Annotated in this window: 226 protein-coding genes, 4 tRNA genes and 2 pseudogenes (1 of these 232 cut by a window edge); 141 read left to right on the top strand and 91 right to left on the bottom strand. The window is 59.5% G+C overall.

The window, feature by feature from the left end:
- The 3 genes in view from ABH15_RS07510 to ABH15_RS07500 are tightly spaced (at most 13 nt apart) and all read left to right on the top strand, a layout consistent with a single transcriptional unit that may run on beyond the window.
- Positions 1-411, top strand: partial view of a hypothetical protein gene (locus ABH15_RS07510; protein ID WP_128693743.1) — the 3' portion only. Its footprint begins 63 nt before the window's first position; the window shows 411 of its 474 coding nt (coding positions 64-474); its start codon lies off the left edge, out of view; it ends in the stop codon at positions 409-411.
- Positions 401-820, top strand: coding sequence for a hypothetical protein (locus ABH15_RS07505; RefSeq protein ID WP_128693742.1), 420 nt, complete (start codon positions 401-403; stop codon positions 818-820). The genes ABH15_RS07510 and ABH15_RS07505 overlap by 11 nt, the downstream gene beginning before the upstream one ends.
- A 13-nt stretch (positions 821-833) precedes the next feature.
- Positions 834-2738, top strand: a complete 1905-nt coding sequence (locus ABH15_RS07500) for a hypothetical protein (RefSeq protein ID WP_128693741.1) — start codon at positions 834-836, stop codon at positions 2736-2738.
- Positions 2739-2847: 109 nt separating this feature from the next.
- Here the strand turns inward: ABH15_RS07500 and ABH15_RS07495 are convergent.
- Positions 2848-2932 (bottom strand) — tRNA-Leu (locus tag ABH15_RS07495).
- 408 nt (positions 2933-3340) lie between these two features.
- Here ABH15_RS07495 and ABH15_RS13605 point away from each other — a divergent pair.
- The gene (locus ABH15_RS13605) at positions 3341-3607 is read left to right on the top strand and encodes a hypothetical protein (protein ID WP_164913663.1); all 267 of its coding nucleotides are present in this window, start codon (positions 3341-3343) and stop codon (positions 3605-3607) included.
- Complete coding sequence (locus ABH15_RS07490) at positions 3553-4200, top strand: alpha/beta hydrolase (RefSeq protein WP_128693740.1); 648 nt, start codon at positions 3553-3555, stop codon at positions 4198-4200. Before ABH15_RS13605 ends, ABH15_RS07490 begins: the two co-directional genes overlap by 55 nt.
- A gap of 66 nt (positions 4201-4266) precedes the next feature.
- Here ABH15_RS07490 and ABH15_RS07485 read toward each other — a convergent pair whose 3' ends face one another.
- From ABH15_RS07485 to argH, 10 genes are all read right to left on the bottom strand, one after another.
- Positions 4267-5445, bottom strand: a complete 1179-nt coding sequence (locus tag ABH15_RS07485; RefSeq protein ID WP_128693739.1) for an aminotransferase-like domain-containing protein — start codon at positions 5443-5445, stop codon at positions 4267-4269.
- 93 nt (positions 5446-5538) lie between these two features.
- Positions 5539-7278 carry a DUF2070 family protein gene (locus tag ABH15_RS07480; protein ID WP_128693738.1) on the bottom strand — a complete coding sequence of 580 codons (1740 nt, stop codon included), beginning with the start codon at positions 7276-7278 and terminating at the stop codon, positions 5539-5541.
- Positions 7279-7425: 147 nt separating this feature from the next.
- Positions 7426-8316: a carbohydrate kinase family protein gene (locus ABH15_RS07475; RefSeq protein WP_128693737.1), complete on the bottom strand. Its 891-nt coding sequence runs from the start codon at positions 8314-8316 to the stop codon at positions 7426-7428.
- Complete coding sequence (locus ABH15_RS07470; RefSeq protein WP_128693736.1) at positions 8313-8651, bottom strand: DUF555 domain-containing protein; 339 nt, start codon at positions 8649-8651, stop codon at positions 8313-8315. Before ABH15_RS07470 ends, ABH15_RS07475 begins: the two co-directional genes overlap by 4 nt.
- A 22-nt stretch (positions 8652-8673) precedes the next feature.
- The gene (locus ABH15_RS07465) at positions 8674-9201 is read right to left on the bottom strand and encodes a nitroreductase family protein (protein WP_128693735.1); all 528 of its coding nucleotides are present in this window, start codon (positions 9199-9201) and stop codon (positions 8674-8676) included.
- A complete protein-coding gene (locus tag ABH15_RS07460; RefSeq protein ID WP_128693734.1) occupies positions 9188-9544 on the bottom strand; it encodes a hypothetical protein in 357 nt (118 codons plus the stop codon). The genes ABH15_RS07465 and ABH15_RS07460 overlap by 14 nt, the downstream gene beginning before the upstream one ends.
- A 50-nt stretch (positions 9545-9594) precedes the next feature.
- Positions 9595-9861: a DUF5350 domain-containing protein gene (locus tag ABH15_RS07455; RefSeq protein WP_128693733.1), complete on the bottom strand. Its 267-nt coding sequence runs from the start codon at positions 9859-9861 to the stop codon at positions 9595-9597.
- Positions 9862-9925: 64 nt separating this feature from the next.
- A complete protein-coding gene (gene gatE, locus ABH15_RS07450; RefSeq protein WP_128693732.1) occupies positions 9926-11794 on the bottom strand; it encodes a Glu-tRNA(Gln) amidotransferase subunit GatE in 1869 nt (622 codons plus the stop codon).
- Entirely contained in the window at positions 11794-13023 is a 1230-nt protein-coding gene (gatD, locus tag ABH15_RS07445; protein WP_128693731.1) for a Glu-tRNA(Gln) amidotransferase subunit GatD, read from the bottom strand. Before gatD ends, gatE begins: the two co-directional genes overlap by 1 nt.
- Positions 13020-14498 (bottom strand): argininosuccinate lyase, encoded by a 1479-nt coding sequence (argH, locus tag ABH15_RS07440; protein WP_128693730.1) that lies wholly within the window; start codon positions 14496-14498, stop codon positions 13020-13022. Before argH ends, gatD begins: the two co-directional genes overlap by 4 nt.
- A gap of 261 nt (positions 14499-14759) precedes the next feature.
- On the opposite strand from argH, the gene ABH15_RS07435 reads away from it, so the two are divergent.
- The 17 genes from ABH15_RS07435 to hisB all read left to right on the top strand — a co-directional run bounded on the left by ABH15_RS07435 (position 14760) and on the right by hisB (position 28470).
- Positions 14760-15758 carry an ABC transporter substrate-binding protein gene (locus ABH15_RS07435; RefSeq protein ID WP_128693729.1) on the top strand — a complete coding sequence of 333 codons (999 nt, stop codon included), beginning with the start codon at positions 14760-14762 and terminating at the stop codon, positions 15756-15758.
- A 121-nt stretch (positions 15759-15879) separates the two neighbouring features.
- The gene (locus ABH15_RS07430; RefSeq protein WP_128693728.1) at positions 15880-16668 is read left to right on the top strand and encodes an ABC transporter permease; all 789 of its coding nucleotides are present in this window, start codon (positions 15880-15882) and stop codon (positions 16666-16668) included.
- Between the two features lie 2 nt (positions 16669-16670).
- Positions 16671-17429 carry an ABC transporter ATP-binding protein gene (locus ABH15_RS07425; RefSeq protein ID WP_128693727.1) on the top strand — a complete coding sequence of 253 codons (759 nt, stop codon included), beginning with the start codon at positions 16671-16673 and terminating at the stop codon, positions 17427-17429.
- Positions 17430-17490: 61 nt separating this feature from the next.
- Positions 17491-18006 carry a 50S ribosomal protein L16 gene (locus ABH15_RS07420; protein WP_128693726.1) on the top strand — a complete coding sequence of 172 codons (516 nt, stop codon included), beginning with the start codon at positions 17491-17493 and terminating at the stop codon, positions 18004-18006.
- Between the two features lie 162 nt (positions 18007-18168).
- Positions 18169-19011 (top strand): fumarate hydratase, encoded by an 843-nt coding sequence (locus tag ABH15_RS07415; protein ID WP_128693725.1) that lies wholly within the window; start codon positions 18169-18171, stop codon positions 19009-19011.
- A complete protein-coding gene (locus ABH15_RS07410; protein WP_128693724.1) occupies positions 19008-19565 on the top strand; it encodes a FumA C-terminus/TtdB family hydratase beta subunit in 558 nt (185 codons plus the stop codon). Before ABH15_RS07415 ends, ABH15_RS07410 begins: the two co-directional genes overlap by 4 nt.
- Positions 19562-19834: a 4Fe-4S dicluster domain-containing protein gene (locus ABH15_RS07405; protein ID WP_128693723.1), complete on the top strand. Its 273-nt coding sequence runs from the start codon at positions 19562-19564 to the stop codon at positions 19832-19834. The genes ABH15_RS07410 and ABH15_RS07405 overlap by 4 nt, the downstream gene beginning before the upstream one ends.
- A complete protein-coding gene (locus tag ABH15_RS07400; protein WP_128693722.1) occupies positions 19831-20931 on the top strand; it encodes a 2-oxoacid:acceptor oxidoreductase subunit alpha in 1101 nt (366 codons plus the stop codon). Before ABH15_RS07405 ends, ABH15_RS07400 begins: the two co-directional genes overlap by 4 nt.
- Positions 20928-21716 carry a thiamine pyrophosphate-dependent enzyme gene (locus ABH15_RS07395; RefSeq protein WP_128693721.1) on the top strand — a complete coding sequence of 263 codons (789 nt, stop codon included), beginning with the start codon at positions 20928-20930 and terminating at the stop codon, positions 21714-21716. The genes ABH15_RS07400 and ABH15_RS07395 overlap by 4 nt, the downstream gene beginning before the upstream one ends.
- A complete protein-coding gene (locus ABH15_RS07390; RefSeq protein ID WP_128693720.1) occupies positions 21713-22252 on the top strand; it encodes a 2-oxoacid:ferredoxin oxidoreductase subunit gamma in 540 nt (179 codons plus the stop codon). Before ABH15_RS07395 ends, ABH15_RS07390 begins: the two co-directional genes overlap by 4 nt.
- Positions 22249-23334 carry a succinate--CoA ligase subunit beta gene (locus ABH15_RS07385; protein WP_128693719.1) on the top strand — a complete coding sequence of 362 codons (1086 nt, stop codon included), beginning with the start codon at positions 22249-22251 and terminating at the stop codon, positions 23332-23334. Before ABH15_RS07390 ends, ABH15_RS07385 begins: the two co-directional genes overlap by 4 nt.
- Positions 23331-24197: a succinate--CoA ligase subunit alpha gene (gene sucD / locus ABH15_RS07380; protein ID WP_128693718.1), complete on the top strand. Its 867-nt coding sequence runs from the start codon at positions 23331-23333 to the stop codon at positions 24195-24197. The genes ABH15_RS07385 and sucD overlap by 4 nt, the downstream gene beginning before the upstream one ends.
- The gene (locus ABH15_RS07375; protein WP_128693717.1) at positions 24194-24991 is read left to right on the top strand and encodes a DNA integrity scanning protein DisA nucleotide-binding domain protein; all 798 of its coding nucleotides are present in this window, start codon (positions 24194-24196) and stop codon (positions 24989-24991) included. Before sucD ends, ABH15_RS07375 begins: the two co-directional genes overlap by 4 nt.
- A gap of 60 nt (positions 24992-25051) precedes the next feature.
- Entirely contained in the window at positions 25052-26251 is a 1200-nt protein-coding gene (locus ABH15_RS07370; RefSeq protein WP_128693716.1) for a methionine adenosyltransferase, read from the top strand.
- 26 nt (positions 26252-26277) lie between these two features.
- Positions 26278-27177 carry an ATP phosphoribosyltransferase gene (gene hisG / locus ABH15_RS07365; RefSeq protein ID WP_128693715.1) on the top strand — a complete coding sequence of 300 codons (900 nt, stop codon included), beginning with the start codon at positions 26278-26280 and terminating at the stop codon, positions 27175-27177.
- Positions 27178-27182: 5 nt separating this feature from the next.
- Positions 27183-27899 (top strand): 1-(5-phosphoribosyl)-5-[(5-phosphoribosylamino)methylideneamino]imidazole-4-carboxamide isomerase, encoded by a 717-nt coding sequence (gene hisA, locus ABH15_RS07360; RefSeq protein WP_128693714.1) that lies wholly within the window; start codon positions 27183-27185, stop codon positions 27897-27899.
- Entirely contained in the window at positions 27889-28470 is a 582-nt protein-coding gene (hisB, locus tag ABH15_RS07355; RefSeq protein ID WP_128693713.1) for an imidazoleglycerol-phosphate dehydratase HisB, read from the top strand. Before hisA ends, hisB begins: the two co-directional genes overlap by 11 nt.
- A 244-nt stretch (positions 28471-28714) precedes the next feature.
- On the opposite strand, the gene ABH15_RS07350 is transcribed toward hisB, so the two are convergent.
- The 3 genes from ABH15_RS07350 to ABH15_RS07340 form a co-directional block, all read right to left on the bottom strand.
- Positions 28715-28921, bottom strand: a complete 207-nt coding sequence (locus tag ABH15_RS07350) for a histone family protein (RefSeq protein ID WP_011843678.1) — start codon at positions 28919-28921, stop codon at positions 28715-28717.
- A gap of 197 nt (positions 28922-29118) precedes the next feature.
- On the bottom strand, positions 29119-29868 hold the full coding sequence (gene mtxX / locus ABH15_RS07345) for a methanogenesis marker protein Mmp4/MtxX (RefSeq protein WP_128693712.1): 750 nt from the start codon (positions 29866-29868) through the stop codon (positions 29119-29121).
- Positions 29859-30869 carry a methanogenesis marker 2 protein gene (locus ABH15_RS07340; RefSeq protein ID WP_128693711.1) on the bottom strand — a complete coding sequence of 337 codons (1011 nt, stop codon included), beginning with the start codon at positions 30867-30869 and terminating at the stop codon, positions 29859-29861. The genes mtxX and ABH15_RS07340 overlap by 10 nt, the downstream gene beginning before the upstream one ends.
- Positions 30870-31100: 231 nt before the next feature.
- On the opposite strand from ABH15_RS07340, the gene ABH15_RS07335 reads away from it, so the two are divergent.
- Positions 31101-32465, top strand: a complete 1365-nt coding sequence (locus tag ABH15_RS07335; RefSeq protein ID WP_128693710.1) for a replication factor C large subunit — start codon at positions 31101-31103, stop codon at positions 32463-32465.
- Here the strand turns inward: ABH15_RS07335 and ABH15_RS07330 are convergent.
- Positions 32447-32866 (bottom strand): UPF0146 family protein, encoded by a 420-nt coding sequence (locus tag ABH15_RS07330; protein ID WP_128693709.1) that lies wholly within the window; start codon positions 32864-32866, stop codon positions 32447-32449. The genes ABH15_RS07335 and ABH15_RS07330 overlap by 19 nt on opposite strands.
- 17 nt (positions 32867-32883) lie before the next feature.
- On the opposite strand from ABH15_RS07330, the gene ABH15_RS07325 reads away from it, so the two are divergent.
- The 4 genes from ABH15_RS07325 (at position 32884) to ABH15_RS07310 (ending at position 35866) form a co-directional block, all read left to right on the top strand.
- Positions 32884-33420, top strand: a complete 537-nt coding sequence (locus ABH15_RS07325) for an archaemetzincin family Zn-dependent metalloprotease (protein ID WP_128693708.1) — start codon at positions 32884-32886, stop codon at positions 33418-33420.
- Positions 33421-33539: 119 nt separating this feature from the next.
- On the top strand, positions 33540-34082 hold the full coding sequence (locus tag ABH15_RS07320; protein ID WP_128693707.1) for a universal stress protein: 543 nt from the start codon (positions 33540-33542) through the stop codon (positions 34080-34082).
- Positions 34083-34090: 8 nt separating this feature from the next.
- Positions 34091-35413 carry an ArsB/NhaD family transporter gene (locus tag ABH15_RS07315; protein ID WP_128693706.1) on the top strand — a complete coding sequence of 441 codons (1323 nt, stop codon included), beginning with the start codon at positions 34091-34093 and terminating at the stop codon, positions 35411-35413.
- A gap of 3 nt (positions 35414-35416) precedes the next feature.
- Positions 35417-35866, top strand: coding sequence for a universal stress protein (locus tag ABH15_RS07310; protein ID WP_128693705.1), 450 nt, complete (start codon positions 35417-35419; stop codon positions 35864-35866).
- Positions 35867-35868: 2 nt separating this feature from the next.
- Here the strand turns inward: ABH15_RS07310 and budA are convergent, their stop codons facing one another.
- The 4 genes from budA to ABH15_RS07290 form a co-directional block, all read right to left on the bottom strand.
- Positions 35869-36699 (bottom strand): acetolactate decarboxylase, encoded by an 831-nt coding sequence (gene budA, locus ABH15_RS07305; RefSeq protein WP_128693704.1) that lies wholly within the window; start codon positions 36697-36699, stop codon positions 35869-35871.
- A 49-nt stretch (positions 36700-36748) separates the two neighbouring features.
- Positions 36749-37591 (bottom strand): hypothetical protein, encoded by an 843-nt coding sequence (locus ABH15_RS07300; protein ID WP_128693703.1) that lies wholly within the window; start codon positions 37589-37591, stop codon positions 36749-36751.
- Positions 37592-38026, bottom strand: coding sequence for a nucleoside deaminase (locus ABH15_RS07295; protein ID WP_128693702.1), 435 nt, complete (start codon positions 38024-38026; stop codon positions 37592-37594).
- Positions 38027-38158: 132 nt separating this feature from the next.
- Positions 38159-38701, bottom strand: a complete 543-nt coding sequence (locus ABH15_RS07290; protein ID WP_128693701.1) for a HEAT repeat domain-containing protein — start codon at positions 38699-38701, stop codon at positions 38159-38161.
- Between the two features lie 265 nt (positions 38702-38966).
- On the opposite strand from ABH15_RS07290, the gene ABH15_RS07285 reads away from it, so the two are divergent.
- Entirely contained in the window at positions 38967-39395 is a 429-nt protein-coding gene (locus ABH15_RS07285) for a hypothetical protein (protein WP_128693700.1), read from the top strand.
- Between the two features lie 482 nt (positions 39396-39877).
- Positions 39878-41242, top strand: coding sequence for an MEDS domain-containing protein (locus tag ABH15_RS07280; protein ID WP_164913662.1), 1365 nt, complete (start codon positions 39878-39880; stop codon positions 41240-41242).
- Between the two features lie 4 nt (positions 41243-41246).
- Here the strand turns inward: ABH15_RS07280 and nadC are convergent, their stop codons facing one another.
- Genes nadC through nadX form a run of 3 tightly spaced genes read right to left on the bottom strand, consistent with a single transcriptional unit; the run spans position 41247 to position 43758 of the window.
- Positions 41247-42101 carry a carboxylating nicotinate-nucleotide diphosphorylase gene (nadC, locus tag ABH15_RS07275; RefSeq protein WP_128693698.1) on the bottom strand — a complete coding sequence of 285 codons (855 nt, stop codon included), beginning with the start codon at positions 42099-42101 and terminating at the stop codon, positions 41247-41249.
- A 5-nt stretch (positions 42102-42106) separates the two neighbouring features.
- Complete coding sequence (gene nadA / locus ABH15_RS07270) at positions 42107-42997, bottom strand: quinolinate synthase NadA (RefSeq protein ID WP_128693697.1); 891 nt, start codon at positions 42995-42997, stop codon at positions 42107-42109.
- Positions 42998-42999: 2 nt separating this feature from the next.
- A complete protein-coding gene (gene nadX / locus ABH15_RS07265) occupies positions 43000-43758 on the bottom strand; it encodes an aspartate dehydrogenase (protein ID WP_128693696.1) in 759 nt (252 codons plus the stop codon).
- A 186-nt stretch (positions 43759-43944) separates the two neighbouring features.
- Between nadX and ABH15_RS07260 the strand changes: the two genes are divergently transcribed.
- The 6 genes from ABH15_RS07260 (at position 43945) to ABH15_RS07235 (ending at position 48754) form a co-directional block, all read left to right on the top strand.
- Complete coding sequence (locus ABH15_RS07260; RefSeq protein WP_128693695.1) at positions 43945-45174, top strand: MiaB/RimO family radical SAM methylthiotransferase; 1230 nt, start codon at positions 43945-43947, stop codon at positions 45172-45174.
- Positions 45175-45217: 43 nt separating this feature from the next.
- The gene (locus tag ABH15_RS07255; RefSeq protein WP_128693694.1) at positions 45218-45673 is read left to right on the top strand and encodes a metal-dependent transcriptional regulator; all 456 of its coding nucleotides are present in this window, start codon (positions 45218-45220) and stop codon (positions 45671-45673) included.
- A 27-nt stretch (positions 45674-45700) separates the two neighbouring features.
- On the top strand, positions 45701-46591 hold the full coding sequence (locus ABH15_RS07250) for a metal ABC transporter solute-binding protein, Zn/Mn family (protein WP_128693693.1): 891 nt from the start codon (positions 45701-45703) through the stop codon (positions 46589-46591).
- A complete protein-coding gene (locus tag ABH15_RS07245) occupies positions 46591-47355 on the top strand; it encodes a metal ABC transporter ATP-binding protein (protein ID WP_338323524.1) in 765 nt (254 codons plus the stop codon). The genes ABH15_RS07250 and ABH15_RS07245 overlap by 1 nt, the downstream gene beginning before the upstream one ends.
- Positions 47356-47358: 3 nt before the next feature.
- Positions 47359-48165: a metal ABC transporter permease gene (locus ABH15_RS07240; RefSeq protein ID WP_128693691.1), complete on the top strand. Its 807-nt coding sequence runs from the start codon at positions 47359-47361 to the stop codon at positions 48163-48165.
- A 64-nt stretch (positions 48166-48229) separates the two neighbouring features.
- Positions 48230-48754: a hypothetical protein gene (locus ABH15_RS07235; RefSeq protein WP_128693690.1), complete on the top strand. Its 525-nt coding sequence runs from the start codon at positions 48230-48232 to the stop codon at positions 48752-48754.
- 3 nt (positions 48755-48757) lie between these two features.
- On the opposite strand, the gene ABH15_RS07230 is transcribed toward ABH15_RS07235, so the two are convergent.
- Together ABH15_RS07230 and ABH15_RS07225 are read right to left on the bottom strand one after the other, a co-directional pair.
- On the bottom strand, positions 48758-49210 hold the full coding sequence (locus ABH15_RS07230) for a hypothetical protein (protein ID WP_128693689.1): 453 nt from the start codon (positions 49208-49210) through the stop codon (positions 48758-48760).
- 307 nt (positions 49211-49517) lie between these two features.
- Positions 49518-49590: transfer RNA gene (locus ABH15_RS07225), tRNA-Ile, on the bottom strand.
- A gap of 109 nt (positions 49591-49699) precedes the next feature.
- Here ABH15_RS07225 and iorA point away from each other — a divergent pair.
- The 3 genes from iorA to ABH15_RS07210 are packed head-to-tail and all read left to right on the top strand — an operon-like array spanning position 49700 to position 53613.
- On the top strand, positions 49700-51469 hold the full coding sequence (gene iorA / locus ABH15_RS07220; RefSeq protein ID WP_128693688.1) for an indolepyruvate ferredoxin oxidoreductase subunit alpha: 1770 nt from the start codon (positions 49700-49702) through the stop codon (positions 51467-51469).
- Entirely contained in the window at positions 51466-52050 is a 585-nt protein-coding gene (iorB, locus tag ABH15_RS07215) for an indolepyruvate ferredoxin oxidoreductase subunit beta (protein ID WP_128693687.1), read from the top strand. The genes iorA and iorB overlap by 4 nt, the downstream gene beginning before the upstream one ends.
- 57 nt (positions 52051-52107) lie before the next feature.
- Positions 52108-53613 carry a class I SAM-dependent methyltransferase gene (locus ABH15_RS07210; RefSeq protein WP_241648035.1) on the top strand — a complete coding sequence of 502 codons (1506 nt, stop codon included), beginning with the start codon at positions 52108-52110 and terminating at the stop codon, positions 53611-53613.
- On the opposite strand, the gene ABH15_RS07205 is transcribed toward ABH15_RS07210, so the two are convergent.
- The 5 genes from ABH15_RS07205 to ABH15_RS07185 form a co-directional block, all read right to left on the bottom strand.
- Complete coding sequence (locus ABH15_RS07205) at positions 53610-53891, bottom strand: hypothetical protein (protein WP_128693686.1); 282 nt, start codon at positions 53889-53891, stop codon at positions 53610-53612. The two genes, ABH15_RS07210 and ABH15_RS07205, sit on opposite strands and share 4 nt — an antisense overlap.
- Positions 53892-53932: 41 nt before the next feature.
- On the bottom strand, positions 53933-54916 hold the full coding sequence (locus ABH15_RS07200; protein ID WP_128693685.1) for a hypothetical protein: 984 nt from the start codon (positions 54914-54916) through the stop codon (positions 53933-53935).
- 52 nt (positions 54917-54968) lie between these two features.
- Entirely contained in the window at positions 54969-55604 is a 636-nt protein-coding gene (locus ABH15_RS07195; RefSeq protein ID WP_128693684.1) for a TMEM175 family protein, read from the bottom strand.
- Between the two features lie 77 nt (positions 55605-55681).
- On the bottom strand, positions 55682-56317 hold the full coding sequence (locus ABH15_RS07190) for a hypothetical protein (protein WP_128693683.1): 636 nt from the start codon (positions 56315-56317) through the stop codon (positions 55682-55684).
- Positions 56318-56444: 127 nt separating this feature from the next.
- On the bottom strand, positions 56445-57632 hold the full coding sequence (locus ABH15_RS07185) for an RNA-guided endonuclease InsQ/TnpB family protein (protein ID WP_128693682.1): 1188 nt from the start codon (positions 57630-57632) through the stop codon (positions 56445-56447).
- A 178-nt stretch (positions 57633-57810) separates the two neighbouring features.
- On the opposite strand from ABH15_RS07185, the gene ABH15_RS07180 reads away from it, so the two are divergent.
- On the top strand, positions 57811-58242 hold the full coding sequence (locus ABH15_RS07180) for a hypothetical protein (protein WP_128693681.1): 432 nt from the start codon (positions 57811-57813) through the stop codon (positions 58240-58242).
- A gap of 245 nt (positions 58243-58487) precedes the next feature.
- Here the strand turns inward: ABH15_RS07180 and ABH15_RS07175 are convergent, their stop codons facing one another.
- Together ABH15_RS07175 and ABH15_RS07170 are read right to left on the bottom strand one after the other, a co-directional pair.
- A complete protein-coding gene (locus ABH15_RS07175; protein WP_128693680.1) occupies positions 58488-60938 on the bottom strand; it encodes a DNA-directed DNA polymerase in 2451 nt (816 codons plus the stop codon).
- Entirely contained in the window at positions 60931-61797 is an 867-nt protein-coding gene (locus tag ABH15_RS07170) for a malate dehydrogenase (RefSeq protein WP_128693679.1), read from the bottom strand. The genes ABH15_RS07175 and ABH15_RS07170 overlap by 8 nt, the downstream gene beginning before the upstream one ends.
- Before the next feature lie 219 nt (positions 61798-62016).
- Between ABH15_RS07170 and ABH15_RS07165 the strand changes: the two genes are divergently transcribed.
- Together ABH15_RS07165 and ABH15_RS07160 are read left to right on the top strand one after the other, a co-directional pair.
- Positions 62017-62904 (top strand): dihydroorotate dehydrogenase, encoded by an 888-nt coding sequence (locus ABH15_RS07165; protein ID WP_128693678.1) that lies wholly within the window; start codon positions 62017-62019, stop codon positions 62902-62904.
- A complete protein-coding gene (locus tag ABH15_RS07160; RefSeq protein ID WP_128693677.1) occupies positions 62897-63661 on the top strand; it encodes a dihydroorotate dehydrogenase electron transfer subunit in 765 nt (254 codons plus the stop codon). Before ABH15_RS07165 ends, ABH15_RS07160 begins: the two co-directional genes overlap by 8 nt.
- 29 nt (positions 63662-63690) lie before the next feature.
- On the opposite strand, the gene ABH15_RS07155 is transcribed toward ABH15_RS07160, so the two are convergent.
- The 5 genes from ABH15_RS07155 to ABH15_RS07135 form a co-directional block, all read right to left on the bottom strand.
- Positions 63691-64917, bottom strand: coding sequence for a WD40 repeat domain-containing protein (locus tag ABH15_RS07155; protein WP_128693676.1), 1227 nt, complete (start codon positions 64915-64917; stop codon positions 63691-63693).
- Positions 64918-65223: 306 nt separating this feature from the next.
- Positions 65224-65829 carry a molybdenum cofactor guanylyltransferase gene (gene mobA / locus ABH15_RS07150; protein ID WP_128693675.1) on the bottom strand — a complete coding sequence of 202 codons (606 nt, stop codon included), beginning with the start codon at positions 65827-65829 and terminating at the stop codon, positions 65224-65226.
- 5 nt (positions 65830-65834) lie between these two features.
- Positions 65835-66758 (bottom strand): ketopantoate reductase family protein, encoded by a 924-nt coding sequence (locus tag ABH15_RS07145; protein WP_128693674.1) that lies wholly within the window; start codon positions 66756-66758, stop codon positions 65835-65837.
- Between the two features lie 20 nt (positions 66759-66778).
- Positions 66779-67243 carry a methylated-DNA--[protein]-cysteine S-methyltransferase gene (locus ABH15_RS07140; protein ID WP_128693673.1) on the bottom strand — a complete coding sequence of 155 codons (465 nt, stop codon included), beginning with the start codon at positions 67241-67243 and terminating at the stop codon, positions 66779-66781.
- Positions 67234-69243, bottom strand: a complete 2010-nt coding sequence (locus ABH15_RS07135) for an ATP-dependent DNA helicase (protein ID WP_128694317.1) — start codon at positions 69241-69243, stop codon at positions 67234-67236. The genes ABH15_RS07140 and ABH15_RS07135 overlap by 10 nt, the downstream gene beginning before the upstream one ends.
- Positions 69244-69356: 113 nt before the next feature.
- Between ABH15_RS07135 and ABH15_RS07130 the strand changes: the two genes are divergently transcribed.
- The 23 genes from ABH15_RS07130 to ABH15_RS07020 all read left to right on the top strand — a co-directional run bounded on the left by ABH15_RS07130 (position 69357) and on the right by ABH15_RS07020 (position 95504).
- Positions 69357-69611 carry a DUF5654 family protein gene (locus tag ABH15_RS07130; protein WP_128693672.1) on the top strand — a complete coding sequence of 85 codons (255 nt, stop codon included), beginning with the start codon at positions 69357-69359 and terminating at the stop codon, positions 69609-69611.
- 324 nt (positions 69612-69935) lie between these two features.
- The gene (locus ABH15_RS07125; protein ID WP_128693671.1) at positions 69936-70169 is read left to right on the top strand and encodes a DUF5654 family protein; all 234 of its coding nucleotides are present in this window, start codon (positions 69936-69938) and stop codon (positions 70167-70169) included.
- Positions 70170-70185: 16 nt separating this feature from the next.
- Complete coding sequence (locus tag ABH15_RS07120; protein WP_128693670.1) at positions 70186-71169, top strand: mechanosensitive ion channel family protein; 984 nt, start codon at positions 70186-70188, stop codon at positions 71167-71169.
- Positions 71166-72224 carry a magnesium/cobalt transporter CorA gene (gene corA / locus ABH15_RS07115; RefSeq protein WP_128693669.1) on the top strand — a complete coding sequence of 353 codons (1059 nt, stop codon included), beginning with the start codon at positions 71166-71168 and terminating at the stop codon, positions 72222-72224. The genes ABH15_RS07120 and corA overlap by 4 nt, the downstream gene beginning before the upstream one ends.
- 57 nt (positions 72225-72281) lie before the next feature.
- Positions 72282-72878 carry a DUF2115 domain-containing protein gene (locus tag ABH15_RS07110; protein ID WP_128693668.1) on the top strand — a complete coding sequence of 199 codons (597 nt, stop codon included), beginning with the start codon at positions 72282-72284 and terminating at the stop codon, positions 72876-72878.
- Positions 72879-73015: 137 nt separating this feature from the next.
- Positions 73016-75046 carry an acetyl-CoA decarbonylase/synthase complex subunit alpha/beta gene (acsB, locus tag ABH15_RS07105; protein ID WP_128693667.1) on the top strand — a complete coding sequence of 677 codons (2031 nt, stop codon included), beginning with the start codon at positions 73016-73018 and terminating at the stop codon, positions 75044-75046.
- Positions 75047-75054: 8 nt separating this feature from the next.
- The gene (locus ABH15_RS07100; protein ID WP_128693666.1) at positions 75055-75993 is read left to right on the top strand and encodes an acetyl-CoA decarbonylase/synthase complex subunit delta; all 939 of its coding nucleotides are present in this window, start codon (positions 75055-75057) and stop codon (positions 75991-75993) included.
- An 8-nt stretch (positions 75994-76001) separates the two neighbouring features.
- The gene (acsC, locus tag ABH15_RS07095; RefSeq protein WP_241648034.1) at positions 76002-77330 is read left to right on the top strand and encodes an acetyl-CoA decarbonylase/synthase complex subunit gamma; all 1329 of its coding nucleotides are present in this window, start codon (positions 76002-76004) and stop codon (positions 77328-77330) included.
- Positions 77331-79232 (top strand): ASKHA domain-containing protein, encoded by a 1902-nt coding sequence (locus ABH15_RS07090; protein WP_128693664.1) that lies wholly within the window; start codon positions 77331-77333, stop codon positions 79230-79232.
- A 4-nt stretch (positions 79233-79236) separates the two neighbouring features.
- Complete coding sequence (locus ABH15_RS07085) at positions 79237-80271, top strand: hypothetical protein (protein ID WP_164913661.1); 1035 nt, start codon at positions 79237-79239, stop codon at positions 80269-80271.
- Positions 80268-81038, top strand: coding sequence for an ATP-binding protein (locus ABH15_RS07080; protein ID WP_128693663.1), 771 nt, complete (start codon positions 80268-80270; stop codon positions 81036-81038). The genes ABH15_RS07085 and ABH15_RS07080 overlap by 4 nt, the downstream gene beginning before the upstream one ends.
- Before the next feature lie 91 nt (positions 81039-81129).
- Positions 81130-81474, top strand: coding sequence for a class I SAM-dependent methyltransferase (locus tag ABH15_RS07075; protein ID WP_128693662.1), 345 nt, complete (start codon positions 81130-81132; stop codon positions 81472-81474).
- A gap of 232 nt (positions 81475-81706) precedes the next feature.
- Positions 81707-83062 carry an adenylosuccinate lyase gene (gene purB / locus ABH15_RS07070; RefSeq protein ID WP_128693661.1) on the top strand — a complete coding sequence of 452 codons (1356 nt, stop codon included), beginning with the start codon at positions 81707-81709 and terminating at the stop codon, positions 83060-83062.
- A 217-nt stretch (positions 83063-83279) separates the two neighbouring features.
- Positions 83280-84284 carry an asparagine synthase C-terminal domain-containing protein gene (locus ABH15_RS07065; RefSeq protein WP_241648082.1) on the top strand — a complete coding sequence of 335 codons (1005 nt, stop codon included), beginning with the start codon at positions 83280-83282 and terminating at the stop codon, positions 84282-84284.
- Positions 84268-84537: an Asp-tRNA(Asn)/Glu-tRNA(Gln) amidotransferase subunit GatC gene (gatC, locus tag ABH15_RS07060; RefSeq protein WP_128693660.1), complete on the top strand. Its 270-nt coding sequence runs from the start codon at positions 84268-84270 to the stop codon at positions 84535-84537. The genes ABH15_RS07065 and gatC overlap by 17 nt, the downstream gene beginning before the upstream one ends.
- Positions 84538-85839 (top strand): Asp-tRNA(Asn)/Glu-tRNA(Gln) amidotransferase subunit GatA, encoded by a 1302-nt coding sequence (gatA, locus tag ABH15_RS07055; RefSeq protein WP_128693659.1) that lies wholly within the window; start codon positions 84538-84540, stop codon positions 85837-85839.
- The gene (gene gatB, locus ABH15_RS07050; RefSeq protein ID WP_128693658.1) at positions 85836-87260 is read left to right on the top strand and encodes an Asp-tRNA(Asn)/Glu-tRNA(Gln) amidotransferase subunit GatB; all 1425 of its coding nucleotides are present in this window, start codon (positions 85836-85838) and stop codon (positions 87258-87260) included. Before gatA ends, gatB begins: the two co-directional genes overlap by 4 nt.
- A 4-nt stretch (positions 87261-87264) precedes the next feature.
- Positions 87265-90060 carry a DNA topoisomerase I gene (locus ABH15_RS07045; protein WP_128693657.1) on the top strand — a complete coding sequence of 932 codons (2796 nt, stop codon included), beginning with the start codon at positions 87265-87267 and terminating at the stop codon, positions 90058-90060.
- A 5-nt stretch (positions 90061-90065) separates the two neighbouring features.
- Positions 90066-90758, top strand: coding sequence for a phosphoglycerol geranylgeranyltransferase (locus tag ABH15_RS07040; protein ID WP_128693656.1), 693 nt, complete (start codon positions 90066-90068; stop codon positions 90756-90758).
- Positions 90759-90765: 7 nt separating this feature from the next.
- Positions 90766-91512 (top strand): RNA methyltransferase, encoded by a 747-nt coding sequence (locus ABH15_RS07035; protein WP_128693655.1) that lies wholly within the window; start codon positions 90766-90768, stop codon positions 91510-91512.
- The gene (gene dcd / locus ABH15_RS07030) at positions 91499-92056 is read left to right on the top strand and encodes a dCTP deaminase (RefSeq protein ID WP_128693654.1); all 558 of its coding nucleotides are present in this window, start codon (positions 91499-91501) and stop codon (positions 92054-92056) included. Before ABH15_RS07035 ends, dcd begins: the two co-directional genes overlap by 14 nt.
- Before the next feature lie 114 nt (positions 92057-92170).
- Positions 92171-94003: a threonine--tRNA ligase gene (locus ABH15_RS07025; protein WP_128693653.1), complete on the top strand. Its 1833-nt coding sequence runs from the start codon at positions 92171-92173 to the stop codon at positions 94001-94003.
- A gap of 304 nt (positions 94004-94307) precedes the next feature.
- Positions 94308-95504: a cation:proton antiporter gene (locus ABH15_RS07020; RefSeq protein WP_128693652.1), complete on the top strand. Its 1197-nt coding sequence runs from the start codon at positions 94308-94310 to the stop codon at positions 95502-95504.
- Here ABH15_RS07020 and ABH15_RS07015 read toward each other — a convergent pair.
- Positions 95470-95928 carry a CBS domain-containing protein gene (locus tag ABH15_RS07015; RefSeq protein ID WP_164913660.1) on the bottom strand — a complete coding sequence of 153 codons (459 nt, stop codon included), beginning with the start codon at positions 95926-95928 and terminating at the stop codon, positions 95470-95472. The two genes, ABH15_RS07020 and ABH15_RS07015, sit on opposite strands and share 35 nt — an antisense overlap.
- A 299-nt stretch (positions 95929-96227) precedes the next feature.
- On the opposite strand from ABH15_RS07015, the gene ABH15_RS07010 reads away from it, so the two are divergent.
- Positions 96228-96545 (top strand): nucleotidyltransferase domain-containing protein, encoded by a 318-nt coding sequence (locus ABH15_RS07010; protein ID WP_128693650.1) that lies wholly within the window; start codon positions 96228-96230, stop codon positions 96543-96545.
- Positions 96481-96948 carry a HEPN domain-containing protein gene (locus ABH15_RS07005; protein WP_128693649.1) on the top strand — a complete coding sequence of 156 codons (468 nt, stop codon included), beginning with the start codon at positions 96481-96483 and terminating at the stop codon, positions 96946-96948. The genes ABH15_RS07010 and ABH15_RS07005 overlap by 65 nt, the downstream gene beginning before the upstream one ends.
- Positions 96949-97124: 176 nt before the next feature.
- On the opposite strand, the gene ABH15_RS07000 is transcribed toward ABH15_RS07005, so the two are convergent.
- Complete coding sequence (locus ABH15_RS07000) at positions 97125-97418, bottom strand: hypothetical protein (protein ID WP_128693648.1); 294 nt, start codon at positions 97416-97418, stop codon at positions 97125-97127.
- A 108-nt stretch (positions 97419-97526) separates the two neighbouring features.
- Here ABH15_RS07000 and ABH15_RS06995 point away from each other — a divergent pair, with 108 nt between their 5' ends.
- Positions 97527-97901, top strand: coding sequence for a hypothetical protein (locus ABH15_RS06995; RefSeq protein WP_128693647.1), 375 nt, complete (start codon positions 97527-97529; stop codon positions 97899-97901).
- A 19-nt stretch (positions 97902-97920) separates the two neighbouring features.
- On the opposite strand, the gene ABH15_RS06990 is transcribed toward ABH15_RS06995, so the two are convergent.
- From ABH15_RS06990 to ABH15_RS06975, 4 genes are all read right to left on the bottom strand, one after another.
- The gene (locus ABH15_RS06990) at positions 97921-98166 is read right to left on the bottom strand and encodes a hypothetical protein (RefSeq protein WP_128693646.1); all 246 of its coding nucleotides are present in this window, start codon (positions 98164-98166) and stop codon (positions 97921-97923) included.
- 693 nt (positions 98167-98859) lie between these two features.
- A tRNA-Gln gene (locus tag ABH15_RS06985) sits at positions 98860-98932 on the bottom strand.
- Positions 98933-99297: 365 nt separating this feature from the next.
- Entirely contained in the window at positions 99298-99570 is a 273-nt protein-coding gene (locus ABH15_RS06980; protein ID WP_128693645.1) for a type II toxin-antitoxin system RelE family toxin, read from the bottom strand.
- Entirely contained in the window at positions 99567-99803 is a 237-nt protein-coding gene (locus ABH15_RS06975; RefSeq protein WP_128693644.1) for a DUF7557 family protein, read from the bottom strand. The genes ABH15_RS06980 and ABH15_RS06975 overlap by 4 nt, the downstream gene beginning before the upstream one ends.
- 213 nt (positions 99804-100016) lie before the next feature.
- Here ABH15_RS06975 and ABH15_RS06970 point away from each other — a divergent pair, with 213 nt between their 5' ends.
- From ABH15_RS06970 to ABH15_RS06930, 9 genes are all read left to right on the top strand, one after another.
- Positions 100017-100229, top strand: a complete 213-nt coding sequence (locus ABH15_RS06970) for an antitoxin VapB family protein (protein ID WP_128693643.1) — start codon at positions 100017-100019, stop codon at positions 100227-100229.
- On the top strand, positions 100226-100627 hold the full coding sequence (locus ABH15_RS06965; protein ID WP_128693642.1) for a PIN domain-containing protein: 402 nt from the start codon (positions 100226-100228) through the stop codon (positions 100625-100627). Before ABH15_RS06970 ends, ABH15_RS06965 begins: the two co-directional genes overlap by 4 nt.
- Before the next feature lie 1870 nt (positions 100628-102497).
- A complete protein-coding gene (locus tag ABH15_RS06960) occupies positions 102498-103766 on the top strand; it encodes a UDP-glucose dehydrogenase family protein (protein ID WP_128693641.1) in 1269 nt (422 codons plus the stop codon).
- Complete coding sequence (galU, locus tag ABH15_RS06955) at positions 103763-104692, top strand: UTP--glucose-1-phosphate uridylyltransferase GalU (RefSeq protein ID WP_128693640.1); 930 nt, start codon at positions 103763-103765, stop codon at positions 104690-104692. The genes ABH15_RS06960 and galU overlap by 4 nt, the downstream gene beginning before the upstream one ends.
- Before the next feature lie 144 nt (positions 104693-104836).
- The gene (locus tag ABH15_RS06950) at positions 104837-105802 is read left to right on the top strand and encodes a glycosyltransferase family 2 protein (RefSeq protein ID WP_128693639.1); all 966 of its coding nucleotides are present in this window, start codon (positions 104837-104839) and stop codon (positions 105800-105802) included.
- A 4-nt stretch (positions 105803-105806) separates the two neighbouring features.
- Positions 105807-106832: a Gfo/Idh/MocA family protein gene (locus tag ABH15_RS06945; RefSeq protein ID WP_128693638.1), complete on the top strand. Its 1026-nt coding sequence runs from the start codon at positions 105807-105809 to the stop codon at positions 106830-106832.
- Positions 106829-107701, top strand: coding sequence for a hypothetical protein (locus ABH15_RS06940; protein WP_128693637.1), 873 nt, complete (start codon positions 106829-106831; stop codon positions 107699-107701). Before ABH15_RS06945 ends, ABH15_RS06940 begins: the two co-directional genes overlap by 4 nt.
- Positions 107702-107730: 29 nt before the next feature.
- Entirely contained in the window at positions 107731-108960 is a 1230-nt protein-coding gene (locus ABH15_RS06935; protein WP_128693636.1) for a glycosyltransferase family 4 protein, read from the top strand.
- Between the two features lie 34 nt (positions 108961-108994).
- Positions 108995-110113, top strand: a complete 1119-nt coding sequence (locus ABH15_RS06930) for a glycosyltransferase family 4 protein (RefSeq protein WP_128693635.1) — start codon at positions 108995-108997, stop codon at positions 110111-110113.
- Between the two features lie 30 nt (positions 110114-110143).
- On the opposite strand, the gene ABH15_RS13975 is transcribed toward ABH15_RS06930, so the two are convergent.
- A complete protein-coding gene (locus ABH15_RS13975; RefSeq protein ID WP_241648081.1) occupies positions 110144-111400 on the bottom strand; it encodes a DUF2206 domain-containing protein in 1257 nt (418 codons plus the stop codon).
- Here ABH15_RS13975 and ABH15_RS13970 point away from each other — a divergent pair.
- Positions 111375-111668, top strand: coding sequence for a hypothetical protein (locus ABH15_RS13970; protein ID WP_241648088.1), 294 nt, complete (start codon positions 111375-111377; stop codon positions 111666-111668). The genes ABH15_RS13975 and ABH15_RS13970 overlap by 26 nt on opposite strands.
- A gap of 919 nt (positions 111669-112587) precedes the next feature.
- Here ABH15_RS13970 and ABH15_RS06920 read toward each other — a convergent pair.
- The 4 genes and pseudogenes from ABH15_RS06920 to ABH15_RS06905 form a co-directional block, all read right to left on the bottom strand.
- Positions 112588-113335: pseudogene (locus ABH15_RS06920) on the bottom strand (transposase); the annotation flags it as partial.
- 114 nt (positions 113336-113449) lie between these two features.
- Complete coding sequence (locus ABH15_RS06915) at positions 113450-113848, bottom strand: transposase (RefSeq protein WP_277749830.1); 399 nt, start codon at positions 113846-113848, stop codon at positions 113450-113452.
- A 71-nt stretch (positions 113849-113919) separates the two neighbouring features.
- Positions 113920-114135 carry an IS110 family transposase gene (locus ABH15_RS06910; protein ID WP_128693632.1) on the bottom strand — a complete coding sequence of 72 codons (216 nt, stop codon included), beginning with the start codon at positions 114133-114135 and terminating at the stop codon, positions 113920-113922.
- Between the two features lie 131 nt (positions 114136-114266).
- Positions 114267-114467 carry a hypothetical protein gene (locus ABH15_RS06905; protein ID WP_128693631.1) on the bottom strand — a complete coding sequence of 67 codons (201 nt, stop codon included), beginning with the start codon at positions 114465-114467 and terminating at the stop codon, positions 114267-114269.
- A gap of 62 nt (positions 114468-114529) precedes the next feature.
- Between ABH15_RS06905 and ABH15_RS06900 the strand changes: the two genes are divergently transcribed.
- Positions 114530-115732 (top strand): glycosyltransferase family 4 protein, encoded by a 1203-nt coding sequence (locus ABH15_RS06900; protein WP_128693630.1) that lies wholly within the window; start codon positions 114530-114532, stop codon positions 115730-115732.
- A 232-nt stretch (positions 115733-115964) separates the two neighbouring features.
- On the opposite strand, the gene ABH15_RS06895 is transcribed toward ABH15_RS06900, so the two are convergent.
- From ABH15_RS06895 to ABH15_RS06870, 6 genes are all read right to left on the bottom strand, one after another.
- Positions 115965-117281 carry a flippase gene (locus ABH15_RS06895; protein WP_128693629.1) on the bottom strand — a complete coding sequence of 439 codons (1317 nt, stop codon included), beginning with the start codon at positions 117279-117281 and terminating at the stop codon, positions 115965-115967.
- A gap of 19 nt (positions 117282-117300) precedes the next feature.
- Positions 117301-118275 (bottom strand): GDP-mannose 4,6-dehydratase, encoded by a 975-nt coding sequence (gmd, locus tag ABH15_RS06890; protein WP_128693628.1) that lies wholly within the window; start codon positions 118273-118275, stop codon positions 117301-117303.
- A 33-nt stretch (positions 118276-118308) separates the two neighbouring features.
- Positions 118309-119334, bottom strand: coding sequence for a GDP-mannose 4,6-dehydratase (gene gmd, locus ABH15_RS06885; RefSeq protein ID WP_128693627.1), 1026 nt, complete (start codon positions 119332-119334; stop codon positions 118309-118311).
- Positions 119335-119355: 21 nt separating this feature from the next.
- Positions 119356-120708 carry a mannose-1-phosphate guanylyltransferase/mannose-6-phosphate isomerase gene (locus ABH15_RS06880; protein WP_128693626.1) on the bottom strand — a complete coding sequence of 451 codons (1353 nt, stop codon included), beginning with the start codon at positions 120706-120708 and terminating at the stop codon, positions 119356-119358.
- A 456-nt stretch (positions 120709-121164) separates the two neighbouring features.
- A complete protein-coding gene (locus ABH15_RS06875; RefSeq protein WP_128693625.1) occupies positions 121165-121863 on the bottom strand; it encodes a glucose-6-phosphate isomerase family protein in 699 nt (232 codons plus the stop codon).
- Positions 121864-122045: 182 nt separating this feature from the next.
- Entirely contained in the window at positions 122046-123431 is a 1386-nt protein-coding gene (locus ABH15_RS06870; protein ID WP_128694314.1) for an ATP-binding protein, read from the bottom strand.
- 302 nt (positions 123432-123733) lie between these two features.
- Here ABH15_RS06870 and ABH15_RS06865 point away from each other — a divergent pair, with 302 nt between their 5' ends.
- The 4 genes from ABH15_RS06865 (at position 123734) to ruvB (ending at position 126292) form a co-directional block, all read left to right on the top strand.
- Positions 123734-124084, top strand: coding sequence for a hypothetical protein (locus ABH15_RS06865; protein WP_128693624.1), 351 nt, complete (start codon positions 123734-123736; stop codon positions 124082-124084).
- A 150-nt stretch (positions 124085-124234) separates the two neighbouring features.
- Positions 124235-124705: a crossover junction endodeoxyribonuclease RuvC gene (gene ruvC, locus ABH15_RS06860; protein ID WP_128693623.1), complete on the top strand. Its 471-nt coding sequence runs from the start codon at positions 124235-124237 to the stop codon at positions 124703-124705.
- Positions 124706-124707: 2 nt separating this feature from the next.
- Positions 124708-125295 (top strand): Holliday junction branch migration protein RuvA, encoded by a 588-nt coding sequence (gene ruvA, locus ABH15_RS06855; RefSeq protein WP_128693622.1) that lies wholly within the window; start codon positions 124708-124710, stop codon positions 125293-125295.
- Between the two features lie 4 nt (positions 125296-125299).
- Entirely contained in the window at positions 125300-126292 is a 993-nt protein-coding gene (gene ruvB / locus ABH15_RS06850; RefSeq protein WP_128693621.1) for a Holliday junction branch migration DNA helicase RuvB, read from the top strand.
- Positions 126293-126416: 124 nt separating this feature from the next.
- Here the strand turns inward: ruvB and ABH15_RS06845 are convergent, their stop codons facing one another.
- The 5 genes from ABH15_RS06845 to ABH15_RS06825 form a co-directional block, all read right to left on the bottom strand.
- Positions 126417-127769 (bottom strand): mannose-1-phosphate guanylyltransferase/mannose-6-phosphate isomerase, encoded by a 1353-nt coding sequence (locus ABH15_RS06845; RefSeq protein WP_128693620.1) that lies wholly within the window; start codon positions 127767-127769, stop codon positions 126417-126419.
- A gap of 71 nt (positions 127770-127840) precedes the next feature.
- Positions 127841-128302, bottom strand: coding sequence for a tetratricopeptide repeat protein (locus ABH15_RS06840; protein ID WP_128693619.1), 462 nt, complete (start codon positions 128300-128302; stop codon positions 127841-127843).
- A gap of 495 nt (positions 128303-128797) precedes the next feature.
- Positions 128798-129862 carry a non-hydrolyzing UDP-N-acetylglucosamine 2-epimerase gene (gene wecB / locus ABH15_RS06835; protein ID WP_128693618.1) on the bottom strand — a complete coding sequence of 355 codons (1065 nt, stop codon included), beginning with the start codon at positions 129860-129862 and terminating at the stop codon, positions 128798-128800.
- Complete coding sequence (locus ABH15_RS06830; protein WP_128693617.1) at positions 129859-131292, bottom strand: nucleotide sugar dehydrogenase; 1434 nt, start codon at positions 131290-131292, stop codon at positions 129859-129861. The genes wecB and ABH15_RS06830 overlap by 4 nt, the downstream gene beginning before the upstream one ends.
- A 12-nt stretch (positions 131293-131304) precedes the next feature.
- Positions 131305-132210, bottom strand: a complete 906-nt coding sequence (locus ABH15_RS06825; RefSeq protein WP_128693616.1) for a Gfo/Idh/MocA family protein — start codon at positions 132208-132210, stop codon at positions 131305-131307.
- Positions 132211-132729: 519 nt separating this feature from the next.
- On the opposite strand from ABH15_RS06825, the gene ABH15_RS06820 reads away from it, so the two are divergent.
- Both ABH15_RS06820 and ABH15_RS06815 read left to right on the top strand, forming a co-directional pair.
- Positions 132730-133380, top strand: a complete 651-nt coding sequence (locus tag ABH15_RS06820; RefSeq protein WP_128693615.1) for a PHP domain-containing protein — start codon at positions 132730-132732, stop codon at positions 133378-133380.
- Positions 133377-134609, top strand: a complete 1233-nt coding sequence (locus ABH15_RS06815; protein ID WP_128693614.1) for a carboxylate--amine ligase — start codon at positions 133377-133379, stop codon at positions 134607-134609. Before ABH15_RS06820 ends, ABH15_RS06815 begins: the two co-directional genes overlap by 4 nt.
- Positions 134610-134653: 44 nt before the next feature.
- On the opposite strand, the gene ABH15_RS06810 is transcribed toward ABH15_RS06815, so the two are convergent.
- Positions 134654-135580, bottom strand: coding sequence for an SDR family oxidoreductase (locus ABH15_RS06810; RefSeq protein WP_128693613.1), 927 nt, complete (start codon positions 135578-135580; stop codon positions 134654-134656).
- 190 nt (positions 135581-135770) lie between these two features.
- Positions 135771-136691: a site-specific tyrosine recombinase/integron integrase gene (xerA, locus tag ABH15_RS06805; RefSeq protein ID WP_128693612.1), complete on the bottom strand. Its 921-nt coding sequence runs from the start codon at positions 136689-136691 to the stop codon at positions 135771-135773.
- A 2070-nt stretch (positions 136692-138761) separates the two neighbouring features.
- Between xerA and ABH15_RS06800 the strand changes: the two genes are divergently transcribed.
- The 5 genes from ABH15_RS06800 (at position 138762) to ABH15_RS06780 (ending at position 145492) form a co-directional block, all read left to right on the top strand.
- Entirely contained in the window at positions 138762-139325 is a 564-nt protein-coding gene (locus tag ABH15_RS06800; protein WP_128693611.1) for a DUF5806 family protein, read from the top strand.
- A complete protein-coding gene (gene mobB, locus ABH15_RS06795) occupies positions 139322-140089 on the top strand; it encodes a molybdopterin-guanine dinucleotide biosynthesis protein B (RefSeq protein ID WP_128693610.1) in 768 nt (255 codons plus the stop codon). Before ABH15_RS06800 ends, mobB begins: the two co-directional genes overlap by 4 nt.
- Positions 140086-141438, top strand: coding sequence for a phosphoglucosamine mutase (gene glmM / locus ABH15_RS06790; protein ID WP_128693609.1), 1353 nt, complete (start codon positions 140086-140088; stop codon positions 141436-141438). Before mobB ends, glmM begins: the two co-directional genes overlap by 4 nt.
- A 164-nt stretch (positions 141439-141602) precedes the next feature.
- Positions 141603-145208, top strand: coding sequence for a hypothetical protein (locus ABH15_RS06785; RefSeq protein WP_241648033.1), 3606 nt, complete (start codon positions 141603-141605; stop codon positions 145206-145208).
- The gene (locus ABH15_RS06780; protein ID WP_128693608.1) at positions 145205-145492 is read left to right on the top strand and encodes an acylphosphatase; all 288 of its coding nucleotides are present in this window, start codon (positions 145205-145207) and stop codon (positions 145490-145492) included. The genes ABH15_RS06785 and ABH15_RS06780 overlap by 4 nt, the downstream gene beginning before the upstream one ends.
- Here the strand turns inward: ABH15_RS06780 and cas1 are convergent.
- Positions 145477-146409, bottom strand: coding sequence for a CRISPR-associated endonuclease Cas1 (gene cas1 / locus ABH15_RS06775; RefSeq protein WP_128693607.1), 933 nt, complete (start codon positions 146407-146409; stop codon positions 145477-145479). The genes ABH15_RS06780 and cas1 overlap by 16 nt on opposite strands.
- 306 nt (positions 146410-146715) lie before the next feature.
- Between cas1 and ABH15_RS06770 the strand changes: the two genes are divergently transcribed.
- The 3 genes from ABH15_RS06770 to ABH15_RS06760 are packed head-to-tail and all read left to right on the top strand — an operon-like array spanning position 146716 to position 149740.
- Positions 146716-148005, top strand: a complete 1290-nt coding sequence (locus ABH15_RS06770; protein ID WP_128693606.1) for a phenylacetate--CoA ligase family protein — start codon at positions 146716-146718, stop codon at positions 148003-148005.
- Positions 148005-149306 carry a phenylacetate--CoA ligase family protein gene (locus tag ABH15_RS06765; RefSeq protein ID WP_128693605.1) on the top strand — a complete coding sequence of 434 codons (1302 nt, stop codon included), beginning with the start codon at positions 148005-148007 and terminating at the stop codon, positions 149304-149306. The genes ABH15_RS06770 and ABH15_RS06765 overlap by 1 nt, the downstream gene beginning before the upstream one ends.
- A 2-nt stretch (positions 149307-149308) precedes the next feature.
- Positions 149309-149740: an ACT domain-containing protein gene (locus tag ABH15_RS06760; RefSeq protein ID WP_128693604.1), complete on the top strand. Its 432-nt coding sequence runs from the start codon at positions 149309-149311 to the stop codon at positions 149738-149740.
- A gap of 8 nt (positions 149741-149748) precedes the next feature.
- Here the strand turns inward: ABH15_RS06760 and ABH15_RS06755 are convergent, their stop codons facing one another.
- Positions 149749-151035 carry an orotidine 5'-phosphate decarboxylase / HUMPS family protein gene (locus ABH15_RS06755; RefSeq protein ID WP_128693603.1) on the bottom strand — a complete coding sequence of 429 codons (1287 nt, stop codon included), beginning with the start codon at positions 151033-151035 and terminating at the stop codon, positions 149749-149751.
- Between the two features lie 215 nt (positions 151036-151250).
- Here ABH15_RS06755 and ABH15_RS06750 point away from each other — a divergent pair, with 215 nt between their 5' ends.
- The 3 genes and pseudogenes from ABH15_RS06750 to ABH15_RS06740 all read left to right on the top strand — a co-directional run bounded on the left by ABH15_RS06750 (position 151251) and on the right by ABH15_RS06740 (position 155770).
- A complete protein-coding gene (locus tag ABH15_RS06750) occupies positions 151251-153089 on the top strand; it encodes an ABC transporter substrate binding protein (RefSeq protein ID WP_128693602.1) in 1839 nt (612 codons plus the stop codon).
- A 20-nt stretch (positions 153090-153109) separates the two neighbouring features.
- Entirely contained in the window at positions 153110-154303 is a 1194-nt protein-coding gene (locus tag ABH15_RS06745; protein ID WP_128693601.1) for a deoxyguanosinetriphosphate triphosphohydrolase family protein, read from the top strand.
- A 507-nt stretch (positions 154304-154810) separates the two neighbouring features.
- A pseudogene (locus ABH15_RS06740) lies at positions 154811-155770 on the top strand (TIGR03557 family F420-dependent LLM class oxidoreductase).
- Between the two features lie 26 nt (positions 155771-155796).
- On the opposite strand, the gene ABH15_RS06735 reads toward ABH15_RS06740, so the two are convergent.
- The 9 genes from ABH15_RS06735 to cobT all read right to left on the bottom strand — a co-directional run bounded on the left by ABH15_RS06735 (position 155797) and on the right by cobT (position 163453).
- Positions 155797-156135 (bottom strand): P-II family nitrogen regulator, encoded by a 339-nt coding sequence (locus ABH15_RS06735; protein ID WP_128693600.1) that lies wholly within the window; start codon positions 156133-156135, stop codon positions 155797-155799.
- Positions 156136-156145: 10 nt separating this feature from the next.
- Entirely contained in the window at positions 156146-157342 is a 1197-nt protein-coding gene (locus ABH15_RS06730; protein ID WP_128693599.1) for an ammonium transporter, read from the bottom strand.
- A 328-nt stretch (positions 157343-157670) separates the two neighbouring features.
- Entirely contained in the window at positions 157671-158009 is a 339-nt protein-coding gene (locus ABH15_RS06725) for a P-II family nitrogen regulator (protein ID WP_128693598.1), read from the bottom strand.
- Positions 158010-158019: 10 nt separating this feature from the next.
- Positions 158020-159216: an ammonium transporter gene (locus ABH15_RS06720; protein ID WP_128693597.1), complete on the bottom strand. Its 1197-nt coding sequence runs from the start codon at positions 159214-159216 to the stop codon at positions 158020-158022.
- 306 nt (positions 159217-159522) lie between these two features.
- Positions 159523-160053, bottom strand: coding sequence for a nitroreductase family protein (locus ABH15_RS06715; RefSeq protein WP_128693596.1), 531 nt, complete (start codon positions 160051-160053; stop codon positions 159523-159525).
- 73 nt (positions 160054-160126) lie between these two features.
- Complete coding sequence (locus ABH15_RS06710; RefSeq protein ID WP_128693595.1) at positions 160127-161323, bottom strand: TraB/GumN family protein; 1197 nt, start codon at positions 161321-161323, stop codon at positions 160127-160129.
- Positions 161316-161858, bottom strand: coding sequence for a YkgJ family cysteine cluster protein (locus ABH15_RS06705; RefSeq protein ID WP_128693594.1), 543 nt, complete (start codon positions 161856-161858; stop codon positions 161316-161318). The genes ABH15_RS06710 and ABH15_RS06705 overlap by 8 nt, the downstream gene beginning before the upstream one ends.
- Positions 161846-162400, bottom strand: a complete 555-nt coding sequence (locus ABH15_RS06700) for a GMP synthase subunit A (RefSeq protein ID WP_128693593.1) — start codon at positions 162398-162400, stop codon at positions 161846-161848. The genes ABH15_RS06705 and ABH15_RS06700 overlap by 13 nt, the downstream gene beginning before the upstream one ends.
- 42 nt (positions 162401-162442) lie before the next feature.
- Complete coding sequence (gene cobT / locus ABH15_RS06695) at positions 162443-163453, bottom strand: nicotinate mononucleotide-dependent phosphoribosyltransferase CobT (RefSeq protein WP_174719425.1); 1011 nt, start codon at positions 163451-163453, stop codon at positions 162443-162445.
- Between the two features lie 125 nt (positions 163454-163578).
- On the opposite strand from cobT, the gene ABH15_RS06690 reads away from it, so the two are divergent.
- From ABH15_RS06690 to ABH15_RS06680, 3 genes are read left to right on the top strand one after another with little or no spacing between them, the layout of a single operon-like run.
- Positions 163579-164013 carry a phosphatidylglycerophosphatase A gene (locus ABH15_RS06690; RefSeq protein ID WP_128694311.1) on the top strand — a complete coding sequence of 145 codons (435 nt, stop codon included), beginning with the start codon at positions 163579-163581 and terminating at the stop codon, positions 164011-164013.
- Positions 164010-164720, top strand: coding sequence for an adenosylcobinamide-GDP ribazoletransferase (gene cobS, locus ABH15_RS06685; protein ID WP_128693592.1), 711 nt, complete (start codon positions 164010-164012; stop codon positions 164718-164720). Before ABH15_RS06690 ends, cobS begins: the two co-directional genes overlap by 4 nt.
- 37 nt (positions 164721-164757) lie before the next feature.
- Positions 164758-165630 carry a 4Fe-4S binding protein gene (locus ABH15_RS06680; RefSeq protein WP_164913658.1) on the top strand — a complete coding sequence of 291 codons (873 nt, stop codon included), beginning with the start codon at positions 164758-164760 and terminating at the stop codon, positions 165628-165630.
- On the opposite strand, the gene ABH15_RS06675 is transcribed toward ABH15_RS06680, so the two are convergent.
- The gene (locus ABH15_RS06675; protein ID WP_128693591.1) at positions 165608-165910 is read right to left on the bottom strand and encodes a hypothetical protein; all 303 of its coding nucleotides are present in this window, start codon (positions 165908-165910) and stop codon (positions 165608-165610) included. The two genes, ABH15_RS06680 and ABH15_RS06675, sit on opposite strands and share 23 nt — an antisense overlap.
- Positions 165911-166087: 177 nt before the next feature.
- Between ABH15_RS06675 and tuf the strand changes: the two genes are divergently transcribed.
- The 3 genes from tuf to ABH15_RS06660 are packed head-to-tail and all read left to right on the top strand — an operon-like array spanning position 166088 to position 169318.
- On the top strand, positions 166088-167365 hold the full coding sequence (gene tuf / locus ABH15_RS06670; RefSeq protein ID WP_128693590.1) for a translation elongation factor EF-1 subunit alpha: 1278 nt from the start codon (positions 166088-166090) through the stop codon (positions 167363-167365).
- Between the two features lie 30 nt (positions 167366-167395).
- Positions 167396-167704: a 30S ribosomal protein S10 gene (rpsJ, locus tag ABH15_RS06665; protein ID WP_128693589.1), complete on the top strand. Its 309-nt coding sequence runs from the start codon at positions 167396-167398 to the stop codon at positions 167702-167704.
- Positions 167705-167716: 12 nt separating this feature from the next.
- Positions 167717-169318, top strand: a complete 1602-nt coding sequence (locus ABH15_RS06660; RefSeq protein WP_128693588.1) for a flippase activity-associated protein Agl23 — start codon at positions 167717-167719, stop codon at positions 169316-169318.
- Between the two features lie 506 nt (positions 169319-169824).
- On the opposite strand, the gene ABH15_RS06655 is transcribed toward ABH15_RS06660, so the two are convergent.
- Positions 169825-170913 (bottom strand): hypothetical protein, encoded by a 1089-nt coding sequence (locus tag ABH15_RS06655; RefSeq protein ID WP_241648032.1) that lies wholly within the window; start codon positions 170911-170913, stop codon positions 169825-169827.
- Between the two features lie 10 nt (positions 170914-170923).
- Positions 170924-172093 (bottom strand): tubulin/FtsZ family protein, encoded by a 1170-nt coding sequence (locus ABH15_RS06650; RefSeq protein WP_128693586.1) that lies wholly within the window; start codon positions 172091-172093, stop codon positions 170924-170926.
- 113 nt (positions 172094-172206) lie between these two features.
- Here ABH15_RS06650 and ABH15_RS06645 point away from each other — a divergent pair, with 113 nt between their 5' ends.
- From ABH15_RS06645 to ABH15_RS06580, 14 genes are all read left to right on the top strand, one after another.
- Positions 172207-173442 carry an NAD(P)/FAD-dependent oxidoreductase gene (locus ABH15_RS06645; RefSeq protein ID WP_128693585.1) on the top strand — a complete coding sequence of 412 codons (1236 nt, stop codon included), beginning with the start codon at positions 172207-172209 and terminating at the stop codon, positions 173440-173442.
- The gene (locus tag ABH15_RS06640; RefSeq protein ID WP_128693584.1) at positions 173435-174154 is read left to right on the top strand and encodes a dolichyl-phosphate beta-glucosyltransferase; all 720 of its coding nucleotides are present in this window, start codon (positions 173435-173437) and stop codon (positions 174152-174154) included. Before ABH15_RS06645 ends, ABH15_RS06640 begins: the two co-directional genes overlap by 8 nt.
- Positions 174138-175112, top strand: a complete 975-nt coding sequence (locus ABH15_RS06635; RefSeq protein ID WP_128693583.1) for a lysylphosphatidylglycerol synthase transmembrane domain-containing protein — start codon at positions 174138-174140, stop codon at positions 175110-175112. The genes ABH15_RS06640 and ABH15_RS06635 overlap by 17 nt, the downstream gene beginning before the upstream one ends.
- Positions 175099-177108 carry a DUF2298 domain-containing protein gene (locus ABH15_RS06630; RefSeq protein ID WP_241648031.1) on the top strand — a complete coding sequence of 670 codons (2010 nt, stop codon included), beginning with the start codon at positions 175099-175101 and terminating at the stop codon, positions 177106-177108. Before ABH15_RS06635 ends, ABH15_RS06630 begins: the two co-directional genes overlap by 14 nt.
- Before the next feature lie 197 nt (positions 177109-177305).
- Positions 177306-177674, top strand: coding sequence for a 50S ribosomal protein L7Ae (gene rpl7ae, locus ABH15_RS06625; RefSeq protein ID WP_128693582.1), 369 nt, complete (start codon positions 177306-177308; stop codon positions 177672-177674).
- Between the two features lie 10 nt (positions 177675-177684).
- Positions 177685-177894 (top strand): 30S ribosomal protein S28e, encoded by a 210-nt coding sequence (locus ABH15_RS06620; RefSeq protein ID WP_128693581.1) that lies wholly within the window; start codon positions 177685-177687, stop codon positions 177892-177894.
- Between the two features lie 5 nt (positions 177895-177899).
- Positions 177900-178091, top strand: a complete 192-nt coding sequence (locus ABH15_RS06615; protein WP_128693580.1) for a 50S ribosomal protein L24e — start codon at positions 177900-177902, stop codon at positions 178089-178091.
- Positions 178092-178097: 6 nt separating this feature from the next.
- Entirely contained in the window at positions 178098-178547 is a 450-nt protein-coding gene (gene ndk, locus ABH15_RS06610) for a nucleoside-diphosphate kinase (RefSeq protein ID WP_128693579.1), read from the top strand.
- Between the two features lie 197 nt (positions 178548-178744).
- Entirely contained in the window at positions 178745-179395 is a 651-nt protein-coding gene (locus tag ABH15_RS06605; RefSeq protein ID WP_128693578.1) for a MarC family protein, read from the top strand.
- A 4-nt stretch (positions 179396-179399) separates the two neighbouring features.
- Positions 179400-179609, top strand: coding sequence for a hypothetical protein (locus ABH15_RS06600; protein WP_128693577.1), 210 nt, complete (start codon positions 179400-179402; stop codon positions 179607-179609).
- The gene (locus ABH15_RS06595) at positions 179606-180406 is read left to right on the top strand and encodes a nitrilase-related carbon-nitrogen hydrolase (protein WP_128693576.1); all 801 of its coding nucleotides are present in this window, start codon (positions 179606-179608) and stop codon (positions 180404-180406) included. Before ABH15_RS06600 ends, ABH15_RS06595 begins: the two co-directional genes overlap by 4 nt.
- Before the next feature lie 8 nt (positions 180407-180414).
- Positions 180415-181170, top strand: coding sequence for a metal-dependent hydrolase (locus ABH15_RS06590; protein ID WP_128693575.1), 756 nt, complete (start codon positions 180415-180417; stop codon positions 181168-181170).
- A gap of 76 nt (positions 181171-181246) precedes the next feature.
- On the top strand, positions 181247-182461 hold the full coding sequence (gene thrC, locus ABH15_RS06585; protein ID WP_128693574.1) for a threonine synthase: 1215 nt from the start codon (positions 181247-181249) through the stop codon (positions 182459-182461).
- Positions 182392-183003 carry a DUF5803 family protein gene (locus ABH15_RS06580; RefSeq protein WP_164913657.1) on the top strand — a complete coding sequence of 204 codons (612 nt, stop codon included), beginning with the start codon at positions 182392-182394 and terminating at the stop codon, positions 183001-183003. The genes thrC and ABH15_RS06580 overlap by 70 nt, the downstream gene beginning before the upstream one ends.
- A gap of 44 nt (positions 183004-183047) precedes the next feature.
- Here ABH15_RS06580 and ABH15_RS06575 read toward each other — a convergent pair whose 3' ends face one another.
- The 6 genes from ABH15_RS06575 to ABH15_RS06550 all read right to left on the bottom strand — a co-directional run bounded on the left by ABH15_RS06575 (position 183048) and on the right by ABH15_RS06550 (position 187683).
- Positions 183048-183947 (bottom strand): thiamine pyrophosphate-dependent enzyme, encoded by a 900-nt coding sequence (locus ABH15_RS06575; protein ID WP_128693573.1) that lies wholly within the window; start codon positions 183945-183947, stop codon positions 183048-183050.
- Between the two features lies 1 nt (position 183948).
- Positions 183949-185103 (bottom strand): pyruvate ferredoxin oxidoreductase, encoded by a 1155-nt coding sequence (gene porA / locus ABH15_RS06570; RefSeq protein WP_128693572.1) that lies wholly within the window; start codon positions 185101-185103, stop codon positions 183949-183951.
- A complete protein-coding gene (locus ABH15_RS06565) occupies positions 185104-185364 on the bottom strand; it encodes a 4Fe-4S binding protein (protein WP_128693571.1) in 261 nt (86 codons plus the stop codon).
- Entirely contained in the window at positions 185364-185906 is a 543-nt protein-coding gene (locus ABH15_RS06560; protein WP_128693570.1) for a pyruvate ferredoxin oxidoreductase subunit gamma, read from the bottom strand. Before ABH15_RS06560 ends, ABH15_RS06565 begins: the two co-directional genes overlap by 1 nt.
- Before the next feature lie 224 nt (positions 185907-186130).
- Complete coding sequence (gene hxlB / locus ABH15_RS06555; RefSeq protein WP_128693569.1) at positions 186131-186748, bottom strand: 6-phospho-3-hexuloisomerase; 618 nt, start codon at positions 186746-186748, stop codon at positions 186131-186133.
- Between the two features lie 62 nt (positions 186749-186810).
- Entirely contained in the window at positions 186811-187683 is an 873-nt protein-coding gene (locus tag ABH15_RS06550; protein WP_128693568.1) for a methanogenesis marker 12 protein, read from the bottom strand.
- 40 nt (positions 187684-187723) lie between these two features.
- Here ABH15_RS06550 and ABH15_RS06545 point away from each other — a divergent pair, with 40 nt between their 5' ends.
- From ABH15_RS06545 to ABH15_RS06505, 8 genes are all read left to right on the top strand, one after another.
- A complete protein-coding gene (locus tag ABH15_RS06545; RefSeq protein ID WP_164913728.1) occupies positions 187724-188653 on the top strand; it encodes an NAD-dependent epimerase/dehydratase family protein in 930 nt (309 codons plus the stop codon).
- An 11-nt stretch (positions 188654-188664) separates the two neighbouring features.
- The gene (locus ABH15_RS06535) at positions 188665-189129 is read left to right on the top strand and encodes a COG2426 family protein (protein ID WP_128693566.1); all 465 of its coding nucleotides are present in this window, start codon (positions 188665-188667) and stop codon (positions 189127-189129) included.
- Positions 189126-190280 (top strand): cofactor-independent phosphoglycerate mutase, encoded by a 1155-nt coding sequence (locus ABH15_RS06530; protein WP_128693565.1) that lies wholly within the window; start codon positions 189126-189128, stop codon positions 190278-190280. Before ABH15_RS06535 ends, ABH15_RS06530 begins: the two co-directional genes overlap by 4 nt.
- Positions 190281-190290: 10 nt before the next feature.
- A complete protein-coding gene (locus ABH15_RS06525) occupies positions 190291-191838 on the top strand; it encodes a beta-ribofuranosylaminobenzene 5'-phosphate synthase (protein ID WP_128693564.1) in 1548 nt (515 codons plus the stop codon).
- A gap of 754 nt (positions 191839-192592) precedes the next feature.
- Positions 192593-195244 carry a carbohydrate-binding protein gene (locus ABH15_RS06520; protein ID WP_128693563.1) on the top strand — a complete coding sequence of 884 codons (2652 nt, stop codon included), beginning with the start codon at positions 192593-192595 and terminating at the stop codon, positions 195242-195244.
- A 457-nt stretch (positions 195245-195701) separates the two neighbouring features.
- Positions 195702-197309: a right-handed parallel beta-helix repeat-containing protein gene (locus ABH15_RS06515; RefSeq protein ID WP_164913656.1), complete on the top strand. Its 1608-nt coding sequence runs from the start codon at positions 195702-195704 to the stop codon at positions 197307-197309.
- A gap of 263 nt (positions 197310-197572) precedes the next feature.
- Positions 197573-198688, top strand: coding sequence for a glycosyltransferase family 4 protein (locus tag ABH15_RS06510; protein ID WP_164913655.1), 1116 nt, complete (start codon positions 197573-197575; stop codon positions 198686-198688).
- Between the two features lie 41 nt (positions 198689-198729).
- The gene (locus ABH15_RS06505; RefSeq protein ID WP_128693560.1) at positions 198730-199953 is read left to right on the top strand and encodes a glycosyltransferase; all 1224 of its coding nucleotides are present in this window, start codon (positions 198730-198732) and stop codon (positions 199951-199953) included.
- A gap of 166 nt (positions 199954-200119) precedes the next feature.
- On the opposite strand, the gene ABH15_RS06500 is transcribed toward ABH15_RS06505, so the two are convergent.
- Complete coding sequence (locus ABH15_RS06500; RefSeq protein WP_128693559.1) at positions 200120-201253, bottom strand: glycosyltransferase family 4 protein; 1134 nt, start codon at positions 201251-201253, stop codon at positions 200120-200122.
- A gap of 553 nt (positions 201254-201806) precedes the next feature.
- On the opposite strand from ABH15_RS06500, the gene ABH15_RS06495 reads away from it, so the two are divergent.
- The 5 genes from ABH15_RS06495 (at position 201807) to ABH15_RS06475 (ending at position 209072) form a co-directional block, all read left to right on the top strand.
- On the top strand, positions 201807-203735 hold the full coding sequence (locus ABH15_RS06495; protein WP_128693558.1) for a hypothetical protein: 1929 nt from the start codon (positions 201807-201809) through the stop codon (positions 203733-203735).
- A 429-nt stretch (positions 203736-204164) separates the two neighbouring features.
- The gene (locus ABH15_RS06490) at positions 204165-205166 is read left to right on the top strand and encodes a GNAT family N-acetyltransferase (protein WP_128693557.1); all 1002 of its coding nucleotides are present in this window, start codon (positions 204165-204167) and stop codon (positions 205164-205166) included.
- A 38-nt stretch (positions 205167-205204) separates the two neighbouring features.
- On the top strand, positions 205205-206194 hold the full coding sequence (locus tag ABH15_RS06485) for a GNAT family N-acetyltransferase (RefSeq protein WP_164913654.1): 990 nt from the start codon (positions 205205-205207) through the stop codon (positions 206192-206194).
- A 322-nt stretch (positions 206195-206516) separates the two neighbouring features.
- The gene (locus tag ABH15_RS06480; protein ID WP_128693555.1) at positions 206517-207560 is read left to right on the top strand and encodes a polysaccharide deacetylase family protein; all 1044 of its coding nucleotides are present in this window, start codon (positions 206517-206519) and stop codon (positions 207558-207560) included.
- 513 nt (positions 207561-208073) lie between these two features.
- Positions 208074-209072, top strand: a complete 999-nt coding sequence (locus ABH15_RS06475; protein WP_128693554.1) for a GNAT family N-acetyltransferase — start codon at positions 208074-208076, stop codon at positions 209070-209072.
- A 451-nt stretch (positions 209073-209523) separates the two neighbouring features.
- Here the strand turns inward: ABH15_RS06475 and ABH15_RS06470 are convergent, their stop codons facing one another.
- Positions 209524-210090 carry a hypothetical protein gene (locus tag ABH15_RS06470; RefSeq protein ID WP_128693553.1) on the bottom strand — a complete coding sequence of 189 codons (567 nt, stop codon included), beginning with the start codon at positions 210088-210090 and terminating at the stop codon, positions 209524-209526.
- Positions 210091-210618: 528 nt separating this feature from the next.
- On the opposite strand from ABH15_RS06470, the gene ABH15_RS06465 reads away from it, so the two are divergent.
- Positions 210619-211650, top strand: coding sequence for a GNAT family N-acetyltransferase (locus ABH15_RS06465; protein ID WP_128693552.1), 1032 nt, complete (start codon positions 210619-210621; stop codon positions 211648-211650).
- A 92-nt stretch (positions 211651-211742) separates the two neighbouring features.
- Here ABH15_RS06465 and ABH15_RS06460 read toward each other — a convergent pair whose 3' ends face one another.
- Together ABH15_RS06460 and ABH15_RS06455 are read right to left on the bottom strand one after the other, a co-directional pair.
- Positions 211743-213221 carry a lipopolysaccharide biosynthesis protein gene (locus ABH15_RS06460; protein ID WP_128693551.1) on the bottom strand — a complete coding sequence of 493 codons (1479 nt, stop codon included), beginning with the start codon at positions 213219-213221 and terminating at the stop codon, positions 211743-211745.
- A gap of 278 nt (positions 213222-213499) precedes the next feature.
- Positions 213500-214708: a glycosyltransferase family 2 protein gene (locus ABH15_RS06455; protein WP_206633426.1), complete on the bottom strand. Its 1209-nt coding sequence runs from the start codon at positions 214706-214708 to the stop codon at positions 213500-213502.
- A gap of 884 nt (positions 214709-215592) precedes the next feature.
- Between ABH15_RS06455 and ABH15_RS06450 the strand changes: the two genes are divergently transcribed.
- The 6 genes from ABH15_RS06450 (at position 215593) to ABH15_RS06425 (ending at position 220516) form a co-directional block, all read left to right on the top strand.
- Positions 215593-215853, top strand: a complete 261-nt coding sequence (locus tag ABH15_RS06450; protein WP_128693550.1) for a hypothetical protein — start codon at positions 215593-215595, stop codon at positions 215851-215853.
- Positions 215854-215902: 49 nt separating this feature from the next.
- Complete coding sequence (locus ABH15_RS06445) at positions 215903-216709, top strand: hypothetical protein (protein ID WP_164913653.1); 807 nt, start codon at positions 215903-215905, stop codon at positions 216707-216709.
- A 425-nt stretch (positions 216710-217134) separates the two neighbouring features.
- A complete protein-coding gene (locus tag ABH15_RS06440; RefSeq protein ID WP_128693548.1) occupies positions 217135-217749 on the top strand; it encodes a hypothetical protein in 615 nt (204 codons plus the stop codon).
- Between the two features lie 74 nt (positions 217750-217823).
- A complete protein-coding gene (locus ABH15_RS06435) occupies positions 217824-218948 on the top strand; it encodes an ORC1-type DNA replication protein (RefSeq protein ID WP_128693547.1) in 1125 nt (374 codons plus the stop codon).
- Positions 218949-219011: 63 nt separating this feature from the next.
- Positions 219012-219959, top strand: coding sequence for a methenyltetrahydromethanopterin cyclohydrolase (mch, locus tag ABH15_RS06430; RefSeq protein ID WP_128693546.1), 948 nt, complete (start codon positions 219012-219014; stop codon positions 219957-219959).
- Between the two features lie 483 nt (positions 219960-220442).
- Positions 220443-220516 (top strand) — tRNA-Val (locus tag ABH15_RS06425).
- 417 nt (positions 220517-220933) lie between these two features.
- On the opposite strand, the gene preA is transcribed toward ABH15_RS06425, so the two are convergent.
- The 3 genes from preA to ABH15_RS06410 form a co-directional block, all read right to left on the bottom strand.
- Positions 220934-222139: an NAD-dependent dihydropyrimidine dehydrogenase subunit PreA gene (gene preA / locus ABH15_RS06420; protein WP_128693545.1), complete on the bottom strand. Its 1206-nt coding sequence runs from the start codon at positions 222137-222139 to the stop codon at positions 220934-220936.
- 78 nt (positions 222140-222217) lie between these two features.
- Positions 222218-223105, bottom strand: coding sequence for an NAD(+) diphosphatase (gene nudC / locus ABH15_RS06415; RefSeq protein WP_128693544.1), 888 nt, complete (start codon positions 223103-223105; stop codon positions 222218-222220).
- Positions 223106-223195: 90 nt separating this feature from the next.
- Positions 223196-224389, bottom strand: coding sequence for a M24 family metallopeptidase (locus ABH15_RS06410; RefSeq protein WP_128693543.1), 1194 nt, complete (start codon positions 224387-224389; stop codon positions 223196-223198).
- 152 nt (positions 224390-224541) lie between these two features.
- Between ABH15_RS06410 and ABH15_RS06405 the strand changes: the two genes are divergently transcribed.
- The 3 genes from ABH15_RS06405 (at position 224542) to ABH15_RS06395 (ending at position 226223) form a co-directional block, all read left to right on the top strand.
- On the top strand, positions 224542-225177 hold the full coding sequence (locus ABH15_RS06405; protein ID WP_164913652.1) for a hypothetical protein: 636 nt from the start codon (positions 224542-224544) through the stop codon (positions 225175-225177).
- A gap of 83 nt (positions 225178-225260) precedes the next feature.
- Entirely contained in the window at positions 225261-225692 is a 432-nt protein-coding gene (locus ABH15_RS06400; RefSeq protein WP_128693541.1) for a DUF61 family protein, read from the top strand.
- Between the two features lie 21 nt (positions 225693-225713).
- A complete protein-coding gene (locus ABH15_RS06395) occupies positions 225714-226223 on the top strand; it encodes a hypothetical protein (protein WP_128693540.1) in 510 nt (169 codons plus the stop codon).
- A gap of 219 nt (positions 226224-226442) precedes the next feature.
- Here ABH15_RS06395 and ABH15_RS06390 read toward each other — a convergent pair whose 3' ends face one another.
- Positions 226443-226859, bottom strand: coding sequence for an SET domain-containing protein (locus ABH15_RS06390; protein WP_128693539.1), 417 nt, complete (start codon positions 226857-226859; stop codon positions 226443-226445).
- A gap of 116 nt (positions 226860-226975) precedes the next feature.
- Complete coding sequence (locus tag ABH15_RS06385; protein ID WP_128693538.1) at positions 226976-227491, bottom strand: PAS domain-containing protein; 516 nt, start codon at positions 227489-227491, stop codon at positions 226976-226978.
- 555 nt (positions 227492-228046) lie between these two features.
- On the opposite strand from ABH15_RS06385, the gene ABH15_RS06380 reads away from it, so the two are divergent.
- The 3 genes from ABH15_RS06380 to ABH15_RS06370 are packed head-to-tail and all read left to right on the top strand — an operon-like array spanning position 228047 to position 230060.
- A complete protein-coding gene (locus tag ABH15_RS06380; protein ID WP_128693537.1) occupies positions 228047-228307 on the top strand; it encodes a hypothetical protein in 261 nt (86 codons plus the stop codon).
- 55 nt (positions 228308-228362) lie between these two features.
- On the top strand, positions 228363-229271 hold the full coding sequence (locus tag ABH15_RS06375; RefSeq protein ID WP_128693536.1) for an ABC transporter ATP-binding protein: 909 nt from the start codon (positions 228363-228365) through the stop codon (positions 229269-229271).
- Between the two features lie 6 nt (positions 229272-229277).
- The gene (locus tag ABH15_RS06370) at positions 229278-230060 is read left to right on the top strand and encodes an ABC transporter permease (RefSeq protein ID WP_128693535.1); all 783 of its coding nucleotides are present in this window, start codon (positions 229278-229280) and stop codon (positions 230058-230060) included.
- A gap of 67 nt (positions 230061-230127) precedes the next feature.
- On the opposite strand, the gene ABH15_RS06365 is transcribed toward ABH15_RS06370, so the two are convergent.
- Positions 230128-230340 carry a hypothetical protein gene (locus ABH15_RS06365; protein WP_128693534.1) on the bottom strand — a complete coding sequence of 71 codons (213 nt, stop codon included), beginning with the start codon at positions 230338-230340 and terminating at the stop codon, positions 230128-230130.
- A 231-nt stretch (positions 230341-230571) separates the two neighbouring features.
- Positions 230572-230686, bottom strand: a 115-nt coding sequence (locus ABH15_RS06360) for a CxxC-x17-CxxC domain-containing protein (protein WP_338323531.1), incomplete at its 5' end; no start/stop codon positions are given.

Genomic DNA, 230686 nt, shown 5'->3' with positions numbered 1-230686 from the left:
TACGGGATCTATCGATCCAGGGGAATTGTCGGCCGGAGCATCCTGCTGCGGAACCTGAAAACCGTAAAGGGAAGGGCGCTTGCCGATCACATCTGGATCAACTACACGGCCGGATTCGACGCAATCGGGGAATTTGCCCGGGGCGACGTTGTTCAGTTCACGGCCGGGGTGCGGTCATACTTCAAGGGCTATTTCGGCCAGCGGATCGAAGATCGGCTCGCACGAAAATCCAGCCTCGATTACCGGCTCACGTTTCCGAGGAATGTCGTGAAAATTTCCGGGCAGTCTGGATACAAAACCATGCATTTGGTGGGAGGAAAAATGAATCACAAATCGATTATGCTAAGCGTCCCGCAATCGTATTCCTGGTTCGGTGAGGTCTTCGATACGGAGGAATCGCATGGCCAGTAAGATCTGTGAACAGGCTATTCAGCCAAATTGTTACACCACACAGCCATTGAGTGGGAGAGGCCAGACAATAACGATCCATCTGGATCCGCCGTTCCGGCTGGTCCTGTGGGGTGATCTCAAGTTTGAACTGTCGAATGAGATGATCCGGACAATCCTTGATACATTCTTCATCGAGCGAGGCTGCTGGTACCTGCTCGGTGCCAGTATGACCGACCCGGACCCTGCCGGCCTTGGTTCATTTATCCGGGAAACATTTCCATCGTTCAGCCCCCGCCACGCATCGGCGATCGCTGCGGTCCTGGTCTATGAGGGCTTTGTAATGTTCAGGGGTAGGAAACCAATCGAGCTGAAGAAGATTGCAGGGCGTGAAGAGATGGAAAAGTTGATCGCGGAGGAAGAGGATGCATAACGAGCGGTGTTCCGTGTGCAAGGATACAGTAGAGAGATTGCTCCGAGAGATATACGGGGAAGTTCGCCGCAACTACCGGATCAAGATCGGCACGTTGCCAGAGGATTATCATGGGCAACGAATTTATGGTCAGTTGTCAACGATTTACTCCGCTCTTCAGAATTGCCGGGGCTCCACGGAGTTTGTCAGGGCCCGGAATATTGAAGCGGATTATTTCGTGCCGGAGCCCGGTTTTATCGTCGAATTTGACGAGTCCCAGCATTTCACCGAACCACGGAAGATTGCCCTTTCCTACTATCCTTCCGATCTTAAAACCGGGTTTTCGCGGGAAGCCTGGGTGAAGCATTGCGATGAAATCCATGCGCATGACGATGAACCGCCATTCCGCGATGAGCAACGGGCCTGGTATGACACACTTCGGGATTTCCTTCCGGAGATCAAGGGGTTCTTGCCGACGGTGAGGTTATACGCGAAAGAAAGGGAGTGGTGCCGAATGGATCCGAGCAAAGATGAGGACAGGGAGAAAATGAAAAATATTATCTCAGAGCGTCAAAGGAACACAGATATTGAGGCTATTGCTGATCCAAATCCGAAGTTCGGAAGAGTCATCATTGCTGGCCCTTGGGAAGGAAATATTACCCGCGCAAAGGCTCTCATGGAAGACATCATACAGCAGTGGCCTACTCAAGATCGCGTTGCGTTTTTCGTAACACCAGGAGCATTTCTTCGGTTTCCTTGGCCGGAACACTTTCCCGCACCCAGCGATAACCTGCATCCTCCTGAAGAAACCCTTACCCTGCTCCGTAATACTGCCCAAGAGTACTGTGACCGGCTCCTCGATGAAAAGCTGCGGTCAGACCTTGCACGTCATGCGGATTATCTCACTATCGGAATTGACTCTGCGGATGAAACGAAAAGTAACGGATACCAAGTTGAATTTGTAGCTGTGGTTGATCTGAAAACCAATCAGTATTTCTGGACGGGAAAATCCTATCCGGATTCCCCACAACAGAACCGGCTGATTCGAGTATCAGATCTTTCTTCTCACTTCATTCAAATCCCAATTGGGAAGGTAATGGTTCTTGGGTGCCATGATCTAAAAATGTTCAGCAACCGCGGGAGAGCGGCTGCTAATACTGTGCCGGGAAGTACCTGGCGAAAAACTGTACACCAAGAGATCGATCAACTCATCACACAAGAAAAACCGGTAATTATTCTCCAGCATCCCCATACCACGGACAGGTACCGCTCATGGTATACTGAATGGAATGAACTTGCTTCCCGATGTCCACCAGAAGTCACGTACATCAGTTCTGGCTTGTACTACTATTATGGGGAGAAATGTCGTTCGTCATTAGCAGATGTGCGGAAATATACCCGACGCGGCCCCAGCATCGATTTTGTTGTACACGTAGAGGGTACACACCAAAGTACTGCCACAATAGCGGAAAACCTGCCGGGAAAAACCAAACCTGAGGAACCTGAAAAAAGGATCCCTGCTAAAGCCCAAAAGCAGTATCACCCCGAATTCGAGAACCTCATTGAAACATACAGGGAAATGGCAGGACCTTTGTTCCGAAAAGGTGGTACGAGCAGCAAAGAAAATTATGTCGTGAAAATCAAGGAGATGCCCCCCGGTGTAATGTATTATTTCTGCCATTTCCCTCAAGAGAAGAAGTTCAGCGTTGAGCTTGCTGTCAATAAAGCACGGGCTCCACAATTTGAAACAATGATCAGGGATTTGAAACAAAAACCATTTGAACGATTGCCAGATTCAACCTTTTGGGAACAAAAGACTAAAGACGGTACATGGTTAAGGCTGCAGTTCTTCTATCCGGATGATGCACCGGCCTTTACTGTTGTCCAAGGCATGTTTGATTTGATAGATCAAAGTTATCCTGAGATCGCGCAGTATTAACAGCAGACATTCGGTTTTTCTTTTTGAAGCGCGCCGCAAGGTTACAAGACAGAAATCGCAGAATTGCAGAGTGTCAAATTTTTTAGCTCGCTATAACCCAAATACGCGATGCGAGGGGTGGGATTCGAACCCACGGACTCCTGCGAGAACGGATCTTAAGTCCGCCGGTTTTGGCCGGGCTTACCTACCCTCGCTCAAAAGATCCTATATCTATTATCAATTGGATGTATTAAGTCCGACGCTCGGTAACGGCTTCGGTAGAAAGGCGAGATCCAGTAACCTTTTTTAGTATTAATTCTTAAGTCCACCGCCTTTGGCCGGGCTTGGCTACCCTCGCTCGAAAAGATCCTATATCTATTGTCGATTGGATGTATTAAGTCCGACGCCCGGGTAGGTCGGCGGCGAAGACTGAATCAGGAAGCCTGAACCATACGATATTCAGTGAGGCTTTGGATACGTGCATGGGATTTCGCGTTGCAGTACCGATGAGCAACGCATAACAGAGATGCCGATTCTACTCATTACTTATACCTGCGGGAGCCCAGGGAGATTTGCGCGGTGCGAGAGCACGGCGACAACACCGCAACAGATAGGTGAACGGCATGAAATCCGACGGAACATTCCCGGAAAGATCGTCCGACCGGATGCGAACGCCATTTGATTATGATCCCAGGACTTCTCTCGATCTCGAAGAGACCCTCATAGAGCGGAAAGACAGAATCACCATCCACGACGTGCGCTACACCGTCACCCCGGAAAGAAAAGTCACTGCATATCTGGTGGCGCCGCCGGAGCAGGCCCTTTCGCAGGCATCATGTACGTCCACCCCGGGCCAGGAAGCAGGGATACCTTTCTCGACGAGACGGTGATGCTCGCCCGGCAGGGAGCGGTCTCCCTTCTCATCGATGCCCCCTGGACGGAGAAAGCGGTGGAAGCATGGGGAAGGTCGCTTGCAGATCCGGAGCATGCCGTGCGGGAGCATATCCTGACCGTTGTCGGGCTCCGCCGCGGGATTGATCTCCTTACGGCGCGACCGGACATAGACCCGGAGAGGATCGGATACGTTGGTCACAGCTTCGGGGCTCTTATCGGCGGGGTACTCTCCGGGGTGGAGAGTCGGGTGAAAGCCTACGTCCTGATGGCGGGCACGGGGAGCTTTACGGACGTCGCCGTTCTGAATATGCCGCCTCTCACAGGAGAGGCGCTCGAGAGATATCGTCGGACGCTGGCGCCCATCGACCCGGAGGGCGCCGTCGGACACGCAGCGCCGTCAGCGCTCTTCTTTCAGTTCGGTCTTCGAGACGACTTTTTTACGCGGGAAATGTCACTGGAGTTCTTTGAAAACGCGAGTGAACCGAGAACGATCCAGTGGTACGATGCAGGCCACTACTTAAGCGACGAAGCCCGGGACGATCGTCTGGCGTGGTTGAGTACGCGGCTGTCCCTGTCCACGGAAGAGTGATCGTCCCGCCCCTCCCCACGAGGGCAGGCACGCCCTGAAAGAGCGGATCCTTGAAGGTCCTGCCACCTACAAAAGCCCGCGGATCACCCGGGCAAGCCGGTGCATCCCTTCGGTAATCTGCTCCTCATCCGCGGTCGAGAAGTTCAGCCGTATGGCATCCTCACCGCCGCCGCCCACGCAGAACGGGACGGCGGGGAGCACCGCAACGCCCTGCCGGACGCCTTCGCGGAAGACCTCCATCGACGAGACGCCATCCGGCAGGAAGGCCATCAGAAACATCCCGCCCTCGGGGGTCGTATGGCTCATCGAGGCCGGGAAGAGGTCGTCGAGGAGGTCGCACATCAGCCGTGCGTTCCTGCCGTACCGCTCAGCGACCACGCGGATATGGGCGTCGAGGTCGTGGGTCGCAAGGTAGCGGTAGAGAATCTTCTGGCAGAGGAAGTTTGAGTGGAGATCCGCCGCCTGCTTGGCAATGTTGAACGCTTTGAGGATCGGCTCCGGAGCGTGCAGCCACCCTATCCGCATCCCGGGCGCGACGATCTTCGAGAACGAGCCCGAGATGATCGTCTGCTCGGGGAGGTACCGTTTCACCGGCAGGTGGGGTTTTCCGTCGAAGAAGAGATCACCGAACGCGTCGTCCTCGTAAAAGACCGTATCCGTGCCGTCGAGAATCCCGGCGACGGCACGCCGCTTCTCCTGCGAGTACGTCCTTCCCGAGGGATTCTGGGAGTTCGGGATGCCGTAGAAGAACTTCGGGCGGTGCTGCCGCACGAGCGCGGCGAAGGCCTCGAGATCGGGCCCGTCGTCCTCGAGGGGGACGGCATGGACGACCGGCTCATAGAATGAGAAGGCCTCTATCGCGCCGAGGTACCCGGGACGCTCCATTCCGACAGAGTCGCCGGGGGAGAGGAAGATCTTGGCCACGAGATCGAGGCACTGCTGGGAACCGTTGACGATCTGGATCTCCTCGGCCTTCGCCGGAAGACCGAGCCTCCGGCGATAGCGCTCCGCGATATACTCCCGGAGCGGGAGGTAGCCGTCGGTCGTCGTATACTGCAGGGCAATCCGCCCTTCCTCCTCCAGCACGGCGCGGGCGGCATCCGCAATCCCCGCGACGTCGATCGTGGCGGACGACGGCAGGCCGCCCGCGAACGAGATGACCCCGGGAACTGCCGAGACCGAGAAGAGCTCTTCAAGAAACGATTCCGGCACGCGAGCCATCCGATCTGCAAACCGATACTGCACCACAGTTCTTCCCATACCACTGTTGCGGTGAGCACCCATAAAGGACGCGTTGAGGTTATCCGGTGCGGGGAGATAGGGGCGGGAAAAACCCGCCTACTGGAGCATGACGTATGCGACGATCGAGAGGACGAACGCCAGAATGAGGATGATCAGACTGACCGGCCCGACGACCGCAAGCATGGTGTTGACGGTGCTCGCCAGCTGCGAGACGCTCTGCGATCCGAAGACCACGATCCGCTCGCAGCAGGCCGTGCTCGCACCGGCTCTGGCAGGGGAGAGATCGTCTATCGCTTCGGTAACCGCCCGGGTCACGAACGGCAGGAACTCCGGAACCGGCACGGCGTACCCCACCGGATTCTTTCCGGTGATCGTGTTCACCGTATGGGTGTCGGTGGTCATCACCTCGGCATCGTCCACCAGTGCAAGGATGGGGCGGAGGAGTTCTTCCCGCACGCCCGTAGCGATATTGTTCCCGTCGATCAGGACGTATGCCGTCCTCTGCCCGGCGACCTCGGTGACGAGCGCCTGAACACCGAGCGAACCGAACCCCTGTTCGCGGGTGAACGGAACACGGACGTGGGCAACACCGATCCGGAGCGTCTCGAGGGGTTCGAGCCGGCACGCTTCGATGCCTTTCCGGGCCGCAATGTGGTACTCGGTCGCCGTCCGGGTCGCCGGGAGGACGGGGGCACCCATCTGCGCCATGCAGTTATGGGCGTCCACAAAGGCGGTATGGGAGAAGTAGCGCCGCCCCTCGGCCATGATGATCATCCCGATGGAGAAGTCGACGTCCTCGGTCTTCTCGGGAGAACGTGTACTGACCATCAGGAGCGAATCCCCGAACCGCTGGCAGAGGAGATGAACCGAGCCTGCGGAGACCCGGATTGAGCGGCCTGCCATTCCGGTATACCGAACACCCTCCCGGGAGCCCTGTACTGCCCGGACGATCTTCTCGATCTCGGTGTCCGAGACCAGGTTGAAGTCGTGGGTGGCGCAGCCGTGCGCGACGAGCACCTCCTCATCGAAGGCGTCGTGCAGCATCCGGGGCAGGTTCCCGCCGCCGATCTCACCCATAGGACCCGGGTGGACGTTCGGGACGGTGAGGATAACGTCCCTCGCAGCAGATCGCTTGAAGAAGAACGAGACCTCCGGCACGTAGACTTCGTCCCCGATCTCACGGAAGAAGTCCTCCATGCTCTTCGAACCGTCCGTCAGGTGGGCGATGAACGTATTGAGGAAATTAAGTCCGCTGATCTGGAATGCACGCTTGAGCGGCCGCTCGATGATCCAGATCAGGAGGATGAATCCGAGGCCGAAGAGCGCCTGGAGCACGAGCGCATAGGGAACGAAGGTAAGGCCGAAGAAGTGCGCTCCCATGACGACGCCGGCAAAACTCTGGGGGGCGGCGGGGAGGAGCATCCGGCTGATCCGGTAATCCGCGACCGCTACCAGCACGAGCAGCCGGAGGCCGAAGATGAGTCCGAGCGCGAGAGCATAGAGAATGGGAAGGAGATCCCTATCGATGAAGAGGATCGGCGAGAGGCTGATGATAACCCCGAAGACCGTGCACGAGAGCGCAAGAAGTGCCGAGCGGTTCCGGTACATGAACCGGCCCGAGAGCTCGACGAGCGGCCCGGTGACGAGAAGCGCAACGAGCGCGGGGACGGTAAAACCCAGGGTGCCGAAGAAGAGGAGTTCCGAACCCGTCCGGAGCCCCGCCCCGTCGATGAGGAGGCCTAGAGCGAGGATGATGCCGACCGACTTCGACCACGACGGAGCGCTGAAGAGATACCGGCTCAGCCGCTCCATCCTGACATCGGGACTCGACTCCATCAGACGCCACCCGGACCTGCAGAACCGCACCCGGAATGAGCAGCCGGATGGAGATGTTCCGGAGACGGGATATAACCCGCCACCGCTGCCAGGTCTGCGCCGCACGTATCCGTGGCGCAGGAGAAGGGAACCACCCGAATCATAACCTTACTTATCCGTTCGCTCGATATCGCCAAATGCGTTCCGGTATCGTGCCAGCATCCGCTCCCAGTCGGGAAGATTCGTCTGTGTGCCCATCCGTTCGACGACAAATGACGATACCACCGCCCCGACACGGCAGCAGTCGACGGGGTCATAGCCCCGGCGGTAGGCGGTCAGGAACCCGGCCCGGTAGCCGTCCCCGGCACCCGTCGGGTCCACGGCATCAACAGCAACGACCGGAATTGAGTGCTCTTCGCCGTCCGTATACAGAATGCTGCCTTCCGACCCTTTCGTCATGATGACGAAGGGGATACCTTCAATCAGCTCGTCCTGCTCCGTCTCGAGCATCCGGCACATGCCTGCCATCTCATGGTTGTTGGCAAAGAGGATGTCGACGTTTCCCATGATCGACCGGAGCTGCTCACTGCTGTACCGCAGGAGATCCTGTCCGGGGTCGAACGAGGCGAATTTCGCCTTCGCCGCAACCCGCACGTTGAAGTCGGGATCGGCGGTCGCCATATGGACGAAATCAAGGGCAGGCGCCTCGGTCGTGTTCCGGACGCCGGAGGCTCCCCACTCAAAGTAGGTCGTCTGATCCCGCGCCTCGTCGGTGAAGACGTACGCGGTCGGCGTAAAGGCGTCCTCGACGACCAGGAAATCCTCGACGACGCCGAGGCTTCGCAGCCATCGATCGTAGTCGCTTCCCGGAAAATCGCCGCCGACGGCGCTGATAAGCCGGCACGATTCACCGAGCGTGGCGATACCCGCCGCGATATTGGCCGCACCGCCGCCGTAGTAGATCTTGTGATCGGTGATGTAGGTTGAGTTGTGCCTTCCCGGGAGGGAAGGGACGCGGAAGAGGTGATCGATCGCAGTATGTCCTACGACCGATATCACAGCTCCGCCACCTCCTGCACCTTCAGCGGAACCTCGCGAAGTGCCTTTCCGACGACCGACTTTGCGATCCTGACGGCGTGCTCCTTCGACTCGGCGCGGAAGACCTTGATCTGCAGCACGAGCCCGACGAGCGCCGTGTTGGCGACGACAAGGGCACTGTTCAGTTCTCCTTCACAGAAGGGGCAGGCAATCATGCCGGCCTCGATCTCGACAAACTTTGCTGCCGGATTGAGTCTCTTACCGGCCTCGCTGATGGCAATGCTCACTGCATCGTCCAGGGATTTGACATCCTTAATAATCCACGCTGATTCAAGTGTTACCGTATAGTCGGGCATTGTTGTCCCCCTGGCTTGATTCCTACCAGATCTCTCTATGTACGTGTTCTTCGAGTGCTATCCTTCCCGTCCGCTCCTGCGGGGGCTGCCCCTTCCCGACGGTGAGAAGCGCGATCGGACGGACGTGCTGCGGGAGCTCCAGAAGCTCGCGCACCTCCTCTTCCCGGAACGCCCCGGTCCAGCAGGAGCGAAGGCCCGTTGCATGTGCCGCGAGCATCATGTAGGTGGCGGCGATGGTTGCATCCTGCACTGCATACAGGATACCCCGCTCGCCGTACTGGGACATCGACCGGATGTAGTTCGCACAGACGACAAATACGGCGGGCGCATCGCGGACGTGAGGCTGCTCAAGCGCGGCAAGCGAGAGTTCGAGGCGCATGTCCTCGTCCGTGACGACGACGACGTCCCAGGCTTCGCGATTTCCGGCGCTCGGTGCAGTCCGGGCGCATGAAAGGATGTACTCGATCTCCTCCCCGTCGAGAGGCTCTGCCCGGTACTCGCGGACGGACGAGCGGCCTTTCAGAAAGCGGAGGAATTCAGATGAGTTCATGCTCTTTGAGCACCTGCCAGGCCTCCTGTGCAGATGTCGTCACCGCACTGACCGCCTGACTGATCGTGTTCGAAGCAGCACCGAGATCCATACTCTCGACCATACCGATCGCCTGGCTGATATGGTCTATCGCCCGCTTGAAGTCCATCTGACCGGTCGACCCGTAGGCAAACTCAAGCTCGGAGCGGATCGACTCGAGCACCATGACGAGCATCCTTTTGCCGCCGGGCTTCTCGCTCCCCTTGAAGTCCATGAGGGCGAGCGTCAGCTGTGAACCAACAATCAGTTCCGATTTAGCCCGTTCGGCAAACTGGTAGCTCTTAACGGCTGTTTTTGGATCCATATCAGATACTTGAAGTTATACTATAAAAGATGTTGAGAGGGGAGAGCCCCTTATCTCGACTTCTGCTTGGTGCCCAGCACCGAGACCTTCGACCGCTGCATGTTCCGGCGAACGCGCACGTCCACCGTCGGGGCACCGCCGCGACCGCCGCGAGCGTCCTGGCTCTGCTGGCGGCTGAGCTTCGTGATGCACGACTGCGCTTTGTAGCGCTGGTTCGGGCCCGGCTTTTTCACTTCGCCTTCACTTGCGGGGACGAGCCGGATCTGTCCCTTGACGCCTTTTACCTGCGCCCATATTGTGGTTCCTGTCTTTCCCATGAATACAAACTCCTTACCATATATGAGCAAACGGTGAGATAAAGGTAGCGGGAACGGGGTACGGTCAGGAAAGCCGCCGCTCAATCTCCCGTTTCAGCGCCCGACTCACGAGCTGTCCGTCGACGCTGCCGCGAACCTCCTTCATCACCACGCCCATGAGGGGGCCGAGAGCCCCCATACCCCGCTGCCTGACAAACTCCTCGCGCTCTTCGACGACCCGTCCGACGATCGCGTCCAGATCGCCTGCCGTGACTGTGGGGGCGACCGACTCGATGGCTGCGGCGATCCGCTCCTCCGGACTCTTTCGCGGCTGTTCTCCCGCCGTGCGGGCAAGCTCGGAGAGCAGGTCGGGGATCGCCTCTTTTGCCGTGCGGCCGGATTCTACCGCCTGCAGAAGGAGGACGACCTCGTCGTCCGGGAGATGCCCGACCGGAACGCCGTCGCGGGCGAGCTCGCGGAGCGTCCCGAGCAGGGTACGGGCGGCCAGCGTCGGGCGAACCCCTTCGGCAACAGTGCGCTCGAAGAGCGGCAGCCTCTCCGAGAAAGCCATCTGCCGTGCCAGCGCATCGTCGAGGCCAAGGTCACGGGAGAAGCGCTCCGCCCGGGAGGTAAGGAGCTCCGGAAGCTCGATTCCTTCCCAGAGGTCACTGCCGATAGTGACCGGGAAGACATCGGTCTCGGGGTACATCCTGGCTGCGCCGGGAAGCGGCCGCATGTAAGCGGTGCTCCCGCCTTCGAGCATCTTCCTCGTCTCCTCGGGGATTCCGTCGAGCGCAATCCGGGCGCGGATCATGACCTGCTCCGCGGCACAGCCTGCCTGCTTCCGGCTCGCCGCTACGAGGACGACGGCATCCTGTTCGGCCGCACGGAGGTGCTCGCGGAGACGGGCGACCTCTTCGGCCGTCACCCCGTAGGCAGGAAGCTCGTCGGTGTGGAAGATCCCGCCGACGCCGCACTTCTTTGCGTAGTCGGCCATCTCGCTCCCGAGTCTCCGGCCGGGCTGGATCTCACGCCCCACGAGGCCGGCAAAGCCCGGGAGGCGGACGGCGAGGATCGCCTTTGCCTTCTTCAGGATGGCGGACTTCGTCTCCGCGAAGAGACCGGTCACGTCGGTGACCGTCGTATCGACCGAGGCTCCGCGAGCCCGGAGTTCGTCCCTGATCGCGAGGAGTTCCACCTGCCGCCCGACCTCGCGCCTGACAACCTCGGCGATGAGGTCGAGTTCCTGCACGCCTTTGATCTCCACCCGGGCACCGTCGCGGATGGAGACGTTGACATCCTGCCGGATGGTGCCAAGACCCCGTTTCACCTTCCCGGTCGAACGGAGCACCATACCAATATGCCGGGCGACCGTCCGGACGTCCTCGGGGGTATGCATGCAGGGCGCCGTGGTTATCTCGACGAGCGGGATCCCGAGCCGGTCGAGCGAGAAGGCGTCCCCTTCAACCCGCTGGCAGGCCTCCTCCTCAAGGCAGATCGTCTCGATCCGGCAGCCGCCGGGGAGGGTGCCGTTTAAGGCCACGAGCGCCGTCCGCTGGAATCCGCTCGTGTTGGAACCGTCGATGACGAGTTTTCGCATCGTGTGCACCTGGTCGATCGGCGTCATCCCGAGCATCTTTGCTATGGTAAGCGCTACCCCGAGCGCCTCCCTGTTCAGCGGCGCCGGCGGCTCCTCGTCGTGCTCGACGAGGCAGACCGTATCGTAGGTATAGTAGCAGAACTTCCGGACAAGCTTCATCTCCTCCTTTGCGGCCCGGTCGATCTCACCGAGCTCGCTCTCCGTCGCCCGCAGGTAGCGGAAGAACTCCCCCGTATGTTCAGCGGTCTCGCGGAGGAGGGTCGGGCACCGGCAGAAGAGTTTCTCGGCCGTATTGAGCTGCTGGTGAATCTCGATCCCGGCTTTCAGGCCGAGAGCGGCGTAGTCGTACTCCATTATCGCGACCCCCTGCAGATCTCGCCGCGAAGGCTCGTCTGCATCAGGTCTCGTATCCGTGCGGGGTCGTCCTCGCGGGCGAGCACCCACATCAACTTCACAAGCGCCGCTTCGGGGAGCATATCCTCGCCCTCGATGACGCCGATCGCGAGGAGATCGCGGCCGGTGTCGTAGACCCGGTCGCAGACCCTGCCGTGGAGGCACTGGGAGGTCATCACGACGGTCGTTCCGCCGGCGATGAGGTCAGAGAGACGGGGTATCCACTCGGTCCTGACGTGGCCGAGACCCGTCCCCGAGAGGACGAGGCCGGCATACCCCTCATAGGCGTCGAGGATCGCGGGCGGCATGCCGGGAACGAAGTGGAGAAGCCCGCAGCGCTCCTCGAGCTCATCGGCAAGCTCGAGCTCATGCGTCCCCCGCCGGACGGCCTCCGGCGAGAGCGTCACCTCGAGCGACGGGTAGTCGACGTAACCGACGGGAGCCGTCCCGAGGCTTGCAAAGGCGTCGCGTCGGGAGGTGTGCATCTTCCGGACTTTCGTCGCCCGGTGCACGGCGCAGCGGTCGTCGCTCGTGGACGCATGCATCACCACGGCCACCTCGCCGAGGTCGCCAGTCGCCACCGCGGCGCTGCAGAGAGCGTTCATCGCGTTATCGCTGCTCGGCCGGTCGGCGGACCGCTGCGACCCGACAAAGACGATCGGCACCGGGCTTCGGACCATAAAGCTCACCGCCGCCGCCGAGTAGGCCATCGTATCGGTGCCGTGGGTGACGATGACGCCGTCGACCCCGCTCTCGATCTCGGCGTGGATGCTCCTCGCGAGCTCCTGCCAGATCGAGGGGCGCATATTCTCGGAGAGGATACTTGCAAGCTGCCGTGAGCGATAGATGGCGAGGTCGCCGAGTTCCGGGATCGCCCGGAGGATATCGGATGCCGAGAACTGGCTCGTCACCGCACCTGTCCGGTAGTCGACCCTGCTTGCGATCGTCCCGCCGGTCGAGATGATGGAGAGCTCCGGAAGATCCGGGTTCTGGATAACGACCGGCGTCGCTGCCGCCCGGGGCGCCGGCCGCTCGACGAACTGCACCTCCGCGGGGGAGATGCCGATGTTGTAACCGGTATCGAGTTTGACGACGGCCATCCCGTCGCGATCCGTGATGTATGTCCCGGTCATCGATACACCCCCGTGGGTGCACCTGACCCGATCTCCGCTCGTGATATCTTCGGTTATGCTATCAGCCTCCGTGCTTCGTGTACCAGATTTTCTTTTGCGCTCGCTATGGCGGTCTCAGCAGCCAGAGCCCAGGCGGCATCCGCGCCGTAGGTCAGCTTCCGCTCAAGAACGGCCGCAGCCGTCGCTTCGGGAGAGGGGCCGCCCGGCGCGTTTCGGACGCCGACGCCGTGCCGTGCGTCGAGGATCGCGCCGACCCGCTCTTCTGTCAGGCCCCGCTCGACGAGCGAGAGCCCGGCGGCCTCCACCGCCGCCGCCTCAAGGGTTGCAAGGTCGAGCGAACCGTGCCTGACCGCCCGCCCAACGATGCGGTGCGCCGTCCGGAAGGGGAGATCGAACTCCCGAACCAGGGTATCTGCAAGCTCGGTCGCGGTCGAAAAGCCCCCTCCGGCCTCATCATACATCCGTTCGACGTTGAAGGCCGCAGATTCGATCATCCCTGCAAGGAGCGGCAGGCTCTGCCGGGTCGCCTCCACGGCCCGCCAGAGGTGCGGGGTCAGCTCCTGCAGGTCGCGGTTGTAGCTCATCGGGAGCCCCTTGACGATCGTCAGGGCGGCGACGAGCTCCCCCGCCACCGAACCGGCTTTCGCCCGCATGATCTCGGCCGTGTCCGGGTTCTTCTTCTGCGGCATGATGGAGCTTGACGAGCAGTAAGGGTCGTCGAGCTGAATGAACCGTGCAAATGCCGTGCTCCAGACAATCAGCTCCTCGCAGAGCCTGCTCGCCGTCGTCATGCAGATGGACGCGTCGCTCATCGCCTCGAGCGCAAAGTCCCGGGCAGAGACCGCGTCCATGGTGTTCGTCGCGAGCTTCGGGAACCCGAGCAGGCACGCCGTGTACTCCCGGTCGATCGGAAACCCGGTCGAGGCGAATGCGGCCGAACCGAGCGGGGAAGCGTCAACCCGCTCAAAGGCGCCCCGGAGCCGGTCGAAATCCCGGGAGAACGCCTGCTCGTAGGCGAGGAGGTGGTGCGCCAGCGTCGTCGGCTGGGCGTACTGGAGGTGCGTGAACCCGGGCATGATCGTCTCCGTATGCCGGGCCGCAACCTCGAGGAGCACCAGCCGGAGGTGCAGAATATCCTGCATCGTGCCGAGCAGTTCGTCCCGCAGCCGAATCCGGATGCAGGTCGCCACCTCGTCGTTCCGCGAGCGTCCCATATGGAGACGCCCGCCGTACTCCTCTCCCACGCGCTCAATGAGATAGGCCTCCTTCCCGGCGTGGACGTCCTCGAACCGCTCGTCGAAGGCGGCCTCGGGGAGACCCTGCTCGTAGAGGTCGAGGAGCGCCGCCATCAGCGCCCGTGCAGGCGCATCACCGATGATCTCCCGGCGGCGGAGCATCAGGAGATGCGCCATGTCCACGAGGAGATCCGCTTCAGCGATCCAGCGGTCAGCCTCCATGGAAGCAAGAAAGTGCAGTATCGCACCCGAGCGGTCACCGGCGAGTCTGCCCTGCCGAATCTGATCTTTCTGCATGCTATCAACAACCCTTCGTTCATTACGGTTCGTTCCGAAGACAGATTAAGGCCACGCCCCTCCCGCCGGGGGAGCGCCGGGCGCCTTCCGGACGGGCGGACGGGGCATTCGTTACCCGGAGGGAGAATACTGACCGTAAAGAATACATAGAGTACAATTAATTATACTATAGTATAACATTGTTCCAGATTTTCGGCATTATTTTATAGTGACGGTGCACACATTTATCAGATACAAAGGTATCGGAGAGAGGCACTTCATATGAGAAAGATAGTTTCCATTCTTATGGCCGCCGCAGTCCTCGTAGCCCTGATCCTCGTCAGCGGATGCACCGGCACCGGCGGAGAGCAGCAGCAGCTTACCACCCTTCGCATCGGCTATCAGCCGAGCACCCACCAGATCGCCGAGATGACGGCGATGGAGAAGGGATGGTGGCAGGAAGATCTGGCTCCCTACGGCGTCACCACCGCAACCGACACCGAGTTCCCCACCGGTGCACCCGAGATGCAGGCGATGATCGCCGACCAGATTGATATTGCCTACGTCGGCGCCGCACCGGCTATCGTCGCCATGGCCAACAGCGGCCTTGATGCAAAGATCGTCGCGGCCGTGCAGACCCAGGGCTCGGACCTCGTCCTGCGTCCCGAGGTCGCATACACGAGCCCCGCAGACCTCAAAGGCATGAAGATAGCGACCTTCCCGCCCGGCACCATCCAGGACACCCTCTTCCGCGACTGGCTGCTTGCAAACAACCTCACTCCGGATGAGGACGTCACCATCGTGGCCATGGGACCCGGTGACGCGATGACCGCGATCGCCGCCGATCAGGTCGACGGCGTCTTCCTCCCGCACCCGGCGCCCGCGATCATCGCAAGCAACGGGAACGGCCGTTCGGTCGTCGCCTCCGGCGAGATACAGCCGAACCACGCCTGCTGCGTCCTCGTCGTCAGCGGCAAGCTGATCCGCGAGCAGCCCGAGCTCGTCGAGCAGATCGTAAAGACCCATATCAGAGCGACCGAGTACAACCTCGCGAACGAAGATGAGGCTGCCGTAATCTATGCGAACAAGACCGGACAGGACATCAACGTCGTGAAGCAGTCCTTCGAGGAGTGGGACGGCACCTGGGTCTCGGATCCGAACCTGATCACCGATTCGGTCGTCAGCTACACAGAGATTCAGCACGACCTCGGCTACGTCAACAAGCCGCTCACCAGGGACGAGATCTTCGACCTCTCATTCTACGAGAAAGCCACGGCCTAAAGCCGGATCTCACCCCCTTTTTCAAAACATTCTTTTACGTATGTATCGACGGAATAGAGTAAATCCACTGCAGTCGAACAAGCGTAAAGCGGACCCATTCATCCATCAACCGGAACATGTCATGAAGATCAGATTGCATTCAAGAGCCCGACGGGGAGTCCTGACAGCCGCATCCATCGCAGGCGCCATCATACTCTGGCAGGTCGTGGCGGAGTTCGTCGTCGACAACCGGATCATCCTCCCGAGTTTTACCGATGTCCTCTTTGCATTCCTCTCGCCGTCGGTGCTGGGGTCGCTCCCAAACGACCTTGCAACGAGCCTGCTCCACTTCGGCGTCGGTCTCGGAGCGGCGCTCCTGATCGGCATCCCGCTCGGGGTCGGCATGGGATGGTTCCGCACAATGGATGCCCTCGCGGATCCGATCATCGAGGTCCTGCGCCCCATACCGCCGCTCGCCTGGATACCGTTCGCCATCATCTGGTTCGGCCTCACAACCCAGGCGGCGGGCTTCGTCATCTTCGTCGGCGCATTCTTCCCGATCCTGATCGGCGCCTACACGGGTCTGCGGGGCGTCCCGAAGACCTTCGTGGAGGCGGGAAAGGTGCTCGGGTGCGACACAGACCTCGAGCTGATCCGCCACATCGCCCTCCCGGCAGCCCTGCCTTCGATCGTATCCGGGATCCGGGTTGCCATGGGCGTCGGGTGGATGTGCCTCGTCGCCGCCGAGATCTTCGGGGTCAGCAGGTTCGGCATCGGCCACAAACTCTGGGTCTCCTATTCGCTCCAGAATATGCCGAACGTCGTCGTCTACATGCTCATCCTCGGTTTCCTCGGCATCGTCATCGACCGACTCTTCCGGGCATACACGGATCGCCGGCTGCTCCGGTGGCGGACCGGAGAGGTGGTGTAACCATGGGACGGCTCGTCATCAGCAATCTCTCCAAGGCATTTGCCAAAGAGCACGAATCCATCACCGCGCTCCGCGAGGTCAACCTCGAGATCCGCGACGACGAACTCGTCTGCTTCGTCGGCCCCTCGGGCTGCGGCAAGACGACGCTGCTTCGTATCATCGCGGGCCTCGAAACCGCGACGACAGGGAGTGTCACCCTGGACGGGCAGGAGATCACCGGCCCCGACCCGAAGCGCGGGATGGTCTTTCAGGAGTACTCGCTCTTCCCCTGGCGAACGGTGATCGACAACATCGCGTTCGGCCTCGAGATGCAGGGCGTCCCGAAGGCGGAACGGCGCCGGATCGCCGGGGAGTATCTCACCCTCGTCGGCCTCGACCGGTTCCGCGACCACTATCCCTTCGAGCTCTCGGGGGGGATGCGGCAGCGGGTGGCGATAGCCCGGGCGCTCGCGAACGACCCGGACGTCCTCCTCATGGACGAACCGTTCGGTGCGCTCGATGCCCAGACCCGGAACAGGATGCAGAAAGAACTTCTCTCCATCTGGCAGCAGACGAAAAAGACGATCATCTTCGTCACCCACAGCGTCGATGAGGCGGTCTACCTCTCCGACCGGATTGTCGTCCTCTCCGGCCGCCCCGGGACGGTCAGAGAGATTATCGATCTCCCCTGGCCGCGGCCGAGGGATCGGACGAGCACCGAGTTCGCGGAGATCCGGCGCCACGTGCTCGAGCTAATAAACGAGAGTGAAGAATTCCAGTAAGATTTATTAGAAAACATCTCCATTTTATAAAGCACTCAACCATAGGCAGGAGTTCTTATCGATGGTACGTAAACCGGCAAAAATGTACAGGAATCTCGCAAAGAAGGCATATACGCGAAGAGAATATATGGGCGGGGTACCGGGCAGCAAGATCGTGCAGTTTGACATGGGCAATCTTCGGGAAGAGTTTCCGATAGAACTCTCCATCGAGGTCATGGAAACCTGCCAGATCCGCCACACTGCCCTTGAGGCAGCCCGTATCAGCATTAACCGTAAGCTCACCAAGGATGTCGGCAGGATGAACTTCCACATGAAGCTTCGGACCTACCCCCACCACGTGCTCCGCGAGAACAAACAGGCGACCGGCGCCGGTGCTGACCGTGTCTCTGAAGGCATGCGGCTCGCGTTCGGCAAGGCCGTCGGTACCGCAGCACGCGTGGAGAGGAACCAGAAGATCTTCTCGGTCTGGACGACCCAGCAGTACGTGGAGAAGGCAAAGGCCGCCATCAGAAACGGCACGTACAAGCTCCCCTCACCTGCACGCATCGTCATCGAAGAGCGCCCCGTCGCCCAATAAATCTTCACCCCCCATTTTTTACTCTGCGCCAGGCAAAAAGGCAGGCAGGAGCTCCCCGCGGGAGCAATGCAGATATCCGCACGGCATATCCGGGAATCTCATGCTCACGGGCAAACGGGCGGGAATATAGATTTTTATAGTGTCTTCTCTCCATTATAAATAATGAACAATCCGGCGGACTCCTCACTTCTGGACGCACTCACCCGTGCAACATGCCGGGCTCTCAGACAGGCGGAGATCGAGCTTCCTCCCGATGTTCTCGAGACGCTGGAGCGAGCAGCGGCAGCCGAAGAGAATGCCGTCGCCGCCCGGGAACTTTCGACCATCCTCGAGAATATCGCCATCGCCCGCGAGAGGAATGTCCCGATCTGTCAGGATACCGGGGTACCGGTGATCTATCTTACCCTCCCGCCCGACGTGCCGCTGACACCGGCCCTCTACGAAGCGGTGCGGGAAGGCGTTCGCCGTGCCACGAGCGTGGTCCCGCTCCGCCCGAACGTCGTCGACCCGCTGACGCGGTCGAACACGGGAGACAATACGGGAGCGGGGATGCCCGCGATCCATATCAGCCCGGGAGACCGTTTCGAGGTCACCGTCCTTCCGAAGGGTGCGGGCTCCGAGAACGCCTCCCGGATCGGGATGCTCCTTCCCTCGCAGGCGGCCGATATCCCGCGGTTCGTGGTTGAGAGCGTGCTCATCGCCGGCGGAAAACCCTGCCCGCCGATCGTCGTCGGTGTCGGGATAGGCGGGACGTTCGATATGGCGGCGGCACTCGCGAAAGAGGCGCTGCTCGAGCCTATCAACGTCATGGACGATTACGAGACCGGGATCTGCGAAACCATCAACCGGCTCGGGATAGGCCCGATGGGGCTCGGCGGTGCGACCACGGCGCTTGCGGTCAAGGTGAAGCGTGCCGACTGCCACACCGCCTCGCTGCCGGTCGCCGTAAATATCCAGTGCTGGGCGTGCCGGAGAGCGACCGTCCCGGTGGAGGTAGACCGATGAACCTCTCAACGCCGCTCGGCGACGAGGTTCTCTCGCTCCGGGCAGGCGACCGGGTGACGCTCTCGGGGACGATCTACACCGCCCGCGACGAGGCGCACCTCCGAATGCTGGAGGAGGGGATCCCCTTCGATCCGAAAGGGGCCGTGATCTACCACTGCGGCCCCGTCGTCCAGGATAACCGGATTGTCGTCGCCGGCCCGACCACCTCCGCCCGGATGAACGCGCTCACCGGGTTTGTCCTCGACGCCGGTGTCCGCGCCCTCATCGGGAAGGGAGGGATGAGCGGGGAGGTCGCCCAGGAGCTCCGCGGCCGCGCCGTCTACCTCGCGTTCACCGGAGGATGCGCAGCGCTCGCCGCCGCCCGTATGCGCCTTGCCGGCGTCTACTTTGAAGATCTCGGCATGGCGGAGGCGGTCTGGGTCATCGAAGTCGACGAGCTGCCCCTGACCGTCGGGATAGACGCTCACGGCGGAGATCTCTTTGAAGCAGTGAGAACCAAAGCGAAAACACAATTTAACCGCGAATTCAATAACGAATCAGGATATGTCCCATGAAGCTCGTCATCGATGAAAGCCGCTGCAAAGGCTGCAATCTCTGCGTTCTGGTCTGTCCGTACTCCATATTCCAGGAGGGGAAAACGCCGAACCGCCGGGGGATCGTCGTCCCCACCCTCGATCGCCCGGAGCGGTGTACGAACTGCCGGCTCCAGCATCTCTACGGCCGGATGCTCTGCGGAGTCTGCAGCATGATCTGCCCGGATCAGGCGATACACTGGGAAGAAGAGAAACCGTTCGAGCCGCACCGAGTGGAGGTCGAGTTTTGAGCAAAGTTGAGTTCATGCAGGGCAATACGGCCTGCGCCGAAGGGGCGCTCGCCGCAGGATGCCGGTACTTCGGGGGCTACCCCATCACGCCGTCGACGGAGGTCGCGGAGCATATGGCAAGGAAGCTCCCGAAAGTCGGCGGGACGTTCATCTCCATGGAGGACGAGATCGGGAGCATCGCCTCGGTCATCGGAGCCGCCTGGACGGGAGCGAGAGCGATGACCGCCACGAGCGGTCCGGGCTTTTCGCTGATGATGGAGAATATCGGCTACGCCGTCATGACCGAGACGCCGCTTGTCGTCGTCAATATCCAGCGCGGCGGCCCGAGCACCGGCCAGCCGACCAGGGCGGCGCAGGGCGATATGATGCAGTGCCGGTTCGGGTCGCACGGCGACTACAGCACGATCGCAATCACCCCGAATAGCGTCCAGGAGATGTTCGACCTGACGGCGAAGGCCTTCAACCTCGCCGACCGGTACCGGGTGCCGGTCTTTCTGATGTCGGACGAGATCATCGGCCACATGCGCGAGAAGATCGTCATCCCGGACTCGGTCGAGACCGTCTCCCGCCGCCCGCTCGGCGATGGGAGACTGCCGTTTGCGGCCGACCCCGATGGCATCCCCGGATTCGCCCCGTTCGGGACGGGGCGGCACGTCCACGTGACGGGCCTCACGCACAACGAACGCGGCTACCCGGATACGACGGACGCCGAGGCGCACGACGTCCTGGTGCGGCGCCTGATGCGCAAAGTCGAGTCGGCACGCCGCGAGATGGCGGACTACGAGGTGACGAACCCGGACGCGGAGTTCGTCTTCGTCACCTACGGTCCGCCGTCACGGACGGTGCAGCAGCTCATGCACGATCTGCCGGACGAGAATATCGGGCACCTCCGCCTGAAAGTGGTCTGGCCGTTCCCCGAGTTCGCCCTCAAAGAGTTTGCAGACGCGAAGGTCTTCCTGATGCCGGAACTGAATATGGGACAGATTGCCCGGGAAGTCGAGCGGCACGTCGACCAGAAGGTCGTCATGCTCCCGAAGATCGGCGGCGAGCTCCACACCCCTGCCGAACTCGCGGCAGCCCTGGAGGCGGTGCGATGAACGTCGAAGACTGGTTCAGAACCGATCGGCTCCCCCACATCTACTGCACGGGGTGCGGGAACGGCACGGTTATCAACTGCACCCTCGCCGCCGTCACCGGGATGGGATGGAAGCAGGACGACACCGTCTTCGTCTCCGGGATCGGCTGCTCCTCCCGGGCACCGGGCTACATCGAGACCGATTCGCTCCACACCACGCACGGCCGGGCGCTCGCGTTCGCCACCGGCGTGAAGATGGCAAAACCCGACCTGAACGTGGTCGTCTTCACCGGCGACGGCGACCTTGCCGCCATCGGCGGCAACCACTTCATCCACGCCTGCCGGAGGAACGTCGATATGACGGTCGTCTGCATGAACAACCAGATCTACGGGATGACCGGCGGGCAGGGAAGCCCCACCACCCCGATGGGAGCGCAGTCGACGACGACCCCCTACGGCTCCGCCGAACCGACCTTCGACCTTGCCGAACTCGCCGTCGCCGCCGGCGCAAACTACGTCGCCCGGTGGACGGCATATCACGTCAAGGAACTCACGCGGGCGATCACCGCCGGTCTGCAGACGCCGGGCCTCTCGTTCATCGAGGTGGTGACGCAGTGCCCGACGAACTACGGGCGGCGGAACAAGCAGAGGAAGGTCTCGGAGATGGTCGAGCATATGCGGTCGCACGCGCTCCTCGTCGAGAAGAAGAGAAGGCTCGAAGCAGAGGGGCGAGCTATCCCCGAGGGTATGTTCACGGTCGGCGAACTCGTCCGGCGCAGCAGGCCCGCGATGGGGGTGCGGCGATGAGACGCGAGATCCGGTTCTCCGGTTTCGGCGGGCAGGGGATCATCCTCTCGGTCGTCATCCTCGGGCGGGCGGCGGCGCTCTACGACGAGAAATACGCCGTCCAGACGCAGGTCTACGGCCCTGAAGCCCGTGGCGGCGCGTCGATGGGGCAGGTCGTCATCGACGACGACCCGATCCTCTTCCCCGAGGTGACGGAGCCCGACATATTCGTCATCATGTCGCAGCAGGGGTTCGAGAAGTACGGTGTCCATGCCCGTAAGGATGCCGTCATGCTCGTCGATTCCGGCCTCGTCCACTCGCGCCCGGGATGCCGGAGCTGTGAGATACCGGCGACCGCAGAGGCAAAATCGACATTCAAACGCGAGATCGTCGCGAACATCATCATGATCGGCGCTCTCGTGGCGGGCACCGGCGTCGTGAGCAGGGAAGCTATCGAGAAAGCGGTGCTCGACAGCGTGCCGAAGGGCACGGAAGAACTCAATCTAAAAGCTCTCAAACGAGGATTCGAACTCGGCGAGGAGGCGTGTAAACTATGAAACTGCTGGAGTACGAGGCAAAAGCGGTATTCTCGGAGTACGGGATACCGGTTCCGAAGAGTGTGCTGATCAGGACGCCGGACGAGGTGCTCCCCCACCTTGCGGCGCTCGGAGATATCGTGGTGCTGAAAGCCCAGGTAGACGTCGGAGGACGCGGAAAAGCCGGCGGGATCCTGAAGGTGAACGATGCAGAAGCAGCCGATACGGCTCGCGACCTCTTCGCCCGGACGATTAAGGGACTCCCGGTTCGCGAGATCCTCGTTGAAGAACGCCTCCCCATCACCCACGAGTACTACCTCTCGATCGCCATCGACCGGTCCACAAAGGGGCCGGTGATCCTCTTCGCCGATGCCGGCGGGGTTGAGATCGAGAACGCCGCACGGGAAGACGAGAGCGCTGTCCGGAAGGTCACCCTGCCGCCGCTCCTCCGCGAGGTCCCGCCCTTCCTGATGCGGGAGCTCCTGGGCGGTGCGCCGAAGGAACTCGCACCGGTGATCAACCGGCTTTACCGCGTGTTTATGGAGAAGGATGCGATGCTCGCCGAGATCAATCCGCTCGTCACCACCGAAAAGGGCGTCTATGCGGCGGACGCGAAGCTGATCATCGACGACAATGCCCTCGCACGCCAGGGTATCACCGTCAACCGCGACCTCTCCGCACGGGAGCAGGAGGCGGAGCGGCACGGGTTCTCGTACGTGGAGCTCGAGGGGAGTATCGGAGTCATCGGCAACGGGGCGGGCCTCACGATGTCCACGCTCGACCTCATCGAGTACTACCAGGGCAGTGCCGCCAACTTCCTCGACGTCGGCGGCGGGGCGGACCAGGAACGGGTGCGCCACGCAGTGCAGCTCGTCGCCGGTATGCCGTCCGTCAAGGTGATCGTCGTCAATCTCCTCGGCGGGATCACCCGCTGCGACGAGGTGGCGAAGGGGATCATCGCCGCCGGGGTCGCCCCGACGGTGATCGTCCGGATGGCCGGGACGAACGAGGAGGAAGGAAAGCACCTCCTCGCGGAGCACGGCTACCGCATGCTCGAGAGCATGGACGCCGCCGTCAAGGCGGCCGTGGAGGTGTCGTCATGATCTACGGCGATAAAGATCTCGGCGTCATCGTCCAGAACGCCACCGGCAAACAGGGTGCGTTCCATACCGACCTGATGAACGCCTACGCACGCTCGGTCGGCGGGCGCGGGGTCGTCGCCGGGGTCGCTCCGGGCAAGGGCGGGCGCGAGGTTCACGGCGTCCCGGTCTACAATACGGTCAGGGAGGCTCTCCGCGAGCACGACGCGACCGCGAGTGTCGTCTTCGTCCCGGGCGGTGCCGCCGGCGACTCCATCATGGAGGCCGCCCATGCAGGTCTCGAACTCGTCGTCGCAATCACCGAGCATATCCCGGTGCACGATGCGATGAAGGCCATCTCCTACGCAAAACTCCATGACTGCGCGGTGATCGGGCCAAACTGCCCCGGCCTCCTCTCGCCCGGCGAGTGCAAGCTCGGGATTATGCCCGCCCACCTCGCCACACGCGGCTCTGTCGGCGTCGTCTCCCGGAGCGGGACGCTCACCTACGAGGTCGTCGACGAGCTGACCCGTGCAGGGATCGGGCAGAGCACGATCGTCGGGATCGGCGGCGATCCGGTCATCGGGCAGACGTTCGTGGACGTACTCGAACGCTTCGCCGACGACCCGGAGACAGAGGCCGTCGTCGTCATCGGCGAGGTCGGCGGCAACCTCGAGGAAGAGGGCGTCCGGTCGGCCGAACTTCCCGTCGTCACCTACATCGCCGGGGTGAGCGCTCCCCCCGAGAAGCGGATGGGGCATGCCGGCGCCATCATCGAAGGAGGCGAGGGCGACGCCCGGTCGAAGGTGCAGCGGCTCTGCGCGCTCGGCGTCCCGGTAGCATCCCGCCCATCGGAGATCCCGGGACTGATCCGTGACCTCCTATGAACGATGAGACGATGCTCGAGGCTGCCCGGCAGGTGGCGGCATCGGTGAACGCCAAGGCGATCGTCTCGTTCACCGAACCGAGGGAGTTCGCATCGGAGGTTCCCGTCATCTGGGTGCAGGAGCTCCAGCTCGACGTCCTCAAAGACCTCACCATGCACGATATCCTCGAGGTGAGCGAGCGGCACATGCTCGACGCCACCGTCCAGATCTACCTCTCGCGACGGTTCGAGAGCGGACTCGTCGTGGGGGTCTTCCCCTACGCCATCATCCTCTACGACATCGAGGAGGGGAAGAACTTCATCAACCTCAGGGACTTCTCCGATATCGTCCCAAGAGACGTCCTGCATGCCGTCCTGACCCTCGCCATGGAGATCGCCATCGAGGGGCGTGAAGGGCGTGCCATCGGCACGGCGTTCATCATCGGGGACCCCGAGGAGATCTTCAAGCACTCGCACCAGGCCATCCTGAATCCGTACCAGGGTCAGCCCCCCTCTCTCCGGGACGTCAAAGACCGGGATAACTGGGAGAGCGTCAAGGAGTTCGCCCAGCTCGACGGGGTCTTCGTCATCGATACGACCGGAGATATCCGGGCGGCGGGCCGGTACCTCGACGTCACGGGGAGGACGGTGACGCTCCCGGGAGGGCTCGGCGGGAGGCACCGGGCGACTGCATTCGTCACCAGCGAGATACCCGTCGTCGGCATAACGATCTCGGAGAGCGGCGGTATGGTGCGGGTATTTCGGAACGGCATCTGCAAGATAGCTATCCGCTCGGATCTCCGGATTAAAAGTTAGAAACGGTTATATGAATTGTAGTCATCTGGTATAGTATAGTTTAGAACTACGGTGGATTCGATGAAGAGGAATATCAGTGTAGAGGGACTCGAGCAGACCCCGATCGAACAGCAGCGGATTGAGCTTGTGGAGCGCAAATGTCTCGGCCACCCGGACAGCCTTGCCGACGGTATCGCCGAGTCGATCAGCCGCGCTCTCAGCGCAGCCTACTTCGAGGAATGTGGCACCGTCCTGCACCACAACACCGACCAGGGTGAGATCGTCGCGGGAGAATCGCTCCCGAGGTTCGGCGGCGGTGTAATCACAAAACCGATCTACGTTCTGCTGAACGGGAGGGCGACGAAGACCTTCGACGGTGCGAACATCCCCGCAGACACCATCGCCATCAATGCCGCCCGAAACTACATCCGGACGATCCTGCCGACCCTCGATATGGAGCGCGATATCACCGTCGACTCCCGCATGGGCATGGGCTCGACCGACCTCCGGGACGTCTTCCGGACCTGCGTCACCATCCCGCGGGCGAACGACACCTCGTTCGGCGTCGGGCATGCACCCTTCTCCGAGGCGGAGAGCGTCGTTCGGGGCGTCGCCGCCTTCATCGACGAGCAGCTCCGTCCCCGGTATCCGGTCATCGGCCAGGACTGCAAGATCATGTGCCTCCGCGACGGTGATGCGATCACCATCACCCTCGCCATCGCGTTCGTCGACCGCTACTGTGCAAGCCTGAACGACTACCTCGATATGAAACAGCTCATCAAGGAGCAGGTCGAGTCCGTCGCGCAGGGATTCACGAAACGGACCGTCCGCGTCGACGTGAACACCGCAGACGACATCGCAAACGAGAGCATCTTCCTCACCGTCTCCGGTTCCTCCGCCGAGATGGGCGACGACGGATCGGTCGGCCGGGGCAACCGGTGCAACGGCCTGATCACCCCGAACCGCCCGATGAGCATGGAGGCGACGAGCGGGAAGAACCCCATCAACCACATCGGCAAGATCTATAACCTCCTCGCGACCCAGATAGCGCAGGACTGCGTGACCAAGGTCGACGGTATCGAAGAGATGTACGTCCGCCTGCTCTCGCAGATCGGCCACCCCATCGATCAACCGCATGTTGCAAGCGCCCAGGTGATCACAAAACCGGGAACGAGCATGCAGGCCGTCGCCCCCGAGGTCGAGGCTATCATCGACGGGTGGCTCGCGAACGTCACCACCATCACCGAGAAGGTCATCAGGGGAGAACTCAAGACCTTCTAACGGCTACTATTCTTTCGGAATAGCCTATGACCCCGACGACATACACGAAAGAAGGGCGGGATGAGTATACCATCCGCCTCGCCATGCCGAATAAAGGCAGGATTGCCCAGCCAATCAACGAGCTGATCGAGAAGAGCGGCCTGCATATGCTGGATGGGGGCGAACGAAGGCTCATCACCAGAACACACGATCCCCACGTGGAGATCCTCTTCGCCCGCCCGATCGATATCCCCGAGTATGTCGCAAACGGCGTCGCCGACATCGGGATCACCGGGAAGGATATGGTGATGGAGCGGAATGCCGACGTCGCCGAACTGCTCGACCTCCAAATGGGGCGGGCGACGCTCGTCGTCGCGGTGCCGGAGGAGTCGGCGGTGGGAAGCGTCGGCGATCTCGCCGGTGCCAGAGTCGCGACGGAGTTTCCCGGGATTACGAAGAGCTTTTTTGAGCAGCACGGCATCAAAGTCTCCATCGTCACCGTCGGCGGGGCATGCGAGGCGACGCCGCACCTCGGTATCGCCGACGCCATCGTCGACCTCTCGAGCTCGGGCACGACGCTTAAGACAAACCATCTTCGCGTCATCGACGAGATCCTCGCGAGCAGCACGATTCTCATCGCGAACAAGAACTCAATGCAGGAGAAGCGCGAGAAGATCGACGAGCTGGTTCTCGCCCTCGAGAGCGTGATCCGGGCGAAGGGGCAGTGCTACCTGATGATGAACGTTCACCGGAGCGCCGTCGAGGATGTCAAGAACGTCCTCCCGGGCCTCGGCGGCCCGACCGTGATGGACGTCGCATCGAGCGACAATGTCGTCGCCGTTCACGCCGTCGTCCGTGAAGAGCGGGTCTATCAGCTCATCAACCAGTTAAAACGGGCGGGCGCAAAAGACATATTAGTTATGCCGATAGACCGGATGATACGCTGATACCTATGGAGATCTATCCGGCAGTCGATATCCTGGACGGGCGGTGCGTCCAGCTCGTGCAGGGGAAGCGGGAGCAGGCGACGGTCTACGGCGATCCTGCCGCCTGGGCGCAGAAGTGGCTCGATGAGGGCGCCGATGCTCTTCACGTCATCAACCTCGACGGGGCATTCGGAACGGCGACCAGAAACGCCGACCTGATCCGGGAGCTCATCCGGGAGACGGAGGTCACCGTCGAGCTCGGCGGGGGTATCCGGAGCGTCGAGGATGCCGCCGGGTGGCTCGCGATCGGCGTTGCACGGGTGATCCTCGGAACGCTTGCCGTCAGGAGTCCGGGAGCTGTCCGCACTATCGCCGACGAGTTCGGCAGCGACCGTGTGATGGCCGGGGTCGACGCCCGGGGAGGGCAGGTGGTCATCGAAGGCTGGGAAGAAGCCGCCGGCGACTACCTCACCTGGGCAAAGACCTTCGAGACGCTCGGTGCCGGGTCGCTCCTCTTCACCAACGTCGATGTCGAGGGGCTGCAGCAGGGGATCGCTCTCGAACCGGTGAAGAGACTTATTGAGGCAACAGACCTCCCCGTTGTGGCCTCGGGAGGCGTCTCGTCCGCTGCCGACGTCCGGGCGCTCCGGGACGCCGGAGTCTCCGGTGCCGTCCTCGGATCCGCTCTCTATGCAGGTAAGATCACGCTCCCGGATGCACTGGAGGCAGCACATGCGCCGTAGTGAGATCCACCGCAGAACACGCGAGACGGATATCGCCGTCTCGATCGATCTCGACGGCAGCGGAGCCTGCACCGTCGATACCGGGATCGCATTCCTCGATCATATGCTCGGAGCCCTCGGGAAACACGGCAGGCTTGACCTCGAGATCAAAGCCGTCGGCGACCTCGCCGTCGATGCTCACCACACCATGGAGGATATCGGCATCGTTCTTGGGAGTGCGCTCGCAGAAGCCGTCGGCGACGGGCGGGGGATCACGAGATTCGCGGATGCCGCCGTTCCGATGGACGAGGCGCTCGCCCGGGTGGCGATCGATATCGGGGGACGGGGCTACCTCGTCTTTACAGGCACATTCTCTCCCGCAGGCCCGGGGAACATTCCGGGAGACCTCGTCGAGCACTTCTTCTACAGCCTCTGCACCAACGCCGGTATCACCGCTCACGTGTCGTTTTACGGGCGAAACGACCATCACATGTGCGAAGCTGTCTTCAAGGCGTTCGGAAGGGCTCTACGAGCCGCTGTGGCCATCGACCCGGCAAGCACCGAGATTCCAAGTACGAAAGGGACGCTTTGAGCGTGTCGTGAATCGGCGTCTCCCCATGTTGCAGCTCCGATGAGGCAGCAGACAGCGCAGCACCATATCACCTCTTTTTACGGTTGTTGCACCGCCAGCGTCACCGGGGAGCGGAACAGAAGAGCCGGAAGACTGCGAGATCTGCAATGAACAGAGCCGGGCCGAAAAGCCATCGGGCAGGATACCCGCTCGAGGCCGTGCGAACAATACAAAAATCAGGGTAATAAGAGAGATGATGCCGGACTTACGCAGACTTAACTGCGAGGTCGACATCTTCTGCCTTGATCGTCTTGCGTCCCGCGTGCTGAGCGAGCCTGTTGGCTTCCTTGGTCAGCTCGGCGATGTATGCCTCTGCCTTCGTAACGAGTGCAGCAGCGGCATCGCTGCCGACTCTCTCAGCGCCATTCTTCTTTGCGATACGTACAACCGCAGCAATGGGTAGATCTGCCATAATCAATTCCACCTCTAAAAGAAGTATATCAGTTAATATTTAAATATTTCGGGATTATTTCGATTTTTTGCGCTCCTCTTCGGCATCGGCGAGACATTTGACGACCGCATTCAAACCCGGGTCACAGAATTATTGCGATTCCAAATCCCAAGAATTATGAGCAGTTTCCAAATGCTTGGCCAAATTAAGCCCGATTTTTATTTTGCCAGCGATTCTGCGAGTAGAATTGCTTTCGTATAATTTGGTGAGGCGCGCGAGGTATCGACGAATATTTTATCGGTATTTACCACCGGTGCTCCATGGCCGATGCCTGCTCCGAGAAACGTCAGGGTACGGAAGATCAGGTTCCCGGAGATGCCGTCGGGTGCTACTATAACGCCGAAGCGGCGAACGGCATCCTCGATCAGGATCTCGGTATGCTCGGCACCGGCGAGGCGGGCGACGAGCTCGGCGTCGGCAAGGCTCCGGTCGACGGCGGGGTGACGGCCGATATCGCCGTACCTGCCGCCGGAGAGCACCGCCACAGAGTCCGGAAGGCCGAACCTCCGGGCAAGATTTCGCCCACGCTCGACGAGGTCGATCTTCTGGGCGACCGTCCACCCCTCGTCGACCCCGACCGGTGCGAGAAAGAAGAGACGGCCGTCGGCGGTCTCGAGGAGTGCTATCCGAACGAGGCTGTCCACCCCGCAGGCTTTCTTCAGGGCTCCGAGGGTTGACGATGCAGGAAGCGTGCCGCGGACTGCCGCATCGATCTCTCCTGCTGCCAGCGCCGACACGAGAGCACTGCCCGGATCGGCGCTCTCTATCACCGTGCAGACATCCCCGAGCACTGCCTGCAGACCCGGCGGGCCGAAGCAGACCATCCGAACCCCGGCAGGGGCTCCCCGTATACTCTCACGAACCTTCGCCGGATCTGTCAGAGCCCCGATACCGACCGTTACCGGCATACATCCTCATCGGCGAAGATGCGCATGATACCGTCGCGGTCGAGATCGAAGACCTCCGTCTTCTCGCCGTGGTAGGTGACGGTGAGGTTCCGGCTGGCGTCGACCCGGCCGATCGATGCGGCCGCCATACCAACGGAGGAAAAACGCCGGCAGACCTCGGCGACATGCTCGTCCCGGACGGTGAGGATGAACCCCATGCCCGGATACATCCGCACCCACTGCTCGAAGGGGATCCCGAGAGCCGCAAGATCGGGCCTTGGGATCGCCTCGAGATCGACGACCGCACCCTTGCCGCTCACCTCGAGCAGCATGCCGAGCGTGCCGATGATGCCGGGATTGCTGATGTCCTTGCCGGCGGTCACCAGCCGTTCGGCACCGAGGTGCTGCATCAGCTCGATCTGCGCCCGAACCTCCGCGGATGACTTCATCGTCACCGAGTCCCAGTTCAGGCAGCAGGACGGGTGAATCCGTCCGTCGAGATCGATGGCAGCGATGACCGCATCCCCCTCCTCCGCCGTGTGGGAGAAGATGAGCTGATCCATCCGGGCGGTGCCGAGGATGGCCACGTCGACGACGCTGTACGGGGTGTCGGGGTGCAGGTGCCCGCCGACGATCGGCACGCCGAACTGAGCGGATGCGGTCACCATGCCCCGCGTCACCTCGGTGCGGATCCGTTCGCTCGTAACGGAGAGGATATCCACCATGGCAACGGGTTTCGCACCCATTGCCGCGATATCGTGAACGTTCACCAGCACCGCACAATACCCGGCCCAGAACGGGTCGGCTTCCATGAGCCGGCTCCAGATTCCATCAGCTGCAAGCAGCAGCGCATCATCGGTGTTGTGCCTGATAACGGCTGCATCTTCGCCGAAGGAAGCGATAACGTCGGGAGCTTCAATCCGGAGTGCCTTGATCATTCCCCCGATATCGTGCTTTCTTGTTACGCCTTCATATTCCCTGACGGCTTTGGCTACCGTATCAGTGGAGCAATCCCTTACCACGAGAACACCAACACTCCAATCTTCTTTATGGTATTCTGCCTCATCAGAGATAATGTATTTGATTATCATATGAACGGCGCCGACAGATAGGCAAATCCGTTCCGAAACGAGGGATTACCACCATGGCTCCGCCGCAGGAACTCCGCGGATCCGGCACCTCCGCCGCTCCCCGGATCGAGCATATTCAGGCGGTGGCAATTGTTTTTTCGTCTGGGCGGTGGATATGTGTACATGGATTGGGCGGAGAAGTACAGGCCCCGACACCTGCAGGATATCGTGGGAAACACCTCCGCAGTCCGGCAGATGTACGAATGGGCAAAAGCCTGGACACCGCAGAGCAAACCCCTCGTCCTGTACGGCAGACCCGGGATCGGGAAGACCTCGAGCGCATATGCTCTTGCGAACGATATGAACTGGGAGGTCGTCGAACTGAACGCCTCCGATCAGCGTACAAAGCCGATCATCGAGAAGATCGCGGGCAGCAGCAGCACGACGATGAGCCTTACGGGCGCTGAGCGGAAGGTCATCATCCTCGACGAGGCGGACAATCTCCACGCCCACGCCGACCGCGGCGGCGCACGGGCGATCGTCGATATCATCGCCCGCTCCCGTCAGCCGATCATCCTGATCGCAAACGACTACTACGGTCTTGCAAAAGAGCTCAAGGCGGTCACCGAACCGGTGCAGTTCCGGTCGCTTCAGGCACGCTCAATCGTCCCCCGGCTCCGGCAGATCTGCAGCGGGGAGGGGCTCTCCTGCGGAGAGGAGGCGCTCGCCGAGATCGCCGGACGTGCCGGCGGGGATATGCGGGCGGCAGTGAACATGCTCTTTGCTGCCGGGATCGGCCAGAGCGAAGTCTCCGTTGCCGACATTCACACCGCGCAGAAGGACGAGCGCTCCACCATCTTCGATCTCGTCGCCGCCGTCTTCAAGGGCAGAAGCGACGAGGCGCTCATGAAGGTATCCTACGAGGTGGAGGATACCCCCGACGCCGCCCTGCAGTGGATCGAAGGCAACCTCCAGCATATGCCCGACTTCGCGTCCCGGGCACGCGGCTACGACGCTATCGCACGTGCCGACGAGTATGTCGGACTGACGTACCGACGCCAGTACTATACGCTCTGGCGGTACGCGACCGCCATGATGCTGATCGGGGTGGCCGATGCGGCCGGAGGGCACGGGATCCACGGAAAGATCTCCCCGCCTGAACGCTGGGGCAAGATGAGCAGGTCGCGGCGGCAGAAGGCTATCCGGGCAGGCCTGATCCGAAAACTCGCAGCCGAAGCGCATATCCCGGAGAGCACGCTTGCCGACGAGTTCTTCACGCCGATCACCCTGCTCGTCGAGCAGGATCCTGCCCGCTACGTCCGGGAACTCCAGCTCGACGCCGACGAACTGAACCTCTTCCTCCAGGACAAGACCGCTGCCGCACGGATCATACGCGAGGTCGCAAAAGAGGCAAAAGCAGCCGAAAAAGAGGCTGAAAAGGCATCAAAACGGAAGAAGACAGAGAAGAAGGCTGATCCCGACCCGCCGGAGAACCCTGACGCCGAAAAGCGTTCGGAGCGGGCGGCAGGTCAGTCGACACTTTTCTGATCGCTCCGGCGGTGGTAGCGCCGGAGGACGGTTCCGGGGTCGACGATCTCCCCCCCGTTTTCGTATATCTCAAAGCCGAGGTGGTACACCAGGAGATCGGCATCGACACGCCGGGCGAGCGCTATCATGGACGGTATCATCTCGATGCCGGGTCTGATGGCGTAGAGCAGATCCGCCCCCGCATAGAGCGCGAGATCAGGTTCGAAGATGTCGTCGACGGTAACGGAGAGTCCTTCGTGCGAGATCCCATGGCGGATGTCGGTGCAGCGCCGGAGGGCTCCTCCGGCAGCGACCACCCGTGCGGCACCCGGGTTGTTGCCGATCCCTATCTCGACGGCATCGCGGTACCGGGCAGCGATAAACTCTCCGATACTCTGCTCAATACGTTTATGCCCACTCATTACCCAGAGATTAGGCAATGGGCATCAAAATTCTTTGGGATCAGCAGGCACCTCCGGGTCTCGAGGTTCCCGTCTCCCGCCTCATCTCGATGCTTCTCTGCCGGGAGGTCGAGATCATCGAGTACCCGCTCCTGGCGGACGGATATGACCGGAACCGCGATCAGTACGATGCTGCGAAGATCCTGGATCGCCTCCAGAATACGTTTATCCGGCGATACGGCATAGCGGACCCTCTGCTCCTCGTTACGAGCCGCGATCTCTTCGTGCAGAACTGCGACTTCGTCTTCGGCCTCGCACGGAAAGCAGCGGGTGCCGCCGTCGTCTCCACCGCACGCCTCGATAATACCTACTATAACCGCGCAGCAAACGACGACGACCTCATCGACCGGACGGCAAAAGAAGGAGCTCACGAGATCGGGCATCTCCTCGGGCTCGACCACTGCACCGACCGGGAGTGCATTATGTTCCGGCCGGCGACCCTCGACGAGCTTGACCGGAAGAAGAAGCAGTTCTGCACCGCCTGCCGCCAGGCGCTCGGGGTCCGGCCGGAGTGACAGCTCTGCCGAGAAACCCTTCCGAAGGGTTGAAATCCGGAAAGGCGGAAAAATTTTCAGGTACGGAGGAGACCAAAATATTAACTCCCACCATTCAGATACTCTAGGAGAGCATTACAATGGGATATTACTCATCCTTAATTCAACGAAAGTTCAAGGATATCGTCGGGAAGCGCTACGAGACCGTCCTGAAGGAGTACGGCGAGTTCCTGCTGACCGAGGAGGATATGGTCGTCCCCGAGGTGCATGCCATCCTGCTGCCCCTCGACGTCTTCACCGGAGAACTCCCGGACGATCTCATCGAAGTTCTCTCCGCCTACGACGCCAGGGTTTCGCTTGCATATATAACGGACGTCCGGGTCTACTCGATCCTGGAGCAGACGCTCGATCATGAGACGGTCGAGGACTTTCGGAAGAAGAAAGAGGCGCACGGCGAAGAGACCCTTGCAAAGGTATCCCGCCAGCTCGAGAAGCATGGGATCGCGACGCAGACCCGGCTCTTCATCGGCCAGAAAGGCGACGACGTGATACGGATGGCGACCGACTTTGATATGCTCGCGATCTCGAAGCATTACGGGGACGGGGAATCGCCGACCGCATCCTTAAGCCCGCTCGCCCTCAGGATCTGCCAGCGGGTCAAGAATCCCGCGATCATCTACTAGGTGGAGTCATGGACGGCGTCGCGCTGCTGGCAATAGTCGTATTTCTGCTCACCTACGTCCTGATCGTGGACGAGCGGATCCACCGGGCGGTCGCGGCCATGGCCGGAGCGGCCGTTGTCGTCTTCCTCGGGATCGTCCCGTGGGACTCGCTTCTCGAACACCTCGATCTCGGCACCATCTTCCTCCTTCTGGGGATGATGATCATCGTGAACACCGCACGGAACAGCGGGTTATTCGAGTATATCGCGATCCGGACGACGAAACTCGCACGGGGAAGTCCGATCCTGATCCTCGTCCTCTTCATGGCGGTAACGGCAGTAGTGAGCGCGTTCCTCGATAACGTCACGACCGTGCTGCTCCTCACCCCGATGCTCCTCTACGTCGCGAACCTGATGAAACTCAACCCGATCCCGTTCCTGGTCGCCGAGATATTCGCCTCGAACATCGGCGGGGCGGCGACGCTCATCGGCGACCCGCCGAATATCATGATCGCATCCTCGGCGGGACTCTCCTTCAACGAGTTCCTCTTCAATATGGGCCCTATCGCCCTCGTCGACATGGTCATACTCATCGGGATGATGTACCTCCTCTACGGCAGGGGTATGAAAGTCACGCCGGAGGAGCGGGATACCCTTGTGCGGACACTGGGCAGCCTCGACGAGCGGGCGGCAATCCGGGATAAGGCACTCTTTAACAAATCGGTGATCGTCATCCTCTTCGTGGTCTTCCTCTTCTTCGTCCACAACGACATCGGCAGTATCCTGCACACGTTCCTGCCGTTCGTCGATCCCGCGATGACGCTCGAGCCTGCCGAGGTCGCCCTCATCGGAGCTGCGCTCATCCTCTTCTGGAGCCGTGAGGCTCCGGAGATGATCTTCGAGAAGGTCGAGTGGCCGGCGCTCTTCTTCTTCGGCGGGCTCTTTATCATCGTCGGGGCACTCGTGGAGACGGGCGTGATCGCCGAGATAGCGGCGTTCATGATCAGCAACGTCCACTCGACCGGCGAAGCGATGATCATTATCACCTGGTTCGCTGCGTTTGCATCGGCCGTGGTGGACAATATCCCCCTGACGGCAGCGATGATACCGCTCATTCACGATATGAGCGGAACGATGGATGTCTACCCGCTCTGGTGGGCGCTCTCCCTCGGCGCCTGTCTCGGCGGCAACGGCTCGGCGATCGCAGCCTCCGCAAATGTGGTCGTGCTCGGTATCGCCGAGCGCGAAGGAGTCGCCATCACCTTTATCGACTTCCTGAAACTCGGGATGCTCGTACTCGTGGTCACGGTGGCGGTGGGTCTTGGAATACTCTGGATGATGTACGTGGTGTAACATATGAAGTATCTCGTTCTCCTCGACGGCTCCAAATGGAGCCAGAAAGCAGCGTTGCACGCAATCACGATTGCGAAGCGAAAAGGAGCGGAAGTGGTCTTCTTCTCGGTACTCGATATCAGGGAGGCCAAAGCGATGGCCTTTAACTTCTGTGCGCAGAGCGGCATCTGCGACCGGGTGAAGGACTACGAAGTCCAGATCTGGCGGGACATGAAGAAGAATATCCAGGACGAACTCGCAGCGATCCTGTATCACTACAACAGGGAACGGATCAGGTGCTCGTCGAAGATCGTCGAGGGCATTACCCGCGACGAGGTGATCCAGGAGGCAAACTCCGGCGAGTACTCGCTGGTCGTCATGGGTGCGTACGGCCGGAGCGGGAAGCACCGGATCAGTACCCTCTTCGAAGAGGTTGCCGGAGAGATGAAACCCCCGGTTCTCATCGTCCGCTAACCTTACCGCTCTACTTTTTTGAGGGCTTCCTGCTGATCGAGGGTGAGGTCCGCCCCGGCGAAATCCTCTCCGGAGGGAAGCTCGAGAAAGAACGCCGCGGTGCTATCGACCGCGGCCGTCCCTTCTTCGATACGAAGATCGAGGATGTGGCCGCCTGCCGTGCGATCGTCGGTGATGAAGTGAAGGTGGTAGCCCGGAACGTTCACCCCGGCGGTAAACGCAGGCGAACGGAAGCCGACGGCAGTGCCGCTGACGTTCTCGAGGATGAAGATAACCGGCTCCTCTGCCACCACTTCGGTAAGCGGCGGGTAGGGCTTCTCCTGCCGTGGAACGCTCCTCACCGTCACGGAGGCGAAGGTGCCGTCTACCCGAACCGCAGAGAAGTAGTTCTTTGAAGGGATGGCCGCATCGACCGCCGCCTCAAGTCCGGTCAGGTTCATGCCACTCCGCAGGGGAACGATCATGTCCGGATCGAAGAAGGTCACGGCGGCGAACGGAACCGTCGCATCCGGTGGAGGTACACGGACGCGGCCGTCGACGGGCAGCTGGTAGTAGACGCCGTCGAGGGCGAGCATCTCCCCGTCGAGCGCATCGAAGCAGCCGAGGCCGAAGTCGCCGTGCCGGGCGAGGGTCTCGATCGACGCCGTCCCGTCGTACACGCCCTGCAGCAGAGCGTCGATCGTCGAGACCTGATAGAGTACGTCGCGCCCGTCCACCGGCGCGGAGCCGGCCGGGAGGCTCCCGAGCAGGTAACCCATCGTAAAGACCGTAAAGATCAGAGCGATCGCGAGAATGCCGGAGCGAAAGAGCGTGGAAGAGGTCAAGAGCAGCATCTCCTGATAGGTGTATATCACCTGTGGTCGCTTCGCAGTGATAAGCAGATCAGATTCGTCCCGTGCAGCAGGCGATCCACCCGTCAGCCTCTCCGGGAAAGTAGCGGTTTTCTCCCGTCCGCAACAGTTCCATGCAGTTCATGCGGTAGTGGACGTCGACCGCCCCGCCGGAGGCTTCAACAATCCGGTCGACCTCGTCCGGGGCATAGACCCGGATGGCGGCAAGTCCGGCGCTCTCTCTGATGATCCGGAATATCTCCCGGGGAATGCTCCGCCGCTCCGGCCTGACGGCATCGCACGGCAGCAGATACTCAAGGATAAATCGGTTGCTCAGATCGGCCGACCGGAATGCCGAGAGGATCTCCGCAAGGTTCTGATCCGGGAGGTAGTAACTGATACCCTCAAGGAGGACGATCGACGGGGCGGGCTCGTGCCCGAGCAGTTCGCGCGGGCCGGGTGCGGTGATATCGCCGGTCAGGCACCGGATCCGCCGGGAGGAGACCGGATCTATCGCCCTGTAGAGGGCTGCCTTCTCCTCCATCCCGGCAATGTCGACCTCGACTATCGAAACAGCAGGGAGACTGCCGTCGGCTGCAAGTTCGAGTCCGAGCGGGGATCTGCCTGCCGCGAGGATGGCGATCCGGGCATCCTCCCCCATCGCCGCGAGCTGCCGGCGGATCAGCGAGCCGATGCAGTGTTTCCGGTTCAGGATCACCTCGCCGTACCAGTCGCAGACCGCGCTGCAACGGTCATAAAGGTCTCTTCCAGCCGCAAGATCGAGCGATTCGACGAAACGTCTGGCAATCCCGGCCCGATAGAGCGGCATGGCCCACCGCATCACAAGGGCGGCAGTCGGCTCAAGCCGGATCGTGCCCACACCCGGATCAGGCAACTACTCTTCCCCGATATCCTCGTACCAGATCTCCGGATGCTCGGTGATGAACGTCCGCATCATCTCTTTGCAGACCGCAAGGTCGAGGTCGATAACCTCGACGCCGTGCTGCTCCAGAAACGCACGTGCTCCACCGAAGTTCTCCGATTCACCGGCAACAACTTTCCCGATACCGAACTGGACGGCCGCACCGGCGCAGAGGTAGCACGGCATCAGGGTCGAGTAGAGCGCCGTGCCCCGGTAGCTCCTGATTCTGCCTGCATTCCTGATACAGTCAATCTCGGCGTGGAGAACCGGATCATTCTGCTGCACCCGCCTGTTGCGCCCTTTACCGATTATTCTGCCCTCTCTGACGAGAACCGAGCCGATAGGGACACCTCCCTCGTTGCGGCCGCATTCCGCCTCTTCAATGGCGCATTTCATGAAGAGATCCATAGGTACTTCTGTGATTGCTATCTTATCCGATATAAAGAGCGCGATAGCGCATACCATTTTTTACATGGCTTTTTCAAAAAAAGAGAGCCCCCTAAAAGCCCTGAGGCTCAAAAGCCACCCGCCTGAGATTACTCAGGCCAGGGGGATCTCCCGTTCGGTCGGGATCTCGCCGAGCGCCCGGACGACGGCTACGCGTACCCCGGCGTCGGGATCGTTCTCGAGTCGGAGGAGCGGATCACGGGCGCGTGTGTTCCCGATCCTGCCGAGCGCCCTCGCAGCGGCTATCCGCACCCTCGGTTTATCGTCCCGGAGCAGGGCGATGAGCGGTTCGACCGCACGCGGATCGCCGATCTCCCCAAGCGCCTGCGCCGCTCCCGTCCGGACCCACGGATCCTCGTCGCCCAGGGTGCGGATCAACGGCTCCACGGCGACCCGGCCGTCGACAACCCCGAGCGACAGGGCCGCTTTCCAGCGGACTTCGGCGTAATCGTCTCGGAGCGCCCGAATGAGCGGCTGAACGGCACGGGCATCACCAATCTCCCCGAGCGCTTCTGCAGCCCTCCAACGGTCGGTGAGGTTTCGGGACTCGAGCATAGAGAGATACATTCTGATCACCGATTCCGGGTTCCTCTCATCGACATCCCTGTCTGGTTCCGGGCGACCGGGCTCGTCCATCTACTGACCCTCTCACCCCACTTCTGGGGCGGCAGAACTATAAGCGTTTGCACCCCCCGCTCTCCACAGCCTTCCATAGGGAGATGCCCCGGGCAGCTGCAGGAGAGGTGGATAACAAAAGACCATGCCGGGGATGGAAGAGAAGGACGGTACCGGAGGGCTTTTGCCCCTCCGCAGCCGCCGTGCTGCACGGGTCTTCTGCGAAGAGCAGAACCGGGAGACAAGACAGATCATTTTTGTAGTACGTCTGCCATTGTGATCTAGTATGGCTGAGCCAACCGGTACGCAGGAGAGCGCATCGTTCCCCCCGGAACTCGAGAGGATGGGGGTCACCTCCGGAGCAGAGATCGATATCAGGGATCTTGATACGATCCGTGAGGAGCAGCAGATCGATATCTACCTCTACTTCGAGGAGGATCTGGCACGCGAATCGACCCTTGAGAAAGATATTGAAGAGTACTCTGATGTCCCGGACTTCGAGCGGCCGTTCATCAGACTGGATAGGTTCCTGCAATTCGCAAACGAGTCCGACCCCCAGTTTGCCCACCGTCTAAGCGACATCCCGCTCGTTATCGAGATCCTCGCCTATGGGGAGCTCTTCCAGGAGGGACAGGCCGGCACCACACCCTACGTCAAAGGCCTCATGCCGTTCCTCGACGAACTCGAGCTGGAGGACGTCCCCGTCACTCCCTGATACCCGAACGGTGATCGGACAGAGTCGCCGGCGCTCCTGTGAGCCGTCCGGAATAAGAGACCTCTTTTTTGGGTAGAGCAGATACGCCGGCGATACGTACTGCAGAGGAACGTGTGCAGGGTGACGGGCAGGCATCGCCGGAGAAGAGCGCTGCCCGGATCATCCCCCGAGGCCCGGATCGTTTTTGAGGCGGCTTACCGTAGCAGGACGCCATTCAGGGCCTCCGGATGCAGGAGCCGGCACCGCCCCCGGGTACCGGCGGCAGACCACGGTTCGCAGGGTCTCCCAGAGCACTTTCACCGGATTGGAGACGCGGAGATTTATATGCGAGCATAGGAAATCTTTTTATTAAATAAAACGTGAGGTATAATACAGTTAGTATTCCTTACACCCCCACGGGTCTCCCTGTTTGGGAAAAAAGGCGATTAGGCCGGGCGGCCGGCCTTCCCGAACCCGGAGAAGGACCTGGCAGGATGGGCGTTATGACGAAAGACAGAATCAGCACCCCGGAGAACGATGCCTTCGTAACCGTTCCCTGGGGAACGCAGATCGGCATGCTCTACCGGAACCGGCAGGAACTTGCCGAGCTCGCCGTCCCGTTCGTGAGGGCGGCCGTCGAGAGAAACGCTGCCTGCATCTGTCTGACGTCGGCACCCTTCGGCATCGGCGATGCACAGAAGGCTCTTCGCAGAGTAATTCCCGGTCTCGATGAGCAGATCTCATCCGGCCGGATCACGTTGCGGGACTGCGACGAGGTATTCTCAGCAGACGGCCGCGTCGATCCCGAGTCGGTCGTGAACAGGTGGATCGCCGATGAGGAGCAGGCGCTGGAACAGGGGTATACGGGAGTATTCCTGCTTGGGACTATGCCTTCGCCCGAGACGGAGAACGCGAAAGCATTCTGCCGTGCCGGAGCCACCCTCCACAGGATCATCGACAGCCGCAGGATAGTCGCCCTCTGCACATACTCCCTTCGCCGGTGCGGCATCTCCGGGATCGTCGACGTCGCGGCCGGCCACGATTTTATGCTGATAAAACAGAACGGCCGCTGGCGAGGAGTCGAGCAGATGCCGCGACGCCGGCCTTCCGGCAGACCCTGCACCGGTGAAGAGCGAATCCGGCATATCGCTCATACGAGTGCCGATGTCGTCTTCATCTGCGATGGAGAAGGCACGATCACCTTCATCTCGCACGCGGTGGAGAAGGTCTTCGGATATGCTGCCGGTGAGGTGATCGGGAGGAATCTTCGCGAGTTTCTCCTTCCACCCTTCGACCGGGAGCTCGAACGGTTCTGGACGACACTCGCGGGCGAACCGGAGGGCGGATGGCTGCAGGCGGAACTCGTACGCGCCGACGGCAGCAGATCCGTCGTCGAGATCTATGCATCCCCGATAACCGGGCACGATCTCGTGATCGGGTATGAAGGGGTCTGCCGCGACGTTACGGATCAGGTCGTCGTCAAGAAGCACGCCTACGATCAGATCGAGAAGAACATCGAGCAGTTTGCGATCCTCGGCGACCACCTCCGCCATCCGCTGCAGGTGATCCTCGGGTGGGCGGATCTGATGGAAGACGAGCAGTCCGAACAGATCCGCCAGCAGGTCCGAAAGATAAACGAGACGGTCCGGCAGCTTGACGAAGGCTGGCTTGAGTCACGAAAAGTCCGGGAGTTTCTGTTAAAGAATGAACCTCCCGCCCTGCATGCCCCGGAGGGAGAGAAGAAGGCTGCCCGGAGGAGAAAGAAAATCCGGCGCACCCGGAAGGAGCAGCGGCTGGCGGAGGCCGGAGCGCGGCAGCAGACACTGAGCAGGTATATGACCCCGGAGCGGGCAGGACCTGTCAGGTAGACCGCTACTCAAGGCGGAACGACTGCACGCCCTTCAGAATCGTAAGGCTCACATCGAAGTTCTCGACCGAATGGGTGAGAGCGCCCATACTGACGGCATCGGCACCCGTGCCCGCATACGCCGCCAAGGTCGCCCCGGTGACCCCGCCCGAGACCTCGACGATGATCTGCTGCCGAAGACCCACCTCTTCAAGGGCCAGGATCGCACCGCGCACCTCTGCCGGCGACATATTGTCGAGCAGCACGATATCCGCACCCGCCTCTGCGGCAAGGACGGCATCTCCCGGAGACTCGACCTCCACCTCGATCGTCCGGTAGAGGCTCCCCGCACGGGCTTTTCGAATCGCCTCTGGAAGCGGAACGACGGCAAGGTGGTTGTCTTTTATCAGAACCATATCGCTGAGCGTGAAACGGTGCGGGTCGCCGCCCCCGAGCTCGACCGCTTTTTTGTCGAGAACCCGTAGTCCCGGGCAGGTCTTTCTCGTTGCAGCAACGCGGACGTGGGGAGAGACCGTCCGCACCGTCTCGACACAGGATCGGGTCTTCGTCGCTATCCCGCTCATTCGCCCGATGATATTGAGCGCCGTCCGCTCCACGAGCAGAATCGCCTTTGCCGACCCCTCGAGCTCGAGAAGCGCCTCGCCCGGCGAGACCGACTTTCCGTCGGCGATCCGCTGCCGCACGGCCACGCCGTAATGCTCAAAGAGCGCACGTGCCTCCGCAAGGCCGGCGATCGTCCCCGCTGCCTTTGCATGCACCTCCGCCCTACAGACGACGTCGGGGATGACGGCGTCGCTCGTCACGTCTCCCCAGGGGGCATCCTCCTCGATGAACCCGAGGAGATGATCGATCGGGATCATCAGGCTCACTCCGGCACTGCCAGCATCCGCTCGATCGCGCGGCGGGCAGGATGCATGACCTCATCCGGAACCGTAACCTCGTGCTCTTCCCGCTCAAGCGAGCGGAGGAGTCCGGCCAGCGTGATCTTCTTCATATCATCGCAGACGGCGTCCGCTTTCTCACAGAACGTCCCATCCGGGTACAGGGAACGGAGGCGCAATACCATATCCCGCTCCGTAAAGACCGACCAGCAGCCTGCGGTGGCGCCTCCGCGGACCATGCCCCCGGTCGAGGCGATGATATCGGCACGTTCCTGGATCTCGGGGCGGCACTCGGGGTGGCAGACTATGGTGCAGCCCCGGGCTCTCGCAGCCTCGACGTCGGCGAGGGTAAAACCGGTATGGACGTAGCAGTGCCCGCCGGGAGGGGTGGGAATTATTCTTTTCTCCGGCACCTGCCGCTGCACGTAGGCGGCAAGGTTTGCGTCGGGGCCGAAGATCACCTCCTCCTCTGCAAGCGACCGGACGACCCGGACGGCGTTTGCGGATGTGCAGGTGATATCGGCGAGCGCTTTGCACCCGGCGGTGCTGTTGACGTAGACGGCGACGGCGGCATCCGGGTGTTCTTCCCGTGCCTTTTCGATCATCCCGGGAGTGAGGTGATCCGCGAGCGGGCAGCCCGCATCCCGTGCCGGGAGAAGCACCTTCCGCTCGGGGTTCACGAGCTTTGCCGTCTCGGCCATGAAGAGGACGCCGCAGACGACGATGCAATCGGCCGTCACGTCGCGCGCGAGGAGGGCGAGTTCGAGGCTGTCGCCCACGGCGTCGGCGACCGCCCTGACTGCCGCCGGCTGATAATTATGTGCCAGAATAACGGCATTTTTCTCAGATTTAAGTGCCAGAAGCTCCTTTTCCATTGCTATGTCCCCACCACCAGAGGATTGTCAAGGTTCTTGAGCAGCGTCAGGATCGAGAGGGCGGCCATGTAACTTGTCGCGGGGTTCTCGGGGCTCGGGACGTTCCGCACCCGGATGTAAATGTCCCCGAACTCCCCTTCTGCAAATATCTCATGGACGTTCCGCTCCACATCGGGATCGACATAAAGCTCGACGTCAGCCTCCCTCCCGGCAGCAAGGCCCAGCGCTACCGCGACGTTGATATTCTTCGGGTATTGCTTTATACACTCGTGTGCCATCCCCTTAAAGATCTCCATTCGCGCAGGGGTCGAGATCCCAAGCGATCCGGGAGACTTCGTCGTCCGGAGGAGGAGTGTCTGCAGGGGGGAGATCTGCCCGATCTTTAAGTTGTCGAGGCCTGTAACGGCACCGCTCGGCACGCGGATCTTCCGCCCGGCGCTCCGTGCTGCCTCGATAAGCCGGGTGCGGAACTCGTCGTCCGCAAGGGCGCCGCCGCTCAAAACGACGAGGTCTTTTCCTGCCCCGAGGATAGCCTCGCCGTACCGCCTGACGGCGGCGACCGACGCCGCCTCGACGATGATATCGGTATCCTGGCGGAGGAACTCATCAAAATCGGCATAGGGCTCCGCGTGACTGAGCGCCGCAAGCTCCTGCGCCCGGTCCGGGATTATGTCAAAGACAGCAACGATCCGGAAGTTCTCCGCATGTCGTGCAAGAATATGGCCGACGTTGCCGCATCCGAGCAACCCTACGTTAATCATCGAATAAAGAGATAGTAATATCAGCGGTTAAGCATTGTGCTCCACGAACTGCCGCCCCATCCCCGGCGCGTCGTATCCGCCCCGAACAGGCAGGGGAAGGCAAAATAACCGCCCGGATCCTTCCGGCGGATAGGGAAGTGCAAATTGCTGGAGGACGGACAAAATCAGAGATTTTCGGGACGAACCATGGAGCGCCTGATAGGGAAGAAGGTCTATATCGAGTCGTACGGCTGCACCTACAACCACGCGGACACGCAGAAACTGATCGCGATCCTGGAGGGGCAGGGGTGCACCCGTGTCGGCGCGGATGAGGCCGAGGCCGTCGTCATCAACACCTGCATCGTCATCGGCGCGACGGAGCGGCATATGATCCGCCGGATGCGGGTCTTTGCCGATAAGGAACTCTACCTCACCGGATGCATGCCGCTCGCCCGGATGGATGCGATAGAGTCGGCCTGCAGTCCCCGGATCATCCTCCCGGAGAGCATACGGGAACGGTACGGCAGTGCCGGGACGCCGGCAGACGGAGCGGTCGGCATCGTCCAGATAGCCACGGGCTGCGTCGGGAGCTGCAGCTACTGTATCACGCGCCGTGCACGCGGGGCGATCGCAAGCGAGTCCGTCGATGCAGTCCTCGATGCCGTCAGGACCCTCGCAGCAGGCGGAGCGAAGGAGATCCAGCTCACCGGCCAGGACGTCTCCGCCTGGGGGATCGACCGCGGGGAGCGCCTCCCGGATCTCCTCCGGGAGATCGTGACGGTTCCGGGACGCTTCCGCCTCCGCCTCGGGATGATGAACCCGGCGACCGTCCTTCCGATCCTCGACGATCTTGCCCGGGCCTACGATAGCGAGAAGATCTTCCGGTTTCTCCACCTGCCCGTCCAGTCCGGCTCGGACGCCGTTCTTGGACGGATGCAGCGTGGATACCGTGCCGCCGACGTCCTCGCCGTCGTCCGGGCGTTCCGGGAGCGGTATCCGGAGATGATCATCTCATCCGATTTCATCGCCGGGTTCCCGGGCGAGAGCGACGCCGAGTTTGCAGAGTCGATCGCGCTCCTCCGCGAGGCGGCGTTTGCGAAGGTGAATATCACCCGCTACTCGCGCCGGCCGGGGACGCCTGCAGCCCGGGAGAAGGATCTCACCGATTACGTCAGGAAACAGCGGTCGCGCCGGCTCCTCGCCGAGGCCGACCGGATCTATGACGACTACCACTCCCGCCGTATCGGGACGGAGACGCCGATCGTGGTGACCGAGAGGAAGGCCGCCGGTTCGGTCGTCGCGAGGAGTCCGGAGTACATGAACATCGTCATCAGAGAGGATCTCCCGCTCGGATTCGAAGGAAGGGCGGTCGTCACCGAGAAGAGGCGGCACTACGTCATCGGGCGGCGTATCCGCGATCGGGGAGAGCACATTTAGAGAGACCGCAAACTTTACCTGCATGACCGCGAGACTACCTCGCATGCAGGAGATCAGCGGCCACGAACTCTCCGCAAAGAAGGCGGAGTATCTCAAATACATCCATATCCGCGGCGAGACCGCCCGAACCAGCGAGGTTGCCGCACACTTCGCGGTCGCCCCGTCGACCGCTACGAGAACGCTCGAAGAGATCGCGCGGGCCGGGTACCTCGAGCACTCGCCCTACCACGGTTTTGCGCTGACAGATGAGGGGGAGCGGTATGCACGGTTTCTCGTCCGCCGTCACCGGATCGTCGCGCTCATGCTCAGCAGGTTCGGCCTTTCTGCGGATGAGGCCTGCAGGGAGGCGCAGAAACTCGAAGGATGCGTCTCGAGAGCGGTGGTCGACAGGATATGCTCGTCGCTCGGCCACCCGATGATGAGCGTCTGCGGCCGGATCGAGCACGATATCTGCTGCTGCTCTTCCGGAGAGGCGGGGAAGAGCGGGCGCCGAATTTAGCTTACCTGCAAAATCGGAGGACGCAGCATGATCTCGTCAGGGATTATACGAACACCGGTATCGAGCGCATACCTCCCGTCTGCCGTACTTGCCGCCCTCTTTCTGCTCGCTATCGCGGCCGGATGCACCGGCGTGGAGCAGCCGGACACTCCGGGCGATACGATCACCGTCGCCGTGACGATCCCCCCGCAGGCAGAGTTCGTCGAGCGGGTCGGGGGAGACCGGGTTCGGGTCGTGGTCATGGTGCCCCCGGGAGCAAGCCCGCACACCTACGAACCGACACCGGGAGACCTGACGGCCGTGAGCCGGGCGGCGATGTACGCGAAGGTGGGGTCGGGCATCGAATTCGAACGCGCGTGGATGGATAAGATCACCGGGTTAAACCCCGCTATGCTCGTCGTGGACTGCTCAAAGGGTGTCGACCTCATCGAGGCCGACCCGCACATCTGGACGTCGCCACGGAACGCGGGGATCATGGTCGAGGAGATCTATGCAGGGCTTGCAGCCGTCGATCCGGAGCACCAGGAGTACTACCGGCAGAATGCGGACGCGTACCTGCAGGAGCTCGAGAGCCTCGACCGGGATATCCGGCAGGCGGTTGAAGAGAGCGGGACGCAGAAGATCATGGTGTACCATCCGGCCTGGACGTATTTCGCCGAGGAGTACGGCCTCACCCAGGTGCCAATCGAGGAGGAGGGGAAAGAGCCGTCGCCCCAGACCCTAAGCCGCCTTATCGAAGAGGCGAAGGCAGAGCATATCACCGTCATCTTCGCAGAGCCCGAGTTCTCGACCCGGAGCGCGGAGGTCATCGCTGCCGAGGTCGACGGCAGGGTCGTGCTCGTCTCCCCGCTCGCACGGAACTACACCGCGAATATGCAGACGGTGGCAGAGGCGTTTACCGCGACCGAAGAGGCATGATGGATCCTCTTATCGCGCTTGAGAATGTCTCGGTCAGGCTCGGGGGGAGACCCGTACTTGAAGGCGTGAACCTTACCATCAACCCGCAGGACTTTTACGCCATCATCGGCCCGAACGGGAGCGGCAAGACCACGCTCCTCAAGGTGATCCTCGGGCTCGTCCATCCCTCGGAGGGCAGCGTGCGCATCTTCGGCGGTTCGCCCCGCGAGAAACGGCAGCTGCTCGGGTACGTCCCCCAGTTCCGGACGTTCGACTTCTCCTACCCCGTCACCGTGATGGAGATGGTGCTCTCCGGCAGGCTCGGCCACATCCCCGGCCCCATCCGGCGTTACCGCGAGATAGACAACGACCATGCAGCAAGAGCGCTCGATATGATGGAGATCGCCGATCTCGCCGACCGGGAGCTTCGGGCGCTCTCCGGCGGTCAGCAGCAGCGTGCGATCATCGCCCGGGCGCTTGCAGGAGAGCCGGAGGTGCTCCTCCTCGACGAGCCGACGATCTACGTCGATACCCCAACGGAGATGCGGTTCTACGAGACCCTGGAGCGGCTCCGGGCAGAGATGACGATCGTTCTCGTGACACACGATATCGGGGTCATCTCGTCGCACGTAACGAAGGTCGCCTGCCTCAACCGGCGGCTCTACACGCACGACTCGGCCGAGATCACCGAAGACATGCTCTCCGCCACGTACCACTGCCCTGTCGACCTCATCGCTCACGGCCTCCCTCACCGGATCTTCCGCGAGCACGACGAGGAGGAGTAGCCCGTGCTCGAGGTGCTGGAGTTTGCCTTCTTTCAGAACGCCCTTCTCGCAGGAATGCTTGCCAGCATCGCCTGCGGTATCATCGGAACCTACGTCGTCGTCAAACGGATGGTCTTCATCGCGGGCGGGATCTCGCATGCGTCGTTCGGCGGGATTGGCCTTGGCTACTACTTCGGGATCGATCCGATCCTCGGAGCCTTCGGATTCACCCTGGCCGCCGCACTCGGGATGGGCGCCGTGCGCCTCTCTGCAAAGCAGCGGATGGACACGCTCATCGGCACGGTCTGGGCCGCCGGAATGGCAGTAGGCATCCTCTTCGTCTATCTCACCCCGGGGTTTGCTCCCGACCTCTTCAGCTACCTCTTCGGCAACATTCTCCTCGTCCCGGCAGGAGACCTCTGGCTGATGGGTGGTCTCGTCGTCGTGACGGTGGGGCTCGTTATGCTCTTCTACAATGAGTTCCTCGCGGTGACCTTCGACGAGGAGTACGCGACGATCATGAACCTCCCGGTACGGGCGTTCTACCTCCTCCTCCTCGCTCTCGTCGCATGCACGGTGGTGATGCTCATCCGCGTTGTCGGGATCATCCTCGTGATCGCGCTTCTCACCCTCCCTCCGGCGACCAGTGCGGAGTTTACAGCACGCCTGCGACCGATGATGCTCCTCTCCGTCGTGCTCGGCATCCTCTATACGACCGGTGGAATCTGGCTCTCGTACCTCCTCGACGTCCCCTCGGGAGCGACGATCATCCTGATAGGCACCGCCGGGTACGCGGGCGCGGTCGCCGTACGGGTGTGGAACGGACGCTGATCCGGCATCTTTATCCGGGGCGCGGCAAGAGAATACGTTCACGAAGAAAGAACGGAGACGACCTATGGACGAGATTATTGAAGAGGGCTATGCCCGACTGATCGAGAGCCTCAAAGAACTCGCCGGTGTCGAGGAAGAGCGTGCAGCGGAGATCAAAAAGCAGGAGGGCGCCCTCCTTGCCCGCATGGCCGAAGAAACCGCACCGCTCGTCTCCCGGATCGGCCTTTCCATGCTTAACCGGGCACGGAAGGATGCGAATGGGGAACTCTACGATCCCGAGTTCTACCCTGAGAAGATGATCCTCCTCGGCAAGACCGAACCGCTCGCGTATCGGCCGGACGATCTGAACAAGGCGGTCGACACCCAGATCTGCGTCCTCTCCGAAGACGGCTCCTTTTACGAACTGATGTACAGTTCAACCGAGATCCGGACTGATTCGTACAAAAACCCGCTCGATCCGGCTACCGCGCTCGACCTCTACGGCTACGAGATCATGTTTATGCTCTACCGGGCGATGCGGGAATACCTGCAGAAAGAGAGAGAGCTTGTCGACGCCCTCGGCAAGACGCTCGAGTATCTATCCTCATAACCCTTATTTCCACCCGAATATCGGGAATACCGGTTTTAATAGGTCTTCGTCGCCTCCAAGCGCCGAGAGCGCGTATGACTGACTGTACTTCTGGCCGCGATCGTTTTCATAGGTGACAACCGCTTTTGCCTGCTCGATCATCACCGGCAGCGCGTACTCCGACGTTTCATCCACCTTCAGAGACGGGACGTCGAACTCGATGTTGAGCGGAACGACGGCGACGTGAATCCTGAACGCCTCGGCGTTCCCCCGGTTCCTCACGGTCACTCCCTTCGCGTCCTCGTTCAGTACCGCGACGATCTCGGGGTTATCGACGGCATCGCTCATGATCCGCAGGCTCATCAGGAGAACGAGCACGATGACGAGTGCGATGAGCGCGAGATAGATATTGATGAAGAGCAGTCCCAGAACCGCAAGAAGTCCGACGACCAGGACAGCTTTCTGGTTTTTATCCATACAGAGAATAGGCATGCAGGGGATATTAATCCTTCAAGAGGGGAGATGCGGCACTGCACCGTAGCATCCCCGGGTCACGCGGTCCTGCTTCAACCATCTGCTCGTCGGTTCGGAGACGGGGGTCGGCATAACCGGCTCCCCGCCGCGTACCCCGGCGCGCATCGCGGAATCGACGAACGCCCCGGCTATGAAAGGGAAAACGTATTTTAAAGAGGCAGAAACAAAAGCAGAAAACGCAGAAGACAGGCGCCGGAGAAGGGATTCGGAAAGCCGGTTTTATCCGATTAGAAATGCAAAGAAGGGAAAATGGGCCCGATGCGATTCGAACGCATGACCTCCCGGTTATCAGCCGGGTGCACCACCAGCTATGCTACGGGCCCCCTTATGGAACTACCCTACTACTTCTCTCGTCGTAGGTATTAAGGGTTTTGAATCGAGTTTCGGATCAGTATCTTAAAAACCGATGATTGAGGTACATTTAGAGTGGATATGGCAACACGATACCTACTCGGGAACGAGGCCATCGCACACGGATGCCTTGAGGCAAATATCGATTTTGCAAGCGGTTATCCGGGAACGCCTTCTTCTGAAGTGATAGACATTCTCCGATCGCAGGGGGAACGATCGTTCTACGTGGAGTGGTCGACGAACGAGAAGGTCGCCTATGAGAACGCACTCGCGGCTGCGTGGTGCACCGCCCGCGCACTCTTCACGACCAAGCACGTCGGCCTGAACGTCGCGGCGGATCCCCTGATGACGAGCGCGTACACCGGCGTTACGGGAGGACTCGTCGTGCTTTCCGCCGACGATCCCTTCGCACACAGCTCCCAGAACGAGCAGGACACCCGGTGTTACGCTCATTTCGCCCGGGTACCCTGTCTCGACCCCGCGACCGTCCAGGAGGCGCACGATATGATCCGGGATGCATTCGCTCTCTCCGAAGAGTTCAACCTTCCCGTCATCTTCCGGCCGACGACGCGTATCTGCCACTCGAAGAGCGACGTGACGCTCGGCGAGGTCGGGCAGGAGCACCGCAAAGGCATGTTCCGCCGCGACCCGAAGCAGTACGTGGTCATCCCGGCGCACACCCGCGTGCTTCACGTGAAACTGAACGAGAAGCAGCAGGGGATCAAAAAACGGCTCGTCGAGCTCGGCTATAACCACGCCGAGATCCGGGGAACGACCGGGATCATAGCAAGCGGCGTTGCCGCCTCCTACGTCCAGGAGGTTATCCCTGACGACATTTCCTTCGCGAAGGTAGGAGCATACCCGATCGACGAGGACTGGCTCCGCGGGTTCGTAGAGCGGCATACGCGCGTTCTCGTCGTCGAGGAGCTTGCACCGGTCGTCGAGGAGGCGGTGCGGAGGGTTGCAACCGCGGCCGAGGTCTATGGAAAGCTCTCAGGCACCGTTCCCTTCGAGGGCGAACTCTCCCCCGCCGGAGTGGCACTCGCCATGGAGAAGGCCGGCTTTGCCCCGACGAAATCCTTCCCGCCCGCATCGCCGGTCGAAGGAATACCGCCGCGCCCGCCGATCCTCTGCGCGGGCTGCATGCACCGTTCCGCCTTCTACGCAATGCGGAAGGTCTTCAAAGACGGCATATTCCCAAGCGACATCGGGTGCTACACCCTCGGCCTCCAGCTCGGCGGCGTCGATACGACGATCTGCATGGGCGCCTCGATCACGGTCGGCAGCGGAATGAAACAGTCCGGTGAGGAGCGGGATGTCGTCTGCACCATAGGGGATTCGACCTTCCTCCATACCGGGATACCGGGCCTCTTAAACGCCGTCTACAACGGCGCGGATATGACGGTAGTGATCCTCGACAACCGGATTACCGCCATGACCGGCCACCAGCCGAATCCGAACACCGGTGTGACGGCGATGGGCGAGGAGAGTACTCCAATATCGCTCGACGCCATCTGCCGCGCCTGCGGCGTTGCGTTCGTCGAGACGGTCGACCCCTACGATCTTCCGATGCTCCTTTCCACCTTCCGCCAGGCGAAGGAAAAAAGCGGCGTCAAAGTGATCATCGCAAAGCAGCCCTGCGTCATCTCGGCACGCCGCGCCGGGATGAAGCGAAAGCCCTATGCCGTGGATACCGACCGCTGCACCGGGTGCGGCGTCTGCCGCTCGTTCGGCTGCCCGGCGATCGCGTTCGTGGACGAGAAAGCGTTCGTGACCGAACTCTGTGCCGGGTGCGGGGTCTGCGCCGACATCTGTCCTGCAGGCGCCATTCGAAAGGAGGGGAGACGATGAAAGACTCGTTCGATATTCTGATAGTCGGGATCGGCGGGCAGGGCACGGTGCTCGCCTCAAACGTCCTCGGGGAGGCATGCATCGCCGAAGGAAAGCCCGTCCGCAGTGCGGAGACGCACGGCATGGCCCAGCGGGGTGGATCGGTCGAGAGCCACGTCCGCATCGGTGCCGAGCACGGTTCGCTGATCGCGCCGGGAACGGCCGATCTCCTGATCGCCTTCGATCTCCTCGAAGCGCTCCGCTACCGCCACTACCTGCCGGAGGGTGGCAGAGTCGTGACGAACAGCCGGTTCGTTCCGCCGACCTCGGTATACATGCAGAACCTCCAGATCCCGGACGAGAGCGAGATTCTCACCGGCCTTGCGGGGCTCTCCGTCACCTGCGTCGATGCGGCGGCACTCGCCGCAGAGGCGGGCAGCACGCTCGCGCAGAACATCGTCATGCTCGGTGCCGCCTCGGTCGATATCCCGCTCTCCCCGGAGGCGCTTCTCGAAGCGGTCAGAAAATGCGTCCCGAAAAAGACGATCGAGATCAATGAGAAGGCATTCCGTATCGGCCGGAGTACCGACCGCGGATGCTGATCGGATGGCTGCTCGCTCCACAACTCCTATTAACCCAGCAGGAGAGGAGATAAGACCATGAGCGAGCAGGAGGTCATTGCAACCCTGAAGCATCTGGCGGCGAGATCGGCCAGTTTCCGCCTCTCCGAAGTCAGGCAGTGCCTGGCGGACGAGCGGTCGCTGCCGGATCTCGCGGCAGCGATAGAGCCCGCCCTCCAGGGCCTCGACCTTACGATCCGCCCCCGGGGCGAGGATTACGAGCTCGCGCGGATGCCGCCGCCGGGGCCGCTTACCCCCACGGGCGGCGGACGAAAGCGGCAGGAGGCGTTCTTCCGGTCTCCCGCCGTCCCCGAGAGCACCCAGCAGCTCATCGAGGCCTACATCGAGAAGAAGACCGGAAAAGCGTGGGATGACCCGACGGTGCTCGAACGGATGAGGAGCACCATCCTCGCACAGAAGAGCCGCTACTGGAGAGAGCAGGCGGGCAGATACCAGAAAGGCTACCAGGTGCTCGGCTATCTCGGCTACCACGCCCCGGTTTACCTGGTGCAGTTCGAGCACATCCTCTGGCAGCTCATCGAAGACGGGCTCGTCAAGGAACGGATGCGGATCCTCGACGTCGGGTCAGGCCCCGGTGTCGTGCCGCTCGCGATCATCGATCTCCTCGACCGACTCGGGCAGGGGAGTGCCCGCATCTTTGCCATCGACCGTTCCGAAGAAAACCTCGAGGCCTATAACGCCCTCGTGCCTCCGGCGGCCGCACCCGGCGGGAGAGTGACCGTTGAAAAGCCGCTCCTCGCCGACCTGCAGGCGCTGCCGAAGGGCGCCGTCCCGGGCAAGATCGATCTTATGGTCTTCTCGAACGTGCTGAACGAACTCCGCCAGATCTCCGTCAAAGAACGTGCCGAGCTCGTCCTCTCCCTCGCGGATCGCCTCGCCGACGACGGGACGATCGTCATCGTCGAGCCCGCGGATCTCGCCAACGCGACCACGATGCGCGAGACCGTCCTCGAGCTGGCGAAGAGCGACCTTGCCATCTACCGGCCGTGCTCGTTCATCTGGGGCACGCACTGCAACCCTTCCCGGTGCTGGACGTTCGAGCAGAAGATCGACATCCGCCCGACACGGCTGATGAAGGGGCTTGCCGAAGGTTCCGAGGGCTACCGGTTCGTCAATACCGATATCAAATACTCCTCGGCAACGATCAGAAAAGACCGGCAGGCGCGCTGCGACTACCGGGTGCCCGCCGGGGCGAAGGCCGCCCGCTTCTCGCAGCTCCAGCGCCACCGGAACAGGCGGATCAACGTCGTCGCCGCGGTCATGTCCGGCAACCTCGGGGATGCCGACTCGAAGGTCTATAAACTCTGCGACGGGACGCCCGCAAACCCTGTCTACGCGATCGTTCCCCGCTACCTGAAGGGCGAGAACCGGTATATCCTGCAGAACACACCCTACGGCGATATCGTCCGGATCTCCGGCGTCGTCGTCCGCTACAACCGGGAACACGACGCCTACAACCTCGTTATCCAGCCGGATACCACAATCGAACGGGTCTCGCCCGGCACGAGCCCCGCCGACAGTTAGACGCCGTCACCGTCGAACCGGTGCATGAAGAAACTCCACCCGGTGCCGGAACAGTCGTGGCAGGGAACGCTGCCGTAGACCGGGTCACGGATGCCGTGCACGCCTGTCCCCCCGCACCCCGGGCATGCCGATGCCGGCAGATAGACGAGGACGGTGCCGGCTCCGGCACAGGCACGGCAGGTGCCCGGAGCATACCTCCGGTGGAGTTCGTTGCTTCTGCCGGTGCCGCCGCACCATCGGCAGGGTTGTGCGGCCATATTCAGGTCGTGCGGTTCCATACCCTTCTTCTCTCTCGGACACCGGAAAAAGGTATTCCGCCTCACGCCGCCCCCGAGTACACCCGCCACGCGTCCCGCAGGGCATAGAGGAACGCGCCGTACCCGAGACTGACCGCCCCTACCTGGACGAGCCAGCCAAGCACCGGAATGAGGTAGGAGATCTGCAACAGGACGAAACCGAGCACAAAGATTGCGGTAACCCCCGTCTTCCACCGGAGGCGCGAGACGACGACGTCCCCGAGGGCGAAGGCAACAAAGAGGCTCGAGAGCAGGACCGCAACGAGAAAGAACATCCCGAGAACAGCGGCGATGGGCAGACCTATGACGGTGATCGCGATCACGAGGAGGATGAGGGTCGATATGATGACGCCGAAGAATCCGACGATCGTCTTGATGATCGGATTGGTTACGACCTCGCGTACGACGTGGGCAAACTCCTCGGGAAAGATCTGGATCAGGATAACCCCGAGGAAGAGGAAGCCGACGGTGACGAGGAGTGAGAGCAGGCCGAATCCACCCGGCATATCCGGCCCGCCCTGCTGCTCGTAGGTGATGGCTCCGGCGGTACCGGGGTTTTCGAAGGTGCCGGCGGAGACGCTCAGGTTCCGCACCACGGTTCCTGCATTGGTAACGCTCCCGGCGCTGATCACCGCGTCCCGGAGCACCGTTGCGGACGACCCGAGAACCACCGTCCCCCCGGTGAGAAAGACGTTCTCCACGGTTCCGTTGATCCCGATGCTTCCCCCTGCCGCAAGCACCTTGCCGTCGACATCGGCACCGACGATAATGGTCCCGCCGGCGGCGATCACGTCCCCTGCAACCGGGGCGTTGACGATGATCGAGCCCCCGGTGGCGATCAGACTCCGTACCGGAGCGTTCACCAGGATCGTCCCGCCGGATGCAATTACATCATCGTCGATCGGTGTCGCTATCACCGCCTGATCATCCGAGATGAAGACGAATGCGTCCGATACTGCAGGCAGAAGACAGAGTGCGATCAGTACGAACACAATCAGGTGTTTCATGCACGTCAGGATGGCGGCTGAGCTCAAAAAGGTTCGGCAGGTGGCTCTCCTGTCACCTGCGGAGAGCGGCGAGCAGGATCGGGATGATGAGATACCCAAACCCGTTTAACCCGGGAGCGATGATGACCGATATGGCAAGCGCCGCAGTGGCGGCCAGAGGGAGGACGAGAAGCCTCCTTTTCGCCTGCACAATGCGATGCCCGTCGACACTCGCGTGCAGGAACCGCTCCGGGTTGCCCGAGACGTACAGCCACTGCACCAGATAGATGATCCCGATGATCAGGAAGTTCACGTCGAAGATGACGGCAGAGAGCAGGATGGGATGGTAATCTCCGGAGAGCGACGTCGTAAACGGGACGAGGGCAACAAAGAGCAGCGCGAGGATGTTTAGCCAGAGCAGAGGCCCGGTTACATGCCGGATCGAGTGGAACTGTTTATGGTGGACGGTCCAGAACCCGGCGAGCACGAAGAACGCGACCGCATAATTGGTGAACTGCGGCCAGTTCGAGAGGAGGAAGGCCGGAACGGCGCTTGCGGCCGTCTCCAGAGGAACATCCGGAACATCGAGGTTCAGCACGAGAAGCGTCATCGCGATGGCGAAGATCCCGTCGGTCAGCGCTTCGAGCCGGTGGGTGCTCATCCCCTCGGCGTCGGTGCCGCCCAGAGCCCCGTCGACAGGTGTACTCATACTGTATTCGTCGCCCGGGAGCCTGATGAACGCTTCCGTCCTGCACAGGCCGGATACAAAAAGAGAGTGGCGCAGGATCAGTGCACGAGTTCCTGGAGGCGGCTTTTGAGCTCGCTCACCACCGCTTCCGCATCCGGCATGCCGGTGGACTGCACGTTCCGGATAGTCTCCTCAAGAGCGGTCGTGATCCAGTCCTCCGGCACCCCTGTCTGCGGGAAGAGGTCGTTCCACTCCTCGGAGCGGAAGGGAACGACTCTGGCGACCTTGCCGAGGAGGTTCCAGGGGACGACCGTGTAGGCTTCGCCGCTTCTGATATCCTCCACCTCGACCGAACCGTCCTCCTGCAGGGATGAAACCTTTCCGTGAACGACGAAGACCCGCATCTCGTCCTTGTCGGTGAAGATCACCTGGACGACATCGCCTTCGCTCAGGTTCTCGGGAAGCACGTAGAAGGCGATGTCACCCGGATACAGCATTCCGGGAACGTACCGGTCGGCGATCCCGATGTAGCCCGTGTCGGCGACGTAGAGTTTGAGATACTCCTGGGAGAACTTCCGCGTGATCCAGTATACCGCACCGGGGTGCGTCTCCGCCAGTTTGAGCAGGATGTTATGGATCGCGCTCGGAACGCTCTCCGGCCGTCCCAGAATATCCCGTGCAATCGTGTCGTACGCCTCGACGATATCGCTGTGAGCCACCTTCGCCTGTTCCATACGGATTACCTCACGCGAACGTAATGCCCAAGGTATGCTAAATATATTTCCCTGCTCCGCCGATCCCCTGTCGATCCTCCCCGAACAGGAGAGGGAAACGCTGCATCAACAAACTATAACTAGTGAACTACCCCGGCCTGAAGGGCGTGGCTTCCTGCTTCATGGCCAATACTTGCATCACAGAGACGTGATGGAGAGGTATCGACTCCACAGGCTCGAAGGGCTGTTCCATCCCCGTGCGGTGAATATTCACCGCAGCATTGTAATCCCTATCGGCAACAAACCCGCAATACGGACAGTTGTGGACTCTCTCGGAGAGCGCCTTTTTCACGATACTCCCACAGTTTGAGCATATCTGTGATGTATTTCGGGGATCGACTTTGATGAGGTTCGTACCAGCACTTTCAGCCTTGTACGAGAGGTAAGAATAGAATCGTCCCCACGAAGCATCATGAATGCTCCTGTGCAGTCCTGTAAAGTTGCCTTTTTCCTTCAGACCTCTGATATCCAGGTCTTCGACACAGATCGTAGCGTGCGTGTCAACATAGTGTCGAGAGAGTTTGTGCAGGAAATCTTTCTTCTGGTTCGTGATATGATCATAGACCTTCTCCAACTTGCGCTTTGCCTTCTTCCAGTTCTGCGAGAAGCGTTGCTTCCGGGTAACACTCTGCTGCAACTTCCTGATCTTGGCCAATGAGTGCTCATAGAAGCGAGGATTCTCGATCACCATACCGTCACTATCGACTGCAAACGAATTCAGCCCGACGTCGATGCCGACAGACCGACCCTCGCGCTTTGGCTCGGAGACTTCTATCTCTGCCTGAATGATCACGTACCACCGCTCTCCAGAACGGGTGATCAGGACACCCTTCACCATTCCAGCGTATGGCCGGTGCAGCGTGAACGGAACGGTTCCGATCTTCGAGAAGGTGATCGTGCTGTGTTCCCTGTCGATCTTGAACCCGGATTGGTTGTAGTTGAGCGTCCGGTACCGAGATGCACTCTTGAACCTGAGTTTGCCGATCTTTCGCCCCTTCTTCTTTGACTCTGAGAGAGCAGCGATGTTGCTCCAGAGAGTAGCGTTCACCATCTGGAGCACTTTGGAGTAGACTTCTTTCAGGGCAGGATTCTCGTCCTTCAGCGTAACGATCCGGGCCTGTGTTTCCCGCATTGTTGGAGTGATTCCGTTCTCCCGCGCAGCGGTGCATTCTTCGAGAAGGTTGTTGTAGAGCCACCTACAGGTATCGAGGGCGACGTTCAGCCGTGTCTCGACAGTTGCATCTGGATACGCCCGATACTTGTAGGAAATGAACATAGGCAACAGGACAGTTTGTCAGGGACAAGAGTATACTCGATCCGTGCAGGGTGAAAGTGAAGATGGGCGGCGGAGCGGCCGTCCCCGCACCTGTTGACCGGGGACTTCCTGCTCCGCCATTCACTCCCGGCAAGGTTAAATTATTCGGCACCAATAGAGTAAAAGAGAGGTATACTTAATGGGCTTTACACGAGATGCTACGTACCTTGATGTGATGAAGGCGCTGAGCAAACAGTACGCTCCCCGAGAGGGCTGGGAGTTTGAGTGGAGACCCGACTACGGCGCAGTTCAGCCCGAGTGCGTAATTACCCGCCGCGAGAAGGGGCAGACCAAGCGCGTCCTCGTCGGCGTCAAGATGGAGAAGGCGATCCCGGCAAGCGCGCTGGAGCAGCTCGCAAGCCAGACCCGCAGCCTCGCAGGCCAGAAGAAGCCCGTAGACCGGGCGGTTCTCGTCGTCCCGACCGGTGCCGAGGTTCCGGCAACCGCAGAGGGTATCGATATCGTCCGCCTCGACTCCTACAAGGTTCTTGGAAACCGGATCGCCTGGACCAAGAACCTCGAGCGGAGCGAGGCCGTCGAGGCTGAGCGGCAGCAGAAAGGGCTCGCATAACCGAACCTTCCCATCCACACTTTTTTCTTACCGTTACGAAAGCGCGAGCCCCGGGTATGAGGAGACGGAGCCGCGGCGATCACCCCCCGGAGAACGGGCAGGAGGGGTACGTATCCGGAAGTCCGAGCGGCGAAGGCCGAAGAGTCGCCGGCGGGCGTAACTCCCCGTTCCATCGGGGTCATCTAAAAAGGTCTCTGCCGGAAGAGGGCAAAACCGGCAGAGCAAGAAAGTCCGCTCGCCCGTCGCTACCCGAAATCAAAGAGCGTCGTCCTCGACGGGTCGACGTCGTGCCATCCCCACCCGAGCGGCTCGATGATCCGGGAGATGGGTCCTTTCAGTGTCTTATCGAGCATCGTCTCCCAGTCCACGACAAACTCCGGAGGTACCTGATCGGGATACTCGAAGCAGACGACGTCCGTCCGCGGATACTTCGCCGTCACATTCCGGATGTACACGCGCTTTGGTTTGCTGCCGCGCTTGAAGTCGGTGCCGAGATACTCGTTCGAGTACTTCGCGCCCCGGATCTGCGCATCGTCGTTCTCGTAAGCATCGAGGGTCTTCCCTATCCCGCCCGGGATGCCGACCACGTCGAGGGGGTACTCGCCCCGCCGGTACTTCCGAATGACGTCCCGCAGGTACGCCCGCACGTCCTCGTAGCCGTCGCCCTTGAGGATCATCTCGATCACGGTCCGCTGGACCTCACGCGTGATCTGCGGCGAGTCGCTCCGGCGGATCTCGAAACCCACGACGTCGACCTCGTCGACGTCTTTTCCCTCCTTCCAGACGAGATGACCGGCGTAACGTTTCTTCTTCCCGGCCTGGAAGAACCGCCGGTAGACCTTCTCGAACTTGATGGAGAAGTAGTGGGTATCCGCGCCGAGGACGTCGTGGGCAAACTCGGCGTAACTCGCGTTCAGCGTCTCCTCCATCGTGCGGGATGCCCGGATGATAGCATCAAGGTCGCCGGGCGGCACCTGTATCATGCAGGAGTCGGTGTCGCCGTAGAGGACGGTATACCCCATGCCGGTGATCACGTCGCGCGTATGCTGGATGATCGCCCGTCCCACCGAGGTGACCGCGGAGCCGATCTCCCGGTCGTAGAGACGGAACCGGGCGTACCCCGAGACACCGTAGTAGGTGTTCATGATCACCTTCAGGACGTTCTGCTGCAGATCGAGGAGGACGTACTCGGGCGATCCGAACGGATAGGTGTTCCGGAGCTGCTTTCGCCGGTCGCGCTCCTCGAGGAGCTCGGCGATGATGCTCCGCGTCAGGCCGTCGGGCTCTTTCTTAAAGCGGATCCCGTTCGGCGCCCGGAGATCTCCCGCAGGGTCTTTCGTCTCGGGCGAGGCGTTGATCGTCATCATCGCCATCGGGTAGAGACTCTTTAAGTCGAGGACCACCACGTTCTCGCGGAGGCCCGACGCCGGTTCGAAGACGATGGCGCCCTCGAACTCGTCCCCGGCCGCAAAGCCCTTCGAGGGCAGGATAAACTGCCCGGAGGATTTCCGGAGGATGTAGATATCGATGACGTTCGAACTGTTCAGCGTCCGGTCGAGCGGGCAACCGACGTACCGGGCGATCTCGCGGTAGAACTCGATGATATTGTTCTTCTTATTAATCCCGACGCAGAGCTCGACGTCCCGACAGTTGTACTCCACAAGTTTTGCCGGGTCGTCCCGCCAGAGATCGGAGAGCGTTCCGGCGTACCTGACCTTCCTGATACCGAGTTCCTCCTCGCCGATCGCGTCGAGCCGGTACGACTCCTTCTGCGACTGGTGCATCTTCTTGTAGGCGGCGAGGAGATCGAAGATCGCCCTTCCGCGGATGGCGTTACGCTCGGTCTGACCGGGGAGGCGGGAGAGATCCACGGTGCGAAGCCCGAGAACCTCCATCCGCCGCAGAAGGTACGGAACGTCGAACTCGGTGAAGTTCCAGCCGCTCAGAATATCCGGGTCGCGGGCGCAGACGTAGGCGATGAGTGCCTTGAGCATCGAGACCTCGTCCGGAAACCGGAAGACGGAGTGCGCATCGCCCGTGGAGAACTCGGGCTCGAAGGTGCAGGGCTCGTCCGTCGACATGCCCGGGAGCCAGATAAGCGTCACGTACTCGTCGTCGAACGAGTCCCAGCAGGTGACGCTGATGATGGCATCGCGCTCAGGCTCGGGGAATCCCCGCTCGTCCTCGCACTCGATATCCATGATGCAGTGGCGGGCGGGAGCGAGGACGTCGTCAGGCGTGAGAGCACGGTAGTCGGCGGTCGGGCCTGCCGGCGCCTCCACACCGGCGGTGAGCCCGCAGTCGATCATGAAGCGGGTCGCAAACGGAATATCGGCCTCGTAGTGCTCATAACCCTCTCGGACATCCCGGACATCGCTCGGGCGCCGGGTATAGAGGCGGCGGAGCGGTTTTCCCCGTATCGAGCGGTACACCGTGCCCGCTTCGACATCAACCTGCGCAGGGTGGCTGCGGGCGTCCACCTGCTCGACGGGTGCGTAGAAGTAGGGGCGAAAACCCGTCACGTCGAGCCGGACGGCGGCACCCGCGGAGTCGCGGCCGAAGAGGTGGATGATCGATCCTTCGCCCCCGACGCTGTACTCCACCTGGTGGATCCCGAACCGCACTCTGTCGCAGTCTGCAGACGTGTCCCCGGCCTGCGTCGAACAGCCGTCGTCCCGGAGCACTCCCTCAGTCATCAAATCTCCGTGCGAGGTCTCTTATATACGCTCCGGCGGCATGCATCCGCTCCGCCTCCCAGGGGTCGAGATCCCACTCCTCGATCGCGAGAACACCCTCCCGGCCGATACGGGCGGGAACGCCGATGGAGCAGCCGGAGAGTCCGTACTCCCCGTCGACGATGCACGAGCAGGGCAGCACCTCCCGGCGGTCACGGACGATCGCTTCGATGAGCCGGGCGATGTGACAGGCAGGCCCGAAGACGGTGCCGCCTTTGCCTGCAATCACTTCCATGCTCGCACCTCTGAGCCGGGTGAGGATCGACTCCCGGAGCTCGGGGGCGACCACCTGACCGGTCCGGGAGAAGATCGGTACCTGGTGCTCGCCGTGCTCGCCGAGCACGACGGCCGGGCCGCGGAGGTTCTCGCTTCCGAGGATGCAGCCGAACCGTGCACTGTCGAGCTGACCGCCGAATCCGATACAGCGGCGCCGATCCACCTCCATGAGCTTGGAGAGGGCGTAGTTGTTCGCGTCCATGGGGTTCGTGATCGTGATGACGACCCCTTCAAAGCCCTTCAGGTGCCTGCCGCAGGATCTGGCAACAGGGAGGTTCGCCTCGAGCAGATCCGCCCGGGTCCTGATGCCCGGGTTTCGCGGCGTGCCCGCAGCGAAGACGAAGATATCCGCATCCCGCATCGCTTCCGTGTCGGTACTGACGGCAACATCGAGCCCGGTATGGCATAGATCGAGAACCTGGGCACGAAGGAGGGGTTCGTAGACATCGTGCATGATGATCTCGTCGACAAGGCCGAGCACCGCGGCGAGGTACGCGGTCTCTCCGCCCACCCGTCCTACTCCCATTACTGCAAGGCTGGTCATGCTATCAACAACTCTATTGGGGTATGAGAGATTAAAAACCGGATACCACTCGCTTGGGGGTATCCCATATCCGCGGGAGGGCACTATGCCACACTGGATCGCCCGCTTCCGCAGAGACGCCGTCACGGAAAAGCCCGCTGGCGGGGCATTTTTCCGGCATTTCTATTCTAGTATTGGCTCGACACTATAATAATACGTAACGCCAAAGCTCTTCTCAGAATGGTTACGCTCAAACCAGGCCCCATCAACGTCGGAGGTCTCCGACTGAATAATCACCTCCTGCTGGCGGCAGGTATCCTCGGAACAACCGGAGCCTCACTCGCCCGTATCCTTGCAAGCGGAGCGGGAGGTGTGGTCACCAAGTCCATCGGCCCCGAGCCGAAAGCCGGGCATCACGGCCCATGCGTCGTGACGGTCGACGGAGGAGTCCTCAATGCCATGGGACTCCCGAACCCCTCGTCAGGGTTCACCCGCGAACTCGAAGCAATCCGCGGCCAGCCCGTGGTCGTCAGTATCTTCGGGGGAAACCCTGAAGAGTTTGCCACCGTCGCCGGCTGGTTTGCCGGCAATGCTGCAGGTTTTGAACTGAACGTAAGCTGCCCGCACGCCGCGGGCTACGGTGCGGCACTCGGAAGCGATCCTGCCATAGTGGAGGCGTGCACCCGTGCCGTCAGCCGCCTCGGCCTCCCCACGTGGGTAAAACTCACCCCGAACGTGACGGATATCGCCGAATGCGGCCGGGCGGCGCAGCGCGGCGGTGCGACTGCGATCGTCGCGATAAACACGCTAAAAGCGATGCGGATCTCGACGGCGCTCCGGCGGCCGGTTCTCGGCAACACGTTCGGCGGCCTCTCCGGGCCGGCCGTCTTCCCGGTAGCCGTCAGGTCGGTTTATGACTTATACGAAGCCTGCTCGATACCGATCGTCGGATGCGGCGGCATTACGACCGCCGACAACGTGGTGGAGATGATGATGGCGGGAGCGAGCGCCGTCGAGATAGGAAGCGCCGTTATGGACGATATCGGGATATTCGCGACGATTGCAGGCGACCTCTATGCGCCGGACGGGGAAGACCCTGCCGGAATCGTGGGGTGCGCCCATGCGTGAACAGATGCCGATCGGGGTTACCATCACCCGGATCACGGAGGAGAGCCCCTCGATACGGACGTTCACCTTCGATCAAGAGATACCGTTCAACCCCGGCCAGTTCGTGATGGTCTGGGTGCCGGGCGTCGATGAGATTCCGATGGCACTCTCCGCGACCGACGCCATCACCGTCCAGAAGGTCGGGGACGCCACCGCAGCGCTCTTCTCACTCGGCGTCGGGGATCAGATCGGGATCCGGGGGCCCTTCGGGAACGGGTTTGCCGTAACCGGCAGGACGCTTGCCGTCGGTGGCGGGATTGGCGTATCCCCGCTCCACCCCCTCGCGACCGCGGGACTGGTCGACGTCTTCCTGCTCGGTGCACGTTCGGCTGAAGATCTGATCTTTGCTGACCGGCTCGCGGAGACGACGACCCTCTTTACGGCCACCGACGACGGATCGGCAGGGCATCACGGGTTCGTCACCGATCTCCTCGGCCGGATCGATCCGATCGACTTCGATCATATCTGCGTCTGCGGCCCCGAGGTGATGATGCGCGCCGTCCTTGGCATCCTCGAGCGGCACGGATGCACCGACCGCGGGCAGTTCTCGCTCCACCGCTATATGAAGTGCGGCATCGGCATCTGCGGCTCCTGCTGCACCGACCCGGGCGGCCTCCGGGTCTGCCGCGACGGCCCGGTCTTCACCGGCGATCGGTTGATCGCAAGCGAGTTCGGGCACTATACACGGGATGCGAGCGGGCAGCGAAAAAACCTCTGAACTCCTCCGGCGGGGACGGGACCCCGCCCCTAAAACTCCCCGGGAGCACGGTTGAAGAGGATGGCGAGGAGATTATCGATCCAGGCAAGCATACTGCCGGCAGCTCCCGTGGTGCCGGAAGCATTCGCCGATACCGACACGTTCTCGTCACCGGTATCAGAGGTGCTGTTCACCGGAACAACGTCTTCCAATGCACCTTCGCCCTCCTGATCTCCGGTTGTATTTTCGCCAAGGAGAGCCCGGTCGTTCGTGAAGAGGTAGAGGCTGTTTCCTCCCATGCCGGTTCCGACGGCTACAACCGCTCCGTCTGCCGAGATCTCGAGGTCCTCAATACTGCTCCCCACCCGGTACTTCCAGGCCAGCTCGCCGTCATTCTTGAAGAGGTAGACGGTATCACCCGACCCGGCGGCAACGCCGCCCTGGTTCGATGCGACGGCAACCCCATGGATCGGCTTGGTGGCCGGGTACTTCCAGAGATGGTCGCCCCCGCGGGTGGAGAGGTAGACGCACCGGTCGAGAGAACCGGCCACGATGTAGCCCCCGGTCGGCGACATCCCGATGCTGGCCACCGCCTTTCCTGTGCCGTAGCTCCAGAGCGTCCCTTCACCGTTCAGGAGGAGGTAGACACCCTGATCGCCGCACCCTGCTGCGATGAACCTCCCGTCGTTCGAGATGGCGATCCCGTAACAGTCGGCGCCGAGGCTTGCGTCCCAGAGCACCTCCTGCTCGGAGTCAAAGACGTAGATCGTACCGTCGTCACATGCACCGGCGATATTCGACGCGTTCGAAGAGAGGGCGACGTCATGATAGGGGAAGTTATTGGTCTTCTCCGTCCAGAGCAGGTTGCCTTCGCGATCGAAGAGGTAGAGTTTATCGGCGGCGACACCGATGTGCGAACCTTCGGGAGAGAGCCCGACGCCCTGAATCTGACCGCCGATAGGCTCCGACCAGAGTTCATGTCCGTTTTTATCGAAGAGATAGAGTGTGCTCCCCGCACCGACCGCTATCGTCGAGCCGTCGAGTGAGATGCCCATCCCGGATACCGGAGCGGTCATTTCGGCCTTCCAGAGGAGGCCGTAAGCCTCTTCCTCTGCCGAAGCGGTGCCGCAGAGCAGCACGGCAAGAACGAGCAGGCCGCATGCGATCAGTCCGGGGCGACTTCGCCGGATCATCGATCTCTTCTGCACGGGAGGGTGAGCCTCTCTACTGCCGCCGGCAGGGTTACGGTTCACCGGCGCGCTTTCCCCCACAATCATGGAACCGTCACTGATCAGGAATATATATATATGTTCCTGTCAGCGAGATTGGATCACCATTGCAATTGAATAAACACAGTTAAATTAATAGAGAGGATATCGGGAATCGTTCTTTCCACCTAAAGGCTTCTATCCGGTAAAACCAGCGGGAAGAAGGGCATCCAACTCATGCACGCCGGAAAGCCGTGTTAATCCATAGAAAGAGCCCCGGAACATTCCGGGAAAAGAGCGGAGAACATTTATCCCGGGCACCCGGTTGGCCGGAGCATCCCTGCCCGCAAACTGCGGCACCCTGCAGCTCCAGGGCTACGGATCCCGATCTGCAGCAAGGCCGTCGATCTCCCCGAGCTCCTCGAGCTTATTGATATTGACGAAGGTGCGGAGTTCCGGGTCGATCTGACGGATACGGTCCATAGCTACGTACCGGGTGTTGAGGTTCCGAACCATCGTCCGGAGCGAGAGCGACTCGTGCTCGCTCAGGTACTCGAGGAGTGCCGACCTCCGGTAGACGGCGTGGAGCGGTTCGAGCATCTCCCGATTCCAGCAGGGGATAGCCGCATCACAGTCACCGATGCTCTCGAAGAGCATCTCTATGACATCGCGGCTGATGCAGGGCATATCGCAGGCCGCAACGAAGATAAGCTCCCCATGCACCGCCTGCGACCCCGCATGCAGACCGCCGATAGGCCCGATTCCCTGCCGGAGATCGTGGATGCACCGGATGCTTTCGATCTCGGCGAACCGCTCGCACTGCCCGGGATTACGGGCCACCACCACGACCTCGTCCACGACCGCATGCAGCGTATCGAGGAGCCGGTCGATGAAGGTCTTCCCGTGGTAGGTGAAGAAGTACTTCTCCCGGCCGCCGGCACGGCGTGCCTCTCCACCAACAAGGACGACGGCAGACCGCACGAGACCTACCGTCCTTCCCGTCCGAGTTCCTCGCGGAACCGGATCTGTTCGGTGATGCAGGCGTTGTAGGCCACCGGGATGCCGTGCAGGCGCCCCCGGGATACCACCGCGCCGTTCAGGAAATCGATCTCGGTCCTCCGCCCGCTTTTAAGGTCCTGGAGCATCGAGGAGTGGTGCGCCGCAGTCGCCGGGAGCTGGGTGTCCCGGAGGAACGCAAGGTACTCGGCCGGGGTCTTCCAGGGAAGCCGGATGCCTTCCGCCTCTGCAACCTGGCAGACCTCCCGGACGAGCTCGGTGACGATCCGCCAGGCGTGCGGGTCGGCAAGTTTCCCGTACGGGACGTCGGCGAGGGCGCCGAGCGGGTTTAAGGCACAGTTGTAGAGCGTCTTCGACCAGATGTCGCTCCTGATCGCATCGCCGGGAAGGACATTCATCCCGGCGCTTTCGATGAGGCGTACGAGCCGCATGACCGCATCATCGATCCCTTCCGGGAACCGTCCGAGTTTCATCGGCGACGCCTCCACAGAGACGTGCACCGCCGCATCGCCGCGCCACTCAAACCCCGTGATGATCATGCCGCCGATGACGCGATCGGTATACCGGGCGATGATCTCCTCGTTGCCGATGCCATTCTGGAGACTGACCACCTCGTGCCCGCGGAGTGCATCGGCATACTCCCTGCAGATCGCTTCCGTGCCGGTGGACTTGGAGGTGATGATGAAGTAGTCCGGATCGCTCCCTTCGGGAAGAGCCTCGGAGCAACTGAACCGGTACGTGCCCTCACCCCAGATACCGGTCAGGAGGAATCCCCGCTCCCTGATGCGGTCGGCATGACGTTTCCGGCAGACCGCGTGAACCTCACAGACAGCCGAGAGCTTCGCGGCGACGGTGAGACCGACCGCCCCCGCACCAAGAATTACAACCTTCATAGATTACTCGTATCACTTTGTCAAAGATCGGGGTTAAACTCTCCGTTTTTTCGGGCAGCCCTCCGTTCCAGAGAGAGGAGATGCTCCTTAATCCCAACCTCGGGCGAGAATCCTCCGATACCGCCTTTCGCGACGATACGGTGGCAGGGGATGACGAGCGGCGTCGGATTCCGTGCCATGGCCATCCCCACGACACGCGGCGCCGTCCCGACCTTCGCGGCAATCGCCCCGTAGGTCGCGGTCTCTCCGTAGGGAACACGCCGCACCTCGCGGTAGATCCGCGCCATAACCGAGTCCCCTTCGGTCGCGGTGCTCGTAAGGGCGAGGAGGTCTTCCCGCTGCCCGGCACAGTAGCGGCGGATCGGAGCGGGCACGCTGCTCTCCACCCCCTGCCGGGAGAACCGAACACGGAGGACGAGGTCGCCCTGCCAGGAGACGTGCACGAACCAGAGACCGAGCCTGCAGGCACCGGTCGTTATCTCCATCCCGAGACCGCCGCTTTGAATCCTTCTACCTCGCACGCCACCATCTCCGTCTGCATCCAGGGGGGGAGGCCGCCCTTCACCCGGGGTTCGAGGAACCGCTTCTCCCCGAGCACCAGCACGCCCCGATCCTCCGGCGTCCGGAGCACCCGCCCGAGCGCCTGCAGGGCACGGTTGATCGCGGGCAGGGTGTAGCTGATGAACTCACCCTCTTCTCCGAACTTCATCCGGAAGTACTCGATCACCATCTTCCGTACCTGGTTGAAGGGCGCGAGGGGGAGGCCGATGACAAGCGCTCCTGCAAGGAGGTCGCCCCGGTAGTCGAGCCCTTCGCTCCACTTCCCGCCGCTGACCGCAAAGAGGATCCCGGACTTACGCTGGCCCGGGAGCGCCATGAACTCCTTTAGCGCCGCACTCGCATCTGCCGCCCCTTTCGGTTCGATGAAGACCTGCTTGCCCCGAATACTCCGCGAGCACCGTTCCGCGAAGGTGTTGAGGAGATCGTACGAGGGGAAGTAGATAGCGAGGTTTCCGGGGAGGGTCGCGAAGGTGCGGATGTACTCGTCGAGCCGTGCGAGGTTCTGCGGGTCGCGGCGCATCGAGTACGCGGTGGTGATATCGGTCGCCGCGAGGATGAGCCGGTTCTCCTTCGGAAAGGCGTTCGGGAGCGAGAGCGTCCGGACAGGAAGGTCGCCGAAGTAGTAGCGGCGGTAGCTCTCGATCGGCGAGAGCGTCCCCGAGATGAGGATGCAGCAGGCGTGCGCCTGGGCGATATCCTGCAGCTTCGTGCTCGGGTCGATGTTGCGCACCTCGAGCGCGACGTTCCCGTCGTCGTCCCGCCGGTAGACGGTGAGGAATGCAGGATCGGCCGCCGAACGGAAGATCCGGTAGAAGAACTCGCAGAGCCGCTCGATGGCGCTCTCGCGGAACTCTCCGGCTTTTAAGTTCCGCTCGCGGAGACCCTCGCTGATCTTGAGGAGATCGTCGACGATCGCCTCCATACTCGGGTAGAGCGAGCCTTTCATAATCATCTTCTGGAAGATGGCAGGCTCGAACCAGTCTTCGGTCTCCCGCGACGCCTTCAGCGCCTCCATGAACTGGCGGACCGGCGGGAGGAGGTGCTGGATCGCATCCGCTTCCTTGCTTGTCTTGCGCTGGTGGGCAAGCTCGTTTGCCGCCTGTTCGAGATCGCGCTCCTCCAGCACCACGCTCTCGATGCTCTGGACGACCTCCCCGCAGTTGTGCGCCTCGTCGATCAGGAGAAGAGCATCGCCGCCGTCGATATCGAGCGACTGGTAGAGCTGCTCGCGGATAGCGTCGTTGAAGAGGTGGTGGAAGTTCACGAGGATGACGTCCGCTTCCCGTGCGGCATGCAGCATCGTCTCGTACGGGCAGATCTCGCCGCAGAACTTGACGAGCTGGTCGGGCAGGATCAGCTCGTTACGCACCCGCTCGGCACGGACGCGGAGCGCCGCCGAGGGGATCATCTTCAGCCCCGCGTCCTCAGGCTCGACATACGACTTCGCGTGGACGTAGTAGGGGCAGATGAGCGGGTGATCGAGATCCATCTTCCGGATCTGCTGGCGGATCTGCCGGTCGTTCGCCGGTATGAGCGACCCCTTCTGCGCCCGCTCCCGCATGAGAGCCGTCGAGAAGGCTTTCACGCCCTCGCACCGCCGGTAGATATCCCCCTCTCCGCGAAGAGGGCACATGCTCCCCTTCCCGATGAGATACGCGAATTTGAGAGAGCCACGCTTTTTGCGGATCATCGCAAGCTCCCGCATGAACGTGTTGAGCTGACTGATGGTGCGCACCCCGATGATCACTTTTCTCCCCCGACTCTCGGCAAGCAGCGCCGAGACGACGCTCGACTTACCGCTGCCGGTGGGGGCGTCGACCATCGCGATGCCGCCATCTCTCGCCGAGGATGCTGCAAGCTCGAGCATCTCCCGCTGGTGGGGGCGGTAACTGCTGTACGGGAACCAGTCGTCGAGGGTATCCATCATCTATACTTCGACGTCGGAGGGCTTGTTAGTTATGGGTATACCGGGCGCCCCGAAAGTGAAGCAAACCTTTAAGAGAGGAGCGCCGTATCGCTCACCCGGAGGTGTCAGGTTTGGCACTGCAGACAGAAATTATCGATAAGATGTCCGATCTCATCACCGTGGCCTTCGGGCTGGTTGCCGCACTTGCCTGGAACGGGGCGATTCAGGCGATCTTCACAGAGATTTTCGGGGAGCAGAGCGACATTCCGGCACTGCTCGGGTACGCGATTCTCGTCACGATCATCGCCGTCATCGCCACCATCATGATCGGGCGGGCAGCCGCCCGGGCACGGGAAGCGCAGATGGCCAAGGAAAGGAAGGTATAAGCACCGGGATCCCGCCGGAGGCTATCCATACTACCCGCCACTTTTCCCTGAGAGATGGAGCCGCACTCCAAAGCCCGAACCGGGACGTTTTATGCGGGGGTTGACCCTATTCACAGTCAGGGCTGCCTGTAGCACGAGATGGAGGGTATATCCCGTGAAGGTGCCCGCAGCCCGAGGGAGATGTCCAGGATATCCTCGCCGTCTCCGCGATCCCAATCTCTTCTCACCGGCAGACCTGTACACCGAGCATCCGCCGCAGTGGGCGCGTTCAGGGCTATAAGTATATGATGCCGGAGTGCCTATCCGAATAGCAGAGAGTCTCCGATGCTGCCCACCACGGACGTTATCGATAAAATGGCCGCGCTCATCACCGCCGCCTTCGGGCTGGTTGCCGCACTCGCATGGAACTCGGCTATCCAGGCGCTGTTCAGGGAGTACTTCGGGCCGCAGACCACCATCCCGGCAATGTTCGTCTACGCGATTGTCGTGACGGTCATCGCCGTCATCGCAACACTCTGGATAGGGCGCATCGCCGCCCGGGCGAAAGAGATTGTGTGACGGAGAGGCATGAGAGATGGACGACGATGCCAGGAAGCAACGTAACGAGTTTTTCCGGGATACCGTCCGGGTGCTGATCAGCCTCGCGCTCCTCGCGGGCATCACGGTATCGTTCTGGCTCGCGGATCAGATCTTCCCCGACATCTCCCTTGAGAAGCTCTACCTCACGTTCCTCGCCGTGACGATCATCTACCTCATCTTTACCGTCATCCGGTGGATAGCGCTCCGGCAAATCCGGGAAAAGAAGACACGCTACTCGTTCAAACGCACCGTCTCGGTGCTCTACTATATCATCATCATCGCCGTCACCGTCCGGATCTGGATCGACACAAACTACATCTTCGTCGCCTACGGCATCATCGGCGCCGGCATCGCCATCGCCCTCCAGGACCTCTTCAAGAATTTCGTCGGCGGCATCCTTATCTTCGTCTCCCGGATCTACACCGTCGGCGACCGGATCGAGCTTGAGGAGACGATGGGAGACGTTATCGATATCGGGATCCTGAATACCACGCTTCTTGAGATCCACGAACGGGGAGTACAGGGCGACCAGCCGACGGGCCGTATCACGACGGTGCCGAACGGCGCCATCCTCAGCTCCAAGAGCTTCAACTTCACCAAAGACCACTCCTTCATCTGGGACGAGATCTCGATCCCCATCACCTACGACACGGACTGGCGACGGGCAACCGAACTCTTCCTTGCGATCGTCACGAAGGAGACTGAAGAGATCACCCTCCAGGCGGAACGGGAGATCGCCCGGATCGGCGAGAAGTACTACTTCCCGAAGAAGGTCGTCGAACCTTCGATCTACCTGACGCTCACCGACAACTGGATCACCTTCGATATCAGGTACGTGACCGAGGTGCGGACGCGGAGGATCCTGAAGGACGAGCTCTCCCGGAAACTCCTGGAGGCGGTCGAAGAGTCCGGCTACATCGCGATCGCCACCGAGAATATCATCGTCTACGAGGGAGGACCTTTCGAGGGAGCATCGTGACGCCCGATCCGTCCCGGAGCTCACTGAAGCAGGGGCTCCCGCCGGGAACGCTCGTCCATATCGGCGAGCGGCGGGATGAACCCGTCACGATATCGGTGATCACCTACGACGAGCAGCACTACGACGAGCGATGCGCCGTCGCCCCTGAGAGCCTCCCTGACCTGCCGGACGGCCGGTATACGACCTGGATCAACGTGAACGGCCTCCACGAGACTGGGCTTGTCAAGGCGGTCGGGGATCGGGCCGGCCTGCACCCGCTGACCGAGGAGGATATCGTCAACACGCGGCAGCGGCCGAAGCTCGAGGAGTATGACGACTACCTCTACATCGTCACGAGGATGCTCCGCTATGAAGAGGGTGCCGTCCGGAGCGAGCAGGTCAGCCTGATCCTCGGGCCTTCGTTCGTCATCTCATTCCAGGAGCGGGCAGGAGACGTCTTCGATCCGATCCGGGAGCGGCTCAGGCTCGGCAAAGGCCGTATCCGGAAAGAGGGGGCGGACTACCTCACCTACACGCTGCTCGACGCCGTGGTCGACGGCTACTTCCTGGTGCTCGAGGAGTTCGGGGATGCTATCGAGGGGATCGAAGAGGAGGTGCTCGCATCCGCAGACGCAGAAACCCTTCAGGCGATCTATGCCGCAAAGCGGGAGCTGATCGAACTCCGGCGCTCGGTCTGGCCGCTCCGGGAGGTGGTGGGCGCCCTTGAGCGCGGGGAGTCGCCCCTGATCCAAAAAGCGATGCGGGTGTACCTCCGGGACGTCTACGACCACACCTTCCAGGTGGCGGAGACGGTCGAGACCTACCGGGATACGGTGGCAGGCGTCCTCGACCTCTACCTCTCCGAGCAGAGCAGGCGGATGAGCGAGGTGATGAAGGTCCTGACCGTCATCGCGACGATCTTCATCCCGCTCACCTTCATCGCCGGGGTCTACGGGATGAACTTCCGGCATATGCCGGAGCTCGACCACCCGTGGGCGTACCCGGCAGCGCTCGTCGGGATGGCGACCGTCGCAATCGCGATGCTGATCTGGTTCTGGCGAAAACGATGGATATGAGAAGCTCGGGGTAGTGAGATTTTTCATCCCCCCCGGCGTACCCAGAAGATCAGGCGCATGCACAACAGCAGACACGCTGCGGATTCAGAACGCCTGCATATCGAGGGAGTCTGCGCCCTACTTGCATCCGCACGGACAAAGGCCGAGCTCGGCACCTTGCTCGCCCGCGAGGCGGAACGCTACACGCTCGCCGATCTCCAGGTGATCGGCGGACGGCTCTACCGGGAGGTCGCGAGCCTTCCTTCACCCTACCGCGAGGCGGTGCGCCCGTACTTCACCGAGCAGATCCTCGGCGCGTACCACCGTCTCATCTCGATGCACCGGAGCGGGCGCTTCACTGCTATGGCGGAGCCGATCGCCGACCGGGAGGCTGCCGCCGCCTACTTCGCCATGGTGCCGGAAGGGTGCTTTTGCTGGGACGATACCGGGGCGGACAACTACGGCCCCCGCCACCGCTTCTTCTACTACCTCGTCGCCGCATTCGAGATGTTCGTCCTCAACCGCCCCGGCCACCCGGTCGGGATGCCGTTTCCCGGCGGGTTTGCCGTGGAAGAGAGGAGCGGCAGATTCCTCTGCCCCGTGCGCGACCGGGAGAAAGACGTGCCTCACTCGCTCTGCAACTTCTGCCCTGCGGAGCAGAGCGAGATGCCGTAGGAGTCCTCGCGAGGCCGGATTTTCCTCATCGTCAACCGCCCTGGAGGCGGTGCCGCGGCAGAACCGATCCGACCGGTGACGTGCGAGCGACTATTTATACCCTTGCGCTCCGATCTCACCATACAGAAGGTACCGATATGAACAGTATCGATGCGGCGGTGCAGCACGGAAATGCCAGCCTCGATGGGGCCATGCAACGGCTGGAAGGGCAGTTCTCATACGAAGGGACCGCATACGCCCTCCCCGTCACGTATGCCGTCACCGGCATAGCCGTGCAGACCGCAGATGATGCCCGGGATGCATACGAGCGGTCGGGAATGAATCCGCTCGTCGCATCCGAGTGCCTGATGGCGGCACGGAGCGCCTCGGAAGGCGGCAAGAAGGAGCCATACACGGGATTTATCGGCGATGCCATACTGCGGAAGCTCGGCTACTCGCTGGTCGACGGGAGTGTCGTCGGCATCGGTCTGCTCGTGGGGACGCCTGAGAGCGGTGAAGCGGCGGCCGCCATCTGCAGGGAGCTGCAGGAGAAGTACATGCTCACGTTCCTCGCGGGCGGGGTCGTATCGGCCCTGGGTGAGGCCGGCGTCCACGTGGGGCTCGATTACCGCCTGGTGCCGCTCGGCCCCGACGGGGCGGATGGGATCCACTTTGCCGATATCATCGCCCGTGTCGCGATGATGTTCGGCGGAGTCCAACCCGGCGATCTCGACCGCCTGCTGGTCTACGCTGCGGAACGGGCAAAGGCATTCGTCGTTGCCTTCCCCGGTCTCACGGAGGAGGAGATCGCATTCGTCGAGGCACTGCAGGTTCTCGGGATTCCGATCCTCACGACGGGCGGCTACGAAGGAGGGACCTGGATCCGCACCGCTCCCGCCGATACGGTCAGGACGGGAATGGAGATGCGAGGGATCAGGGTCGCCGTCACTGCGATACCTATCCCCATGGCCTGTTCTCCCGCCTTTGAGGGGAAGAGCATCCGCAAGGAAGAGATGTACGTGGAGTTCGGCGGGGGACGGACACCGGCATTCGAACTCCTCCGGATGCGCCCGCAAGAAGAGTTCCGTGACGGTGCGGTCAGCGTCGTCGGCCCGGACGTGGACTCGGTCGCCCCGGGCACCGCTCTCCCCCTTGCCGTCCTCGTGGATGTCGCAGGGCAGAGGATGAAGAAGGACTTTGAACCGGTACTGGAGCGGAGAATCCACACGTTCATCAACTACGGCGAGGGGTCCTGGCATGTCGCGCAGCGGGACATGATCTGGGTCCGTATCTCGAAGGATGCGGTCGCCAAAGGGGTGACGATCGGCGATCTCGGAACGCTGCTCGCCCACAAGTTCAGGATGGAGTTTCCCGACCATATCGATGCAGTGCAGGTGACGCTGGTCACCGACGGCCAAAAGGTCAGGGAGATGCTCCCGGAGGCGCGTACACTCTATGCCGAACGGGATGAGCGTATCGCCGGCATGAAGGACGAAGACACGGAGACCTTCTACTCCTGCACACTCTGCCAGACGTTCGCCCCAAACCACGTCTGCATCATCACTCCCGAGCGCCCCGCACTCTGCGGCGCCATCACCTGGCTTGATGCCCGCATCGCATACGAGATCACCCCGGCCGGGGCAAACCAGCCCGTCCGGAAAGGCGATGTGATCGATCCGGTGCTCGGAGAGTTTGCAGGCGTGAACCGGTTCGTGAAGAAGGCATCCCACGGCGAGACTGACCGGGTTTCCCTGTACAGCATGCTGGAGAACCCGATGACCGCCTGCGGATGCTTTGAGTGCATCGCCGCCATCGTCCCGGAGGTGAGCGGCATCCTGATCGTCAACCGTGACTTCGGTGGTGAGACCCCGCTCGGGATGACCTTCTCCACCCTTGCCGGCACCATCGGGGGCGGGGCGCAGACCCCGGGATTCGTCGGAGTATCCAGGAACTATATCGTCAGCGACCGGTTCCTCCAGGCAGAGAACGGCATCGAACGGGTCGTCTGGATGCCGTCGACCCTCAAGGAGGAACTCCGGGATCGGCTACGTGCGAGACTGGAGAGCCTGGACATGCCGAACATCTCGGAAAAGATCGCCGACGAGACGACCGCACCGACGCTTGACGACCTGATTGCGTTCCTTGAACGCGTCGACCATCCGGTGCTGAAGATGAAACCCCTTATTTGAGGACGGAGATGCAGTTGACAGAGAAAGAAGATGCAGTACTCGAAGTGCAGCTCGGTGCCACCCGGAGCGAGGGGGGGACGCGGGAGGTCTCCTACAGGATCGGCGGAGAAACGAAACTCCCCTTCACGGAGGCAGAGCCCGACCGGCTGCTCGTTGCGCTTGAGATCTGCGACGAAACCCAGTTCTGGCCGCCGGTTATCCGCGAATACGTGGGGGATCTCGCGGATCAACCCGACGAATGGGCGAAGACGGCGGAGCGCACCTGGGGTGCGGATCTGGTGCGGCTGAACTTCACCAGCACAAAGCAGCGCGGTTTCGACGATTTTCCCGGGATCACCAAAACGATGGAACAGGTGCTTGCGGCAACATCCCGTCCCCTCATCGTAGAGGGGAGCAGCGAACCGGAGCTCGACAGCGAGGTCTTCAGGCGGTGCGGCGAGGCCGGAGAGGGAGAACGGCTTCTGCTCGGGACCGCGGAAGCCGACCGCTACCGGAGCGTCGCCGCCGCGGCGCTCGCCTACGGCCACGCGGTGATCGCCCAGTCCCCTATCGACATCAACCTGGCAAAGCAGCTGAACATCCTTCTGCAGGAGACCGGTGTAGCGCGAGATCGGATCGTAATCGATCCCTACACGGGAGCGCTCGGGTACGGGTTCGAGTACTCGTACTCGGTGATGGAGCGGATCCGGACGGCCGGGCTCGCCGGAGATGCCGATCTCGCCATGCCGATGATCAGCGCCGCCACCGATGCGCTTGCGGTCAGGGAGGTGAGAGAGGCGGCGGCCGGCGACAGAGACGCGATGGCGGTTGCCTGGGAGTTCTACACCGCCTTTTCCGCCCTGGCGGCAGGCGCCTCGATCGTCTGCGTCCGGCACCCGATGACCGTGGCACGCCTCAAGAACGCCCTTGCGGCGATGCAACCGGCCTCCGGCCAAAAGGAGGTGTGACCGTGGCGATGAAGGCGCTGGAGATCTACAAACTCCTCCCAAAGACGAACTGCAAGAAATGCGGCTATCCCACCTGTCTTGCCTTTGCCATGAAGCTTGCAGCCGGCAAGGCGGATGTGGAGCTGTGTCCTGACCTCGATCCCGAAACCAAAACGCTCCTCGGCGGTGCGACCCGTCCCCCAATCCGGCTCGTGAAGGTCGGCGTCGGTGAGCGCTCGGTCACCGTCGGAGAGGAGTTCGTCCTTTTCCGGCATGAAAAGACCTTCTACCACCCGCCGGGGATCATGGTGCATATCTCCGATACCTGGCCAGAAGAGCAGGTGCGGACCGTCGCGGAGGATGTCCGTGACAGCGTTGTCCACCGGGTCGGGACGGACCTGATGCTCGACGGTATTGCCATCCGCAACGAGAGCGGGTCTCCGACGCAGTTTGCAGAGACCGTGGCGCTGGTCGAGGCCTGCGGCGACCTGCCCGAGGTTCTGATCGCCGCCGATCCGGCAGCCCACGAGGCGGCACTGGCGGAGTGCGGGAACTTCCTGCCGCTCATCCATGCCGCAACCGACAGAAACTGGCGCGAATGTGCGGCGCTTGCGAAGCGCTACGGCTGCCCGCTGGCGGTACGGGCCGGCGACGTAAAGACGCTCACCAGTCTTGTCAGGAACTGCGTCGGTGCCGGCGTCCCTGACCTCATGCTGGATATCGCACCGGGATCGCTCCGCGAGTTCATCGCCGCCGCGACCCGGATCAGAAAGGCCGCGATCGAGCGGACCGACCCCGATCTCGGCTACCCGATCGTCTTCGACACCGTACCGCTCGGCATCACCGACGCCGCCCTTGCAGCAGGCGTCCTGAAGTACGCCGGGATCATCGTCACCGAACCGCTTTCGCCCGCCTCCATGGAGGCGGCACTCACCCTGCGGCAGAACATCTACACCGACCCGCAGAAACCCATCCAGATGACGCCGGGCATCTACCCGGTCAACGAACCAGGGCGCGATGCTCCCGTGCTCCTCTCAGTGAACTTCTCGCTCACCTACTTCACCCTGCTCGGCTACCTGGAGGCGTCCCGCATCCCCTGCCACCTCTTTGTGGTGGACACCGAAGGGCTCTCGGTGCTCACCGCAGTCGCCGGCGGGAAACTGACCGAATCCCTGGTTGCTGCGTCCATCAAGCAGTTCAGCCTCAATGAAAAGGTAGACCACCGGCAGCTGATCATCCCGGGCTATGCCGCCCCCCTCTCCGGAAAGATCGAGGACGAAACCGGCTGGAAGGTGCTGGTAGGCCCACGGGACGCGGCTGAGCTCGCCGGGTACCTGGAGAAGGAGTGGAGAACCTAGATGCCCACCGTCACGTTCCTGCCCGGTTACCGGAAGGCGACCGTGCACCAGGGAGACTCGCTCCTCGAGGCGGCTATAGCGGCCGGCCTTCATATGAACGTCGTATGCGGCGGCCAGGGGAAATGCGGGAAATGCATTGTCTTCCTAAAAAGCGGGACCGCCTCCTTCGACCTGGAGAAGTACCGCCGGTTCTTTGCGGACGAGGAGATCGCACGGGGGGCCTGCCTTGCATGCCAGACGTTCGTCGTCAACGACCTACGGGTGGAGGTTCCCGAACAGTCGCTCGTGCAGCAGCAGAAGATCCTGGTGGAGTTTCCCGGGACGGAAATTCCGCCCGATCCCGCAGTCCGGAAGTACGTCCTCCGCCTCTCCCCGCCATCCCTGGACGATACCACCCCGGACGTCAACCGGCTGCTCGAAGGGATCGAGCGGCAGGGAGGCCCGCGCCCGAACCGGATCTACGTGCCGCTGGACGTCCTCCAGTACCTCCCCAGGGCGCTCCGCCAGGGGAACTGGAATATGACCGCGACCGTCGCGCTGGTTCCCGGCGGATACCGGCTGCTTCACGTGGACGAAGGGGACAGCAGCAACCGGCTCTACGGGGCTGCCGTGGATCTCGGAACCACCACGATCGTGGTCTACATCTGGAGTCTGGCAGACGGCCGGATTGCGGCCACGGCATCGAACTACAACAGGCAGATCAGCTGCGGTGAAGACATCCTCTCCCGGGTGACCTTTGCACGGAAAGGCGGCCTTGCCCGGCTGCAGCAGCTGGCGGCCGAGAGCATTAACGATGCATTGTGCGCCGCCGCCGATGCCGCCGGTATCGACCTCGAAGACATCTTCGAAGTGATGATCGCGGGCAACACGGTGATGACCCATCTCCTGCTCGGGATCGACCCCGCCTACATGATCGCAGAGCCGTATACGCCTGCGGTGCGCCGGATGCTCTCGACCGCCGCCGGCCGGATCGGGATTGCGACCCACCGGAATGCCGGTGTCTATACCTTCCCGGCGGTCTCCAACTTCATCGGCGGCGACATCATCGCCGACATTCTGGCCAGCGGCATGGCAGAGCGCGAGGAGGTTTCGCTCCTGGTGGACATCGGCACGAACTTCGAGGCGGTCCTCGGCAACAGCGACTGGATGCTCTCCTGTGCAGGCGCGGCCGGGCCTGCCCTCGAGGGCGGGGAGGTGCTCTTCGGGATGCGTGCGAACCCGGGCGCGATCGAGCGTGTCCGGATCAACGGCGACACGCTCACCCCGACCTTCACGACGATCAACGGTGCCGGACCGCAGGGCATCTGCGGATCGGGGCTCATCGATCTGCTCGCCGAGCTGATCCGCGCATGCGTCATCGACCGGAACGGCAATATCAACATGGAGATCGAAAATCCCCGGGTCAGGAGAGGGCGCTACTGTCCGGAGTTTGTGGTGGCATGGAAGGAGGAGACAGCGGTCGCCAAGGATATCGTCATCACCGAGAACGATATCAAGAACCTGATCATGAGCAAAGCTGCAATCCTTGGCGCATGCATGACGCTCCTTGACGCGGCAGGCCTCGATCACGGGGAGATCGCCACGGTCTACTTCTCCGGGGCGTTCGGGAACTACATCAATAAGGAGAACGCCATCACCATCGGGCTGATCCCCGAAGTGGGGCTGGATCAGGTGAAGAACATCGGGAACGGCGCGATCACCGGCGCGAACATCGCCCTGATCAACCGGCAGTCCCGCAAGCTGCTGGATGCCCTCGCACAGAGGATCACCTACATCGAGCTGAACGCGGAGCCGTCGTTCATGGACCGGTATACATCAAGCTGCTTCCTGCCGCATACCGATCTTACCCTCTTCCCGAAGGTGCAGCAGACGCTCGAGGCGTGCAGGATGAGGCGGGGGTGATCGGATGGCGACGATGCTCCCGCAGATGGACCTGCACGCGACCGGTATCGGGGCGCTTCCCCACCTCGACCCGGACGCGGCATGCCGGTCGGTTCTGGCAGCCTTTCCCCGGGTGCCGTACGCACCGACACTCCCGAACAGGGGGCTCCTCGAACGGATCGTCTTCTGCGACTCGGAACACCTCCCAGGCAGGGTGCTCGCGGATGAGCGGCTGACGGTCGACACATCGGGCAGCCATGCGCCGGCGATGGAGCAGATCCTGCTCGACTACCTGGAAGGGAACGCCGCCCCATACGCAGTCGGAGAGGCGTACGGTTCGGCGTTCCACCGGATGCTCTCTTTCGATCTCTCCGATGTGCTCGTCTTCAAATTCCAGCTCACAGGATCGGTCACCTTCGGGATGCAGGTGGTGGATGAGCGCAAAAGGCCGATCCACTACGACCCCGAGTACGCCGACGTGCTGAACAAGATGATCGCGCTCCGGGCAAAGTGGTGCGAGACGGTCATGCGTGAGCGAACGGGTGCCAAACGGACGCTGATCGTCCTGGACGAGCCGTACCTGGCGGCACTGGGGTCTTCGGTCGTTCCGGTCGACGAGGAGGTCGTACGCTCGAGCGTCTCCGATGCCGCCGGTCTCCTCGAGGGGAGTCTTGGGATTCACTGCTGCTCCAACACCGACTGGGGCTTCCTTATGTCGCTTGAGCCCGCCGTGATCTCGTTCGACGCGTACCAGCACGCCCGGGAGTTCCTCCTCTACGCTGACGACCTGGCCGCCTACCTGGAGGCGGGCGGGGTGATCGCCTGGGGCATCGTCCCCTCCGAACCGCACCTCTATGCTGCCGAGAGCCTCGATGCGCTCTTTGACCGATTCATGCAGATCCGCAGCAAAGTCACCGATCTCGTGGGAGACCGCCTCTTTAATGAGCGCTCACTGATCACCCCCACCTGCGGCATCAGGCTTGCCGACGTGCCGGACGCGGAGGCGATCATGCAGACCGCCGCCGAACTCTCCCGCCGTGCCCGGGAGGAGGCGGCATGAACCTACCCTGCACCATCGTCGTATCCGGGAAAGGAGGGACAGGCAAGACGACGATTACCGCGCTGCTGATCGATGCCCTGATTGCGGCAGGTGAGCGGCCGGTCCTGGCCGTCGACGCCGATCCCAACACGAACCTCAACGAAGCGCTCGGAATTGCGCTCGAGGAGACGCTGGGGAACGTGCGCGAGAAGGCCTTCACGGAGAGCATCCCGCCGGGCATGGACCGCACCGGCTATATCAAATTCCGGTTCCACCGGGTGCTGGCAGAAGCGGAAGGCTTTGACCTTCTCGCCATGGGGCGCCCGGAAGGGTCGGGGTGCTACTGCTTCCCGAACGCCCTCCTTTCGGAGTGCATCGGCACGCTGGAACGCGACTACCGGTTCGTCGTCGTCGACTCCGAGGCAGGCATGGAGCATATCGCGCGGGGGACCGTGAAGAACCCCGACGTTCTGCTCATCGTGAGCGATCCCGGTGCCCGGGGGATCCGGACCGCCCGGAGGATACGGGAGATCGCCGGAACGCTCGGTCTGGCGCAGGACCGGATGTTCCTCTGCGTCAACCGCGTTCGGGACGGCATCAACAGAGAAGAGACGGAGCTTGGCACCGTACTCCCCCTGATAGCCACCGTTCCCGAAGACCCGGCCGTGGAGCAGGCGGATCTTGCCGGCGAGCCGATCGTCGGTATTCCGGACAGCAGCCCTGCCAGGACGGCGGTGCGGGAGCTTGCAGAGCGGCTGCTCGATGCGTGTGAACGGCGGAGGCGATGACCTGATCGCGGCCGTCTCGCCGTACCCCAACCGACCACCCATATACGACAAAGAACACACACCAGTACGCCATCCGAAGAGAGGTGCGCCTATGGCGGAAGGCAGAAGAGCGTACATCCACGGCGATTCCGAGCGCGAATCGGATCGCCTCCACGATCCAGCAGAGACGCTGACGGAACTGCTGCATAGTGACACCCGCTATCCTGCGGGGAGCCTCGTGCTCGAGGCGGGGTGCGGGGTCGGTGCACAGACGGTGATCCTTGCAGAAAACAGCCCGGGGGCGGCGATCGTCTCCGTGGACATCGCCGCATCCTCCGTACTGCAGGCACGCCGGAGGGATCCCGGCGTCCGGTTCGGGCAGGCGGATATCATGCACCTCCCCTTCAGGGACGGGACGTTCTGCTACACGTTCTTCAGGGGAACGGGCGTGAAGTGAGAGAAGGGGTGCACTGCGCCACAGCTCGTTAGCAGGAGGGTGCTCGCCCCCCAATTGCGATACCGGTACTGGCCGTGCCCACGATCTCTTCACTTCCGGGCAGTTTTAGGGTGTGCTTGATGAAAAGGGGGAAGAACCTCCCCATACCCCGGCCTCGATAGTCTCACCGGGTGCCGGAAGGCCCTGCGACGCCATCCCTTTTTTCATCCGGGAAGGCCAACGTTTCTCTACTATGGCAATTCACCCCATCGACTACCGGTACGGCACGCCGGAGATGCGCAGCGTCTGGAGCGAGGAGAACCGCTTCCGGGCGGTCGTCGCCGCCGAGGTCGCTCTCGCCCGGGCGGAGGCGGCATACGGCATGATCCCGGACGAGGACGCCCGGACGATAGCGGCATGCGCCGAGAACGCAAGCCTTGCACGGGCAAAGGAGATCGAGGAAGAGATCAACCACGATATGATGGCGATCGTTCGGTCCGTCACCGAGGTCTGCGGGGATGCGGGCAGGTGGATCCACTACGGGGCGACCTCGAACGATATCCTCGACACCGCAACCGGACTGCAGCTTCGGGACGCACTCGCGCTGATCGAGCAGAAACTGGCGAACCTCCTGCGCGTCCTTCTCTGGCGGGCGGGCGAGAACAAAACCCTCGTCTGCGCCGGCCGGACGCACGGCCAGATCGGCGTCCCGACGACCTACGGGCTCCGGTTTGCCATCTGGGCGAGCGAAGTGGCACGCCATATCGAGCGGCTCCGCGAGATGCGGCCGCGCCTCCTCGTCGGACAGCTGACCGGTGCCGTCGGCACCCAGGCAGCGCTCGGCGAGAAGGCGCCGGAGATCCAGCGGGCGATGATGGAGTTCCTCGGCCTTTCAGCCGTCGACGTCTCAAACCAGATCATCTCCCGCGACCGCTACGCAGAGTACTTCATGTTCCTCGCGAACGTGGCGACGACGCTCGACAAGATTGGCCTTGAGATCCGGCTCATGCAGCGCTCCGAGATCGGCGAACTCGAGGAGGCCTTCGGCAGCAAGCAGGTCGGGTCGAGCACCATGCCGCACAAGAGGAACCCGATCAAGAGCGAGCAGGTCTGCGGGCTTGCCCGGATCGTCCGCTCGGCCGTAGAACCGGCTCTGCAGAACAACGTCCTCTGGGACGAGCGGGATCTCACGAACTCCTCGACCGAACGGGTGCTCTTCCCCGAGGCCTCGATCCTCCTCGATCATATCCTCGTGGTGATGACGCGGGTGCTTGAAGGCCTCCGGATAAACCAGGAGAATATCCGCCGGAACCTGATGCTGCTGCGCGGGATCAACCTCGCCGAATCGGTGATGATCGAACTGACAAAAAGGGGAATGGAGCGGCAGGAGGCGCACGAACTGATGCGGGAAGCGAGCATGCAGGCGCTCGCCGAGGGGCGGAACCTCGCCGATGTCCTCGCCGAGCGGCCGGCGGTTGCCGCCTACTGCTCGCACCGGGAGCTCCTCGAGCTCTTAGACCCCGACGCATACATCGGCACGGCCGTGCGGCAGGTGGAGATGCTCCGCGAGAAACTTGCCCCGCTCGCCGGCGACGAGACGGTGCGGTGAGCTTCCCCCCACCTCTTTTTCTGCAGCAAGCTGCCCGGCAGCGCTTTTCCCCGGATGTTCATCCCGTAAAAAATGGAAAGCCCCGCTCTCGCGAACCGTTCGATATTCAATCATATTTATAATTCATCGGTTCAAAACCAGAGATAGTTCAACCTCCGGCGTATGGGCCGCCCGCGAGCGGCGATGCCGGAAGAGGACGGGAGCAACGGTTTTGGACGTGCAGTATACAGGCTGGATGGAGCGGAACGGAGAGCGCCTCACCCGTACGGAGATCGAGCGGATGCTCAGCCAGGAACCGGCGCTCCTCTCGCAGTGCGGGGGCGAGTTCGCCCTCGCGTGGGATGCCTGCAGGGCACGCGACCACTTCGGGATCATCCCGGCATCCGTCCCGGCGGGCGCAATCGTCTGCGGCGGCCGAACAGTCGGCAGAATCGAGCCCTCGCCGCCGCCGTGCGATCTCGAAGAGGCCATCCTCACCGCCATCCGCCTCCGGAGCGACGAGGGTGTGGTCGCCCTCTCGGGCGGGGTGGACTCGTCGCTCGTCGCCGGGATCGCCGGTCTTGAGTGCGTCGTCGTCGGGTTTGAAGAGTCACACGACGCAGTGCAGGCTGCGCGGGCCGCGCGGGAGCTCGGTCTTACCCTCCACACCGTCACCCCGACGGAGGCGCTGATCGAGGAGGCGCTCACCCATGTCGTTTCGGTGATCCCGGATCCGACGAACCCGGTCGACGCCTCGATCGCGACCACCCTGTACTTCGTCGCCGAGTGGGCAGGCGAACAGGGCTACTCCCGGATCCTCGCCGGCCAGGGTGCCGACGAACTCTTCGGCGGGTACGCCCGCTACCTCGGGTCCGATGACCTCGCGGCCGAGCTCGAGCACGACTTCCACGGCCTTGCCGATCAGGCGCTCCGGGACCAGCGCATCGCCGCACTCCACGGGGCATACTTCTCGCTCCCCTATATGGATGTCCGTGTCGTGCGCGCTATCCGGGGCGTCCCGGCGCACGAGCGGGTGCGCGACGGGGTGCGCAAGCACCTCCTCCGAACGATCGCAGAACGCCACATTCCAGCGGAGATCGCCTGGCATGAGAAGAAAGCAATGCAGTACGGCAGCGGAATATGGCGGGTCATCCAGCGGCTCGCACGTAAAAACGGTTATAAAAAGTCGGTACAAGGGTACTTAAATCAGATCAGTAGGGCAGAATATGGTATCGGAGATTGATATAGAGAATATTGCACGACTTGCGGATATCGGCCTCTCCCGTGAGGAGGTTGCCGGGTTCACCCGTGAGTTCAACGCTATCCTGGAGTACTTCGACGTCCTCGACCAGGTTCCCGGGAAAGAGACGGTGGCGGCGGAACTCGTCAACGTCTGGCGGGACGACGAGCCCGGCTGCTGCCTCTCGCAGGAGGACGTCCTCGCAAACGCCGGATCGACGGAAGACGGATTTATCAAAGCACCGCGGGTGATGTGAATGGCGGGAACCCTCACCTTCGAGCCCGCGGATCGCTATAACGCCTTCATCACCACCTGCAACGCCGCCCCCTATACCGACGGGAGACTCGCCGGCACGGCCGTCGCCGTCAAGGACAACATCTCCACCTGCGGCATCCAGACGACCTGCGGATCGCGGATCCTCGCTGGATACGTGCCGCCCTTCGATGCACACGTCGTCGCGCTCCTCCGGAGCGAGGGCGCCGCGATCGTCGGCAAGACCAACATGGACGAGTTCGGGATGGGCACTACGACCGAGACGAGCGGTTATGGGCCCACCTTAAACCCGGTCGACCAGACCCGCGTCCCCGGCGGCTCCTCCGGAGGAAGTGCAGCAGCCGTCGCCGCCGGGCTCGTCCCGATGGCGCTCGGCACCGATACCGGCGGTTCGATCCGCTGCCCTGCCGCCTTCTGCGGGATCGTCGGCCTGAAACCCACCTACGGCCGGGTTTCGCGCTACGGCCTCGTCGCCTACGCAAACTCCCTCGAGCAGATCGGCCCGATGGCGCGGAGCGTCGAAGAGGTCTCCCTCCTTATGGAGGTCATCTCCGGATACGACCGGCGCGACTCGACGATGGTCGACCGCCCCTATGCCCACACACCCTCCGCCGATATCGCCGGCCTTCGGATCGGCCTCCCTGCCGAGTACTTCGGCGAAGGCGTCGACCCCCGGGTCGCAGAGACCGTCAGAAACGCTATCGGCCGGCTCGAGGACCTCGGCGCCGAGACGGTGCCCTGTACCATCCCGAGCATGTCCTACGCGCTTGCCGCCTACTACGTCATCTGCACGAGCGAAGCGAGTTCGAACCTCGCCCGGTTCGACGGCGTCCGCTACGGCCCCGCGGCGCCGACGCAGAAGCAGTGGCACGAGGCCTACCAGGAGGTGCGCGGGGAGCACTTCGGCAGGGAAGTCCGCCGCCGGATCATGCTCGGCACCTTCGCCCTCTCCGCCGGCTACTACGGCAAGTACTACGGCAAAGCCCAGATCGCCCGCCGGAACGTCCGGCAGGACTTCGAGCGGGTGCTCGGAGAGGTCGATATCATCGCCGGCCCGACGATGCCGACCGTGGCGTTCCGGCTCGGCGAGAAGAGCGATCCGCTCTCGATGTACCTCTCCGATATCCTGACCGTACCGGCAAACCTCGCAGGCGTCCCGGCGATCTCCGTCCCCTGCGGGACGGTGGACGGCCTTCCCGTCGGCCTGCAGTTGATCGGGCGGCATTTCGAGGACGAGCGCGTCGTCGACGCTGCCTATGCCTACGAGCAGGGAGGCCGATCATGAACGTTATCATCGGCCTTGAGATCCACGTCCAGCTCAATACCGCGACGAAGCTCTTCTGCAGATGCTCGACCGACTACCGGGACGACCCGCCGAACACCCACTGCTGCCCGGTCTGCCTGGGCCTCCCGGGCGCGCTCCCCCGCGTGAACAGAAAAGCAGTGGAGTACGGCCTCCGGGTCGCTAAGGCGCTCGAGATGGAAGTTCCCGAGGAGTCCGAGTTCGCCCGGAAGAACTACTTCTACCCGGATCTCCCGAAAGCCTTCCAGATAACCCAGTATGACAAACCCCTCGCAGTCTGGGGAAATCTCGAGATCGAGGACGACGAGGGGCACGAAAAGACGGTGCGGATCACGCGAGCGCACCTCGAGGAGGACCCCGGCCGGCTCGTCCACAAGGGCGGCGGCGACCGTGTCCGCTACTCGCTCGTCGACTACAACCGGAGTGGCATCCCGCTCCTCGAGATCGTGACGGAGCCCGACCTCCGCTCGCCGCAGGAGGCACGCCGGTTCTTAAACCGCCTCCGCTCGACGCTCGAATACCTCGGCGTCTTCGACGGCGATAAGGAAGGCTCGCTCCGGGTCGACGCGAACATCTCGATCGAGGGCTACGAGCGGGTGGAGGTCAAGAACATCTCCTCCTACAAGGGCGTCGAAAAAGCGCTCACCTTCGAGGTCACCCGGCAGAGGAACCTCGTCCGGCGCGGCCAGCCGGTCACGGTCAGAGAGACCCGCCACTTCCAGGAAGGAAGGGGCGTCACGACCGCGGCCCGGAGCAAAGAGGAGGAGCACGACTACCGCTACTTCCCGGAGCCCGATCTCCGGCCGCTCGCCGTTTCCGGGTGGGTCGAGGAGATCGTCCTCCCCGAGCTCCCCGTCGCCCGGAAGAACCGGTTCGTGGAGCAGTACGGGATCTCCCTCAACCACGCCCGGACGCTGACCGGCGACCTTGAGGTCGCCGAGTTCTACGAGCGGATCGCCGCCGTCGATCCGGTGCTCGCCGCCACCTGGGTCGCGGACACGCTCCTCGGCGAGCTCAACTACCGGAGCATGCGGATCGCGGCGGTGCCGCCCGGCCACTTCGCCGAGCTCCTCACACTCCTCAAGGAGGATACCATCACCGACAAGGCAGGCGTCGAGGTGCTCAGAGAAATGCTCGACTCCTGCGCCGCCGGTGAGGCGTGCGAGCAGCCCGCCGCCATCGTCGAGCGCGAAGGGCTCGCGAAGGCGACCGGCGGGGAGTTCGACGCAATCGTCCGCTCGGTGATCGAGGCGCACCCACAGGCAGTCGACGACTACCGCACCGGGAAGAAGGGTGCGCTCAACTTCCTCGTCGGCCAGGTGATGAAAGAGACGCGGGGACGCGCCGACCCGCGCGAACTCGGCCGGATCGTGGCCGGGTGCATCGACACGACCGGGGTGTAAGCACGTGCATCTGATCATCGCAGAGAAGAATATATCGGCAAACCGTATCGCCGGCATCCTTGCCGGCGACGAGAAGGTGCGGGCGGTCAAGGACGGAAGCGTCTCCACCTACAGTTTCGACACCAAGACCGTCGTCGGCCTGAAAGGCCACGTGGTCGAGGTGGACTTCGAGCCCGGCTACACGAACTGGCGGAGCACCGTCCACACGCCCCGGAGCCTGATCGACGCCGGGACGGTGAAGAAACCGACCGAGAAGAAGATCGTCGGCCTGATCCAGAAACTCGCCAAGAAAGCCGACCTCGTGACGATCGCGACCGATTACGATACCGAGGGAGAACTCATCGGGAAAGAGGCCTACGAGCTCGTCCGCGCCGTGAACAAGGACGTCCCGGTCAACCGCGCCCGGTTCTCGGCGATCACCCCGCAGGAGATCCGGCAGGCTTTCGCGAACCTCACCGAGATCGACTTCGCGCTCGCCGCCGCCGGCGAGGCCCGCCAGACGATCGACCTGATGTGGGGCGCCTCGCTCACCCGGTTCATCAGTATCGCCGCAAAGCGGGGCGGCACCAACATCCTCTCCGTCGGCCGGGTGCAGAGCCCGACGCTCGCGATGATCGTCGAACGGGAGAAGGAGATCGAGTCCTTCGTCCCCGAGACCTACTGGATGCTCTCCCTTGCGACCGAGAAGGACGGAACGGCCGTCGAGGCGCGGCACACCCACGGGAAGTTCGACGACCACGCCGAAGCGCTCGCCGCTGAAGAGCGGACGCGCGAGCCCCTGACCGTCACCGCGATCAAGGAGGGGCAGAAGACCGACCGGGCGCCGACCCCGCTCGATACCACGTCGTTCATCGTCGCCGCGAGCCGGCTCGGGTTCTCGGCGGCGAACGCGATGCGGATCGCCGAAGATCTCTACATGAACGGGTACATCTCCTACCCGAGAACCGACAATACGGTCTACCCGAAGTCCCTGAATTTAAACGGCATCCTCCAGACGCTCCGCGGGACGGACTTCGACAAAGACGTCGCATGGGTCGAGAAGAACCGCCGGCCGGTGCCGACCCGCGGCAAGAAGGAGACGACCGACCACCCGCCGATCCACCCCGCAGGGGCGGCGACCCGGCAGGCGCTGGCGGGCGACCGCTGGAAGATCTACGAACTCGTCGTCCGCCGGTTCCTCGCAACCCTCTCGCCCGACGCGACGTGGGCGACGATCAAGTGCACCTTCGACGCCGGCGGCGAGCCCTACACCGCGACGGGCGGGCGGCTGATCGATCCCGGGTGGCGCCGGGTCTACCCGTACAGCGAGGCGAAGGAGAATATCCTGCCGACCTTCACAGTCGGGGAGCGGCTCCCCATCCACGGGATACAGCTCGAGGAGAAGCAGACCCAGCCCCCGCCCCGCTACTCGCAGAGCAAGCTGATCCAGGTGATGGAGGAACTCGGCCTCGGAACGAAGAGCACCCGGCACGAGGTTATCGGAAAACTCGTCTCCCGCCGCTACGTGCAGGGTAACCCCCTCCGCCCGACGCTCGTCGGCCGTGCGGTCACCGACGCCCTCGACAACCATGCCGACACCATCACCGAACCCGAGATGACCCGGACGCTCGAAGAACATATGCAGCTCATCAAAGAGCAGCAGCGAACGCGGGAGGACGTGATCACCGAGTCCCGCGAGATGCTCCACCGGGTCTTCGACGAGCTCGAGGCACACGAACAGGAGATCGGCGGCGAGATCATGGAGCAGACGGCCGAAGAGCATACCCTCGGCCCCTGCCCGGTCTGCGGTGAGGATCTCCGGATCCGCCACACCGGCGCGTCGCAGTTCATCGGCTGCACGGGATACCCGGACTGCCGGTTCAACATCAGCCTCCCGGGCTCGATGTGGGGGCGGGCGATCCGGGTCGAGGAGGTCTGCTCCGAGCATACCCTCGCCCACGTCCGCCTCATCAGGAAGGGAGCGCCGCCCTGGAACATCGGCTGCCCGCTCTGCAGCCACATCAAGTCGAACGTCGAGGCGCTCGGCATGATGCCGGGGATGACCGACGATATCAGAGAGCGCCTCCGCGCCCGGCACATCTACGCGGTCTACGATATCGCGGGGATGAAACCGGAGGCTCTCGCCGAAGCCGCAGGCGTCACCGAGACCGAAGCGGAGATGCTGATCGCCGAGGCAGGGGAGGTCTTAAACGTCCTCCGGCGCCGCTCGGAACTTCGGAAGTTCCTCCGGAAGATCGTGCCGCCCCGCCGCGGCCGGAGCCACGCGAAGATCTTCGCAAAACTCCTCGACGAAGGGATCGGGGATATCCGCTCGCTCAGCGGGGCACGCGCCTCGACGCTCAAGAAGGCCGGGATCAGCGAAGCGGAGGCGGAGGAACTCCTCACCACCTCCCGCGAGATCTGCCACGAGCGGACGCTCAAAGAGGCCGGCGTTCCGGCCGTCTCCTTAAAGAAGTACCGCGAAGCGGGGATCACGAGCCCCGACGCCTTCTGTCTCCTCCCGATCCCCTACCTCGCCAGCAGAACCGGCCTGAATCCGGAGACCGTTTATAAACATGTGGAGAAGGTCTGCGAGCACCTCGACCGCCCGGTTCCTCTGAAGATCACGAAGGGGAGCTACGAACGCGGCCGCGAGGACCTGCTCGCCGTCCCGGGTATCGGCGAGACGACGCTCGAAAAGCTCCTCCTCGCCGGTATCTACGATAAAGCGACGCTTCGAAACGCCGACCCCGACCAGACCGCGGCCATCACCGGTATTCCGGCAGCCACGATACGCACCCTTATCGCCAACCTGACGTGACGTCCATGCAGCAGAACTGGAAAGAATGGGTTCATGTAACCAAACTCGACCCCGACAAGACGATCTCCCCGCAAGCGGTGGAGGATGTGGTAACGAGCGGGACGGACGCTCTGATGCTCTCGGGCACCCTGAACGTAACGCCCGAGAATATGCGCGACCTCCTCGATATGGTCGCCGCACACGGTCTCCCCCTCGTGGTGGAGCCCGCGGGGCCCGAGTGCGCGATCTTCGACGGGATCGACCTCCTCTTCGTCCCGAGCGTGATGAACACCGACGACGCCCGCTGGATCGTCGGGAAGCACCAGGCGTGGCTGCGGAGGAGCAACGGGAGCATTCACTGGGAGAAGGTCGTGCCCGAGGCCTACATCGTCCTGAACCCCGCTTCGGCCGTCGGCCGGGTGACAGGGGCGCACTGCGAAATCAGCGCCTCCGACGTCGCCGCCTACGCGAGCGTCGCCGACCGCTACTTCCGCTTCCCGATCGTCTACATCGAGTACTCCGGCACCTACGGCGACCCTGCGGTCGTGCGTGCCGCAGCCGAAGCGGTCGAAAACGCCGTCCTCTACTACGGCGGCGGGATCAACTCCGCCGAACGCGCCGCGGAGATGGGCAGGTACGCGGATACGATCGTCGTCGGGAACGCGGTCTACGATAACGGCACCGACGTACTGCGGGCGACCGTCCGGGCAGTGCAGTAAGATCCCCATGCCGGAGATTGCATTCGTCCTCGTCGAACCCCTCTACGAGGGGAATGTCGGGTTTACCGCCCGCGTCATGAAGAACTTCGGGTTCGACCGGCTCGTGCTCGTCGACCCCTGCCCGCTCGGCGGCGACGCCCGCGCCCGGGCGTCGCATGCCCGCGACGTCCTCGAGAATGCCCGGCGCTGCAGCCTCGAGGATGTCTACCGCGAGCACGACTTCGTGGTGGCCACCACCGGCGAGGTGAGCAAGTCGATCTGCACGCCGACCCGGATGCCCTACTACGGGCCCGCCGAGGTGCGGGAGATCGTCGCCGACATCGACGGCACCGTCGCGATCCTCTTCGGCCGGGAGAACTGGGGCCTCAATAACAGCGAACTCCTGCGGAGCAATCTCATCTGCACCATCCCGACGAGCGCGACCTACCCGATCTTAAACCTCTCCCACGCCGTCGGGATCCTCTGCTACGAGCTCGCAAACCTCCCCCGGGGAACCTACCACCTGGCGTCGTCCGTCGAGATGGAGGCGCTCTACGCCCACATCGATCAGTTCCTCAGCCGGATCGACCACCCCGACTGCAAACGGACGACGACGATGACCCTGATCCGGCGCGTTCTCGGCCGGACGAAGCTCACCGCACGGGAGGCGAGCACGTTCCACGGCCTGATGCGGCGGGCCGAGTGGCACATGGAGAACAAAGAAGAAACCATAAACGGGTTTCCGGAAGATACTACTATCAATGATTCTTGTTGACTGGCAGATTGAGGACCACATCAAACGAGGGTTTATCCGGGTCGATCCCTTCGACCCGTCCCTGATACAGCCGAACTCGCTCGATATCCGGCTCGGGAGCCACTTCGTCTGGTACGTCCCGGGTGATGAGGTGATCGACCCCTACCAGCGCGAGAGCGTCTGCGCGGGGATCGAGGAGACGACGACGGACGCGATCGTCCTCAAGCCCGGCCAGTTCGTCCTCGCCGAGACGTACGAGGCGATCGAGCTCCCCGACAAGGTCGTCGCGAGCATCGAGGGCAAAAGCAGCATCGCCCGTCTCGGGATCGAACTCCACCAGACGGGAGGGTGGATCGACGCGGGGTTCCGCGGGACGATCACGCTCGAGATGTGCAACGTCAACTCCCGGCCGGTCAGGGTCTACGCCGGGATGCCGATCGGCCAGCTGGTCTTCTACGCGACGGAGCGCGCCGAGCGCCCGTACAATCTCAAAGGGGATGCGAAATACATGGATCAGCGGCAGGCGACGCTCTCCCGCTACCATGAGAACCGGCGCGGCGCCTGACGCCGATCCCGCCCGTTATTTTTCCAGATACGCCTGATAACCTGCAGACATCACGCCGCACTCTATATAGAGATGGAAAACAGATAGCTAACGAATGTTCCCGGGGTTAATGACATGCGACTTCTCCTGATACACTCAGACCATATCGAATACGAAGCACGGAAGAAGACGAAGCTTGCCGAAGAAGCAGCCGTCATGCAGGACATGCTCGACGAGGCGCTCACCGTCTTCTGCGCCGTCGAATCGGCCGACGAAGAGAACATGGACGACGCCGTCCGCCAGGCGGTCGCCGAGATCCGGTCGACCGCCGGCCAGCTCAATGTAGCGAACATCATGATCTACCCCTACGCCCACCTCTCGAGCGATCTCGCATCGCCCGAGGCGGCGGTCGGCGCCCTGAAAGGGATCGAGGAGGCACTCGCCGCGGACGAGGGTCTGACGGTGAAGCGGGCGCCCTTCGGCTGGTACAAGGCGTTCACCCTCTCCTGCAAGGGCCACCCGCTCTCCGAGCTCTCCCGGACGATCGTCCCCGGCGCTGCCGAGACGGCGGCGAAGAAGGAGATCGAGCACGAGTTCTTCGTGCTGACCCCCGCCGGCGAGCGGAAGGACGCGACCGAGTACGCCGACAACTCGGCCTTCGGCGCGCTCGTGAAGAAGGAGATCGGCCTTCCCGGCGCTGAGGGCGGCGAGCCGCTCCACGTCGAGCTGATGCGCGCAAAAGAGCTCGTCGACTACGAGGCGCTCTCCGACGTCGGCCACCACCGCTGGATGCCCCGCGGCAAGCTCGTCCGCGACCTCCTCGCCGACTACGTCCTCGGCCTCGTCCTCGACTACGGCGGCATGCCGGTCGAGACGCCGGTGATGTACGACCTCGGCGATACCGCGATCAACGAGCACGCCGGGAAGTTCGGCGAGCGGCAGTACCGGTTCAAGAGCGGCAACCGCGATATGATGCTCCGGTTCGCGGCGTGCTTCGGGATGTTCTCGATCATGCACGATATGCACATCTCGCCGAACACCCTCCCGATGAAGATGTACGAGCTCTCCACCTACTCGTTCCGCCACGAGCAGAAGGGCGAGGTGATCGGCCTCAAGCGTCTTCGCGCCTTCACGATGCCCGATATGCACACCCTCTGCCGCGACGAGGCCGGCACCCTGCAGGCGTTTGAAGAGCAGCTCCGGATGGGCTGGCAGACCGGGAGAGACCTCGAGACGCCGCTCGTCGGCGTCTTCCGCTGCACCCGCGACTTCTACGCCGCAAACGAGGCCTGGATCAAGAAGATCGTCGCCGACTCCGGCGTCCCCATGCTGATCGAGGTGCTCTCGGAGCGCTTCCACTACTGGATCGCAAAAGTCGACCTCGCCGCGATCGACGGCCAGGGCCGGCCGATCGAGAACCCGACGGTGCAGATCGACGTCGAGAGCTCCCGCCGGTTCGGGATCAAGTACTACACCCCCGAGGGCGAGGAGGTCTATCCGCCGATCCTCCACTGCTCGCCGACGGGCAGCATCGAGCGGGTCATCTGCGCGCTCCTCGAGAATACCGCGACCCAGAAGGTGCCCTCGCTGCCGACCTGGCTTGCCCCGACCCAGGTACGGCTCGTGCCGGTCGCCGAACGGCACCACCCCTTCGCCGAGGAGATCACCGGACGCCTGAACGCTGCCGGGATCCGTGCCGACTTCGACGACCGCGAGGAGAGCGTGAACAAGAAGATCCGCGAGGCCGGCGTCGACTGGGTTCCGTTTGTCGCGGTCATCGGCGACCAGGAGGCCGAGACCGGGCGGCTCACCGTGACGGTGCGGAAGCTCTCCGAGCCGAAGAAGCCCTGCAAGGTGCAGATGACGGAGGACGAACTCATCGCCGCCGTCAGGACCGAGACCGCCGGGAAGCCCTGCCGCCCGCTCTACACGCCGCGGAAACTCTCGAAGAAACCCCGGTTCATCTAAATTCCTTTTTTTACCGATCTTTCAAAAAACGGTGCAGGAGGGGCATTCGCTCCAGAGAGAAGATTCCGCCTCCCGATACGTCCGTTCGCTACCGTCATCTCTGATACCGGCGCTGTCGCGAACTCTTTTGCAGGAGGGGGCGAGCCTCCTCCCGCACCTCCCCCGCGATGCGATAGCCGGAAGACCTGCCCGTGCTCGAATACAGGCCGCCGCCCGTTTCAGGTCTCCCTTCGGGGGAGGGCTGCCTTAAGAGAGCCCGCACGCTTCGGAAGGCTTTTTGCGCGCAAACGGGTACTTCCCTCCCATGGATCCGATCGTCGCGATCATCGTCATCCTGGTCGTCGCCAAGGTCTTCGGCGAGGGCCTGGAGCGGCTCGGATATCCGCCGATGATAGGCGAGATCGCTGCCGGGATCCTCCTCGGACCCGCCGTCCTCGGGCTCGTCGAACTCGACGCGACGCTCGAGGTCTTCGCGACGATCGGGATCATCGCCCTCCTCTTCATCTCGGGGGTCGAGATGAACCCGAAGGCCTTCGCCGCAGCGCGAAACGCCGCCACCCTCACCGCCGTGGCCGGGGTTGCCGTGCCCTTCGTCCTCGGGCTCGTCGGCGGCGCACTCCTCGGCTTTTCCTTCGCCGAACAGTTCTTTCTCGCCGTGATCCTCTCGATCACCTCGATCGGCGTCTCCGTCCGGACGCTGATCGATCTCCGGCGTCTCGACAGCCTGGTCGGGAACACGATCGTCGGCGCCGCGATCGTCGACGATATCATCGGGATCGTCCTCCTCGGCGTCCTCTCCTCGGTCGCGCTCTCCGGGCATCTCGACCTCCTGCCGCTCGCGGGAGCGCTCGTCCTCGCCGTTCTCTTCATCGCGTTTGCCTTCACCGTCGGCCGGCGACTCGCGATCTGGCTCTTCCGGGCATCACGGTCGATGCTGACCCACGAGATGCCCTATGTGGCGGCGATCGCGATCGCTCTTGCAACGGCGGCTGCAGCGCATGCGCTTGGCCTGCACTACGCCATAGGGGCGTTCATCGCCGGGATCATCCTCGGGCGGCAGGTCAGGAACGACCGGAGCATCTTTGACGGCATCATCGACTTCGGGTTCGGGTTCTTCGTCACTTTCTTCTTCGCCTCGATCGGGCTGCTCTTCCACCCCGACCCGGCGGTCTTCGGGACGCTGCTCGTCCCGGCGCTTATCCTCCTCGCTATCGCCGGCAAGACCCTCGGCGGCTACCTCGGCTCGCGCTACTTCTTCGAAAGCCCTCTCGCGGCGCTCACCGTGGGATTCGGGCTTTCGGCCCGCGGCGAGATCGCGCTCGTCGTCGCCCAGGTCTCGCTCGCGGCCGGGATCATCGGCGCCGGGCTCTACTCGGCCGTGACGGTGATGGTGATCGCGACGGTCTTCGCAGCCCCGCTCCTGATGCGGTGGGGGTTTGCCCTCGAGGATCGGCGGGAGAAGAGGATTACAGGTGGCCGTCCTTCCGGAGAAACGCGATGATGTCGGAGATCTCGATACAGCCTTCGGCCGCCCCGGCCGCGTCCACGACGACGAGGTAGGGGTGCCGGTCGCGGGCCATGTGGCCGAGGGCGTCGGCGACGGTCGCGTGATCCGGGATCGCGATATGCGACCGGGTGGCGAGGTCCCCGGCACGCTGGTCGCCGCCCCGCATCATGCAGAGGAGGTCGGACGGGAGCGCTGCGGATCGCTTCTTCGCCCTGATGCCGAGCCGGGGGACGACGCAGCCGAGGATATCGGTCAGCAGGATCACCCCGACGAAGCCGCCGTTCTCGTCGAGGACGATCAGGTCGTGCCGCCCACGTTCCGAGAACTTCTCGAGGACGACGGCGACGGGCGTATCCGGAGTGACGTGTTCAAACTCCCGGTGCATGAGCTGCCGGATGGGTATCTCGCCGGGCTCCATAGCGGGATCTGGGTGGTGCGGGTATAAAAAGGCGATTGTATCCAGCGGGTTCAGATCAATGGCTCGGATCCGGCGCTCACGTCTGAGAGACTGCTCACGAGCAGGCGGGCGATACCAGAGCGGAACACCTCCAAACCTCATGCCGACTTCGCTCGCCCCATTCCTGCCCTCGAGCGCTTTAGGGTTCGGCAGCCGCCCTGGCCGGTACCGGTTCGAACGCTCTGCTTCGGAGCCGACAGATACTATTTAAGCACATACCCTCCAAACACTCATCAGGAAAACCGAGATTCTTCCATCATATGACACGCACAATACGGCCGGTTGTCCATATCTTCGCGGCAAAGGCACGAGAGGCATGCGGGGATGCCATCGAGGAGATCCTGCTCTTCGGGTCGGTTGCACGAGGAGACGACCGGCCGGACTCAGATATCGATATTCTGGTAATCACCCGCAACGAAGACTTTCGCCTCCGCGAGCTGCTCACGGGTCTTGCCTTCGACCTGATGGTCGAGACCGGAGAGTACCTCTCGGTCAAGGTGCTATCACGAGCCGATGTTACGGCATGCCGGAACTATTCGTTTATCAGAAATGTTGCAACCGATGGGGTGGCGGTTTGATAACATGATCAGGCGGTCGGATAAGGAAATCTGTGATCTCCTGGTTAAATCACGCCAGCGGCTCAGTGCTGCGCATCTGCTCTGCAAAGAAGGCCTCTACGAAGACGCGGTGAACCGTGCGTATTATGCAATGTATCTTTCCGCTCTTGCTCTGCTGCGCCGAAAAGGCATACAGGTAAAAACTCACGCAGGGCTCATTGCAGCGATCGGTTCCGCATACGTGCAAACAGGCGAGCTGGCTCCGGAACACGGACGGGCGCTGAACCTTGCTGAAGAACTGCGGGAAGAGGTGGAGTACACCATCTGCCGCACCATCAGCAGAGAAGAGGCAGCCTCCGTGATTGTAAAGGCTCATGACTTTGCCTTGGCGGCAGAGCATATCATCGCCGGTACCGCTCACTGACCTTTGCCGTCACGGTTGCGTATCGGGATGAATGCATGAGGCTGAAATGCAGGCAGATACTTCGTTCACGAGTGGTCTAGGCCGACCACAGGAATTATCGCCAGGGCAATAGGATCGGTTTACCCACCATTGAAACCAAAACCGGAACTCCTGAAGGGAAGGACTGCCGCCCGGTTTCACCGCTCGCGCCGCCGCCGCTCGATCTCGCCCCGGAGCTCGCGGCGGATCTCGTCCAGGCGCTCGTTGACGAGCCGGAGCAGCGGATCGCTCTCCGGCCCTTCGCGGATATCGTAGGCCACCGGCTCGCACCGCCGCTCTTCAAGCGCCTTCGCCTTTGTCAGCTCCCCGATGACGGACTGGGCCATATTGGAGTATTCGCCGCCGTCCACCTTCGCCTTCAGCCACCGGTAGAGGTGGCCCGGGAGCCGCACCCCGACCTGCTTGCCTGTTACGTTCTCGGCGGGTTCCATCACTCTTCTTCAGGTACTCCGCACGGATCGATATAGTATCTTGTTTTTTATGGCAGATCGAAGATACCTTCTGGTATCAATTGGTATCATTTATACGCTGAGAGTTCCATGGACAAGTACATGGAAGAACGCCAGCGGATCGACCTCCTGCTGCCGAACACGCTGTACCGGTGGCTGATGAATAAGGTACGGACGGACGACCACGACGGCCTCTACCCCGATGCGAACCGGGCGGTGGTCGCCCTCCTCACGAGACAGAAGAGACGGGAGGAGGCAACGCCGCTCTGCCCGCGCTGCGGGAGTCCGGGCGAATTGCTCGGGTTTGTCGACGTTCCTGACCGCACGATCGCATACTCCCAGTACCGGTGCATCCGGTGCGGTAACGGGTTCATGCAAAAATGCCGCTTTCTCGCCGATTTCTCCCGCGAGCGGGCAGGCGGTGCCTGCGGTGCTCCGGAAGAGCCGGGTGCCCGCCCCCGGTAGAGGCGGGTCGGTTCGCGGTTCAGGACTCTGCCGAGCGCTCGGCGGGCGCCTGCAGGATATCGAGCTCCTCGAGGATCGCCCCGAGCCGGGGCACCCGCCCGAACCGGATATCCCGAAGCCCCTTTCGGATCGCCCGGAGGGCATCGCGGCCGAGCGGCACCTCGGCATACCCGGCCTTCAGCATGCCGGGTCGCCGTGCCGGGCGGTGCCCCCGGTGCCGCCAGAGTCCCATCCTCCTCTGCATCCATTCCGGTGTGCCGACCATGACCGAGAATGGCGCCGCTATGAGAAATACCTTTGGTTCGCGTGGGGTGGCTTACGGTTCTCCCGCGGATAGCGCTTCTCGCTCAGGGTAGCCCGCCGATCACAGAGCGTTCTGCCGGAAAAGAGATGGTATATGCAGCAATCGAAAAGGCGTCACTCCGCCTCTTCCGGCGCCGGTCTTTCCAGAGCACCTTGAGTAGAAATAGAAAACACTGTAACCATTTTTTGATAAAAGACCGCTCACTCCAGATTTTGTGCAGAGATTATCTGCAAGACAGACACCATCTACGTTAACGTATGTTTTCTTACAGAGGCAGGTTCTTCTCTCAGGTACGTCTGCTTAGCTTAAAGAGACACATTCTCGCGATATAAATCAAGGTCACCGTATGTGGGTGAAGGGGCAAAGCCGCCCCTCACGCCCAATTTGTCCATCCAATCATCGAAAATCGCTGAAATCTTCCTAAAAATCCTATGCCAAGAGGGGCTAGCCACCCCCAATTACCCACAATGCGATAGTCCGACGAAAGCCAAGCTCCCGATCCGTGGTTTGGATCTCGTTGCCGACTGCACGGTGCCGAGAGTCAGCTCTCTACATCCCTCACCACTTAATGGAACATCTTCCTGCTGAAAACAGGATAACAGGGGTCCCCTTAAACGTAGAATAACTCAGGAGGTACTGAACGTACCGTTATTATACCCCCGGGCGGATTCGAACCGCCGTCGCCGGATCCAAAGTCCTGCATGATTGACCACTACACTACGGGGGTGCCTAAAGTATGATACCTGCCGGATCTCTGCAGCCAAATTATTTGGTTGTGCGATACCATTAAGGATTCTCCCCGGAGAGGATGAGTACACCCGGGGTGCTTCTTCGTCCGGCGATGCGGCTCCCCCGGCATCACCAGTTCTGGAACGACGGCCTTTGCCGGACCGACCCGAAGAGCTCTCGTACCGATCGCCGGTGACGGAACGGAACGTCTCCCCTCATCTCCCCGGACGTCGGCACTTCCGGCACCTGCCGGCCTTGTGAACCTCCGGCGATTCCGTCGAACGTAATCGACAGTTTTGTGGAAAATCGTTGACCAAAGCCTACACTTTCCCACTGATGCCGGAATGACGGATTCCTCGTATGTCAGTACTTTCGGTATACACTGCTCCGACGCCCGACGTCGACTACGTGGATGATCACCAGATCATCGACGATGGAGAGGATTACCCGGTAGTCGCCGACCCGGAGTGAGTAAAACGGCGGATTCTGCGACCCCTGCAGCTTCTTGACGAATTTTTTCGGATCGGGCTTCCCGGCAAGCGATGCAAGTTCTTCTCCGATCGTGAACGCGACAGGCCGCGGAATACGTTTCAACGCGTGCCGTGCGGTCGCCGTGAATACGACACGCCAGGTCATTCTTCGCGGAGCTCCGCCATGACTTCGTCCAGCGTGAAGATGCGGCCCGCTTTGAGGTCCTCAAGAGATGCTTCGAGAGCCCGGATCGTCTCGTCGCTCAGCGGTTCGTCGTCGACGCTGTTCTCCACCAGGCGGCCGATCACCTCGCTGTAGGTCTCACGCGGATGGACCTTCAGTGCATTGAGCCGATCGCGGAGATCGCTTGCGATCTTGATCGTCGTTGTAGAGGACATACCAAGGTATACTGCAGTTTACCCCATAAGGATTTGCATCGGATCTGCGGGGGAGTGGTATCGGGCGGACTGCCGGGCACCTCATGAGAGATTGTTGCCGGCTTTGCGCTCTCCCGTCTTCATCGTATCCATTACAGGCCACTGCAACGCTCTCCAAACGCGAGGGACGCGAGGGAAAGGTATATATTAATTCGTGTATACACGCATTGGTGCATGAAGACCATCACCATCCGCGAATCGACCTATGAGAATCTCCGCCGGTTAAAAGAACCGGATATGAGCTTCTCCGATGCCATCGACCTTCTGCTGCGGTCACGCTCCGCCGGATTTGAGCGGCGGTTCGGGGCACTCGCGGGGAGCACCGCTCTCGATGAGATCGAAGCCTTCGCCGAAGCAACCCGTCATGCCGCACGGTTCCGCGTATGATCGTCCTCGATACCTCCTTCCTCATAGACTTCTTCCGCGGTGTTCCCGAGACGCGCTCGTGCCTCGGGGATGAGGTCTACGCAACAACGGCGATCACCTGCCACGAGATACTGGCCGGCGTCAAGCGGACGCATGCACGAAAGGAAGAGGAGTTCTTCAGAGACTTCTTCGCGCAGACCCCGGTGCTCGAGTACACGATCGGTGCTGCCGAAGAATCAAGCTCCATCGCGGCACGCCTTGCAGCCCGGGGTACGCCGGTCAACGCCCTCGACACCCTCATCGCCGGGATTGCACGAGCGCACGGTGCCGGTGCGATCGCCACCCGCGATGCCGACTTTCTGGTCATCGGAGAGGTTGCGGATATCGAGATCTGCGCCTATGAGCGCACGGGAAGGTAGGTCTGCCACGATCAGTCTCCTCGTTTCATCGCACAGTGGCCGAAACGCGAAGCCGCCGGAGATTACCGATAGAAGCGGCGATTACACACACGAGCGCGAAGCCCGGCTCGAGCAGGACGTCGATACGGTCGTTGCAGGGATCAGGGAGCACCGGAAGAAAAAGCCGTGCCCGAGCAGCCTGATCGCTGATCCGGACGGCCACATGGTGCTCCACGCGGCAAGGGATCTGCCGACCGCCCGAAAAGATCCGCATGCGCCGGACAGGCAGAGCGTATCGCCGCCGGGAGCGTTAGGTGACGTACTCAAGCCGGCACCGGATTTTCCAGGGCTCCCTGCCGGCAGATCCCCTGCCTGCCGGCGTCCGTCTCCGACACGCCCTTTTCCGCCTTCTCCGGCCGGGAAGCTATCCCGGTGAGACGCCCCCTCCCCCGTCCAAAAATAAGGCCGAATAAAGGCTATTTTTCGATTTTAACGCCGCTCACGGATCCCGGCATCGGCCGCCCGGAGAAACCGGACAGATGGAGCCCGATCGCCGAAAAGCGGCAGGATCCCGAGGCCACATCGGCGATATGAGCACGAGTAATTTCCGGAGGATGCGGAGCATGCCTCGCCCCGAGATCGGCCGTCTACGGGCTTCTGTGCGGGTCGAGATCCGGCAGGATTCTGCCTGGATCCGGACTCGCAGCACGGCGACGGAATAGGAAAATACCGTGAGATTCCGCCTCCGTTCTGACCGCGTGAGGCCCGACCCACCCTCACCGGTGCTCCGGCGGCATTTCCGGCCGACCCATCCCGGCCACGGTGCGGCAGGGTACCCCGCCACCTCCCCTGCAACCGGCAACGTCGCCCTTCGCCGCTCATCGCGGACCGCAAAACCGCCATTTAACGGCCGAAACCGCCATGCACCCGGCTCTCTCAAGCGCACGACCATTTAACGAGTTCCTGTCTCTCTGATAGCAGCAAGAAGAGCATCTCCGGGTTTTCGGTCGGGCACGGCCGCCCGGCTCTGGGCCGCCACCCGGGTATCCAGATCTCCTTACCCTCTCTCCCGGCAGAAACGCACCCGTTATCCCCAATTCCAGCCCCGTAGCCGCCATTCTCCCTACACAGCGCCGATCGATGCGACAAGACCATTACCGAACGTATCCGAAGCATGAAACACCTCACAGAACAATTTATTTCCCCAAAGCCACAATAGTATCAGATATAATTCCTATCAGGCGCCATTGTTACAAAATAAAAAATAGAATGTATTATATCCAGCACCTAAATTTTAGATCCCGCTTCCTGCACAATCGTGACGAATTCCGGCAAAACAGAACAATAATATTGGAATTATCCAGTACAGCTGCATCGGAAGGCTCCACTCATATTCAGTAATTTTATATCATCACATCAAAAATAATAGAGTAGCAAAATAGCATCGATCTGCCGGGCTCGCCGGGCAGGACGACTCTCCGTCCAGTGACATGCAGCAATACCGCCAACGACAGACCGCCGAGGATACCAGGATGAGCCAGGTTACAACGATCTCCCAAAACGCAGCCGATCTCCCACTCGGCACCGATTCTAAGATACCCAAAAACGGCGGCAATGCCCATGCGATGATGGACAGGTCAGAGCGGGCAAACGACCTCGGCTGCGAAACGGTCGTGATGCTCGACGGCGACGGACAGCGAGAGCGAAGATCGTCTCACAGCATTCTTGGGGCGAAACGGTCGCAAGAACTCTTGACCTCAATGCCTCGCTCGTCCCACAGTCTCTGGGGATCGCAGGACGTCACAGACTCAACGGCTACGGAGAAGTCTCCAAAGCTTACGAAACCTGAAAGAATTGACGGACAAGGAAACTGTTCGCTGGCGGTAAAAATATGAAGATATCCATCATCGGTTGCGGGTATGTCGGCACGGTTACCGGCGTATGCTTTGCTAACTTTGGCCATGACATCGTCTTTTACGATGTTGACGAGAGAAAACTGGATCTCCTTGCCCGGGGAGAGTCGCCGATCTATGAACCCTCTCTCGATGACCTGATCCAGAAGAACCGTCAACGCCTCGCCACGACCTCTGACCTCACGGCTGCTGTGTGTGGTACAGACATCACGTTCATCTGCGTCGGCACCCCGTCCCGGGATGACGGATCGATAGACCTCGCCTACATCCTCTCTTCAGCCGCCACGATTGGCAAGGCCTTGCGGGAGACCCCGGATTTCCATCCCATCATCGTCAAGAGCACTGTCTTTCCGGGGAGCACCGAAGGGCCGATCCGGTCGGCGCTTGAGGAGGCATCGGGGAAGCAGGCGTTCGTGGACTTCGGCCTCGGTTCAAACCCGGAGTTCCTCCGGGAGGGAAACGCCATCCACGACTTCTGCGTACCCGACCGGATCGTGCTCGGTGCCATGGACGAGAGGACGATGAGGGCGCTCGGAGACCTCTACACCTCCTTCACCTGTCCAAAGATCGAGACCTCGATCCGGACGGCGGAGATGATCAAGTACACCAGCAACGCCTTCCTTGCAACAAAGATCAGCTTCGCAAACGAGATCGGGAACCTCGCGAAGAAGCTCGGGATCGACGCGGAGGAGATCTTTGCCGGAGTCGGGCTCGACAGCCGGATCGGCCCTGCCTTCTTCCGGACGGGGATCGGGTTCGGCGGCTCGTGTTTCCCGAAGGACGTTCGGGCACTGATCGCCGGGGCTGGAGGGTATGGGGAGGAACTCCAGATCCTTCATGCAGCACTGCGGGTCAACGATGACCAGCCCCTGAAACTGGTCAGGCTGCTCCAGGCGAAGATCCCCAACCTGAAGGGCCGGCGGATCGGCGTCCTCGGCCTCGCCTTCAAGCCCAACACCGACGACATCAGGGAGAGCCGGGCCATCCCGGTCATCCAGGCGCTGCTCGATGCTGACGCTCTGGTCGTCGCCTATGACCCTCTCGCCATGGAGAGTTTTGCCACCCTCTTCCCGCAGATCGAGTACGCGCCCTCGGCACAGGCCGTCCTCACGGCCGACGCCGTCCTGATCACAACCGAGTGGGAGGAGTTCGAGCGCCTCGACTATAACGGGACGATTGTCGTCGACGGACGGCGAATTGCCGCGGCTTCCCGGACTGCAGAGATTTACGAGGGGGTCTGCTGGTGACAAAGATCAAAAAGGCCGTCATCCCAGCGGCAGGCCTCGGCACCCGGTTCCTCCCGGCGACGAAGTCGATGCCCAAGGAGATGCTCCCGCTCATCGACCGCCCGGTGATCCAGTACGTGGTGGAGGAGGCGGTCGACTCGGGGATAGAGGATCTGATCATCGTCACCGGCCGGGGGAAGCGGGCGATCGAGGACTACTTCGATGACTCGCCGGAGCTCGAGATGCACCTGCGTGAACACGGAAAGCATGACACGCTCAAGATGGTGCAGGAGATCTCGTCCCTTATCGACATTCACTACATCCGGCAGAAGGAGCCGAAGGGGCTTGGCGATGCCATCATGCGTGCCGAGAAGCACATCGGCGACGAACCGTTCGCGGTGCTCCTCGGGGACGACATCATCCGGAACCGGACTCCCTGTACAAAGCAGCTCATCGACCTCTACCAGGAGAAGCGGCGATCCGTCATTGCGGTCGAGGCAGTGCCCCGGGAGAAGGTCAGCAGTTACGGCATCATCAGGGGGGAGCAGGTAACCCCGTCCCTCTACCGGATCATCGATATCATCGAGAAACCCCGGATCGAGGAGGCGCCCTCGAATATCGGGGCGATCGGGCGGTATGTCTTCACCCCCGAGATCTTCGAGTGCCTGGAGCACACGGCCCCGGGCGTCGGCGGCGAGGTCCAGCTCACCGATGGAATACGGATCCTCCTTCAATTCCAGGATATCTACGCTCACGCGTTCCAGGGGAAGCGGTATGATACCGGGGATAAGGCGGGGTATCTCGAAGCGATCATCGGCTTCGCCCTTGAAGATCCGGATCTGCGGGACAGCATATCCCGGCATCTCTACTCAGCCATGTCGAAGGCCGCCTGGAACGCCGCAGGCCAAGAACTCCCAGATTCCGTCAAAGGACTAGACGAACTGTGATTAACAAACGTGAGGAGCCGTGATTATGTTAACAGCAAAGATTGACCTGGTTTCTAGAGAGTTTGCAGCTGGAAAAGGCCATGCACCCGCAACGGACGAACTTCTGCACCTATCCGAGCAGTTCTTACGAAACAGAGGCACTCCATGAAACTCGTCGTAATGATCCCGTCCTACAACGAAGAAGAGACGATCGCATCCGTCATCCGGGAGATCCCCCGGTCTATCCCGGGCATCGAAACCGTCGAGGTCCTCGTCATCAACGACGGTTCAACCGACCGTACGGTCGAAGAAGCCCGGAAGGCCGGTGCCGATAAGATCATCAGCTTCAAGAAGAACAAAGGGCTCGCCCCGGGCTTCCGTGCGGGCCTTGAAACCGCCCTCTCCATGGGCGCCGACATCATCGTCAACACCGATGCCGACGGCCAGTATGATGGGGGCGAGATCCCGAAGCTGATCCAGCCCATCCTCGACAACAAGGCCGACTTCGTCCTTGGCTCCCGCACAAAAGGCACCATCGAGGAGATGCCCCTCCAGAAGACGATCGGCAACCGGATGGCGACCTGGGTCACCCGGAACGTTTCGGGGCTGCCGGTATCAGATGGGCAGTCGGGTTTCCGGGCGTTTACCCGGGATGCAGCGATGCGACTGAATGTGATGTCAGACTATACGTATGTGCAGGAGACGCTGATTCAGGCGGCGAATCTGGGACTTGTGTATACCGAGGTGCCGATTCTGTTCCGGAAGAGGACGGGAGGATCATCACGGCTGATCTCGAATATTTTTAATTACGCTAAAAGAGCAGGAGTCACCATATTAAAATCATATAGGGACTATCAACCATTGAGAACTTTTCTATTCCTCGGATCAGTAATGATAGTCGCTGGTTTTATTGTAGGCCTCAAACCATTGTTGCACTATCTATCCACCTATACCGTGGCGTTTTACGGTAGTGCAATGGTTGCAATGCTGCTCCTGATAATCGGATTTACAACAATCGTCCTAGGACTTTTAGCAGATATTATGAGAACACAGAAAAAAGTGCAGGATGAGATACTATACCGATTGAAAAAACTCGAATTGAATACAATTAACACCAACAATAACAGGTGATCTGATGAGCAAAACCATTAATGTAGGAATTGTCGGCATGGGGAAGATGGGGATCATGCACGCAGGATTACTGAACGCTCTTGAAAATGTGCAAGTGCGAGCTGTTGCTGACACCCAAGATCTTATTCTTAATTTTATCGGCCAACAATTTCCAGCAATACAAACATATAAAGATTACGCCGATATGCTCACCAATGAACAATTAGACCTCGTATTTATCACTACACCAACATCTTTCCACACAAAAATCGGATTGGATTGCATAAAGGCCGGGACACCATTTTTTGTTGAAAAACCCCTGGGTATATCAGCAAAAGACTGCGTGCCCCTGATTGAAGCAGTCTCCTCAAAACCAGTCATCAACATGATAGGATACTCCAAACGTTATGTCGATACATTCAGAAAGGCAAAAGAAATAATCGAAAATGGTTCTTTAGGTGAACTCACGTATTTCAACGCTACAATGTACGTTTCACAACTATTTTCGAAAGGAAAAGGGTGGCGATACAAGAAAGAAGCCAGTGGTGGAGGCGTTTTGAACACTCTTGCTACTCACCTCGTGGATCTCTTACTCTGGTATTTCGGGCATGTGACATCCGTTGAAGGCAACACAAAGAGTTACTATTCAAAGGATGTCGAGGACTTTGTTCATGCCTACATTCAGTTTGAAAACGGGCTGGAAGGCTATTTGGATACCTCATGGAGTGTGAGAAATTACCGCCTTCCAGAGATCAAGATCGAGGTACATGGCGAGAAAGGCATGCTCACAGTTACAGAAGAATATGTGAAGTACTATTCCGATGATACTGCACGTTGGACGACGCTGTTTAAACAAGACCTATATACCGGCGTAGAGTTTGACTTAGGCGGCCCTGAATATACTTTAGAAGACGAGCATATCATCGACTGTGTGCGAAATAACAAACATACAGATGTCAGTATCTTCGAAGGGTATAAAGTACAACGGGTCATCGATGCTATTTATCGCTCTGCTGAAGAAAGGCGTGCTATTCCAGGTGATTCGATATGAAACTTGATCCAATAGTACTCGGACACAACCAGTTTATCGGGGTGGATCATTTCTCGCAGGATCGAGCTCGAAATCGCACCCAGACATTCAGTGAGACTCACAGAATCATTGATGTCATCGATTGCTTTTACGATTTGGGTGGTCGTGGAATGATGCTGTCCACCCATCCAAAAGCCCGGGATATCATGGACGCTATAGGGCAAAATCCAAGATTAGCCCAGAATATGAACTTTTATCCATTGATACCCTACGCACAGGGGTACATTAGGAAGGCAAACGAAAAGGGTATTACAGGCATGGTAACAGAGACCCTGAGCCCCGCCAGCACTTCAGAAAAATTTAAAATTATGTTTAAAGGCGGCATCAACGTTCTCCGTAAAGATTTTATCAGCATGCTCTCTACTCTCATCGACGTTGAACTATTGCCATTTAAAGGATTTAATGTGAAGGCAATATTTCTGCACAATGTTCTTACAGATTTAGCCCTTGCATTTAAAGCGCAAAATATATTCGAATACTACATCGACTATATTCAAGACAACTATAACACAACACCTGCATTCGGAACGATGAATTTTGTCAAACTCGTGGAAGCTTTTGAGGATTGGGGGTTAGAAAAGCCCACAATTATGACTTCGTTCAATAAAGCGGGTTTTCAGATGAACCCCTCACGTGAATCCTGTGAACAGTGCTTACTTGAATTTGACGTTGACGTACTTTCGATGAGCACACTTGCTGCAGGATATTTAAAACCACAGGAAGCATATGAGTATCTCTTCTCACTCCCCAAAAAAACATCTGTTGTTGTTGGCTTCTCCACAAAAAACCATGCAATTGAGACATACAACATTATCCGCAACTACATATAATTTTATTACCGATAATAAAAGGTCTACATATGAAACTGTGCATTTTATCAACAGGCTATTTAAGATGGAAAGGAGATGTTGACTCCGCAAAGAACTACCTTGAGCAGTTGGCGAACAATTTAGCTGACAAAGGGCTTGAAGTACATGTTATTGCTCCGCATGCTAAAGGGCTAAAGCATGCAGAAAAAATCGACAATGTAAATGTTCATAGATTTCAGTATATGTTCCCACCAAGCTACCAAACACTGGCATACTTTCCAGGAATTCCTGAGAAAATGAAAAAGATTAGTGGAAAAATTCAGATTCCCTTCTTTGGACTCTCAATGACATACAAATTGCTTCAAGTGTGCCGTAAGCATGATATAGACATTATCTTCGCTCATTGGGCAATCCCGCCGGGATTTATCGCAGCCCTAACAAAATATATTCATAAACGCCCGATAGTTATTGGCCTTTATGGCGCAGAACTGTTTCCCTTTGTAAATAACCAGAAAACATTTGCATCGCTATGTAAAATCCAAATAGGGTATGCAATAAGAAATTCAGATCTCGTGATTGGAATCAGTAAATCAACTTGTAACGCCGGAAAAACCATAAGCAGGCGGATGGACATTGAAACCATTCCATATGGTGTTGATATCCAAAAATTTAATCCAACATGTAATCCTGACTCTATAAAGCAATGTTATGGATTGGAAAGCAAAACTATTCTTTTTTCTACCGGGCGTATGGTTGAGAGAAAAGGATTTAAGTTCTTAGTTGATGCACTGCCCCTTGTCCTTGAAACAGATCCAAATACTATTCTCATATTGGGCGGAGATGGCCCTGAGAAGGAAAGATTGAAAAAACAGGTTGCAGATTTGAATCTTGAGGAAAAAGTAATTTTTCCAGGCTTCATTCCGGATGAAGAATTTCCAAACTTTTTAACTGCAAGTGATGTATTTATTCTACCTTCAATCGTTGACAGGCATGGCGATACGGAAGGATTGGGTTTGGTGCTTGTCGAAGCAATGGCATGTGGCACTCCAGTTATCGGAACAAACGTTGGAGGTATAACAGATATTATTACACACGGCTATAATGGGTTTTTAGTACCGGAAAAGAGTTCAAAGGATTTAGCAGAAAGAATTGTTGAGATATTAAGCAACCCCGATCTGGCAAGTTACCTCAATACCAACGGCCTTAGCACTGTTCAAAACGAGTTCTCTTGGGAATCAGTTTGTAAAAAATACTTAGCTCTATTCAACCGGGTGTCATAAACGAAAATCTTGCAGTGTTGCGAGTTGAGAGATCATGCGTGTCGGAATCATTGCAGATAGATTAGATAGACCCCTAACGGGGATTGGAAATTATGTACAGAACATACTGCATGAATTTTCACAGATGAGTACTAATATAGCCTTCAACACCATAAGATATAAAAAAAGTGAGGAATTTGATAATATCAATGAAATTATCCTTGCAAACCCATTTGAAGGACTAATGAAAAAATCATATTACCCATGGCATCTTTATATGCAACTTTCTTTGAGAATGAAACCAGTGGATTTAGATGTTCTTCATTGTCCAGAAAGTGCGTCAATATTCACGCAAATTCCAGACACCAAAAAAATAATCACCGTATATGATACTACTCCAGTTCTGTTTCCAGAAACATTTACAAAAGGAACCCTATTGCGATATAAAATCTTATTTTCAAAATCTATTAGTTCATCAGATATGGTAATATCAATATCCAACAGTACAAAACAGGATTTAATTCGCTATTTCCACGTGCCTGAAGATAAAATCACCGTCATACATCTGGCTGCAGATGACTGCTACCAGGTGCTCCCGCACAGTGCGATCCAGATATTCCGAGACAGATATAAATTAGACTATCCCTTCATACTCTATGTTGGTACCCTTGAGCCAAGGAAAAACCTGTCTACAGTTATAAAAGCATTTTACCAGCTGAAAAAGGAGGGCCTTAAGCATAAACTTGTAATTGCAGGGGGAAAAGGTTGGAAATACAATACAATTTTCCAGTTGGTTTCCGATCTCAATCTCGAAAAGGACGTCTGCTTTACGGGGTATGTGCCAAAAAACGATCTCCCAGCATTATATAACGCAGCAGATGTATTCGTCTATCCCTCCCTATATGAAGGATTTGGCCTACCGCCACTTGAAGCTATGGCCTGTGGGTGCCCCGTAATTACATCAAATACTTCATCCCTGCCCGAAGTGGTAGGAGATGCAGGGATAATGATTAACCCCCATGACTATGAGAAGCTAGCAGAAGCAATCGATAGCGTATTGTCTGGCGTTGAGCTTAAGAAACAGTTGAGTAAAATGGGGCAGGCTAGAGCAGCGGAGTTTAGCTGGAAAAGGTGTGCCAAAGAGACATGCAAGGTATATAATGATCTAATTTGAAATTACGGTTACTTGGGTTGATCAAAATCTTCATCGATTCCATAAAATTTCACTGCCAGCGTTATCGTATATTTTGCTCATATTATGAAGCGATAAATTAATTTCCTCAAATCGGAACGTTGTTCTTTGCTTGAGGGGGTTATCCCAGTTCCATCCAACTCCCCAGACTAAGTTAGCATACGTTATTTGAACATATCCTCGATCGATTTCAACTGTAGATTGATCAAAATGTTTGATGTTGTGACCCTCCATATTAAAGAGTGTTCTAAGTCCATCATCTTTTAGGTTTCCATATACTGTAAGGGAGGGGTATCCTTCGACCCAGTCTCCTCGATACACTTTATCATCTTGGGATTTCATGTTGTTGGTAATCCAAGAGCCACTGTAGACATTATGTGGTTCAATCAGGGACATATATAAATAGGCTTTATCATCTTCATCCCCATGTTCCTGTATGGTTTTTTGACTTAAGGAAATTGAATTAGGGTGGTCCTTTGCAATTTCATATATAAAGCCTGTATTAAATAAAAAGAAAATTATGAAGAACATGTAGATTATACGGAGCGGAGAAAATACTCCAGTACTTATTGGATTTAATTTAGCTTTATTAGAGATTAAGTTCAGCAAGGCTAAACCTCCTATAACGCTGAATGGAGCCAAAATATAAAGACAAAAATGATATAATCTCCGTGGATCCATTGCTGAAAAGTTTTGACTTATTAATCCAAAAATCAGTATGATTGCAAAGCTAATTGAAAATGCAACTAATGTTATGTCTTTTTTACCTTTCTCATATATTATAAAGTATAATATGCCAGTAAATATGAAAAGTTGGGTAATTACGTATAAAATCCTTAATATAGAATGCAAGGGTGAACCTAAACTTTTTGTGGCTAGGTATAGCCCACGCGAGGTCTCGAAGCCGAACATTTCTGTAGATAGATTGTTAAAGGCAAATGATGCCATACCACAGATTGTATCAAATGTTGAAGAACCAGAAATGTAGATATACCACACAACAGAAATTAGCAAGTACAAACATAGTAGATATGGGTTTAAAAATAACCGCTTTACACCCCCAATATTGATTCTATCTTGTGCTGCCGTAAGCATAGCACGCCGTGAATTACAAAGTTTGTCAAAGATTAGTATGAATATGTACACAAAGAGAAGAGATATAAAAAATAGATACGATGTACCATAGTGCGATAAAATCAGTGATAAAGCAAAGAGAATAAAAAAGACTCGCTTTTGAATTGTGTTGATATTATTTGCAAAAATTACCATGATTAACAAAACTAAAAATATTTCAGCAAGCGACTGTTTTGTGATCCATGCAACTTCTCTGAAAAATGGAGAGATTGAAATGATCATAAAAGTTGAGAGAAAAGCGATTTTTGAATTATTAAATACGTTTTTAAAAGTTACATATGAAGCTAGGGGCACGAAAGAGTATAATAATGGAACTATTAGTTTAAAAGTTCCTGTCAAATCTAAATTAAGCGTACATTTATACAAGGGTACCAGTAACACGGTACTTAGTACAGCATTGTAGTTCCCAAATATTGTCCAGTCCCAGAATCCACTATCTATCACTTGTTCGGCAACTAGATACTCACCGATGACGTCGCACACGTTGAGGTATTGAGTGATTAATGTGGTATGCCAGATAAGGGATATTGCTATAGTCCAGATGGCTAAAGGATACAATTCTTGTGGGATGAAGTTACTAAATCCAATAAGTAAAACGATCAATGCAATGATGATTATAATAGTAAGTAGAACTAGGTTGGAATTGTAGTGGTTCACACAAAATGTTCCAAGAAATGTAAGTATAGGCAGTAAAGAAAAAAGCAGTGTTTGCACAGAAAGTTTTGAATTGATAACATTGGTACCCGTTGTCGGATAAACTACAGAATAGTCTTTATCGCGTATATATCCAATTACAGCAAGCGTGACAATTAATATACTAACTGTTACCATTATTGGAATTGTCGAAATTGGCTTAGCAATTCCTATATTAGGTAACAAGAGATCTATAAATAGCCCTAATATAATTAATAACGTCAGACTTGATCCTGTTGCGTATAATATCACTTCTGTAGTGCTAATATTATGAATACGCAATATTCTAAGTATTAAAATTCCAGGGATGAATGTAATTAAAAAAAAACCAATTATTTGGCGAATGACTGGAATCTGGTACCCAATTATATCCATTATAATAATGCACCAAAAAACGAATAAGGAGGTAATGACTATCTTTATAAATGAGAATATATTCCAATTGTTCATCTGCAAAAGGGTTTGGCTTCGGCTCATTTTGATCAAAGATCTCTTGAGTTACTTGGCTTCTAAATCCGTACTTATATTATGCGATACTCACAGTCTTAAGAGCATATCCACTAACCTGTACCACAAGAGTCATACGGTTCATATAGGCTCTACGCTGTCCTCTTCTCTTCGGTTAATAGTTATCCTCTTAATATAGAGTAAACACTACTACCCATTTTGTTGACCTTATGAATAGTTATAGATTTCCAGTCATTAGAGAATCGTGAATAACCTGCTCTGTCGAATCCCTCAACAATCAGGACGGACATGGCTGATTGGATCGCCTTCGTGTGGTTATGGAGAATGAGTTTGATCTTGATCTCTTTGACCTGATAGCGCTACTTCCATGCCTTCAGATCCCCTCCAAATCTTCTCTTGAGAACCGAAAATGCCGTTTCGACTTTGTTTCTTTCACGATAGCGATCCGTACCGAAATCGGCAACTATCTCCTGCCAATACTTTCCAGACTGGATCTTCTCTTGCCATGTTCTGACCGGTATCACCAAATCAGCACCAACCTCTTCTCTAATCTGGCGATGAAGGTCTTCAGAATCATATCCCTTATCCATGACGTGGCCCTTGGTTCTTCGGGTCTGTCTAAGCAGTCTTTTCGCACGGGTGATGTCATGTACCGTTTTCAATGAGGTCTTCCCCAACCAAGATCACCTGTTTGCGTGTATCCACTGCAATCGAAGTCTTCAGGAAGTCCTTTCGCATCTTTCCTGTCCACCAGGAGTACTACTGGCTGGCATACAAGCTGGTGAAGCCCGAGGAATCAATCGCGGTTATTGGAATAATTTCACCTCAGGAATAAAACAGTGAGGGGGTTATCTTTAGAATCCTCGTGAAAATGAGAGAGGAAATGCGTGCCATGAATTTATGGAGTGTGGGAGCTCATCCCAGAATTCTCCAAATCATCATGGCACATGTCAGGTGGATCAGCCCAAGGAATGAGTGCTCATAGCGTTCAGACCGGGGAGTAATCTTCTTGAACGTCTCGATCTAGCTGAAGAACCGTTCGAAGACACTGCACTTCTTGTAGAGTTGCGGATCGAACCAGCATGGCCTTCCTCGCTTCGGGTGTGTCCATGACCGTGGGTTGACCGGGATATTGCTTTTTATTCTTCGCTTCCAGTTGTATTGGCGGATCTCCCGTGAATCGTAGGCTGCATCTGCGGAGATGATCGAGGGGCGTTCCCGAACACCAGGAATCGCTAATGCTTCGAGCGTTGGTTCATAGAGCCAGGAATCATTGACATTGGCGAGTGAAACCGTGCAGGCAAGCGAGAGCCCATTCCGATCGACTAGGGCACTCAGCTGGTTCCCGTTCACCATTTTATAACCATCATAGCCGGTCGATCCCCCTTTTTGCCTGGGATATCCTTGGTATCGGTGGAACAGTGCCCAAGATCGACTTTCCGGATCTCATATCCCGACTGGAGAGGTCGAGGAAGATCGCCTGATACGCCCCGCTATCGCAGAAACAGGTCGTAGACCCATACCCAGTAATCGCTGGTGGATTCACAGGCTACAACCTCGCAGCCGTGGTAGAGAACCCAATCTTTCAGCAGAAGCAGGTCGGCTTGCGTACGGCTGAATCGCTGTTCTGCCGTGTTGCCGCCCTGATCGATGATGGCAGCGACGATAAACTTCTTGTGGAGGTCTAACCCACAGGCTTTTTCTCTCATACATCATCACACTTCGGTGTGGACAGAGGGAGCTGCCTCGAAGGTCAATTTCACATCCGTGTTCACGACACAGTAGGGCCTTCAATGGCAAAATGCGTTAGTTTTCATCACAGGATCTGATCCTAAAACAACTATGTGACCGGCACGGCCACAGGCGCAACCCATGAAAATACTCTCAACCCCCTACCCACACCCTCGGCTTGAGATACAGCGAGAAAAGTATTTTCATCGGTTGAGCCTGTTGTCGAGACGGCATCATAGGCTTTTTCATCGATCGAGCCTGTAGCCGAAAAGGCATCATGGATATTTGGAATGACGTCACTTATTGTCACCTCACCAGGCAAACAGAACAGTTACAGATATAAAATAGCATGTATCATTATTTGTGAATCAAATGGATTTGCTAACAATTTCCCCAAATGGTATTTACCCACCCTATGACGGAGGGGCATTGAGAGTGTTTAATTTATGCAAAGAACTTTCAAAAAAACATAATATTTTTCTTTTTTCCCAGGGATTAAGGCAACATGAATTAAAAAAACTTTGGCAACTAAAGAAGCAGCCAGAATTAAGAATTAATGGACATTTCACCGAATATAGATATATCAATTTCACCTCGATTATAAACCATCAGATTCTTCGAAAGGCAGTAAAAAATATCCCCGATCTCTTTGCGGGCAAGGCATTAGAATATTTCAGACCGAAAGCACTTATAGAACATTTATCAAATTGCTCTGTTATTCAAGTAGAGATGCCATGGCAATTCGATGTCGTATCTAAAATCAAGCCCGAACATACCCCAATAATTCTCGATCAACATGACCTTCAGTTCGAACTGTTATGCCAGAACATGTGTTGGGATTCATATTTTGGGAGGAAATTAATAAACTACGCGCTAAATATTGAACAAAATGCACTTGAGAACGCAGATGCTGTTTTTGTCACCTCATATGAAAATAAAGAGAAGTTAATAAAGACCAAAAAATGTCCAAATTCTAAGATCCACATCATACCCAATGGGGTAGATATCGATTCATACACCCCAACGTCTAATTCTGACAGAACGAAATATAAAAAAGCTTTAGGCATTCATGGAAAATATGTGGTTTTATTTACAGGGTCGAAACATCCGCCTAACATTCAGGCCGTAAACGAGATCATCAAGATGGCAAAGAACTGTAAAAACAAAGACATCTTATTTCTGGTTGGTGGATCCATCGGAGACTTATATACAAATCAAGATAATTTACAGTTCACGGGATACACGGAGGACATATCCACATTATTTAAATCTGCTGATATTGCAATAAATCCAATGAAATCTGGAAGTGGCACAAATTTAAAAATGCTCGAATATCTCGCCGCGGGACTTCCAACAATAACAACTAAGATAGGAGGGAGAGGCCTTGAGATTATTGAAAATCAAACTGCAATAATCTCGGAAATTGATGGATTTCTGGATTATATTGAATTAATAAAGTCCGATAGACAATTAGCTGATAATTTGTGCCGTCACGGTCGGGAATGGGTTGAAGAGAACTATGATTGGAGAAAAATTGCTGAAAAACAAAATAAAATTATACAATCTTTAATTTAAACTCACTCTCCGCAATTCTCAGATGTTTTGCTGGTTTCGGTTTGAGGTCGTTATTCTTCTTCTAGGTCGTCTCCCGTTTCGTTGAAGCCATGACGGAGCGCCTGCAACTCATATAGATCTTTCGCTTTTGTGTTGGTTTCCTGAGTCGGCAAAGAGTATGCCGGTTCTCAAATTAGCGAACTACTGAGACTGGATGCATTCGCATAATACACCCGGAATTCCGTATTTGTAACTACCTCGCTTGTTTGAACAAACCTTTCGTTAACTGAATATTTTCGTTCATAATAGAAATATGGCTTTTATAATCTCCCCAATCGATCTTTAACAGACGTGTGGAGTAGTATAGATACACGCTAAAGCCGAACAACTCAGTGAGCACCGTTGCCCATGCCGCACCAAAGAGGCTGTACTGAGGAATAAGAACATAGTTTAAACAGACGTTTAGCAAAGCACCGAACCCGGTCCCTATTGCCACGATACGTTGCATACTCGCTGAATTAAGCAGAGTGCTCGTTACTGTGCTGACACAGACAATCAGAAATGCTATTATCTGGATCTGTAAAACAAGGGCTGCTATCTGATAAGCGGATCCATATAATAGTTCAACAATATAAAAGGTAAATAGTTGAACAAAAATAAATATCAATATACCGACAATAAGAATGATCTGGAATGACTGAAGATAGAGTTTCCTTAACCTTTCAGGAGACGCAGTAAAATTTTTTGACAGCATCGGGAAGATCACTCCGCCAAAAGATCCGGCCACGAGTGCGATCAAACCCTCAATAATATTATAGGATGCATTGTAAAGCCCAACAGCAGAATCTCCAACCATCATTGAGAGCATAACCGTGTCGATCTTAAAATAAATCACAACAAAAAGAGTAGTTAAGCCGAAGGGTAACGCTTGGGTACATAGTGTTCGAAGGAAAAGACGGTCAAAATGTAATTTAGGCCTTATAAACTTTGTAGTAACAAAGAGTAAGCTTGCCACAAGGCGGGTTAAACTACCTATTAAAAAAGCGGATATAACAGCAATAAAGCTATAGCCAAGCAGGAGAAAAACAATTGCTAAAGAAAAGATGATTATTTTTTCCATAACCCGGGTTACCAACTCATATTCCATCTGCTCAAACGCCCGGTAAAAAGAGCAAAGAAATAGATTAAAAGAGTTGACTACCGCGTAGGCTCCAGCAATATACACGGCGATGACAATCTCGTATGGATACTCCAAAACATTAATCGCCACTACGACAAGGGCGATTGTCAAAACCGAAAGAATCACCTTGATCGCTGAAACCGTCCCAAGATACTTATCTGCATCTTCTTTCCGGCTTGCGACCTCACGTATAGTTAACTGGCTTAAGCCAAAGTCCGAAAAAAATGCGAACAGTAATGTAAACGCCAGAGCGAACGAGTATTTGCCGAACTCAACCTCTCCAAGGACTCGGGCAATGTAGATGACAAGAATAAATCCTAAAAATTTTGTTACGAGCTCCGCAGATGCTAATGAAAAGGTATTCTTAACGAATTTCTTTCCCGCAGTCAACCCAGGTCACCAAAGGAATTTAGTCTCCGATAGTCCCGTTGCGAACGCTTTCAAGATCTGCCCGCACCATCATCCGTACAAGATCTGCAAACGTAAAATCCGGCTTCCACCCAAGTTTCTCCTGTGCCTTTGATGCATCCCCGAGCAGGAAATTCACCTCAGCCGGCCGGAAGAACTTCGGGTCAACCACGACGTAGTCCTCGTAGTTCAGACCGGCCTCGGAGAATGCGAGATCCACGAACTCCCGCACGGAGTGCGCCTCGCCGGTCGCGATGACGTAATCGTCAGGCGTCTCCTGCTGGAGTATCAGCCACATCGCTTTGACATAGTCGCCCGCAAATCCCCAGTCACGGTAGGCATCCAGGTTCCCAAGCCGCAGCTCCTTATCCAATCCACAAGCAATCCTGGCAGCCCCATTCGTGATCTTCCGGGTCACGAACTCGATCCCGCGCCGCGGCGACTCGTGGTTGAAGAGGATGCCGTTGCAGCAGAACATACCGTAACTCTCCCGGTGGTTCACCGTCATCCGGTACGCATAGGCCTTTGCAGTTCCATACGGATTCCGCGGACAGAAAGGCGTCTTCTCACTCTGGGGCATCTCCGGGGCGTTCCCGAAGACTTCGGCGCTCGACGCCTGGAAGACCTTTGCATCAGGACAGCATCGCCGGACAGCCTCCAGTACCCGGACGGCGCCGAGTGCCGTGATATCGCCGGTCGCCACGGGCTGAGTCCATGACATGGCGACAAACGACTGGGCAGCAAGGTTGTACACCTCATCCGGCTGAACAGATTTCACAGCAGTATCGAGTGATGCCTGGTCAGTCAGATCGCCCTCAAGAAGCGAAATCCGTTCAGAGAGCTCTCCCAACCTCGCAACGCCGGATGCATGGGATCGAACAAGCCCGTGAACCGTATAGCCCTTGGCGAGAAGTAACTCTGCAAGATAGAACCCGTCCTGCCCGGTTACCCCTGTGATGAGTGCAGTCCTTCCCATTGATACCACCCGATCCGTCACGAATGAAAGAATCTAATATTCCTGTGCTGAACGCCCGGTATTCACGATACTGGCGGATTCTTCGGGCTTCCCGTATATCTTCTCATATCTCTCGACATCGGCAAGGGTCATCATCCTCACCAGCTTCTCAAAAGATACCTCCGGCTTCCAGCCCAGTGCCTCTTTGGCCTTCGTAGCATCGCCTAAGAGGTAGTTCACTTCAGCCGGTCGGAAGTATTTCGGGTCGACCACGACGTAGTCTTCGTAATTCAGGCCGACCTCGGAGAATGCGAGATCCACGAACTCCCGTACCGAGTGTGCTTCATTGGTAGCGATGACGTAATCGTCCGGCGTCTCCTGCTGGAGCATCAGCCACATCGCTTTGACGTAGTCCCCGGCAAATCCCCAGTCACGGTAGGCATCCAGGTTCCCGAGCCGCAGCTCCTTATCCAGGCCACAGGCAATCCGGGCAACAGCATCGGTGATCTTCCGGGTCACGAACTCGATCCCGCGGCGGGGCGACTCGTGGTTGAAGAGGATGCCGTTGCAGCAGAACATCTCATAGCTCTCCCGGTAATTGATCGTCGCCCAGTAGGCATAGACCTTGGCAAACCCGTAGGGAGACCGGGGGTAGAAAGGAGTTGTTTCGCGCTGCGGCGTCTCCAGAACTTTACCAAACATCTCGCTGCTCGATGCCTGGTAGACCTTTGCATCCGGGCAGCACCGCCGGACAGCCTCCATGACCCGGAGAGCACCAAGCCCCGTCACTTCACCGGTCGCCACGGGCTGAGTCCATGACGTGGCGACAAATGACTGGGCGGCGAGGTTGTATACCTCGTCCGGCTTGGCCTCCGTCACGGCGGCATCAAGTGAGGATTGATCCGTTAAGTCTCCTTCTAGGAGTGTGACTTTATCGAGCAGATGCTCTATCCGACTATAGTTAGGAGTACTGAGCCTTCTTACCAGCCCGTATACGGAATAATTATTCTCAAGAAGCCATTCCGCTAAGTACGATCCATCCTGGCCGGTAATACCTGTAATAAGTGCAATTTTTGACATCACGAATCACCACATGCAAATCTAGATACGATCAAAATCATCTTCATACCGCACAATGTCATCTTCCCCGGTGTACTCCCCGATCTGCACCTCAATCAGCTCGAGCGGCAGCATCCCGGGGTTATGCAGCCGATGCATTGTCCCGGCAGGGACGAACGTGCTCTCGCCATTCCGAAGCAGGAACGTCCGTTCACCAACCGTCACCTCGGCGCAGCCGGTGACGACCACCCAGTGCTCGGAGCGGTGGTGGTGCATCTGCAGGGAGAGGCGGCGCTTCGGCGGGACGGTGACCCGCTTGATCTTATAGGCGCTGCCATCCTCGAGGGTCGTGTACGAGCCCCACGGTCGGTGCACCTCGGTGTGGAAGGCCGCACGGGCATCGCCCTTCTCCCGCAGTAGCCGCACAATCTCGCCCACGCTCTGAGCCTCGTCCCGTGAGGCGATGAGGATCGCGTCCTTCGTCTCCACGATAGCAAGATTCTCGATCCCGACCGTGGCCACCAGCCGGTCGCTGATGATCAGGTTGTCACGGGAGTTGATGCCGATGTGCTCACCCCGAACGGCATTCCGGTTGCCGTTCTTCGGGAGGCAGCCATAGAGAGCGTCGAAGTTCCCCACATCGTCCCACTCGGCCTCGAAGGGAACGACGGCGGCCTTGTGGGTTTTCTCCATGATCCCGTAGTCGATGGAGATCTTCGGCGTCTGCTCGAAGGCCTGCACAACCGGGTTTTCAAATGCCCGGGCAACGTCAGGAGTCAGGCTTGCACATTCCGCGAGGAAGAGATCGGAGTTGAAGAGGAACATCCCGGAGTTCCAGAGGTAGCCTTCAGCCAGGTAGCGCTCCGCCGTCGGCAGGTCGGGCTTCTCAACGAAGGCATCGACGGCATACCCCTCTTCAAGCGCCTGCCCGGGCCTGATGTAGCCGTAGCCGGTGTGCGGGCAGGTAGGTTTCACGCCGAAGACCACGAGGCGATCCCGGGAGAGGCGTTCGGCCTTCCGGAAGGCTTCGGTGTACTGGCTGTTTGCATCGATCAGGTGATCGGATGAGAGGACGGCGACCGGGGAAGAACCGTTGCCCTCCGCAATCGCCTTCACGCCGTAGTAGATGGCAGGGAGGGTGTTCTTTCCCTCCGGCTCGACGAGGACGGTGCAGTCGCACCCGATCTCGGCGAGCTGGTCGCGGATCAGAAACTTGTGATCCTTATTGGTGACAATGAAGATATCCTTCGGGGCAGAAAGAAGGAGGGAACGCTTCACCGTCTTCTGGAAGAGCGATTCGTCATCGAAGAGTTTGATGAACTGCTTCGGGTAGTGTTCGCGGCTGAGCGGGAAGAGCCGGGTGCCGCTTCCTCCCGCGAGGATGAGTGTCTTCATCTGGTCTCGTCGCTCCGAAATTTCAGTTCATAGTATTTTCCAGCACGGAATATGAAGGTGATCATTTCGAGAAGAGAGTGCGCAGGAAATATTCGGTCATTTATATCCAATTGGCAGGCTGCAGATGCTTTCTGAACGGTGCCAGGCACGCGTTTGGCATCGGCATTGAATCAAGGCCAGAAAAGAAGATGAATTGGAAATTGCTGCCATACAAAGACAAGTATGCACTTTCATGCACTGGTACATCTGCTCCAGGCTCCCATACCGCGCACGGCGAGGTGCTAATATATTCCGGACGCCGGGTCGGATAGCCACATCCCAAGCCTTAAAATTCCATGTCCTGATAAGTACACCGGTTCCAAACGAACAGGGCGACGGCACCCACACCTGAAAGCAAGGAGAAACGCCCGCTCAACATCGCAGATCTCTCAGCAACAAAGGGTGGAACCAATCGATCTACGTTTTGTAGAAATCATCCGGAATCTTCTCCGGCGCATTCAGATACGCCAGATCCTCCCGCTGCGACACCATCTCATAGATCCCCCTCCCATGCCTGATACCAAGCTCCGGCACCTCCACCGCAGCAATCACCCTCAGCGGAGGGACCGCCGGATAGCGCGGATTCCGCACCCAGACCCCTCCTTCCATCTCGTAGTAGGCTCCGCCCTGCATCTGCTCATAGAACGCATACTCGCTCGCAACCCCGGCCGAGACCAGGTTCGCCATCACGAGCTCCTCCACCCCGGGATTGATCGTCACGTGCCCGTAGCCGGGCGGGATGAGAACGAACTCGGCCGCCTTTGCCGTGACGACGACAACGTCGCGGAGATCTTTTCGCTGGAGGAGGTAGTGTGCCTCGCCGGCCAGCACCTGGTAGAGCTCGGGGTAGCCGATGCCCGCCGGCGTGAGGGGGTGGTAGTGCCCCTTGGTCTTGACGTACTCGCCGCCGACAATTCCCGGGGGAATGACGGTGATGTCGAACCGGACGTTCTGCTCGGCGAGCCACTGGCGATCGTCCTCGGTGAGAGCGAGATCGCGGTACATAAAGTACAGCGGCATGGTGCCGGCGGCGTCCGGGCTCGCCAGCACGTACCGCATGTCGTCGAGGGTTCGGACGGAAGGGTCGGGGAGAATACCCGGCCAATAACGGCTCATCGATCTTCATTCTGTCACGGTTAGTGATAATATACGCGATTCAGTTCCGGCGCATCCCGGTTCAGGTCACTCCAGTGCAGCACGGATCCGTCAGGTGCCTCTCGATGAAGGACAGAATGCCCACCCGCCGTGCGTGGCTGCATGGTACCTCCGGAACCATTCCTCCGTCGAGGGTTCGGCGCTCACTCATATCCGAGCCCGAGGTCGGCAAGACCGGTGACGAAGAAACCCTCTTCCCGCAGTGTCTCCTTCTCGTCCACGGTGCGGCCGGCAACGCCGGTTGCCACCGGGCTTACGAGGCCTTTTACGAGCGGGATCTTCTCGGAGAGCGAGGAGAGGATACTGTATGCCTCATACCGCGAAAGATCCCGATTCTTGATCTCGACGGCAAGAGTCCCGCAGGGCGAAAGGGCGATAACGTCTATCTCGTCCCCCCGGCGATTCCACCATGGGCCGACCTCGTCATACCGGTCAGCGAGGTCGCGGGCGATGAGGCTGCGCACCATCTCCTCAAACGCCCAGCCCGAAAATCCCCTCCATTCCCGGAAGATCCGCTCTCGTATGATATCGAAGCGGCCGCTCTGGTACAGGCTCATGTTCCGGTAGATATACCGGGCGTAAAACCGGAAGAAGTTGTCGCAAAAGAGATACCTGCCCATCTTCGATCGCCTCCCCCGCTCCGTGACCGGCGTCCGGTACTCGATGATCCCGAGGAGATCGATAAGGTCGCGCAGGTACGGCGGCAGAGAGGTAGGGGGGAGGCGGACGAAGTCGGCAATCTCCTTCTGCGTCACCTTTCCCTCGGCGATGGCGGCGAGGATCTCGTAGTAGGTCGCGTGCTCGCGGCCGAACTCCTCGACGACAACGTCGCTCATCTCCCGCCGAAGAGGGGCGAGTTCGTCGAGAAGAAGTCGGTCGAGAGCGCTCGCAAGATCGGTACACCCGTACTTCTCGAGGTAGGTGTAGTAGTAGATCGTCCCACCGAAGAGGAGATAGAGATCAAGCCGGTCATCCGGGTCTTCTACACCGAGGTCGCCGAGAATGGTCAGGCACTCAAGAGGGCCGAATGGCCGAAGTGTCAGGATATTGTCGGCCCGCTTGAAGAGGGGAGCGCCTCCTTCGAGGAAGATCTCCCGGATCATGCCGACCGACGAGCCCGAGACGATAATAAAGAGATGAGAGTCCCGCCCCTTCAGATCCCAGAACCGCTGCATCTGGGAGATAAAGGAGGGGTGGATCTTTAAAAAGCGCTGGAACTCGTCGAAGACGACGATCAGCGGATCTTTGAACGAGAAGAGAAACTCCAGGAACGCCTCCGGCGTATCGGTTCTGATGTAACCGGGAAGATCGAGCATATCGACCATCAGCCGTCCGAACTCCTCCATCAGATCCTCGATGCTCTTGTTTGCATCGACGTAAAAGTACAGAGCACGCTTCCCCCTGCAGAATTCCAGAATGAGCTCGGTCTTGCCGACCCTTCTCCTGCCGGTGACGACCAGAAAGGACGGGGCTCTGGCATAGAGGTGCTCCATGAGTTCAAGTTCGCGCTCCCTGCCGTAAAATATCACAGTGATTATTAATATTATCATTATAGATATAATCATTATTGTGCGAGGAGGAGTGACCCCGCCCGTGCCAAAAGGCCTGGCAGAGAGAATGGATGCATGGGCAGCGCGCCCCCCCCTTATCGGGCTGTTGTAGCCGATGAAAGAGTTGCGGGCATTCCGGCCAGAGCACCCTTGGGGTGAAGGAAGACGAAGCGAGGGAAAACCCACCGAACAGAGGTGCAGCTGATGGCAAAACTCCTTTTCCCTACAGGAGAAAGATCCCTTCTGATGCACCGCCTGCTTACGGAAGGGAGATGCGCTGTATGACGGAGAGATTCAACCTCATGAAGACCAGCCCATACTTCACGGTCTGCCGTGAAGTGGGAAACTGCATCGTCACCCGAAATAACGACCGCGGGTATCTCTGCGGGTACTGCGCCGTCCCGCTCTCGCTCGTCGATGAGGTCGACACCGAGAAGTTTGCAGGGACCGTGCCGGTCCATGGCGGGGTGACGTTCCAGAGGCCCGACGAGAGCGGCGAATACTGGATCTTCGGGTTCGATGCCGCTCACCGCGGAGATGAAAACGTCCCGGGCTTGCGGGATCCCGACGTGATACTCCGGATGGCGCAGGAGATGGAGGCGTGGATCCTGCAGCAGCTCACGAAATCTTGAAGCGTGACGACCGGCCTATGCCGCGAGTACGACCAACGCCGGGCTATCGCATCGGGAGGGCGTGCCCCCCGCAGAACACCTCCAGGCCGCATGCACAATAGGTATCTACCAGAAGCACGGAATGATCATACAGAGGGGCAGAGAGAAAGCATGATCGTGGTCGGGATTGATCCGGGGCTCGCACGGGTCGGGTACGGTGTCATCAGCAGAGGCGACCGCCACCCGACGCCGCTCGCGTTCGGCTGCATCGAGACCGAGAGCGGCCGGAGCACCGGCGAGCGCCTCCGGGAGATCTACGACCGGATCTCGGCACTCCTCGACGAGTACGAGCCCGCATGGGTCGCCGTCGAGCAGCTCTTCTTCACCCGGAACGTCACCTCCGCGATGCACGTCAGCGAGGCGCGGGGCGTCCTCCTGCTCGCCGCGGAGCAGCGGAGTATCCCGATCGCCGAGTACACGCCGAACCAGATCAAGCAGGCGGTCACGGGGTCCGGGCGTGCCGAGAAGCAGCAGGTGCAGGAGATGATGCGCCGGCTCCTGCGGCTCGCGGAGATCCCGAAGCCCGACGACGCCGCCGACGGCCTCGCCGTCGCTCTCTGCCACATACACACACTGCGATAACCATGATAGCCCATCTTTCAGGAGAGATCGCATCCACCGGCGATAAGTGGGTGGTGATCGATATCGGCGGCGTCGGCTACCGGGTCTCCGTCACCCAGCCGACCGTGCAGGCGCTCCGCGAGGCCGACGGCCGCGTCCGGGTGCACACCCACATGGTCGTCCGCGACGACGACATCCAGCTCTACGGGTTCCTGCACCCAAGCGAGCTCGAGCTCTTCCGGATCCTGATCGCCGTCTCCGGGATCGGCCCCCAGATCGCGATGAGCATCCTCTCCCAGATCACCCTCGAGGAGTTCGCGATGGCGATCGTCGGCGAGGACGAAAAGGCGCTCACCCGGATCCCCGGGATCGGGCAGAAGAGCGCGAAGCGCCTGATCCTCGAGCTCAAGGAGAAGATGAAGAAGCATGCACAGGCTACCGCCGGCGGCAGGCGGGCGGCGGAGGCCGACGATGCGGTAAGCGCCCTGATATCGCTCGGGTTCTCGCCGCGGGAGGCGCAGGAGACGGTCGACGCGGTTCTGCCGACCCTCAATAGCCCGAGCGTGCAGACCCTGATCCGCGCCTCGCTCGCCCGCCTCCGGGAGCGCTGATACCATGCAGAGACTTCCCTCACCGAACGTCCTTGCGGAAGAGCAGGACGACGCCACGATCCGGCCGGGCCGCTTCGACGAGTTCGTCGGCCAGGCGCAGATCAAGGAGACGCTCGCGATCGCGATCGATGCTGCAAAGCGGCGCGGCGAGACCCTCGACCACATCCTCTTCTCCGGGCCGCCGGGGCTCGGCAAGACGACGCTCGCCCAGATCATCGCCCGGGAGATGGGCGTCGCCCTCCGGAGCACCACGGGGCCGGTGCTCGACAAGCCCGGCGACCTCGCCGCCCAGCTGACGGCGCTCTCCCGGGGCGACGTCCTCTTCATCGACGAGATCCACCGCTTAAACCCGGTCGTCGAGGAGATCCTCTACCCGGCGATGGAGGACTCCTGCATCGACGTGATGATCGGCGAGGGGCCCGGAGCCCGGGCGGTGCAGCTCCCGCTCGAGGAGTTCACCCTCGTCGGGGCGACGACGAAGGTCGGGCTGCTCGGCTCTCCCTTGCGCGACCGGTTCGGGTTCATCTTCCGCTTGAACCTCTACGAGGTGCCCGACCTCGTCAAGATCGTGCTCCGGAGCGCCGGGATCATGCAGACAGCGATCACGCCGGAAGGAGCGCTCGAGATCGCACAGCGGAGCCGCGGGACGCCGCGGATCGCAAACCGGCTTCTGCGGCGGGTGCGGGACTTCGCGCTCGTCCGGGGCGACGGGAGCATCGACGCTCCTACGGCGGATACCGCGCTGACCATGCTCGGGATCGACGCGCTCGGCCTCGACGACCTCGACCGGCGGATCCTTTCGGTTATCGCCGACGACTTCGGCGGCGGGCCGGTCGGCGTCAAGACGATCGCGATATCGATCGGCGAGGAGGTGCGGACGGTCGAGGAGGTCTACGAGCCGTACCTGATCCAGATCGGGTTCATCAAACGGACGCCGCAGGGCAGGGAGACGACGCCGGCCGCACTGCGACACCTCAAGGCGCCTGGCCGCGCCTGACGGTGCGGCACTCGGATACACGCTTGTTCGGAAAGAAAAGATCCAGCCCGCGACCAACCCTATCGCATCGCGGGGGCGGGATCGGGAGGGGGCTGCCCCCCTCCCGGCGGAAGGCAGGAAACCCTCACGTCCGCTGGTAGTCGTCCTCGAACCGGACGATATCGTCCTCGCCGGTGTACTCCCCGATCTGCACCTCAATGAGCTCGAGCGGCAGCATCCCAGGGTTCGCGAGCCGGTGCACCGTCCCTGCGGGGACGAAGGTCGATTCGCCGTTCCGGAGGAGGTAGCTCTCCTCCCCGACCGTCACCTCGGCGCAGCCGGTGACCACGACCCAGTGCTCGGAGCGGTGGTGGTGCATCTGGAGGGAGAGGCGGCGCTTCGGCGGGACGGTGACCCGCTTGATCTTATACGGGCCGCCGTCCTCGAGGGTCGTGTACGAGCCCCACGGCCGGTGGACGGTTGTGTGAAACTCCGCACGGGCATCGCCCCGCTCCTTCAGAGCCTTCGCGACCTCCCCCACCCGCTGCGCCTCGCTCCGCGACGCGACCAGAATCGCGTCCTTCGTCTCGACGATGGCGAGGTTCCGGACACCGACCGTGGCCACGAGGCGGTCGGCGATGATGAGGTTCCCGCCGGAGTCGATCCCGATATGCTCGCCCCGAACGGCATCACCGTCCCCGTTCTTCGGAAGAGCTGCATGGAGTGCGTCGAAGTTCCCGAGATCGCTCCAGGCGGCATCGAAGGGGACGACCGCGGCCTTCTCGGTCTTCTCCATGAGGCCGTAGTCGATCGAGACCTTCGGCACGCTCGCATACGCCTCCTCAAGGGGGCGCTCGAACGCCCGGCAGACCGCAGGAGCGTGCCGCTCGCACTCCGCGAGGAAGAGGTCGGCTGCAAAGCAGAAGAGCCCGGAGTTCCAGAGGTAGCCGTCGGCGCAGTACCGCTCCGCGGTCGGCAGATCGGGCTTCTCGACAAAGGCGTCGACGGCATACCCCTCGTCAAGCACCGCTCCCGGCCGGATGTAGCCGTAGCCGGTATGCGGGGAGGTCGGCCGCACCCCGAAGACCACGAGGTGGTCGCGGGCGAGACGCTCGGCTTTTCGGAACGCCTCGACGTATGCCGTGCCCGCGTCGATCAGGTGGTCGGAGGAGAGGACGGCCATCACGTCGGAGCCCCCGTCATCCGCGAGGGTCTTTGCGCCGTAGTAGATCGCCGGCAGGGTGTTCCTCCCCGCAGGCTCGGCGAGGACGGTGCAGTCGCACCCGATCTCGGCGAGCTGATCCCGGATCAGGAACCGGTGGTCGGCGTTGGTGACGATGCAGATCTCTCCGGGCGTTGAGAAGAGGAGCGAGCGCTTCACCGTCTTCTGAAAGAGTGATTCGTCATCGAACAGCGTGATGAACTGCTTCGGGTACTGCTCCCGGCTGAGCGGAAAGAGCCGGGTGCCGCTGCCCCCTGCGAGAATAAGGGTCTTCATGAGTACACTCCCTGCCTGTGGTACCGCATGGGACGCCGGAGTATATCACGGGATCGAATGTGAGGCCGGGATCACTCCCGCAGGATCTCGACCCAGCCCGGCATCCTCGCCCGGGCTCCCGCATCGAGCGCATCGGCCTTTTCAAACGCCTTCGCCGCGTCGCGGAAGTTCCCGAGCTTGCCGAGGCACTTGCCCGCGTTGATCCAGGCCTCGACAGCGGCCTGGTCGGCATCGGTCGCCTTCGCAAAAGCCGCCGCCGCATCGGGGAACTTCCCCTCCCGGACAAGGGCGACGCCGAGGTTGTTCCAGGCGGCAGCGTTGCCGGGGTCGACGGCGAGCGCCTGCTCAAAGGATGCTTTTGCTTCGCCAGGTCGGTCGAGCCTTCCAAGGAGAAACCCGAGATTGTTCAGTGCCGCCGCATCGCGGGGGTTCTCCCGGACCCTGGCCTGCAGCCTGCGGAGAGCCTCGGCATCGCTCTCTGCGGGACGGCGCGGTGTTCTCCGGGAGGACTGCGGGTCTGTAGCGGGGGGCATGGGCGTACCTCGTATGAGAAGAGGTCGGGAGAAGACACTTAAATATATATCGATACTAAATTCCGCTGCTCTCAGGACAGAGGGGACATCGGAGCGAGCGTGGCGGATCTTTTCACCCGGAGATACGATCCGGGGCACCGCATATCCCCACGAAATAGTATTTAAATATAACGAATATCAAATCCAGCGATCCAATGGTACTGGAGAAATCCAACGTCTCTGGAAAGTTCTAATACCCCTGGAAGCAGCCACCCGATCACCATTTGTAAGAGACATACGCGAGAACTCCGGCGGCGGCGCAGAAAAAGCCCCATAAGACAGATTTTGCTGAAAAGAGAGACTTAAGAGCAGTATTCCGGAACACGACCGGCCCCGCCCGGGGTGCGGCACTCCTTGCGGGCGCCGTCACCGGAAAGAGACGAAAGAGCGCAGATGCTCCCCCCGGTGGCGGCGAAAGGAAGGGCTGCCGAAGAGGTGCTCGGACTCTTCAGGAGGTCACCTGCGAAGGATCCCGGCGATCTTCCGGCTCGCGTCCCCGTCTCCGAAGACCGCCCGTTGCTTCCCGGACGGGGCGAAATCGCGGACTGCGTCGGTGATCGCCGCCGTATCGGTGCCGACGAGGACGTTCCAGCCATCCTCGACCGTCTCCACCCACTCAGTATTCTCACGGAGGGTGACGCAGGGCACCTCGAGCAGGTAGGCCTCCTTCTGGACGCCACCCGAATCGGTGAGGACGAGCCGGGCGCCGGCGAGCAGCCGGAGCATATCGAGGTAGCCGAGCGGTTCGACGAGCCGGACGTGCGGGGCGGCGGCGAGCCGGTCGTAGAGGTTGTACTCCCGGAGGTACTTTGCCGTCCGGGGGTGCAGCGGGAGGACGAGCGGCTCGTCGAGGGCGATGAAGGCGTCGACGATGCTACCGAGTGCCCGTGGATCGTCGGTGTTGCTCTGCCGGTGCACCGTCGCGACGAGGTACTCCCCCTCAGCGAGGTCAAGTGTTGTAAGAATCCGCGACCGCTCTTCCGCGATCGTCCGGTTGAAGAGGAGCGCGTCCAGCATCACGTCCCCGACGAGGTGGACGCCCCCGGTCACGCCCTCAGCTGTGAGGTTTTTCACCGCCGTCTCGGTCGGGCAGAAGAGGAGATCCGCGACGTGGTCGCTCACCACCCGGTTCACCTCCTCGGGCATGCTGCGGTCGAAGCTCCGGAGGCCCGCTTCGACGTGGGCGACCGGGATATGGAGCTTCGCGGCGGCGAGCGACCCGGCGAGGGTCGAGTTGGTATCGCCGTAGACGAGCACCAGATCCGGCTCCTCGTTGATAAGGATGTCCTCGATCGCGGCGAGCATCGCCCCGGTCTGGCGCCCCTGCGAGGCGGAGCCGATGGCGAGGTTGTAGTCCGGCTTCGGGATGGCGAGCTCGTCAAAGAAGACCGCCGACATCCCGTGGTCGTAGTGCTGCCCGGTGTGAACGAGCACCTCCTCGTGGCGGCACCGGAGCTCCCGCGAGACCGGGGCGCACTTGACGAACTGCGGGCGGGCGCCGACGACCGAGACGATCTTCATCCCTTCACCGGATGATTGTTCTTGTCGCCCCGGCCGATCCCCTTGTAGACGAAGCCTGCGCCGATGAAGGCGTCGGGATCGGCGACGTTCCTGCCGTCGACAAGCACCGGGTGCTCCTGCCCGGTCAGGTGCTTCACGCGGGCCGGGTCAAGCCTGCCGTAGAGATCGTGGCCGGCGAAGATCGCGATCGCATCGGCGCCGGCGAGTACCGCGTTCAGATCGGTCTCAATCGGGACGCCGACGTCGTCTTCGACGAACGGATCGTGGACGGTGACCGTCGCCCCGGCCTCGGTCACGAGATCGTAGAAAGGTTCGGCGGGGGTGTTCCGGGCATCGCCAGAGTTTTTGATGAACGCCCAGCCGAGGAGGGCAACTTTCGCACCGGCGAGGGGCTTATCCACCCGCTCGAGCCCCTGGCGGGTCAGGGTCGCCATGTGCCGGGGCATGAAGTCGTTGATCGAGCGGGCGACACCGAAGATCGACTCCTGTCCGTGGGGGTAGTCGAGGTCGCCGCCGAGCATCTGCGCCCCGCGTTCGAGGTGCCAGGTATCCTTCGTCAGGCAGTGCCCGCCGACCCCGGCGCCCGGCCAGAGAATCGCCCGGGTGATCCCCTCGCCCTTCAGGGAGTCGACGCCGGCGCGGACGTCGTAGACGTTGACGCCCATCGCCTCGCAGTGCAGCGCCAGCTGGTTCGCGGCGGCGATCTGGAGGTCGCGGAAGGCGTTCTCGGCGGTCTTGGTCACCTCGGCGGCGGTGGCGGTCATCGGGATGATTTTGCCAAGCGTCAGCACCGGCCGGTAGAGCTCGATCGCCCGCTCGGTCGAGACCGGATCGATCCCGCCGACGATCCGGTCGTGCTCCCGGATATTCCGAAGCAGCCGGCCGACCATCACCCGCTCGGGGGCGTGGGCGAGGGCGAAGTCGATGCCGGCGGCGAGCCCGGACTCCGCTTCGAGGATCTCCTTCGCCATGCCGGTCGTGGTGCCGGGGGTGATCGTCGACTCGAGGACGACGAGCGTGCCCGGCGTCAGGTAGCGGCCGGTCTGGCGGAGGCCTTCGACGAGCGGAGTGAAGTCGGGGATCAGATCTTTCGGGTTCGCAAACGGCGTCTGGATCGCGAGGGTGACGGCGTCGCACTCGGCTACCAGCGAGAAATCCGCAGTGCACCGGAACGTGCCCGCGTCCACCGTCTTTTTGATGAGGTCTTCGAGCCCCGGCTCCTCGCCCTTCAGGGGGAGCTCGCCCCGGTTGAGCATATCGATCTTGTAGCCGGAGGAGGGAGAGTTTCGCTGGAAGCCGTAGACCTGCTCGATAGACGAGACGTCGGCGAAGAGGACGGCCGCCGGGATCCCGACGTAGCCCATGCCGATGACGCCGACCCGGCGGATCGGGCCTCGTGCGTCGATGCGTGATTGTAACGGAGATGTCATGGTGGTACCTGCTCACGATGCCCGGGCGATCTCCTCGCAGATCGCAAGGTTCGCCGCCGCCTGATCGGGGGTGATCGGGAAGGGTTTGTTCTGCCGTGCGCAGTCGAGGAAGGTCGCAAGCTCGACCTTCAGCGGTTCGACCTTGTTGACGAGCACCTTCTCGATGATATTTTCCTGGACGTAGCGCTCGTTCTCGGAGGAGTAGCGTTCGGGCTTCCGGTAGACGTAGACCTCCTGGGTCATGAAATCGCCCTCGATCGTCATATCCTCCTGCTCGATGTAGACCGACCGGATCTTCTTTGAGGATTTTCGGCTCGCCGAGAGGTAGACCGGCGTCTTCCCGAAGGTGAAGAGGGCGCTGCAGACGTCCGCGGTGCCGCCGGTGGTGAGAGTATACTCGCCATCGAAGAGGACGTTGCGCATGATGTCGATGTCGTGGATCATCAGATCCTCGACGACCGAGGCGTCCGTGATCCGGCCTGAGGCCGGGTTGTGCCGCTTGAACTCGACGTAGAGGGGCGTGTCCATGATCTTGCGGATCTCCTCGACGATCGGGTTGAACCGCTCGATGTGCCCGACCCCGACCGTCAGATCGTCCGGGATCTTCGCGAGGAGTTCCCGGCTCTGCGCCGCCGTCGAGCAGATCGGCTTTTCTATCAGCAGCGAGACACCCTGCTCCATCACCTGCTCTGCGATAGCGTGGTGGTAGGCCGTCGGGACACAGACACTCACCGCCTCCACACTCCCGAGCATCTCGGCGAGGCTCGAAGAGACCTCGGCACCGTGCTTCCGTGCAAGGCCTTCTGCCGCCTCCCGGTTGAGATCGTACACATACAGTGAATCGACGCGTTTTAACTCGGAATAGATGCGGACATGGTTTCTCCCCATGACACCGACACCAATAACACCTACATCCAAACAGATTCCCCCCGGTTTATCGATCGAGCTCCGGTTGTGTCAGATGAGATCTGCATAGCATAAAATAATTGTTCTGATTGGCCGTTTCGGAACGGAAATGGGGAGATCCGGATCCACACCTCGTGGTCGCCGTCTGACCGGACGGCAGCATCCCAACCAGTGCACTCCGGGAGGTCGGGCGGCGCTACCCTTCGCCTCCACGATGGCGATCTCCCCGGCCAGAATGCATCAGATCGAGGGGCATGGCACTCACAATACCGGCGTGAAGAGAACATAACAACCGGAAACACGAAATAAGCCTCATTAAAAGGAGGGATACTGCCTTCAACATGCAGAGGTGCCGGAACCCCCCTATGGAGCCACCAGGATGCCCCGAATACCCCAACACCGATTCATCCGAAATTCGTGCAAAACCGGGATCCCCGCCTACCCTGCAGGCTTCCGGACTCAGGGAATACTAAAAAATCAGGGAAAGTAATATAAAGGTGCCGGACAATCCTGACGGCGAGGAGCGGCCCTGTGGATCTTGACTTGCACATTCACTCAAAGTACTCCTACGACTCTTTTGCAAGTCTTCAGAGAATATTGAAAACAGCACGCAAGCGAGGGATCGAGGTCGTCTCGATCACCGACCATAATACAATGGCAGCATATGCACGCTCTGATCTGAAGAAAGAGGCACGGCGATACGGTATCACCGTCATTCCGGGGATGGAAATATTGACCGATCGCGGCGATATCATCGGGCTGTTCCTCGCGGAGGAGATTGCACCGCGGTCATTTGACGAAACCGTCCGGGCGATCCGGGCTCAGGACGGCATCGTCCTCCTTCCCCACCCCTACCGGAGACGCGGCGACCCCGCAGCGCTCGTGCCTGATGTTGACCTCATCGAAGTGATAAATGGGCGGTCGCGGATGGAAGGAAACAGCAGAGCGGAAGCACTCTGTGCCGCCGCAGGGAAGCAGCCGGTAACCGGCAGCGATGCCCATGCATGCTTTGAGATCGGCAGGGTGGTGACGCGGATCGACGCTGACGGCAGCGACCCGGAAGACGTCCGCAGAGCGCTGCTCTCTGCCCGAAGGAGGTGCATCGGCATTCCCCGGCAGTACTATCTCTCCCACGGCATGAGCCGCTGCATGGCCAGAATAAAGCAACTGGTGAACGTATGAAGGTGTTTGTCACAGACGGAGGGGAGCGGGCAAGTCTGGCCGTCGTACGGTCGCTCGGGAGGAGTGGCGTCGAGGTTCACGCAGGAGAGCACTACCGCCTCTCCGCCGCATCGCTCTCGAAGTACGTGACAAAGAGCGTCGTTCACCCTGACCCGCAGGAGGATTGCCACGCCTACATCGACTGGCTGGAAGACTTCCTTGCCCGGGAGGAGTACGACGTCCTCTACGCGACACGGGAGATAACCACGCTCCCCATCTCGTACTACAAAAAGAGGCTCGAACAGTACACCCGGGTGCCGTTCCCGGACTACGACCGGATGCTGCTGACCCAGGATAAGGCGAAGACGTTCCGGCACGCGATAGAAGCGGGCGTTCCCATTCCGAAGACCTACTTTGTCGAGAGCATGGATGAACTCGAGGCCGTCGCAGAGGAGATCGAGTACCCCGTCGTCGTGAAGTCGCGCTCAAAGACGATGTGGAACGGCGGCAGACCCTTCACCCTCAAGGTGCAGGCCGAGAACTATGTGCGGGATCCGGGCGGCCTTGCCGAAATATCGTCGAAGATCCTTGAGAAGAGCGGAAAGATGCCCCTGATACAGGAGTATATTCCCGGCGAGGCCTACGGCGTCGAGATGCTCCTCCACCACGGCGAGCCGCGGGCGCTCTTCATGCACAAACGGCTCCGGGAGTACCCGATAACCGGCGGCGTCAGCACGATGCGGGAGAGCATCTACGACGAGCGGCTCGCCGAGCCCGCCCTCAGGCTGATGAAACACCTCCGGTGGCACGGGGTGGCCATGGTGGAGTTCAAGGTGGACGCCCGCGACGGCATACCGAAACTCATCGAGGTGAACGGGCGATTCTGGGGTTCGCTCGCACTGCCGGTCGCCGCCAGGGTCGATTTTCCCTACTACCTCCACCGGATGATCGTCGACGGCGACGTGCCCGTGAGGACCACCTACCCGGCAGGCGTCAGGTGCCGGTGGCTGGTCACCGGCGATCTGATGTGGCTCGCCTCCTCGCTGAAGACCGCACGGAGCAAGGCGGCGGTGGTGCGAGAGTTTATCCGATACCCATGTGCGTACGACGACATCCTCTCGTTCGACGACCCGCTCCCGATCCTCGGCACGATGAACGGCAGCCTCCGCGGCCTCCGGTATACGGTGCGACGGCTGCTGTCACGGAACCGGAGCGGGACAATGGGTGCCCGGTGCACGAAGGATCTCTAATCCGCCCGGCACGTAAAAAAGAGGGTGGCCGCCCTGCCAACCGTTCAATCTGCCTTGAACCAGGCCGCCGTCTCGGCAAGCCCTTCTTCGACCGTATACTGCGGGTCGTAGCCGAACGCTTCGCGGGCACGCGAGATATCGGCGAGCGAGTCCTTGATATCGCCCGCCCGCGGCGGTTCGTAGACCGGCGTTACCCGGACGCCGATGATATCCATCAGGATAGCGGCAAGCTCGTTTAAGCTGATCCGTCTGCCGCAGGCGATGTTGAAGACGCCCTCTGCATCGCTCTCCATCGCTTTGATGTTCGCCTGTACGACGTCCTTAACGAACGTGAAATCGCGGGTCTGCTCCCCGTCGCCGTAGATCGTCGGCGCCTCGCCCCGCTGCAGCCGCGTGATGAACTTCGGAATGACGGCGGCATACTCCGAGCCGGGGTCCTGCCGTGGGCCGAAGACGTTGAAGTAGCGCAGAAAGGCGGTCTGAAGCCCGTAGAGCTCCGAGAAGACCTTGCCGTAGTACTCGTCCGTGAGCTTTGAGACCGCGTAGGGCGAGAGGGGGTTTGGAGGCATGCCCTCGTGCTTCGGGAGGACGGGGGTATCGCCGTAGACCGACGACGACGATGCGGCGACGACTTTGCGGACGCCGCAGTCCTTCGCCGCGACGAGGACATTCAAGGTGCCGGTCACGTTCGCCTCGTTCGAGGTGATAGGGTCGTTCACCGACCGCGGGACCGAGGGGATCGCCGCCTGGTGAAAGATCCCGTCGGCGCCCGGGAAGAGATCCATCAGGAGGGTGAGATCGGTGATGCTCCCCTCGACGAAGGTCACCCGCTCGTTGCCGGCGAAGTGCTCGGCGTTCTCACGTCTGCCGGTGGATATATTGTCGATGATGACGACGTCGTGCTTCTCCGCAAGTGCGTCTGCAAGGTTCGACCCGATAAACCCTGAGCCGCCCGTAACGATGTATCGCATATCACACAGGATGGTCGTTCTTCCATTTCATTCTTACTCCCCGGAGATGGGCGATAAACCGGATACTGCACTATGGGATCGTGCACCGGCACGATCGGCAGGTTCGCCCGGGATCGCATGGGCGCCGGCGAGGGATCCGCCCGCCAACCCCCGTCAATATAGCAGTATCCGGTTTATCCATCACGATCGATCACTCGTCGCGCTTGCCATCCGAGAGCGGGAAGAACTCCCGGTAAACCCTTCTACGCTCGTCGATATCCGTATGGAGGTAGATCTCGGTCGTTTTGATCGAGGTGTGCCCGAGGTTCTCCTGCACGACCCGGAGGTTCTTCGAGCGGCGGTAGAGTTCGCTTGCGTAGGAGTGGCGGAGTTTATGCGGCGTGATCCCGTCGGGAGCGTACTTCTTGAAGATCCGCTGCACGGTGCGGGGCGAGAGGTGATTTCCCTGCTGGCCGATAAAGAGCGGGCCGACGATCCGGTTCCCGATATACCGCTCGACCTCGGCGAGCGTCTCTTCGTCGATGAAGACAATCCGGATCTTATCCCCTTTCCCCGTGACCCGGATAGTGTGCTCCTCGAAGTCGATATCCTCGACGTTGATCGTGCAGAGCTCCGAGACACGAACGCCCGTCGCGTAGATGAGCCGCACGATGAGCCGATCCTCGTCATCCTCGATCGTCCGGATGAGGCGGAGCACCTGGCTGTGCTTGAGGTACTTGAGCTCCTGATTCTTGATGCGGGGGCGGTCGATCCCGAGCATCGGGTTCGTCGTCACGGCGCCCTGCGCGTAGAGATAGGAGTAAAACGACGAAAGCGTCGAGATCACCCGGTGGAGCGTCCGGGGCTGATACTCCTGCCGCTCGACGAGGTAGGAGAGGAAGTCCGTGACCAGTGCCGCCGAGACCTCGACACCCGCATCGAGCCGGGCGTGCCCGAAATCCCTCTCGTCAAACGACCCGGCATCCCCGGCGGCGGACCGCCGGAGCCAGACGTACCGGCCGAACTGCCGGACCGTCTGGTCGTAGCTAGCGACCGTTTTTGAGGAGTAATTCCGCATCCGGAGGTAATGCGCGAAGCGATTGAGCCAGTCGGAGAAAAAGCCGTTTTCCATCGACTATTTAGTCTAATCTCGACGCAGATAAACTTGTCGCAGAATATCTGTTCTGCGACACTTATTGATACGTCCGAAACACCGATCGTTACGGGCAGCGAGAGGGGCATCCGCCATGCCGCACCGAACGTCCCACCAACCCGGGAGGCCACGAGCGGGAGGCACGAAAGGGAGAGACATTCCAGGATTTGAGCGCTGCACCGACGAGATATCGCACCAGAAAAAGTATGGGATGGCCGTAACGGAGTTGATCGTGGTTCCGTTCATTGTTTAGGAGGTAACGGGGACTGTTTGCCCCACGGGATCCCGGGGATGGACCCCGAATAGAAGAAGGGCGCCCCATATTAAAATCCCCCGCCGTGCAGGGCGAAACTGAAACTGCCGGGGAACGACCACACCACCCGATGCAGGACCCCCCGATCGCCCACATATAAATGACCTTCACAGACGCGTTTTGAGGAAGGAACGGGCACACACCCACACAACAATACCTGAAAGGAGGAGATCTCCCGTCAGAAGTGCAATACGCGGACGCCCCCCCCGGGAGGGAGGAGCACCACGTGCGAGCAGACACGTCACCCCCAGTACATCCGGAGCGATGACCGCGAGATGACGACGAACCCATCCGCACCGCACATCGGGGAAACCGATCCATGCGAGAGGTCCAGTGACGACGTGTGGTTTTTACGGGAGCCCCCTTCCCGGTAGAGGCATTGCGAGAGCCGCAAACGAAGTCCCCCCGAGGAAAGGCAGCTCACGCACCCCGAATACTGTTCCGGAGCCCTACCCATTCACTCAAGAATAACGGCACCGAAGAGGAACACCCCGACGAGGTGATGGTAAACCCATCTGCGCTGCATACCCGGGGGAGCTGACCCCCAGCAGGACATCCAAGAGTGACATGCACCTTCTGCCAGGCCGTCCCCCAGCAGGAGGTATTCGGGGGAAACTCAGTCAAAATTCTCACAGAGGAAAGGCGACATTTTCGCCCCTTTCAGATACTGCCCCGAATCCAGCCCTTCCCAATGCATTCCAGAAAAACAGCACCAGGGATCATCCCACACCCCCCACGAGCAAGCACCCGGAGGACAGGAGCGACCGATCGCCACAGAGGAAAGGACGACCGAAGATATCGCCGAAAGACCAGAGGCAGATATCACCCAGAGGGGATTCAACAGAGCCCCACGCCCACCGTTTTGCGCGTAATCCCCAAAACGAGGACGAAGCGTATCCTGCGTACCCGGAGCGCCGGCCCAGCCCGACATGAGTGTCGGCATACCAAAGAAGACGCCCAAAAAGAACCCGCAGACTGAAGAAAGAAGCCACCCGCCCACAGAGAAGATGGGATCAGTTCCGGGACGAGAAAGCGGACGGCCAAGCAACCTCTGCCCCATGCCATCACACAGGGAGCGAGCCCCAGGAACTATCGAGACGAATGCAAACAATGCCGGAAAAAGGCATGGCGCCAGCCGAGACGCTCCGCACACCGCCCCGTTACCGTGCCTGCGGGCGAGGCCGACCCATTCGCTGACGACATCCGGAGTCCGGCGATCCGCATTACCACCGCCAGCAAGGCGCGAATGCTGCGATCCGGCAGAAACCGACCACCACATCGTTTCCAGCCGGACTGCAGCATACAACTTCACCCACCGGAGAGAGCAGAAAACCCGGAGGGCGCAGACCTCACCCCCCGAATAGCGCCACAGGAGTCTGCACCGGCACCCTGGGCAGGGAAACAGGCCGTGCGGAGGACCTGAGAGTCAGATGAGCCCCCAAAAACGTCAAAACGGCGGATCGGAGAGGGGAGACGGAGCCTGAAATCAGAACAGATAAACCACATGACGCTATATGTTATACAGGGGCAGCGAGGGCCGCGGTTCGTCCGGAGCCTGCAAGGAAGAAGCGACCACTTCCTGCCGGGAACCCGGCGGCAACCGCGGGGCATGGGCATATGACCGGCCTCGCAGATCCGGATACACCGTAGAGCGCTCTATCGGGAGAGCGAGGCGCTGATACGGGGCGAAAAACCAGCAGGATTGAATATCAGAACGTGCCAAGAGGGTAAGCAAAATGGAAGAACCTGTAGACCAGAAAGACCCGAAGAAGTATCAGAAGTTCAAGAAGGTCGACGGCGCCACCTACCAGCGGGTAAACCAGTTCCTGCGAAAACATACCTACATCACTGCCCGGGAATGGGCGATCGCCCGACTCTGTGCGGATTTCAAATCGACGAGCGGATCAGAGATGACCTTCATCGGCGAACACCTCCCCGAGCTCTGCCCGTTCATGGTCGAGACCTACTCGCCACAGGCGGTGAACCAGGCCAGGAGCGCTTTTAAAAAGAAGGTTAAGAAGGCCGGCGCAACATTCTTCTACGGAGCGATGTGCGGATTCTTCACCGCCGACGAGCTCGACGAGATCCTCTTCGAGGCAAGCGAGGTCGCACGGTTCCTCCTCGAGGTCGAAGGGACGTCGCTTGATATCGACGACGAGATCGATGTCGAGGATCGGATCACCGACGTGATGCGAGGCGTGGCCGAGGCCGCATCGGTCATCTTAAAGACCCGGACACAGCCCGGGGATTCAGACGAAGAGAACACCATCTCCGAAAGTGACGAAGAGGATACTGTATGAAGATCATCCACATTGTCGGCCTGTCGAATACCGGCAAGACATACTTTGCCCGCGAACTCATCGGCAGGCTAAAGGACCAGGGCAGCGTCGGTGCGGTCAAACACCTCGGCCACCACCCCTTTGCCCTCGAGGAAGGAAAAGACACGACGGAATACTATGAATCAGGGGCTGCTATATCTTGCGGTGTCGATGAAGAGAAGGCGGTCATGGTAACCCGCGAGGCGGATCTCGAGCAGGTCTTGAAGACGCTCTGCGACGCCGGAGTCGAGTACGCCATTGTCGAGGGGTTCAAGTCACGGCAGTTCCCGAAGATCGTCATGGGCGACCTTGCGGCTGAGAACGTCATCCTGCGAAACCCGACCGTCGACGAGGTCGTCTCGTCCCTCGACCGGTTCGAGGATTACTTCACGATCGAGGGGCTCGTCCGGGAACTCCGACGGGAGTGCGACACCACCCGTGCCGGTGCCATCCTCACTTTCAACGGCCTCGTCCGGGAATGGACGGACGGCGAGCGGACCGAGTACATGGACTTCGATGATAGCGTCGACGAAAAACTCAAAAGTATCAGAGCGGAGATGGAAGCGATCGACGGTATCATCGGCGTTCGGTTTCACCACCGGAAGGGGAGACTGTATGCCGGAGAAGATATAACGTATCTTGCTATACTGGCAGAGCGCCGGCATGAGGCCTTCGCCGCCGTGATCGCGGCGATAGACCGGCTGAAGCGCGAGGTTCACAATCCCGAGGAGACGGATACGGCATGAGCAACCAGAAACAATTATTCGGAACGAACGGCGTGCGGGGCGTAATCGGGGAGACAATGACCCCGGAGCTCGTCCTCAAGATCGGTGCGGCGCTCGGAACACTGCGGAAGGGACGGATCGCCGTCGGGAGAGACACGAGAACGTCCGGCGAAGCGCTCGTCCACGCCGTGAAGGCGGGGCTCCTGATGGTCGGGTGCGACGTGGTGGACCTCGGGGTGCTCCCGACCCCGGCACTCCAGTACATCGTCAGGCGGCACTTCGACGGCGGCGCCGTGATCACGGCCTCGCACAACCCGCCCGAGTACAACGGGGTGAAGATCATCGATGCCGACGGCACCGAGATGAGCGATGAGGATACCATCGCGGTCGAGAACCTGTACTTCTCGGGCACCTTCGCGGGATCGTCGTGGGACGGGGTAGGGAGCGAGGTCGTGGCGCACCACATGGTCGAGGAGTACATTCAGGGTATCGTCGACCTGTTCCCGCCCGGCATAGGCACCGGGATGACGGTGGTCGTCGACCCGGGGTCGGGCCCTGCCGCACTGACCACCCCGCTCATCCTCTCGCGGATGGGCTGCAGGGTGCATACTATTAATGCACAGATGGACGGCACCTTCCCCGGAAGACTGCCGGAACCGACCCCCGAAGGGCTCGCGGGTCTTTCGGAGATGGTTAAAAGCCTCGGTGCGGACTATGGGGTGGCGCACGACGGCGATGCCGACCGGGCGGTCTTCGTCGACGATAAGGGGCAGTATGTGGAGGAAAACCACGAGTTTGCCCTGATCACCGACTACGTCTGTAAACAGAGGAAGGGTATCGTGGTCACCCCGGTCAGCACCTCCCGGATCATCGAGGACGTGGCCGGAGCGAACGGATGCAGCACAGAATATACGCCCGTCGGAAGTATCTACGTCGCCAGGCGGATGCTCGGCCTGATCGAGGACGGCGTGAGCGTCGCCTTCGGGGGCGAGGGGAACGGAGGACTGATCTATCCAGACCACCAGTTCTGCCGTGACGGCGGGATGACCGCCGCCACGATGGTGGCGGTTCTGGCCTCCCGCCAGGGCGAGAAGCTCTCTACGGTGCTCGGCGGGCTTCCGGCATACCACTTCATCAAGGAGAAGCAGATGACCCCGGAGCCTGCGGCGATCGTCCGGGCGGTCGATGCGGCATTCCCCGACGACCGGAAGGACCGTACCGACGGCATCAAGATCGTCAGGGACGATGCCTGGGCACTCGTGCGGGCATCGGGCACCGAACCGATGGTCAGGATCATGGTCGAGTCGCGGGACAAAACAGTCGCCGAAACCTTATATCGCTCTATCAGACAGGTCATCGGCACCGGGTAATGTCCCCCGGCCCGGGAGTCCACCCCTTCTTTAACCCTTGGATCGCGGGGAGTGTCCCCCCGGGCATCGAAACCTGTAATGAGAGCGATTCAACGGCATTTGTTCGTTTTCAATCGGAGAACATTATTGTGGTATGAGGGTAACATTTTTATCAGATAGCGGACATGCATGATACAGAACCTGGCGGGAGAGCGCTGATCAGAATGAACGGAAAACCGCAGATGAAACAGAAGATAAGCTCCGCAATCTCGAAAGGGGATGTGCGTGAGATTGAGCAGATCGTCAGAGACATCTCTGATACGCAGACGCGCAAAGAGAAGAGAACACTCTACGAAGAGATGAATGCCACGCTCGTAGAGACGGCATTCGATAAGAACCTCCCGGGTCTTCTGGGTCAGCTGATAGAGCCCGATAAGGAAGAGGTGTATGGTCTTATCCGCCGGGTTGCCGGCATCTACATCGAAACCAGGGATGCCGAATGGTTCTCCGCGATCTTTACTCTCGCCGATAAACTCGATCGCAAGAGCCACCAGTCCGAGATCCTTGCCGAAACGGCACGGGATATGATCCAGGCAGGCGTCGACTCCCGCGACTTTCACTATATAGAGAAGGGCGGCGAGGTCTTCAACCAGATCAGCATCCGCAAATACCGATCCGCCATTCTGATCGATATCATCCCGCTCCTCATCGAGTTTGCGGTCCGTTCCCAGAGCATTCCCATCATGAACAGCGCTCTATCCATGCTCTCGGAGATAGGAGATATCTCGAAACAGTCACGCCTCCACGCCGACGTGGCACGGGCAACCGCCGCAATCGGGATCGAGCAGGGAGACCTCGATACCGTTATCCTCGGCCTTCGAAGCGCCACCGAGATCAACCAGAAGATCCGCCGCACACACTGTATTGCAGATATCGTGGATGTCGCGTGGAGATCCTCCTTAAAGAAGGAGATCGCCGATATCGAACATATACTCGACGCGGTCTCGGATATTCCCGAAGAGAGGCTTGTTGAGGTGCTCGCCATCCTGACCGAGCAGCTCCTCGACCGGCAGCGCGACAAAAAGCAGGTCTACGCAAAACTCCTGAAGATCGACTCCGAAAAGCCCTATGCCGGCCAGACGATCGTGCTCGAGCTCTTAAAGAAGGCGGAGCGGAGTGGAGAGCGCTGGTACCTTGAGCGTGCTTTTGAGTTCAACTCGAGAGCCGGCGCAGCAGGCCAGCTTCCTATCGAAGAGATCGTCCTCTCGGGGATAGCGGTCGTGGAGAAGAGCGGCAACCCGACAATACTGCTCGATATCACACCGCTGATCGAGTCGTCCTGCGACGCCCCGAAAGCGACCCAGCTCTACCGGCAGATCACCGATGCGCTCTCCCGCATGGGCGACTTCTACCATGCCATCGAGGTGATGAAGAAGGCGAGCAGCCGTGTCCAGAGGATCAACGCCCAGTTCTACGACACCGGCGTCCGCCTGATCAAGGAGGGGATCAACCGCGACGAGATCGACCTCGTCAAAGAGAATATCCTCGCCGCGCTCGATATCGATATCGCCGACTCGCTGATCCATCAGGCGGTCACGGACTTCTGCAAGGAGTATCCGTTCGAGGAGATCATCAGGCATATCCCCTCGATCAAGGAGCTCGTCCGGTCGCACCATGCGCAGGATCACCTCCTCATGGAGAGCAATAAGATCCTGATCGAACGGGGTTTCATCCGCCAGATGGACCCGTCGTCGCTCGTCAACCTCGCCGCACAGATCAACCAGCAGAACCTGCGGGAACAGGCGATCTCAACGATCGTCATCGAGATGGCACGGATCGGCGTAACCCAGAAGAACCGCGATCTGCTCCGCCGTGCAACCGGCCTCACCTGCGAGATCCAGGATCAGCAGGCACGGGCGGAGGCGATGGGAGGCATCGTCGACCATGCAGCGGTACTCGCGGTAGAGGACGGCGACCTCGATCTGCTGCACGGGATGCGGGTGCTCTCAAGCTCGCTGCTCGAGAAGGACTACTGCCTCTTCGCGATGGGCAAGGTCATCCACGGCCTCATCATGTACGGCATCGAGCAGCTCTCGCTCCAGGCGCTGGACGAAGCAACCCAGATCCTCGGCCAGATCACAGACCCGTCCCTGCAGCGGCAACTTATCGACCCGCTCATCAAGGGATACGTCCGGGTCGGCAGCCTCCGGATGGCAGAAGAGATCGGGCAGGGGAAGGCGCGGGTCTTCGAGCATATGATGGAGCCCTTCGATCTTGCTCTTCATCTGCTGAAGACCAATACGCCTCGCGAAGAGATCTCCATCAAGATTGCAAGCTACGTCGATATCATGCTCGAGTACACGCAAGTCTACGAAGATCCGATGTTTGCCATCCCGATGTCGTACTTCTCCCTCGAGATCGAAGGGGAGTATGAGCGTAACGCGATGCTCCAGCGGATTCTGACGTACTTCGGCACTTTTACCCGGGACTTTGACTCTGCCGATCCCTACGAGGTCATGGCGTACCTGCTTGAGAGTATCGACGGGGCGATCTCGTCGCCTCCGGTCTTGGAACTGATGTATCGCCTCTTCGACCAGACCGGGAACGTCTATGCTCAGTACTCCGGGATGTACCGGATCGTCAGTGCCTACACAACACTCGGCAACCAGGTGAGAAGCGAGGAGATCATCGAGAAACTCCACGGCGCCATCGAGACAATCCCGGAGGCCGCTATCCGTGCGGTCATGCTCGCCGACCTCGCCGGTCTGATGGCGGGCACGAACGAGGCCAGGGCACGGACATACCTCGACGAGGCGCAGGAGAACCTCGACCGTGTCGAGCCTGAGCGCGAAGCATTCGTTCGGAAGAACCTGATCTACGCGCTAAAGAACATCCACGGTGTCAACCGGCAGGAGGGTGACGTCGATCGGGCGGTCGAGCAGGTCGGTCAGATCGAAGATCCCGTCGAGTACGTCGACGCCCTTGCCGCCGTCTTCGAGATGGTCACCGAACCGGCACAGCGAAAGGAGATCCTCTCGGCGATGTGCCATACGGTGGTCAGTATTCCGATGCCGCACATCCGCCTCTCGATGCTCTTTGATATCACCCGGTTTGCCGAGACGTACGGCGATGAAGAGGATATCACCGACCTCTTAAACGGTATCGACGAGACCGCAGGACATATCCAGATCCCCTTCATATCCGCGATGGCACAGCAGCGAATGGCGCAGATGCTCTTTTCGCTCTACCGAAAGAGCGGGAAACCCGTCATTCAGCAGCGTGCCGTCGATCTGATATCGACGATCCCGGACGACCGGATCCGCTACAACCTCATGGTTCAGCTCGAGCAGGCCATGCCCCCGTCGTGGAAGAACACCGTCTATGGGAAGATCCTCGAGTCGCGCAACAAGATCAGAACCGGAGAGTATACGACGAAGGATATGGTTTCGCTGGATCGCGCTATCCGGTCGGCTCCCGACCGGGCGAGGCGGGCGACCTACTATACGGAGCTCTTCCTCTTCTCGAAGAACGCCGGACAGGAGGAACTCGCGGAGAGGATGCTGCTCTGCGCCCTCGAAGAAGCGCGGATCATACGGCCGCTCTCACGGCGTGCATACGTCCTCGGGGATATGGCATGCAGGATCTGCGCCGAGCGATACGAGGACCGGTGCCGGGAGATCGTCGATATGGCCGTTGCCGAGGCGCTGAATATCCGCGACTCCGCGATCCGCGATGAAGTCTATGACGAACTCGATATGTCCATGAGGCTCATCCAGGAGCACTGGTTGTGAAGACACTCGAACTTTTCATCTCCGGCCGGGTGCAGGGCGTGGGGTTTCGAGCCTGCATCAAGAAGATCGCGACGAACCTCGGCGTATGCGGCGAGGCGATGAACACACCGGACGGACGGGTCAGGATCGTCGCTACCGGTGAAGCCGTCCTGCTCGACAAATTCATATCCATGCTCTACGGCTGTCCCCGCGTCGTTATCAGGGAGATCAGCCAGGGAGAGATACCGTTCACTTCTTTTCAGGAGTTCTCGATAGTCCGGCCGTCCTATCAGTATACTACCTGATACTCTCCATTCTGCAGGAAAGCGTCCCTGAGCAGTTTCACCTGGGAATCGATGCGGTTCTGATCGATGGAGGCGTGGAGCGCTTCGACGAGGCGGCCGGCACAGTCGTCCGAGAGGTAGCACCGCGCCGCCCCGCATTCGTAATCCTCCGGGGTCAGGGCTGCCGCGTGCGCAAGGACGACCCGGTCTACCATCGCCACTTTCTGCGGCTCGATAAGGTCGTAGACAAGGCTCCCGGCACCTTCGTGGAGCAGGCCCTCGTCGGGGTTTAAATGAGCCCCGGTGACGGAGACGCAGGCGTTGCCGAAGAGCATCGCATAGCCGAGCGAGAGCATGGCATTGACCGGGTCGCGGTTCGGCCGGGATCTCCGCCTTCGGTAGCCGAGCTCTGCCGGAACCATCCTCGACAGTATCTCGTAGTACATGTCGGTAGTAAGCCGGTGAAGGCGCCGGAGCTCGTCCATGGTGATGAGGTGCGCAAGCTCGTCACGAGCCTGGTGGAGCAGGAAGAGTTCACCTTCGTAGAGAAGAGCCGCACCGGCCGTCTCGCAGAACTGCTCCACGAAGAGAAGCCGGGACCGAACCGCAGCCGTTGCAATGGCCTGGGCGTACCGGTGCGGGGTGGCACGGCTCTGGGCGGCGCGGGTCTCCTCGTCGAGCGTATACCCGGGCGGCCGGAGATACCCGGTCGGGGTTCCGTCGATGTCGAAGAAGGTGATCGCAGAGCCTATTTTGAGGAGGTTGACCACTGCAGACGTGTGGAGGGTGTGCCCGCCCACGATGAGCAGGTGCTCCACGCCCCCCAGCGGATAGCGGCGGGTGGTGCTGCCCTGCGCAACGATCAGCTCGCGTGCGGTTGCCTTGATGTGGCTGCCATAGCCGATTACCGGAAGCCAGGGGATCGCCGGAGTCTGCATAACGGTTAACTCGTACTTAAGGGAGATGGTAAGGCGTTTTTCATTGATGAATGCATCGATCGGAGGGCATTTTGAGGGGGAGCATGCTTCGCGGGACGGATGCCTCCACCCTGCTCTGTGTTAGCGTATGACAAACCTTTTGTGTCTCTGGAAGGCACTATAGTGATACATACCGGTTATCCGGCTCCATGCCGCCTGCCGCGACCATGGAGCCGGTGTACCGACCGCACAGAAAGAGACCCATGCCGATAGTATATCCGGGCGGCCCGTCACGGACGCCCACACGCTCAGGGGCACGATCCGATTATGTTCTGGAATAAAGCGATGGAGACGATCAGCGCCGGAGATCTCGAGGCGCTCCAGCTGAAACGGCTGAAGTGGACGCTCCGTCAGACACAACAGGTTTCACTGTACCAAAAGAAGATGAAGGAAGCCGGGATCACCCCGGACGATATCAGATCGCTCGATGATCTGCAGAAGATCCCCTTCACCACGAAGAAGGATCTGCAGGCAGGCTACCCGTTCGGTCTTCTTGCGGTGCCGAAGAGGGAGATCGTGCGTATCCACACGACCTCCGGCACGACCGGGAAACCAACCGTCGTCGGGTACACCCGGGCGGATCTCGGAAACTGGTCGGAACTCATTGCACGGAATATGGTGATGGTCGGCCTGACGGATGAGGATACCTTCCAGAACGCCGTTAATTACGGGCTCTTCACCGGCGGACTCGGGTTCCACTACGGTGCCGAGAGGGTCGGAATGACCGTCGTCCCGAGCGCTACCGGGAATACGAAACGGCAGATCGAGATGATCGAGGACTTCGGGGTCACCGCCATCCACTGCACACCGAGCTACGCCATGCACCTCGCCGAGGTTGCGGAATCGATGGGGGCAGAGCTTGCCACCCTGAAGACCGGCATCTTTGGTGCCGAGCCCTGGTCGGAGAGCATGCGTGCCGAACTCGAAAAGAGGCTCGGCCTCACAGCATACGATTCCTACGGCCTCTCCGAGATGTATGGACCAGGCGTGGCCTTCGAATGCCGGGAGCGGGACGGGCTTCATATCTGGCACGACAGTTACCTCGTCGAGATCATCGATCCGGTGACCGGCGAGGCACTCGGTCCGGGCGAGCGGGGAGAACTCGTCATCACTCCGCTCGTGAAAGAGGCGATGCCGCTCCTCCGGTACCGGACGGGCGACGTCACCATGCTGATGGAGGATGAATGCCCCTGCGGGCGGGGACAGAAGATTGCCCGGATCACCGGCCGCAGCGATGACATGCTCGTCATCCGGGGCATCAACGTCTTCCCCTCACAGATAGAGCATGTGCTGCTCTCTCTCCCGGAGGTCGGAGAACAGTTTATGGTATATATCGACCGCGTCAAACATCTAGATGAGATGACGATCGAAGTGGAGATGAGCAAAGCAAGTTTCTCCGGCGAACTGCAGGATCTTGCACGGGTGCAGCGGCACGTCGCGGGAGCGCTGCACAGCACTCTGGGTCTCCGCACCACCGTGAAGCTGGTGGAGCCGGGAGCGCTGCCGCGGTTCGAGGGGAAGGCACGGCGTGTCGTCGATCGGCGGGGGGCTATCTGATGGTGACCTGGAACCCGCGGATGGAGGAGATACCCCGGGATGAACTCCAGCGGCTGCAGTTCAGACTGCTCAAGACGCAGATCTACCGCCTCTACAGTTTCAGTGAGTTCTACCGGACAAGGATGAAGGAGGCGGGCGTCCACCCCGACGACATCAGGTCGCTTGAGGATGTCCGAAAGCTCCCCTTCATGTACAAGCGCGACCTTCGCGACAACTACCCTGACCGGATCTTCTCGGCCTCCCGGGACGAACTCGTCCGCTACCACGTCTCGTCGGGAACGACCGGAAAGCCGACCGTCGTCGGGTACACCCAACACGACATCGAGAACTGGACGGAGTCGCTCGCCCGGGGATTCACCTCCTGCGGCCTCGGCCGGGGTGATGTCATCCAGATCAGCTACGGCTACGGGCTCTTCACCGGCGGACTCGGGGCGCACTACGGCGCAGAGAGGATCGGCGCGACCGTTCTTCCGACGAGCGTTGGGAACACCGAACGGCAGATCGAGCTGATGCAGGATCTCCACGTCACGGCGATCGCCTGTACACCCTCGTACCTCCTCCACATGGGGGAAGTGGCCGAGAAGATGGGCATCTCCATCAGGAACGACACCGATCTGAAAGTCGGCGTGCTCGGTGCCGAACCCTGGTCGGAGCAGATGCGCACGAAGATCGAGGAGTGGCTCGGGATAAAGGCCTACGACATCTACGGGACGAGCGAGCTCTCAGGACCGATGTTTACGGAGTGTACTGAGCAGCAGGGCATCCATGTCTGGGGCGATCTCGCGCTCGTCGAGATCATCGACCCTGAGACGGGTGAGACGCTCGAACCCGGCAATGCGGGAGAACTCGTCATCACCATCCTCCAGAAGGAGGCGCTCCCGATGGTTCGCTACCGGATCGGAGATATTACGGTGCTGGACGACGAGACGTGTGCATGCGGCCGCACCCACCCGCGGATCCGGCGGATCTCCGGCAGGGTGGACGACATGCTGATCATCAGGGGAATCAACGTCTTCCCCTCGCAGATCGAGCACGCCCTCATGGAGATCCCGAACATCGGGCGGCATTTCCAGATCGTTGTCGACAAGAAAGGAGCGCTCGACACGCTGCTCGTACGGGTGGAACTCGGTGAAGGAGCGTTCTCCGACAAGATCACGGATCTGATGGTCCTGAAGAAGACAGTCGAGAACCGGCTCCGTTCCTCGCTCAACGTGGCGGTCGGCGTCGAGCTGGTGGAGCCGGGGACCCTCCCGAGGTTTGAGGGGAAAGCGAAGCGAGTGATCGACAGGAGGTCGATGTAAGCATGGAGAAGTCGTATATTATCAAGCAGATCTCGGTCTTTTCCGAGAATCGGCCGGGGAGGCTTGCCGCCATCGCCGATGCACTCAAAGAAGCCGGGATCAATATCTTTGCATTCAGCATCGCGGAAGCGGACGGATTCGGAGTCGTGCGGGCGCTCGTCGACCGCCCGGACGATGCACACAAAAAACTGACCGATCTCGGATTTCGGGTCTCGTTCACCGAAGTGATCGGCGTGAAGATGCGGGACGAACCGGGCGGACTATCGGAGATAGCAGGCGTTCTCGGGGATGCTGCGATCAACATCGAGTACGCCTACGCCTACAGCGGCAAAGACGCCGCGGTGCTTATCCTGCGGGTCGACCAGGCCGAGGACGCTGTCCGGAGACTCCTCGAGCGCGGGAGCGATCTCCTGAAAGCCTCGCAGTGCCGGTGAAAACAGACTCACCGTTTCTCCCATTTTAAGAGTTCCATCACTTCGGAGAGCGTCCGGCCACGACGGATCTCCTCGCGGATCCGCTCTTCGGTCTTCCTGACCTCCGTTGCCCGCCGCGCTATCTCGTATGCCCGATCCTTCGGGACGACGACGACACCGCTCTCGTCGCCGATTATCCAGTCGCCTGGCCGGACTTCCTGGCCGCAGCAGACGATCTCGGTATTGATCTCTCCAAGACCCTTCGGTTCGCCTGCGTTCGGTACGGCAGCTCTCGCAAAGAGCGGAAACGCCATCCTCCTGATATCGTCGATATCCCGGACGGCGCCGTCGATCACCACCCCGGCGATACCGCGGTTTCTGCAGGAGAGGGTGGCGAGCTCGCCCCACGGGGCGACATGGGTTCCCCCGTCGTTGCTGATGACGAGGACGTCGCCTTCTCCTGCGACGTCGATCGCCTCGACGGGTTTCGCCCAGTCGCCGGCGACCGTCCGGACGGTCACGGCCCGCCCCACCATCCTGGCAGCGCCCGAGAGCGGGAGAAGACCCGTCATCGCCCCTTTCCGATGCATCGCATCCGAGACGTTCGGCGCCGAGACGTCGGCGAGGAGGCGGCGGATGGCGGCATCGGGACTCTCGGCCGACCGGGGGCAGACCTCCGGGCGGTCGATGGAAGCCCGGACGGCGCGTGCGGAAGCGGTGACGTCCGCCGACCGGATGATGCTGCCGCCGACGATGACAATCCCGGCACCGGCTGTGACCGCTTCGGCGGCGGTTACCGCATCGAGCCCTCCGGCGACCGCGATCGGAATACCGACCTCACCGCTGAGGCGGGAGAGGAGGTCGAGCGAACTTCTGCCGAGCATCTGCTGGTCGATGCCGACGTGGGCGTTGATGTAGTCGACACCCATCGCTTCGAGCTCGCGGGCACGCGTCACCGGGTCGGCGACGTTGATGAGGTCGGCCATCAGGCGGACACCGTACTTCCGCGCAGCGCGAACCGCCTCGCCGACAACCGAATCATCGGCATCGGCGAGGATGCAGACAACCCCTGCACCGGACTTCGCCGCCATCTCCACCTCGAGCGCACCGGTGTCGGCGACCTTCATATCGGCGACGATCACCCGCTCAGGAAAATGCTCCCGCATCACCCTGACGGCGGCCATGCCCTCGCTCTTGATCAGGGGCGTTCCGACCTCGATCCAGTCCGCTCCACCCAGAACCGATTCCTCGGCGATGGCTACGGCGCGTGAGAGATCGAGCAGATCGAGAGCAACCTGGAGAACCGGCATTTCCATACCGGATAGATTCGACCGGCAGATATATCTGATGCTCGGTCAGGCGGAGAACGGCACCACTTCCTGCCGGAACGTTTCCGCAGGGTAGTCGGCAAGTAGCATCGGCCTTTTTCGGAGAGCGGCGCACCGGGAGGAGAGATAAATGCAAACCCTTTATGCACAAAGGAGCAGAATTAGGTTAGAGAAGTGCCTCCCCGCTTCCTCCGGGCATAAACATGCACGACGATACGGCGCAGAAGAGCTATAGAAAAGCCAGATCGCTTTCTGAGTGCAGATGCCGCCTTCTTCTGGTACTGATTCTTGCGGCGGCGCTGTCGTGCTGCCAGACGGTCACCGCCGAGAAGGCGGATGTCCTCATCCTGCACTCGTACCACCCCAATATGGATATGGTGCAGCTTGAACAGGACGGCATCGAGAGTGTCCTCAGAGAAGGTGCACCCATTGCGGTGGAGCTCCGGATCGAGCATATGGATGCCAAGCGGATTGAGAACGAGGCGTATTTCGACCACCTTGCAGATCTATACCGGTATAAGTACGCAAGCACGCCGCCCGACGTGATCATCACCTGCGACGATCCGGCTTTCAAGTTTGCTCTCGTTCATCACGATGATATCTTCCCCGATATCCCGATAGTCTTCTGCGGCGTCAATTACTTCAGCACAGACTGCATGCATAACGACTCTCTTGTAACCGGGGTGGTCGAGACGCTCGATATCGCAGGAACCCTCGCGCTTGCCGAGCATCTCCACCCCTCCGTCTCACAGGTCGTCGTCGTCAACGACGGAACGATGACCGGGGTTGCAAACAGAAAACGCCTCCTCGAAGATACAGAAGGGTTTCGCGGCAGGTTCGAGTTCGTCTTCCTCGATAACATGACGATCCCGGAGATACGGGAGCAGGTAGCACACCTCCCGAAGACGAGTATCGTCCTCCTGCTATCGTATAATCAGGATCCGAATGGCGTCTACTACGCATATGAGGATGCAGTCGATGAGATCGCCCCGGCATCATCGGTTCCGGTGTACGGTGTCTTTGAAACATACCTCGGCCGGGGGATCATCGGCGGCATGATCGTCAGCAGCAGAGAGCAAGGGCGGGTTGCGGGTGGCATGGCACTCCAGATACTTGAGGGCGAAGACGTATCCGCAATACCGGTCGTGCGCACCGTCGAGCAGCGGCCTGCCTTCGATCAGATCGAGCTCGACCGATTCGGTATTGCCGGGACGGATCTGCCCGCAGGAAGCACCGTCATCAACCGACCGGTATCGACCGTCGAGATTCCCGTTGATATAGCTGCGGTCGGGATCAGCGGGGTTATCGGCCTCCTCGCGATCATCCTGGTACTGAAGAGCGATATTAAGAAAAGGAAGAGGATCGAAGAGCGGCTCCGGGAGAGTGAAGAGAAGTTCCGCGGACTCGCCCAGAGGAGTTTTGATATGATCTTCACGCTCGATACCGGGCAGAACTTCACCTACGTCTCCCCCGCCGTCGAGAAGATTGCCGGCTACCGGCCTGAGTACGTCATGGGGAAAAGTTGTCTCGCATTTACCACAGACCCGTGCAGATCGAAGGTCAGGGATATCTTCACCCGCGTTCTTGCAGGGGAGAGTCTGGAAGGCCTGCATACGGAGATGCGGAGAAGCGACGGGACGGTCGGGTACCTGGAGATAGACGCCTCTCCCATCGTGAAGAGCGGCGTCATCGTAGGCGTCCAGGGGGTCGCCCACGACGTCACCGAGCGGAGACTGATGCAGCTGCGCCAGCGTGAGGCCTATGCCCGGATAGAGACCAATATCGAGCAGTTTGCCATCCTCGGCGACCACATCAGGAACCCGCTCCAGGTGATCCTCGCTCTCGCCGGTTTCGACGAATCGGAGAGTTCGGAGCGGATCATCGAACAGGTCAGGCAGATCGATGCCATCGTTACCGAGCTCGACAGTGGATGGATCGAGTCCGAGAATGTCCGGCAGTTCCTTCGCCGCAACTACGGCCTCGAAGGAGGAGATCTGCCCCTGCCGCCGGACGACCAGGAGACCGGAGAACAGGACGCGTAGCCGGGAGTGCTGGTGAGAGCATGGAGCAGGATACGGAGTACCGGCGAAGCCTCCCGACAGAGGTCGAGGGGCGTATCGCAGCCTACATAACGGCAAAGGAAGGGCTGTTAGCCCGGTTCGCCGCGAGAAGCGGGGACGGCATTCGGAGACGGGGAGGTAAACGGGAGGATATCCGTGCCCGATATTCGCGTGATGCCGATCGGATCATGCACACCAAGGCCTACGCCCGCTACATCGACAAGACGCAGGTCTTCTACCTGGTCAGAAACGATCATATCACCCACCGCGTCCTCCACGTCCAGCTGGTTTCGAAGATCGGGCGAACTATCGGCAGATCCTTGCGCTTAAACGAGGACCTCATCGAGGCGATCGCCCTCGGCCACGATATCGGCCATATCCCATACGGCCATGCCGGAGAGGCATGCCTCTCGGAGATCTGCAGGAAAGAAGGTATCGGAGTGTTTCGGCATAATCTTCAGAGTGTCCGGTTCCTCACTGCGATCGAAGACTGCGATCTGACGCTCCAGGTGCTGGACGGAATTCTCTGCCACGACGGAGAGGCATACGACAGCAGGATGGCGCCCCTGCCGGGAAAGACCTGGGACACCTTTGATGAAGAGATCCGGGGCCTCTCAGAGGGCGGAGAGGGGCGAGCGCCGATGACCCTCGAGGGGTGCGTCGTCCGCTTCGCTGATACAATAGCCTATATCGGCCGCGACATTCAGGATGCACAGGAGGTCGGCCTGATCGAGGGTGCCGGGGAGATGCCTGCCCGAGTCCGGGACGTTCTCGGGGAGAGCAATCCGTCCATCATCGACACGCTGATAAAAGACCTGATCGAGCATAGCAACGGCGAGACGGAACCGCTCATCAGGTACAGTCCGGATGTTGCGGAGGCGCTCGGCGATCTGAAACGCTTCAACTATAGCAGAATCTATCACCATCCGCAGGTGACGGCGGAACTACCGAAGATTAAGCGGATGTACGATACGATCTTCGCCGTATACCTCGAAGATCTCGAACGGGAGCGAAGAGAGTCGCCGATCTACACCGGTTTTCTCGACATGGCGTGGATCAGCCCCGAGTACCGGAGGAGCACCGGTGACGCCGAGATGGTCAGGGATTTCATCGCCGGCATGACGGACCGGTACTTCGAACGCCGGTTCGAAGAGATCGTCATGCCGAAACGGGTTGACTGGAAGTTCAAGGCATAGAACTCCGCGGCTTCAGCAATCCTTACATATACGGAATCCAGCGGTAATCTGCCGGAATTGCGACCCACATAGAAGCCCGCAGACGGCCGATCTCCCTGCCGGTAAGGGTATCCATCCTCCAAAAAGTACTGCCCCGCAGACGGCCATTATAGGCCGGCGATCCGCCTGGTTTTCAGGGATCGAACGGAGATTTCGAGCATTCTGACAAGGCACGGAACCCAGCTCCAGAACACCCAGCAGAATGGGAAATAAACGTCAATTTGAGCGTTTTCCGGAGAGGGAGAGGGACGGAGTCCCCCAGAGAGCTGTATACAGCCATTTCGTGGCCGTCACCTGTATCCGCGTTCGCTCGAATCTCCGAACGCAGGGACGTGAGCGTGCAGAACTGCACCTGCCATCTCCGGGGCGAGGGAAACTATTAAGCATCAGCGTGCCGGAGATGCCCGAATCCGGACTGACGCTCCGACAGAAGAGCGGATCTCACACATTCAGGAGAGGTGAATCGGCATGGCTGAAATCGGATACAAACTTGCAAGTGAAGAGCACGGCCCGCTGGATCTCGTCTGCTGTGCACGGCAGGCCGAGGATGCGGGGTTTCCCTTCGCGATGATATCGGATCATTACCATCCCTGGACCAGCAGGGAGGGGCAGAGCCCCTTCGTATGGGCAACCATCGGCGGGATATCGCAGGTGACAACCGGTCCTCGGCTGGCGACCGGCGTCACCTGCCCCACTTTCCGTATCCATCCTGCCATCATCGCCTAGGCGGCAGCGACCGCAGCGGCCATGCTGCCGGGCAGGTTCATCCTGGGGCTCGGCACCGGTGATAACTTAAACGAGCATATTCTCGGGGACCGGTGGCCTCCTGCGCCCGTGCGAACCGAGATGCTCGAGGAAGCGGTGGAGATCATCAGGGCGCTCTGGCAGGGCGGCATGAAGCGCTACTACGGCTATTTCTTTACCGTCGAGAATGCACAGGTCTTCACCCTCCCGGAGATGCTCCCACCGATCATGATCGCCGCCGAGGGGCCGATAAGCGCGTCGATGGCGGGCAGAATCGGTGACGGGTTCATCAATGCGGGACACGAAGCCGAAAAGAGCCTTCTTGCCTTCAGAGATACGGGAGGCGAAGGAAAACCGGCATACCTCGAGATCTCGGTCTGCTGGGGGGAGACCGAGGAGACCGCCCGGCGGACGGCATACGAAGAGTGGCCTATCTCTGCCAATACCGGTGAGATGAACCGTATTCTGCCGACACCCGCTCACTACGAGCAGATTGCAAAGATGGCGACCGAGGAGGACGTGGCAGCGCACGTCCCGTGCGGCCCCGATCCCGAACCGATGATCAAGAAGGTTGAAGAGGGCATCCGGAAGGGTTTTGAGAATATCTGCATCCACCAGATAGGAGAGCAGCAGCGGGAGTTCCTCGAGTTTGCCAAAAAAGAGATCCTGCCGCAGTTCATCTGAATGCGGGAGGGTAAGGGGGATGGGGCTCAGGGGCCCGAGACCTCCGTCTCGTCCGTCCTGACCTTTGCAATGGCCTCAACCGGCATGACGATGATCCGCCCGTCGCCGAACTTCCCGGTTCTGCCGTGTGCCCTGACGGTCGCGACGACCGTCTCGACCTCGGGGTCATCGACGACCATCTCCAGCTTGATCTTCGGGATGAGGTCGACCGGCACGCTCCTGCCGCGGAACTGGAGGGAAATGCCCTTCTGCTCGCCTCTCCCCTTCACTTCGGTCACGGTCATCCCGACGATACCCTTCTCTGCGAGCGCCGCTTTGACGCCGTCGAACTTCTCCGGTCTGATTATTGCAACAACCATCTTCATTGAAACCACCTCACACCTGCACTGATTCGCCGTGCTGGGATATATCGAGGCCGACATACTCCTCTTCCTCCGAGACGCGCAGACCCATAGCGAGATCGACGATCTTGGCGAGGAGATACGTGCCGACGAAGGCGTAAGCGATAGCAGCTCCCGCACCGATCACCTGGAGGATCAACTGTCCTGCATTCCCTTCGATGAGGCCGCTGATACCGCCGATGCCGGCAACCGCAAAGACCCCGATGGCAAGCGTTCCCCAGACGCCGCCGACACCGTGGATCGCCCAGGCATCGAGGCTCTCATCGAGACCGCGCCGGATCCGGAAGAGGAGGGCATAGTAACAGAACAGCCCGGAGATGACGCCGATGATGGCGGCGGATAGCGGCCCGACGAACCCGGCCGCCGGGGTGATAGCGCCGAGTCCTGCAATGGCACCGCTGATCATCCCGACCGAACTCGGTTTGCCGCGAATCCAGGAGGCGGCCATCCATGCAAGGGCTCCGGCGGCGGCCGAGATGTTCGTCACCACGAACGCGTTCGCGGCAAGACCGTTCGCCGCGAGAGCGCTTCCCGCGTTGAACCCGAACCAGCCGAACCAGAGGAGCGCCCCCCCGAGGAGCGTCATCGGGATGTTGTGCGGGTCCATGCTGTACTGACCGAACCCGACACGCCTGCCGATGACGAGCGCCAGGGCAAGTGCCCCGAAGCCTGCGGAGATGTGCACGACGATGCCGCCGGCAAAATCGAGGATGCCGAGCTCGCTCATCCAGCCGCCGCCCCAGACCCAGTGTGCGAGCGGATCGTAGATCAAAGTCGTCCAGAGAAGGCCGAAGACGATAAACGCACTGAGCCGTATCCGTTCGGCGACGGCCGAGGTGATGATGGCAAGCGTCACCGCCGCAAAGACGAGCTGGAAAGCCATGAAGAGCAGGTCGGGAATACCCTCGCCGTCCATGCCGACACCGGTCAGGGCAAAGAACTCGAGGCTTCCGATCAGCCCGCCCACGTCGGTGCCGAAGGCCAGGCTGTACCCGAAGAGAAACCACTGGATCGTGACCACCGAGAAGGCGACAAACGAGAGCGCGAACATCGAGATGAGGTTCTTCCGCCGTACAAGACCCCCGTAGAACAACCCTACGCCGGGGGTCATCAGCATGACGAGCGCTGTGCAGATCAGGATAAACGAAGTATCCCCTGTATCGAGTGCCATAGTACAACCATTCCTGAAGCAGCAGGCATAGCCGGGCTCTCCCGCATCCGGTCTCTATTCCAGCTCCGGGCAAGATCTGCCGGAGAGGATGAGAGTACTATTCTCCGAAACGCCCCTTTTCGACAGGACGGGGAGAGTATTTACGAAGAGCAGGAGAGAGAGGTATGCCATCTGTTAGAAGGAAGTGGTTTTCCCCCAAATTTAAATATACCCATTTTAAACCGAGAGGAGCACCCTCAACCCGAGCCGCACAGGGAGACGAGATCTTCGTGCCCGGAGAGCGCAAAGAGGAGGGCACCAGAGAAGGAGGGGAGAGGAAAGGGCGAACCTACCCCCCGGAAGACTCGGATTCGTCCGTCCTGACCTTGTAAATCGCCTCGACCGGCATGACGATGATCTTACCGTCGCCGTATTTTCCAGTCCTCCCCGCATCACGAATGGCCTGAATGACCGCATCGACATCAGCAGCCTTTACGACCATCTCGAGTTTCAGCTTCGGAATGAGATCGACCGGCATGCTCTTGCCGCGGAACTGCAGGGAGATACCCTTCTGCGCCCCACGCCCGCGGACCTCGGTCACCGTCATCCCGACGATACCCTTTGCTTCGAGCCCGGCCTTGATGTCGTCAAACTTCTCCGGCCGGATGATTGCAACAACCATTCTCATTGATACCACCTCACACCTGCGTCGACTCCCCGTGCTGGGAGATGTCGAGGCCCACATACTCCTCCTCCTCCGAGACGCGAAGACCCAGCGTCATATCGACGATCTTGGCGAGGACGAAGGTGACGACGAACGCGTAGACGACCACCACGGCCACATCGATCATCTGGATGAAGAACTGACTGACGTTACCGTAGATCAGTCCGTCGACACCGCCGACTGCGGCAACCGCGAAGATACCGGTTGCAAGCGCACCCCAGACGCCACCGACGCCGTGCACCGCCCAGGCATCGAGACTCTCGTCGAGACCCCGGCCAACCCGGAAGAGCAGGGCGGCGTAACAGATGATACCGGCAACCGCCCCGATGGCGATAGCGCTCATCGCGTCAACGAACCCCGCTGCAGGAGTGATTGCCACAAGCCCTGCAATGGCACCGCTGATCATCCCGACCGAACTCGGCTTTCCGCGGATCCAGGCGGCGAAGAGCCAGGCAAGAGCCCCCGCAGCAGCCGATACGTTCGTCACCACGAACGCGTTCGCGGCAAGACCGTTCGCCGCGAGGGCGCTTCCCGCGTTGAACCCGAACCAGCCGAACCAGAGGAGCGCCCCCCCAAGGAGCGTCATCGGGATGTTGTGCGGCTCCATACCGTAGGCGCCGAACCCGACACGCTTGCCGATGACAAGCGCAAGAGCAAGGGCCGCAAACCCGGAGCTGATATGAACGACCGTTCCGCCGGCGAAATCAAGCGCACCGAGCTGTGCCGCCCAGCCGCCACCCCATGCCCAGTGCGCAAGCGGATCGTAGACGAGCGTCGTCCAGAGGAGCCCGAAGACGATGAACGAACCGACCTTCACCCGCTCCGCAACGCCGGATGTCACGATGGCAAGCGTCAGACCCGCAAAGACGAGCTGGAAGACCATGAAGAGCAGATCGGGAATGCCTTCGCCACCCATGCCGACGCCCCGCAGGGCGAAGAACTCGAGGTTTCCGATAAGCCCGCCGATGTCGGAGCCGAAGGCCAGGCTGTACCCGAAGAGAACCCACTGGATCGTGACCACCGAGAAGGCGATGAACGCGAGAGCAATCATCGAGATGAAGTTCTTCCGCCGTACAAGGCCTCCGTAGAACAAGCCTACACCCGGAGTCATCAGCATGACGAGCGCCGTACAGATCAGGATAAATGCAGTATCACCCGTATCAATAGCCATTGTTAGAGACCTCCACAGATCATGGATCACAGATCGCTGGAAAGAAGTGTACTTCCTACAGATATAAATTTAACTATCAGCAGACCCCGACGGGGACGATCTCGCAGGGGCAAAACACCATCGGAGAATCGAGAGGGGCTTTGACTCACCCGGCACAAAAAGCAAGCCTCGTGGAGCAACAGGAGATCCGGCCTTTACCGAACCCCACCTGCCCGGCGAGCGCTCCCGGCGGGACGAGTGAGAGAACGCGGCATGCATACCGTGCCGAGAGATTTAAAAAATAGCGGGTGAGGAGAAACCGGGCGGCTACTCACCGAGTTGATAGCGCCCCTCGAAGGTGATATCCTCGAGGAGCTCCTTCTTCGCAATCGTGATCTCTTCAGGGTATCCGGCAGGCACGAGCGAGACGAGCGTATACGCATCGGGAACATTCAGCAGTTTCCGGATATCCTCGGCATACGCCTTCTTCTCGCCCGCCACCCAGCAGGACCCGACACCCCACGCCTGAAGTCCGAGCATGAGCTGCGTCGTCGCCGCACAGCAGTCTTCGAGGTAGTAGGTCGCGTCTCTCTTCCCGAATACGGCAAAGCAGACCTGGGCGCCCGCGATGAACCGCCCGTGATCAGCAAGATCTGCGATCTTTTTGAGCATCTCCGGATCCTTCACCGTCCCGAAGAGCCAGGGCTGCTCGTTCCGGGCAGTCGGCGCAAGGCGCGCACAGTCGAGAGCGTCTTTGATGATCTTCTCCTCAACCGGGTCGCTTTTGTACTTCCTGACGCTGTGCCGGCTCCGGATCACAGTAATGCCAAGATTCATGGTTCCACCTATCGGACTCATGGTTGGAGATGGGCATTCATCAGGTAAAAAACCTTGGAAAATAAGCCTTGAATCCCCGGAAGAAGAGAGGGCGTCAGAAGAGCCCACCGATCAGCTGCACGATATTATTGAAGCCCTGAAGGATAACGACCTTCGGATCGATCCCGAGGAAGGGGAAGATGAAGATGAAGTAGGCGAAGGTTCCGAGGGTGCTGCCGAGATTGGCGAGTGCTGCAACGAGCACCACCCGGAAGAGCGGAATTTTGCGCATCTCCGAGAGGCTCTCGGCCTCGATGATCCTCCGCAGTTCGCCTGCGGTCGGCTTTCTGATCTTCGCCTCCACGAGGGCCGCAAACCAGCCCGCGGCGAGGAGCGGATTTAGGGAGGTGATCCAGGAGACGCCAAACGCCGTCAGTGCCGAGAGAGGATGACCTCCCGCGACCAGCGTGAACCCGGCAGCGAGCACCCCGTTTATCAAGACCCAGTAGAGGAGCGCGGTCAGCAGCACGTCGAGCCCGACTCCCGAGAAGGCGATGGCCGCGAGCAGGGCAAGAAAGAGCACCGTGACGAAGATGCCGAAGATCTTTGCGAAGGGAACCGATCTGACCTCGGCGGTCAGACCGCTCATCGGCGGGAGCGTTCCGGGCTCCCTCAGGTACCGCTCGACACCGTGTACGTGGCCGGCACCGACGACCGCAAGGACGCGCTCGTACCGGCTCCCGAGCGAGATGAGCTGGTGTGCGAGGTAAGCATCGCGCTCATCGATCAGCGCCGCAGCCCCGTTCGGAGAGAACTCACGGAACTCCTCGAGCGCTGCACTCACCACATCCTGTTTCGTCAGTTCGTCGACGTCGATCTCCTTGCCGCCGATGCCGATGACCGAGGCGATGAGGACGAAGAACATCTTGATCTTCTCCCACAGGGTCATTTTGCCCCAGAACCGCATCAGAGTGATCCGGATGTCGCGGTCGATGAGCGCCACGTGTTTCTGGTGCGCCTCAGCCTCCTCGATAGCGGCGAGCATCTCGGCACCCGGCCGGATCCCCGTATCGGCACCGATCCGCTGCTGAATATAGGCGAGCAGCCACTGGACGAGCACCCGGGCGAAGTTCCCGCCTTTCAGGATATCGGAGATCGAGGGCTCCGGAGCATCCTCTTTCAGGGCGGCGTACCGTCCGGGGTCGAGCTCCACCCCCACAATATCGGGCTCGAACTCTTCGATCGCATCCCTGACCTCCTGCACGCTCTTCGCCGAGACGTGTGCAGTTCCGACTATCCTGATCTCAGACATCAAGCACCTTTATTCCCTCACTATCTATGACGACCCTCTTCCCGCGCGGCAGCGTCGCATCCGCATAGTGTTCTCGTATATGCCCCTCTTCGAGCCTCTCGGCGCTCCGCCGCTCAAGCAGCACCGATGCCATCTCCTCCGCATCTCTACCGGACAGAGGCGCCCCGAGACCGGGGCACGGAGAGACCAGAAGATCCTCGTCGTCGAGCATGAACGGGTAGGTCCGGCAGATCCAGGGGCGATACGAGTAGATCGTGCACCGCCCGCCTGCAAGGAAGATACAGGCGTCGCCCCTCCGCCTGATACACCAGGCAAAAGTATAGCATTTTCCATCGGGATCCTCGATGAATTCCGGATAGGGCTCTGCGATCTCATCGAAGGTCATGCCGGTTGCCGCCATGATCGTCCTGACCTCCCGCGGGCTGACGGCGACGAGGTTCGAGTCTTCGCTCACTGCACGGCAGCACTCGCTGCAGCCGATGCAGGCAAAGCCGATACCCCCGAGGGTTTCGGCAAGCTCCCCTACTCCCGGCATATCCTGTCGAAGTTCTCGAAGACGAGCCGACCGTTCTCGGTATGGCTCACTTCAGGATGCCACTGGAGTCCGTAGAGATGGTTATCGATATCGGCCATCGCCTCGACGCCGCAGATATCGGACCGGGCGAGGAGCGTAAAGCCTTCCGGCATGGCGGAGACCTCGTCGGCGTGCGATGCCCAGACACGGATGCGGCCAGGGTAGCCGTCGAGGAGATCGTTCTTCTCGATAATATCGACGTCCACCGCCCCGTATCCGCCGCTCATCCCTTTCGTCACCGTCCCGCCCCGGGACGTAGCCATTACATGCAGCCCGAGACAGATCCCGAGAACCGGAAGGCCGAGCTTGAGGTACTCGGCCGCGATACCGGCACGTGCAAGGGTGGGGCCGCCGCCGAGGATGATGCCCCTGCAGCCTTCCGCCACTTCAAAGGCCGGCGTTTCGTTGGAGATCATCGTGGCCTCAATATCCATATCGCGGAGCGAGCGAAGGATCAGATGATTGAACTGCCCGTAGTTATTGACCACATAGATGGGAAGCATTGTTGATCACAGTATTACGAGTTTTGGATACATAGTCCTTTGTCAGCTGTATTCCCGCACGAAATCGAAGATCGCCTTCGAGATCTCTTCAGGAGCAAATCCCATCAGGGAGGCGAGCACCATCGCGCCTCCGGCACCCATCCCCTCCTTGACCTCACCAATGCAGTAACGGGCAAGCCCGACGTGCCCGAGGTTAGCGAAGTTCGGATCGACGTAGTAGGCAACGGCGCCGACCTCCTCGACGGTGCGCGGGAAACTTGCCGACGAGTCGTCCCTGACGTAGACGGTCGTCGCCAGAGGCGGAGGATTCCTCCCGAGCGCTTTGAGGACGGCGGCGACGGCGAGCATCTGCGTCCCTCCCGCAAGGAGGAGACGGCCGCTGTACGTGCTCGCGATCCCGGCCGCGACCGGCATCATAGGATCGCCCGCAAGCCTGAGTATCTCGAGCGGGTCGCTCGTCCCGGCATTCCTGACCCGGCCGAGCACCTCGCGGCAGACCTCATCTTTGAGCGTCACCGGATTCTCCACGTAACTGCTGCTGACCCGGGCGTCGTACCCGAGCGCTTTGAGGACGCAGAGAGCGGTCGTGGTGCCCCCTGGAACACACTCCCCGAGCACCAGAAGGTCGCTGCAGCGCGAGAGGAACCTCCCGGCCATCTCACCCCGCCGGAAGAGCCCACACGCGTCAGGAACCGCATCCCCGAACCGGGGATCGCCACCAGGGCTTCCGTACATATCGAGGCAGGGCACGCCGGGCTGATGCCGGAGCCCTGCATTGATGAAGAGCGGGAGAAGGCCCGTCAGCTGCATCATGGAACGGGTGATGGAGGCCGGCGTCGGGCAGCCCGTGGGCGTGTTCGGCTTGAAGGACATACTGGCGATCGAGCCCGTCATCACCAGCTCCGAATCGAGATTCGGCGTCAGCAGAGTCTTTTCAGGGGTCTGGCCGGCACCCGAAATTCCGGGAACCGTGGAGAGCATCGTATTGCCGAGAACGAGCGCCATCAGCGGGTTTTCTGCAGTAATGTCAGGGGACTCCGAGAGGAACGGCATGAATATCAGTAACAATGTACCTGCTCGCGACAGATGAGGGTTGCCATTCCTGGGGCGCCGCTCCGGAAGAGGCTGCACTGCCGAATGCAAACGAGCAAATAGCCTGCTCGTCAATACTGGTCTATATGTTCGATATCGAGCAGAGACTGCAGGAAAAGGGCATCGAACGCAGCGTTATCGTCGCCTCCGCGATGGAACTCTACGTACCGCACGGCCTCGACGCCGAAGCGGCCGCCGTCCGGCTGCACGAGAAGATCGGAAAAGCGCTTGAAGATCCGAACGTCTCCTCGCTGCTTCTCGGCGCTATCCTGCTTGAGGATGAACTCTACTGGAAACGGCAGAACTCCGAGATCGCCGACGACCCGGTCTTTCTGCTCTCGGACGAGATCATCGGGATGGCGATCGCCGAGGTGATCGGCGGGACGTACGCACGGTTCGAGTTCACCCGCTACGACCAGAAAAAACCCGGTATCCTGGCGACGCTCGGCCCCTTCCTCGACGATGCCGTCGCCGGACTCATCGCCGGGTGCACCTCGCGCCTCTACAGTGAATGCATGTGAGATCGATCCGCGCCCTCCTGCAGTTCTGCACGACGCTCCCGCTCGGGCGTGCCGCCGACTTCGAAGCGTTCGCCCGCCGGTCGTACCTCTATCCGATCGCAGGATACATCATCGGCGGTATAGCCGCCCTGCTCGCCTTCGGGATAGAATCCCCGGTTCTGGCAGCGGCGGTCGGACTCGCCGCCGTCCTGATCCTCTCGGGAGCAAACCACTTTGACGGCCTGCTCGACTTCGGCGACGGCCTGATGGCTCACGGGAACCGGGAGAAGAGGATTTTGGCTATGACCGACCGGAATACGGGAGCCGGAGCTGTAGCAGCCGGACTCGTGGTCACGCTCGTCGCATTCGCCGGCCTGCAGACGGCAGCGCCGGTCTGGGCGACCATCCTGATCGCGGAAGTCTCTGCAAAACTTGCAATGGCATGGCTGACGGTGCTCGGCAGGCCCTTCCGCGAGGGGATCCACAGTTACCTCCACGGATTCGCGAGGCCGTCGTTCCTCATCTACGCGGCGGCGCTCGCCCTTCCGCTGCTGCTGCTCCCCGTTCCCCCGGCTGTTCCGGGCATGGCGGTCGCAGTCACCGGGGCGGTGGTCGTGGGAATGCTCGCCCTCTCCCAAAACATCTTCGGCGGGGTGAACGGCGACGTCGTCGGGGCCGCTCACGAGATCACTCGTGCCGCAGTCATCCTGGTGCTGGCACTCCTGTAAGCATCTTTTTCTATCCGGGTATCAGAATACTGGTACCATGATGCACGAGTTTGGCCTCCATGCCAAGGGAGGGGTCATCACCGAGCGAAACGCAGATTTCGCCACCATCCGGCTTCGCATACCTGCCGGCGTCCTCTCGGCGGAACAGCTCCGGGGCATATCCCGCATCGCCGAGGAGTTCGCCGACGGCACGGTTCACCTCACGATGCGCCAGACGGTCGAGATCCCTCACCTCGATCCGGACCGGCTGGAGGACGCCGCTATCGCGCTCAAAGAGAACGGGACACCCATCGGTGCCGAACGCGACGAGGTCGTCAATATCATGGCCTGTCCCGGGACGGAACGGTGCAAATACGCCAATATCGAGACGATCAATCTTGCCAAGAAGATCGACGAGCGGGTCTTCGGCAAACGGGTGCCGACCAAGATCAGAATATCCGTCTCCGGATGCACTTACATGTGCAACAGCCCGCTCTTAAACGAGATCGGAATAATCGGAAGAATCAGGCCACTTCGAACGCCCGGGCTCTGTACGGGGTGCGGAACGTGCGTGGAGTACTGCCGGGAGTGCGCTATCGCCCTCAAGAACGGCATCTCCGTTCTCGACGAGCAAAAATGCGTCCAGTGCGGCATCTGCATCCATTCATGCCCGTACGACCTCTTAAAGTCGGAGTTTGCCCACTACCAGATCACCGTAGGCGGGCGGCGCGGGGCAGACCCGCATGTGGGTCGGGAGCTTGTCGAGGTCGAAACCGAAGAGCAGGTCATCGACGTCGTCGATCGGATCATCTACTGGGTGTACCGCACCGCGTGGAGCAACCGGCTGCTCGGCGATCAACTCGACGAGATCGGATTCGATACGTTCAGGGAAGAGATTCGAAAAGAGTTCAGTAGCGGTACAGCGACGTGAACCCCGTGTTCTCATCGTCGCCGCACTCGATCGCCGATCCGTCCCGGACAATGGTGTTGAACATGACCGCTGCATTCAGGAGGTTCTCATCAGGGCTCATCCCCTGCCGAACACCGCCCACGGCCTGCTGCTGCGGCATCGGAACCGTCCGGCCACCCACCCGCACACCTTTGCAGTGGCGGCAGTAACCGCAGTGGGAGTAGACCGACACCTCACCGTCTGCGCACATGACGGTAGTGCGACTCCCTTTCTCATCCCGGTGAAAGTCAAGAGTCTTCATGGTACGAAGAACGTACATTTCCAGAGAATAAGATTCTGTCGATTATCCCGGGTTTTTCCAGATTGCACCTTCAACAGATCCATAGAAACGCTTTATATCCAGAACATCCTACGTATAAGATACTCGATTAAGCAGGCTGTTCGAGCTGACAGACCTATCTTGAGTGGAGGATAAATTATGGCAACTGAGAAGCCGCACATTAACTTAGCAGTTATTGGCCACATTGACCATGGCAAGTCGACGACTGTGGGTCGGCTGCTGTTCGAGACGGGAGCGGTACCGCCCCATATCATCGAGAACTACAGGAAAGAGGCTGAATCCAAAGGTAAGGGCTCTTTTGAATTCGCGTGGGTTATGGACAACCTCAAGGAAGAGCGTGAGCGTGGTATCACCATCGACATCGCCCACAAGAGGTTCGACACCGACAAGTTCTACTTCACCATTGTAGACTGCCCCGGACACCGCGACTTCGTCAAGAACATGATCACCGGTGCATCCCAGGCAGACGCCGCACTGCTCGTTGTCGCCGCACCCGACGGCGTGATGGAGCAGACCAAGGAGCACGTCTTCCTTGCACGTACGCTCGGCATCACCCAGCTGATCATCGGCATCAACAAGATGGACGCCGCCAAGTACGACCAGAAGCGCTACAACGAAGTCAAGGAGCAGCTCTCGCAGCTCATCAAGATGGTCGGATACAACCCGGCAACCGTCCCCTTCATCCCGATGAGCTCTTTCCAGGGCGACAACATCTCCAAGAAGAGCGAGAACACCCCCTGGTACACCGGCCCCACGGTTCTTGACGCACTCAACCTGCTCACGGAGCCCGAGAAGCCCACGAACCTTCCCTTCCGTCTCCCCATCCAGGACGTCTACTCCATCTCCGGTATCGGAACCGTGCCCGTCGGCCGTATCGAGACCGGAATCATGAAGAAAGGAATGAAGGTCAACTTCATGCCCGCCAACAAGGAGGGTGAGGTCAAGACCATCGAGATGCACCACGAAGAGCAGGCAGAGGCACTCCCCGGCGACAACGTCGGTTTCAACGTCCGTGGTATCGGCAAGGGCGACATCCGCCGTGGCGACGTCTGCGGTCCCGCCGACGCGCCCCCGACCGTGGCAGACGAGTTCACCGCACAGATTGTGGTGCTCCACCACCCGAGCGCACTGACCGTCGGTTACACCCCGGTCTTCCACTGCCACACCTCGCAGATTGCCTGCACCTTCGTCGAGCTCGTCAAGAAGCTCGACCCCCGCACCGGTCAGGTCAAAGAAGAGAACCCCACATTCCTCAAGACAGGCGATGCCGCAATCGTCAAGATCAAGCCCACCCGGCCCATGGTCATCGAGAAGGTCAAGGAGATCCCCCAGCTCGGACGCTTTGCAGTCCGTGATATGGGCTCCACGATCGCTGCCGGCATGTGCATGGATATCACCCCCAAGCAGATGAGATAACTTAATCTCCCAATATTTTTGGTGGACATCATGCAAAAAGCCAGAATACGTCTTTCCGGAACGGACTTTGAGAAGATTGAGATGGTATGCAATCGGATCAAAGAGATTGCAGAACGCACAGGCGTCAATCTGGCAGGTCCCATACCGCTCCCAACGAAGCGACTGGTTGTACCCATCCGCAAGAGCCCCGACGGCGAAGGAACCGCCACCTGGGATCGCTGGCAGATGCGCGTACACAAGAGACTCATCGATATCGATGCAGATGAACGAGCCCTCCGGCAGCTGATGCGCATTCAGGTACCGAAGGACATCGGCATTGAGATCGTTCTGGAAAGCTGAGGTGAGAGCGGCGTGACGGCCGCTGGATTCTACGACAGGATCCGTGAACAGCTCTCCTACGAGAGACTTTTTTTCCTGATTTTTCTGGTAGCCCTGGGGCTGCGGTTCTATCAGCTGGACTTAAAACTCTTTCATCACGACGAAGCTATTCACGCATGGTTTTCGTATCGCCTGCTGACCGAAGGGATCTATACGTACGATCCCATGTACCACGGGCCGCTGCTCTACTACGTCACGGCAGGGATGTTCTCAGTCTTCGGAGACTCCGATCTCGTGGGGAGGGTCGTCCCGGCACTCCTCGGACTCGCGCTGATCCCGCTCCTCTACCCGATCTACAGACTCGGGTACCTCGATAAGAGGCAGACGCTCATAGCAGCGCTCTTCATCGCCGTCTCTCCGGGGATGGTCTACTTCTCGCGGTTTCTTCGAAACGACATCTTCATCATCTTCTTTACACTGGTTCTCCTCGTCTCACTCCTCTACTACTTCGAGAGGCGGGAGACGAAGTACGCTCTCATCGCGGGCGCCGCAGTCGGCTTCGGGATGTCGAGCAAGGAGAATATGCCGATCGTGCTTGCGATCTTCGGATCCTACCTCATCTACCTGATCAGCACCCGGCGCCTCGAACTGCCGAAGCGGTGGAAGACCGATCTCCTCTTCGGAGCCCTGGTTACAGTCGGGATCATGGCAGCCTTCTACTCCTCGTTCGGCGCTCACCCCGAGGTGCTCGCGGACGGGTGGCTAAAAGCCATCGAGCACTGGACGGCAATGCACCAGCAGGAGCGCCTCGGCGGGCCGCCGTTCTTCTACATCATCTTCTTCCTCCTCTACGAGGTGCCGATCTTCATCCTCGCCGTCTTCGGAATCGGCCAGTTCCTCGCAGGCAACGGGCGGGGCACCCGGGCAGTGCGGGAGATCCGTCGACGCCTCGCGCGAAAGAGCGATACTGCAGCACCACTGCCGCAAGACCTCGATGAGGTGGTCGGCACCCGGATCTTCGATCGGCGGGAAGAGTTCATGCGGTTCTCCATCTACTGGCTGGTGCTCTCCGTCGGCGCCTACGCCTACATCGGCGAGAAGGTGCCGTGGCTGATCCTGCACCAGCTGCTCCCCCTGATCTTCGTCGCCGTGTATGCGATGACGACGAAGAAGGCGGCGATCGCGGTCGGTGCGAGCATCTTCCTCATCGCCATGACGTGGCACGTCGGGTTCGTGCCGGTCGACATCAACGAACCGATCGTACAGGTGCAGAACTCCGAAGACCTCAGGGAGATCATGGCGATGATCGACGCATCGGAGAAGGTCGCCATCGCATCGGATACCTACTGGCCGCTTCCCTGGTACTACCGGGGAGAGCAGGCGTCGAAGATCTCCTACTACGGCGGTAAGGTCGACGAGAGCACGATCTACTCCCAAAACTTCGATATGGTCATCGCGTACGATCAGGACACCTACCCGTCGCTCACCGGCTACGATAAGGAGCGCTACAAGCTCAGCTACTGGTTCTCGTACTACGACAACCAGGATCGGATCGCGGAGTACTACCTCATGCGGGACGGGAAGACGGGGAGCATGAATATCGACGTCTTCACGAAGAAGGCACCGTCGCTGTAAAATATTCAAACAGCACCATTTTTTCCGGCCATCGGCAGGGCGTGAGGGAGTTCGCAGAGTCACCGAGCACGGAGACTGCCGAAGATATTGCACAGGGTGTCGAGAGGCATCGTCCAGATCCTTCGCCTCTGATAGCGCATGTGAACCCGGGCGGTTCCAAACTTGCGCCGCACAACAGGGGTCGTCCCGGAGCTCCCCTGTGCGATAGCCGGAAAGTGACCGCTCCTGCAATCCTGCCCGTAGCTTCCGGGATACCTTCTCACCGGCGTGCCGGCACCCCTCGCAGGAAAGTATACCGGGAATCGGATGGGCATTTCCAGGAAAAACGGCCAGGGATGAGATCCGTGGAGATCCTATGATGCAGGAGGATCATCTCTCCCCCGAAGCCCGGTGGTAGGCCTGATCCCGTGCTGCAGCAGATAACCTGCCGGAAAGTATCCGCTGCCGTCTCCGGATGAAGGATCGCAGAAGGATGAAAAAAGAGAGTGAAACAGAGGGGTAACCGCTCAACCGAGCTCGTCCCATTTCCCGCGCCTGCGGTAGACGACGACAGCGCCCACGACAAGCAGAATCAGGACGACACCCACACCGATGTAGAGAAGGGTGCTCCCGAAGTTGAAGGAGAAGCCGTCGCCGATCTCGGTCCGAAGGGCAGTAGCATCATTAAGGGCTTCCGTTGCCTTCGTCTCGGCGTCAGCAGCCTTTGTTTTGGCAGCAGCATAGTTCCCCCTCGTGAGTTCGTCCGATGCCGTCGTGTAGTACTGCACGGCGCTCTCCCGCTTGGTGATGATGGCAACGACCCGCGCGTCGGAGCCCATCGAGCGGTTATCCTTGAAATAGGTGATGAGGTCGTCCACCTGCTGGATCGTCGCCGCCGCATCGCCGACGTCCTTCTCGGCCCACGCCTTCTCAAGCAGGTTCGCGGCACTGTCCATATTGGTCTTGGCGGTGGCAAGAAGCGTTGCGGCCTGAGTCGCGCTCGCCGTCTTGGCGCGCTCTATGGCATCGGCCGCCGTATTGTACTTTGCCGTGGCCGCCGTCACATCGACGCCTTCGGCAGCTTTCTGATCGATATTTACCTTCAGATCGGAGAGCTGCTTCTCCCGCGCCGCGAGCTGGCTTGCAACCTCTGCGGGGTTCAGAACCTCACGGGTGACGACGTGATCGTCGACGACCCGCCCGTTTGCCACATGCTCGATCTTTACAACCTCGACCGTCCCCGTTGAGGAGGAAGGCGCCGATCCTCTCAGCTGGGCGTCGAGTTCGATGTTACCGCTCCCGTAGGAGAGCTCGAACTCGGTGATTGTGGGATAGAAACCGCCTCTGGTAAACGTGTTGATACCAACACCGTCCCGGTATATGGTGAACGTCCATACGGGGTTCTGCAGTCCGGTGCTGAAATCAAAAGACTCATCGCTTCCATCCGCCGTCGTCATCGAGTATGCGATCTTATAGTGCGCCGTGACCTGCTGACCCGGCTCGAGCGCGCCGCTTGCGGGGTTGATAGTCTCCGTGGTGATAGTAAATGCCGATGCTGCCTGCACGGCACAGACGAGTGCCAGCAGGAGAATGATGGCTCTGTGTATTGACCTCACGTGCATCACCTCATTCGAATAATGGTTCTATACCTTCGTCAAACATTGAGGAGCGTTTATCCTTCGCTCGTATCACATCTTCTTTGGTTGCTTTGGCGATCTCAAGGAGGTCGGTGATCCTCGGGGCGTTTTCGATGGTGGCGAGGAGGACTACAGCAGCGATATAATCGCTCGATACCGGATAGTCACCGCCACGCACCTCAACCCCGGCAATGTTCTCCTCGACCCAGCTCTTGGACTTCTCGACGCCCTTCCGGTCCATCTCCTGCGGCGGCCCTGCCAGGAGAACAAGAGCACGCTCCGCCGACGAGTAGTCGCACGGCAGGGTGAGCCGACCCAGCATGGCACGCCGGACGAGCGCGATGATCTTTGCCGACTTATCCTCGCCCGTCAGCAACACGTCCTCAGCCTTCTCCTTCTTCTTCATAAAGCTGCCGAGGAAGCCCTGCTTCTGCTTGGTGCGGGGGTTTATCCGCTCGCTGATCGCATAGCCGACACTGCTGATGCCGCCGCCGCGCAGCGTGTTGATGATCTCGCTCGAATCGACGACCATCTCACCGACGCCACCTGCACCGACCTCTCCGGCACGGAAGAGGACGCCGAAACGGCGGACAATCTCGTCGTTCAGACGGTTGTAGGCATCCTTGACACTCTCACCCTCGTTCTTCCAGGCGCTGTTATCGAAGAGGAACGTATTATCCGCCTCGTTAACGAGGGTGCTGAGACTTCTGGCGGCGTTATAGGAGTACAGGCGACCCTCTTCGGGCGCCGGCAGAATGCCGATAGCATAGACCGGCTCCCGATAAATCCGCTTTAAGTGGCGGGCGAGCACCGGGGTACCGCCTGATCCCGTACCGCCGCCGAGGCCGGAGACGATGACGAAGGCATCGATATCGTGCGTCCCCCGGGAATCGATGGCGTTTATGATGCTGTCGATCTCGTCGGCCGTCACTCTGGCACCGGTGACGTTGTCGGTGCCGACACCGTGTCCTTTCACCACGGTCTGCCCGATCAGCAATCGATCCTTCAGTTCTATGTTCTTGATGCCCATCAGGTCAGTCCGCGCCGTATTCACGGCGATTCCCCGGAAGCTTTGGGTCGGCATTTTTTTGTCCTGTTCTATGAACATATCGACAATTTTGCCGCCGGCCTGACCAAATCCTATGAAAAAGACCCTCATCTGGTTACACACCCTCTCTTCGGCTAACAGGTAATATTGACGTTTATGTATAAAGACGTTTTATATTATTCAGCTCAAAAACCTTCTCATAGTTTTTACATACCGGGTGAACAATGAAGATTTGCATAATTGGCGGAGGATTATGCGGCCTTACGGCTGCACGGGAACTTGCCGACAACGCGGAGGTCACCCTTGTCGAGAGAAGACCGATCCTCGGCGGCTGCCTCGCATCGTATGCCATCGACGGCTACTCTATCGAGCAGTACTATCACCACTGCTTTGCCGGCGATTCCCGCCTTTTGAACCTCTTAAAGGAGCTTAAGATTGCGGATCGGCTCGAGTGGCTCCGGGGCACCACCGGATACTATGCCGAAAGCACCGCCTACCCGCTGACCACCCCTACCGAGATCCTCAAGTACCCCTACCTCTCCCTCACCGACAAGGCACGCCTTGCCGTGCTTACCCTCCGGTCGAAACGCTTCGATCTCGAATCGCTCGACACCGTCACCGCGAAAGAGTTCATCCTCAACAACCTCGGTTCCGGCGTCTATACATCGTTCTTCGAGCCGCTCCTGCGCAGCAAGTTCGGGGAGCGCAGCGACGAGGTCTCGGCGGCCTGGCTCATCTCCCGGATCGCGATCCGGTCGAACCGGGGCACGGGAGGGGAACGCCTTGGGTACCTGCGGGGCGGTTTTCAGTGCCTCATCGACCGCCTCCGGGAGGATCTGATCCAAAAGGGCTGCTCAATCGCCACCGGCAGAACCATTCAGGCGATCGAGCGGGACGGGGGGCGCTGGCTGGTGGACGGCGAGCCGTATGACATCGTGCTCTCAACGATACCGCCGCAGGAGACGGCACGAATCTCCGGGATGGCGATAGATCCGATCCCGTACCAGGGGGCAGCATGCATGACGCTCGCCCTTTCCCGGGACGTTACGGACGGCATCTACTGGCTCAACATGAAAGACCGCGCCCCGTACGGCGCCGTGGTCTCGCATACGAACTTCGCCCCGCCCGAATGGTACAACGGCGACCGCCTCATCTACCTTGCCTCCTACTTTGCAGGGCGCCTCCCCGGGACGTTCGAAAAGACGATGCTCACCGACTTCTGCAGGCGCTTTGGCGTACAGGAGCGCGAGGTTCTCTGGCACCGGATGGCCGTCGACCCCTACGCAGGGCCGATCTACACAACCGGCCTTCGGTCACAGATCCCGGACTACGAGCAGCACGGCCTGTTCATGGCGGGGATGTTCAGCCTCCCGAACTACCCCGAACGGAGCATGGAGGGGTCGGTCGTCGCAGCAGAAGAGGTCGCACGTCGGATACACACGAGGGCGGCGCATGAGTGAGATAGAGGTCAGCTGCGTTCTCCCGGTCTACAACGACCGTGACGCGCTTGCGACTGCCGTTCCGCGATCGGTCAAGTGCCTGGAAACGATTGCTCCGGGGAGATTCGAGGTGCTCGTCGCTGAAGACGGCAGCACCGACGGCAGTGCGGAGTTCGTGGCCGGCCTTGCCCGGGAAGATGCACGCATCCGCCTCCTGCACAGCGACGAGAGGCTCGGCCGGGGAAGGGCTCTGAACCGCGCATTCACGGCGGCACAGGGCTCGATCGTCTGCTACTACGATGTCGACCTCGCCACTGATCTGCAGCATCTCCCCGAACTCATCGGCGCTATCCACCAGGGATATGATATCGCTACCGGCTCGCGCCTGCTCCCGACGAGCGATATCGTCAGGAGCGGCGATCGTGAGATAGCAAGCAGGGGATACAACCAGCTGGTCAGGACGATCCTGCGTAGCAGCCTCCACGACCACCAGTGCGGGTTCAAAGCCTTCGACCGCGCGCGCCTCCTCAACCTGCTCCCCGCCGTATCGTCGAACCACTGGTTCTGGGACACCGAGGTGCTGGTCAGGGCAGAGCGGAACGGATACCGAATACGTGAGTTCCCGGTCAGGTGGCGGCAGGGCGCGGGAACAACGGTGAGGCGCAAAGACGTCGTCGAGATGGGTTCGGCGATCCTCTCCCTCTGGTGGCAACTGCATGCTGAGAAGAGTTAGTGCGATCGTCCTCCCCACCCTGGTAGCGGTGGCGATCATCGCCTACATGCTCTACCGGGTCTGGGACAGCCTCCTCATCACGCTTGAGCATATCGTTCTCCCCTTCCTCTTCGCCGCGGTCATCATCTGCGTGTTCGCGTGGTTTCTGCGGGGGGTGCGTTACCGCGCCATCTTACAGGGGCTCGCGATAGAGGAGGGCGTCTGGTTCTCGACGGCCTGCATCTTTGTCTCCCAGACTGCAAACCTGATCGTCCCTGCCCGCCTCGGGGATTTTGTCCGGATGCTCATCCTCAAGCACGAGGACGACGCCACCTACTCGCAGGGATTCTCCTCGATCGTCGTCGAGCGTATCTTCGACGTCCTGATGATAGCGGTGCTCGGCCTTCTCGCGCTCCCCTTCGTTCTCAACGTCCCGGACTGGTTCGTAACGGTCATCGTCCTCCCTATCGTGGCGGGAGGAGCCTTCTTCGCCTTCCTCCTCTACTCGGGACGATTCAACTCTGAAAACAAGTACATCGGGATACTCCTCCGGGTGCTCGAGGAGGTCCGCGAAGCCTCGCTCCACCCGAGAGCGCTCGCCATGCTCAGCGGAACCTCGCTTCTCATCTGGATCGTCGACGTCCTCGTCGCGGTCGCGGTCGTGGCGATGTTCCAGGAGACGATCCCCTTCGCGGTAATTGTGCTCGCGATCGTCATCGGCAACCTCGTCAAAGCCGTTCCGATCACGCCGGGCGGCGTCGGCACCTACGAACTCGCGCTTGCCCTGACCTTCGAGGTTTCAGGGACCGCCGCAGCCACGGCGACCCTGATAGCCGTCGTCGACCACCTGATCAAGAATATGGTCACTCTGGTCGGCGGGGTGCTCTCGATCTACTACTTCGGCGACTGGTCGGTCGCCCTGATGAAGAAGGCGTTCAACAAAGAGCTTGAGATGGAGGAGTCGTTTGGCAGCAGGTGAAGCGCAGATCCTCTTCGTGCTGGCCTGGCTCGCCACGATAAAGATACTCCAGCTCGGAGCCTGGCCGGCTCTCGACCGCACCTTCGGGCGGCTTGCGCCGGCAGTCGCCTACCCGGCCTCGATCCTGATCTTCACCATCGCATCCTGGTACCTGGGACTCGCCGGCCTTCCCGTCTGGCTCGCCCTCATCCCGTTCGCAGGCCTCATCGTCTACGGCGGGTACACAGGGTTTTACACACGAGAGAGACTCTCATCGGGTGCCATGTGGGATCTGGTCTTTCTGATACCGTTCCTCTTCATGCTCGAGGTGCGCTATATCAACCCGACCATCTCGTATGCCGAAAAGTTCATGGACCACGCCTTCATCGCGTCGATTATGCAGACACCGGTGGTTCCGCCCCTCGACCCCTGGTATGCGGGGGGGACGCTTGCCGTGTACTACTACCTCGGGTACTGGATCTTCGGAGCGTTCGGCCTCGTCACCGGCGTCCCCTCACCGGTGACCTTCAACCTCGCCCTCCCGACGGTATTCGGTCTTGCCGCCGTATCCCTCTACGCCCTCGGGCACCTGATCATGGAGCGTTACCGGTGGCTCCTGCTCCTCGTTCTCCTCATCCCGAACCCCTCCGCGATCTACCAGATCCTTATCGGCAGCACCTGGTTTGACGTGCTCTGGCAGAGCACGCGGACGATCCCCGATACCATCAACGAGTACCCGATCTTCTCGATGCTCTGGGGCGATGTGCACCCCCACGTCATCGGGATCTTCAACCAGATCTTCCTGCTGCTGATCCTCATCTTCGCCCTCGTGAAGTGGGAAGCCCTCGCTACGAGGGGGCGGATCGTCGTCTGCGCCCTTGCGGCGCTGAGCCTCGGGTCGATGCCCGGGATCAACACCTGGGACGTACTCGTGTATGCCCCAATCGTCATCGTATTCGGCCTTCTCATCTGGTGGCGCTCGGGGAGAGAAACCTCGGGGACGAAACAGTCCCTGATGCTGCTTCTTGCCGTGCCGCCGCTCTCGATTGCGCTGTACCTCCCCTACTACCTGCAGCTCCAGAGCGCCGGGGTCGAAGGGATCGGGATCGTGCCGGCACCCTCAGAACCGGTGTCGTTTCTGCTTGTTCACGGGTTCTTCCTCGCGATCTTCTTCGCCTACTGCGCACGCGATATCGCAAAGAGGCCGTATCTCCTCCTGATCACGGTGCCGTTCCTGGCAACGGGCTACGTTGCCGCCGCCATTGCAGCAGTTCCGCTCGCCTACCTCCTCGCCCGGCGGCAACTCTCTGTGACGGAGATACTGGCCGTTCTCGGCCTTGCCATCATCCTCATCACCGAGCTTGTCTACCTGAAGGATAACATGGGCGAGACCTACTACCGGATGAATACCATCTTCAAGTTCTATCTGCCGGCATGGATCCTGATGGGCACCGCCGCTTTCGCCATCCTGGCAAGGTGGCTCGATACAACCGGGGTTATGGAGAGAATACCGGAACGCTTCGGTCGGGCACTTCCGGCGCTCGCGGTGGTGCTCCTTCTCGCCGCGCCGTTCGCGATCAACGTCGACTTCGGCTACGGCACCCATACGCTCGACGGGCTCGCATACCTCGAGAGTGCGCACCCCGGCGACGCAGCGGCGGTGGCATACCTCAGGAACCTTAGCGGGGATCTCCGGATCGTCGAGGCTGAGGGCGGCGACTACACCTACTACTCGCGTATTTCGTCGTTTACGGGGATCCCCACCATCATCGGCATGCCGTTCCACGAGTATATGTGGCGGAACGACTGGCCGGCGGTCTCCGGACGAATAGACGATGTTCGTGCAATCTACGAAGAGCCCTCGCACACCGTCGAACTGATGCGGAAGTACGACGCCACGCTCCTCTACGTCGGCGATCCGGAACGGGAGAAGTACGCAGTTTCCCTTCCGACGGACGGGCTCTCTGAGATCTACAACGAACGGGGCGTACAGATCTACCGGATAACCCCTGAATAGACGTATTTCAGCCGGAAAGAGCCCGGCAGGAAGAGAGCGGCCACCCGGCATGGTACGGCAGGCTTTCGGATGACCGGCGGGGGTATTCACCCCGATAACAAACCTTTATCCCTCCGGTCATTAAAATAATACAGCTACATTCGATCATCAGCTGATGAATGATGAAGGAGACACGCTACTCCTGAATGAGGTGAGTTATGGCAAAGGTATACGTTAAATTTGAGATTCCGGATGATATCCAGAATAAAGCGCTTGAGGCACTTGAGATCGCACGCGACACCGGTAAGGTCAAGAAGGGTTCGAACGAAGCGACCAAGGCAGTCGAGCGCAGCATCGCCCAGCTGGTTCTCATCGGCGCAGATGTTGAGCCTGAAGAGATCGTGATGCACCTGCCCCCGCTCTGCGACGAGAAGCAGATCACGTACATCTTCATCAGCAAGCAGAACGATATCGGCGCCGCAAGCGGCCTCGACGTCGGTTCCGCAGCTGCTGCAATTGTAAAGCCCGGCAAGGCAAAGGAACTCGTCGACGAGATTGCCAAGCAGGTCAGCGCACTGAGAGCGTGAGGTAGTATCTATGGCAAACGACGGAACGCCCGCAGAAGTGATTGAGGTCATCGGCATCACCGGGATGCACGGTGAGGCACAGCAGGTAAAGTGCCGCATTCTCGACGGGCCGAACAAAGGGCGTATCATCACCCGCAATACGGTCGGACCGATCCGGGAAGGCGATATCCTCTCGCTGCTCGAAACCGAGCGCGAGGCCAAGAAACTCTCGAGACGGTGAAGAGAATGGTAGAAACATACGTGTGCAGTTTCTGCGGTGAGCAGCTCGAGCCCGGTACCGGCAAGATGTTCGTCCGCAGGGACGGAGCCATCTTCTATTTCTGCAGCACCAAGTGCCAGAACAACTACAAGCTCGGCAGGGTGCCGCGCCGTGTCGACTGGACGGCCGCCGGCCGCAAGGCACGTGGCAAAGAGTGATGCAGGATGGACCGCACCTTCGTTATGGTCAAGCCTGACGGCGTACAGCGCGGACTCGTCGGAGAGATCGTCTCCCGTTTCGAGTCCAAAGGTCTCAAGATGGTCGGAGCCAAGCTCGAACGGCTCCCTGAGGAGCGCATCGCCGACCAGTACCGTGAGCACCTTGAAAAACCCTTCTTCCCGGGGCTCAAGCAGTACATCATGAGCGGCCCCTGTTTCCTGATGGTATGGGAAGGCAAGAACGTGGTTCCGATCGTCCGCCGGATCGTCGGCGCCACAAACCCCGCCGAGGCCGAACCCGGCTCCATCCGCGGGGACTATGCTCTCGATATCGGGCGGAACGTTATCCACGCATCCGACTCCCCCGAGAGCGCCGACCGTGAGATCGGCATCCATTTCACACCCGCAGAACTGGTCGCATACACCAGAATCGACCAGGGCATGCTGTACGAGTAATACCCCAAACGGGGTATTCTTTTTTTGAAGACGCTGCTTACGGAGCGGAGCTGCCTTTTCTCCGGCGTACTGCCGGATACCCGGCACCATACATAGTTCCTATCGTTCGGCGGCTTCCTCCCGCCACAACCGGATTTATGCTCCCGTATCCCGCAAAACCAAAAACCCTATATCAAAATCTGCCGCACATATGGACGATGGCGGGCGATCTGCTGAGCTTTGTGCTCTTAAGTTTCTCGTCGATGATCATCGTGATCAATCCGCTCGCCGCCACCCTGATCTACGTCTCGCTCACGGAGACTATGGACCGCGAGAGCAAGGTGCGGACTGCGTGGGAAGCGAGCAGGTTCGCTCTCATCGTTCTCCTCGTCTTTACAATCGCAGGAGGATTTATCCTGCAGCTCTTCGGCATCACGATCGAGGCGTTCAGGATTGCCGGAGGGCTTCTGCTCTTCGGCATCGGTATGGAGATGGTCTACGCAAAGACTTCCCGGACAAAGATGACCGCGACGGAGAAGTACGAGGGGCAGGAGGCCGACGATATCGCCGTCATGCCGCTTGCAATACCCATGATCACGGGACCGGGGGCTATTACGACCGCGATCGTGCTGATGAACGAAGCAATGGATATGAACGTTCTGGCGCTCCTTATCGTCCCGCTCTCGGTCGTCGTCTCCATCCTTGTTACCTACTACATGATGAAGAACGCAGACTATATCACAAAACGCATCGGGCAGCGGGAGTACCGGGCGGTCAACCGGCTTATGGGGATGCTGCTCATCGCAATAGCGGTGCAGTTCATCATTCTCGGAATACAGACCGCATTCCCCCTGCTCAAAGGAGGATAACCATATGCATATACCGGACCTGACAACATCGGGGGCACTACTCACCAGTCTCAGCATCATCGCCGGGGGCATCATCATCGGGGCGATGATCTTCCAGGTACCCGTACCGCTTGCACCGTACATCATGGTGGCGCTCGCAGTGCTCGTCGTCATCGGCGCGGCCGCCCTTCTCGCAGGCTGCAGAGGAGCAGGAGAGAGCACCGCAGGAAAATGAGTACGATCGGTATCGCCCAGGTGGCAGGTTTCGGCCGCAAACCGGCAGAGAACCTGCACCGGGCGGACACGCTGGCAGCCAGGGCCGCCGCAGCGGGGGCAGATCTCGTCTGCTTCCCGGAGCAGTTCGCGACCGGCTGGTCGCCGACGGTCCCCGCCGGAAGCGGGGAGGCGATCGACGGCCCGACAATCACCACACTCCAGGCGACGGCGCGCGACCACGGGGTCGCCGTTCTCGGATCGTTTCTCGAGTACACGGGGGATAAGCCCCGGAACACCGCCGTCGCTATCGACCGGAGCGGCAGCATCCTCACCACCTACGCGAAGATGCACCTCTTCTCGCCCGGGGGCGAGGACCGGCACTGCACACCGGGAGATGCGCTCGCCACCTTCGCCGTCGGCGGCACGACCTTCGGGATAGCAATCTGCTACGATCTCCGGTTCCCCGAGCTCTTCCGGGCGTATGCCGAAACAGGCGCCGATTGCGTCCTCGTTCCCTCGGCCTGGCCGTGCAGCAGGCTTGCCCACTTCGAGATCTTCGTCGGCAGCAGAGCGCTTGAAAACCAGTACTACGTCGCCGGGATCAATGCGGGCGGATCGGGACACGCGGGCGACCCGCAGTGCGGATCGTCCCTTGTGGCCGACCCCGAAGGCACCATCATCGCCCGGGGAGGGGCCGGTGAGGACCTGATCCTCGCACCGCTCGATCCGGGCCGCATCCACGATGCACGAAACCGCATTCCTGCCCTGAAAGACCGCAGAAGTGACCTTTATCACAGATTGCTCTCTAATAGATAGAGACATCCATGCGGGGGAGCCAACACGTACTCATCAGCCTCTTCTCGGCCGGCATCCTGCTGGCACCGCTCGTCCCGATCCTCGGTATAGAACTGACCTGCATCGCTCTGCTCGGCGTATTCGTCGGTGCTCTCGCTCCCGACGCGGATGCAACCGACGCCGCCATCTTTCATCGGGAGATTCACGGGCTGAAAGGGGTTCACGGACATATCATCAACACCGCAGCCGTCGTCCTCCCCGTCTTCGGGTATACCATCAGGTATCTCATCTACTATCCGCTCTCCCTCTTCTTCCTCGCCGCATTCGGGAAGCGCTACCGGCACCAGCACCGCGGGCTGCTCCACTCGTTGATCGGGATTGCCATGACCACCTTCGTGCTCCTTGCCTACATCTCGGCGATCTTCCTCTGGCACGGGTGGGAACCGATGCCGCGGATCCCTCTCTTCGGGATCGCGTTCTTCGCCGGCTGCTTCTTCCACCTCATGGAGGATACCTGCACCCCGTCCGGGGTCGCCTGGCTCTATCCGTTCAGCCGCGTCCGTACCTGCGGCATGATCCGAACCGCAAGCATGCTTGAGATCAGGCCGGGAGCGTTCGCCCTCGTACTCGGCCTGATCGGGGTGGCGACCGCCGCAGCAGCGTTCTTCGAACTCGTCCCGATCCGGGAACTCGCCGTGATCTCCGTCGGAGCACTCATCCTCCCCTGGCTCCTCTTTCTGACCGCCTCACGCGTCCGGCACGGCAGAGCGCTACGTGCAGCCTGATATCCGGCGGCGATGACTGCTGCCGGAGCAGCCCGGTTCCCATATCTATACGTACTCCGGGGAACAACATTTCTGCATGTACCGTCTCGTCTGCGTTCACTGTGATGCAGCCTATGCACCCGATCAGATCATCTATACCTGCGAACGATGCGGCCATCTTCTGGCCGTCTGCTACGATATCGATACCCTCACCATAGAGAGAGACGTCTGGAACCGGCGCCCCCTCTCGGTATGGCGGTACCGTGAGCTTCTCCCCGTCAGGGGCGAGCCGGTCACCCTCCAGGAGGGCGGCACGCCGCTCTACCATCTCAAAAGGCTCGGAGAAGAGATGGGACTTGCCGAGCTCTATGCCAAGCACGAAGGCATGAATCCGACCGGTTCGTTCAAAGACCGCGGCATGACCGTCGGCGTCAGCATGGCGCTCGAACTCGGCAAGACAAGCGTTGCCTGCGCGAGTACCGGAAACACCTCGGCAAGCCTTGCCGCGTACGCTGCAAAAGGCGGTATCCCGGCGGTCGTGCTCCTCCCGGCCGGGAAGGTGGCGGTCGGCAAAGTCGCCCAGGCGCTGATGCACGGCGGCCGGGTCATCTCCGTCCGCGGCAACTTCGACCGCGCCCTCGAGATGGTGCACGAGCTCTGCATCTCTCACGGCCTCTACCTGTTAAACTCGGTCAACCCCTTCCGGCTCGAAGGCCAGAAGACGATCGGCTTTGAGGTGATCGACCAGCTGCACGGAGTCGTCCCCGACAGGATGGTGCTGCCGGTCGGAAACGCCGGGAATATCTCCGCAGTCCATAAAGGCCTGCAGGAACTGATAGCACTCGGGTTCATCGACCGGCTCCCCATGATGACCGGGATTCAGGCGGCAGGTTCCGCTCCGGTCGTCAATGCCATCGAGCAGAACCTCCCCGAGCTGATCCCCGAAGCGAATCCCGAGACGGTGGCGACCGCCATCAGGATCGGCGCTCCGGTCAACGCCGAAAAGGCGCTCACCGCCATCCGGCAGACCGGCGGCATCGCGGCCTCGGTGACGGACGACGAGATCCTCATGATGCAGCGTGACCTCGCACGGAAAGAGGGGATCGGCGTCGAACCGGCATCCGCAGCGTCCGTCGCCGGGGTGCGAAAACTGGTCGAGAGCGGTATCATCGACCGCGACGAACGGATCGTCTGCGTGGTCACCGGACACCTGCTGAAAGACCCGGAAACGGTGGTGAAACAATGCGAACCTCCGATAGAGATCGATGCAGATCTGCAGTCTTTGCTCTCTGCATTGCACTTGCACTCATAATCGTCCCGGCAGGCGCCCTCTCCGCAGAGTACCAGGTACTGGAGAACGGCACCGCATACCGGGCAACGGTGGAGATCACCGGAACCGAGCATGGATTCTGGGGGCAGGGAATGCTCGGCGAGCGTGTCCCGCTCGACGTTGAGGATCTGCTGGTAACCGGCCCGGACGGTGCCGTCGAGATCATGTGGGAGGATGCCGGCACCATCACCTTCCCCGAAGGCAACTACACCGCGACTTACCGCGGGGCTATTCGGAACAACCACCTGCAGGCATTCTTCGACGAGCCGTATGCGGTCACCACCGTCATTCCGGAAGGGCTTGATATCCGAAACCCGCTTCTCGGCATGGTCAGTCCCGGCGGGCAGATCGGTGCCGGGGAGAACGATACGGTCACCGTCGCGTGGCCGCGGACAACCTATATCGAGCTGCGGTTTTACGACCCCGGGCGCGAGATCCTGCTCAACACCTTCGGCACCATCTGGGTCGTGATGGCGGTCGTGCTGCTCTTCCCCTACCTCCTCGCCCGGCTGCGGGAAGAGTGATTGTCAGGGGACAGCCTAAAAAAGGTTCTTGAGGGCTTTTTGCCCTACTCTTTCTTCTTGATATCGATGCCGTACTTCTCGGCATTTCGGTCGGCAATAGCCTGAATCTGGCCTATCTCGTCGTCCCGCCGCTTCGGTTTGAAGAGGTGGCGGAAACGCTTCTGGGTGCTGAGGTACTGGTCGACGGGCTTTCGGTTTACTTTCCGGACTTTGGTGACGACGCCGTTCTCCATCTCATAGTTCACCCAGAGACCGCTCTCGATCGCGAGTTTGGCGATGTTGAGCGTCTCGCCAGCCTCAAAGCCCCACCCGGTGCAGCAGGGCGTGTGCACCTGGACGTACGTCGGCCCGGGGGTGTTGACCGCCCGTTCCACCTTCTTCATGAAGTCCTGCGGGTAGGCGATGGACGCGGTGGCAACGTACGGTGCCCCGTGAGCGGCGAGGATGGCGGGCATATCCTTCTTCGGCCGCTGGTTGCCGGTCGAACACGAACCGGCGGGGCTCGTCGTGGTGCTGGCATAGTACGGCGTCGCACCGGACCGCTGGATGCCCGTGTTCATGTAGGCCTCATTGTCGTAGCAGATGTAGGTGATGTCATGACCCCGCTCGAAAGCGCCGCTGATGCAGAGCACCCCGATATCAAAGGTGGCGCCGTCGCCGCAGATGCAGATAACCTTCTCGGAACGCCCCTGTTTCTTGAGCGACGCTTCTATCCCCGATGCAACGGCGGCAGCATTCTCAAAGAGCGAGTGAATCCAGGGGATCTTCCATGCCGTCTCCGGATACGGCGTCGAGAAGACTTCCATGCACCCGGTCGATGCCACGGCGACCGTATTCTCGCCAGTGGCGTTCAGGAGAAGCCTCGCTGCAAGCGCCGGGCCGCAGCCCCCGCAGGCACGGTGCCCGGCCTCAAAGAGTTCGCATCCCATTACTTCTTCCGCCATGTTAGAGCACCTCCGTCCGCAGTCCGTAGAACATATCTCCAACTCCCTTCTCCGCGAGATCGACGACCCCGGCGATATCCTTCGTCCGGACGTCCCGGCCGCCGAGACCAATGATGTAATCCTTCACCGTGATACCCGAACCGGCCAGGGCCGCCTTCACCTCGGTGCCGACGGCGCCGCCGCCGCCGATCGAGATGTTCTTGTCGAGCACGGCGACGTTGGAGACCCCGGAGAGCGCTCTTGTGAGGTCTGCCGCCGGGAACGGCCGATATGTCCGGATCTTCGCGAGACCCACCTTCCGTCCGGCGTCACGCATCTCGTCGATGGCATCCTTGACGGTGCCGCAGATCGAGCCCATGGCCACTATTGCGGTATCCGCATCGTCGAGGCGGTAACCTTCGACGAGCGAGCTGTAGTCACGGCCGAACTGTTCGGAAAACTCGGCTCCCGCCCGCCTGATGGCATCTCCCGCCCGGTGCATCGCCCGGTCGAGTTCGTAGCGGAACTCCATATAGTAATCCGGTGTCGCATACATCCCCATGCTGATCGGATCTTTCGCGTCAAGCCGCTGGTAGGGCGAAAACGCCGGAAGATATGCGTCCACCTCGTCCTGCGACGGCATATCGACCGGTTCGTAGGTGTGGGAGAGGATGAATCCATCGAAACAGACGAATGCCGGCAGGAGGATGTTGTGGTCTTCGGCAACCTTATAGGCTATCATATGGAGATCGGTCGCCTCCTGATTGTCCTCTGCGTAGAGCTGCATCCACCCCGAGTCACGCAGCGAGATGGAGTCCTGCTGGTCGTTCCAGATCGAGAGCGGTGCCCCGAGCGAGCGGTTGACGATCGACATCACGATAGGGAGGCGCATTCCGGCTACGTTGAAGCAGACCTCGAACATCAGGGCGAGACCCTGCGACGTGGTTGCCGAGTAGGTGCGCGAGCCGGCGGCACTCGCACCGAGACAGGCGGAGAGTGCGGAGAACTCGCTCTCCACGGTCATATAATCGGCATCAAGCTCACAGTTCGCCACCATATCGGCGAGCGCCTCGACGATGTGCGTCTGCGGTGTGATCGGGTAGGCTGCGACGACCTGCGGCCGGCAGAGCTTCACGATCTCGGCAACGGCATGAGAGCCTTCGGTGATCTGCAGCATTTACTTCTCCTCCTGTTCCATTCTGATCGCTTTCTTCGGGCATATCTCCGCACAGATGCCGCAGCCCTTACAGTACTCGTAATCGGGCACGAACTCCCCTCCTTCGGTCTCGAGGACACAGCCTTCGGGACAGACGAGTGCGCACATCCCGCACTTCGTGCACTGCTCGGACTCGAAGACCGGTTTGAAGACACGCCACGAACCGGTCTTGTTCCTCCGTGCCAGGCCGGGGCGTGCGGCACAGCCAACGTTCAGCGCCATCAGAGAACACCTCCGGTCTGCTCGTACGCACGCCGGGCAGCGAGGACGTTCTTATCCGCCATGCTGCCTGCAAAGCGGTGCCGCAGCGCATTCTCAAGCGCCCCGAGTTCGATCTCTCCGGTAGCGGCGGCGAAGGCACCCATCAGGGTGGTGTTGGTAATAGGTACGCCGAGCACCTCGAGCGCAATGGATGTCGCATCGATGGTCAGCACCTTAACCCCCTCCGGAAGGCCGCCATCGGGAGCCCTTTCGGTGTTGATGATGGCAATGCCGCCATCTTTCAGCCCCTGAAAGACGTTCACGTCCTTGATCAGGGTGCTGTCCTGCACGATGACGTAGTCAGGTTCGTAGACCTGGCTGCGGAGCCGGATCTTCTTGTCGCTGAAACGGACGAAGGCCTGAACGGGTGCACCGCGCCGCTCCACGCCGAAGGCGGGAAACGCCTGTGCATACACGCCGCTCTCGAATGCGGCGACCGCAATCAGCTCGGCCGCAGTGACAGAGCCCTGACCACCTCTTCCATGGATACGTAACTCTCTCAATGGAAACCCCTCATAATTTTACATGATTAATAATATAAATAAACCGTAGGCAGTGCGTTATCAGCCCGGGATACTATAAAAAGGGCTCGGCTGGGTTCTGACCGATAGTAAGACCGCCGAATCTGCGATCTCTGCGCAGTGCTGTCTCCGGAACAGGGATGCATAAGCAGGCACGGGCGGCAGCAGAAAAATAGCCCTCCGCCCCTCCGGCTACGGAGACGGCCTTACTGCACGTTCGCCCACCGCCCCCTGATCTCATCGAGCGAGCAGTGCCGCACCTCCATCAGGGCGGCTATAATGGCGTCGGAAAAGATGAGGGCGGCAGTCTCAAAGATGGTCTCGGCCGGGGTTATCTCAGTGGAGGCAGAGCGGTACTGCCCCGTGAGCTGGCGGACCTCAAAGTCGGTCGGGACGTCCGGCCGCAGGAGCTCATGGTTCCCGAGGGTCACCGTGACATCGGCGATCAGACCGATCGACGAGTCCGGCGTCGCGGTGATAAGTGCGATCCGCCCCCCAAGATCGCGGGCGATCTCACAGGTCTCCACAACGGATTTGGTCTCACCGGAGCCCGAGAAGGCTACCAGCAGGTCGCCCTTCCCGAATGCGGGGGTGATCGTCTCCCCGACGACATAAGACTCGAACCCGAGGTGCATGAGCCTCATGCCGAAGGCTCTCCCCACCAGCCCGGATCTGCCCGCACCGACGACATAAATCCTGCTCGCGGAGAGGATCTCATCAAGGAACTGTGCCGCCTCGTCCTGACTGATGGCCCGGGCGGTTTCTTCCACCCGCGATGCCGCATGAAGCATGAGATCCAGAATACTGTAGCAGTCAACCGGCATACCGTAGTCTCCGAATATTCTCTTCTGCTCTCCACCTATTTACCGTCTGCGCCCGCCAGGTATCAAAGATCGACTGCAAGACCAAGGATCTCGCGCTTCCCGGTAAAAACGTCGCGGGCAATCCGCACAAGCCCTCGTGCCGCACACCACTCGTCGTAGACGGCCACGGGACGCCCGAGCAGGCCTTCGACACCGGCGGCGAGCACCGGCCCCATGGAACCGGCGAGCGCGACCTTCGCGTCGGGATTCAGGAGCAGCATCGCAGCACACTCCATCGCCGCGAACATGGTAAGTGCCGCCACCCGGTGCTCCTCCGGCACCGAGTAGTCCACCCCGGCGCTCAGAAACGCCTCGTTCGCGGTCCACTCACCCCGGTCGACTTTCCGGATAGCGTCGACGTCGAGAGCCCCGTGCTGCGTTCCGGGCGCGAAGATGCAGGCGTCGAACGCGCCCGTTAAAAGGCCGCCCGTAACGAGAAGCGTAACAGTGTTGGAACTCGTATCGCAGACCACAAGATCCCCGCCAAGGTCGCGTGCGACCGCGTAGACGATACCGATCTTCTCGGGGCTCGCCTGGTGCGAGTAGGCCTTGAAGCGAGGATCGGTCGGCGACCCGCGGTGCAACCCCGGGACGACGACCGCCGGCAGACCCGACCGGGCTATCTCATCGTAGACCCGGGTGCCTCCGCCGATATGCTTGCCCGCCCCTTCGCGGCTGACGATGCCGCGGTTCTCAACCTTTCGGATATCGGTGATCGCGCTGATACCGTCGCCCATCGAGTAACAGACGGCGACCCCGTCGATCTCTCCAAGGGGGCAGAGCCGCTCGAGATCCCGAATAGTGAACGTACGGGCATTCTCGCGTGATATCTTGAACTCCGCCTCTTCGGATGCAAAACGCATGGCTGTCGTCCCGTGATCAATCCCGATATACATAAGCAGTAATCCTATAGCATGGAAGGCATATTATTCTATGATGTTCTGTATCGTGACCGGCGGTGCCGGGTTCATCGGTTCGCACCTCGTAGACTATCTGGCGGCTCGGGGAGACGAAGTTCTGGTTATCGACGACTGCAGTGCCGGAAGCCGGAACAACCTTGCGGACCACCTTGCAGGCGAACGGATAGAGCTCTATGAAGAGAACCTCCTCCGGGACGGGTGGCAGCAGCACCTTGCCGGAGCCGACCGGGTCTACCACATGGCTGCAGACCCCGACGTCCGGCAGAGCGCTCTTACGCCGGATACGCAGGTGAACAACAACATTCTCGCTACCTACCGGGTGCTCGAAGCGATGCGGGCATGCGGGGTGCCGGAACTCGTCTTCACCTCGACCTCGACCGTCTACGGAGAGGCCGCCATCATCCCGACACCCGAGACGTACTCGCCGCTTGAACCGATCTCGGTCTACGGGGCGAGCAAGCTTGCGTGCGAAGCGCTTATCTCATCCTACTGTCACTCCTTCGGGATGCACGCATGGGTCTACCGGTTTGCCAATATCATCGGGGAGCGGAGCGGTCACGGGGTCATCTGGGACTTTATCAGAAAGCTGCGGGCGAACCCACAGGAACTCGAGATCCTCGGCGACGGACGGCAGACGAAGTCCTACCTCGACGTCGGCGAATGCATCCGGGCACTGGAATTCGGGGTCGCGCATTCAAAAAGTCCGGTCAATACGTTCAATATCGGATCCGAAGACTGGATCGATGTCGTGACAATAGCCGATATCGTCGCCCGAGAGATGAATCTCTCCGACGTGCAGTACCGGTTCACCGGCGGCAGCCGGGGCTGGGTCGGCGACGTCCCGAGGATGCAGCTTGCGATCGATAAACTGAAGGGACTCGGCTGGGAGCCGGAGATCACGTCACGGGAGAGCGTGCGCCGGGCCGTTCGCGCCATGCTCGTGTAGCGGAGGGACGAATGGATATTGCTTCAGCACTATTCCTGATGATTGCAAGCGCTCTGCCCTTCGTCGAGGCGCGCTACGCGATCCCCCCGGCCATACTCTCCGGCCAGTTCACCGCACCGGAGGCGTTCCTCCTCGGGTTCGTCGGCAACGTCATCCCGGTGATCGTCGTGCTGCTTCTGCTCGAACCGGTCTCGATCTTTCTCTCCACGCACTCACGGCACTTTGAGCGGTTCTTCACCTGGCTCTTTGACCGGACCAGGAAACACAGCGAGCGGTTCGAGAAGTGGGGCGCTCTCGCCCTGATGCCGTTCGTGGCAGTGCCCCTCCCGGTGACCGGGGCGTGGACCGCCTGTGCTGCGGCCTTCGTCTTCGGGATACGCTTCCGCTATGCGCTCCCCACCATCGCCGCAGGCATTCTGATCGCCGCACTGATAACCACTCTCGCAACCGTCGGGATCATCGGAGGGCTGGCATGAAGTATATCGTCATCCTCGGCGACGGTATGGCCGACGAGCCGCTCGAGGAACTCGGCGGGGTGACCCCACTCGAATACGCCCGCACGCCGAATATGGATTGGATAGCCAGAGAGGGACGATGCGGCCTTCTGCAGACGGTGCCCGATGCGTTCGAGCCCGGGAGCGATATCGCCAACCTCTCAATCCTCGGGTATGACCCGGCAGAGTCGTACACCGGCCGGGGAGCGCTCGAGGCGGCAAGTATGGGCGTCGATCTTGCCGAGGACGACGTCGCCTACCGGTGCAACCTGGTCACGATCGAAGGCGGCGTGATGGAGGACTTCAACGCCGGGCATATATCGAGCGGCGAAGGTGCACAGCTCCTCCGGGACCTCGATGCCGTACTCGGAGAGGTTCGGTTTTACCCCGGTATCAGCTACCGGAACCTGATGGTGGTGCCGGGCGGAGAGGGCGCCGCCACCACACCGCCCCATGATATCGTCGGCCAGCCGATCGAACCCTACCTCCCGAAGGGAGCAGATGCAGGAATCCTCCTCCGGTGCATGGAGGCGAGCAGGGCGGTCTTTGCCGATCACCCGGCGAACAGGCTCCGGGTGCAGGCGGGGAAACTGCCCGCGACCCAGATCTGGCCGTGGAGCGGCGGGAAGAGACCCTACCTCCCCCAATTCCAGGACAAGTACGGTCTTGCCGGCGGGATGATCTCGGCGGTCGATCTTCTCGGCGGCATTGCACGGCTCGCCGGGATGGAGGTGATCACCGTCCCCGGCGCCACGGGATACCTCGACACCGACTACGAGGCCAAGGCACGCTACGCCGCCGAAGCTCTCGGCCGCCTCGACTTCGTCTACATGCACGTCGAGGCTCCGGACGAGGCAGGCCATATGGGGAGCGTCGAAGAGAAGGTGCGGGCGATCGAGCGGCTCGACGAGGTCATCGGGCTGATCCTCGACGTCCCCAACCTCGTGGTTGCGGTGCTCCCCGACCACCCGACGCCGATCCGCACGAGGACGCACAGCCGCGATCCCGTGCCGTTCGCCGTCCTCGGGAAGGGAACCGATGGCTGCCGCGCCTTCACCGAGAGAGAAGCGGCATCGGGATCGTACGGCCTTGTGCAGGCTGTGGACTTCCTTGAGATGCTCTTCTCGAGATAACCGGACGACCATGAAAGCACCGGCACCGATCGATATTTCAGAGAAGATCCAGAGGATCGAAGACGAGATCGGGCACCTCGCGCCGCTCCAGAAGGTGCTGCTCGGCACCGATGGTTCGGTGACGAGCCTGCTCGAGATGGCGACCGGCCACCCCGTCGAGATCGTCACCCTGATACAGGAAGTGGCGCCGGCAGCCCCGGAGACCGCCGCGGAACTCGGGATCGAACCGGGCGAAGCCGTCAACTACCGGGTGGTGGAACTGAAAGACGGTCTGACCGGAGATACCCTCATCTACGCCGTCTCCTTCACGCCGCTCCGGCGTCTCGCACCCGGCTTCAGAGACGATCTCCTCAGGGCGGATATCCCCATCGGCAGGATCTTACGAAAGCACCGGATCGAGTCGCGGCGGGAGATCACCGACGCCCGTACCATCCCCGCCGACCCGCAGCTCGGCAGGACGTTCAACATTCATCTGCAACAGGCGCTGCTGTCGCGGAAGTACCGCATCATTCACAACCGTCAGCCGCTGATCGCCATCGAGGAGATATTCCCCTCCACCGCCTTTTCCGAGGGGAAGCGGGTGTTGGTGAACGCACCGTCCCGCATTCATATCACCCTGCTCGACATGAACGGCAGCCTTGGAAGGGTGGACGGGGGCATCGGGATAGCGCTCGATCATCCCGCCACTATCCTCGACGCACGAGGGAGCAGCGAACTTGCTGTATACGGAGGCGACGATGATACCCGGCATCGTGTCGGGGAGGCCGCCCGGGCGACGAGGGGTCACTTCTCGCTGCCGGGCGGTGCGGAGATAACGGTGCATGATACGGCCCGGCAGCACGTCGGCCTCGGCAGCGGGACGGCGCTTGCCCTTGGTGCGGGAACAGCCCTCTGCAGACTCTACGACCGGGAAGCCGCAGCCCGCGACCTTGCGAAAGTCGTCGGGCGCGGCGGAACCTCCGGCATCGGCACGGCGGTCTTCGAGCAGGGCGGTTTTGTCCTCGACGGCGGACACCGGTTCGGGCAGCCCGGCGGGAAAGTGGATTTCCGGCCGTCCGCCGCATCCCGCGGGGTTGAGCCCCCGCCCGTCATCGCCCGGCACCCGTTTCCCGAAGACTGGCAGATTCTGCTGGTCACACCGAACGGCGGCGCCGGCGTGCATGGGACGACCGAGCTCGATCTCTTCCGGACGCACTGCCCCGTGCCCCTCGGCGAGGTGCGGGAACTCTGCCACGAAGTGCTGATGCGGCTGATCCCGGGGCTGATCGAGCACGACCTGGACGCTTTCGGCACCGCCGTAAACCGGATCCAGCACCTGGGTTTTAAGAAAGTGGAACTCACCGTGCAGCCGCCGGTTGTCCCGTCGCTTCTAGAGGCGCTGACCGACGCGGGTGCCGCAGGAGCGGGCTTAAGCTCGTTCGGCCCGACGGTCTATGCCATCGGCGACTCCGGTATGGACGACGTCATCAGGGCGGCGAGAGATGTGCTCGGCGATCCCGGGGGATCCATCGTCCTTACGAAGGCCAGAAATACCGGGGCGGACGTAACGGTGATATGAAGCGCCGCCACTCGTACAACAGGTTCGTTCAGGGTCTTTGAGAGCCGGACAGACCCGCAGCATCAGATAGACACTCTTGCCACCAGGGATCTGCGTACTTATCCCGGATGTGCAAAACTTCCGTTTCGCCCGTTTTGCTCATACAGTGACCACTCACTCCCCGATTTCGCATAGAGAATGCCGTGCCGGAAATGGGCGCATTGATCCCTCGAGAGCAACCACCCAGAACTCGGGGCGGCTCAGGCCAAAACCGTATTTGCCTTTTTAAGACCGGTGCGCGGATCTTAAGCCGTGTTCCCGATTTAAACCTAATAACACCCGTAGATCTGGAAATACAACAGATTACGGGCGCACTCTCTCCGGAAGATCTTCGAAAGAGGTTATTTCAGATTGGGGCATGAAAGCAGACTAACGGCAATGGTTCCCGGAATACAGGAAATAGACGATTAGCGGAACTCGATCGAGATAAATCCCGAAATTATTGACGCAAGAGGAAGACGGGGCCGTCTGGCGGTCAGCCGCACAAATCAACATATAAAACCACCTAGAGATAAATTCTATCTTAAACACAATATAATAGAATATTCGCCGTAAAAAAATCTCCAATATTAAAATTAAGCGACATTCTAAGCGATTATAAATGTAGTTACTATAAATATTAGAATCGGTAACAAACTACTGAGGGGAAGACCCTCTCAGCGCCCTTCTGGAGACGAACCAGAACCCTCCAGAAGGCAGTTAAGGAGAAGAATGCATGAGAACAACCCTACTTACGGCTTTGATCCTGTGCACGGCTTTTGCACTGGTTTCACCGGCACTGGCTGCAGAAAGCCAGGCGGTGTCTTCAGATGCCTACGACATCACTGTGTACATCGACGGCACGATGATCGTTGCGGAAGACAGCAACGGCCAGGTGATCAGCAACGGAACAGCTGGAACAGATGACGACAGAGTCGTTCAAACTGCACTGAAAGCTGTCAGCAATGGCATCGTACTCCTTCAACCCGGAGCCTACACCTTGAAGGCTCCCGTCGAGGTAAAGGTCTCCAATCCCGAGCCAGCCGGCCTGACCATCTCATCGACACCGTCAGGGGCCGGAATCTATCTGGACGGGGCAGACACCGGGAAAGTAACACCATATACGCTCACCGGGATCGCACCCGGAGCTCATGAAGTATATGTCACGCTCCCAGACTACGCCACACCGACCGCAAAGACGGTCACGGCACTCGCCGGAGAGACCGTTACCACCAGTTTCACCTTAAGTCCGGAGGGATCCTCCGATACGCAGAAACCCTACAAGGCACACGCTATCCCCGGCCGGGTCAACTTCGTTGATTTCGACTACGGTGAAGAAGGCGTTGCCTACCACGATACCGTGGCAGGCAACCAGGGCGGCTACACGTACCGCACCGACAACACCGACGTGGACATCGGCGAGCGAACCGGCCTTGACGTCCCGGTTATTGCCTACACCTATCCGGGAGAATGGATCGAGTTCTCCGAGGTAACGGTAGCCACGACGGGCACCTATGCTGCCACGTTCTACACGAGCACCACCGCAAGCGACAGGTCTTTCTCGGTCCGGGTAGACGGGGAGAAAATCGCGACCGTCAACGCGCCGAACACCGGCAGCTGGTATACGTTCAACCCGACCACCGTGCAGATTCCGCTCACCAGCGGGAAGCACACCATGCAGATCAGCATGGACACCGGGTCGGTTGACCTGGCGTACGTCGTGTTCGCAACAGCGGCAACACCGACGCCCACGCCCACGCCCACGCCGACACCGACACCCACCGTGACGCCGACGCCGATCCCGGTGCCGACGCAGGAGCCGTATAAGGCACACGCCATCCCCGGCCGGGTCAACTTCGTTGACTTCGACCTCGGCGGAGAAGGGCTCGCCTACCACGATACCGTGGCAGGCAACCAGGGCGGCTACACGTACCGCACCGACAACACCGACGTGGACATCGGCGAGCGAACCGGCCTTGACGTCCCGGTTATTGCCTACACCTATCCGGGAGAATGGATCGAGTTCTCCGAGGTAACGGTAGCCACGACGGGCACCTATGCTGCCACGTTCTACACGAGCACCACCGAGAGCGCCAAAACCTTCTCGGTTCTGGTGGACGGGAAGAAGGTCGCGACCGTCAACGTGCCGAACACCGGCAGCTGGTATACGTTCAACCCGACCACCGTGCAGATTCCGCTCACCAGCGGGAAGCACACCATGCAGATCAGCATGGACACCGGGTCGGTTGACCTGGCGTACGTCGTGTTCGCAACAGCGGCAACACCGACGCCGACACCGACCCCCACCGTGACACCGACGCCCACAAAGACACCAACCCCAACGCCCACCCCCGCCCAGGATGTGTACGGGGCGAATGCCAATCCGACCGGCAATCCCATCGGCGGAGGCAGCGGGTATAAGAACATGGTCAGCCGGAACGACGCAGATTTCATCGTCGATACGAAGAGCGAGCTGCTCTCAGCTCTGCAGAGTGCAGGATCCGGCGATATCATCTATGTCGAAGGAAACGCAAACATCGACATGAGTGGCTCTTTCAGCGTCCAGGTGCCTGCCGGCGTTACCATCGCGAGTAACCGGGGCGAGAATGGGGCAGCAGGCGGACGGATCTACCAGAGCGACAAGTCCGGCAGCGGGCCTGACTGGTATACCACCCTGTTCAAGGTAACCGGACAGAACGTGAGGATCACCGGTCTACGGATTCAGGGACCCGACAACAGCATGTCAAGCCCGCAGAGATTCGGAATCTTCGCCTCCGCTCGGAATCTTGAGGTGGACAACTGTGAGATATTTGGCTGGGGCTATGCAGGAGTCGCCATCTTCGGGACAGCAGGGGTAACCGACATGAAGACCGGCGGGTACATCCACCACAACAACATCCACCACTGCCAGCTGAGCGGTCTCGGCTACGGCGTAGAGGTTGGACAGGGTGGTGTCTGCCTGATCGAGGCGAACACGTTCGATTACTGCCGGCACGCGATCGCCGGAACAGGAGACGTCGACAACGGGTATGAAGTGCGCTACAACCTCTTCGGCCCGAACTTTCCTGCGAGCAACAACGCTCACGTCGTGGACATGCACGGCATAGCCACCTCGTCCGGGAACGTCGCCGGCGACAGACTGGTCATTCATCACAACACGTTTGAAGCGATCAGCACGACCGACTATTGCATCGCCGTTCGCGGGATCCCCAAGACCGGCGCATACATCGATTACAACTGGATCAAGTATACCGGCGCTCCCATCGGGCGGACCGGCGTTACAAGCAGCCAGATCAACACCCGCATGTATATCGGGCTGAACAAAGGCCCTTCCGGAGAGATCCTGACGACCCTTCAGCAGAGGATCATCTCGACGAGCCTTTCATGAACTCCCTCCTCACCTCCTTTTTTTGTGGCGAACGTGTAGCACACACCTACGCGCACACCGTCGGCATTCGGCATACCTGAACCTGGCCTACTGGAATACAACTCCAGCGACTGCAACCGGGCTCCTCGCGACGGCTCTCATACCGCAATCATGATCGATAGCACCACCGCTGGCGTCCCCATGCAGAAGCAGGCACTGATCGTAACAGATGCAGGCGGCCAAAAGGATGACCGACCGGTGACAACCAGCCTCTCTACGGGGCAAAATGTCGAGTTCCCGGACTCGTGCCCGAATAAGTCTCAGAGGCTCTCTGTTACACCCCGTACATGTAGCAAAAAGCCGGAACCGCAATGAAAAGTGCAGATACCATCCCGATCAGCAGATGCTGCACCTCCCGGGCCGTTTGATCTGCAGTAAAAATTTATTACAGAAAAGGTTTACCAAGCACAGGATTTGGGTGCATGCAAAAAAAGTAGTACTTATTGCTCTGATCCTGATCGGCGCAGTTCTGGTCGTCCAATCTGCACTGACTCTCGCTACAGCAACTTCTAGAGCAGCTGCCCCGGAGTCGGCATTCGTATCGGCCGATCAGGAGAAGGCCTTCGGTGCCGAATCGAACCCAACCAGCAACCCCATCGGCGGGGGCGATGGCTACGGCGAGATCATCACACCGATAGACCCACAGGTGAACTCTACCGTCACGACCCGGGACGAGCTCCTGACCGCTCTCAGGAATGCAGATAGCGGAGATGTAATATACATCGATGGAAACGCCGTGATCGATCTTACGGATACACCGACGGTGACCATTCCCTCCGGTGTGACCCTTGCAAGCAACCGGGGAGCGGAAAACGGAGCAGGATCGACAATATACTCGTTCACCATCGAGGAACCGGGGGAGTATACCCTCTGGGGTCTTGTATCTGCGCCTGATGAGAACGATAACTCGTTCTGGGTACGGATGAACAGCGAGGAGACACGGCGGTGGGACATGGAACCGGGTTTTGACTGGCACTGGATCAGGGAGGGAACCCACAACCTCTCCGCAGGACAGCAGACCCTGACCGTCCAGTGGCGGGAGGACGGCGCGAAGCTCGACCAGATCCTTATCACAGCCGTACCAACATATGTCCCGGAGACGAACGTCGAAACGCAGAATGAAGCGGGAGATATCCGGATAGAGGCAGAATCAGGAACACTCTCACCCCCTATGGAGAGAGAACCGGATCCCACGGCATCGGGCGGAGCATACATTACGGTTCCCGAAGGTACCGGCATGGGTGATCCCCCGATCTCTCCGGGCGGAAGAATCTCCGTGGAGGCGGCGGATCCACAGCACCCGGTCGCACTTATTGCAGGAGGAGAACAGGTGCGGATCACCGGCCTCCGTATCGAGGGGCCGGATACGACAATCGAAGGCATAGGGCACCCGGCTTACGGAATTTACTCCGCATATCGGAACCTTGAGGTGGACAACTGTGAGCTCTTCAGCTGGAGCGGCGCTGCAATCAGCATCTACCGCACAGCAGGGGTCTCCGACATGAAGACCGGCGGCTACGTCCACCACAACTACATCCACCACTGTCAGATGAGCGGTCTCGGCTACGGTGTCGAGGTCGGACAGGGCGGCGTCTGCCTGATCGAGGCGAACACGTTCGACTACTGCCGCCACGCGATCGCCGGCACCGGGCATGTCGACAACGGGTATGAAGTGCGCTACAACCTCTTCGGCCCGAACTTTCCTGCGAGCAACAACGCTCACGTCGTGGATATGCACGGCATAGCCACCGCGTCCGGGAACGTCGCCGGTAACAAGCTGATCATTCACAATAATACGTTTAAAGCCATCAGCACGACCAGTTACTGCATCGCCGTTCGCGGGATCCCGAAGAGCGGTGCATACATCGATTACAACTGGATCGAGTACACCGGCGCTCCGATCGGGCGCACCGGCGTTACAAGCGACCAGATCAACACCCGTATGTACATCGGAGCGAACAAAGGCCCTTCCGGAGAGATCCTGACAACTCTCCAGCAGAGGATCATCTCGACGAGCCTCGTGTAAACTCCCCCATTACCTTTTCTCTTGCGAAGATGCCCCATCCGCAGCGCCCGTGGCGACTATGTCAGTATCACCCCTGCCCTGCCGGGCACCGGTCGGCCACGGGCACCGGCGCCGTGCAGAAAGAGTACTGCAACACTCTCTTCCGGCACGGGGAGAGGTCCCCCGGGGGAGGTGCGGCAGACGCGCAACCCATCCTGCAGGTATTTATACCATTGAGGAACAGGAACCCCCGCAGCCAGGAGATGCAGAACTGTAGGATTCGTATGGTACAGGTACTGATGATTCGCTCCCACTACCCGGACACGAGACTCGAGAAAGAAGCGGAAGCTCTCCGAAAGCACGACCACTCGGTCTGCTTTCTTGTCTGGGACAGGGGGAGGAGGCCGAAGTCACGCGACGAAGATAGCAACGGACTAAAGAAATTCCGGGTGCAGGTACAGCCGGACGATCTCCGTGTCATGCTGTACCTGCCCCTGTGGTGGCTCTTCATCACCTTCCACCTCGCATTCGGGAAGTTTGACGTCGTTCATGCAGCTGACTTCGACACCTATGTGCCGGCACTCCTCGTCGGGAGACTGAGGGGGAAGAAGGTCGTATATGACATCTATGATTTCTATGCCGAGATGATCCAGTTTCCCCTCTTCCCGGATCTCTCAAAGAGATACGTATCGGCCATCGATAGGTATCTGATGCAGTATGCGGACCGGGTAATTCTCCCGGATCCGGCACGAATAGAGCAGGTGGGCAGTCTCACTGCAGAAAAGGTCGCCATCATTGCAAACTCTCCGGCAGAGAGCACGATCGACGGGATCTCTTTGGAGAACTCCGACGGTCAATTCAGGATCTTCTATGGGGGCAACGTTCAGGAAGACCGGTACCTCGACGAGGTCTGCCGGATCGTTCGGGATCTCCCGGGCGTACACCTCGCCATTCTCGGGCCGTGCTCCGAGCAATACAGCCGGAAGCTCCAGGAGATCTGCAGCAGTTCCGAGAATATCCAGCTCTCCTTCACGTGGACCCCGCACAGGGAGATCCTGGCAAAAACCATGGAGGCAGACCTCCTCTTCGCCCTCTACGACCCGCAGGTACCCAACAATCGCTTCGCCAGCCCGAACAAGCTCTTCGAGGCCATGCTCTGCGGTAAACCGATCATCGTGAATGACGGCAGTTCGATGACGTCCGTTGTCAGGGATACGGGGTGCGGCGTGATCGTTCCTTTCGGGGATCCCGATGCTTTCAGGGAAGCGGTCCTGCGCCTGAAAGAGGACGTAAACCTGAGAAACAGGCTCGGGGTGAACGCACGGACAGCCTATGAGAACCTGTTCCGCTGGGGGATCATGGAGGAGAGACTCTCATCGATCTACCGGGAGCTCGCGTGAGCACCGGGGGAACCAACAGAGGGCATGAGGTGCATGCAAAGATGAACGTCATTATTCTGGACGAGCATCAGCCGGAAGACGGGCGGCTGGCCCGGCATATAACGTATCTACTGCGGCATACCGGAGATGTCTTTCGCCTCCACTTCAGCCTCTTCGCTCCCACCCTCAAGCCCGGCCGCTTCTCTCTGTACGGCGAAAAGGGTTACCGTATCAAACCACCGTTTTCCACGATGCGCCTTGCAAACGTACTCTGCTTCAATACGATGTACCTCTTCCCCTCCCTCTTCTCCCCACGGATACAGAAAGCACTCGAAGCTCTGGATGTAGACCCGGCTGCCCCGACGGTGCTGCATGTTCACGATCCCGGCCTTCTGCGGGTTGCGATGATGATGAAAAGGGATCATCTCCGGGACGCACAAATCGTATACGACAGACACGAGTTTTTCGAGGTGTTCTATAAGAAAACCCGGCTGCCTGTTCCGACCATCCATAGAATGTACGAGATCCTTGCCCGAGACAGTATCGACGGGGTCGTCCATGCCAGTCTCGGGGGCAACTCCGGCCTCGGATCGCTGTTTCCCCGAGCAGCCTCCACACAGGTACCGAACTACCCTCTTGCCGACATCTACGATGAGGCATGCATCCAGGAGAAAGCCCGATCGTTCGGCAGTGATTCTTCTATGAACCTGCTCTACATCGGATCCCTCAACCCCCACGACCGGGACATAGGACTTCTACTGAAGGTCGCGTCGGAGGTATTAGGCCAGATACCGAAGACCACATGCTTCATCGGCGGGCCTTCCTATGGGAACGATGCGGAACTCGAGCGGATGATGCTGCCGCTCCAGGAGCAGTACGGGGAGCGATTCCGCTTCCACCAGGGATATGTGGCCAGAGACACGACCCAGCGGCTCACCGAGCGATCGCACGTAGGATTTCTCTTCGTCAAACCGGAGACGACGTACTGGATCACAAGCTCACCGAACAAACTCTTCGAATCCCTCCGTTGCGGGGCGATCCCGGTAGTTCGGGCATCTGTTGAGTCTTCTGAAGAGATCTCCGGGTGCTCACTCCTGTTCGACCGGTATACCCCCGAAGAGGAGATCGTCACAAAGACCCGAGAGCTGCTGAGCGATCCCGAGCGGTGCAGGGGAATGATGGAACATGCACTCTCTATCAGTCCCAATTTCACCTTTGAGGCTGTGGGTCCGAGGTACCTTACGCTGTACACTCAGCTCCTGAACGATCGTCCTCCAGTGCGATGAACGGCTCGTCCGAACGATCCGTCCCGGTATAGTCCATCCCGGCAGTGTAGATCTCCGGTCTATCGTCTCACATGCCGCACCGGTACCGGGATACCCAGGATGAGCCGATTCAACCGGGGTGACGCGGTTTGGGCGGGTCATTCCACTGTCAGATCCAGCACTGCCGTCATGACCAGGGGAGTTCCGGGATGGTTCCTCCTCTCAGATGCGTTATTAAATCATCAACGGATCTCCCCTTCAGTGACTGGAGAACCGCATCTGCATTTATTGCAGGTGAAATACTCCCTTCAATGAGCATTCTCACCGTGTCGATATACTCACGGACGGAATCAGCAGTAAGTACGTACTCCTGCAGAGCTGCCGGAAGACCCTGTATGGATTGCGAGGATGCAATGACAGGCCTGCCGCACGCCAATGCTTCAAGTATCCGTATCTTCATCCCACCCTGGTTTTTCAGGGGAACAATAACGGCATCGGCCGCCCGTACATAGTCGCCAGGCTTTTCAACCGGCCCCATATAATTAATGTGGTTATTCTCTCTCAGGTTGAAGCGTTCCGGCGGGGTTCCCGACCCGAAGATGTTCATCCTGACCTTTGCATCCAGATCTTCATTGCTGATGGTTGGAACCAGCTCCTGGACGATGAATCGTAATGCTTCATGGTTTTGATCCCTATCAAGGCTGCCATAGAACAGGAGGTTGAATTTATCACCGCCGAACTCATGACGTGATCCATGAGGGTTGAACAGGTCGGTATCAACCTGAGGAGGGATGTAAAAGATCTTCTCTTCGTCAATCAGTCCTTTTACATACTCATAATCACTGAGCGAGATCGTAACGACTGCATCAGCGTTTCGGATAACGTGGTTTTCGTAGAGTCTCATCGGCATAAACAACGGGGAGTTATTCGTTTTGAGGTACTGCCATTCGACATTATGCATAATAAGAATTTTCGGAATATGACTCCTGTTCGCAATCCGTCTTGCGATATGATAGTAAAAAACACTGAAGAAGACTGCATCGGGAGTACGAATCCCGGATGAAGGCCGGGTCAGGAGATACTCCGGCCTCATTATACTCAAAAACTTCGACTGCCTGATGAAGGGGAGTTTTGATGCCAGATACTGCATCTTGAAGTTTGTTTCAGGAGGCAGGTAACCCTCCTTGCCTTCGACATCCAGTGCGTAATACTCGCATACATCGTTCCCCTTTCCTAACTCAGAGAGCAGATAGAATCTGTACCAGTCGCCACCGCTGTTGATAGGAACCGGATTGTAGACATCAAAAAACGCGATCTTCATGCTTCACCTCATCCCTAAACTCTCCATGCTGACACAGCCAGATCCCCGGGAGAGCCCCGGAGGCAGAGACAGGACTCCTGGATAGCATCCGGGAACAGAAGCAGAAAGCTCACCTCTGCGCCTTTTGGTTCTGCCGATGCGACGGCTCTGATGGTGGTGATGGCGTTGCCTCTGACTATCACGATCTGATCTCCGACCTCGGTAGCAAGTAATATAAACAGGTATATATAATTTTAGGAAATCGCCATTTTTTTGAAAAAACGAGTTCTTGCCCGAATTTTGCGAGGAGTGTAGACATGACCGGCGAGTATGCGCATACATGTTCCATAGCCGGGCCAGATCTCCTGCAGAGGATATATCCAGGATCATGCACGTGGAAATGAAACACCCAGCAGAGAGTAAGGAGAAGAAACCTGCACCGGATCAGGGAGATTCCACAGAGAGATGCGTGACTGCACCTTTTCACCATGCAAGGCGACAACTGATAGCTGAAATTTATAAGGTTTGAGTTCAGAAGGGAGTCGCTCATCCAGAGGGAGAGTAGAGGTTTGGCATGAAGATTCGATTCCTGGAGAGACTGGCCGGGGTCTTCCCGTACCTGATACTGATCACGTATGTAGCAGGTTTCATTTTCAGCGTTCTCATTGACAGGATGAGTTACCTGATCAACGGCTCGATTCTTGCGGTTCCGGCAATCATCGGGTCTTTTGCGTTCATCCTCATCAAAAGGAAGGAGATTGATCTGTCAGGGAAGATCGGGCTATTTTCGTATAATCCCTCAAAATCCGCACTGCTATTCGGGCTGCTCTATATGTTCACCATCCCCGTCTTTCTCATCACCCCCGTCGACTCCAGGTGGGGCCTTGTAGCGGTTCTTATCCTGTATGCCATAATCCTCGTCCAGATACTATCGAAGAGGATACTCCCCGCGGTAGTGCTCGTAGAGGGCATGCTCACCCTCGCGGTCACCATTTACAGTTATACTCTTCGGTCGGCGCTCTATTTCGGCGCTACGGATACAATGCCGCATATCTACATGTCCACCATCACCTACCTATCCGGGCATATCATCCCACCTGACCTCGGTAATTACACAAACTTTCCCCTCTACCACATATTTGTGGCTCTCTCCTCGCTCACCCTCGGCCTGGATATCCAGACTTCCCTCTTTATCACCACCGGCCTGATTTACGTCGGCACGATACCGCTCCTGTACTACCTGGTCGACAGGATATTCCAAAACGAGCAGATCTCTCTCCTGATCGTCCTTGCATATGCCATGAATGCCAGTGTCATCTACTACGGCACATATATGGTGACGAGAACCATGGCCTATGTCGGGTTCCTGATCCTCCTGTACCTGCTCTACTCCCTGGCAAATCCAAAATCAGACATAGATTCTGCCGTTACCAGACCCGCCGCCAGGAGAGCTCTCGTCGTCATCACGTTCGTCTTCATTCTGCTCACGCACCAGATCTCCACACCCATGATCATCATCCTGCTCGGACTCCTCTTTATCCTCGAACTGTTCGTCCGAGACAAAAAGCACGTGAACCCGGTATTTCTGACAGTGCCTATCGCCCTTTTTGCCACCTACTGGTTCTTCGTTGCGTACTCCTTCATATGGGAGCTGCTCCCACGCACAGAGTCGACCCTTTATAAAAGTATCGTCTTTGCAAACGTTGAGCACCTAGGCCTTAGTTTCCTCGTGAACCGGCTGGATATTCTGCTCATCGTTTTCTTCGCTTTGCTCGGATCAATCTACCTCATATGGAAGCAACAGCCGAGGTACTCGATCGTATTCGGTATGCTGGGACTGGCAGCGGTACTCCTGAACGTTCCGAATATTCTTACTACGGTATTCCAGTTCGTCGAAGTGCTTCGCATGGACCGGTTCGCAATTCTGTTCCTGCCGTTTCTCGCCCTCGCCATGGGAGTCGGGATGTACATCTTCGCCAAATACCTGTCTACCGGGAGAAGAACGCCACGATGGAGCGGGATACTGCTGATCACGCTGGTCGTCATCTTCGGTATCGGTTCCCTTGGGCTTGTGAAGGACGAACCGAGTCACATACGCTACTCCTTTACCCAGGATGAGATGATCGGGTTTGATCACATATTAACGATGGTTCCAAGCGGGTCTTCCCTGCACTCGGATTACTATACATGGCGATTCTTCTACCGGCAGAAGTTCAACGGATCTGAAAACCTGGGTCTACCATACTATACTATACCGGTGTATAGCAATTACTGGCTGCAGAGCACGCTGGAAACCCCGGGCGAGCACGGATACATCATCATTCCTCAAGGTCAGTTCCTGAAGAACGGACTGCTCCTCGGGACGTATGACGAGTTCGACCCGGAGAGTCTCCAACCCTACCTGCCTACAGAGGAAAATATTCTGAAGATCTCACGGAAACTCTTCGTAGAGGATAAGGTTTACTCAAACTACGGCGTCGAAGTATACCGTTTCATACACTGACGGATGCCATACGCTCAGGTCGATGGGATCGGTCACGAAGCGGTTGGTTCTCATCCGGGTGCTGTCGGTATATACGCCTCTATAATCAATGCGGGAAGGCTCGACTGCGGGAGAACCGGAGCCTTTCAACCATGTGATTCCCCGTATGCCGACGCCTCCCGAAACGCTCTCCCGGCCCCTTACCCGGAGAGAGGAACTGGACGTCCTGCAGCGGTATTCCGGTTGAAAACCCTCACTAAACAACGTCCCGGGATTTCCCATGGAAACCCGATCATCCCGACGCCCGTCTCCGCGTCTAAATTATATCCAAGAAGGAAGAGGGATTTTTGGAGAGAAGCCCCCGGTGGCGGTATCGATATGGGCCGCGGATGACCCACCACAGGGAACGAGAGAAAGTATTATGCTTATTATTTGCGAGGTGGTGCTCCCATGACGTATTCCATTGAGGCATTATCAGAGTATAACGCAGACGGGTGGGAAGAGTTCAACCGTCAGTGCGGGGAGGGGACACCCTTCCACAGTGTACGATGGAAGACTATTCTGGAGGATATATTTCGACTGAACCTAAAGTACTACCTTATTCTGGACGAACAGCATATCGTCGGCATATGTCCGTTTATCGAGCAAAAGACGGGCTTTTTCCGGGGTCTGAACACCATCCCTTATTCCGAGTACACTCAGCCTATTCTGGCAGACACCTTCGATATCCGGCGGATCAACGATCTGTTATCGCTCTTCGCGAAGGATTACTCATTCCTCCATTTCACCACGTATAATCCGGAGATCATTGACAGAATAGAGTATGACAACTTCCCAAATGAAAATCTAGGCAATATGGTGGTAAACCTGAAGCATAAGCCTCCGGATACCCTCTGGCAGAGCACACTGTCAAAGGATGACCGGTACAAGATCCGTGCATTCGAGAAGGTAGAGTTTGAGGTTCAGAAGATCGACCATAAACGTGATATCGAGAGATTTTATCATTACTATGCAGAAAACCTGAATCATATAAACGGAGAGATTCTACCGTTATCCTTCTTTCAGAAACTCATAGACTCGTTTTCACCAGAGGAACTGAGAGTTGCGCTTTTAACAAGCGAAGATTCATTTGCCGGCGGGAATCTGGCAATACTCCACCCCGATCAGAAGACCGCCTATTTCGAGTACCTCGCTCTCAACCGGAACCTCCCGAACAAATACTCCCCGAGCCTGTACCTTTACTGGGAGGGCGTGAACTGGGCATGGGAAAACGGGTATGAAAAGGTATCGTTCGGGCGGCAGAGAATAGATCCAAACAATCGCCGCTTCCGGTACAAAGTGAAATTCGGGGCTGATCATATACCGATCCTCTCAAGGACCGTCCTTCTTTCAAAGAAAGCTTCACTGCTCTACCGGTCTAAAAAAATGCTCACCGAAAGCCGAAATATTTAATGGGAAGTACATCCCTAGGCGAGCCTGGTGCCCAGGGTATGGTAGCGCTTGAAGTGGAGGAAGTCAAGGGCGATGAACTGCACCTTTGGGATGCGCTGGTTGCCGGTTCGGCAGAGGGGACGGTATTTCATACGAGCGACTGGCTAGTACGTAATGCCTCGCTGCAGGATCGGACGCTGATCCTTCTTGGATGCTACGCAGACGGAGAGTTAATCGGAGGGTGCCCTCTTTTCCTGTCAAATCCATATAAGATTCTTAAAATAGCCTCTTCGACAACGATAGCGACACCTTACGGCGGGATGGTACTCTCTGAAATTGAGAATGCAAAGCAGCGGAAAAGAGAACTGCACAACAGAATGATTATCGTTTCGATTCTTGAGCATATCGCAGGAGAAGGATTTGATCATGTGAATTTGGTACACTCTCCCGGCCTGCAGGATATCCGGGCGTTCACCCAGAACGGATGGGATCCAAGGGTATACTACACCTACATCCTTTCCCTGCATGACGATCTGCTGAAGAATACATCAAAAGATGTCCGCCAGAATATTCGTAAAGCTCAGAAGCACGGCATCTCTACAACCAAACAGTTTGATCCCGAGATCTTCTGGAGTCTCACCATGAGCACATTCACAAAACAGGGGAAAAAGCCGCCCTTCTCCAGGGAACATCTTTTGGGTCTGCTGGATCTTATTACTTCGAAGAATCTGGGTGAGATGCGGGTTGCACACACTTCTTCCGGCGAAATCGTAGCTGCGGAGGTCACGTTGTGGGACCCGAAGATGGCCCACAGCTGGTCGGCCGCATCCTCCGAAGAGCATCTCTCCATGGGAGCAGCCTCACTTCTCTGCTACGATACCTTCACCGGTCTCAGCAATCTCGGAGTTCGGCGGATCAACCTGATGGGCGGCAATATGACACAGCTGAGTTCATTCGTATCAGGTTTTAATCCAGACCTGGTTCCCTACTTTGGCGTTGAATATTCCAGGCCGAAATACGCCATTCTGAAGAGATTCAAAAGAGAGTAAGTGCAGACACTTATGCATCGTTTACAGGCGCAACCGCCGCTATTCCGGTGTACAACATTGTTCGGAATCCCGCAGGAGTTTCGCCAGAGTGCACCATTGTTTTCAGGCAAAGAAATTCATTTTCCTCCCGGATCGAAGGCCGGGAGCTGGTGCCCAGACCACAGCCCCGAGAAGGGTAGCCCTCACCGACAGAGAGACGATCGGGACTGGCCCTTTACATTTTGTAAACAGCATATGACAAAACGCTCACATTTTCGAGGAGTACGGGAGAAAAGCATAAACTCTCTCCATCCAAGTATGCAAAAGGGGTCGACTGCAGAGAATGGATCTGTTCAGGCAGGATAGTGAGATCTGGGATCTGTTTACCAAGAAGGAAGAGTATGCAAAGTGCAGCCATGACCGGTACGACCGATTCCCGTACTACCGGAGCCGCCACCGGGACATATCCGTGCCCCAGGTATCGCAGATGCTGATAGAAAAGGGCTATTACTGCGAATACCCCGATACGCAGCCATTTGCTGTCTGCCTTACACATGATATTGACCGAGTATACGAGCGTTTCTTCTCCAAGAGTTTTGAGATCGCAAAAGCCCTGAAGGCCGGTGATCTCTCTCGAGTCACCCGAATTACCCCTCAACTCCGTTCAAAAAAGTGTCCCTGGTGGAACTTTGATGAGATCATGGCACTTGAGGAACTCTATGGTGCATGCTCCAGTTTCTATTTCATGGCGCTCGAAGAAGGGGATAAGGAATACGCATACGCGATCGAAGACCTGGATCAGGAGATGTGTACCCTCCAGGATGGGGGATGGGAAGTCGGTCTGCATGGGGGGTGCGACGCCTACCGCGACCTCCCGACGCTGAAGCGGGAGAAGCAACATCTCGAAAAAGTGTTGAACCGGACGGTAACCGGGTATCGAAACCATTTTCTCAAGTTTCGGGTACCGGAGACCTGGGAACTGCTGGAACGGGCGGGGTTCCGGTACGATACCACGCTCGGATACCCGGACTGTGTCGGGTTTCGGAACGGGATGTGTCACCCATTCCGGCCGTTCAACCTGAATACCGATCGGGAGATGGAGATTCTGGAGATACCGCTCGCGATCATGGAGCGGACACTGCTCACCCATATGAGGTTGACCATGGAGCAGGCCTGGGAGCAGACAGAGCACCTCCTCAAGATCGTGGAGCAGCACCACGGCGTGATCACTATTCTCTGGCATAACGACGGCATGACCGGTGAACCGCTCCGGTTATACCGCAAGATCCTGAAGTTCTGCCAAGGCAGGGGCGCCTGGTTGACAAGCTGTGGAGAGATCGAGGCGTGGTGGAGGAAGAGCGGATTGAAAGCTCCCGAGCGCATGTAACGGTTGACTCCAGAGGCAGACCCTCATTGGCAGGAACGGTTCCCTTAAAAGAGGGACACCTACCAAAGCGGGCACAGGGCATCAGATCGGTAACTCGCTCTTCGCGTTCCAGCACCCGAAAAAAGGTTGTGGAGTGCGCAAGCAAGCGGCAGGGAAAAGTGCAAGTGCGATTCTTTCAGGAAGGGCGGGAAGGAGCTCCTCCCCCATGTTATTTTACAGTACAAAAAAAATCTGCGAAACAGTTAATACCCATGTTCAGTACCTATGCTCCGGCATGTTGTCCATGGAGGCATCTTCGGAGAGTAATGCATATCAATAGGAAGAGTTCAGCCGGCAATTCAGGAATAAAAGTCCGTCCCCATAGAATATACCGGAAAAAGCCCAGGGAGGTGCATTGGACTGAATCTGAAGTACTACCTTATCCGTGAAGGGCAGAAGGTCATAGGCATATGCCCGTCTTCCGCGCATTTAGCAAGGCCAAGCAGTGCTCCTGTCTAAGTGAGGCGTATTGAAATGAGAGAAGCGTATGTACGAGTACTTGAACAAGACGAGTTCGACCAATGGGATACGCTGATCGCCGGTTCAGAACAGGGAACGATTTTCCACACAAGCGACTGGTTACAACATAATGCACCTCTCCCGGATCAGTCGGTAGTGATCCTTGGGTGCTACGAAGACGGCGAATTAATCGGTGGCTGCCCCCTGTTCCTGCCAAAACCATATAATTTGCTTAAAATCGCTTCTTCCACACCGGTGTTAACCCCCTACGGGGGGATGGTGATAGCCAACATAGAGAGTACGAAACGAAGAGAGAGAGAGTTACATAGCAATAAAGTCATTGCGGCCATTCGTGAGCATATTGTGCGGAAGAGGTTTGACCATGTGGACCTGGTAAATTCTCCCGGACTACAAGACATTCGGGCGTTCACCCAGAATGGATGGGATTCAAAGGTTTACTATACCTATACGCTCCCAATCGGCGGGGATGTCTTTGACTGTATCTCAAAAAATGCACGACGGAGTATCCGTAAGGCTCAAAAGCTGGGTGTTAGTGCAGCACGGCATTTCGACACCGAGATGTACTGGGATCTCACCGTAAAAACCTTTGAAAAGCACAACTCCCACCCTCCCTTCTCTAAAGAGCATCTCGTGAACATGCTGGACATGATTCAGGATAGGGGGCTGGGCGACATGTGGGTTGCCAGAACATCTTCGGGGGAGATTGCTGCAGCGGAAGTCGTCCTGAGAGACTCGAGAACCGTTCATCGTTGGTCTGCCGCCTCCTCGGAGGATCATATGTATTCGGGGGCGATCTCGCTTCTTCTCAGCGAGATCTTCGATGACGCCAAGGATCGCGAATACGCGTCAATCAATCTGATGGCAGGAAACATAGCGCATCTGAGTGCTTTCATCGCAAGTTTCAACCCAGAGCTTGTTCCCTACTACGGCGTCGAATATCACGGACTTAAATATAAGATATTAAGAGATTTAAAGATGAAATTGGCTCGATAGCCATTTGTCTAACATACATCCTGCACCACCGATAGAGATCCGTGAGCGCTCCTGCGAATGCCTATCAAAGCCGCCCAGATAGCAGCAACCTGAGCCAGTTCCACATTCCTTCAGCGGGTCGAGGCGGTCAAAAGGATCTTTCGTGCTCTGAACAGACCGAAAACTCATTCCTCGGCCGGATTCATCCGGCATGTAGCATAGCGAGTGAAAGGGAGCGGCCCGAAGACAGATTTAAAACAGACACAGAGAGCGGAGATAAACACTCTTCGGCCGGGTCTGCAATCACCATGAATTTAAAACAGTTTGGAATGAGATCGGCGCAGACCCTCATTTTTGCCGAGAGGGGGGGCTCACCGCCATGCCCCGCCAGCAGAAGAAAAGACATATCTCCCACAATTACCGCAAACTGAAGGAAAGAGGTGCGTCTGAAGTACAGGAACACCAGAACGAATCAGGGTTCAGTCCGTTTCAGCCATGCCTCTCTCCAGAAGAGCAAGCAAGATCTATCGCAGTCACTATGCCTCTTCCCATCGCAGTATACGCCTTCCAGAAAGACGGTAGGACTCTTAAGTACCCTCACATCACCATTCGATTCAAGGGTAATTGAACGAACCTTTTTAAATACACGACATTTTTTCCCACAAAAATCTTCCATTTCAGGCATGAAGAGCAGGCCTTTATATTTCCCGTTCTCATCAAGCGTGGAGCGTATCTCTTCCAAAGACCGGACCTGGACGAGTTCGCCGGGTTGCAGATTAAGTACTTCTTTCACAGGCATATCCCCCTTTTGGGAAAATGGTGAGCTGTTTGCGGTGCGGGAGGTGTTACCCGAAGGTGAAATCACCGGCAGGATCCGCCGCCACACTGGAACGGCGTATGGAACCTGTTGCATGATAGGTATTAGAGGAGCCTTGATCGAATCATTCCATACCCTCTGCATGAGAAATGTATATGACGGCCGAGTGAATCCGTATACCTCCTGTGCCATGAAGGTACAGGGCTTTACATTATTGTCCATAATACCCCCTTCATACTTACCCGATAGATCAGTTTTCGGACACTCCTGCCTAGAAGCTGAACATTCAGATATATCTTTTGTGACCGTCAGTTACTGCCGGCGTATAGGTAGTTTACAGTAACACACGCAGGATTCAGCCCCGCACGCTTCACAGAGACCGTCACCCCTTCGCTTTGTGGCAGCAAAACCCGGCCTCTCATGGAACAGCCACCCGGGATAACGTCGCCACTGCATAAAGGATCTCTCATAGTCATGGTAGCTGCCGGAAACCTGCTTTCCGGTTTCGCTCCCCCGACCTCAAACAGCAGATCATGCTATAACCAATCCGGCAACAATCGCCTGACGGAAGCTACTGCGGGCAACACCCGGAGTAAAAGCCGGTCATGAATAGTACCGCAGGACTCATTTCACATCCCGAGACCGGACAGACAGGAACCGGTGCGGCAGGTTAACCTCTGACCCTACCGATTAAGACCCGCACTGTGTCGAGTAGCAAGTGTTTTTATATTTTGATAGTAACGCCCCCCCATGGGTTATTATCTGCAAGAACTATCGGCGGAGAATACAGAGGATTGGGAGGAGTTCAACAACCGATGCGCAGAGGGAACATTTTTCCATAACCTAAAATGGAAGAGCGTACTGGAAAGTGTGCTCAATGCTGATCTGAAGTACTGGATCCTGCAGCGGGATCAGAAAACAGTCGGTATTTTTCCTTCACGAGAGCGCAGAATACTATTTTCAAAAGGCCTGGATACTATCCCTCATTCAGAATATAACAACATCTTACTGGACGATAATGTCAATCCCCAAGATCTGGGCGAGGCATTCTCCCTGTTTGGATCAAAGTACTCCTTCTTCTCGCTGAGTGTAAGGAAACAGACACTGTTAGATCATATAGGCTACGACCATTATCCCTCTGGCAATACAGGAAATATGATACTGGACTTACAGCAGAAGCCACCGGATAGCATCTGGGAAAATTTCCCCGCAAAAAAAGGGCAGCGAAAATTTATCCGGCGGTTCGATGAGAAGGGTTTTACAATTCATGAAATTCGCCGGCAAGAGGATATCAGGACATTTTATCAGTACTATGCCGAAAATCTAATGCGCATAAACGGCGATCTTCTGCCGCTCATATTCTTCCAGAAACTTCTGGAAACCTTTTCACCGAATGAGATGCGTGTGACAGCACTAGCGAAAGGGGATATTTACGCAGGAGGATTGCTCACATTCACGCACCCTGCCCGCAAGACAGCATACTTCCAGTACCTCTCCCTGAATAGGTCTCTCCCCAACACGTACCACCCGACCTATTACCTCTTCTGGGAAGGGCTGAACTGGGCATGGAGCAATGGCTATGAAAAGATCTCCCTTGGCCAGCAGAAGCTGGATCCGAGCAATGCCCGCTTTCGCATCAAGGCAGATTTTGGAGCAGAACATGTGCCGATGTACCCAAGGGTTGTTCTGTTCTCAAAAGCGACTTCATTACTCTATCGAATGAAAAAATCACTTCCTGGAGGCAAGAATCCGGGCACCTCCCATATAAACAGGGCATCTTAGGCACCACTTTTACATTCCAGGAAACCCGGCGGGGAGCCAGGATGCATCGCCGCCCCCGCCGGAACGCGAATCCGCTGCGCACCTGAACGAGTCTAGAGGCGCCGTATCCAATCGATATGCTTCGCCGGGACGTAACTCCCGAGCATCCCCATGAGCTCCCTGCGCACCAGGGTATCCGTGAAGAAGATAATGAGATAGTAGGTGACCGCGGTTACTCCTGCAACCACGATCAGCAGCAGGAACGGGAGATCCAGAAAGACCCCGACCAGGAGGGGGAGGGAGACAGCGATGCTTATCAGCAGGTGCCGCATCAGGCTGATAGCACTCCCGCGAAATCCTGCCCCGGACTCCCGTATCAGGTATACACTCTTCGACCCCCACAGGAGCACCCCGCCAATGGAGAAGAGGGTGAGGGTGACGAGGGGGTTGCCGTAGGTGCCTCCGGCCAGGAAGATGAGTGTCCACGTGCAGAGCGTCATGACCTCAAAAGCAAGGTATGCCCGCTGCCTCTCGAGGACGGCGAACAGGGACGATATCGGCGAGATCAGGAAGACAGCGAAGAACCACGGGGCAAGGATCCGTGCATAGGTGCCGGCGGTAAGCCAGTCTGCACCGAATATGAAGGTGAAGAGATCTTCAGAGAGGATCATAAAGACTATGAAGGGAAAAATGCCGACAGAGATGAGCCGTGTGTGGATCTCCCGAACGACGCCCTGCACACCCCCGGTAAGGTTCTTCTCTTCGCTCGCTTTCTGGAAGAATACCTGTGAAACGGCTGTTCCGACCATCGTCATGGGCATCCGTACGGCGATTACGGCAAGGGCGTAGTATCCGACAACCGCGGGATTGAAGAAAAAGGCCAGCATAAAGGCCGGGAGCTCCCAGGACAGGCTGTTTGCAAGGCTCCCGGCGGATCCATAGAATGAAAAGTTTCTATACCGGACGGCAAGATCTCTCATCCGCTGCAAGGTAACAGATCTGATGAGCGACATATCCTGCTTCAAGTTCCGGAGCATGAAGAGATCGGCAAGACCGAACCCCACCACCGAACCGAGGATGAGCCCGAGTGGGGAAGCCAGAACCAGTCCGCCTCCTATCTGAAACGCCCGTGTCGAGACTGTACTTACAACGATTCCCCCAGCAAGGACGCCGTACCTCACTTTCCGGGAGAACCACTCGTTCAGGATCAGGAAGAGGCTGTTGACGATGACGAAGAGCGGCAGCAAAATAAGGTAATCTGCGATCAGAGGTGCATTGAGGATCTCGGCGAACCGGTCTGCAAATCCGGTAAAAACAGCGCCGGAGACCGTGGAGACGCCCAGTATACAGACTACGGAGAGCGCAAAGATGTTCATGGAGTCTTCATCCTTCTCCGAGACCATGATGGCGAAATGGTAAGAGAGGGAGGAGATTACCACGATCAACGCTGCGATGGAGAGGAAGAGCTGGGCGACCCCGAAGTATTCCGGGGAGTAGAGCCGCGTTACTATCGGCACGAGGAGGATGGAGATAACCTGGGCGATCATGGTGCCTGTTGTCAGTTTAAAGAGATTGCTGAGAAAACTCGCCATGGGTGCCTCCCGTGCACTACCGATCCCGAAGCGAGGATAATAAGGTTGTGCTCGGTCTCCGGGGCACCGCGATATAGGGCAGGGCAAAACCCCTGCGCCCCCTCACTCATCCAGTAGGCTTTCACTTCCCACAACGAGGCAGGCGCCGGATTTATGGCTGGGCGGGAGGGGGATCGCTCTTCAGCACGTGCATCCCCAAGTGATCTGCCCCAGACAGGGTGGATTCCGCACACAGTTATGAGGGGACAGGGGATGACCGCATGTTCACCCTCATAGAGTTACTTTCTGCTCATAATAACCACAAGCGAGTTTAAGATCAGCCCGGCAACAATCAGAAGCATGCCGAGGATCAGGAGGATTCCAAAGGCGACGGTGAATCCAAAAGGCATGACACCCGAATCGGAGAAGATTGTGAAGGCATATGATCCGAGGAAGAGGCTGGCACAGAGAAGGATGGCACCCGTAAGACCGAAGAGCAGCATCGGCCTCTTATACCCGATCTCCCCGAAGATAGCAGCCACGATGTCATACCCGTGGCTGAACGGATTCTTCTTATGCTTGTGCGGCACGTCGTAGATAGCGGTGATGGGTGTTTCGAGGATCCTGATGCCCTTCTCGGCAAGGTGCGAGATCATATCCGATTCGATACTGTAGCCATCCGACTCCACGGTGAGGCTCTCCATCGCAGTCCTGTTGAGAGCACGAAACCCGGACTGGGAATCGGTCGTCTTCTGAACCGAGGCGGCGTTGGTGAGGAGGGTGAGGATCGTCTGCCCGAAGCGGCGGTAGATCGGGACGCTGCCGTTGTTCCCATCGAGGAACCGGGATCCTATCACGAGGTCGGCCTCGCCGTAGAGGATCGGCTTCGCGAGTGCCGGGATCTCCTCGGGTTTATGCTGACCGTCGCCGTCCAGCAGGACGAGCAGATCGAACGGGTGCTCGCGGGCGTACCGGATAGCAGTCTTCACCCCGGCCGCTTTCCCCTGGTTCTTTTCATGCCGGATCACCGTGGCGCCGGCCTTCTTCGCCACCCGTGCCGTATCGTCCTTCGAGCCGTCATCGATGACAAGCACTTCGTCGACATACCGGTGGGCTTTCAGAACCACGGATCCGATCGAGACCTCTTCGTTGTAGCAGGGGATCCCAGCAAGCACCTTTGCGGTGCCGACGGTAGAGAGGTGTTCATACAGCCGTTGAAGTGCAGGCCGTGAGAAAACGACATACCCCTGGAATGAACTCAGCTGCTGCAGGTTGCCGCAGACCAGCTTGCAGTGCTGGATGTAATGGACGTACTCCGACGAGGGATCCCCTGCCTCGTACGGGGATACCGCACCCTGCACTCTTCCTATCCAGGCATAGTCCGCTGCTCCCAGAGCAACGGGATTGAAGATGTACAAGATGAGCGGCAGGTTCACCCCATGGTCTCCGTTCATCACGGCAATCACCTCCATTCCCGCTTCAAGCGCTCTCCGGTACGCCGCACGCATTGTAACCGCCGGGGAGTCATCCTGGCCACCCGGGATATACTCAAGCCGGGTATCTCCGGAGATTTTTTGATCGAGACGGAGGATTCCCGGAGAGGCGTTCTGCCCTGCAATGAATATACTATCGACAAAAGAGGGAATAGAATCCACGATCGGCCGGAGTGCACCAGCATCTTCAGGAACCCTTACAATCGCACCTATCCTGCGCCCCGCGTACATAGTCTGACCTCCCAGCCGCTACAATCAAAGTACACCATGCCCCCTGACTCTCACAGACCTTCTCACGTACCCACTCTTCCAAGAGCATTGATATGGGTGTACCGGATGGAGCGACAGAGGATACTCGGATATATATACTTTCACGTTCCGCAGAAGTCCGGAGGATTGCACCTACAATCCCCAAATCAGCATCTAGGAGGATTTAGGGTTTCGATGTCATTTATCATCGCCCATGACCCTCCACACCCGGCCACCAATGTACTCACCAGATCAGAGAATCTATCAACCGGAATGTAACACTCTCCGGACAGCGGAATCCGAATTGAGAGAATCAAGCCCCAAATTTTCCGATCCTGGGGAGCGATCCGTACTTCAAGCAGGCACGTATGGTACAAGACCCTTACGGTGAAGGGGAATGTGCACGGCGTTGTATTCCGGATGATAGCAGGGCAGGGCAAATTCCAGGACGGCCACACCGATTCAGGATCAGGGCTTTCGGAGAAGAAACCGATCAAAACTTCCTGAATAAAGTGAAAATGAGGTTCAGGGGGAGATTAAGAGAACCGGCGCAGATCCTCCGACGACACCCCAGAACCTGCAATCTATCGCGCTATCCGTCCGGGTCTCCGCAGGTTTAATATGCACGAGCTCACGATAGGGGTGCACCGATGCAGAAAAAGGATGCTGCGGCGATCACGCTGACGGCCGGGATGCTTGCCGTGGCTGGTCTTATGAGTATGCTCCGCATTGAGGATTTGAGACTGTTTACGGCCGTTGCACTCGTGGGGTTCTTCATCATAGTCTACGTGATCCACCCGGTGTTTTCAACGCCGCGGTACATGCGCAACCTCTATTATATGGTAGGGATATCTGTGGTGCTCTTCAGCCTGGCTATCGGCCTCCGGATACTGGAGATACTCAGCTGGTAAGAGGAACTCTCTCCATATCCCGTGGATACTCCTGGTGAACGGAATGAAGATGGACGGGTATAAAAACTACAGGACCGGCGCATACCTCCTCATCGGCTTTGCTGTCCTGCTCCTCCTTGCAGCCCTGCTTACCGACCGATGGGGATCTCTGCACTCGCTCCTTCTCATGCTGAGCACGACCACCTTCATCGGCGGAGCGTTTCTCTTCGCACTCGGGGGAGACGACCCCGTGCGAGCGACGGTCGCCGGCCAGTTCTCCCTGCAGGGCATCGCCGCCCTCGGCGGGATCATCCATGACCGGGGCGGGCGCGGGACGGCGGTCTTTCTGCCGCCGAAGAGCGAGGACGGGGCAGTCATGCAGTTCATTCCGACCGCACGCTCCTCCGGGTCGTACACAGGAGGTGCGGACGGATCTGCTTTATGCAACGGGGGCAGCGGGATTCTGATCGAGCCCCTGGCGGGCTCCATGCTCGAAGACCTGAAGCGTGACAATAATCTCGTCCTCCCCACCGAGTATGCTCTGCTGGCGGGGGCGGTCCGGGAGGTCTGCGAGGATCTTCTCTCGGTCGCCGATCAGGTGGAGGTACAGAGGGAGGGTGATGTGGTCACTGTTACCCTGCAGAACTACCGGTTCTTCTCGGGCTGCATCTCCCGTCGGGAAGCATCCCCGGAGTCCTGTGCCCTCTGCCCCTGCTCGGTCTGCAGCCTGATCATGTGCATGATGGCGGAGGGGCTCGGGTGCGAGGTGAGACTACAGCAGGCGGATCTGGATGAGGGGGAGCGGTCGGTTCGGATGGGGATCTCCTGCAGTGCTCGGGATAGCGCTGGAGTAGCCTCCGGATCACCGGACCTATAATCCCGATACCATCCGGGTGTTTCGCCTCGGCTCCGACAGGGCTGTGTGCAAGAGAGAAGCGATAGCCGGGGCATTTATGAGAGGAGAGATGTTGCCATCCGGCAGTACAGATGAGTGTAGAAGAACAGACAGTGGTGGGCAGAACATTGCGGCATCAGTCCCCTGCATCATCATCCTTGTATCAGTGGGGGTAACTGTCATCATCTGCCGCACGAGGCCGCCGCCCCCACGGAAGGGATCGGCGGTCAACCGTTCATAGATGTATTTCACGGGATCAGAGATTAGTGTTGAGATCACACTGCCGGCTACTACCCTTCCACCACCGTCACCACACCGGCAGCGCAAGGCCGGAAAATGCGGACACGCGGCCGCCGGTGGCGAGCGGAGGATTTGTTATATATGCCATCCAATATTTATTGAGTTATATGTCAGATAAGAAGGAAGTCACCATCGGCATAACCATCAATCTCGAGAACTACGAAAATCTCCGCCTCGAGGTCGAGGGGGACGTGAAGACCCAGGAGGACGCCGACGAACTGGTCGCCTTCCTCGACGGCATCCTCTCCCGCCTCGGCCGCGGCGATCCGGCTACCGCTGAGCGGATCGATGCTTACCGGCGCCGCGTCCTCACGACCCGGGTCACGCCTCCTACGGCAGGGAAGACCGCTCAAAAGCCGACCGAAAAGGCGGGCGTGGCGGCGGCAAAACCAGCACCTCCGGCAGACGAAACCCGGCAGCCCGTCGCCGCAGAGAAGTGCCCGACAGATCTCATCGAAGAGGCCATACCCGCTGCACCGGAGCAGCCCCACCCGCCGGTGCACCTGAAACCGCCGGCACCGAAGGAAGAACCGGCACCGGAAAAGCCGGCGCCCGAGCCCGAACCCGTAGCAAAACCTGCCGCACCGGCGAACAAGCCCGCAAGCGGAGAGGCTGAAGCAACGTGCGAGACCTGCGGAGCACCGGTGACGAAGTCGCAGGCGAAGCTCGCCCAGCTCTTCACCGGAAAGACCCTCTGCAAGAAGTGCATGGAACAGCCGTGAAGCAGACCTGACGGGTGTGGTGCGGAAATAAAAACGCTGGAGGTTATATATTCCGACGTAGAGAGGAATTACTAATGAAGAAGAACCTGCTCATGTGGGACGAGACGCTCTTTCGCGACCCCGAGGTCTTTGAGATCGACCACGTCCCCGAGCAGTTCAATCACCGCGAGGCACAGCTCCGTGAACTCGCGTTTCAGGTCAAACCGGGGCTCCGGGGTGCACGGCCGCTCAACACCATCTGCCGCGGCCTTCCCGGGACGGGGAAGACGACCAGCATCAAGAAGATCTTTGCCGAGATCGAGGAGACCACGAAGAAACTCGTGCCGGTCTACGTCAACTGCCAGATAGACAATACCAAATTCGCCATCTTCTCCCAGATCTACAAAAAACTCTCCGGCCACCTCCCCCCCGCATCCGGCACCTCCTTCAAACAGGTCTTCGACGCAATCGGCCGCATACTCCAGAAAGAGGAGCAGGTGCTCGTCGTAGCGCTCGACGATGCCAACTACCTCCTCTACGAGAACGAAATCAACCGCGTCCTCTACGCACTGCTCCGATCTCACGAGGCCTACCCCGGAACGCGCATAGGCGTCATCACCATCATCAGTGACATGAGCGTCGACCTCCGCACCGAGGTGGATGCCCGTGTGGCGTCGGTCTTCCAGCCGACCGAGATCTACTTCCCGCCCTACAGTCTCGAGGAGGTCCGGACGATCCTCGAAGAACGGGTCGCACAGGGTCTCTATCCGGGTGTGCTCCCCGCGGAGGAACTCGACCTCATCGTCGAACAGACGATGAAGAGCGGCGATCTCCGGGTCGGGATCGACCTGATCAAGCGTGCGGCGCTGAATGCCGAGAAGGAAGCCCGGAGGGCAATCGAGCGGGACGATATCTGCAGAGCCTACGAGGTCTCGAAGTACCTCCACCTCGCCTACTCGCTCCGGACGCTGAAGGCCGAAGAGCAGCAGCTCCTCGGGAAGATCGCAGAGATGTCCCGCGAGGAAAAGGAGATGACGGCGGGAGAGGTCTACCGGTACGTCAAAGAGACGATGCCGCTCGGCTACACCAAGTTCTACGAGATCGTCAAGAAGTTCGATGCGATGCGGCTGTTAAACCTCCATTACCGGCAGGGGAGAGGGCGGACGCGCCTGATCAGTCTCCGCTACGATCCCGACCGCGTGCTGGAGTATCTGCAGTGACGGCAGACAATTGGCAAATCTTATCTGTTCAGCTGCCACTTGTACTCTGATGAGGTTTTCCACATGCTCAGCGTAAACGAACTTGCACTGGACATATTCGAGGAATTAGCAGAATATGCTGAAGAATATAACGCAGTCTACCACGAACTCGACAACGGGGCACGTATCGTCGACTGTGGAGTCAGCACTCCCGGCGGCTACCTTGCCGGCAGGCGATTCACCGAGATCTGTATGGGCGGCCTGGGTGAGGTCAATATCACCATGGGCAAGATCAGGGAGTTCCCGATCCCGTTCGTCGAGGTCAGCACCGACTTTCCCGCGATCTCCTGCCTCGGCGCACAGAAGGCCGGCTGGACGGTCAACGTCAACAAGTACTTCGCCATGGGCAGCGGCCCGGCACGGGCACTCTCCCTCAAGCCGAAGCACACCTACGAGGTCATCGAGTACGAGGACGAGTTCGACTACGCGGTCATCGCCCTTGAGTCCGACCACCTTCCAAACGCCGGCGTCATGGAGAAGATAGCTGAGGCCTGCAACGTCGATGTGGCGAACACCTGCGCCGTCGTCGCACCCACCGCCTCGATCGTCGGCTCCGTCCAGGTCGCCGGGCGCTGTGTCGAGACCGCGGTCTACAAGCTCAACGAGCTCGGGTTTGACACCAAGAAGATCACCGCCGGTATCGGGCACGCCCCGATCGCGCCCGTCAAGAAAGACGGCACGAAGGCGATGGGCAGCACCAACGACGCCACCATCTACCACGGCAGCATCTACCTGACGATGAACGCCCCCGAGATCACCGAGTACCTCGAAAAGATCCCCTCGAATAAGTCCAAGGGATACGGAAAACCGTTCTACGAGATCTTCAAGGAGGCCAACTTCGACTTCTACCAGATCGACACCTCGCTCTTCTCCCCGGCCGAAGTCGTCATCAACGAGCTCTCCGAGGGCAAGATCTACCACGTCGGTGCGGTCAACCCCGACGTGACCCTGAAGTCCTTCGGCTTCATCTGAAACTCTTTTTTTCCGGATAACTCACGGAGTATCGCATCTGCCTACCGGCAGGAGACGTACGATCAGGGCCTGGGTGCGAAGAGGCCGACCCTCCACCAGGGTACGAACACCCAAAATCTCGAATATTTCGGGCTATTCTCGCTCGTTTCGAGGGTGAAAAGTGACCGCACTGTAAAAGTGAGAACTTCGCCCGGATCTGAAAATAGAGCGAAATGCTCCCCCTCGATCGGCCGTCTGGCAGCTTCTGTGAGGGCGGTAATTCCGGCGGATCGGGCAGGAAAATCGAGTATGTAAGTGTTGCTTAACCGTATAAGCCTGCAGTGATGCGCCACACAGAGGAGGCGGATTGAAGAGCGTGCCGCGGCCACCCCATGCACAGAACCCCCTTTCCCGGCACTCCGAATCCGGAAAGATAAAGGAGTACCCCCGCCGGAAGAGAACAACAGATTTAATACAATAGCCGCCCACGTTTTAAGGCTGGTCGGGCTTGTGGTCTAGCTGGTCATGACGTCGCCCTTACACGGCGAAGATCTCCGGTTCGAATCCGGACAGGCCCATCCGAATGTCGCCGCATCCGGCGATGCACCATCGGTCTCGCTTTTCTGATTCTCCGTCCATTCCTCCAGTCTCTCAACACGCAGTTCGAGCTCCCGAAGTCGCTCCCCACTGCAGATCCGGGCGCTGACGTCGCCAGGTTGTGCAACACCGGTATCCTGCACGACAAGGAGTGCCCGGCGCCCACGGTGTTCGGTCTCATAGATGCTCACGCGCTCTCCGATCAGGTATGCGCACTCCCTGGAGAGGCGCACGATAGGGTAGGCAATGCGGGGTTTCGAAACCTTCTTTCCCACTTTTGTACGTGTCAGCAGTCTCATCGCTGGTTGCACCACGTTGTGCAACACCTTGCCGCCGGATAAAAGAGAGGGTGTATTCGAAGGCCGTTGCAACAGTGACGCTGCGGTAAGCGCACCGGTTCACGAACCGGGCAGCATGACGATCACGCCTTCGGGACAGACATGGGAGCAGAGGCCGCACCCGTCGCACCGGTCTCGATCGACCACGGCATGCCGGTCAGCCATCGAGATGGCGTGGTACCCGCCGTCGCGGCAGGCCGTCACGCAGCGCCCACAGGACGTGCAGCGTTCAGGACATTCCACGGCCGCACGGCGGAACACGTCCCGGGAGAGGGACGCATGGGTTCCGATGCGGGAAAGGGCACGGCCTCTGAGTGCCCCGACACCCGCAAACTGCTTCTCTGCAAGATACCCCGACAGACCCGCATTCATCTCGCGGATGATACCGGCTCCTCCCCACATGACCGCCGTGCAGACCTGAACTGCCGATGCTCCGGCCGCTATATACTCGGCAGCGTCCTGCCAGCGGGAGATCCCACCGATGCCGATGAGCGGGATCGGCAGCTCCCGGGCAATCTGCGAGACCATCCGGAGCCCGATGGGTTTTACCGCAGGCCCCGAGTATCCCCCGTAGGTGCTCGACCCGGCAACCGAGGGGCGGGGTTCAAGCGTCTCAAGGTCGATGCCCATGAGGCACTGGACCGTGTTGATGGCCGAAAGGATATCGGCCCCGCCGTCTATTGCGGCCTGCGCAATGGGCACAATATCCGTCACGTTGGGGGTGAGCTTGACGATCAGGGGAACCGTGGCGACCTGCCGCACGGCACGGGTCACCTCGCCGACGAGATCGGCATGCTGCCCGATGGCCGCACCGACCCCCCGTTCCGGCATCCCGTGGGGGCAGGAGACATTCAGCTCGATCGCATCCGCCCCTGCATCCTGCACCGTGCAGGCAAGTTCCCGCCACTCTCCGGGATCGGGTGAGGCCATGATGCTCGCAATCAGAACCCGATCCGGGTACTCCTTCCTGATGGCGGCAATCTCCCCCGTCCAGTATGATTCATCCTTTTTGCTCAGAAGTTCTATGTTCTCAAAGCCGAGAAGCCCGGAATGCTCATCCTTCCAGGCCGCAAAGCGGGGCGAGACATCCCGAATGTCCATCGTATCCGGGACAATGGTCTTGATGGTCGCACCCGCCCAGCCGAGCCGGAACGCATGCCGGATCTGTTCGCCCGAAGCAGTCGGCGGACCCGAGGCCAGCAGGAACGGGTTTTTGAGCGTAAGCGAACCAATGGTGGTTTCGAGGGAGGCGTCAGGTGCGGGCATGTGGTTTTTCCGTATCTGAAGTGCGTTCGGATACCATATGGTTGTTATTACCAGGCGGGGCTACCCATGACCCCGTTTTCACTCCTCCTCCCCGTATACATCCAATCTGCCTTCTCCGTGCAGCCACCGATCGAGGAGCGCCCGGGAGATGCTCATCGTGGACGGCAGGGGAGGGAGATTATCGCGTTCGAACCATCCCGCAGCCTCGATCTCCCTGTTATCGGCGACCAGATCGCCGCCCGCGTAGTCGGCGGTAAAGCCGATCATCAGTGAGTCGGGGAACGGCCAGGGCTCGCTGCCAAAATAGCGGACGTTCCTGACCGATACCCCGGTCTCTTCCCGAACCTCGCGGTGGACGGCGTGCTCGAGGTTCTCACCCGGCTCGACGAACCCGGCGATGATGCTATACATTCCGGGCGGAAAATGAGGCGAACGCGCAAGCAGAATCCGCTCGCCGTCCCGCACGAGAACAATGATGGCAGGCGAAAGCCGGGGGTAGACGATCAGGCTGCAGGCCGGACAGGTCTTCGCCCGTTCGGCCGTGAGCGGCACGGTCTTCGCACCGCACCTCCCGCAGTACTGCGTCGTCCGGTCGAAATCGATGATCCGGACGGCAAGAGCGGCGGCGGCAAGGTCATCCTCCGGAACCCTGCCGTAAAGGGCACGCACCCCGCAGGCTCCCATACCTTCCGGAAGGAGACTTTCCACCGCTATCTCCACCGCATAGCAGGGGATGGCGGCGCGGTGGCCGAGGTACAGCGTCCGTTCCACCCGGCAGCCGGCCGTGGCCGGATCTGCGTGCAGAAAGACCTGCGGGCGTTCTCCCACCACAGTGCAGATATCCGAACCCCGGACGAGCAGGAAGAGAGCGTCCCCCTCCGCCGGGATCTCCGGAGCCGGATACCGGACGGTAAGCGCATCCGCAGAAAAAGCTCCGGTGTGAATACGGGTATCGGCGTGCTGCATAGGTATCTTCCATCGGGAAATGCTCTAGATAGGGTCTCTCAATGGGAATATATGCTTTGGGCGGACGCTCCCCTGCAGACCGTCCAGATATCACCAGACCGGCATCAGCCCGGGATGGTCTCCCGTAATGCACCGCCCGCCCCCGGGCGTCACCAGGAAGGTGTTCTCGATGCCGACCATCCCGACACCGCGGATCCCTTTCTTCGGTTCGAGTGCGATGGCCATCCCCTCGAGAAGGGGTTCGTCAAAACCTTTCGCGATGACGGGCGTCTCGTCGATAAGGAGGCCGATTCCATGGCCGAGGAACTTCACCTGCCGGTCCCGGAATCCCATGAAATCAGTCAGGAAATCCGGGCTCAAGCTCCCCATGATCGTATCGTATATCTGCGAAGGAGCGATTCCGGGGCGGAGGAGCGAGGCCATCTCGTTCTGGATCCCGACGCAGTGTTCGTGCTCCTCGACGGCCTTGTCCGGGATCGGTCTCCCGAACATATAGGTCATCGTTTTGTCGGTATGGTAGCCGTCGACCCCGCACCCGATGTCGGCAAAGACCAGATCACCGGCCTTCAGCCTCCTCTCCCGGCTCCCGAGGAGCGGCACGGCGGGGCTCAGTCCGGAGTGCCCCCCAGGCCCGTCGAAACAGGTCGGGTAGATCGAACTCTCGCCGAATCCAATCTGCCCGACGGCGATCTCCGTGTCGAACATCCCGAAACGCACAATCCCGTGATGCCCCTCTTCAACAAGGACGGAGTACAGTTCGGTCACAAACTCAAGTTCGGTCATCCCCTCACGCAGAATGGCAGGCGCACGTCCCTCCAGGACCCGCCGGTGGATCCGTCCTGCATGCTCCATGAACGAGAGCTCATACGCACTCTTTACCTCCCGGACCCGCGCAACCTCCCGGTCGACGGATCTCGCCTCGCTGAAGGGGAAGTGTTTCTGGAACCTCCGAAGAAACGCAAGCGGCAGAAGTTCCATCTCCACATGCACGGCATCCGGACAGCGCCCATAGATCGCCGCGGCATCACGGTAACTGCCCATCGGCCGTATATCGGGGAAGAGTGATTCGTCAAGCGCCCGCTCGTAACTCCGGCGTACCCAGAAGACAGCCTCGCCGCTCCGCGGTATCAGCAGCATCCCGTCCTGCATCGTGCCGGTGAAGTAGTAGAGATTGATCTTCCCGAAGAGTGCGACCAGGTCCCACGCCGGATCGGCCGTATCCATCAGAATCCTGAACCGGTTCATGCGTCCTGCAAGTTCAGAGAGGGGAACCTTTCCGTGCATAACAGAACGTTGTATGCCGTCGGTATTTACCGGTTGTGCGAGCCCGCCCTCAGCCGGGCAGATCCAGAAAGAGATCGGGAGCGGCAGAAGCGGTTCACCGAAAGGCAGATGACAGAGGGCGGCATCCACTGCACCGGATCGAAGTGATGCCGATGCAAAGAAGGTCTTCCGCCTCCGCAATCGTGATCCTCATGCTCCTCGTCGTCCCCACGGGTGCCGCGTGCATGCAGGGCGCGAGCCTCTCCGCAGAGAACCCGTCGGTACCTCCGGGAAAGGTCCTGTATATCGACCACCACATTCACCGGCACGGCGAGGCGCTGGAAGAAGGGTATCCGGTAATTGCCATAGACTTTCCCACCTATACCTTCGACAACGAGACCCGGACGCTGTCGGGACTGCTGACGTTCGAGGTCAACCAATCACTGATCGCCGTCTACGGCAGCGGCCTCTCCCTCTCAGGCGATGCCGGTATCGGTGCGGCAACGGACCTCTCGGGAGTATACAGTATCCCCTATGAGGCCGACGACGGCCTGATCATCCGGAACATAACACCAAACGGGACGGCCAGGATAGAGTACCGGAACACTACCATCAGCCTCGCAGCGAACGAGACCTGGCAGAATGTCTCGGTAGGGATTGAAGAGGAAGCCGTATTCGGCGGAAACGAGACCGGACAGCAGGGCAGGTTAAAGATAACCGCAACCGACACGATCACAAACTACGGTCTCCTTGAGAGAGAAGAGATCGAGAACACCACCAGCCTCGGAGCGGCGGCAGGGAGTGGTTGATATGACGTGGCAGTATACAGGGCAGAAAAACACAGCAGGCACCCGGCCCCCAGCAGCACCGGGAACGGTCATCCGGAGGGAAGATGCCTGATCGCCCGCCACTCCACGATGAAGCCGTCCTGATGAGGTGGATGCGGCTTGAGATCGGCAAACTCAATGAGGGGCTCGTCGCGGAGAGGAAGACCCTCCGGCGGCTCCTCGAAGAGGAGGCACCGTCATCGACGACCAAAAGCGGCCAGGAGTATCTCTTCGATGCAGGCCTCATCAGGCAGCTTGGGGAGCAGCTGCCGCCTGACCTCCACCGCAGGCTCAAACTCCCGATGCTCTTCTACTTCGATATGACCGTCGGTGGCAGCTGTTTCCTCACCGAGGAGGCCGCAATGGAAGCACTCCAGCACCTCGGCGAGATCAGCCACCTCCGCAGAATGCGGGAGGGGAGACTCTGGTTTGCAAAACCGATCGCCTACGACCTGATGAACCGCTACCCGACGGTCATCCAGATAGTCATGCGGTGAACCTGGCGAGGGGAGAGGGGGATGATGCAGTCAAACAACGGTATGGCGCTTCTGGGCATCGCTCTTCTCTTCACCGTGGTGCTTGCACTGGTCGTCATCGGCGGGGCGATCTTCAAGACGCCGAAACCCGGCACTCCCGATACGACCGGATTCAACCGGTCTTTCAGCGAAGAGAGTGCCATACCGGCAGCTGCAGACCAGCAGGTGCAGGAATCCTTCTCCCTCTCGGTCTCTCCGCAGACGGCAACCGCGAACTCCGGCGGAACCGTTCGCTATTTGATACGTATCCGGCCGCTGGGCGGCTTTGACGAACCGGTTCACCTCACGGTCTCAGCAACTGCGCTCGGCGGCGCTGTCAGCCGTTCGTCCTATCTCGGAGCGGTACATCCACCGTACCGGGCAATCACCCATGACTTTCAGATCCCGAACCTCCCCCCGCTTGTTTCAGAGACCACCGTCTATGCAGAGGTGACCGCAACCGGCGGCGGGACGACCAGAACCGAACAGGTGCAGCTCGTCATCCGATCATGAACCTGCAGCTCCGGCGTCTCTCCCGGGCATTCGATCACCGATCCCGGCACCCATACCTCCCTACTGGAAAGATGGGAGATATAGAGATGCCCGCCACCGACAGATGAAGCCAATAGAACCCCCCCATTTCCACTGGAGAAGATAGAGCATCCCCGGAGGACAGCCCGAGAAGGATACCGGTGCAGGGGATCTATTGTCCGGGTTCGTACTCCGGCGCCATCACGGCGTTTCACCCTCGTGCACCGTAAACCAGACAGGGTCACGGCAGTCCGGGCGGCCGCCGTAGTTGATGGTGATCTCCTCGCCCTGCCGTATCGGGCGGCAGGCGATAATGCGGATGACCTCCTCCGTATAGTCGAAGATGTGGTCGGCGTTCGCCGTATACGAGTGGTTATATAAGGAGCCATAGCCGAGTGCGATAGCGATCGCCTCTTCATGCTCCCCCCAGGCAAAATAGTAGTCATAGAGCCCGGTCATATCAAGGTGCCCCTCTGCTGCTGCTCCGTCGAGCACAAGTACCGGACAGACCTCGATTACGTCACCGGGTTTTATATTCCGACCGGCAAAGACACCCCGGCCCCGGGAGTTCGTTTCAGCAACATAGACGGCATCGGATGGAGAGATACTGCTGTTCATAGTAGTGGAAACCCGCATCTCCCTGCTCCTGCAGAGATGCAGCATGGGAGTTCTGCACCGGAGGCTATCAAGGTTTTCAGGGATAGTAACCCCCCGGAGGCACGGTGAAAAGAGTTTCAGCGTGGTTCCGGGATGAAGACCGGAACCCAGTACCCGGAGCCGTCGGGGCTTGGCCGCGGAGCGAGGTACGCGCGCAGAGCGCTCTCAGCCTCGAGGCAGGATGCGGCATTGTCGGAGTCTGCCTCCCAGAGTATATGCACCACGCCCATTGTCGTTCCGTCGTTCTCTTTCAGCGGAGCGGCAACCGAGCAGAAGGTTCTGTCCCCGGAGACCATCCGGCCGGCACGCACCACATCCTGCTCGAGCGCCTCCCGGCAGAGACCACAGGTCTTCTCGACCATCGATGCAGGATAGACCGCCGAGCACTGACGGCCGGGTGCCGACTCTTTCCCAATCTGCAGCAGCTCGGCACCCGCCTGGTTCACATAGGTGAGGCGAAGATCCCTGTCCATAGCAGTGATCGGAACGGGGAAGCATTCAAGTGCGCGCAGAACATGCCTGCCGAACTGCTGCTGCAGTAACTCCTCCCCAATCGACCGTGACACAACAAAACTCCCGATGACCATCATCATTGCAACATCACCTCAGCGGATTAACGGAAGCTGGGCATCCGTGGTATAATAACGCTGTGGTCGAAAATGCCCCCAAAAAATCGCCATTATCCCAGCCGATTCGACATTAAACCCCAGATTACGGGGATAAAAGACCAGAGGACATCTGTGAGAGAGCAGACGTAAACCGGCTCGCCCCGGCTTACAACGGACACCTACAAATACCCTTCGCGGATAAAGGAGGATGCTCGCAGCGATTTTATGCAGATCTTCAGGAAGAGAGGTGTGAACTATCGCCAATAATGCGTGAGAAAGGAGATCCCGTCACCAGAGGCCATGCCAGGCATCTTATACCCCCATGGAACAATAGCGCGCCGCGGGGCACCAGACCGCCATGAGCAAGGAAGAACCGGCGTTCCAGGCAATCCACGTACTCAGTTCATGAGCCTTTGGATATCCGAAAAACCGGAAGAGGTGCGGACGTCTGCCGCACCGGCCTTCCGTTCCCCTTCAGCGCCTCGCCGGAGAGGCTGCTCAACTGCTGCCGGCTGTTTCCCGGACGGAAGGTTTTCTGACATGCTGGACATTCACGGTCACGCTGCCGGTATTGCCCAAGAGATCTGCATCACCGCCGAGATACGCCGGGTCGCCGCAGGGGTCGTCGACAACAACCGGCGCCACGCTCGCAGGGCTAGCATAGGTACGGGTGCAGAGATACTTCTCGTCGCCTTTCCGGCCGCTATCCTGGCCGCAGATCTCGATGGCAGATCGAACTCGATGGTATCGATGGTGATGCGTAGGAATACTGCCCGGAGGCTTTCAGAGCACCACACATAGATCGAAAGAGTGTTGTAGTGGGACAGCGTGTATCTCGCATCTATGGAGGGATAGCATCGGCGACGTTATCGTAGCGCGGGGGCTCGAAAAAAGGTTCGGCAACCTCGTCGCCGTTGATGGAATAGATTTCGACGTACGGGAAGGTGAGATCTTCGGTTTCCTCGGGCCGAACGGTGCAGGGAAGACCACGACGATGAAGATGATCCAGTGCATCTCCCCGAAGACTGCGGGGAGCCTTCGCGTCTTCGGCATGGACGTGGAGAGACAGCCGAGGGATATCAAGAGGATACTCGGCGTCGTGCCGCAGGAGAACAACCTCGACCCCGACTTCACCGCATATCAGAACCTGCTGATCTATGCACGCTACTTCGGTATCCCGAAGAAGACGGCTGAAGAGCGGGCGGACGAACTCCTCGACTTCATGCAGCTATCCGAGAAGCGCGACGTCCTGATCGACAGGCTCTCGGGTGGGATGAAGCGCCGCCTGATCATCGCAAGAGCTCTCGTTAACGATCCGAAACTGCTCATCCTCGATGAGCCGACGATCGGGCTCGACCCGCAGGCACGCCACCTCATCTGGGAAAAACTCAAACAGCTCCAGGCACAGGGGAATACCCAGGTGATGACCACGCACTACCTGGATGAGGCGGCAAGACTCTGCGATCGCCTCGTCATCATGGACCACGGGAAGATCCTGGTGGAAGGAAGCCCCGCCGACCTCGTCAAGGAGCATGCAGGCACCGATATCGTCGAGGCGGAGCGGACACCGGCAGTCATTTCGTGCCTTGAGGGGATCGGGGTTCCGTTCGATGCGGCCGGGGATATCGTCCAGGTGCTGACGGACAGGCCGCACGAGGTCGTCAGGGCGCTCATGGAGTCCTGCAGCCACGAAAAGGTCATGGCACGCCCGGCAACGCTTGAAGATGTCTTCCTGAAACTGACCGGGCGAACACTTCGGGAATAGCGAGTTATGGCACACTTTGGCCTTTCACAGGTAACACGGGGGACGCTTTACGTCTGGCGGAGAAACTGGGATGCATTCATTAAGACCTACCGGGTCAACTTCATCCCGCCGTTCGTCGAGCCCCTCCTCTACCTCCTCGCCCTCGGCTACGGCCTTGGCGCCTTCGTCGAGACCATAGACGGCATCCCGTATCCGCAGTTCATCGCCCCGGCGCTCGTCTCCATCTCAGTGATGTATTCGGCCTTCTTCGAGTGCACCTACTCCTCATTCGTCCGGATGTATTACCAGAAGACCTTCGATGCAATCATCGCAACGCCGATCTCCATCGAGGACGTTATCACCGGCGAGATTCTCTGGGGTGCGACGAGGGGCACGATCTACGCAACCCTGATGCTTCCGGTACTTATCGCCTTCGGGGTCGTCGATCTCCCCACATCGTTCCTGCTCATCCCCTTCGCTCTGCCCGCAGGGCTGCTCTTCGCGAGCATCGGGATGTGCTTCACTGCTATCACGCCGGGCATCGATGCGCTGAACTACCCGTCGTTTCTCTTCATCACACCGATGTTCCTCTTCTCGGGGACCTTCTTCCCGCTCGATATCCTGCCCGAAGCCCTCCAGTACTTTGCGCTCGGATTCCTGCCGCTCGCCAACGTGGTGAGCGTCAACCGGGCGATCACGCTCACGGAGTTCTCCCCGCTCATCCTCTACAATCTGGTCTGGATCGCCGGGGTGACGGTACTCTTCTATCTTGTCGCCCTCCGCCTGATGCGAAGGCGGCTGGTCGTGTGACGAGAAAGGCGGCGACGACCGTGAACGCTGCGGAATATCTATAAAAAGGAAGACGGCTTTCTCGGGGTCAGGTACTCCGTTTTGCCGCGACGTAGGCGTCGTACATACTGTAGAGCCAGACGAGGATATAGAACGGGACACCGATGAGAATGGTCGATAGACCGCCGAAGATGACTGCGAGGGCAAAGAGCAGGATCGCTTTCAAGAGCTGCCCCGTGTAGAACTGGCCGAGACCCGGAATAAAGAATGAGAGTATCACGGCGATGAGTGGTGATGCCATAGAAGATCTACGCTCCGTTCCGGTATGAACACTTCTCTGATCCGCAGGCGGGATACTGCCGGCGACCTCCCGTACACGGGCAGTCGGCACACTCATTCAGCACTACAACAGACTCTCGAAGATCGGGCGTTTCCCCGGGAATGTGCAGAAAAGCCCTTACCTGTACGATGACAATACACCGGCACGGGGAACGACGAAGAGTACCTTCCGCATGCGGCAGGCTAAAAAAAGTTAGAATCTGGGTTTTCTGTGCTTGGGGAGGCAGTCCCGGCAGTAGACGGGGCGACCCTCGGTCGGCTTGAAGGGAACTTCGCACTCGACGCCGCAGTCGGAACAGGTTGTCTTG

The organism is Methanoculleus taiwanensis, assembly GCF_004102725.1.
GTDB classification, from domain to species: Archaea; Halobacteriota; Methanomicrobia; order Methanomicrobiales; family Methanoculleaceae; genus Methanoculleus_A; species Methanoculleus_A taiwanensis.
This window is presented reverse-complemented; position numbering and strand designations above follow the sequence as displayed.

Bases quoted from the DNA above. Each gene is read 5' to 3' on its own strand.
- ABH15_RS07505 (WP_128693742.1), top strand. From the start codon at position 401: ATGGCCAGTAAGATCTGTGAACAGGCTATTCAGCCAAATTGTTACACC.
- ABH15_RS13605 (WP_164913663.1), top strand. From the start codon at position 3,341: ATGAAATCCGACGGAACATTCCCGGAAAGATCGTCCGACCGGATGCGA.
- ABH15_RS07490 (WP_128693740.1), top strand. From the start codon at position 3,553: ATGTACGTCCACCCCGGGCCAGGAAGCAGGGATACCTTTCTCGACGAG.
- ABH15_RS07480 (WP_128693738.1), bottom strand. From the start codon at position 7,278: ATGGAGTCGAGTCCCGATGTCAGGATGGAGCGGCTGAGCCGGTATCTC.
- ABH15_RS07470 (WP_128693736.1), bottom strand. From the start codon at position 8,651: ATGCCCGACTATACGGTAACACTTGAATCAGCGTGGATTATTAAGGAT.
- ABH15_RS07465 (WP_128693735.1), bottom strand. From the start codon at position 9,201: ATGAACTCATCTGAATTCCTCCGCTTTCTGAAAGGCCGCTCGTCCGTC.
- ABH15_RS07460 (WP_128693734.1), bottom strand. From the start codon at position 9,544: ATGGATCCAAAAACAGCCGTTAAGAGCTACCAGTTTGCCGAACGGGCT.
- ABH15_RS07455 (WP_128693733.1), bottom strand. From the start codon at position 9,861: ATGGGAAAGACAGGAACCACAATATGGGCGCAGGTAAAAGGCGTCAAG.
- gatE (WP_128693732.1), bottom strand. From the start codon at position 11,794: ATGGAGTACGACTACGCCGCTCTCGGCCTGAAAGCCGGGATCGAGATT.
- argH (WP_128693730.1), bottom strand. From the start codon at position 14,498: ATGCAGAAAGATCAGATTCGGCAGGGCAGACTCGCCGGTGACCGCTCG.
- ABH15_RS07435 (WP_128693729.1), top strand. From the start codon at position 14,760: ATGAGAAAGATAGTTTCCATTCTTATGGCCGCCGCAGTCCTCGTAGCC.
- ABH15_RS07430 (WP_128693728.1), top strand. From the start codon at position 15,880: ATGAAGATCAGATTGCATTCAAGAGCCCGACGGGGAGTCCTGACAGCC.
- ABH15_RS07425 (WP_128693727.1), top strand. From the start codon at position 16,671: ATGGGACGGCTCGTCATCAGCAATCTCTCCAAGGCATTTGCCAAAGAG.
- ABH15_RS07420 (WP_128693726.1), top strand. From the start codon at position 17,491: ATGGTACGTAAACCGGCAAAAATGTACAGGAATCTCGCAAAGAAGGCA.
- ABH15_RS07415 (WP_128693725.1), top strand. From the start codon at position 18,169: ATGAACAATCCGGCGGACTCCTCACTTCTGGACGCACTCACCCGTGCA.
- ABH15_RS07410 (WP_128693724.1), top strand. From the start codon at position 19,008: ATGAACCTCTCAACGCCGCTCGGCGACGAGGTTCTCTCGCTCCGGGCA.
- ABH15_RS07405 (WP_128693723.1), top strand. From the start codon at position 19,562: ATGAAGCTCGTCATCGATGAAAGCCGCTGCAAAGGCTGCAATCTCTGC.
- ABH15_RS07395 (WP_128693721.1), top strand. From the start codon at position 20,928: ATGAACGTCGAAGACTGGTTCAGAACCGATCGGCTCCCCCACATCTAC.
- ABH15_RS07390 (WP_128693720.1), top strand. From the start codon at position 21,713: ATGAGACGCGAGATCCGGTTCTCCGGTTTCGGCGGGCAGGGGATCATC.
- ABH15_RS07385 (WP_128693719.1), top strand. From the start codon at position 22,249: ATGAAACTGCTGGAGTACGAGGCAAAAGCGGTATTCTCGGAGTACGGG.
- sucD (WP_128693718.1), top strand. From the start codon at position 23,331: ATGATCTACGGCGATAAAGATCTCGGCGTCATCGTCCAGAACGCCACC.
- ABH15_RS07375 (WP_128693717.1), top strand. From the start codon at position 24,194: ATGAACGATGAGACGATGCTCGAGGCTGCCCGGCAGGTGGCGGCATCG.
- ABH15_RS07370 (WP_128693716.1), top strand. From the start codon at position 25,052: ATGAAGAGGAATATCAGTGTAGAGGGACTCGAGCAGACCCCGATCGAA.
- hisG (WP_128693715.1), top strand. From the start codon at position 26,278: ATGACCCCGACGACATACACGAAAGAAGGGCGGGATGAGTATACCATC.
- hisA (WP_128693714.1), top strand. From the start codon at position 27,183: ATGGAGATCTATCCGGCAGTCGATATCCTGGACGGGCGGTGCGTCCAG.
- hisB (WP_128693713.1), top strand. From the start codon at position 27,889: ATGCGCCGTAGTGAGATCCACCGCAGAACACGCGAGACGGATATCGCC.
- ABH15_RS07350 (WP_011843678.1), bottom strand. From the start codon at position 28,921: ATGGCAGATCTACCCATTGCTGCGGTTGTACGTATCGCAAAGAAGAAT.
- mtxX (WP_128693712.1), bottom strand. From the start codon at position 29,868: ATGCCGGTAACGGTCGGTATCGGGGCTCTGACAGATCCGGCGAAGGTT.
- ABH15_RS07335 (WP_128693710.1), top strand. From the start codon at position 31,101: ATGGATTGGGCGGAGAAGTACAGGCCCCGACACCTGCAGGATATCGTG.
- ABH15_RS07330 (WP_128693709.1), bottom strand. From the start codon at position 32,866: ATGAGTGGGCATAAACGTATTGAGCAGAGTATCGGAGAGTTTATCGCT.
- ABH15_RS07325 (WP_128693708.1), top strand. From the start codon at position 32,884: ATGGGCATCAAAATTCTTTGGGATCAGCAGGCACCTCCGGGTCTCGAG.
- ABH15_RS07320 (WP_128693707.1), top strand. From the start codon at position 33,540: ATGGGATATTACTCATCCTTAATTCAACGAAAGTTCAAGGATATCGTC.
- ABH15_RS07315 (WP_128693706.1), top strand. From the start codon at position 34,091: ATGGACGGCGTCGCGCTGCTGGCAATAGTCGTATTTCTGCTCACCTAC.
- ABH15_RS07310 (WP_128693705.1), top strand. From the start codon at position 35,417: ATGAAGTATCTCGTTCTCCTCGACGGCTCCAAATGGAGCCAGAAAGCA.
- budA (WP_128693704.1), bottom strand. From the start codon at position 36,699: ATGCTGCTCTTGACCTCTTCCACGCTCTTTCGCTCCGGCATTCTCGCG.
- ABH15_RS07295 (WP_128693702.1), bottom strand. From the start codon at position 38,026: ATGGATCTCTTCATGAAATGCGCCATTGAAGAGGCGGAATGCGGCCGC.
- ABH15_RS07290 (WP_128693701.1), bottom strand. From the start codon at position 38,701: ATGGACGAGCCCGGTCGCCCGGAACCAGACAGGGATGTCGATGAGAGG.
- ABH15_RS07285 (WP_128693700.1), top strand. From the start codon at position 38,967: ATGGCTGAGCCAACCGGTACGCAGGAGAGCGCATCGTTCCCCCCGGAA.
- ABH15_RS07280 (WP_164913662.1), top strand. From the start codon at position 39,878: ATGACGAAAGACAGAATCAGCACCCCGGAGAACGATGCCTTCGTAACC.
- nadC (WP_128693698.1), bottom strand. From the start codon at position 42,101: ATGATCCCGATCGATCATCTCCTCGGGTTCATCGAGGAGGATGCCCCC.
- nadA (WP_128693697.1), bottom strand. From the start codon at position 42,997: ATGGAAAAGGAGCTTCTGGCACTTAAATCTGAGAAAAATGCCGTTATT.
- nadX (WP_128693696.1), bottom strand. From the start codon at position 43,758: ATGATTAACGTAGGGTTGCTCGGATGCGGCAACGTCGGCCATATTCTT.
- ABH15_RS07260 (WP_128693695.1), top strand. From the start codon at position 43,945: ATGGAGCGCCTGATAGGGAAGAAGGTCTATATCGAGTCGTACGGCTGC.
- ABH15_RS07255 (WP_128693694.1), top strand. From the start codon at position 45,218: ATGCAGGAGATCAGCGGCCACGAACTCTCCGCAAAGAAGGCGGAGTAT.
- ABH15_RS07250 (WP_128693693.1), top strand. From the start codon at position 45,701: ATGATCTCGTCAGGGATTATACGAACACCGGTATCGAGCGCATACCTC.
- ABH15_RS07245 (WP_338323524.1), top strand. From the start codon at position 46,591: ATGGATCCTCTTATCGCGCTTGAGAATGTCTCGGTCAGGCTCGGGGGG.
- ABH15_RS07235 (WP_128693690.1), top strand. From the start codon at position 48,230: ATGGACGAGATTATTGAAGAGGGCTATGCCCGACTGATCGAGAGCCTC.
- ABH15_RS07230 (WP_128693689.1), bottom strand. From the start codon at position 49,210: ATGGATAAAAACCAGAAAGCTGTCCTGGTCGTCGGACTTCTTGCGGTT.
- iorA (WP_128693688.1), top strand. From the start codon at position 49,700: ATGGCAACACGATACCTACTCGGGAACGAGGCCATCGCACACGGATGC.
- iorB (WP_128693687.1), top strand. From the start codon at position 51,466: ATGAAAGACTCGTTCGATATTCTGATAGTCGGGATCGGCGGGCAGGGC.
- ABH15_RS07210 (WP_241648035.1), top strand. From the start codon at position 52,108: ATGAGCGAGCAGGAGGTCATTGCAACCCTGAAGCATCTGGCGGCGAGA.
- ABH15_RS07205 (WP_128693686.1), bottom strand. From the start codon at position 53,891: ATGGAACCGCACGACCTGAATATGGCCGCACAACCCTGCCGATGGTGC.
- ABH15_RS07200 (WP_128693685.1), bottom strand. From the start codon at position 54,916: ATGAAACACCTGATTGTGTTCGTACTGATCGCACTCTGTCTTCTGCCT.
- ABH15_RS07195 (WP_128693684.1), bottom strand. From the start codon at position 55,604: ATGAGTACACCTGTCGACGGGGCTCTGGGCGGCACCGACGCCGAGGGG.
- ABH15_RS07190 (WP_128693683.1), bottom strand. From the start codon at position 56,317: ATGGAACAGGCGAAGGTGGCTCACAGCGATATCGTCGAGGCGTACGAC.
- ABH15_RS07185 (WP_128693682.1), bottom strand. From the start codon at position 57,632: ATGTTCATTTCCTACAAGTATCGGGCGTATCCAGATGCAACTGTCGAG.
- ABH15_RS07180 (WP_128693681.1), top strand. From the start codon at position 57,811: ATGGGCTTTACACGAGATGCTACGTACCTTGATGTGATGAAGGCGCTG.
- ABH15_RS07175 (WP_128693680.1), bottom strand. From the start codon at position 60,938: ATGACTGAGGGAGTGCTCCGGGACGACGGCTGTTCGACGCAGGCCGGG.
- ABH15_RS07170 (WP_128693679.1), bottom strand. From the start codon at position 61,797: ATGACCAGCCTTGCAGTAATGGGAGTAGGACGGGTGGGCGGAGAGACC.
- ABH15_RS07165 (WP_128693678.1), top strand. From the start codon at position 62,017: ATGGTTACGCTCAAACCAGGCCCCATCAACGTCGGAGGTCTCCGACTG.
- ABH15_RS07160 (WP_128693677.1), top strand. From the start codon at position 62,897: ATGCGTGAACAGATGCCGATCGGGGTTACCATCACCCGGATCACGGAG.
- ABH15_RS07155 (WP_128693676.1), bottom strand. From the start codon at position 64,917: ATGATTGTGGGGGAAAGCGCGCCGGTGAACCGTAACCCTGCCGGCGGC.
- ABH15_RS07145 (WP_128693674.1), bottom strand. From the start codon at position 66,758: ATGAAGGTTGTAATTCTTGGTGCGGGGGCGGTCGGTCTCACCGTCGCC.
- ABH15_RS07140 (WP_128693673.1), bottom strand. From the start codon at position 67,243: ATGGAGATAACGACCGGTGCCTGCAGGCTCGGTCTCTGGTTCGTGCAC.
- ABH15_RS07135 (WP_128694317.1), bottom strand. From the start codon at position 69,243: ATGGATACCCTCGACGACTGGTTCCCGTACAGCAGTTACCGCCCCCAC.
- ABH15_RS07125 (WP_128693671.1), top strand. From the start codon at position 69,936: ATGCTGCCCACCACGGACGTTATCGATAAAATGGCCGCGCTCATCACC.
- ABH15_RS07120 (WP_128693670.1), top strand. From the start codon at position 70,186: ATGGACGACGATGCCAGGAAGCAACGTAACGAGTTTTTCCGGGATACC.
- ABH15_RS07110 (WP_128693668.1), top strand. From the start codon at position 72,282: ATGCACAACAGCAGACACGCTGCGGATTCAGAACGCCTGCATATCGAG.
- acsB (WP_128693667.1), top strand. From the start codon at position 73,016: ATGAACAGTATCGATGCGGCGGTGCAGCACGGAAATGCCAGCCTCGAT.
- ABH15_RS07100 (WP_128693666.1), top strand. From the start codon at position 75,055: ATGCAGTTGACAGAGAAAGAAGATGCAGTACTCGAAGTGCAGCTCGGT.
- acsC (WP_241648034.1), top strand. From the start codon at position 76,002: ATGAAGGCGCTGGAGATCTACAAACTCCTCCCAAAGACGAACTGCAAG.
- ABH15_RS07090 (WP_128693664.1), top strand. From the start codon at position 77,331: ATGCCCACCGTCACGTTCCTGCCCGGTTACCGGAAGGCGACCGTGCAC.
- ABH15_RS07085 (WP_164913661.1), top strand. From the start codon at position 79,237: ATGGCGACGATGCTCCCGCAGATGGACCTGCACGCGACCGGTATCGGG.
- ABH15_RS07080 (WP_128693663.1), top strand. From the start codon at position 80,268: ATGAACCTACCCTGCACCATCGTCGTATCCGGGAAAGGAGGGACAGGC.
- ABH15_RS07075 (WP_128693662.1), top strand. From the start codon at position 81,130: ATGGCGGAAGGCAGAAGAGCGTACATCCACGGCGATTCCGAGCGCGAA.
- purB (WP_128693661.1), top strand. From the start codon at position 81,707: ATGGCAATTCACCCCATCGACTACCGGTACGGCACGCCGGAGATGCGC.
- gatC (WP_128693660.1), top strand. From the start codon at position 84,268: ATGGTATCGGAGATTGATATAGAGAATATTGCACGACTTGCGGATATC.
- gatA (WP_128693659.1), top strand. From the start codon at position 84,538: ATGGCGGGAACCCTCACCTTCGAGCCCGCGGATCGCTATAACGCCTTC.
- gatB (WP_128693658.1), top strand. From the start codon at position 85,836: ATGAACGTTATCATCGGCCTTGAGATCCACGTCCAGCTCAATACCGCG.
- ABH15_RS07040 (WP_128693656.1), top strand. From the start codon at position 90,066: ATGCAGCAGAACTGGAAAGAATGGGTTCATGTAACCAAACTCGACCCC.
- ABH15_RS07035 (WP_128693655.1), top strand. From the start codon at position 90,766: ATGCCGGAGATTGCATTCGTCCTCGTCGAACCCCTCTACGAGGGGAAT.
- dcd (WP_128693654.1), top strand. From the start codon at position 91,499: ATGATTCTTGTTGACTGGCAGATTGAGGACCACATCAAACGAGGGTTT.
- ABH15_RS07025 (WP_128693653.1), top strand. From the start codon at position 92,171: ATGCGACTTCTCCTGATACACTCAGACCATATCGAATACGAAGCACGG.
- ABH15_RS07020 (WP_128693652.1), top strand. From the start codon at position 94,308: ATGGATCCGATCGTCGCGATCATCGTCATCCTGGTCGTCGCCAAGGTC.
- ABH15_RS07015 (WP_164913660.1), bottom strand. From the start codon at position 95,928: ATGGAGCCCGGCGAGATACCCATCCGGCAGCTCATGCACCGGGAGTTT.
- ABH15_RS07010 (WP_128693650.1), top strand. From the start codon at position 96,228: ATGACACGCACAATACGGCCGGTTGTCCATATCTTCGCGGCAAAGGCA.
- ABH15_RS07005 (WP_128693649.1), top strand. From the start codon at position 96,481: ATGTTACGGCATGCCGGAACTATTCGTTTATCAGAAATGTTGCAACCG.
- ABH15_RS07000 (WP_128693648.1), bottom strand. From the start codon at position 97,418: ATGGAACCCGCCGAGAACGTAACAGGCAAGCAGGTCGGGGTGCGGCTC.
- ABH15_RS06995 (WP_128693647.1), top strand. From the start codon at position 97,527: ATGGACAAGTACATGGAAGAACGCCAGCGGATCGACCTCCTGCTGCCG.
- ABH15_RS06990 (WP_128693646.1), bottom strand. From the start codon at position 98,166: ATGGTCGGCACACCGGAATGGATGCAGAGGAGGATGGGACTCTGGCGG.
- ABH15_RS06980 (WP_128693645.1), bottom strand. From the start codon at position 99,570: ATGACCTGGCGTGTCGTATTCACGGCGACCGCACGGCACGCGTTGAAA.
- ABH15_RS06975 (WP_128693644.1), bottom strand. From the start codon at position 99,803: ATGTCCTCTACAACGACGATCAAGATCGCAAGCGATCTCCGCGATCGG.
- ABH15_RS06970 (WP_128693643.1), top strand. From the start codon at position 100,017: ATGAAGACCATCACCATCCGCGAATCGACCTATGAGAATCTCCGCCGG.
- ABH15_RS06965 (WP_128693642.1), top strand. From the start codon at position 100,226: ATGATCGTCCTCGATACCTCCTTCCTCATAGACTTCTTCCGCGGTGTT.
- ABH15_RS06960 (WP_128693641.1), top strand. From the start codon at position 102,498: ATGAAGATATCCATCATCGGTTGCGGGTATGTCGGCACGGTTACCGGC.
- ABH15_RS06950 (WP_128693639.1), top strand. From the start codon at position 104,837: ATGAAACTCGTCGTAATGATCCCGTCCTACAACGAAGAAGAGACGATC.
- ABH15_RS06945 (WP_128693638.1), top strand. From the start codon at position 105,807: ATGAGCAAAACCATTAATGTAGGAATTGTCGGCATGGGGAAGATGGGG.
- ABH15_RS06940 (WP_128693637.1), top strand. From the start codon at position 106,829: ATGAAACTTGATCCAATAGTACTCGGACACAACCAGTTTATCGGGGTG.
- ABH15_RS06935 (WP_128693636.1), top strand. From the start codon at position 107,731: ATGAAACTGTGCATTTTATCAACAGGCTATTTAAGATGGAAAGGAGAT.
- ABH15_RS06930 (WP_128693635.1), top strand. From the start codon at position 108,995: ATGCGTGTCGGAATCATTGCAGATAGATTAGATAGACCCCTAACGGGG.
- ABH15_RS13975 (WP_241648081.1), bottom strand. From the start codon at position 111,400: ATGGTAATTTTTGCAAATAATATCAACACAATTCAAAAGCGAGTCTTT.
- ABH15_RS06910 (WP_128693632.1), bottom strand. From the start codon at position 114,135: ATGAGAGAAAAAGCCTGTGGGTTAGACCTCCACAAGAAGTTTATCGTC.
- ABH15_RS06900 (WP_128693630.1), top strand. From the start codon at position 114,530: ATGGATTTGCTAACAATTTCCCCAAATGGTATTTACCCACCCTATGAC.
- gmd (WP_128693628.1), bottom strand. From the start codon at position 118,275: ATGGGAAGGACTGCACTCATCACAGGGGTAACCGGGCAGGACGGGTTC.
- gmd (WP_128693627.1), bottom strand. From the start codon at position 119,334: ATGTCAAAAATTGCACTTATTACAGGTATTACCGGCCAGGATGGATCG.
- ABH15_RS06880 (WP_128693626.1), bottom strand. From the start codon at position 120,708: ATGAAGACACTCATCCTCGCGGGAGGAAGCGGCACCCGGCTCTTCCCG.
- ABH15_RS06875 (WP_128693625.1), bottom strand. From the start codon at position 121,863: ATGAGCCGTTATTGGCCGGGTATTCTCCCCGACCCTTCCGTCCGAACC.
- ABH15_RS06865 (WP_128693624.1), top strand. From the start codon at position 123,734: ATGACGGAGAGATTCAACCTCATGAAGACCAGCCCATACTTCACGGTC.
- ruvC (WP_128693623.1), top strand. From the start codon at position 124,235: ATGATCGTGGTCGGGATTGATCCGGGGCTCGCACGGGTCGGGTACGGT.
- ruvA (WP_128693622.1), top strand. From the start codon at position 124,708: ATGATAGCCCATCTTTCAGGAGAGATCGCATCCACCGGCGATAAGTGG.
- ruvB (WP_128693621.1), top strand. From the start codon at position 125,300: ATGCAGAGACTTCCCTCACCGAACGTCCTTGCGGAAGAGCAGGACGAC.
- ABH15_RS06845 (WP_128693620.1), bottom strand. From the start codon at position 127,769: ATGAAGACCCTTATTCTCGCAGGGGGCAGCGGCACCCGGCTCTTTCCG.
- ABH15_RS06840 (WP_128693619.1), bottom strand. From the start codon at position 128,302: ATGCCCCCCGCTACAGACCCGCAGTCCTCCCGGAGAACACCGCGCCGT.
- wecB (WP_128693618.1), bottom strand. From the start codon at position 129,862: ATGAAGATCGTCTCGGTCGTCGGCGCCCGCCCGCAGTTCGTCAAGTGC.
- ABH15_RS06830 (WP_128693617.1), bottom strand. From the start codon at position 131,292: ATGACATCTCCGTTACAATCACGCATCGACGCACGAGGCCCGATCCGC.
- ABH15_RS06815 (WP_128693614.1), top strand. From the start codon at position 133,377: ATGAAGGTGTTTGTCACAGACGGAGGGGAGCGGGCAAGTCTGGCCGTC.
- ABH15_RS06810 (WP_128693613.1), bottom strand. From the start codon at position 135,580: ATGCGATACATCGTTACGGGCGGCTCAGGGTTTATCGGGTCGAACCTT.
- xerA (WP_128693612.1), bottom strand. From the start codon at position 136,691: ATGGAAAACGGCTTTTTCTCCGACTGGCTCAATCGCTTCGCGCATTAC.
- ABH15_RS06800 (WP_128693611.1), top strand. From the start codon at position 138,762: ATGGAAGAACCTGTAGACCAGAAAGACCCGAAGAAGTATCAGAAGTTC.
- mobB (WP_128693610.1), top strand. From the start codon at position 139,322: ATGAAGATCATCCACATTGTCGGCCTGTCGAATACCGGCAAGACATAC.
- glmM (WP_128693609.1), top strand. From the start codon at position 140,086: ATGAGCAACCAGAAACAATTATTCGGAACGAACGGCGTGCGGGGCGTA.
- ABH15_RS06785 (WP_241648033.1), top strand. From the start codon at position 141,603: ATGCATGATACAGAACCTGGCGGGAGAGCGCTGATCAGAATGAACGGA.
- cas1 (WP_128693607.1), bottom strand. From the start codon at position 146,409: ATGCAGACTCCGGCGATCCCCTGGCTTCCGGTAATCGGCTATGGCAGC.
- ABH15_RS06770 (WP_128693606.1), top strand. From the start codon at position 146,716: ATGTTCTGGAATAAAGCGATGGAGACGATCAGCGCCGGAGATCTCGAG.
- ABH15_RS06765 (WP_128693605.1), top strand. From the start codon at position 148,005: ATGGTGACCTGGAACCCGCGGATGGAGGAGATACCCCGGGATGAACTC.
- ABH15_RS06760 (WP_128693604.1), top strand. From the start codon at position 149,309: ATGGAGAAGTCGTATATTATCAAGCAGATCTCGGTCTTTTCCGAGAAT.
- ABH15_RS06755 (WP_128693603.1), bottom strand. From the start codon at position 151,035: ATGGAAATGCCGGTTCTCCAGGTTGCTCTCGATCTGCTCGATCTCTCA.
- ABH15_RS06750 (WP_128693602.1), top strand. From the start codon at position 151,251: ATGCACGACGATACGGCGCAGAAGAGCTATAGAAAAGCCAGATCGCTT.
- ABH15_RS06745 (WP_128693601.1), top strand. From the start codon at position 153,110: ATGGAGCAGGATACGGAGTACCGGCGAAGCCTCCCGACAGAGGTCGAG.
- ABH15_RS06735 (WP_128693600.1), bottom strand. From the start codon at position 156,135: ATGAAGATGGTTGTTGCAATAATCAGACCGGAGAAGTTCGACGGCGTC.
- ABH15_RS06730 (WP_128693599.1), bottom strand. From the start codon at position 157,342: ATGGCACTCGATACAGGGGATACTTCGTTTATCCTGATCTGCACAGCG.
- ABH15_RS06725 (WP_128693598.1), bottom strand. From the start codon at position 158,009: ATGAGAATGGTTGTTGCAATCATCCGGCCGGAGAAGTTTGACGACATC.
- ABH15_RS06720 (WP_128693597.1), bottom strand. From the start codon at position 159,216: ATGGCTATTGATACGGGTGATACTGCATTTATCCTGATCTGTACGGCG.
- ABH15_RS06715 (WP_128693596.1), bottom strand. From the start codon at position 160,053: ATGAGTCCGATAGGTGGAACCATGAATCTTGGCATTACTGTGATCCGG.
- ABH15_RS06710 (WP_128693595.1), bottom strand. From the start codon at position 161,323: ATGTCTGAGATCAGGATAGTCGGAACTGCACACGTCTCGGCGAAGAGC.
- ABH15_RS06705 (WP_128693594.1), bottom strand. From the start codon at position 161,858: ATGCCGGGAGTAGGGGAGCTTGCCGAAACCCTCGGGGGTATCGGCTTT.
- ABH15_RS06700 (WP_128693593.1), bottom strand. From the start codon at position 162,400: ATGCTTCCCATCTATGTGGTCAATAACTACGGGCAGTTCAATCATCTG.
- cobT (WP_174719425.1), bottom strand. From the start codon at position 163,453: ATGCCGTTCCTCTCGGAGTCCCCTGACATTACTGCAGAAAACCCGCTG.
- ABH15_RS06690 (WP_128694311.1), top strand. From the start codon at position 163,579: ATGTTCGATATCGAGCAGAGACTGCAGGAAAAGGGCATCGAACGCAGC.
- ABH15_RS06680 (WP_164913658.1), top strand. From the start codon at position 164,758: ATGATGCACGAGTTTGGCCTCCATGCCAAGGGAGGGGTCATCACCGAG.
- ABH15_RS06675 (WP_128693591.1), bottom strand. From the start codon at position 165,910: ATGAAGACTCTTGACTTTCACCGGGATGAGAAAGGGAGTCGCACTACC.
- tuf (WP_128693590.1), top strand. From the start codon at position 166,088: ATGGCAACTGAGAAGCCGCACATTAACTTAGCAGTTATTGGCCACATT.
- rpsJ (WP_128693589.1), top strand. From the start codon at position 167,396: ATGCAAAAAGCCAGAATACGTCTTTCCGGAACGGACTTTGAGAAGATT.
- ABH15_RS06650 (WP_128693586.1), bottom strand. From the start codon at position 172,093: ATGAGGGTCTTTTTCATAGGATTTGGTCAGGCCGGCGGCAAAATTGTC.
- ABH15_RS06645 (WP_128693585.1), top strand. From the start codon at position 172,207: ATGAAGATTTGCATAATTGGCGGAGGATTATGCGGCCTTACGGCTGCA.
- ABH15_RS06640 (WP_128693584.1), top strand. From the start codon at position 173,435: ATGAGTGAGATAGAGGTCAGCTGCGTTCTCCCGGTCTACAACGACCGT.
- ABH15_RS06635 (WP_128693583.1), top strand. From the start codon at position 174,138: ATGCTGAGAAGAGTTAGTGCGATCGTCCTCCCCACCCTGGTAGCGGTG.
- rpl7ae (WP_128693582.1), top strand. From the start codon at position 177,306: ATGGCAAAGGTATACGTTAAATTTGAGATTCCGGATGATATCCAGAAT.
- ABH15_RS06620 (WP_128693581.1), top strand. From the start codon at position 177,685: ATGGCAAACGACGGAACGCCCGCAGAAGTGATTGAGGTCATCGGCATC.
- ABH15_RS06615 (WP_128693580.1), top strand. From the start codon at position 177,900: ATGGTAGAAACATACGTGTGCAGTTTCTGCGGTGAGCAGCTCGAGCCC.
- ndk (WP_128693579.1), top strand. From the start codon at position 178,098: ATGGACCGCACCTTCGTTATGGTCAAGCCTGACGGCGTACAGCGCGGA.
- ABH15_RS06605 (WP_128693578.1), top strand. From the start codon at position 178,745: ATGGCGGGCGATCTGCTGAGCTTTGTGCTCTTAAGTTTCTCGTCGATG.
- ABH15_RS06600 (WP_128693577.1), top strand. From the start codon at position 179,400: ATGCATATACCGGACCTGACAACATCGGGGGCACTACTCACCAGTCTC.
- ABH15_RS06595 (WP_128693576.1), top strand. From the start codon at position 179,606: ATGAGTACGATCGGTATCGCCCAGGTGGCAGGTTTCGGCCGCAAACCG.
- ABH15_RS06590 (WP_128693575.1), top strand. From the start codon at position 180,415: ATGCGGGGGAGCCAACACGTACTCATCAGCCTCTTCTCGGCCGGCATC.
- thrC (WP_128693574.1), top strand. From the start codon at position 181,247: ATGTACCGTCTCGTCTGCGTTCACTGTGATGCAGCCTATGCACCCGAT.
- ABH15_RS06580 (WP_164913657.1), top strand. From the start codon at position 182,392: ATGCGAACCTCCGATAGAGATCGATGCAGATCTGCAGTCTTTGCTCTC.
- ABH15_RS06575 (WP_128693573.1), bottom strand. From the start codon at position 183,947: ATGGCGGAAGAAGTAATGGGATGCGAACTCTTTGAGGCCGGGCACCGT.
- porA (WP_128693572.1), bottom strand. From the start codon at position 185,103: ATGCTGCAGATCACCGAAGGCTCTCATGCCGTTGCCGAGATCGTGAAG.
- ABH15_RS06565 (WP_128693571.1), bottom strand. From the start codon at position 185,364: ATGGCGCTGAACGTTGGCTGTGCCGCACGCCCCGGCCTGGCACGGAGG.
- hxlB (WP_128693569.1), bottom strand. From the start codon at position 186,748: ATGCCGGTTGACTGCTACAGTATTCTGGATCTCATGCTTCATGCGGCA.
- ABH15_RS06550 (WP_128693568.1), bottom strand. From the start codon at position 187,683: ATGTATATCGGGATTGATCACGGGACGACAGCCATGCGTTTTGCATCC.
- ABH15_RS06545 (WP_164913728.1), top strand. From the start codon at position 187,724: ATGTTCTGTATCGTGACCGGCGGTGCCGGGTTCATCGGTTCGCACCTC.
- ABH15_RS06535 (WP_128693566.1), top strand. From the start codon at position 188,665: ATGGATATTGCTTCAGCACTATTCCTGATGATTGCAAGCGCTCTGCCC.
- ABH15_RS06530 (WP_128693565.1), top strand. From the start codon at position 189,126: ATGAAGTATATCGTCATCCTCGGCGACGGTATGGCCGACGAGCCGCTC.
- ABH15_RS06525 (WP_128693564.1), top strand. From the start codon at position 190,291: ATGAAAGCACCGGCACCGATCGATATTTCAGAGAAGATCCAGAGGATC.
- ABH15_RS06520 (WP_128693563.1), top strand. From the start codon at position 192,593: ATGAGAACAACCCTACTTACGGCTTTGATCCTGTGCACGGCTTTTGCA.
- ABH15_RS06510 (WP_164913655.1), top strand. From the start codon at position 197,573: ATGGTACAGGTACTGATGATTCGCTCCCACTACCCGGACACGAGACTC.
- ABH15_RS06505 (WP_128693560.1), top strand. From the start codon at position 198,730: ATGAACGTCATTATTCTGGACGAGCATCAGCCGGAAGACGGGCGGCTG.
- ABH15_RS06500 (WP_128693559.1), bottom strand. From the start codon at position 201,253: ATGAAGATCGCGTTTTTTGATGTCTACAATCCGGTTCCTATCAACAGC.
- ABH15_RS06495 (WP_128693558.1), top strand. From the start codon at position 201,807: ATGAAGATTCGATTCCTGGAGAGACTGGCCGGGGTCTTCCCGTACCTG.
- ABH15_RS06490 (WP_128693557.1), top strand. From the start codon at position 204,165: ATGACGTATTCCATTGAGGCATTATCAGAGTATAACGCAGACGGGTGG.
- ABH15_RS06485 (WP_164913654.1), top strand. From the start codon at position 205,205: ATGGTAGCGCTTGAAGTGGAGGAAGTCAAGGGCGATGAACTGCACCTT.
- ABH15_RS06480 (WP_128693555.1), top strand. From the start codon at position 206,517: ATGGATCTGTTCAGGCAGGATAGTGAGATCTGGGATCTGTTTACCAAG.
- ABH15_RS06475 (WP_128693554.1), top strand. From the start codon at position 208,074: ATGAGAGAAGCGTATGTACGAGTACTTGAACAAGACGAGTTCGACCAA.
- ABH15_RS06470 (WP_128693553.1), bottom strand. From the start codon at position 210,090: ATGGACAATAATGTAAAGCCCTGTACCTTCATGGCACAGGAGGTATAC.
- ABH15_RS06465 (WP_128693552.1), top strand. From the start codon at position 210,619: ATGGGTTATTATCTGCAAGAACTATCGGCGGAGAATACAGAGGATTGG.
- ABH15_RS06460 (WP_128693551.1), bottom strand. From the start codon at position 213,221: ATGGCGAGTTTTCTCAGCAATCTCTTTAAACTGACAACAGGCACCATG.
- ABH15_RS06455 (WP_206633426.1), bottom strand. From the start codon at position 214,708: ATGCGTGCGGCGTACCGGAGAGCGCTTGAAGCGGGAATGGAGGTGATT.
- ABH15_RS06450 (WP_128693550.1), top strand. From the start codon at position 215,593: ATGCAGAAAAAGGATGCTGCGGCGATCACGCTGACGGCCGGGATGCTT.
- ABH15_RS06445 (WP_164913653.1), top strand. From the start codon at position 215,903: ATGGACGGGTATAAAAACTACAGGACCGGCGCATACCTCCTCATCGGC.
- ABH15_RS06440 (WP_128693548.1), top strand. From the start codon at position 217,135: ATGTCAGATAAGAAGGAAGTCACCATCGGCATAACCATCAATCTCGAG.
- ABH15_RS06435 (WP_128693547.1), top strand. From the start codon at position 217,824: ATGAAGAAGAACCTGCTCATGTGGGACGAGACGCTCTTTCGCGACCCC.
- mch (WP_128693546.1), top strand. From the start codon at position 219,012: ATGCTCAGCGTAAACGAACTTGCACTGGACATATTCGAGGAATTAGCA.
- preA (WP_128693545.1), bottom strand. From the start codon at position 222,139: ATGCCCGCACCTGACGCCTCCCTCGAAACCACCATTGGTTCGCTTACG.
- nudC (WP_128693544.1), bottom strand. From the start codon at position 223,105: ATGCAGCACGCCGATACCCGTATTCACACCGGAGCTTTTTCTGCGGAT.
- ABH15_RS06410 (WP_128693543.1), bottom strand. From the start codon at position 224,389: ATGCACGGAAAGGTTCCCCTCTCTGAACTTGCAGGACGCATGAACCGG.
- ABH15_RS06405 (WP_164913652.1), top strand. From the start codon at position 224,542: ATGCAAAGAAGGTCTTCCGCCTCCGCAATCGTGATCCTCATGCTCCTC.
- ABH15_RS06400 (WP_128693541.1), top strand. From the start codon at position 225,261: ATGCCTGATCGCCCGCCACTCCACGATGAAGCCGTCCTGATGAGGTGG.
- ABH15_RS06395 (WP_128693540.1), top strand. From the start codon at position 225,714: ATGATGCAGTCAAACAACGGTATGGCGCTTCTGGGCATCGCTCTTCTC.
- ABH15_RS06390 (WP_128693539.1), bottom strand. From the start codon at position 226,859: ATGAACAGCAGTATCTCTCCATCCGATGCCGTCTATGTTGCTGAAACG.
- ABH15_RS06385 (WP_128693538.1), bottom strand. From the start codon at position 227,491: ATGATGATGGTCATCGGGAGTTTTGTTGTGTCACGGTCGATTGGGGAG.
- ABH15_RS06380 (WP_128693537.1), top strand. From the start codon at position 228,047: ATGCTGGACATTCACGGTCACGCTGCCGGTATTGCCCAAGAGATCTGC.
- ABH15_RS06370 (WP_128693535.1), top strand. From the start codon at position 229,278: ATGGCACACTTTGGCCTTTCACAGGTAACACGGGGGACGCTTTACGTC.
- ABH15_RS06365 (WP_128693534.1), bottom strand. From the start codon at position 230,340: ATGGCATCACCACTCATCGCCGTGATACTCTCATTCTTTATTCCGGGT.